The following is a 226,826-nucleotide window of genomic DNA, read 5'->3' as shown; positions in this document are numbered from 1 at the left end:
GACGTTGAGCTGGGTGGCACTGATCAGAAGTTCAACCTGCTGATGGGGCGTGAACTGCAGCGTGCATACGGGCAAGAGGCTCAGTGCATTCTGACCATGCCGTTGCTGGAAGGGTTGGATGGCGTCAAGAAGATGTCCAAGTCTTTGGGTAACTATGTCGGTATCCAGGAAGCGCCGGGTGTGATGTACGGCAAGCTGGTTTCTATTCCTGATGCGCTGATGTGGCGTTACTTCGAGCTGTTGAGCTTCCGCTCGATGGACGAGATCAATGCGCTGCGCGCTGAAGTCGAGGCGGGCGCCAATCCGCGCGACGTGAAGATCAAGCTGGCGGAAGAAATCGTTGCGCGCTTCCATGGTGAAGAGGCTGCGGCGAGTGCTCATCGTGCGGCAGGTAATCGCATGAAAGATGGCGAGCTGCCGGATGATCTGCCGGAGATCGAGTTGACCGCTGCTGAGGCGATGCCGATTGCCGCTGTCCTTAATAAGGCTGGCCTGGTGAAGAACTCGGCAGTTGCTCGCGATCTGTTGGGCTCCGGCGGTGTGCGTATAGATGGTGAGGTTGTAGATCGCACCTTTATATACGAGCTAGGCGCGACCCACGTTTGCCAGGCCGGGAAGAAGGCATTTGCGCGTATTACGCTCAAATCCGAATAAACCTGAAATTAAGTGTTGACGGCGTTTTGTATCTGTCTATAATTCGCCCCACTTCCGGCGCAGTCGAAACGGAAAACTCCTTGGTAAACAAAGAGTTATGCAGAATTCGACAGCGGTTCGCTTCAGTTAATCGAAGTCCAGAAGGAGTTAGTGGAGCAGTGTTGTTTGGCTCTATTAACGTTTCGATCTTCTCGGTCGAAAGCGGAGAAAAAGAGGTGTTGACAGCAGCGTGTAACGCTGTAGAATTCGCCTCCCGCTAACGAGAGGTCGGAGGCGCAAGTGGTTGAAGTTGTTGAAGAAATCTTCGAAAACTTCTGAAAATAATCACTTGACAGCAAATGAGGCTGCTGTAGAATGCGCGCCTCGGTTGAGACGAAAGATCTTAACCAACCGCTCTTTAACAACTGAATCAAGCAATTCGTGTGGGTGCTTGTGGAGTCAGACTGATAGTCAACAAGATTATCAGCATCGCAAGTTACTCCGCGAGAAATCAAAGATGTAACCAACGATTGCTGAGCCAAGTTTAGGGTTTCTTAAAAACCCAAAGATGTTTGAACTGAAGAGTTTGATCATGGCTCAGATTGAACGCTGGCGGCAGGCCTAACACATGCAAGTCGAGCGGTAGAGAGAAGCTTGCTTCTCTTGAGAGCGGCGGACGGGTGAGTAATGCCTAGGAATCTGCCTGGTAGTGGGGGATAACGTTCGGAAACGGACGCTAATACCGCATACGTCCTACGGGAGAAAGCAGGGGACCTTCGGGCCTTGCGCTATCAGATGAGCCTAGGTCGGATTAGCTAGTTGGTGAGGTAATGGCTCACCAAGGCTACGATCCGTAACTGGTCTGAGAGGATGATCAGTCACACTGGAACTGAGACACGGTCCAGACTCCTACGGGAGGCAGCAGTGGGGAATATTGGACAATGGGCGAAAGCCTGATCCAGCCATGCCGCGTGTGTGAAGAAGGTCTTCGGATTGTAAAGCACTTTAAGTTGGGAGGAAGAGCAGTTACCTAATACGTTTGTTTTGACGTTACCGACAGAATAAGCACCGGCTAACTCTGTGCCAGCAGCCGCGGTAATACAGAGGGTGCAAGCGTTAATCGGAATTACTGGGCGTAAAGCGCGCGTAGGTGGTTTGTTAAGTTGGATGTGAAATCCCCGGGCTCAACCTGGGAACTGCATTCAAAACTGACTGACTAGAGTATGGTAGAGGGTGGTGGAATTTCCTGTGTAGCGGTGAAATGCGTAGATATAGGAAGGAACACCAGTGGCGAAGGCGACCACCTGGACAATACTGACACTGAGGTGCGAAAGCGTGGGGAGCAAACAGGATTAGATACCCTGGTAGTCCACGCCGTAAACGATGTCAACTAGCCGTTGGGAGCCTTGAGCTCTTAGTGGCGCAGCTAACGCATTAAGTTGACCGCCTGGGGAGTACGGCCGCAAGGTTAAAACTCAAATGAATTGACGGGGGCCCGCACAAGCGGTGGAGCATGTGGTTTAATTCGAAGCAACGCGAAGAACCTTACCAGGCCTTGACATCCAATGAACTTTCTAGAGATAGATTGGTGCCTTCGGGAACATTGAGACAGGTGCTGCATGGCTGTCGTCAGCTCGTGTCGTGAGATGTTGGGTTAAGTCCCGTAACGAGCGCAACCCTTGTCCTTAGTTACCAGCACGTAATGGTGGGCACTCTAAGGAGACTGCCGGTGACAAACCGGAGGAAGGTGGGGATGACGTCAAGTCATCATGGCCCTTACGGCCTGGGCTACACACGTGCTACAATGGTCGGTACAGAGGGTTGCCAAGCCGCGAGGTGGAGCTAATCCCACAAAACCGATCGTAGTCCGGATCGCAGTCTGCAACTCGACTGCGTGAAGTCGGAATCGCTAGTAATCGCGAATCAGAATGTCGCGGTGAATACGTTCCCGGGCCTTGTACACACCGCCCGTCACACCATGGGAGTGGGTTGCACCAGAAGTAGCTAGTCTAACCTTCGGGAGGACGGTTACCACGGTGTGATTCATGACTGGGGTGAAGTCGTAACAAGGTAGCCGTAGGGGAACCTGCGGCTGGATCACCTCCTTAATCGACGACATCAGCTGCTCCATAAGTTCCCACACGAATTGCTTGATTCATTGAAGAAGACGATAAGAAGCAGCCCGAAATTGGGTCTGTAGCTCAGTTGGTTAGAGCGCACCCCTGATAAGGGTGAGGTCGGCAGTTCGAATCTGCCCAGACCCACCAATCTGCCCAGACCCACCAATTTTGTTATGGGGCCATAGCTCAGCTGGGAGAGCGCCTGCCTTGCACGCAGGAGGTCAACGGTTCGATCCCGTTTGGCTCCACCATTAACTGCTTCTGCTGTTAGAGTTTAGAAATGAATATTCTGAAGTGAATATTGATTTCTTCTTTACGTTCTTTAAAAATTTGGGTATGTGATAGAAAGATAGACTGAACGTTACTTTCACTGGTAACGGATCAGGCTAAGGTAAAATTTGTGAGTTACTCGTAATTGAGTATTATCGAATTTTCGGCGAATGTTGTCTTCACAGTATAACCAGATTGCTTGGGGTTATATGGTCAAGTGAAGAAGCGCATACGGTGGATGCCTTGGCAGTCAGAGGCGATGAAAGACGTGGTAGCCTGCGAAAAGCTTCGGGGAGTCGGCAAACAGACTTTGATCCGGAGATGTCTGAATGGGGGAACCCAGCCATCATAAGATGGTTATCTTACGCTGAATACATAGGCGTAAGAGGCGAACCAGGGGAACTGAAACATCTAAGTACCCTGAGGAAAAGAAATCAACCGAGATTCCCTTAGTAGTGGCGAGCGAACGGGGACTAGCCCTTAAGTGGCTTTGAGATTAGCGGAACGCTCTGGAAAGTGCGGCCATAGTGGGTGATAGCCCTGTACGCGAAAATCTCTTAGTCATGAAATCGAGTAGGACGGAGCACGAGAAACTTTGTCTGAATATGGGGGGACCATCCTCCAAGGCTAAATACTACTGACTGACCGATAGTGAACTAGTACCGTGAGGGAAAGGCGAAAAGAACCCCGGAGAGGGGAGTGAAATAGATCCTGAAACCGTATGCGTACAAGCAGTGGGAGCCCACTTTGTTGGGTGACTGCGTACCTTTTGTATAATGGGTCAGCGACTTATTTTCAGTGGCGAGCTTAACCGAATAGGGGAGGCGTAGCGAAAGCGAGTCTTAATAGGGCGTCTAGTCGCTGGGAATAGACCCGAAACCGGGCGATCTATCCATGGGCAGGTTGAAGGTTGGGTAACACTAACTGGAGGACCGAACCGACTACCGTTGAAAAGTTAGCGGATGACCTGTGGATCGGAGTGAAAGGCTAATCAAGCTCGGAGATAGCTGGTTCTCCTCGAAAGCTATTTAGGTAGCGCCTCATGTATCACTGTAGGGGGTAGAGCACTGTTTCGGCTAGGGGGTCATCCCGACTTACCAAACCGATGCAAACTCCGAATACCTACAAGTGCCGAGCATGGGAGACACACGGCGGGTGCTAACGTCCGTCGTGAAAAGGGAAACAACCCAGACCGTCAGCTAAGGTCCCAAAGTTATGGTTAAGTGGGAAACGATGTGGGAAGGCTTAGACAGCTAGGAGGTTGGCTTAGAAGCAGCCACCCTTTAAAGAAAGCGTAATAGCTCACTAGTCGAGTCGGCCTGCGCGGAAGATGTAACGGGGCTCAAACCATACACCGAAGCTACGGGTATCACTTAGGTGATGCGGTAGAGGAGCGTTCTGTAAGCCTGTGAAGGTGAGTTGAGAAGCTTGCTGGAGGTATCAGAAGTGCGAATGCTGACATGAGTAACGACAATGGGTGTGAAAAACACCCACGCCGAAAGACCAAGGTTTCCTGCGCAACGTTAATCGACGCAGGGTTAGTCGGTCCCTAAGGCGAGGCTGAAAAGCGTAGTCGATGGAAAACAGGTTAATATTCCTGTACTTCTGGTTATTGCGATGGAGGGACGGAGAAGGCTAGGCCAGCTTGGCGTTGGTTGTCCAAGTTTAAGGTGGTAGGCTGGAATCTTAGGTAAATCCGGGATTCTAAGGCCGAGAGCTGATGACGAGTTAACTTTTAGTTAACGAAGTGGTTGATGCCATGCTTCCAAGAAAAGCTTCTAAGCTTCAGGTAACCAGGAACCGTACCCCAAACCGACACAGGTGGTTGGGTAGAGAATACCAAGGCGCTTGAGAGAACTCGGGTGAAGGAACTAGGCAAAATGGCACCGTAACTTCGGGAGAAGGTGCGCCGGTGAGGGTGAAGGACTTGCTCCGTAAGCTCATGCCGGTCGAAGATACCAGGCCGCTGCGACTGTTTATTAAAAACACAGCACTCTGCAAACACGAAAGTGGACGTATAGGGTGTGACGCCTGCCCGGTGCCGGAAGGTTAATTGATGGGGTTAGCTAACGCGAAGCTCTTGATCGAAGCCCCGGTAAACGGCGGCCGTAACTATAACGGTCCTAAGGTAGCGAAATTCCTTGTCGGGTAAGTTCCGACCTGCACGAATGGCGTAACGATGGCGGCGCTGTCTCCACCCGAGACTCAGTGAAATTGAAATCGCTGTGAAGATGCAGTGTATCCGCGGCTAGACGGAAAGACCCCGTGAACCTTTACTATAGCTTTGCACTGGACTTTGAATTTGCTTGTGTAGGATAGGTGGGAGGCTTTGAAGCGTGGACGCCAGTTCGCGTGGAGCCAACCTTGAAATACCACCCTGGCAACTTTGAGGTTCTAACTCAGGTCCGTTATCCGGATCGAGGACAGTGTATGGTGGGTAGTTTGACTGGGGCGGTCTCCTCCTAAAGAGTAACGGAGGAGTACGAAGGTGCGCTCAGACCGGTCGGAAATCGGTCGTAGAGTATAAAGGCAAAAGCGCGCTTGACTGCGAGACAGACACGTCGAGCAGGTACGAAAGTAGGTCTTAGTGATCCGGTGGTTCTGTATGGAAGGGCCATCGCTCAACGGATAAAAGGTACTCCGGGGATAACAGGCTGATACCGCCCAAGAGTTCATATCGACGGCGGTGTTTGGCACCTCGATGTCGGCTCATCACATCCTGGGGCTGAAGCCGGTCCCAAGGGTATGGCTGTTCGCCATTTAAAGTGGTACGCGAGCTGGGTTTAGAACGTCGTGAGACAGTTCGGTCCCTATCTGCCGTGGACGTTTGAGATTTGAGAGGGGCTGCTCCTAGTACGAGAGGACCGGAGTGGACGAACCTCTGGTGTTCCGGTTGTCACGCCAGTGGCATTGCCGGGTAGCTATGTTCGGAATAGATAACCGCTGAAAGCATCTAAGCGGGAAACTAGCCTCAAGATGAGATCTCACTGGGACCTTGAGTCCCCTGAAGGGCCGTCGAAGACTACGACGTTGATAGGTTGGGTGTGTAAGCGCTGTGAGGCGTTGAGCTAACCAATACTAATTGCCCGTGAGGCTTGACCATATAACACCCAAGCAATTTGACTACTTCGGACTTGGAAACAAGTAGAAGCATCAGATTGGGGTGTGTGAAGACGATAGAACCGAAAGTTCGATCTCACAAAACACCGAAAGCTATCACATACCCAATTTGCTGAAGCGAGGCCATAAGGTCACGACTCAGTACCCGAATTTCTTGACGACCATAGAGCATTGGAACCACCTGATCCCATCCCGAACTCAGCAGTGAAACGATGCATCGCCGATGGTAGTGTGGGGTTTCCCCATGTGAGAGTAGGTCATCGTCAAGATTAAATTCCAGAACCCCTGTTTGCTAACGCAAACAGGGGTTTTGTTTTGGCGGTCGGAAAATGACCTGAAGGGCACGGCGCTCCTTTGATTTCTAGGCTCCAGCCTTTCTATGCAATGGCCTTATGCATGGCTATCATGCGTGCCTCATTGTGAGGCGATACTTGCATGCTGACGTTGTTAGAACTTCTGAAAGATGGCCGATTCCATTCCGGAGAAGCGCTGGGTGCCGCCTTGGGCGTCAGCCGCAGCGCTGTTTGGAAGCAGCTCCAGCATCTTGAGGCGGAGCTGAATCTGCCTATTCACAAAGTCCGTGGTAAGGGGTACCAGCTTGCTTCTCCGTTGGTGTTCTTGAATGCGGAAGAAATTGAAGCGAATACTGCTCTTTTGGCGTGGCCCGTTCATATCTCAGACTCTATTGACTCCACTAATGCCGAAGCTTTGCGCCTAGTCGACGCCGGCTACGCTGCACCATTTCTTGTGCTGGCGGAGCAGCAGACGGCGGGTAGGGGTAGGCGAGGCCGTAAGTGGGTAAGTCCGTTTGCTCAGAATGTCTATTACAGCCTTGTGTTGCGCATTGAAGGCGGGCTGCGGCAGCTGGAGGGCCTTAGTCTCGTTGTTGGCTTGGCGGTCATGCAGGCCCTGCGTGAGTTGGGTGTGCAGGGTGCGGCCTTGAAGTGGCCAAACGACGTTCTGGTTGGGCAGAAGAAAATTGCCGGTATCTTGCTTGAGTTGGTGGGAGATCCTGCTGACATTTGCCACGTTGTTCTCGGAATCGGCATTAACGTAAATATGCAGCAGGCTGCTGAGGTTGATCAGCAGTGGACCTCGGTACAGTTGGAGACAGGTTCTCCTGTCGACCGCAATCACTTGGTTGCACGGCTGTGTCTGCAGCTGCAAAGCCACCTGGAGCGGCACAAGGCCTTTGGCTTTGGTGCGCTTCAGGCTGAGTGGGAGCGAAATCATTTGTGGCAAGGTAGGGCTGTGTCCCTCATTGCGGGCGTCAACCAAATTGACGGGGTTGTGCTGGGGATCGATCACCAGGGCGCGCTGCGCCTGAATGTCGATGGTGTCGAGAAAATATATAGCGGTGGTGAGTTAAGCCTGAGGCTGCGTGATGATTCTTGAGCTCGACTGTGGGAATAGCTTTATCAAGTGGCGTGTGCTCGGCTCGGCGATAGCTAGTGCCTCTGCGGAAGGTATTGTTGGGTCGGATCTCGCGTTAATTGAAAGTTTGATCGCAATTCCGGGTCTGTTGCTGACGCGATGCCGCCTGGTGAGCGTCCGTGCCTCAGAAGAAACCGGAAAGCTTGTTGAGGCATTGCAAGAGGCCTTTGGTGTTACGGTGTCCTGCGCGGCCCCGGCGCGCGAAATGGCTGGGGTGCGCAATGGCTATGAAGAGTTCGAGCGCCTCGGGCTTGATCGCTGGTTAGCAATGCTGGGTGGGTTCAAGTTGGCGTCAGGTAATTGTCTGGTGCTCGACTTCGGTACCGCGGCGACTGCGGATTTTATTGCTACTGATGGTGAGCACCTCGGTGGTTTTATATGCCCAGGGATGCCTCTCATGCGCAGCCAGCTGCGGACGCACACCCGCAAGATTCGCTACGACGATGCAGCAGCCGAGCAGGCTATGGAGCGTCTTTCCCCGGGTCGGACGACCGTTGAGGCTGTTGAGCGCGGCTGTACGCTGATGCTCAGGGGGTTCGTATTGACTCAGCTGGAGCTGGCTCGGCGTTACTGGGGGGATGATTTCACGGTATTCCTGACTGGCGGGGATGCTGACCTGGTCTCGGACGCCGTACCGCAGGCTCGCTTCGTTCCTGATCTGGTTTTCGTCGGTCTGGCGATGGCGTGCCCTTTGTCCTGAGGTATTTATGCGTTGGCTGTTTTTGCTTTTGCTCGTTCTCAATGCCTTTTATTACATTTGGCATCAACAAGAGGCGCCGTTGCGGGCCAAGGATGTTACTCCGCTGAGCCTCTATCGCGGCTCCCAGCAGGACATTCGGCTGTTGAGCGAATCTGCTGATTCGGTGGTCCGCCGTGATCGAGCAAAAGCCCCGGATCTGCAAAATACCTGCTTGTACATCGGTGGCTTTGCTGACCAGCGGCAAGCACTGTCGCTTGAGCAGCGCCTTACAAGCCTGGATATAAAGGTCAAGGTGCAACAGCTGAATGCACCTGACGCTTCCGGCTACTGGCTCCGTGTGGCCCCTGAAAGCAGGCGCCTGGCTGACGATCTACCCTTTGAAAACCTTGCTAAGGAATTCAATGAGTTAAAACATAAAATAATGTTGTGCGAAGGCGTTGCAACTGTCGAATAGTTTGCATAGAATGGCGCCCGCTTCGCAGTGAAGACCTTTACGGTCTACAGCGTGAAGCGAAGGTCAACGCAGCTAACCTCATATTTTTAATGAGAAAATGCTTGACAGAAGGTCGGCGTGATGTAGAATGTCGGCTCGCTTAGGAGGGGTTCCCGAGCGGCCAAAGGGATCAGACTGTAAATCTGACGTCTACGACTTCGAAGGTTCGAATCCTTCCCCCTCCACCATTTTTAGCGTGAGCTGCAAGCTCCGCGGGTATAGTTTAGTGGTAGAACCTCAGCCTTCCAAGCTGATGATGCGGGTTCGATTCCCGCTACCCGCTCCAAGTTTGCAGGTTGTGCATGGTGTTTTGCTCTTGTAGCTCAGTTGGTAGAGCACACCCTTGGTAAGGGTGAGGTCAGCGGTTCAAATCCGCTCAAGAGCTCCATATAACAAGGCAGATATGAAAATATCTGCCTTTGTTTTAACAGCTGCCTCGGCTTGATGGTGTTGTGCTCGGCTTTGATGTTGGGCGATTTCAAGTCTCTTGGGGTTGGTTGTTGTAAAGTCTTTTTCAGGCCTGCATAATGGTCGGCCTGATTTTGTTTTAGGTCAGTAGCTCAATTGGCAGAGCGACGGTCTCCAAAACCGTAGGTTGGGGGTTCGATTCCCTCCTGACCTGCCAGATTCACGTGGTGTGTCTGGCTTTCTTTTCACAGGATCTTCATAGATGACTCCTAAGGCTGAAGCTCAAAGCTCTCGTTTCGATCTGGTCAAGTGGCTTGCTGTAGTCGCATTGGTGGTCGTAGGCGTTGTTGGCAATCAGTACTGCTCTGCTTCGCCGATCCTGTACCGCGTACTCGCTTTGCTTGCTCTTGCTGCTGTAGCTGCCTTTGTAGGCCTGCAGACTGCCAAAGGCAAGTCTTTCGCAGTCCTGGTAAAGGAAGCTCGCACAGAAATCCGTAAAGTCGTTTGGCCGACTCGCCAAGAAACCACGCAGACCACGTTGATTGTTGTGGCTGTTGTTCTGGTTATGGCGTTGCTGTTGTGGGGGCTTGATTCCCTGCTCGGCTGGCTTGTTTCCTTGATTGTTGGCTAAGGGTGTCCCGTGGCTAAGCGTTGGTACGTTGTGCATGCTTACTCGGGTTACGAGAAGCATGTCATGCGCTCTTTGCTAGAGCGCGTAAAGCTGGCAGGCATGGAAGGTGGCTTCGGCGAAATTCTGGTTCCCACTGAAGAAGTGGTTGAAATGCGGAATGGTCAGAAGCGCAAAAGCGAACGCAAGTTCTTCCCTGGCTACGTGCTGGTTCAGATGGACATGAATGAAGGTACTTGGCATTTGGTCAAGGATACTCCTCGTGTCATGGGTTTCATCGGCGGTACTGCTGATAAACCTGCTGCGATCACTGACAAAGAGGCGGAAGCAATTCTGCGTCGTGTTGCTGATGGTAGCGACAAGCCTAAGCCGAAGACGTTGTTCGAGCCGGGTGAGGTTGTTCGTGTCACAGATGGTCCGTTTGCTGATTTCAACGGGACTGTCGAAGAAGTTAACTACGAAAAGAGCCGGATCCAAGTGGCAGTGCTCATTTTCGGTCGCTCTACTCCGGTAGAGTTGGAGTTCAGCCAGGTCGAGAAGGTCTAGCTGAGCAAGCATCCCAACCCCGCAGCCCTAGGCTGTGGGGTTTTGTCGTCACTGGGATAAACGCGCAAGTAACCGGGGAGCCTTTCGAGGCGTTTGAACCCGTAATTGGAGTGCCTCATGGCCAAGAAGATTACCGCTTACATCAAGCTGCAAGTGAAGGCCGCTCAGGCCAACCCAAGTCCACCTGTCGGCCCAGCTCTGGGTCAGCACGGCGTGAACATCATGGAATTCTGCAAGGCCTTCAACGCCCGTACTCAGGGTATTGAGCCAGGTCTGCCGACTCCAGTGATCATCACTGTATATAGCGACCGTAGCTTCACTTTCGAAACCAAGTCGACCCCGGCTTCGGTTTTGTTGAAGAAGGCTGCTGGTCTGACTAGCGGTTCCGCTCGTCCTAACACCGTTAAGGTTGGCACCGTAACTCGTGCTCAGCTGGAAGAAATCGCGAAAACCAAAAACGCGGATCTGACTGCAGCTGATATGGATGCAGCCGTGCGTACCATCGCCGGTTCTGCTCGTAGCATGGGCCTTAACGTGGAGGGTGTGTAATGGCTAAGCTGACCAAGCGCCAAAAGGCTATCGCCGGCAAAATCGAAGCAGGCAAGGCCTACAACTTTGTAGACGCTGCTGCCCTGCTGACCGAGCTGTCGACTGTCAAGTTCAGCGAGTCCGTTGACGTTGCTGTAAACCTGGGTGTTGACCCACGTAAATCCGACCAGGTCGTTCGTAGCGCTACTGTGCTGCCACACGGTACTGGCAAGACTGTACGTGTTGCTGTCTTCACTCAAGGCCCGGCAGCTGAAGCTGCTCTGGCCGCCGGCGCAGACCGCGTTGGTATGGACGACCTGGCTGCCGAAATGAAAGGCGGCGACCTGAACTACGACGTAGTCATTGCTTCCCCGGATGCAATGCGCGTTGTAGGTCAGTTGGGTCAGATCCTCGGTCCACGCGGTCTGATGCCTAACCCTAAAGTTGGCACCGTAACGCCAGACGTAGCTACCGCGGTTAAAAACGCCAAGGCTGGTCAGGTTCGTTATCGCACCGACAAAAACGGCATCATTCACACCTCCGTTGGCAAAGTCGGCTTCGACGCCGTCAAGCTGAAGGAAAACGTTGAAGCCCTGATCGCTGATCTGAAGCGTATCAAGCCAGCTTCCTCGAAAGGTATCTACGTCAAGCGCGTTACCCTGAGCACCACTATGGGCCCAGGTCTGGTCATCGACCAAGGCTCGCTGGACGTATAAGACACAGATTGGCGCGAGAGATCGCGCTAATTGAAAAAATTGGGGTCCCTGCCTGGCGGGGGCTATCCAAGACCGTAGGCGGCGTAAGCCTTAAACCAAAAGCCTACGCAGATGGTGCTCCCGGTTCCTTACCGAATCAGACACCAAAACGACATCCGGCTTCGGCCAGATGAAACGGTAACAAGCAGGAGTTAAACCCGTGGCAATTAATCTCGAAGACAAGAAGGCCATCGTCGCTGAAGTCAACGAGGCTGCCAAAGCTGCTCTGTCCGCTGTCGTGGCTGATGCCCGTGGTGTGACAGTAAGCGCTATGACCGGACTCCGTAAAGAGGCTCGTGAAGCTGGCGTATACGTACGTGTTGTGCGTAATACCCTGCTCAAACGCGCTGTTGCAGACACTGAATACAGTGTTCTCAACGACGTGTTCACTGGCCCGACTCTGATTGCGTTCTCCAAAGATCATCCAGGCGCTGCTGCCCGTTTGTTCAAAGAATTCGCTAAGAGTCAGGATAAGTTCGAGATCAAGGCAGCTGCGTTCGAGGGCAAGTTCCTCGCAGCTAACCAAATCGACGTACTGGCAACACTGCCGACCCGTAACGAAGCTATTTCTCAGCTGATGAGCGTGATTCAAGGCGCTACCAGCAAGTTGGCTCGTACTCTGGCCGCAGTTCGCGAGCAAAAAGAAGCTGCCGCAGCCTAAGGCTGAGCAACCTCTCTCGCGTTTTTTTGTTTATTTCGATGGCCGCGTAGGCCGTCCCCCAATTCAGGAAATACAGCAATGTCTATCTCCCAAGACGATATCCTCAACGCCGTAGCTGAAATGTCGGTTCTGCAGGTTGTTGAGCTGATCAAAGCTTTCGAAGAAAAATTCGGCGTTTCCGCTGCCGCTGCTTCTGCTGGCCCAGCTGTTGCTGCTGTTGCTGCTGAAGAACAAACCGAATTCAACGTTATGCTGTTGGAATCCGGCGAGAAGAAAGTAAACGTGATCAAGGCAGTACGTGAACTGACCGGTCTGGGCCTGAAAGAAGCCAAGGCTGTAGTTGACGCTGCTCCAGGCATGGTTCTGGAAGCCGTATCGAAAGACGCAGCTGACAAAGCCAAAGCTGCTTTGGAAGAAGCAGGCGCTAAAGTCGAGCTGAAGTAAGCATCGACCTTGCGTCTCCAGCCCAAGCGTTAAGCTGAAGGCTGATGGCTGGTGGCTCTTGCCACCGGCCTTTTTCCGTTGTTGGCTGTCGACTCGGTCGCCGCCATTAACGTGCTGTAGCCACCCGATGCGGTGGTGCAAACCATGGGGTTTGCGAGATTTTCTGGCTGCTCCCGTCGGGAGGGGCCAAACAAGCAGGTGACCAAGCTGGGGAACGCTGATGGCTTACTCATATACTGAGAAAAAACGTATCCGCAAGGACTTTAGCAAGTTGCCGGACGTCATGGATGTCCCGTACCTTCTGGCTATCCAGCTGGATTCGTATCGTGAATTCTTGCAAGCGGGAGCGACTAAAGATCAGTTCCGCGACGTGGGCCTGCATGCGGCCTTCAAATCCGTTTTCCCGATCATCAGCTACTCCGGCAATGCTGCGCTGGAGTACGTGGGTTATCGCCTGGGCGAACCGGCATTTGATGTCAAAGAATGCGTGTTACGCGGTGTTACGTACGCCGTACCTTTGCGGGTAAAAGTCCGTCTGATCATTTTCGACAAAGAATCGTCGAACAAAGCGATCAAGGACATCAAAGAGCAAGAAGTCTACATGGGCGAAATCCCACTGATGACTGAAAACGGTACCTTCGTTATCAACGGTACTGAGCGCGTTATCGTTTCCCAGCTGCACCGTTCCCCGGGCGTGTTCTTCGACCACGACCGCGGCAAGACGCACAGCTCCGGTAAGCTCCTGTACTCCGCGCGGATCATTCCGTACCGCGGCTCGTGGTTGGACTTCGAGTTCGACCCGAAAGACTGCGTGTTCGTGCGTATCGACCGTCGTCGTAAGCTGCCGGCCTCGGTACTGCTGCGCGCGCTCGGCTATACCACTGAGCAAGTGCTGGATGCTTTCTACACCACCAACGTATTCAGCCTGAAGGATGAAACCCTCAGCCTGGAACTGATTGCTTCGCGTCTGCGTGGTGAAATTGCTGTCCTGGACATCCAGGATGAGAATGGCAAGGTCATCGTTGAGGCTGGTCGCCGTATTACTGCGCGCCACATCAACCAGATCGAAAAAGCCGGTATCAAGTCGCTGGATGTGCCTCTGGACTACGTTTTGGGCCGCACCACCGCCAAGGTCATCGTTCACCCAGCTACAGGCGAAATCCTGGCTGAGTGCAACACCGAGCTGAACACCGAGATCCTGGCGAAAATCGCCAAGGCTCAGGTTGTTCGCATCGAGACCCTGTACACCAACGACATCGACTGCGGTCCGTTCGTCTCCGACACACTGAAGATCGACTCCACCAGCAACCAATTGGAAGCGCTGGTCGAGATCTATCGCATGATGCGTCCTGGTGAGCCACCAACCAAAGACGCTGCCGAGACCCTGTTCAATAACCTGTTCTTCAGCCCTGAGCGCTATGACCTGTCTGCGGTCGGCCGGATGAAGTTCAACCGTCGTATCGGTCGTACCGAGATCGAAGGTTCGGGCGTGTTGTGCAAGGAAGACATCGTCGCGGTACTGAAGACCCTGGTCGACATCCGTAACGGTAAAGGCATCGTCGATGACATCGACCACCTGGGTAACCGTCGTGTTCGCTGCGTAGGCGAAATGGCCGAGAACCAGTTCCGCGTTGGCCTGGTACGTGTTGAGCGTGCGGTCAAAGAGCGTCTGTCGATGGCTGAAAGCGAAGGCCTGATGCCGCAAGACCTGATCAACGCCAAGCCAGTGGCTGCAGCGGTGAAAGAGTTCTTCGGTTCCAGCCAGCTCTCGCAGTTCATGGACCAGAACAACCCGCTCTCCGAGATCACCCACAAGCGCCGTGTTTCCGCACTGGGCCCGGGCGGTCTGACCCGTGAGCGTGCAGGCTTTGAAGTTCGTGACGTACACCCGACGCACTACGGTCGTGTTTGCCCGATCGAAACGCCGGAAGGTCCGAACATCGGCCTGATCAACTCCCTGGCCGCTTATGCGCGCACTAACCAGTACGGCTTCCTCGAGAGCCCGTACCGTGTAGTGAAAGACGCTCTGGTCACCGACGAGATCGTGTTCCTGTCTGCCATCGAAGAAGCTGATCACGTGATCGCTCAGGCTTCGGCCACGATGAACGATAAGAAAATGCTGATCGACGAGCTGGTCGCTGTTCGTCACTTGAACGAGTTCACCGTCAAGGCGCCGGAAGACGTCACCTTGATGGACGTATCGCCGAAGCAGGTAGTTTCGGTTGCAGCGTCGCTGATCCCGTTCCTGGAACACGATGACGCCAACCGTGCGTTGATGGGTTCCAACATGCAGCGTCAAGCTGTACCCACCCTGCGCGCTGACAAGCCGCTGGTAGGTACCGGCATGGAGCGTAACGTAGCCCGTGACTCCGGCGTTTGCGTCGTGGCTCGTCGTGGCGGCGTGATCGACTCCGTTGATGCCAGCCGTATCGTGGTTCGTGTTGCCGATGACGAAGTTGAAACTGGCGAAGCCGGTGTCGACATCTACAACCTGACCAAATACACCCGCTCCAACCAGAACACCTGCATCAACCAGCGTCCGCTGGTGAGCAAGGGTGATCGGGTTCAGCGCAGCGACATCATGGCTGACGGTCCTTCCACCGATATGGGTGAGCTGGCACTGGGTCAGAACATGCGCATCGCGTTCATGGCCTGGAACGGTTACAACTTCGAAGACTCCATCTGCCTGTCCGAGCGTGTGGTTCAGGAAGATCGCTTCACCACGATCCACATTCAGGAACTGACCTGTGTGGCACGTGACACCAAGCTTGGGCCAGAGGAAATCACTGCAGACATCCCGAACGTGGGTGAAGCTGCACTGAACAAGCTGGACGAAGCGGGTATCGTTTACGTAGGTGCTGAAGTTGGCGCGGGCGACATTCTGGTAGGTAAGGTCACTCCGAAAGGCGAGACCCAACTGACTCCGGAAGAGAAGCTGTTGCGTGCCATCTTCGGTGAAAAAGCCAGCGACGTTAAAGACACCTCCCTGCGTGTACCTACCGGTACCAAGGGTACTGTCATCGACGTACAGGTCTTCACCCGTGACGGCGTTGAGCGTGATGCTCGTGCACTGTCCATCGAGAAGACTCAACTCGACGAGATCCGCAAGGACCTGAACGAAGAGTTCCGTATCGTTGAAGGCGCGACCTTCGAACGTCTGCGTTCCGCTCTGGTAGGCCACAAGGCCGAAGGCGGCGCAGGTCTGAAGAAAGGTCAGGACATCACCGACGAAATCCTCGACGGTCTTGAGCACGGCCAGTGGTTCAAACTGCGCATGGCTGAAGATGCTCTGAACGAGCAGCTCGAGAAGGCCCAGGCCTACATCGTTGATCGTCGCCGTCTGCTGGACGACAAGTTCGAAGACAAGAAGCGCAAACTGCAGCAGGGCGATGACCTGGCTCCAGGCGTGCTGAAAATCGTCAAGGTTTACCTGGCAATCCGTCGCCGCATCCAACCGGGCGACAAGATGGCCGGTCGTCACGGTAACAAAGGTGTGGTCTCCGTGATCATGCCGGTTGAAGACATGCCGCACGATGCCAATGGCACCCCGGTCGACGTCGTCCTCAACCCGTTGGGCGTACCTTCGCGTATGAACGTTGGTCAGATCCTTGAAACCCACCTGGGCCTCGCGGCCAAAGGTCTGGGTGAGAAGATCAACCGTATGATCGAAGAGCAGCGCAAGGTCGCAGACCTGCGCAAGTTCCTGCACGAGATCTACAACGAGATCGGCGGTCGCAACGAAGAGCTGGACACCTTCACCGACCAGGAAATCCTGGATCTGGCGAAGAACCTGCGCGGCGGCGTTCCAATGGCTACCCCGGTGTTCGACGGTGCCAAGGAAAGCGAAATCAAGGCCATGCTGAAACTGGCAGACCTGCCAGAAAGCGGCCAGATGCAGCTGTTCGACGGCCGTACCGGCAACAAGTTTGAGCGCCCGGTTACTGTTGGCTACATGTACATGCTGAAGCTGAACCACTTGGTAGACGACAAGATGCACGCTCGTTCTACCGGTTCGTACAGCCTGGTTACCCAGCAGCCGCTGGGTGGTAAGGCTCAGTTCGGTGGTCAGCGTTTCGGGGAGATGGAGGTCTGGGCACTGGAAGCATACGGTGCTGCTTACACTCTGCAAGAAATGCTCACAGTGAAGTCGGACGATGTGAACGGTCGGACCAAGATGTACAAAAACATCGTGGACGGCGATCACCGTATGGAGCCGGGCATGCCCGAGTCCTTCAACGTGTTGATCAAAGAAATTCGTTCCCTCGGCATCGATATCGATCTGGAAACCGAATAACACGTGACGCGAATCGAGAGCGGGGCTGTTTAGCCCGCTCTCTGCTCCGCCAGGAGGAAAGGCCTTGAAAGACCTACTGAATTTGCTGAAAAACCAGGGTCAAGTCGAAGAGTTCGACGCCATCCGTATTGGATTGGCATCGCCTGAGATGATCCGTTCGTGGTCGTTCGGTGAAGTTAAAAAGCCGGAAACCATCAACTACCGTACGTTCAAACCTGAGCGTGACGGCCTGTTCTGCGCCAAGATCTTTGGCCCGGTAAAGGATTACGAGTGCCTGTGCGGTAAGTACAAGCGCTTGAAGCACCGTGGTGTGATCTGCGAGAAGTGCGGCGTTGAAGTTGCGCTGGCTAAAGTTCGTCGTGAGCGCATGGCGCACATCGAACTGGCTTCGCCGGTTGCCCACATCTGGTTCCTGAAATCGCTGCCGTCCCGTATCGGCTTGCTGATGGACATGACCCTGCGTGATATCGAACGCGTTCTCTACTTCGAGAGCTATGTCGTTATCGATCCAGGCATGACCACCCTTGAAAAAGGTCAGCTGCTGAACGACGAGCAGTACTTCGAAGCGCTGGAAGAGTTCGGCGATGACTTTGATGCCCGCATGGGTGCTGAAGCCGTCCGCGAACTGCTGCACGCTATCGACTTGGAACACGAGATTGGCCGTCTGCGTGAAGAAATTCCGCAAACCAACTCCGAAACCAAGATCAAGAAACTGTCCAAGCGTCTGAAGTTGATGGAAGCCTTCCAGGGTTCCGGCAACTTGCCAGAATGGATGGTGCTGACCGTTCTGCCGGTTCTGCCGCCAGACCTGCGTCCGCTGGTACCGTTGGACGGTGGTCGTTTCGCGACGTCCGACCTCAACGACCTGTACCGCCGCGTGATCAACCGTAACAACCGCTTGAAGCGCCTGCTTGATCTGTCCGCTCCGGACATCATCGTGCGCAACGAAAAGCGTATGTTGCAAGAAGCTGTCGATGCCCTGCTCGACAACGGTCGTCGTGGCCGCGCTATCACCGGTTCCAACAAGCGTCCTCTGAAATCCTTGGCTGACATGATCAAGGGTAAGCAAGGTCGTTTCCGTCAGAACTTGCTCGGTAAGCGTGTTGACTACTCCGGTCGTTCGGTAATTACCGTAGGCCCGACCCTGCGTCTGCACCAGTGCGGTCTGCCTAAGAAGATGGCACTTGAGCTGTTCAAGCCGTTCATCTTTGGCAAGCTGGAAATGCGCGGTCTCGCGACCACGATCAAAGCGGCCAAGAAAATGGTCGAGCGCGAACTGCCAGAGGTTTGGGACGTTCTCGCCGAAGTAATTCGCGAACACCCGGTTCTCCTCAACCGTGCACCGACCCTTCACCGTCTTGGTATCCAGGCGTTTGAACCGGTACTGATCGAAGGTAAGGCTATCCAGCTGCACCCTCTGGTCTGTGCTGCGTACAACGCCGACTTCGACGGCGACCAAATGGCCGTGCACGTACCGCTGACACTGGAAGCCCAGTTGGAAGCGCGTGCGTTGATGATGTCGACCAACAACATTCTGTCGCCAGCCAACGGTGAGCCAATCATCGTTCCGTCGCAGGACGTTGTATTGGGTCTGTACTACATGACGCGTGAAGCGATCAACGCTAAAGGCGAAGGTCGTGTGTTCGCTGACCTGCAAGAAGTTGACCGTGTGTTCCGTGCCGGCGAAGCCGCACTGCACGCCAAGGTCAAAGTGCGGATCAACGAAACCGTCAACGACCGTGACGGCGGCAGCGTGAGCGGCACCCGTATCGTCGACACCACTGTCGGCCGTGCGCTGTTGTATCAAGTTGTGCCAAAAGGCCTGTCGTACGACGTCGTTAACTTGCCGATGAAGAAAAAGGCGATCTCCAAGCTGATCAACCAGTGCTACCGCGTGGTTGGTTTGAAAGAGACCGTAATCTTCGCTGACCAGTTGATGTACACCGGTTTTGCTTACTCGACCATTTCCGGCGTTTCCATCGGTGTTAACGACTTCGTTATCCCGGATGAAAAAGCCCAGATCATCAGTGCTGCTACCGATGAAGTGAAAGAAATCGAGAGCCAGTACGCCTCCGGCCTGGTAACCCAGGGCGAGAAGTACAACAAAGTGATCGACCTTTGGTCCAAGGCCAACGACGAAGTGTCGAAGGCGATGATGGCTAACCTCTCGAAAGAGAAGGTTATCGACCGTCACGGCGTAGAAGTCGATCAAGAGTCTTTCAACTCGATGTACATGATGGCCGACTCGGGCGCACGGGGTTCTGCTGCGCAGATCCGTCAGCTCGCCGGTATGCGTGGCCTGATGGCCAAGCCGGACGGTTCCATCATCGAAACGCCGATTACTGCGAACTTCCGTGAAGGTTTGAGCGTACTTCAGTACTTCATCTCGACTCACGGTGCTCGTAAAGGTCTGGCGGATACCGCGTTGAAAACCGCTAACTCCGGTTACCTGACTCGTCGTCTGGTAGACGTTGCGCAAGACTTGGTTGTGACTGAAGTTGACTGCGGTACCGAACACGGTCTGCTGATGACTCCGCACATCGAAGGCGGCGACGTTGTAGAGCCGTTGGGTGAGCGCGTACTGGGTCGAGTAATCGCCCGTGACGTATTCAAGCCAGGTACCGAGGAAATTATCGTTCCTGCCGGCACCTTGGTAGACGAGAAGTGGGTCGAGTTCATCGAGCTCAACAGCATCGACGAAGTGATTGTTCGCTCGCCGATCAGCTGCGAAACCCGCTACGGCATTTGTGCCAAGTGCTACGGCCGTGACTTGGCCCGTGGTCACCAGGTGAACATCGGTGAAGCGGTCGGCGTTATTGCTGCCCAGTCCATCGGTGAGCCGGGTACCCAGCTGACCATGCGTACGTTCCACATTGGTGGTGCGGCAAGCCGGACCTCCGCAGCCGACAGCGTTCAGGTGAAGAATGGCGGTACCGTCCGTCTGCACAACCTGAAGCATGTTGAGCGAGTGGATGGTTGCCTGGTTGCTGTGTCCCGTTCCGGTGAGCTGGCGATCGCTGATGACTACGGTCGTGAGCGTGAGCGTTACAAGCTGCCGTACGGTGCTGTGATTTCGGTTAAAGAAGGTGACAAGGTCGACGCTGGCGCAATCGTGGCCAAGTGGGATCCGCACACTCACCCAATCGTTACCGAAATGAAAGGTACCGTGACCTACGTGGGCATGGAAGAAGGCATCACGATCAAGCGTCAGACTGACGAATTGACCGGTATGACCAACATTGAAGTACTCGACGCGAAAGATCGTCCAGCTGCCGGTAAAGACATCCGTCCTGCCGTTAAGATGGTCGATGACAACGGCAAGGACTTGTTGCTGCCAGGCACTGACGTAATCGCTCAGTACTTCCTGCCAGCCAACGCCCTTGTCGGTGTAGCGGATGGTGCGAAGATCGCGATCGGTGATGTTATCGCGCGTATCCCGCAAGAAACTTCGAAGACCCGTGACATCACCGGTGGTCTGCCGCGTGTTGCCGACTTGTTCGAAGCTCGTCGTCCGAAAGAAGCGTCGATTCTGGCTGAAGTCAGCGGCACCATCGCGTTCGGTAAAGAGACCAAAGGCAAGCGCCGTCTGGTCATTACCCCGAACGACGGTAGCGATCCGTACGAAGAGCTGATTCCGAAGTGGCGTCACCTGAACGTCTTCGAAGGCGAACAGGTAAACCGCGGCGAAGTTATCTCCGACGGCCCAAGCGATCCACACGACATCCTGCGTCTGCTGGGTGTGAGTGCGCTGGCCAAGTACATCGTTAACGAGATCCAGGACGTTTATCGTCTGCAAGGCGTGAAGATCAACGATAAGCACATCGAGACCATCCTGCGTCAGATGCTGCGTAAAGTTGAAATCGCTGAATCCGGCGATTCCAGTTTCATCAAGGGCGACCAGATGGAACTGACTCACGTACTGGTAGAGAACGAACGTCTGGGCGCGGAAGACAAATTTGTCTCCAAGTTCACTCGTGTGTTGCTGGGTATCACCAAGGCGTCGTTGTCCACTGAGTCGTTCATCTCGGCGGCCTCCTTCCAGGAGACCACTCGCGTACTGACCGAAGCAGCGGTAACCGGCAAGCGCGATTATCTGCGCGGCCTGAAAGAAAACGTGGTCGTGGGTCGTTTGATCCCGGCAGGTACCGGCTTGGCCTACCACAGCGAGCGTAAGCGCCGCCGTGAACTCGACAAGCCGCTGCGCGTAAGCGCCAGTGAAGTGGAAGCTGCACTGACCGAAGCGCTGAACTCAAGCGGTAACTGAGTTCTGCGATAGATAAGTCTGGGCCCTGGCAGCCCCCATTCGTCGGATCGAGGCAATTTTGCCCCGCTTCGATGAGAGGGGAGGTCGGGGCCTTGCCTTGACTGGGGGCAAGATCCTCTTTAGACTCTTGTACCCCTAAATTTGGCGGGAATTCGTTCCTGCCATTTTGCTTTTCTTGCAAGACAATAGCGTCGCAAGACAACAGTGGAGCTAGTAGATGGCAACTATCAACCAGCTGGTACGTCAGCCGCGTAAGCGTATCGTCGAGAAATCCGACGTACCTGCGCTGCAGAACTGCCCGCAACGTCGTGGCGTATGCACTCGCGTGTATACCACTACGCCGAAAAAACCTAACTCGGCACTGCGTAAAGTATGCCGTGTGCGTCTGACCAACGGTTTCGAGGTTTCCTCGTACATCGGCGGTGAAGGCCACAACCTGCAAGAGCACAGCGTGGTACTGATCCGCGGCGGTCGTGTAAAAGACTTGCCAGGTGTTCGTTACCACACCGTACGCGGCTCCTTGGATACTTCCGGCGTTAAAGGTCGTAACCAGGGTCGTTCGAAGTACGGTACCAAGAAGCCTAAGTAGTAGCGGCTTTTTGTAAACCTGAATCATCTTATTTTCTGAGTCGATAAGAGTAAGGTCGGAGGCGTCCCGAAAGGGCACTGATTCCGAGCGAACCTGAAGACCGTTTGAGGGCTTATCCATGCCAAGAAGACGCGTAGCAGCCAAGCGCGAAGTGCTTGACGATCCAAAATACGGAAGCCAAATTCTGGCCAAGTTCATGAACCACGTGATGGAAAGCGGCAAGAAAGCCGTTGCCGAGCGTATCGTTTATGGCGCGCTGGAAAAGGTTAAAGAACGCAAGAACAGCGACCCCCTGGAAATCTTCGAGAAAGCTCTCGACGCCATCGCTCCGCTGGTCGAAGTGAAGTCGCGCCGTGTAGGCGGTGCTACTTACCAGGTTCCGGTTGAAGTTCGCCCGTCCCGTCGTAATGCTCTGGCAATGCGCTGGTTGGTAGACTTCGCCCGTAAGCGCGGCGAGAAGTCTATGGCTCTGCGTTTGGCTGGCGAACTGTTGGACGCTGCTGAAGGTAAAGGTGCTGCTGTTAAGAAGCGTGAAGACGTGCACCGTATGGCTGAAGCTAACAAAGCTTTCTCGCACTACCGCTTCTAATCTTAGCTTCACTAATTTTGCGAGGGCTTTATGGCTCGTACTACTCCGATTAGCCGCTACCGTAACATCGGTATCGTTGCTCACGTGGATGCTGGTAAAACCACCACCACCGAGCGCGTGCTGTTTTACACCGGCAAAAGTCACAAGATGGGCGAGGTGCATGACGGCGCCGCGACCACAGACTGGATGGTTCAGGAGCAGGAGCGTGGTATTACCATTACTTCTGCTGCTATTACCGCCTTCTGGAAAGGTTCCGAGAAGCAGTACAAGGATGAGCACCGCTTCAACGTAATCGATACCCCGGGCCACGTAGACTTCACTATTGAAGTTGAGCGTTCCCTGCGCGTACTCGACGGCGCTGTCGTTGTGTTCTGCGGCACCTCGGGTGTTGAGCCTCAGTCGGAAACCGTATGGCGTCAAGCCAACAAATACGGCGTTCCACGTCTTGTTTACGTCAACAAGATGGACCGTGCTGGTGCGAACTTCCTGCGCGTGATCGGTCAGATCAAGCAGCGTCTGGGTCACACCCCGGTGCCAATCCAGTTGGCTATCGGTTCCGAAGACAACTTCCAAGGCCAGATCGATCTGCTGACCATGGAAGCTGTTTACTGGAACGATGCTGACAAGGGTATGGTTCCTGTTCGTAAGCCTATCCCTGCTGAACTGCAGGAACTGGCTGACGAATGGCGCAACAACATGGTTGAAGCTGCGGCCGAAGCCAACGAAGAGCTGATGAACAAGTACCTCGAAGGTGAAGAACTCACCAACGTGGAAATCAAGGCTGCTCTGCGTCAGCGTACTATTGCTGGTGAGATCGTCTTGGCTGTTTGCGGTTCGTCGTTCAAGAACAAGGGTGTTCCCCTGGTTCTCGATGCTGTGATCGACTACCTGCCTGCGCCAGTTGATATTCCTGCCATCAAGGGTACTGACCCGGATGACGAGACTATCGAGCTGGAGCGTCATGCAGACGATGCAGAACCGTTCTCTGCTCTGGCATTTAAAATTGCCACTGACCCATTCGTGGGTACCTTGACCTTCGTCCGTGTTTACTCGGGCGTGTTGAACTCCGGCGACGGCGTAATCAACTCGGTTAAAGGCAAGAAAGAGCGCGTGGGTCGTATGGTGCAAATGCACGCGAACGCCCGCGAAGAGATCAAGGAAGTGCGCGCTGGTGACATCGCGGCCTTGATCGGCATGAAGGACGTCACCACTGGTGAGACTTTGTGCAACGCTGACAAGCCAATCATCCTGGTTCGTATGGACTTCCCGGAGCCGGTTATTTCGGTTGCCGTGGAGCCTAAGACCAAGGATGACCAGGAAAAAATGGGTATCGCTCTGGGCAAACTTGCTCAGGAAGATCCATCTTTCCGCGTCAAGACTGATGAAGAGACTGGTCAAACGATCATCTCCGGCATGGGCGAGCTGCACCTGGACATCCTGGTTGACCGGATGCGCCGTGAGTTCAACGTCGAAGCCAACATCGGTAAGCCTCAGGTTTCCTATCGTGAGCGCATCACGAAGAACTGTGAAATCGAAGGCAAGTTCGTTCGTCAGTCCGGCGGTCGTGGTCAGTTCGGTCACTGCTGGATCCGTTTTGCTCCTGCTGACGAAGGTCAGGAAGGTCTGCAATTCGTGAACGAAGTAGTGGGTGGTGTTGTTCCTAAGGAATACATCCCTGCTATCCAGAAGGGTATCGAAGAGCAGATGAAGAACGGTGTTGTTGCCGGCTATCCGCTGATCGGCCTGAAAGCAACCGTTTTTGACGGTTCTTACCACGACGTCGACTCCAACGAGATGGCGTTTAAGGTGGCTGCTTCCATGGCAACCAAGCAACTGGCCCAGAAGGGCGGTGGTGAGTTGCTTGAGCCAATCATGGCGGTAGAAGTTGTTACACCTGAAGACTATATGGGTGATGTCATGGGCGACCTCAACCGTCGTCGCGGCATGATCTTGGGTATGGAAGACACGGTTTCCGGCAAAGTGATTCGCGCCGAGGTTCCGTTGGGTGAGATGTTCGGTTATGCGACCGACGTTCGCTCCATGTCTCAGGGTCGCGCAAGCTACTCTATGGAATTCAAAAAATACAACACAGCTCCGGCGCACATCGCTGAAACTGTATCCAAAAAACAAGGCTGATTCAGTCCTTTAGGCAAGGAGTTAATTGTCGTGGCTAAAGAAAAATTTGATCGTTCCCTACCGCACGTCAACGTTGGCACTATCGGTCACGTTGACCACGGTAAAACCACTCTGACTGCTGCTCTGACTCGCGTTTGCTCCGAAGTATTCGGTTCCGCAATCGTTGATTTCGATAAAATCGACAGCGCACCAGAAGAAAAAGCTCGTGGTATCACCATCAACACCGCGCACGTTGAATACAACTCGCTGATCCGTCACTACGCTCACGTTGACTGCCCAGGTCACGCTGACTATGTGAAGAACATGATCACCGGTGCTGCCCAGATGGACGGCGCGATCCTGGTTTGTTCGGCCGCTGATGGTCCGATGCCACAAACCCGTGAGCACATCCTGCTGTCCCGTCAGGTAGGCGTTCCGTACATCGTGGTTTACCTGAACAAGGCTGACCTGGTAGACGACGCTGAGCTGCTGGAACTGGTTGAGATGGAAGTGCGCGATCTGCTGAGCACTTACGACTTCCCAGGCGACGACACTCCGATCATCATCGGTTCTGCTCGTATGGCTCTGGAAGGCAAAGACGACAACGAAATGGGCACCACGTCCGTTCGTAAACTGGTTGAAACTCTGGACAGCTACATCCCAGATCCAGTTCGTGTTATCGACAAGCCGTTCCTGATGCCAATCGAAGACGTATTCTCGATCTCCGGTCGTGGTACTGTTGTGACTGGTCGTATCGAGCGCGGTATCGTTAAGGTTCAAGATCCACTGGAAATCGTTGGTCTGCGTGACACTACCGTCACCACCTGCACCGGTGTTGAAATGTTCCGTAAACTGCTCGACGAAGGTCGTGCTGGCGAGAACTGCGGCGTTCTGCTGCGTGGTACCAAGCGTGACGACGTTGAGCGTGGCCAGGTTCTGGTTAAGCCAGGTTCGGTTAAGCCGCACACCAAGTTCGAAGCTGAAGTGTACGTGCTGAGCAAAGAAGAAGGCGGTCGTCACACTCCGTTCTTCAAAGGCTACCGTCCACAGTTCTACTTCCGTACTACCGACGTTACTGGTAACTGCGAGCTGCCGGAAGGCGTAGAAATGGTAATGCCAGGCGACAACATCAAAATGGTTGTCACCCTGATCAAAACCATCGCTATGGAAGACGGTCTGCGCTTCGCAATCCGTGAAGGCGGCCGTACCGTTGGTGCTGGCGTTGTAGCTAAAATCATCGAGTAATTATCTCTTCTGAGATAGCCTTGATGTTTTGAGAAGGCCCCCGCTTAGCGGGGGCCTTTTTTATTGGGTTGACACCTATCTGGGCCGTCTATAGAATTGCGCCTCCTTTTAACGGGCGTATTGCGCTCGCTGGGAATAGCAGCCGGAGTCTGAAATCCAATGCAAAATCAGCAAATCCGTATCAGGTTGAAGGCTTTTGACCATCGCCTGATCGACCAATCCACCCAGGAAATCGTGGAAACCGCGAAACGTACTGGTGCTCAAGTGCGTGGTCCAATTCCACTGCCTACCCGTAAAGAGCGGTTCACCGTTCTGGTCTCCCCGCACGTCAACAAAGACGCGCGTGACCAGTACGAGATCCGTACTCATAAGCGCGTACTGGACATCGTCCAGCCAACGGATAAAACCGTTGATGCGCTTATGAAGCTTGATCTGGCGGCCGGTGTGGAAGTACAGATCAGCCTCGGCTAAGACTTGGGTCTTAGTCGTGTAACGCTCTGAAATGGGCGGCCATAGCGGGTGAAAGCCCCGTACACTCATGAGGTTTACAACATGACTATTGGTGTAGTCGGTCGTAAATGCGGTATGACCCGTATTTTCACCGAAGAAGGTGTCTCCATTCCGGTCACGGTCATTGAGATCGAGCCGAATCGCGTCACCCAGTTCAAAACTGAAGAAACCGATGGCTATCGTGCAGTGCAAGTCACTGTCGGCGAGCGTCGTGCTTCGCGCGTGACTGCTGCTCAAGCAGGTCACTTCGCTAAAGCAAACGTTGCAGCTGGTCGCACTGTTATGGAGTTCCGTCTTGAAGATGGCGACTACCAGGCTGGCGATCTGATCAACGCTGAAATCTTCGCCGCTGGTCAACTGGTTGATGTAACCGGTCAGTCCAAAGGTAAAGGCTTCCAGGGTACGATCAAGCGTTGGAATTTCCGTGGTCAAGACAACACTCACGGTAACTCCGTTTCCCACCGCGTCCCGGGCTCTATTGGCCAGTGCCAGACTCCTGGTCGTGTATTCAAGGGCAAAAAAATGTCCGGTCATATGGGCGCTGAGCGCGTGACCGTGCAGTCCCTCGAAGTAGTGCGCGTCGACGCTGAACGCAATCTGTTGTTGGTCAAGGGTGCTGTTCCTGGCGCTACTGGCGGCAACCTGGTTGTACGTCCAGCGGCCAAGGCTCGCGGTTAAGGGGAAGCTGACATGCAATTAAATGTAAATGACGCTCAAGCGATCGAAGTTTCCGAACTGACATTTGGCGGCGAATTCAACGAGACGCTGGTTCACCAAGCAGTCGTGGCCTACATGGCCGGCGGCCGTCAAGGTAGCAAGCAGCAAAAGACCCGTTCCGACGTACGTGGTGGCGGTAAGCGCCCTTGGCGTCAGAAAGGTACTGGCCGTGCTCGTGCCGGTACTATCCGTAGCCCAATCTGGCGTGGCGGCGGTACCACTTTCGCGGCTCGTCCACAGGATCACACTCAGAAGCTCAACAAGAAGATGTATCGCGCAGCTCTGCGCTCCATCCTTGCTGAACTCGTGCGTACTGATCGTCTGGTCGTGGTTCAGGACTTCGCTGTTGATGGTCCAAAAACCAAAGACCTGCTGGGCAAACTGAACAACATGAATCTGACCGACGTTCTGATCGTGTCTGAAGCTGTTGATCAGAACCTGTACCTGGCTGCTCGTAACCTGCCACACGTTGATGTACGTGACGTGCAAGGTTCCGATCCAGTTAGTCTGATCGCATACGACAAGGTGTTGATCACCGTGTCGGCCGTGAAGAAATTCGAGGAGCTGCTGGGATGAACCAGGAACGCGTATTTAAAGTTCTGCTTGGCCCGCACGTTTCCGAAAAGGCTACGGTTCTGGCTGACAAGAAAGGCCAGTTCGTTTTCAAGGTTGCAACTGACGCAACCAAGCTGGAAATCAAGAAGGCCGTCGAAAGCCTGTTCAGCGTGAAAGTAGAGCGTGTTACTACCCTGAATGTTCTGGGTAAGAGCAAGCGCACTGCTCGCGGTCTGGGCAAGCGTAATGACTGGAAGAAGGCAGTTATCTCCCTTCAGCCAGGCCAAGATCTCGATTTCAGCAGCAGTGCTGAGTAAGGAAGGGGTGCATCATGGCAATCGTTAAATGCAAACCGACTTCCCCTGGCCGCCGTTTTGTGGTCAAGGTGGTCAACCAGGAGCTGCATAAAGGCGCTCCTCACGCACCGCTGCTCGAGAAAAAATCGAAGACTGGTGGTCGTAACAACAATGGTCGTATTACCACTCGTCACATCGGTGGTGGCCATAAGCAGCATTATCGTCTGGTCGATTTCCGTCGCAACGACAAAGATGGCATCACTGCCACTGTCGAGCGTATTGAATACGATCCAAACCGTACTGCTCACATCGCTCTGCTGCTGTACGCAGATGGCGAGCGTCGCTACATCATCGCCCCTAAAGGCGTGAGTGCTGGTGACCAGCTGATCGCAGGTGCTTTGGCACCGATCAAGCCGGGCAACGCTCTGCAACTGCGTAACATTCCAGTTGGTAGCACCGTACACGGCATCGAATTGAAGCCAGGTAAAGGCGCGCAAATCGCTCGTTCCGCTGGTGCTTCGGCTCAGCTGATCGCTCGTGAAGGTGTCTACGTGACCCTGCGTCTGCGTTCTGGTGAGATGCGTAAAGTGCTGGCTGAATGCCGCGCGACCCTGGGTGAAGTCTCGAACTCCGAGCACAGCCTGCGTTCGCTGGGTAAAGCTGGTGCCAAACGCTGGCGTGGCGTTCGCCCAACCGTTCGTGGTGTTGCCATGAACCCGGTTGACCACCCACACGGTGGTGGTGAAGGTCGTACCTCTGGTGGTCGTCATCCGGTATCGCCATGGGGCTTCCCGACTAAGGGCGCGAAGACTCGTGGTAATAAGCGTACCGACAAAATGATCGTCCGTCGTCGCAAGTAATTAGAGGGATACGACAGTGCCACGTTCTCTGAAAAAAGGTCCTTTTATTGATCTTCACCTACTGAAGAAGATCGAAGTGGCGGCGGAAAAGAACGATCGCAAACCAGTTAAGACCTGGTCGCGTCGTTCGATGATCCTGCCACAAATGGTCGGTTTGACCATCGCAGTACACAACGGTCGTCAACACGTCCCAGTTCTCGTTAACGAAGACATGGTCGGCCACAAACTAGGCGAGTTTGCCGGTACCCGCACTTATCGTGGGCACGTGGCAGACAAGAAAGCCAAGCGTTAAGGGGTAAGGAAATGGAAGTAGCCGCTAAGTTGTCGGGCGCTCGAATCTCCGCCCAGAAAGCCCGCTTGGTCGCCGACCAGATCCGCGGGAAGAAGGTGGGCGAAGCGCTCAACCTGTTGGCTTTCAGCAGTAAGAAAGCCGCCGAGATCATGAAGAAAGTGCTGGAGTCGGCCGTAGCCAACGCCGAGCATAACGAAGGCGCAGACGTTGATGACCTGAAGGTCAGCACCGTTTTCGTCAACGAAGGGCGTTCGCTGAAGCGTATCATGCCGCGTGCCAAAGGCCGTGCTGATCGCATCGTCAAGCGGTCTTGCCATATCACTGTCAAGGTTGCTGACAAGTAACGGAGTCGAAGAGATGGGTCAGAAAGTACATCCCATTGGCATTCGCCTGGGAATCGTCAAGGAGCACACCTCCGTCTGGTACGCAGACGGTCGGACTTATGCGGACTATTTGTTCGCTGATCTGAAGGTGCGTGAGTATCTCCAAGACAAACTAAAAAGCGCGTCCGTAAGCCGTATCGATATCCATCGTCCGGCACAAACTGCACGTATCACCATCCACACCGCTCGTCCAGGTATCGTTATCGGGAAGAAAGGTGAAGATGTTGAGAAACTGCGTCAGGACCTGACCAAGCAAATGGGTGTGCCTGTGCACATCAATATCGAAGAGATCCGTAAGCCGGAGCTCGACGGTATGCTGGTTGCGCAGAGCGTAGCTCAGCAGCTGGAGCGTCGCGTAATGTTCCGTCGCGCTATGAAGCGCGCTGTACAGAACGCCATGCGCATTGGTGCCAAAGGCATCAAAATCCAAGTGAGCGGTCGTCTCGGCGGTGCTGAAATCGCACGTACTGAATGGTATCGCGAAGGTCGTGTGCCACTGCACACCCTGCGTGCCGACATCGACTATGCCAACTACGAAGCTCACACCACTTACGGTGTGATCGGTGTAAAGGTTTGGATCTTCAAAGGCGAAGTAATTGGTGGTCGCCAAGAAGAACTGAAACCACAAGCACCAGCGCCTCGTAAAAAAGCTGCTAAGTAAGGGGTACGCCAAATGTTGCAACCTAAGCGTACGAAGTTCCGCAAGCAGATGACAGGTCACAACCGTGGCCTGGCACAGCGCGGTAGCAAAGTCAGCTTCGGCGAGTTCGCGCTGAAGTCTGTAGCTCGTGGTCGTCTCACCGCTCGTCAGATCGAGTCAGCGCGTCGTGCTCTGACCCGTCACGTTAAACGTGGCGGCAAGATCTGGATCCGTGTATTCCCGGACAAGCCGATCTCCAAAAAACCTCTCGAGGTTCGGATGGGTAAAGGTAAGGGTAACGTGGAATACTGGGTAGCCCAGATTCAGCCAGGCAAAGTCCTGTATGAAATCGAGGGTGTAACTGAAGAGCTGGCGCGTGAGGCTTTTGCCCTGGCTGCTGCAAAGCTGCCGCTCGCCACCGCCTTTGTTAAACGGACGGTGATGTGATGAAAGCGAATGAACTTCGTGAAAAATCCGCACAGCAGCTGAACGAGCAACTGCTCGGCTTGCTGCGCGACCAGTTCAATCTGCGTATGCAGAAAGCAACTGGCCAGTTGGGGCAGTCTCATCTGCTCTCGCAAGTTAAGCGTGACATCGCTCGCGTGAAGACTGTGCTCAACCAGCAGGCAGGTAAGTGATCATGGCTGAAGCCGAAAAGACTGTCCGTACGCTGACTGGCCGTGTTGTCAGCGACAAGATGGACAAAACCATCACCGTTTTGATCGAGCGTCGCGTTAAGCACCCGATCTACGGTAAATATGTTAAGCGTTCGACTAAGCTGCACGCGCACGACGAAACCAACCAGTGCCACATCGGCGACAAAGTCACTATTCGTGAAACTCGTCCGCTGGCCAAGACTAAGTCTTGGGCGCTGGTTGATGTTCTCGAACGCGCTGTGGAAGTCTAAGGACTAGGGGTCGGAGAAATTATATGATTCAGACTCAATCCATGCTCGATGTGGCCGATAACAGCGGCGCTCGCCGTGTTATGTGCATCAAGGTGCTGGGTGGCTCCCATCGTCGTTACGCTGGTATCGGTGACATCATCAAGGTTACCGTTAAGGAAGCAATTCCTCGCGGTAAAGTGAAAAAAGGCCAAGTGATGACTGCTGTTGTAGTCCGCACTCGTCACGGCGTACGCCGTGCAGATGGCTCCATTATCCGCTTTGATGGCAACGCTGCTGTTCTTCTGAACAACAAGCAAGAGCCGATCGGCACCCGTATCTTTGGGCCAGTGACCCGTGAACTTCGTACTGAGAAGTTCATGAAGATCGTCTCGCTCGCCCCAGAAGTGCTGTAAGGAGATCCGACATGCAAAAGATTCGTCGTGACGACGAGATCATCGTGATCGCCGGCAAAGACAAAGGTAAGCGCGGTAAGGTGCTTAAGGTTCTCGCTAATAACCGTTTGGTTATCGGTGGTCTGAACCTGGTTAAGCGTCATACCAAGCCTAACCCGATGTCGGGCGTACAAGGCGGTATCGTCGAAAAAGAAGCTCCGCTGGACGCTTCTAACGTCGCTATTTTCAATGGCGAAACCAACAAGGCTGACCGCGTTGGTTTCAAAGTAGAAGATGGCAAGAAAATTCGTGTCTTCAAGTCGACCCAAAAAGCGGTTGATGCTTGAACACTGCTAGGTAGAAGACCATGGCACGACTAAAAGAGATTTACTGGAAAGAAATCGCACCTAAGCTTAAGGAAGAACTTAAGCTTTCGAACGTGATGGAAGTTCCACGCGTTACCAAAATCACCCTGAACATGGGTCTGGGCGAAGCGGTCGGTGACAAAAAAGTCATCGAGCACGCTGTTGCTGACCTGGAAAAGATCACCGGTCAAAAAGTCGTTGTGACTTACGCTCGGAAATCCATCGCTGGCTTTAAAGTCCGTGAAGGTTGGCCGATCGGCGTCAAAGTGACTCTGCGCCGTGAGCGTATGTACGAATTCCTGGATCGCCTGCTGTCGATCTCCCTGCCTCGGGTACGCGACTTCCGCGGCCTGAATGCCAAGTCCTTCGATGGTCGTGGTAACTACAGCATGGGCGTGAAAGAGCAGATCATCTTCCCGGAAATCGACTACGACAAGATCGATGCTCTCCGCGGTCTGGACATCACCCTGACCACCACTGCCAAGAACGATGATGAAGGTCGCGCCCTGTTGCGTGCTTTCAAATTCCCGTTCCGCAACTGATTGGAGTAGGACCATGGCCAAGATGAGCATGAAAAACCGCGAGCTGAAGCGTCAGCTCACGGTTGCCAAGTACGCCAAGAAGCGTGCAGCACTGAAAGCAATCATCGTTGATCTGAACGCAAGTCCAGAAGCGCGTTGGGAAGCTACAGTTGCTCTGCAGAAGCAGCCACGTGACGCAAGCGCTTCGCGCATGCGTAACCGCTGCCGCCTGACTGGTCGTCCACACGGCGTTTACCGCAAGTTCGGCCTCGGCCGTAACAAACTGCGTGAAGCGGCAATGCGTGGTGACGTACCAGGTCTGGTTAAAGCCAGCTGGTAAGTACTTTCGAAGTCCAGGTGGTCTGCATCGCAAGATACTGACCGCCGGTGACCTTGAATCTGGAACAAGCCCCTTTTGGGGCTTGTTTCATTTCCGTAGTGTGTCTAGAATACCCGGCTCGCCTGAGCCCGTGTTTTCTATGCTCGGAGATTCTCGGCGACATATGTAGCCGCAAGGCTAATTTTTTTGTATTAGGAGCGTCTAGCCCATGAGTATGCAGGACCCGTTAGCGGACATGCTAACTCGTATCCGTAATGCCCAGATGGCTGAAAAGTCCGTCGTAAGCATGCCATCTTCCAAGTTGAAGGTAGCTGTTGCCAAAGTCCTGAAAGACGAAGGCTACATTGCGGGTTATCAGATCAGCAGCGAAATCAAACCACTGCTGTCCATCGAGCTGAAATACTTCGAAGGCCGTTCGGTCATCGAGGAAGTGAAGCGCGTTAGCCGTCCAGGCCTGCGTCAGTACAAGTCCGCTGAAGATCTGCCGAAAGTTCGTGGCGGTCTGGGCGTGTCTATCGTCTCCACCAACAAAGGTGTGATGACGGATCGTGCTGCGCGCGCTGCCGGTGTCGGCGGCGAAGTTCTTTGCACTGTGTTCTAAGGGGGGATAAGCATGTCTCGCGTCGCTAAGAACCCCGTTAAGCTGCCAGCCGGTGTCGAAGTCAAATTCGCAGGCCAACAGCTTTCGGTGAAGGGTGCCAAGGGCACTCTTGAACTGAACATCCATTCGTCCGTTGAGATCGTTGAAGAAGCTGGTGAGCTGCGTTTCGCTGCTCGCAATGGCGATCAACAAACTCGCGCAATGGCCGGTACCACGCGTGCGTTGGTAAACAACATGGTCCAAGGCGTAAGCCAAGGCTTCGAGCGTAAGCTCCAGCTGGTCGGTGTTGGTTACAAAGCGCAAGCAAAAGGCACGGTTTTGAACCTTGCCCTTGGCTTCTCGCACCCAGTGGATTACGAACTGCCGGAAGGCATCACCGCTGAGACCCCTAGCCAAACCGATATCCTGATCAAGGGTATTGATAAGCAGCTGGTAGGTCAGGTGGCCGCTGAGATCCGCGACTTCCGTCCACCAGAGCCGTACAAAGGCAAAGGTGTGCGCTACGCGGACGAAGTCGTCCGTCGTAAAGAAGCCAAGAAGAAGTAGGGCATAGCAAATGACCGACAAAAAAGTTACTCGACTGCGTCGCGCTCGCAAAGCACGCCTGAAAATGCACGAACTAGAAGTCGTGCGTCTCTGCGTGTTCCGCTCGTCGCAGCACATCTACGCCCAGGTCATCTCGGCCGACGGCAACAAAGTCCTGGCAAGCGCCTCGACTTTGGATAAAGAACTGCGTGATGGTGCCACTGGCAACATCGACGCGGCCACAAAGGTTGGCCAGCTGGTCGCTACGCGTGCTAAGGCCGCTGGCGTCTCGCAAGTGGCTTTCGACCGCTCTGGCTTCAAGTACCACGGCCGCGTTAAAGCGCTGGCTGATGCTGCTCGTGAAGCTGGGCTGGAGTTCTAAGTTATGTCAAATAACGACCAAAAGCGCGACGAAGGCTACATTGAGAAGCTGGTTCAAGTTAACCGCGTAGCCAAAACCGTTAAAGGCGGCCGTATCTTCACTTTCACCGCGTTGACCGTGGTTGGTGATGGTAAAGGGCGTGTTGGCTTCGGCCGTGGCAAGTCACGTGAAGTGCCTGCTGCGATCCAGAAGGCAATGGAAGCTGCTCGTCGCAACATGATCCAAGTTGATCTGAACGGCACCACTCTGCAGTACGCAATGAAGTCCGCCCATGGCGCTTCGAAGGTGTACATGCAGCCTGCTTCTGAAGGTACCGGTATCATCGCTGGCGGCGCTATGCGTGCTGTCCTCGAGGTTGCTGGCGTTCAGAACGTTCTGGCCAAGTGCTACGGCTCGACTAACCCGGTAAACGTGGTTCACGCCACTTTCAAAGGTTTGAAAGCTATGCAATCTCCTGAGTCCATCGCTGCCAAGCGTGGTCTGACTGTCAAGGAGATCTTCTGATCATGGCTACCGTTAAAGTAACGTTGATCAAAAGCATGACCGGCCGCATCCCTAACCACAAACTGTGTGTTAAAGGTTTGGGTCTGCGTCGCATCGGTCACACTGTAGAAGTCCAGGATACTCCCGAGAATCGCGGGATGATCAACAAGGCTTACTACATGCTGCGTGTAGAGGGTTAATCGATGAAACTCAATGATCTGAGTCCAGCGCCGGGTTCCCGTCGCGAAAAGCATCGTCCGGGCCGTGGTATCGGTAGCGGTTTGGGTAAGACTGGTGGCCGTGGCCACAAAGGTCAAACCTCCCGCTCCGGTGGCACCATTGCTCCAGGCTTTGAAGGCGGTCAACAGCCGCTGCATCGTCGCCTGCCTAAGTTCGGTTTCGTATCCCTGAAAGCCATGGACCGCGCAGAAGTGCGTCTGTCCGAGCTGGCTAAAGTGGAAGGCGATATTGTTACTGTGCAGACCCTGAAAGATGCCAACGTGATCAACGTCAACGTACAGCGTGTGAAAATCATGCTGTCCGGTGAAGTGACTCGCGCTGTCACTATCGGCAAGGGAATCGGCGCCACCAAAGGTGCGCGTTCGGCTATCGAAGCAGCTGGCGGCAAGTTCGAGGAATAAATGGCTAAGCAAGGTGCTCTCTCAGCGCTCGGCAAAGGCGGTATGTCTGAACTTTGGGCTCGTCTGCGTTTTCTGTTCCTGGCGATTATCGTCTACCGAATAGGCGCACACATCCCGGTTCCAGGTATCAACCCGGACCGACTCGCAGACCTGTTTCGACAGAATGAGGGGACCATTCTTAGCTTGTTCAACATGTTTTCTGGCGGCGCGCTGGAACGGATGAGCATCTTTGCACTGGGGATCATGCCGTACATTTCGGCATCGATCATCATGCAGCTGATGACCGCCGTCAGCCCGCAGTTGGAGCAGTTGAAGAAGGAAGGTGAAGCTGGTCGTCGCAAGATTAGCCAGTACACCCGCTACGGCACTGTCGTCCTCGCCCTGGTTCAAGCTATCGGCATGTCCGTTGGCTTGGCGGGGCAGGGGATTGCGTTCACTGTTGACTTTGGCTTCTATTTCGTCGCGGTATCCACTTTTGTGGCTGGTGCGATGTTCATGATGTGGCTGGGTGAGCAGATTACTGAGCGTGGTGTTGGTAACGGTATCTCGATGTTGATTTTCGCAGGTATCGTCGCCGGTCTTCCGAGAGCAATTGGGCAGTCTTTCGAGTCTGCACGTCAGGGTGATATCAATATTTTCGCCTTGGTTGCTATCGGTTTGCTGGCAGTAGCGATTATCGGTTTTGTGGTGTTCATTGAGCGTGGCCAGCGTCGTATTGCTGTTCACTACGCCAAGCGTCAGCAGGGCCGTAAGGTCTTCGCTGCGCAGACCAGCCACTTGCCGCTGAAAGTGAATATGGCCGGTGTTATTCCGGCAATTTTCGCGAGCAGCATTTTGCTGTTTCCGGCTTCGTTGGGTACCTGGTTTGGTCAGTCTGAAAATATGGGCTGGCTGCAGGACCTCTCTCAGTCGATCGCTCCTGGTCAGCCGTTGAATATTCTGCTGTTTAGTGCAGGGATTATTTTCTTCTGCTTCTTCTATACGGCGTTGATGTTCAATCCGAAAGACGTAGCGGAAAACCTGAAGAAGTCCGGTGCCTTTATTCCGGGTATCCGTCCAGGTGAGCAGTCGGCACGCTACATTGATGGCGTTCTGACTCGTTTGACCCTGTTCGGTGCTCTATATATGACGGCCGTGTGCTTGTTGCCCCAGTTCCTGGTGGTTGCAGCAAACGTTCCGTTCTACCTTGGCGGGACCTCGTTGCTGATCGTGGTCGTGGTTGTGATGGACTTCATGTCCCAAGTACAATCGCACCTCGTTTCGCACCAGTACGAATCCCTGATGAAGAAAGCCAACCTGAAGGGTTACGGCAGCGGCATGTTGCGCTGAGTACCCATAAGGTTCGAGGAGTTGGTGATGAAAGTTCGTGCATCGGTGAAAAAGCTGTGCCGTAACTGCAAGATTATTCGCCGCGAAGGTGTTGTTCGAGTAATTTGCAGCGCGGAACCGCGTCACAAACAGCGCCAAGGCTGAGTGTGATCCGCTTGAAGCCCGGCAGCTAGTGCGCTGCCGGGTTGATTATTTGTTATTACAGCGATATTATCTCGCGCCCTATTTCTTGGCTTCCGGGGCGTAGGTAGCTGTCAATTGGAGTCCCACTGAATGGCCCGTATTGCAGGCGTTAACATTCCAGATAACAAGCACACTGTTATCTCGCTGACCTACATCTATGGTGTTGGTCGCACTACTGCGCAGAAGATTTGCGCAGATACTGGGGTAAACCCAGCCGCAAAGATCAAAGATCTGAGCGACGAGCAGATTGAGCTGTTGCGTGGCGAAGTGGCGAAGTTCACCACTGAAGGTGACCTGCGTCGCGAAATCAACATGAAAATCAAGCGTTTGATGGACCTCGGTTGCTACCGTGGTCTGCGTCATCGTCGTGGTCTTCCAGTGCGCGGTCAGCGTACCAAGACTAACGCGCGTACCCGTAAAGGTCCGCGTAAGCCGATCCGCAAGTAATCGCCCACGCGAATCGACAGGAAATTAATCATGGCAAAACCTGCTGCTCGTCCTCGTAAAAAAGTTAAAAAGACAGTGGTTGATGGCATCGCCCACATCCATGCATCTTTTAACAACACCATCGTGACCATCACCGACCGTCAAGGTAACGCGCTGTCTTGGGCTACCTCTGGTGGTTCGGGTTTCCGCGGTTCCCGCAAGTCCACCCCGTTTGCTGCTCAAGTAGCTGCTGAACGTGCTGGTCAAGCTGCGCTGGAATACGGCCTGAAAAACCTCGACGTCAACGTCAAAGGTCCAGGTCCAGGTCGTGAGTCTGCTGTCCGTGCTTTGAACGGCTGTGGCTATAAGATCGCCAGCATCACCGACGTGACGCCAATCCCGCACAACGGGTGCCGTCCGCCGAAGAAGCGCCGCGTGTAATCCAGGAGATTGTAAAGAATGGCTCGTTACATTGGTCCAAAATGCAAACTCGCTCGTCGCGAAGGCACCGATCTCTTTCTGAAGAGCGGCGTGCGCGCGATCGAATCGAAGTGCAACATTGAAGCAGCACCTGGTATCCACGGCCAACGCCGCGGTCGCCAGTCCGATTACGGCACCCAACTGCGTGAAAAGCAGAAGGTCCGTCGTATTTACGGCGTTCTCGAGCGTCAGTTCAGCGGCTACTACAAAGAAGCTGCTGGCAAGAAAGGTGCAACCGGTGAAAACCTGCTGCAACTGCTCGAATGCCGTCTGGACAACGTTGTATACCGTATGGGCTTTGGTTCGACTCGCGCCGAATCCCGTCAGCTGGTATCGCACAAATCCGTCAGCGTAAACGGCCAAACCGTTAACGTCCCGTCCTACCAGGTTCGTGCTGGTGACGTGGTCGCGATTCGCGAGAAAGCAAAAAACCAACTTCGCATTGTCCAAGCTCTCGATCTGTGTGCCCAACGTGGCCGCGTAGAATGGGTAGAAGTAGACACTGAGAAGAAGTCGGGCGTTTTCAAGAACGTTCCTGCTCGCAGTGATCTGTCCGCCGACATCAACGAAAGCCTGATTGTCGAGCTCTACTCCAAGTAAGGGCTAGAAAATAGGTGCATCCATGCAGATTTCGGTAAATGAGTTCCTGACACCCCGCCACATTGATGTGCAGGTTGTCAGTCCAACCCGCGCCAAGATCACTCTCGAGCCTCTCGAGCGTGGTTTTGGCCACACCCTGGGCAACGCGCTGCGCCGCATCCTGTTGTCCTCAATGCCCGGCTGTGCAGTAGTCGAGGCCGAGATTGACGGTGTGCTCCACGAGTACAGCGCCATCGAAGGTGTACAGGAAGACGTAATTGAAATCCTGTTGAACCTTAAAGGTCTGGCTATCAAGCTGCACGGCCGTGACGAAGTTACGCTGACCTTGTCGAAGAAGGGTTCGGGGGTGGTTACCGCTGCCGATATTCAGCTGGATCATGATGTCGAGATCGTTAACCCCGATCACGTAATCGCTAACCTGGCGTCTAACGGCGCCCTGAACATGAAGCTCACCGTAGCTCGTGGTCGTGGTTATGAACCGGCCGACTCGCGTCAGAGCGATGAAGACGAAAGCCGCAGCATTGGTCGCTTGCAGCTTGACTCTTCGTTCAGCCCGGTTCGCCGCATCGCATACGTGGTGGAAAACGCCCGTGTCGAGCAGCGTACTAACCTGGACAAGCTGGTTATTGATCTGGAAACCAACGGTACTCTGGATCCTGAAGAGGCTATCCGCCGCGCTGCAACCATTCTGCAACAGCAGTTGGCTGCGTTCGTCGACCTCAAAGGTGACAGCGAACCAGTGGTAATCGAGCAGGAAGACGAGATCGATCCGATCCTGCTTCGCCCGGTTGACGATCTGGAACTGACTGTACGTTCGGCTAACTGCCTTAAGGCGGAAAACATTTACTACATCGGCGATCTGATTCAGCGCACCGAAGTAGAACTGTTGAAGACTCCGAACCTGGGCAAGAAATCCTTGACTGAAATCAAGGACGTTCTGGCCTCCCGCGGTCTGTCCCTCGGCATGCGCCTCGACAACTGGCCGCCTGCAAGTCTTAAGAAGGACGACAAGGCGACTGCCTGATCGTCGTAATCACCGAACGTGAGTTTGGTAAGGAATGAACCATGCGTCATCGTAAAAGTGGTCGTCACCTGAGCCGTACCAGCTCGCACCGCAAGGCCATGTTTCAAAACATGGCGGTGTCGCTGTTCGAGCACGAGCTGATCAAAACTACACTGCCGAAAGCTAAAGAACTGCGTCGCGTTGCTGAGCCGCTGATCACTTTGGCCAAGACAGACAGCCTGGCTAACCGCCGTCTGGCTTTCGACCGTACTCGTTCGAAAGCTATCGTTGGTAAGCTCTTCAACGACCTGGGCAAGCGTTATGCTACCCGTGAGGGTGGCTACCTGCGCATCCTCAAGTGCGGCTTCCGCACTGGCGACAACGCGCCTATGGCGTACGTCGAGTTGGTTGATCGTGCTACTGCCGGCGAAGCTGTAAGCGCCGAGTAAGACGACAGTCTGCAACGAAGAACCGGGCCTAGTGCCCGGTTTTTTGTGGGCGATGCAAAAGCTGTCTATATTCTTCACGTCGCTGCCGACGCTCTTCATAAAATAAATAGCTATCTACTATGGCGGTTCATTAGTTATTTTCTATCAAAGTCCATGATTTAATGCATTTGATGGTGTCATCTTGATGGTCAATACTCCCTCCAAGCCGAGTAGCCGGCAGTTTCTAGCCTGACCTGAGGAAGATTGAGCATGAGCCAGAACAAAGTCCTTACCACCGCGAGCGGTGCGCCCGTCGCCGACAACCAGAACTCCCGCACTGCCGGCCCTCGTGGGCCATTGTTGCTCGACGACTTTCACCTGATCGAGAAGCTCGCCCACTTCAACCGTGAAAACATCCCAGAGCGTCGTGTGCACGCCAAAGGTTCGGGCGCTCACGGCACCTTTACCGTCACTAGCGATATCACCCGGCTCACCTGCGCCAAGCTGTTCGAGTCCGTTGGGAAGAAAACTCCAACCTTCCTGCGCTTCTCCACCGTGGGCGGCGAACGTGGTTCGGCGGATACTGCCCGTGACCCGCGTGGTTTTGCGTTGAAGTTCTATACCGAGGAAGGTAACTGGGACATTGTTGGTAACAACACGCCCGTGTTCTTTATCCGCGACCCGCTGAAGTTCCCTGACTTCATCCATACTCAAAAACGTCTGCCGCAAACGAACCTGAAAAGCGCGCAGATGATGTGGGATTTCTGGTCGCACTCGCCTGAGGCGCTGCACCAGATCACTATTCTGTTCTCGGATCGCGGTATTCCAGACGGCTACCGCCACATGCACGGCTTCGGTAGCCATACCTATAGCCTGATCAACGCCAGAGGCGAGCGCCACTGGGTTAAGTGGCACTACAAGACCAAGCAAGGGATCAAGAACCTGGCGCCTGACGTGGCTGAACGGCTGGCCGGTACCGATCCTGATTATGCTCAGCGCGACTTGTTTGAAGCGATTGCGCGCGGTGACTATCCAAAATGGAGTGTCAATATCCAGGTCATGACCGAGGCTCAGGCCACCGCGCACTATGAGAACCCCTTTGATGTGACCAAGACCTGGTCGCAGCAGGAGTTCCCGTTGATTGAAGTGGGTGAACTGGAACTCAACCGTAACCCATTGAATTACTTCGCTGAAGTAGAACAAGCTGCGTTTGGCCCAAGTAACATGGTTCCGGGTGTTGGCTTGTCGCCAGACCGCATGCTGCAAGGTCGTGTATTCGCCTACGCCGATGCCCACCGCTACCGCGTAGGGACGAACCATCAGCAACTGACGATCAATGCGCCTCTGCCTGTTGCGAATGCCCATACCTATCAACGTGATGGCTCAATGGCTTTTGGCACTAACGGCGGCGCGTCACCTAACTATGAGCCGAATAGCTATGCTAATTCACCGAAACAAGCGCCACAGTACGCTGAGCCGCCTTTGGCGTTGAGCGGCTCGGCAGATCGTTACGACCAGCGTGAAGACACCGACTACTACAGTCATGCAGGCGCGTTGTTCCGCTTGATGAATGATAGTCAGAGAGCTCTGTTGATCAGCAACATTAGCGGTGCGATGGCGGGTGTTTCCAGCGATGTAGTCCAACGCCAACTGCAGCACTTCTTCAACGCAGACCCGGCTTATGGAGAAGCAATCGCAAGGGCACTGGGCGTAACGCTTAGTTAAGTCTAAACGATAAGCAGAACCGCCCTCATTTGGGCGGTTTTTGCGTTATTTCAGCTACTTTTCTCCGGAAATCTTCACTTTTCTGCCGTTGGTCCCGTGACCTCCGGGTCATCATGGTTCAAACTACAGACTTTCAAGCAGGGAGATGTAGGGCGATGCAAGGTCACCCCGACGTAATCGATTACCTCAACACGTTGCTGACGGGCGAACTGGCAGCTCGTGACCAATATTTCATCCATTCGCGTATGTACGAGGACTGGGGCTTTACCGAGCTCTACGAACGTATCAACCACGAAATGGAAGAAGAGGCGCAGCACGCCGATGCGCTGATGCGCCGCATCCTGATGCTCGAAGGCACGCCACGTATGCGTCCCGACGACCTGGATGTGGGCACCACGGTGCCTGACATGCTCGCAGCTGACCTTCGCCTCGAATACAAGGTGCGTGCCGCACTCTGCAAGGGCATCGAGCTGTGCGAGCAGCACAACGACTATGTCACTCGCGAAATTCTGCGCGTGCAGTTGAATGACACCGAAGAAGATCATACCTACTGGCTGGAAAAGCAGTTGGGCCTGATCAAATTGGTTGGCCTGGAGAATTACCTGCAATCGCAGTTCTGATTCCCGGCTACAAAAAAGCCCCTGTCACCGCAAAGTGACAGGGGCTTTTTCATGCGCCGGATAAATCAGGCTTTGTCGCGTGCTAACAACGGCTTCAGGTAGTAGCCGGTATGCGACTGCGGCATCTCGCAGACCTGCTCCGGCGTACCGACCGCAATAATCTGGCCGCCCTTGGAGCCGCCTTCCGGCCCCAGGTCCACCAGCCAGTCGGCAGTCTTGATCACATCCAGGTTGTGCTCGATCACCACCACTGTGTTGCCGTGGTCGCGCAAGCGGTGCAGCACGTCCAGCAATTGCTGAATATCCGCAAAGTGCAGGCCTGTGGTCGGCTCATCGAGGATATACAGGGTCTTGCCGGTATCGCGCTTGGACAGCTCGCGCGACAGCTTCACGCGCTGCGCCTCACCACCGGACAACGTTGTCGCCGATTGCCCTAGCTTGATGTACGACAGGCCCACATCCATCAGCGTCTGCAGCTTGCGCGCCAACGCTGGCACCGCGTCGAAGAACACCCGCGCTTCCTCGATGGTCATCTCCAGGGTTTCGTGGATGTTCTTGCCCTTGTACTTGATCTCCAGGGTTTCGCGGTTATAACGCTTGCTCTTGCACACATCGCACGGCACGTAGATGTCCGGCAGGAAGTGCATCTCCACCTTGATCAAGCCATCGCCTTGGCACGCTTCGCAGCGCCCGCCCTTGACGTTGAACGAGAACCGCCCAGGCCCATAACCCCGCGAGCGGGATTCCGGCACACCGGCGAAGAGTTCGCGTATTGGCGTGAACAAGCCGGTATAGGTCGCGGGGTTGGAGCGCGGTGTACGGCCGATCGGGCTTTGGTCGATGTCGACGACTTTGTCCAGATGCTCCAGGCCCTTGATGCTGTCGTGTGCAGCCGCTTCCAGAGTGGTCGCGCCGTTCAAGGCGGTGGCACTCAGTGGGAACAGCGTGTTGTTGATCAGCGTCGACTTACCCGAACCGGAAACGCCGGTCACACAGGTCAGCAGGCCCAGAGGAATTTCCAGGTCCACATTGCGCAAGTTGTTGCCGCGCGCGCCCTTGAGATGCAACGCCATCTTCTTGTTGCGTGGCGTACGCTTGGCCGGCACTGCAATCTTCACGCGGCCGGACAGGTACTTACCGGTCAACGAATCCGGGTGAGCCATGACCTCGGCCGGCGTGCCCTCGGCAACAATATGCCCACCGTGCACACCCGCGCCCGGGCCGATGTCGACCACGTAATCCGCCAGGCGGATCGCGTCTTCATCATGCTCGACCACGATCACCGTGTTGCCGATGTCCCGCAGATGCTTCAGCGTTCCCAGGAGACGGTCGTTGTCCCGCTGGTGTAGGCCAATCGACGGTTCATCGAGGATGTACAGCACGCCCACGAGGCCGGCGCCAATCTGGCTGGCCAGGCGAATCCGCTGGGCTTCACCGCCAGACAAGGTATCCGCGCTGCGATCCAGCGACAGGTAATCCAGGCCGACGTTAACCAGGAACTGCAGGCGCTCACGGATTTCCTTGAGGATCTTGTCGGCAATCTCCCCACGGCGTCCGGTCAGCTTGAGCCCGGCAAAATACTCACAGGCATCGCCGATCGGCAGGTTGGTCACTGCCGGCAACGTTTTCTCACCCACCCACACATGCCGCGCTTCGCGACGCAGACGAGTGCCGCGGCAATCCGGGCAAGGCTGAGTGCTGAGGAATTTGGCCAGTTCTTCGCGCACGCTCGCCGACTCAGTCTCGCGGTAGCGCCGTTCCAAGTTCGGCACGATGCCTTCGAACGGGTGCGAGCGCTTGACGATATCGCCACGATCATTCAGGTATTTGAAGTCGACATTCTGCGAACCGCTGCCGTGCAGGATGACCTTCTGCTGCTCCGCCGGCAGTTGGTTGAACGGCACTTCCAGGCTGAATTTATAGTGCGAGGCCAATGACCCCAGCATCTGGAAGTAGTAGACGTTACGCCTGTCCCAACCGCGTATCGCGCCCTCCGCCAAGGTCAGCTCGCCGTTGACGAGGCGCTTGATGTCGAAGAACTGTTTAACCCCAAGCCCATCACACGTCGGGCAAGCGCCGGCCGGGTTGTTGAAGGAAAACAGCTTGGGTTCCAACTCGCTGATGGCATGGCCACAGATCGGGCACGCAAAGCGCGCAGAGAAGATGATCTCTTCGCCCGGCTCGTCATCCATTGGCGCAACCAGTGCAATACCGTCCGCCAGTTTCAGCGCGGTCTCGAACGACTCGGCCAAACGCTGCTGCAAGTCGGCGCGCACCTTGAAGCGGTCGACCACCACATCAATGGAGTGCTTCTTCTGCTTGTCGAGCTTCGGCGTTTCATCCAGCTCATAGAGCTTGCCGTTGATGCGCGCGCGCACAAAACCTTGCGCACGCAACTCTTCGAAGACCGAAAGGTGTTCACCTTTACGCTCACGAATCACCGGCGCCAGCAGCATCAGCTTGGCGCCTTCCGGCTGAGCCAGCACCAGGTCGACCATCTGGCTGACGGTCTGGGCTTCCAGCGGAATATCGTGGTCCGGGCAACGCGGAATACCCACGCGCGCATACAGCAGACGCAGGTAGTCGTAGATTTCGGTGATGGTGCCCACGGTGGAGCGTGGGTTATGGGAGGTCGACTTCTGCTCGATGGAGATCGCCGGCGACAGGCCTTCAATGGTGTCGACGTCGGGCTTTTCCATCATCGACAGGAACTGGCGGGCATAGGCCGACAGCGATTCCACATAGCGACGCTGACCTTCGGCATACAGCGTGTCGAACGCCAGGGACGATTTGCCGGACCCGGACAAGCCGGTGATGACGATCAGTTTGTCCCGGGGCAGGGTCAGGTCGATGTTCTTCAGGTTGTGGGTTCTAGCCCCACGAATCAGGATCTTGTCCAAGATGGCCTCGCACGGCGGGCGTAAATAATGCAGGAGTATACGGCTAAAGACTGGATGAATATACACTGCCAAAGTGCCGGGTGCAGCCTTACATGAAAGCTGCGCGGCAAAGCGCCGCATATACCCTCTCAATCGATGGGACTGGTAGAATCGCCGCCGGTTCACACGAGGTTTTTCCATGCACGATCCCCACAGCGAACGCATGAGTAGCGGCGAGACCCGAGCGGCAAGCGGTCTGGCCCTGGTGTTCGCCTTCCGTATGCTTGGCATGTTTATGGTGTTGCCGGTGCTGGCGACCTATGGAATGGATCTCGCAGGCGCAACCCCCGCCCTGATCGGTCTGGCGATTGGTGCCTATGGCCTGACCCAGGCGCTTTTTCAGATTCCGTTCGGGATCATTTCCGACCGCATTGGTCGCCGCCCGGTTATTTACCTGGGGCTTATCGTGTTCGCCCTCGGCAGTTTGCTTGCGGCGCAGTCGGATTCGATCTGGGGTGTAATCGCCGGGCGCGTCCTGCAAGGCGCTGGGGCGATTTCCGCCGCCGTCATGGCGCTGCTTTCGGACCTGACCCGCGAACAACACCGCACCAAGGCCATGGCCATGATCGGCATGACCATCGGCCTGTCGTTCGCGGTGGCCATGGTGGTCGGCCCCTTGCTGACGCGCGCCTTTGGTCTGCACGGGCTGTTCCTCGCCACGGGCGGCATGGCGTTGTTCGGCATTGTGATCGTAGCGTTTATGGTGCCGCGCTCCACCGGCACCCTGGCGCACCGTGAGTCCGGCGTTGCACGCAAGGCGTTATTGCCGACGCTCAAGCACCCGGACCTGCTGCGCTTGGATTTAGGTATCTTCGTATTGCACGCGATGCTGATGTGCAGCTTCGTCGCGCTGCCCCTGGCACTGGTCGAAAAAGCCGGCCTGCCCAAGGAGCAGCACTGGTGGGTCTACCTGACTGCTTTGTTGATCTCGTTCTTCGCCATGATCCCGTTCATCATCTACGGCGAGAAGAAACGCAAAATGAAACGAGTTCTGCTGGGCGCCGTCGCGACATTGATGCTCACTGAGCTATTCTTCTGGGAATTCGGCGACAGCCTGCGGGCGTTGGTAATCGGCACGGTGGTGTTCTTCACCGCGTTCAACCTGCTGGAGGCTTCGTTGCCTTCGCTGATCAGTAAAGTTTCACCGGCCGGTGGCAAAGGCACGGCGATGGGCGTGTATTCCACCAGCCAGTTCCTTGGTTCTGCGCTGGGCGGCATCATGGGTGGCTGGATGTTCCAGCATGGCGGTTTGTCGGTTGTGTTCCTCGGATGCGCCGGGCTGGCTGCACTTTGGCTGGCCTTTGCTGTTACCATGCGCGAACCTCCGTACGTCACAAGCCTGCGCCTGCCGCTGTCGCCCGAAGCAATTCGTGAAGCTGGCCTGGTAGAGCGCCTGAAGGCCGTCGTTGGGGTAACAGATGCAGTGGTGGTCGCTGAAGAGGCGGCCATTTACATCAAATTGGACACCGAATTATTGGATCGCGCGACGCTCGAGCAACTGGTCAACCCAGTGCCGACAGCGCGCCCAGCTTAGGAGAACGTTATGGCCCGTGGGGTTAACAAAGTCATATTGGTCGGTACATGCGGCCAGGATCCCGAAGTTCGCTACTTGCCTAACGGTAACGCCGTGACCAACCTGAGTCTGGCGACCAGCGAACAGTGGACCGACAAGCAGACCGGCCAGAAGGTCGAGAAGACCGAATGGCACCGCGTGTCGATGTTCGGCAAGGTTGCAGAGATCGCCGGTGAGTACCTGCGCAAAGGTTCGCAGGTCTACATCGAAGGCAAACTGCAAACCCGCGAGTGGGAAAAAGACGGCATCAAGCGTTACACCACTGAAATCGTGGTCGACATGCAAGGCACCATGCAACTGCTGGGCGGCCGTCCACAGCAGGGCGACCAACAAGGCGGGGGCAATAACTACCAGCAGTCCGCTCCGGCCCCACGCCAGCAGGCTCCGCGCCCGCAGCAGTCGGCACCGCAACAGTCGCGTCAGGCGCCGCCGCCACAACAGGCCGCTCCACAGCCGGCTCCGGATTTCGACAGCTTTGATGACGATATCCCGTTCTAACCTACATAAAATTAAAACGTAAAGGTGATTGACTGGCTCAGCGGTTTTAAGTACCTAAATCATTGCCTTGCGTGAGTAAGCCAAAGCCCTCTTTGCTGTAAAGCTAAGAGGGCTTTTTTTTGCCCTGTGTAAAGCTACCAATAATTTAACTACACAAGAGAGGAGTGTAGAGATAAAAGTCTACATATTCCATCCTTTGTATCGAGCAATTATCCAGGTTTATTTGAACCAGATAGCCTGCTTGGGCCATTTGCAGCGTGTACGCCGGTGTCAGTATCCGATGAGTCTCGTGGGCATGACGACAGGGTTTGATAAATTGAATGTCCCAATTCTCTTTGTTCATCTCTATTTGGTGCCATAGGTTGAGCGCGCATCAATCCTGGCATTTGTTCTCATGGCTCACAAGATTTAGGCTGTGGCCAACCTCAAGAAGTAGGAACGCCGCGATGACCTGGTCAGCCAAGCAGTACACGATGTTTGAACAGCAGCGCACCCGTCCCGTCCGTGACCTGGTCGCGGCCATCCCCAATACGGATGTGCGCACCGCCGTCGACTTGGGCTGCGGCCCTGGCAATTCCACCGAAGTGCTGGCCGAGCGTTTTCCACAGGCACACGTGACCGGCATGGACAGCTCCGACGATATGTTGGTGGATGCCCGTAAGCGCCTACCGGCACTGAATTTCGAGTTGGCGGATATCGGCGCCTGGAATCCAGCACAAAAAACCGACGTGATTCTGGCCAACGCTTCCCTGCAATGGCTGCCGAACCACGCCACGCTCTATCCGCACCTGGTCAGCCAACTGACGCCTGGCGGCACGCTGGCCGTGCAAACCCCGGACAACCTCGACGAACCGGCCCACCGCCTGGCCCGTGACGTCGCGGCCGATGGCCCATGGGCGGCGAAGATCGGTGCGGTCAAACACAATGAGCGGCACACGGCGCCTTACTACTACGAGCTGTTGAGCCAACACTGCAGGACCGTCGATGTTTGGCGCACCACCTACCAGCACCCGCTGGCAGACCACGCGGCCGTGGTGGAATGGTTCAAGGCTTCGGCTTTGCGGCCCTTTCTCGCACCGTTGACCGATAGCGAAAAAGCCGCCTTCCTACAGGAATACCGGGCGCGGATTACCCAGGCTTACCCCGCGCTGGGCGATGGCACCGTGTTGCTGCCATTCCCGCGTCTGTTCATCATCGCTACCCGCTGAAGCCCGGCGACAAGTGGCGGTCATACCGCCGCTTGCGTCTGCAAGTACTCATCCGTCGACACCACGCCCGCATAGGCAAAGGCCAGTGAAGCCATATAGGCGCCATGCACCTGCGCCGCCGGAATCACCTGCCCATTGAATTCCAGATCCCGCGTGGCGCACGCGTCATGCAGCACCGTGACCTTGTAGCCCAGGTCCGCCGCTGCCCGCACCACCGCGTCGATGCACATATGGCTCATGCTGCCTGCCACTACCACGTCGGTGATGGCGCGTCGTTCAAGCAACGCCCGCAGATCGGTCCCGCGAAACGCATTCACAAAGTGTTTAAGCACCACCGGCTCATTCGCCTCGTTCAGCACCTTGGCATGCAGATGAGCGCCCTCGGAGCCCGGCGTGAAGAACGGTGCGTCTTCTGAGGTGAACTCATGGCGCACATGAATCACTGCATTGCCTGCCTGGCGAAAGGCTGCCAGCACCTGCGCGGCCTTGTCTGCCGCCGCCTCCACGCCGTCGAGTGGCCACTTGCCTTGGGGGAAGTAGTCGTTCTGGATGTCGATCAGGATAAGCGCTTGCTTGGCCATGCGAGATACCTCGTGATAGGTGGATGGGCCTCCAGCATCTTAGCTGGCGCCGGGCAAAGGCCGTGTGAATCGTGCAGAACGCCGCGTGTATAACGCCGTGTCGTGCAGAATCAAACAGGCCTACTGCCATTACTTTTCCAGTAACTGATTGATTTAACAACCGTCCTCTTCTGTCGCGCCTTGGCTTGATCCCTGCAACCTTCTTTTCACACACATAGCAGGATGGCCAAGGGGGACGCATGACCCCAACTCAACGCAAGAAACGGGTGGTCGCGCACTCCACGCGAGAGGGCGCCCCGCAGCACGAAGTCGAGACCAACCGTGCCTTGGCGCGCTGGTTGGCGCAGATCCTGGGGCTTAAATTCGGCGGCAGCTATAACCCGCAGTTACATGCCGAGCGCGAGTTGTATCTGTTGCCCACGCAAACCCTGGTCGGCCCGGCCCAAGCGCTCACGCTTAACGTCAAAGGGCCGCAAGACCTGTGGGGCGGTTATGTCGATCACGATTTCATCTGCACCAAAGCCATCACCCATGGCCTGCTAAGCCCTGAAGCAACGGCGCCCGAAGGCTGGTCGCCGGTGTTTGCCGAGCGTGTGCGCAACGTCGTTCTCGATGGCCTCAGCGTTTTCGCCCTGGAGGACGCACTGCCCGCAGCCACGCGCCTGCTCTACAGCGGGCCGATTCGTTTGAAGCCCGTGCATGCCTGCGCCGGGCGCGGGCAGGAAGTTTTCCACAGCCTCGATGAATTCAAAGCCTTGCTGGCGCGGCCCGATATCACGAAGTTATTCACTGAAGGCGTGGTGCTGGAGCAAGACCTGCACGACGTCATCACTCACAGCGTGGGCCAGAGCTTTATCGGCGATCACGTGTTCAGCTATTGCGGCGAGCAATACCTCACCCAGGACGGGCAGGGCGAAGCGGTCTACGGTGGCTCCAACTTGCTGGTCGTGCCCGGCGACTACGAAGACCTCTTGGCGCTCCAGCTGCCGGACGACGTACGCCAAGCCATCGAACAAGCCCAGGTCTTCGACACAGCCGCCGATGAGGCCTACCCTGGTTTCTACGCGTCACGGCGCAACTACGACATTGCCCAAGGCCTGGACAGCGAAGGCCAACGCCGCAGTGGCGTGCTCGAACAATCCTGGCGTATGGGCGGGGCCAGCAGCGCGGAAGTCGCGGCGCTGCAAAGCTTCATCAACCACCCCGGCCTGCGCGCGATCCACGTTTGCTCGGTGGAGACCTACGTGGAGCAAGCGCTGCCGGCGGATGCCATCGAGGTGTACCGCGGCCCGGCCGAAAACAGCGACTTTCTTCTCAAGTACGTAACGGTTAAATCTTATGACGGCTAGAAGCGAAAGCATTGCGATCGACATCGACGACGAACAGATGAGCGGGACGTTCCTGAGCCCCAAATCCAAAGTGCCGGGCGTGTTGTTTGTGCACGGCTGGGGCGGTAGCCAAGAGCGTGACCTGGAGCGCGCCAAAGGCATCGCGGGCCTGGGTTGCGTGTGCCTGACCTTTGACCTGCGCGGCCACGCCGGCACCGGTATTCCGTTGTCTCGCGTCACTCGCGAAGACAACCTGCGCGACCTGCTGGCCGCGTACGATCGCCTGCTGTCACACCCGGCCATCGATACCTCGGCCGTGGCGGTGGTGGGCACCAGTTACGGCGGCTACCTGGCGGCGATTCTCACCTCATTGCGCCCGGTGCGCTGGCTGGCGCTGCGCGTGCCGGCGCTGTACCGCGACCAGAAATGGCTTACGCCCAAGCGCGACCTGGATAAGGCCGACCTGATGGATTACCGCAGCACCTTGGTGCACGCCGAAACCAACCGCGCCCTGCATGCTTGCGCGAAATTCACCGGCGATGTGCTGATTGTCGAATCGGAAACCGACGACCACGTGCCCCACGCCACCATCATGAGCTACCGCGCGGCGTGCCAGCAGACACACTCCCTGACCCACCGCATCATCGACGGAGCCGACCACTCCTTGAGCGACCCGGTGTCGCAGCAGGCCTACACCTCGATCCTGGTGGACTGGATTACCGAGATGGTCGTGGGCGAGCGGTTGAGCATTATTCAATCGCGCTGATGCAGTGCTCTTCAGGGCGCCTTCGCGAGCAAGTCGAAGCCTCGACGTCCTAAACGGGTCAAAATGTGGCAGCGGGCTTGCTCGCGAAGGCGCCAGACCACTCGACACATTCCTCAGGCGGGGGGCTTCTTCACCCGCAACGCCTTGGCCTTAGCCTCAACCCCGAGGTACATCACCAACGCAATCAACAGCGGCAAAATAAAGTAGATCGCCCGGTAAGCAATCAACCCCGCGAGCAAGCTGCCCCGCGACGCCTCATGCTGCAACAGCCCGATAAACACCGCCTCCAGCACCCCAAGCCCGGCCGGTATATGCGTGACCACACCGGCAATTGCGCTGATCAGCAGCACGCCTAACACCAGCGGATAGTCCAACTTGGCCGGCAACAAGGTAAAGATCACTGCCGCCATCAATGACCAATTCAACGCGCCTAACACCAACTGTAAACAGGCCATGCGCAAAGACGGCAGATTGATCTCGATGCCCTTGATCGACCACGCGCGCTTTTTCGAAAACCGGCAGGCCGCCAGATAACCCAGGCTGACCAACACCAGCAACATCCCAATGCCTTGCAAGGCAAAAGTGCTGACTTTCCAACCCGGCGGCATGGTCACCCACCCGCTGCTGAACACCACACCGGCCAAGGCCATATAGCCAAACCAATTGGTGGCCAGGCTCAGCCCAAGAATCTTGGCGATATTGCTGGTGCTCACACCCAGCCGCGAATACAGCCGATAACGCATGGCAATCCCGCCGACCCACGCGCTCAGGTTGAGGTTGAACGCATAGCTGATGATCCCCACCGGCAGGATCTGCTTCCAGACCAAGGGTTGGCGGATGTAAGTACGGCCGATCAGATCGAAGCTGGCGTAGACGAGAAAACTGCACAAGGTCAGCGCGCCTGCGATCAACAACGTGCGCACCTTGAAGTCACCCAGCGTCTGCAACACCTCGCTCCAGTCGATGCGCCGCGCGAGCAGGGTAAACAGCACGATCAGCAGCAGGAAGAAGGCGATGGTCAGCGGTTTCTTCCAACGCTTGAAGCGCGAGCGGCCGGCTTCAGCGGTCATGGGCCTGGCTCTCAAAAGGCTTCAAGCGCGGTTTGTGCGCCGGCAGCCAACCGGTCAGCGCGGGGAAATGGCGCATCACATGAAACACCAGGAAACCCACGGTCAAGCGCCATAACCACAGGCGTGGCTTGCGGTTTTCCGGCATGGTTTGGCAATGGTTTTTCGCGAGTAGCTCCAGGCGCTCGTACAGCTGCTGATTGAACGCGCGGTCGCGAATCAGCACGTTGGCTTCCAGGTTCAGCGACAGGCTCAACGGGTCCAAGTTGCTCGAGCCCACGGTGCTCCACTCGTCATCCACCAGCGCGACTTTGCCGTGCAGCGGTCGCTGGTAATACTCGTGAATGACCACGCCATCCTTGAGCAAATAGTCGTAAAGCATACGCGCCGCCAGCTTGGCCAGCAGCACATCCGGCTGGCCCTGCATGATCAGTTGCACGTGCACGCCACGGCGCGCGGCGTTGCGAATCTCGCGTAGCAGGCGGTAGCCGGGGAAGAAGTAAGCGTTGGCGATCACCACACGATTTCGGGCTTTGCTCAAGGCGTGGATATACGCCTCTTCAATGTCATCGCGGTGTTGCACGTTGTCGCGGTAAATCAGGCGTACCAAACCGTCCTCGTTCTCGCGGGGCCACAGCGAGGGTCGTTGCTGACGCCGCCGCCAGCCGCGCCGCGTACGCACCTGGCGACCGCTTTGGGCGAGGGCGAAATGGTGCAGGTCCGCCACCGCCGGGCCGGTCACTTGCACGGCGTAATCCTGCTTGGCTTCGGGGCCGAAATCACCCAAGTGATCCGCCGAAAAATTGATCCCGCCAATAAACGCCACCGTAGCGTCCACCACCACAATCTTACGGTGCAAGCGGCGAAACCAGTTGGTGCGAATCCCCAGTCTTTTCGAAGCCGGGTCGAACATCTGCACCAGCACGCCCGCCTGCGCCAGCTCGCCGAGAAAGGCCGGGCTCAACTCGCCGCAGCCGAACCCATCCAGGCTGACCACCACTTTCACGCCGCGCTGCGCCGCCTCGATCAGGATGCCTTTGAGTTCATGCCCGACCTTGTCTTCGAACAGGATAAACGTCTCCAGCAGGATCTCCCGCTGCGCCTGGCGCATCGCGTCAAAGACCTTCGGAAAGTACGCCTCGCCGTTCTCCAGCAGTTCGAGCTGGTTGCCGCCTTGCCAGCCGTAATCGAGATCACGCGCTTTGGCTTCATCCGGCGGCTGGTCGGTGGCGATGTGTTCTACCGCGACGCTCATAACTCGATCTCCACCGACAGCGGCACATGGTCGGACAAATGCGACCAAGGCCGGGTCGTCAGCACCTTGGGGTTATGAATCTTGAGGTTGCGCACGTAGATGCGATCCAGCGCCAGCAACGGCAGGCGCGCCGGGAAGGTGCGCGCAGGCTTGCCGTGGGCGTGGACGAACACTTCCTTGAGGCCGCTTTGGCTCAGGTCGGCCTTCTGGCGCCAGTCGTTGAAATCACCGGCAACCACCAGCGGCGCGTCAGCGGGAATCTCGCTGATCCGTTGCTCCAGCAAACGCAATTGCTGCTGACGATGCACCTCGCGCAGGCCCAGGTGCATGCAGATCGCATGCACGTGCTGGCCGGTGCCTGGCAGGCGCAATACACAGTGCAGCAGGCCACGGCTTTCATGGCCGCTTTGCGAGATGTCGAGGTTGTCGTAGCGCACGATCTGGAATTTCGACAACAGCGCATTGCCGTGGTCGCCATGCGGGTACACCGCGTTGCGCCCATAGGCGAACTGCGGCCAGATGCTGTCGGCCAGGAACTCGTACTGCGGCATCTTCGGCCAATCGCTGTAGCGCTGGGGATGGCGCTCGTGCGTGCCGTGGATTTCCTGCAGAAACACCATGTCGGCGCCCACGCTGCGCACCGCTTCACGCAGCTCGGGCAGGATGAAGCGTCGATTCAGCGCGGTGAAGCCCTTGTGGATATTCACCGTCAGCACGGTGAACCGGGTGATGGCGGCGGTGGGCGTGGCGGGGATCAATTCAGGATGGGTCATGGCAGCACCCCAGATGTCGGCAATTTGCCGGGCTCGCTGAGCAGGTGCTTGTCCAACGTGGCGGCGCGTAACGCACATTGCAATTCGCGTTTCTGGGACAGCCCCTCGGGGTAGCAGGCCCCGCGCCAGCCTGAAATGCCGATGTAAATCGCCGCCATGGTTGCTCCCATTAATGTGCGCCACTATCAGGCCACCGGCCCAGGCACCCCCGCGATCCCCACGTTAAACGCCGCAAGGGTCAACCCTAGGTTTCAATCAGGCGCGCAGTGTCGGGTGTTGGCTTGTGCGGAAAACGCCAGGGAACGATGAGGATGAAAACCCGTCAGTTCCTTACAGACCCTGCTGAAGGAGCTCGATGTTTTGCTGAATCTAAAGGCTGCATTACTGCTTGGCGCGCTGCTGTTTTGTGGCAGCGGCGCACTGCAAGCTGCGGCCACCGCGCCTGCAGCCGAAACGCCGGCCAAACCCGAGTTGCTGGTAGAAGGCGGCCTGCTCGGCGCCATCAGCTCCAGCATTGACGACGTGCAGGACAAACTCGAGCTCAATCAAAACCTCATCGACGCTTGGCGCCTGCGCGCCGACCGCGCGGCGGATGAAGTCGGGCGCCTGGTCGACCAGACCGCCCAACGCTCGCCGTGGAGCGTGGCCGGGGACTTCCTGTTGCTGTCCGGGGTGTGGGTGGGCGCCTTTGCGGTGTTGATGCTACTGGGGCGCTTTTTCGTCCAGCGCCTGAGTAGGCGGCATTTCGTCGAACAGCGCGAGCGCCTGCAAGGCATCCTTGGGTATGTGGTGCCCTTCACGGTTCCAGCAATTATCTGCCTGCCGCTGACCCTCTACGTCAGCCACTTCTTGCCCTCGTCAGTGGGCCGCGCGCTGGCGCTGTGTTTTGCCTACGCCACCAGCAGCGGTATCTTTTCCACGTCGATGTTGTTGTGCGTGATCGTCATGTTCAACGTCGGCCACAAACGTCCGGCTGTGCAGATCATTCGCGACTACTGCCCCAAGCCGCTGTTCCTGATTGGCTTCCTCGCGGCCCTCAGTGACGCGCTGACCAGCCCGCAAATCGCCCGGCAGTTGGGTGGCAATATCACCAGCAGCATCGCGGTATTCACCGGCCTGTTCGCGGCGGTGATTTTCGGTGTGCTGGTGGTGCGCCTGCGTCGCCCGGTGGCGCATCTGATCCGTAATCGGCCACTGGCCCAGCGTCTCAAACACCCGGCATTGCAGCAGTCGCTGCGGGTGTTTTCCGGGCTGTGGTACTGGCCGATTCTGTTGATGGTGCTGGTCTCGGCGATCAACCTGATCGGCGCCGGCGACGATAACCAGAAGGCCCTGCGTTGCGCGCTGTTCACCACGATTTTGCTGATCGGCACGGTCTTTCTCAGCACGGTGCTGCAACACCTGTTCAAGTCTCGCAGCCAGGTGACGATCCAGCGCAGCAGCGCCTATAAGGAACGCTTCCTTAGCCTGTTGCACGCGATCCTGCGCATCGTCATGGCCATCGCGTTTATCGAAATTCTCGGGCGTATCTGGGGCATCTCGCTGTTCGAATTTGCCCAGCGCAACTCGGTGGGCCGCGCGATCAGCGACTCCCTCAGCAGCATCGGCCTGATCCTGCTGATGACCTGGCTGTTCTGGGTGGTGCTCGACACCGCGATCCAGGAGGCGCTGAAGCCGCCGGTGAATAAACGCTCGAGCCGCCAGCCAAGCACACGGGTCAAAACCATCCTGCCGCTGCTGCGTAACGCGGTGAAAATCGTCCTGGTGGTGATCTGCGCGATCACCACCATGGCCAACCTGGGCATCAACGTCGCGCCGCTGCTGGCCGGTGCCGGTGTGGTCGGCCTGGCCATCGGTTTCGGCTCGCAGCAACTGGTGCAGGACGTGATCACCGGCCTGTTCATCATCATTGAAGACACGCTGTCCATCGGCGACTGGGTGGTGCTCGACTCCGGCCACGCCGGCACCGTCGAAGGCCTGACCATCCGCACCCTGCGCCTGCGCGACGGCAAGGGTTTTGTGCACTCGGTGCCGTTCGGGCAGATCAAGGCGGTCACCAACCAGTCGCGGCAATTTGCCTACGCGTTCTTCTCGGTGCAGTTCACCTACGACACCGACGTGGACAAGGCCGTGGAACTGATCCGCGAGGCCGGGCAATCGATTCGCGACGATGTGTTCCTCAAGTACAACCTGCAAGGGCCGCTGGAGGTGTTTGGCGTCGACAAAATGGACCTCAACGGCGTGGTGCTCACCGCGCAATTCCGCACGGTGTCGGGCGGGCAATATGCGGTGAGCCGTGCGTTTAACCAGCGTTTGAAAAAGCTTGTGGATAAGTGTGATGAGGTGCACTTCGCGCAAACTTATCCACAGCAGGTTCTGTTGCCTAAGCGTACAGGCCAGGTGGATGAGCCGGATGCCGAGGTGCCGGTTTCGGTGGTGTTGACCGAGCAGCCCAGGTCTCAATAGTTGGTGATGGCCGGGCTTGCCCGCGATGGGCAGAGGTATCTATGCAACTTTTTGTGTTGCGCTAAGCTTTTTACGGGGTTTTTAGGTAGATATGAGTACATATCCGTTGCTGCGGTAACGGCTGCTATTGGTTCCGCTCTTACAGCGGATCTTAGGTGCCCCGTTAAACCACGCTGGCCGGAGTGAGGGCACACCGAGCCTAGGCGAGGTGCCGAGTGGTGGGGCAAGAGCCCTTTTGGTTACTTTTGGGGCTCTTTTCCAAAAGTGACCCGCTGTAAGAGCGGAACCAATAGCCGCCGTTACCCAAATAACGGATATGCACCCAGCGGTGCCAAGTTGCAACCCCGCACTTTATCCGTGACGGTTGCGCTACAAACCCGCAAAATGCAACGATTCTGGAATAAACCTACGGCAGGCGTTACCCGCCCGTCGACAATAACCATCGTTCCAAACAGACCGGGCCTGCACACTCTATGCGAATGCGCCTTATGTTACTGGGCGGCGGGAATGCCCTCGGGCAGGCGCTGATTCGCCTCGGTGCAGAGGAAGACATTGGTTTCCTCGCACCCAAACCGCCCCAAGACGGCTGGGATGCCGCGAGCCTCACCCAATTGCTCGACGACACTCGTCCCGATGCGTTGATCAACCTCGCCTACTATTTCGACTGGTTCCAGGCCGAAGCGGTCAGCGAAACCCGCCTGACTGCCCAGGAGTTCGCCATCGAACGCCTGGCCGAGCTTTGCCAGCACCACAACATCACCTTGCTGCAACCCTCCAGCTACCGCGTGTTCGATGGCTCCCGCGCCACCGCCTACAGCGAAAAAGACGAGCCGGTGCCCCTGGGCCTGCGCGGCCAGGCGTTGTGGCGTATCGAACAGAGCGTGCGTGCGACTTGCCCGCAACATGTGCTGCTACGGTTTGGTTGGCTGCTGGATGACAGCGTGGACGGCACCCTCGGGCGCTTTTTGGCCCGGGCCGAGAAGCCGGACGAGCTGCTGATGGCCGATGATCGGCGCGGTAACCCGACGCCGGTGGACGACGCGGCGCGGGTGATCATCTCGGTGCTCAAGCAACTTGATTGCGCGGCGCCGCTGTGGGGCACGTATCACTACGCCGGGCACGAGGCGACCACACCGTTGGCGCTGGGCCAGGCGATCCTCACTGAAGCACGTAATTTTCACCCGCTGGCGATCGAGTCCCCCACCGCCCAGGCCCATGCGGCACGGCCGGATGCGGCGGATGAACCGCAACATGCGGTGCTGGCCTGCAAGAAGATTCTGCACACCTTCGGCATCAAGCCACGGGCGTGGCGGGCCGGTTTACCGGCGCTGCTGGATCGGTTCTATCGGCATAGCTGACACCACACAAAACCAATGTGGGATCAGGTTTTGTGTGGGGTTGCCGGCGATGCCCGACAGGCTCTCGAGGTGATGCTATCGCAGGCAATCCAGCTCCCACACACGCCAGCTCCCACATGGGTTATGCCGTGTTGCTTAGAACTTGTAGCCAATACCGACCATGTAAACCATCGGGTCGACGTCCACGTTGACCTTGGCGCGTGTGCCTTGGCCCAGCGCGTTGTTGTCCACGGTGGCCTTGGTGCTGATGTCGATGTAACGCGCCTGGGCGTTGATCATCCACTTGTCGTTGATCATGTAGTCGGCGCCGATCTGCGCGGCCCAGCCCCAGGAGTTTTCGGCCTTGAAGTTGCTGAAGCCAGCTTGTTCGGCGCGGCTGCCGACGTGCTCGTCGTAGATCCAGGTGTAGTTGATACCGGCGCCCACGTACGGTTGGAAGGCGGATTTGTTGTCGAGCGGGTAGTACACGACGCTCAAGGTCGGCGGCAGGTGTTTCAGCGTACCGAGCTTGCCGTTGGCAGCGCCCAGGGCGGTGTTCTTGATCTTCACGTCATGCTCGAACGGCGTGGCCGCCAGCAGTTCGATACCGACGTGATTGGTGATCATGTAGGCGAAGTTGAGGCCCAGTTGAGTGTCGCTGCTCATGGTCGCCTTGCCGCCCAGGTTGGTGCCCGCCAATGGGCCCTGGTCGACCTTCACGCTGCTGCTGTCTGCTTTCGGATTCACGGTGATTGCACCGGCGCGAATCAGAATGTCGCCCGCTTCGTGAGCGTGTGCGACAGGGGCGGCGAGGGCGAGCGCGAAGAGGGACGCGCCGAGCAGAGACTTGTTCATGGGAGCTCCAAGAGGACGTTAAAAGTTGTACGTCCAATGGTAAAGATCGTTCCGTTCGATCCTTTGACTCAGCTCAATGAAAGGGTGAACAGGCCTTATTCCTGCAGTAAATGAACAGGCCTTATTCCTGCAGTTCGTAGACATAAATCTTGTCGGCGTCCATCTGATAACCGGCATCGGCCAATTCACTCGAAGACGGCTTGACCTGCATCGCGCCCTCGATCCAATACGGCTGGTACAGCTCGTCGAGTTTCACCCCGACTTCGCTTTTCACATGCACGATCTGGTTCGACGGCGGTGGCGGCACATGGATGCACGCGCCGAAATACGGCACCAGCAAGAACTCGGTGGTGCGGCCTTCTTCGCTGACCTCCAGCGGCACGATGTAACCCGGCAAACGGATGTGCTTGCCGTCGAGGCTCTGCACCACTGGCGCGTTGGGCAAGTCTTGCTTGACGGCGGGCGCCGACTCGACCGACAGCGCATCGGCCATGCTCGACAGGTCGTGCAACGGCTTCATATTGGGGATTTCCGGCGGCGCGTCCGGCGGGATCATTTCCTGCCAGGACAGATCCTTGGGCTGATCCTCGGCCCAGGCAGGCACCACCACCAGCAGCAACAAGGCAAACAGGGCACGACGCATCGAAGCCTTCCTCATAAACGTATGGACAGGCCATCGGCCAGGGATTGTCGATAGGCACGCCACGCGGGCACGCTGCCCATCAACAGCGCGGCCGCCAAGATACCGGCGAGCAAGGTCCATTCATATTCGCTGGGCCACGACATCGGCAAGTCCAGGCCATAGTTGGCCTGCAAATACCCGCGCGACGCGGCGATGCACACGTACAACAAGCCGACGCCCGCCACCACACCGGACAAGGCCAGGGCGAACGCTTCGAAGATCAGCAACGTTGCGATATGCCAGGGCCGTGCGCCCACCGAGCGCAGGATCGCCATCTCGCGGCGGCGTTCGTTGAGGCTGGTGAGGATCGCCGTGAGCATGCCGATCAAACCGGTCAGCACCACGAACAGCGAGATCACAAACAGTGCCTTTTCGGCGGTGCCCATCATGCTCCACAGCTCTTGCAGCGCCACGCCCGGCAGGATCGCCAGCATCGGTTCACCACGGAATTCGTTGATCTCGCGTTGCAGGGCAAAGGTGGAGATCTTGTTGTTCAACCCGAGCATAAACGCAGTGATGGCTTGCGGGGTCAGGTCCATATTGCGCGCCTGATCGGCGCTGATACGGCCTTTGCCCTGGGCGGGCACGCCGTTGTGCCAGTCGATATGGATGGCTTCCATCCCGCCAAGGCTGATGTGCAGCGTGCGGTCCACCGGGGTGCCGGTGCGTTTCAGAATGCCGACCACGGTGAATGGTTTGTCATCGTGCTTCACCAGGCTGACCACCGCGACACCATGGGCCAGCACCAGCTTGTCGCCGAGCTTGTAATGCAGTGCATCGGCAACTTCAGCACCAAGCACCACTTCAAACGGGTCGGTGGCGAAGGCGCGGCCGATGGCCAGTTCGAGGTTCTGTTTGCGGCCGTACTGGTAATGCTCGAAGTAGGATTCGTTGGTGCCCATCACCCGGTAGCCGCGGTGCGAATCGCCGAGGGAAATCGGGATCGCCCATTTCACCTGCGGGCTGGCAGCGAAGTGCTCGTAGCTGTCCCAACGGATGTTGTTGGTGGCGTTGCCTATGCGGAATACCGAGTACAGCAGCAAGTTGACTGAGCCCGAGCGGGCGCCGACGATCAGGTCGGTGCCGCTGATGGTGCTGGCAAAACTGTTGCGTGCCTCAACGCGCACGCGTTCTACCGCGAGCAACAAGCAGACTGAGAGCGCGATGGCGAAGGCGGTGAGGATCGCGGTAAAGCGGCGGTTAGCCAGGCTGGCCATGGCTAGACGGAACAGATACATCTCAAACCTCTGCGGGCGTGGCGGCGCGATTGAGTTCTGTCAGCGACAGGTTGCGGTCGAACAGCGGCGCCAGGCTCTGGTCATGGCTGACAAACAGCAGGCTGGCGCCAGCTTCGCGGCATTCGGCGAACAACAACTGGATGAAAGCTTCGCGGGCGTCGTAGTCCAGGGCCGAAGTGGGTTCGTCGGCGATCACCAGCTCCGGTTGGCCGATCAGCGCACGGGCGGCGGCTACGCGTTGCTGTTGGCCGATGGACAGTGAGTCGGCGCGGCGCTCGAGCAGGTCTTTATCTTTCAAACCCAAATGCGCGAGCAAGGTCGCGGCGGCCTGGTCGACACTGCCGTGGCGCTGAACCGCGCGTTGCGCGCGCAGCTTGGAAAAGTGGCAAGGCAGCTCAACGTTCTCGCGCACTGATAAAAACGGCAGCAAGTTGAACTGCTGGAAAATGTAGCCGGTGTGGTCCACGCGGAAGCGGTCGCGGGCGCCGGCCGACAGCTCGGTCAGCTCCTGGCCGAGCAGGCGAATGCTGCCCCGGGTGGGTTTCTGCACGCCGCCCAAAAGCCCGAGCAGAGTGGTTTTGCCACTGCCGCTGGGGCCTTTGAGAAACAGGGTTTCGCCAGCTTCCAGGCGGAATGCGGGGATGTCCAGCAACTGTGGGTGGCCGGGCCAGTTGAAGCCCAGATCAGACAGTTCGATTAACGCTTGGGTCATAGGAAATCAGTGGTCTGGTTTGATTTGGATGATGACACCGATCAAGTGTGGGAGCGGCGCCGCCACAGTGATTGGGTTTTCACATCAGAATTTCAGGCTGGCCGCGGTGGCCGTCGCTTCAACACCCTGCTGACCGCTTGGGCCGATCAGTTGTACCTGAATTTTCTGGGTGGCGGGGAAGGTCTTGAACACCTGGCTCAGGTCCAGATTGCTCAGTGCAGTCGGTGTGGCGCACGTAAATTGGTAGTGCGCGTGGATTTCGCTGTGGTCGTGATGATGTTCGTGAGCGGCCGCGCCTTTGCCGTCGGTGGCGTGGTCGTCATCGTCGTCGTCATGCTCGGCTTCTGGCTTGTCGCCGAACAATGGGCTGTTGAGTTCCTCGGTGCTGATCACGCAACCGGCGGACTTAGGCAGTTTGAACAGGGCCAGCGGGTTTTCCAGCTGTTTGCGTGCGGCGGCGACCTTGGCTTTGTCGGCGGCGGTGGTAGCCAGGTGTTCGAAGCCCACCACGTTCATCGCCGGGCTTTCCAACTCAAGCTCCAGGGCCTGACCGTCGAGCACTGCGTTGAGGCGGCCGACGCCGTGCTCATGCGCGCCGAGGCTGCCATGCGCGTGGTCATGATCATGTTCTTCGGCGGCATGGGCGATAGCCAGTGGCAACAGGGCAAACGGCAAAGCAAGCAGCAGACGGCGCATGAGAAGGCTCCAGAACATGAAAGTTTTGTTATGTGATCTTATAACAATAGCCCCAGAGTTTGACCGCCCGCTTGGCGTTGCGCAAGCCACGTGGGAGCATGCCTGTCAGAAAAGTGCAGGAGAATGACGATGTTGCGAATTCGCGGAACCGTCGGCGACATGCCGGTGGACTTGACCCTGGAGCTGGACGACGGTGATTGGGCGCGACTGGGCGCCCACTTGCAGGCGGCGCCCATGCCGAGCGAGCCAACCGCTGCGCCGGTTAAACAGAACGACGATCTGTGGCAGAACGCCCAAGACCTGTTGCGCAAGGCCGGGCAACTCAACGGGCTGGAATTGCTCGATCAGTTGGAAGGCTTGGCCGGCGACGCCGCATCAGGCAAACGCCTGCTGGTGCGCTTGCGCCATAGCGCCAAGGTCAAAGTGGCCAGCGGCGGAGATACGCCGCTGTACAGCTGGGTCGGCGATTAGTACAGCGCAGCGAACAACTTGCGGCGGTACACGGTGACCAGCGGGTGGTCATTGCCGAGCAGTTCGAACACCTGCAGCAAGGTCTTGTGCGGCAGGCCTTCGCTGTAGCTGCGGTTGCGGATAAACAGCTTGAGCAAGCCTTCCAGCGCCGCATCGTATTGCTGGCGCGCCAGTTGCTGAATCGCCAGTTGGTAGGCCGCTTCATCGTCCTGCGGGTTTTGCGCCAGGCGGCTTTTCAAGTCGGCGGCGTCGGGCAGGTCTGCGGCCTGGCGCAGGAAGGTGATTTGCGCCTTGGCCCCGGCGAGGGCGGCTTTGTGATCATCGCTTTTCACCGCGTCGAGCACGCTCTGGGCTTCGCCCAATTCACCGCGTTCGGCCAGGCAGCGCGCGTACAGGATCAGGGCGGCGGCATTGGTGTTGTCCTCACCCAGCATCGCGACCAGCACCGCTTCGGCGTCGCTGATACGGCCTTCGGCAAACAGCGCCTGGGCCTGTTCCAGCGGGTCAGCTGCAGCGGGCGGCGGCATCTGCACATGCGGCTCCAGCATCGCCCGCACCGCCGACTCCGGCTGCGCCCCGGCAAACCCATCCACCGGCTGGCCGTCCTTGAACAGCACCACGGTGGGCAGGCTTTGAATGCCAAAGCGCGCGACGATATCCTGCTCGGCCTCGCAATCGACCTTGGCCAGCAGCAACTCGCCCTGATAACTCTCGGCAATTTTCGCCAACATTGGCATCAACGCCTTGCACGGCGCGCACCACTCGGCCCAGAAATCCACGAGTACGGGTTTTTCGAAGGAGTTCTGGATAACCGCCTGGTCGAAGTTGGCGGTGGTGACGTCGAAAATGTACGGCGTGGGCTCACTCATGGGGCATCTCGAATAAAGCGGGAATGGGGCAACTATAAGGGTGCTCGCAGGCACGCCAGCGCCCACAGAGGGGCGCGGTCAACTGTGGGAGCGGGCTTGCCCGCGATGGCCTCAAGGGCGCCGCGAATGGTACAGGCTCACCTTGCGAAACTCCCAAGGCTCGGCCAAGTCGGGCAGCGTCAGCGCATCAAGGATTCCCAGACGCTGATAAGCCGGGTGCTGGAAGTCCCGCACCCGCGAGTCCGCCACCAGGGCCTCACGGCCGCGCGTCAGGAATTGATCCAGCAGCGGCAGGTTGGCGCGGTCGTAGAGCACATCGGCGACCAGGATCAGGTCGAAGCGGTCGGCTTCGGCGAAAAAGTCGGCTGAGTAACTCAGCTGCACGCCGTTGAGCTCGGCATTCGCCCGGCAGGACGCTAAGGCCAGCGGGTCGAGGTCGCAGGCCACCACTTCCAACGCGCCAGCCTTAACGGCGGCAATGCCAGCCACGCCGGAACCAGCGCCAAAATCCAGCACGCGTTTGCCGGCGACCCACTCAGGGTTCGCCGCCAGGTAGCGCGCCAGCGCCAAACCGCTGGCCCAGCAAAAACTCCAGTACGGCGGCTCATGCAGGATGCGTCGGGTTTCTTCGGGGCTGAAGGCGCGGTCCATGTTGTCCGCATCCAACAGCCACAACGACAACGCGGTGCCCGGCAGTGGGCAGGGCACCAACTGCGCGTCGCCGATCAGTTCGCTCAGGGCGCGTTGCAGGTCCAACGGTGGCGTCATGGTGCCTTGACGAGTTGCAGGGGGCCGGTGGTTTGGGTGATCGCCTGGGTGATGCGCACGGCAGGCAGGTGCAGGATCAACTGGCCGGACTGGCTGGCGCGCCCGCGCAGTTCAACGCGTGCACCGGCCGGGAAGGCTTCGGGGTTGAAGCGCAGGCGGAAGGCCAGTGGCTTGCCGTTGCCGGTCAGTACGCTGCTGGCGAGCAGTTGTTGCGGGCGGTTGCGTTCGTCGATCACCAGCATCGCCAGTTCGACTTCGGCGCCGGCTGGGATGTTGGTGAGGTTGCCATTGATTTCCCGTTGATAGGCCGGCAGGGGGCCGAGGTCTTCAATACCTGGTACTTTTTTCTCTTGGGCGGGCGTTGGTTGAGGCGACGAAGGCTTGGGGGCTTCGCTGCTGCAGGCGACCAGAAAACTGAACAGGGCGAGTAAAACGAGTGGTCGTAACTGCATGTACGGCTCCAGAAAGGACAAAATCCGTGGCTTAAAAAATATGAAACATAATAGTCAGCCTATATACCGTAAAGGCTATGGCTTGTCTTGCCACAGGGATGCGCTACCATGGCCCTCCCTTTTTTTGTTGCCTGCCACCATGCACTGTCCCTTCTGCGGTGCCAACGACACCAAGGTCATTGACTCGCGTTTGGTCGCCGAGGGCGATCAAGTGCGTCGCCGGCGCGAATGCCTGGCCTCTGGCTGCGGTGAACGTTTCACCACCTTCGAAACCGCCGAACTGGTACTGCCACGTCTGATCAAGTCCGACGGCAGCCGCCAGCCTTTCGACGAAGAAAAACTGCGCGCCGGTATGCAGCGTGCCCTGGAAAAACGCCCGGTGAGTGTCGAGCGGCTGGAGGCGGCGCTGGCGCATATCAAGCACAAGCTGCGCGCGACCGGCGAGCGCGAGGTCAAGAGCCTGGTGGTTGGAGAACTGGTGATGGGCGAGCTGCAAAAGCTCGACGAAGTCGCCTATATCCGTTTCGCCTCGGTGTATCGACGCTTCCAGGACCTCAATGAGTTCCGCGAAGAAATCGACCGCCTGGCCCGTGAGCCGGTCAAGAAATGAACTCGCCTTCTGCAGAACAAACCGTCCTCGACGCCCATTACATGGCCCGCGCCCTCGAATTGGCGCGCAAGGGCCTGTACACCACTCATCCCAACCCGCGTGTGGGCTGCGTGATTGTGCGTGATGGGCAGATTGTCGGCGAAGGCTGGCACGAGCGCACCGGCGAACCCCACGCCGAACCGAATGCCCTGCGCGCCGCTGGCGACAAGGCGCGCGGCGCCACGGTGTACGTGACGTTGGAGCCTTGCAGCCATCATGGGCACACACCGCCGTGTGCCGACGCACTGGTGACTGCCGGTGTTGCGCGGGTGGTGGCCGGGATGGAGGACCCGAACCCCGAAGTGGCCGGGCGCGGTTTACGGCGTTTGGCTCAAGCCGGTATCGAAACCCGCAGTGGCGTGCTGGAAAGCGAAGCGCGCGCGCTGAACCCGGGTTTCCTCAAGCGTATGGAACACGGCCTGCCGTTTGTGCGGGTCAAGCTGGCAATGAGCCTGGACGGTCGCACCGCGATGGCCAGCGGCGAAAGCCAATGGATCACCGGCCCGGCTGCCCGCGCTGCTGTACAGCGCCTGCGTGCGGAGGCCAGCGTGGTGCTGACCGGTGCCGATACGGTCTTGGCCGACGGCGCCCGGTTGACTGTGCGCGCCGCCGAATTGGGCCTGGATGAAGCCACCACTGCCTTAGCCATGTCACGTCCGCCATTGCGCGTGTTGATCGACGGGCGCCTGCGGGTGCCGCTCAACGCGCCATTCTTCAAGGCTGGCCCTGCGTTGGTCATCACCTGCGTCACCCCGGAAAACCAGTTCCCCCGTGGCCCCGAGTGCCTGGTAGTGCCGGGCGTCGACGGTCAGGTTGACCTGCGTTCGGCGCTGGTGGCCCTGGCCGCCCGTGGCGTCAACGAAGTGTTGGTAGAGGCTGGCCCAAGCCTGGCGGGCGCGTTTGCCCAGCAAGGGCTGGTGGACGAGTACGTGATATTCGTCGCCGGCAAGTTCCTCGGCTCCGCCGCCCGGCCTTTGCTGGACTGGCCGCTTGAGAAACTGGCCGATGCCCCCCAACTCAAGATCACTGAAATGCGCGCTGTAGGCGACGACTGGCGAGTCACTGCCATACCTGTGCCAGCAGCGAGCGTATAATTCTGACCGGGCGCTCAAGCGCCCGTCCCGTTTTCCAGGAGAAGGCCATGTTCACCGGCATTATCGAATCCATCGGCAGCATCCGTGCCATGACCCCCAAAGGCGGCGACATCCGCCTGCTGGTTGAGACCGGCAAGCTGGATCTCGACGACGTCAAGTTGGGCGACAGCATCGCCGTCAGCGGTGTGTGCCTGACCGTCATCGAGCTGCCGGGCAACGGCTTTGCCGCTGATGTCAGCCGGGAAACCCTGGACTGCACCGCGATGAACGACCTCAAGGCCGGCAGCCCGGTCAACCTGGAAAAAGCCCTGACCCCGACCACCCGCCTGGGCGGCCACTTGGTCAGCGGCCACGTCGACGGCGTCGGCGAAGTGGTTTCGCGCAGCGAAAACGCACGCGCCGTGGAATTCCGCATTCGCGCGCCTAAAGAGCTGGCCAAGTACATCGCCCACAAAGGCTCGATCACCGTCGATGGCACCAGCCTGACTGTGAACGCCGTGAATGGCGCCGAATTTGAACTGACCATCATTCCCCACACCCTGAGCGAAACCATCATGGCGTCTTATCAGCCAGGTCGCCGGGTGAATCTGGAAGTCGACTTGCTTGCCCGTTACCTGGAGCGCCTGTTGTTGGGCGATAAGGCCGCAGAGCCAGCATCTGGGAACATCACTGAAAGTTTTCTGGCCGCTAACGGCTACCTGAAATCCTGACCAAGGGGGTGCCGCGTGGCGCTCAATAGCATCGAAGAACTGGTTGAAGACATCCGCCAAGGCAAGATGGTCATCCTGATGGATGACGAAGACCGTGAAAACGAAGGCGACATCATCATGGCCGCCGAGGCCTGCAAGGCTGAGCACATCAACTTCATGGCCAAGCACGCCCGTGGGCTGATCTGCATGCCCATGAGTCGTGAGCGCTGCGAATTGCTCAAGCTGCCGTTGATGGCGCCGCGCAATGGGTCGGGTTTTGGTACCAAGTTCACCGTATCGATTGAAGCGACCACCGGCGTTACCACCGGTATTTCCGCGGCCGACCGCGCACGCACAGTGCAAGCCGCCGCCGCCAAAGACGCTAAGGCCGAAGACATCGTCAGCCCGGGCCACATCTTCCCGCTGATGGCCCAGTCAGGTGGCACCCTGGCGCGTGCCGGGCACACCGAAGCGGCCTGCGACCTGGCGCGCATGGCCGGTTTCGAGCCGAGCGGGGTGATCTGCGAAGTGATGAACGACGACGGCACCATGGCTCGTCGCACTGAACTCGAAGCCTTTGCGGCCGAACACAACCTCAAGATCGGCACCATTGCCGACCTGATTCACTACCGCATGATCCACGAACGTACCGTTCAGCGGATTGCCGAGCAGCCGCTGGACAGCGAACTGGGCCAATTCAATTTGGTGACCTACCGTGATTCAGTGGAAGGCGACGTGCACATGGCCCTGACCCTGGGCAAGATTTGCGCTGAAGAGCCGACCCTGGTGCGCGTGCACAACATGGACCCGCTGCGCGACCTGTTGATGGTCAAGCAACCGGGCCGCTGGAGCCTGCGCGCGGCCATGGCTGCGGTCTCCGAGGCAGGCAGCGGTGTGGTGCTGTTGCTCGGCCACCCGTTGGATGGTGATGTATTGCTGGCGCATATCCGCGAAACCGCTGACCAGGTGCCGGTGAAAAAACCGACCACCTACAGCATCGTCGGCGCCGGTTCGCAGATCCTTCGCGACCTGGGCGTACGCAAAATGCGCCTGATGAGCGCACCCATGAAATTTAATGCGATATCCGGTTTCGACCTGGAAGTTGTAGAATACGTGCCCTCCGAATAAAGGCTGGCGATTCTTGCCCCTTGTTCGCGGTTAAAACATCACTGAGGGACGCACTTTTCGCGTCCCGGCTCTTTAAGAGATTTGTCGAATGACCCTGAAGACCATCGAAGGTACCTTCATCGCCCCCAAAGGCCGCTATGCCCTAGTGGTTGGCCGCTTCAACAGCTTTGTGGTTGAAAGCCTGGTAAGCGGTGCCGTTGACGCCCTGGTTCGCCACGGTGTGAGCGAGAGCGATATCACTATCATCCGTGCCCCTGGCGCCTTCGAAATTCCACTGGTTGCGCAAAAAGTTGCACAGCAGGGTGAATACGCGGCGATCATCGCCCTGGGCGCGGTCATTCGTGGCGGCACTCCGCACTTCGAATACGTGGCTGGCGAGTGCACCAAGGGCCTGGCCCAGGTGTCCATGGAGTTCGGCGTGCCAGTCGCTTTCGGCGTATTGACCGTAGATTCCATCGAACAAGCCATCGAGCGTTCCGGCACCAAGGCGGGTAACAAAGGCGCTGAAGCTGCTCTGTCCGCGCTGGAAATGGTTAGCCTGCTGTCGCAGTTGGAGGCCAAGTGATTTCCGACGAAAGCGATCAGTTCAACCCTAAGGACCCGCGCCCATCCGACGCTGGTAAGCCATCCAAGAGCGAAAAGCGCCGTGGCGCCCGCCAGCTCGCGACTCAGGCGCTTTACCAGCGCCACATGTCTAAAACCTCGCTGAACGAAATCGAAGCGCAGTTTCGCGTCGACAACGATTTCAGCTTCGCGGACGCCAGCTACTTCCATGACATCCTGCACGGTGTTCCGGCCAACCAGGCCGAGATCGACGCTGCCTTGACGCCGTGCCTGGACCTGACCATCGAAGAGCTGGACCCAGTTGAATTGGCCGTACTGCGCCTGTCCACCTGGGAGCTGCTCAAGCGCGTTGACGTGCCGTACCGCGTGGTGATCAACGAAGGTATCGAGCTGGCGAAAGTCTACGGTTCGACCGACGGCCACAAGTTCGTCAACGGCGTGCTCGACAAGCTGGCCCCGCGCCTGCGTGAAGCCGAAGTGAAGGAACACAAGCGCTAATCTGCGCTTGAGTCCTGAATGGGCGAGTTTGAGCTGATCCGCAACTACTTCGCCGCCGCGCCTTGTGCGCAAGGCGGCGAAGGCATTGCCTTGGGGATCGGCGATGACTGCGCCTTGCTGGCGCTCCCCGCTGGGGAGCAGTTGGCAATCTCCACCGATACGTTAGTGGCCGGCGTGCACTTTGCCGACCCGTGTGACCCGTTCCTGCTCGGCCAGCGCTCGCTGGCCGTAGCGGTGAGCGACCTGGCCGCCATGGGCGCCCACCCGCTTGCCTTTACCCTTGCTCTTACCGCGCCGACGGTCGATGCCGATTGGCTGCAACGCTATGCCCAGGGTTTGAACGCCATGGCGCAAAGCTGCGGCGTGGGCCTGGTGGGCGGCGACACCACGCGCGGGCCGCTGAGCCTGACCCTGACCGTGTTCGGCCGTGTGCCCGCCGGGCAGGCGTTGACGCGCAGCGGTGCACAACCGGGTGACTTGCTGTGTGTGGGCGGTGAGCTCGGCAATGCCGCCGGTGCTTTGCCGTTAGTGTTGGGGCAACGCACGGCGGATGCGGCGATTGCGGGCCCCTTGCTGGCCCATTACTGGTCGCCACAACCGCAGTTGGCTTTGGGCCTGGCATTGCGGGGCAAGGCGACATCGGCCATGGATATCTCCGACGGGTTGCTGGCCGATTGCGGGCATATCGCCAAGGCTTCGGCTGTCAGCCTGTTGGTTGAGCTTCAGAAGCTGCCCTTGTCCAAGGCCTTGCTGGCCTTTGTCGGCGACGATGAGGCGCGTGTGGCGGCGTTAAGCGGGGGCGATGACTACGTGTTGGCGTTCACCCTGCCACCCGCCGAGCTGGCGCCGTTGTTGGCCGGTGGTTGGCCGATCCACGTGATCGGCCGGGTCGAGGCGGGGCAGGGCGTGACGCTGCTCGACGCCATTGGGAAAGACATCACCCCGGCCGTGCGCGGCTATCAGCATTTTCGCGAGGCGCCGTAAGCCGGCGACCTGCGCTACCCTCTATACGGATCTCACGGTGTAGGAGGCTGTCACCATGAATGTACGGCGTTGGCTGCTAGTTGCGCTGTGTGCCGTTGCATCGCTGGTGCAGGCGGACGAAGCCCCGGTGCCAGGCAAGGTCATGCTGGCCAGTGAGGAATGGAACAACTACACCAACAAAGATGGCAGCGGCTTGGCCTGGGACGTATTGCGCCAAGTGTTCGAACCGGCCGGTATCACGCTGCAAACCCGCAGCGTGCCCTACACCCGCTCAGTCGGCCTGGCCCAGCGCGGCGAGGTGGATGGCTGGGTCGGCTCCTACCGCGATGAAACCAGCGGCGTGTTGTACCCGCATTGGAACTTCGACGCCGATCACATCTACGCCCTTGGGCTGGCCACCACGCCGACGCCCAGCCTCGCCACCCTGGGCAACTACCGCCTGGCCTGGGTGCGCGGTTACAGGTATGAGAATTACCTGCCGAACCTGCACCGCTTCAACCAGATCGAACGCCGTGACGGCATCCTGCCGATGCTGCAGCACGCCCGCGTCGACCTCTACATCGATGCCCTCACCGAAGCCAAGTACGTCCTGAGTCAGGCGGACGATCCGGCGCAATTCAAGCTCACCCACATCGCCGAGCTGCCGCTCTACATAGGCTTTGCCGATACTGAGCGTGGGCGGGCCCTGATGGCGGTGTATGACCGACGCATGGCGGCCTTGGTCGAGAGCGGCGAGCTGAAGCCGATTTTCGCGCGCTGGAAACAGCCCTATCCGTTCTGACCTGCATAGAACCGGGACGAAGGCCAATCGAACCTATTGATCTTTATCAGCGATAATTCAGCTTAAGCGTCTGTAGGAACCTGCTGTTACAATGACGCCCTCTGTGAAATCTGAAATCAGGAGCACACGGTGCCCGTCGTTTTCGTCGCCGCTTCCAAGCTGCCTACCCCTTTTGCCACGTTCACCATGAACGGCTTTCTCGAAGAGGCCACCGGCCGCGAGCACCTCGTGCTCAGTCTGGGTGACCTCACCGACGGCGCGCCGGTACTGGGCCGCGTGCACTCCGAGTGCCTGACCGGTGACGCGCTGTTCAGCCAGCGCTGCGACTGCGGTTCGCAACTGGAAGCCGCCATGCGCGCCATCGCCCGTGAAGGCCGTGGCGTGTTGCTGTACTTGCGTCAGGAAGGCCGTGGCATCGGCCTGATGAACAAAATCCGTGCCTATGAGCTGCAAGACGGCGGCGCCGATACCGTTGAAGCCAACGAACGCCTAGGCTTCGCCGCCGACCAGCGTGACTACGCGATCTGCCTGCCGATGCTTGAGTATCTGGGCGTGAAGTCCCTGCGCCTGATGACCAACAACCCGCGCAAGGTCAAAGCCTTGACCGAAATGGGCATCACCGTCGCCGAGCGCGTGCCGCTGCACACCGGGCAAAACCCGCACAACAAGCTCTACTTGGCGACCAAGGCCAGCAAGCTCGACCACATGATGGGCAACGAGCATCAGGGCGAGGTCGACCGCGCGTGACCCGCGGCCAGGTGAAACGGCGACTGTCCTTCAACTGGTGGCAGTACTTGGCCCTGGCACTGCTGCCGTTGTTTGTGATCAACCTGGTATTTGGCCACGCCGAATCCCTGCTTCCCGTACTGGCCATGCCGTTCTTTATTGCCGGCGTGGCCTCGATGTTTTTGAGCCTGCGTTATTTTCATGGCTATAAACACGCGCTGATCGCCACCGCCAAAGCCCTCGACACCGCTGAAGAACCGGCTGCCTGGATTACCCTCGCGGCCCGTCGCCGCACGGCTTTGCTGGTGGCGGCGATACCGGCCTGGATCGGCGCGCTGGCGGTGTTTGTCGGCCTGGAAGCCGTCCCGCTGTTCCTGCTGGCGCTGTCGACGCTGGTACTGTTTTACCTCTACCGCATCCCGCGTCAATTGGGATGATGCGCTACTGGCTGGCGGTGCTGCTGCTGGCAGTCAGCGCCCAGGCGTTGGCGGTCGAACGCGTCGTCAGCCTGGCGCCGTCACTCTCTGAAATCGTGCTTGAACTGGGCGCCGCCGACCTGCTGGTGGGCGTGCTCGATGGCGGCGAACGCCCGGCGGCATTGGCGCAAGTGCCCTCGGTGGGGCAATACGGGCAATTGAACATGGAGCGCCTGCTCAGCCTCAAGCCCGACCTGATCCTGCTCTGGCCCGGCAGCGTGGGTCCTGCGCAACGCGAGCAGTTGCAGCGCCTGAATATCCCCGTCTACGTCGCCGAACCGCATAGCCTTGAACAACTGACGTCTCAGATCCAAGCCATCGCTCAACAAGTGGGCCGTGAAGAGGCGGGTCGACAATTAGCCGCGCAGTTACGCCAGCGCCTGGCCGAACTGCGCCAACGCTATCAGCGTGCCGAGCCCTTACGGGTGTTTTACCAAGTGTGGAACCAGCCGCTGTACACCGTGGGCGGTGGGCAAATCATCAGCGATGCGCTGAGTGTGTGCGGCGCGCGTAATGTATTCGACGACCTGAAGCTGCCCGCGCCACAGGTCAGCATCGAGTCGGTGTTGCAGCGTAATCCGCAGCTGATTCTGGCTGCCGATCAGGTGCAACTCGATGCCTGGAAGGCCTGGCCGCAAATAGCGGCGGTGGCCGAAGGCCGGTTGCAGATAGTCCCGGACAAGGGGCTGGAGCGGCCGAGCGGGCAGATGATCGAGGCTATCGCGAAGCTCTGTCAGTCAGTGGTCCCCCAGCGCTGACAATCCGTTGTGTTTCCATCCTGGTCGGTGCGATTGATCTGCCAAGATGTCGGACTTTGCCTCCCGTTGTAGTTATACCGAGCGCGGGCATATTGGCGGTCCAACAGGTTGTCGACTTTCAGCGAAACACGGACTTCATGATTGATCGCCCAGCTGCTACGCAGCCCCAGCAAGGCATAACCGCCCAGGCGATTGCGGTTGTCTTCATCGTCATAGCTGCTGCTGATGGCTTGCCAACTGGCACCCACACCCAACTTATCGAATTGCCGGTCCAGATCCAGGCTCAAGGTGCGCCGTGCGCGACGCGCCAGGGTGTGGCCGGTATCGCGGTCGCGCGGGTCGATAAATGCCACGCCCAGGTTGCCCTGCCAACCAAACAGTTCCTGCTTGAGCGCCGCTTCAAAGCCATTGATGCGTGCCGACGCCACGTTTTGTGGCTTGTCGTTACTGTCGGCAACGATCGCGTCGCTTAAATCCGTGCGGTACAGCGAAGCTTCCAGGCGCGTGCTGTCACTCAGTTGGCTGCGCCATTGCAGCTCGTAACTTTTTGAGGTCTCCGGCTGCAGGTTGGGGTTGCTGTACCTCGTGTCAGGGTAGTAAAGGTCGTTGAAGGTCGGCGCGCGGAAGCCTTCGCTGTAGCTCAGCAGCACGTCATTATCGGGGTTGATCGGCACGGTAAGGGTGCCGCTCCAGCTGTTCTGGCCGCCGAATTGCTGGTTCTGGTCGCGGCGCAGGCCCAGTTGTGTAATCGGTGTAGGGTTTTTGCTCAACGAAGCTGTTGTCGTATTCCGACTTGCCGCGGTTATCCAATAGGTTGAAACCCACTTCCAGCTCATCGTTAAAGGCATGGCTGAGGTTCAGGCTGATGGACTGATTGCGATAGGCATCATGGTCGCCATCGCTGGGGAACGATTCGTGTGTAGCGTTGATACCCGCCGTGTCATCCAGGCTCGCCCCCAAGTTGAAGCGCGTGTGCTCATCACCGCCAGACAGGCCAAGGCTGCGCTCCCAGGTCTGGTGGCTGCCAAACCCCAGTTTCAAGCGTGGCTGCAGGCCCTGCTCGGCATTGCGCCGGGTAAAAATCTGGATCACCCCGCCAATCGCGTCGCTGCCGTAGATCACCGAGCGCGAGCCGCGCAGCACTTCCACGCGTTCAATCTGGTCGACGTTCAGGTATTGCAGCCCGCTGTCGCCGGAGGTGGTATTGGCGATGCGCTGGCCATCGACCAGTACCAGGCTTTGTGCGGCCTTGGTGCCGCGAATGAATATCCCCGGCAGGCTGCCGCGGCCACCGGTGGGCGCGACTTGCACACCGGGTACGCGGCTGAGCAGGTCGGTTACGCTGGTGGGTTGCAAGCGGTCGATGTCATCGCGGGTGAATACGGTGTTGGCGGCGCTGCTGTCGTTGCGCGCTTGGACCTGGCGGTTGGCGCTGATCACTACGTTGGGGAGTTTCAGGGCGTCGTCACGCTCGAAACTGTCGGCCAACAGGTCAGTGGCGGGAAGCAGCAGCAAGGGCAGGGCAAAGCGAAGGCGGGTCATGGGCTGTCCCTAGCGTTTATCAGCAATACAAAACCAATGTGGGAGCTGGCTTGCCTGCGATGACGGCGGCACATTCAACTTCAATGTGTCCGATAGACCGCTATCGCAGGCAAGCCAGCTCCCACATGTTGGCCCGGTTTCTACCGGGAGGTCGGGTTACAGGCCCAGCAGCGCCATGCGCTCGCGCACCGAAGCCTCAATCCCGGCTTCATCCAGCCCACACTCAGCCAGCATCTGCGCCGGCTTGGCATGTTCGACATACACATCCGGCAAGCCCAGGTGCAGCACCGACTTGAGAATGTTCTCCCGCGCCAGGAACTCGCTGACCGCCGCACCGGCGCCGCCCATGATGGCGTTTTCTTCGACCGTCACCAGCAGCTCATGGCTGGCGGCGATTTCGCGTACGAGGGCTTCGTCCAGTGGTTTGACGAAGCGCATATCGACCACGGTGGCGTCGATCTTCTCGGCGACTTTCAGCGCTTCGGCCAATTGCACGCCAAACACCAGGAAAGCGGTTTTGCTGCCTTGGCGACGCACGATGCCTTTGCCGATTTCAATCGGTTCAAGGTCTTTCTCGATCACGGCATTCGGGCCATTACCGCGCGGGTAACGCACGGTCGCCGGGCCGTTGTACAGGTGGCCGGTGCTGAGCATCTTGCGCAGTTCGTTCTCATCACTCGGCGTCATCACCAGCATGCCGGGGATGCAGCGCAAGTAGGACAAATCGAAACTGCCGGCGTGGGTCGGGCCGTCTTCGCCGACCAAACCGGCGCGGTCGATGGCGAACAGCACATCGAGGTTCTGCACCGCCACGTCATGCACCAACTGGTCATAACCGCGCTGCAGGAAGGTGGAGTAGATCGCCACCACCGGCTTGGCGCCTTCACAGGCCATGCCGGCGGCGAAGGTCACCGCGTGCTGCTCGGCAATCGCCACGTCGAAATAGCGCAGCGGGAAACGCTCGCTGAACGCCACCAGGTCGGAGCCTTCCTTCATCGCCGGGGTAATGCCCACCAGTCGCGGGTCGGCGGCGGCCATGTCACACAGCCATTCGCCAAACACGCCGGAATACTTCGGCCCGCTGGCCTTTTTCGGCGCGGCGGCAGGGGCGTCCAGCGGTTCGAGCTTGGTGATCGCGTGGTAACCAATCGGGTCGACTTCCGCCGGGGCGAAGCCTTTGCCTTTTTTAGTGACGATATGCAGGAACTGCGGGCCCTTGAGGTCACGCATGTTGCGCAGCGTGGCGATCAGGGTGGGCAGGTCATGGCCGTCGATCGGGCCGATATAATTCCAACCAAGCTCTTCGAACAGAGTGCCGGGCACGAGCATGCCCTTGGCATATTCTTCGGTTCGACGGGCAATTTCCCACGCGCCGGGCAGGCGCGAGAGCACCTTTTTGCTGCCTTCGCGCATGCTCGCGTAAGTACGGCTGGAGAGGATTTTTGCCAGGTAGTTCGACAGGCCACCGACATTGCGCGAAATCGACATGTCGTTGTCGTTAAGGATCACCAACATGTTGGCGTTCACTTCCGGCGCATGGTTCAGCGCTTCGAAGGCCATGCCGGCGGTCAGCGCGCCATCACCAATCACCGCAATCGCCTTGCGCTCACTGCCTTGCAGGCGGGCGGCAATCGCCATGCCCAGCGCGGCACTGATAGAGGTGCTGGAGTGGCCGACGCCAAAGGTGTCGTACTCGCTCTCGGCGCGACGTGGGAAGGCGGCCAGGCCGTCCTTCTGGCGCAGAGTGGCCATGCGCTCGCGACGGCCGGTGAGGATTTTATGCGGGTACGCCTGATGGCCCACGTCCCACACCAGCCGGTCGTCCGGGGTGTCGAACACGTAATGCAGGGCGATAGTCAGCTCGATGACGCCCAAGCCGGCACCGAAATGCCCACCGGTCTGACCGACCGTGTAGAGCAATTCCAGGCGCAACTCATCGGCCAGGGTTTCCAGCTCGGCTTCACCCAGTCGACGCAGGCCGTCCGGCGTGGCAGCACGGTCGAGCAGGGGCGTGGACGGGCGTTTGCGGGGAATCTCTTGAAACGTCGTGGGCATCAGGCGAATCGTTATAGGTATAGAAGAGGCGGCAGTTTACCTCAAGCAGTGCAAACTGCCCACGCAGAGCGCCGAACTTGGCCGATATGCGGCTGCAATGGCCGCCGTTATCAGTGGCGGCGTTCGACGATATACCGCGCCAAGTCGCGCAATGGCTCAGCCGCCGCGTCGAAAGGTCGCAGGGCATCCAGGGCTTGGTCGCGCAGTTGCAGGGCATACGCCTTGGCCGCTTCGAGGCCAAGCAAGGCCGGATAGGTCGGTTTATCGCGTGCGGCATCCGCGCCTTGGCGTTTGCCCAGGGTCGCGGTGTCACTTTCCACGTCGAGAATGTCGTCCTGCACCTGAAACGCCAGGCCGACGGCCCGGGAGTAGGTCTGCAGGGCCGCCAATTGCGCCGCGTCGGCACGGCCACTGGCCAGGGCGCCCAAGTGCACCGCGGCTTCGATCAGCGCGCCGGTCTTGTGGCGATGCATGTGTTCGAGGGCTTGCTGGTCCAGCTTGAGGCTGACCGAACCCATGTCGATCGCTTGCCCGCCGACCATGCCGGCCGGGCCAGCGGCCAGAGCGAGGGCGGTCACCATACGCAGGCTGATCTCAGCGTTCACGCTGTTAAGGCGCGGGTCCAGCAAGGCGCTGAACGCCAGGCTCTGCAGGCCATCACCGGCCAGGATCGCATAGGCCTCATCAAAGGCTTTGTGGGTGGTTGGCTGGCCGCGACGTAAATCGTCGTCGTCCATTGCCGGCAAATCGTCATGCACCAGGGAGTAGGCGTGAATCAGCTCAACCGCACACGCCGCGCCATTGGCTTGCTCGGCACGCACGCCCAAGGCTTCACAGGCCGCATACGCCAGCAACGGGCGCACGCGTTTGCCGCCATTCATCACGCTGTAGCGCATGGCGGCATAAAGGCGGTTCATTTCCGGGCTTGGCGCAACAAACAAGGGCTCGAGCGCCGCATTCACCCGGGCTTGGCTACTGGCCTGATACGCGTCGATCATTCGGGCTGTTCCGCATCGAAAGGTTCTTCGGCCAACTCCCCGTCGCGTTCCAGCAATACCTGGACCTTCTGCTCCGCCTGCGCCAACGCGCTCTGGCAGTCGCGAGTCAGGCCGATGCCTTGCTCAAACGCTGTCAGCGAGTCCTCCAGCGACAACTCGCCGTTCTCCAGACGCTCGACCAGGGTTTGCAGGTCGGCGAGGGATTGTTCGAAATCGAGTGCAACTTTTTTGCGGGCCATGGCGGCTATTCCGGTAGACGGTAAACCGGCGCGACACTAGCAGACATGGGGATTCTGGGCAAATGAGCGGGGGGCAGTCGTCCTCTGTTGAGCTGAATAAAACGCCTATTGGGCTCATGTTGGGAGCCGATTACGCATTTTATTCGGCTCAGCGGACACCCGAGCACTGCCCCTGCGCATCCTTGAGCTGCGCTTCAAACGATTCTGGGCAAATGAGCGGGGGGCAGTCGTCCTCTGTTGAGCTGAATAAAACGCCTATTGGGCTCATGTTGGGAGCCGATTACGCATTTTATTCGGCTCAGCGGACACCCGAGCACTGCCCCTGCGCATCCTTGAGCTGCGCTTCAAACGCCATCAACCCCGCCTGCATCTGCTGCAACCCAGCAATCTGCCCGGCCAGTTCGCGCTTCTTGCTGGCGATGGCCTGATCTGCCCGTTCCCAAGGCAGTGCATCGCCTTCGTGCCCGTGCAAAATCCCCTGCAACTCCTTGAGCTTGAACCCCAACTGCTGGGCGCACTTGATCAACGCCAGCAGCTCCACGCTCTGCGCCGAATAGACCCGATAACGCCCCTCCCGTTGCGGTGCTGGCAACAGGCCAATTGCCTCATAGTGGCGTATCGCTTTGATGGTCGTGCCCGACAGCTGCGCGGCTTTGCCGATGTACATGAAAACTCCCTTTTCCGAATAGGCCGCCGGCCAGTGTCAGCCATTTTTCACGCTGCGCCGGTGTAGAGCCCAGCACCGGCCCGAACATCAACGTTTTGGTCGGCTTGATGCCGCAAAACGCCAGGGTCGTGCTGCGCATCTGATGAATGCCCGGCATGCGGTAGAACCAGCGGTAATACCACGGCGGCGTGTCCAGGGCCACCAACAAGTGTGCGGTTCGGCCGAGCAGCAGCTTGTCAGGAAACGGCTTGCCTTCGCGGTATTTAAAGGCAAAGCCGGGTAGGAAAACGCGGTCGATAAACCCTTTCAACAATGCCGGAATACCGCCCCACCGGATCGGGAACACCCACGCCAGATGGGTGGCCCAGAGGATGTCGGATTGGGCGCTGAGCAAGTCAGGTTCCAACGGCTGGATCTGCGTGTAGCCGTGGTGAAGGACGGGGTCGAAAGTGAGATCGCCCAAGCGCAGGACGCGGACCTCGTGGCCGGCGATTTTTGCGCTGTGGCGGTAGGCGTCGGCCAAGGCTGAGCAGAAACTGGTGGGAGAAGGGTGGCCGAGGATGACCAGGATGCGCTGGGGCATGGGGTGAGGTCCTGAAAATGGGGGCTTTCAGGGTAGGGTGTGCCGTATGGGGGAGAGTCAAGGGGCGCTCTAGTACCGCGGAGCATTTGTGCAGCAACCTGCTAAGCGACGAAGAGCAAAGGAGGGAACGGGCTTGCTCGCGAAAGCGGTGGGTCAGTCAACATCAATGTTTGCTGGGCCGACGTCATCGCGGGCAAGTCTGGGCCGACGTCATCGCGGGCAAGTCGAATCGTCGCACCGCCGCTCCCACATTTAATCTTCGCTGCTTTGGGCATTGCGTTCGCTTAACTGAACAGCGTCAGGGCTTGCCTGATAAATGCTCTACGCAACATCAAGCCGTTTTCTTGCTCCCCGTGTCCATGTCCGTTCTGCCCCAAGGCCGCCAGTCGTCGGTGTGCCGCTCACTGCCATGCGGCCCACTGGAGATGGTGCCACCGGCCAGGAACTTCTCCCACAGGTTCTTGCTGTCGGGGCCGCTGTCTTTGTGCCGGTCCGGCGACTCTCGAACAAGGAGTGCTTTTCAGTGGGCTGGGAACGCCGGTAAAAAATCTCACGCGTGAGCTATTGAGCCTTCCGAGAATTACCTGTAGCATGCGGCCCACTGGAGATGGTGCCACCGGCCAGGAACTTCTCCCACAGGTTCTTGCTGTCGGGGCCGCTGTCTTTGTGCCGGTCCGGCGACTCTCGAACAAGGAGTGCTTTTCAGTGGGCTGGGAACGCCGGTAAAAAATCTCACGCGTGAGCTATTGAGCCTTCCGAGAATTACCTGTAGATTTTCTCACGCGTGAGTTTTTCACAACGAGGTCAGCACCATGAAAAGCAGCTCTCCATCGAGCCCGCAAGCCGGGCCCGATACCGATTCCGCAAGCCGCAAGGGAGAGCGCTTGAAACCGCCTGCGAAAAAGCCGTCGAGCTTTTACATGAAGCAGATGCGCGCGGGCCTGGCGGCCGCCGGGTATGTGAAACACGAGACTTGGGTGCTTCCCGAAAATCGAAGCCTGCTCAAGCAAATGGAGAAACAGCTTCGCCAACCGATTCTGGCTGGCTCATTCATGTCGGAGAATTTCATGAGCGCAGGTACTAACTGGAATATCGATCGCCTCTTCACGGCGCTGCAAGCCTTGGACGAAGTGGTTTCCAACGACATTACGCTTTCTCTCGTTCAAGGCTCCGAGTCCAGCATCAAGCTGGAAATGAACGACTTCGGGGGCCTGCCGATTTACATCGCAGTGGTGGGCGAGCAGATCATCGTGGACACCGTTCTGGTCGACGTCGAGTCCATCAGCGACGTAGCGGCATTCAATGACGCGGTGCTGCGCAGCCGGGAAATGTTCCCGTTGTCCTCGATCGGTATCGAGTCGATGCCTAACGGCCAGGTTGTTTACAACATGTTCGGCGCGCTGAGTTCCGACTCCAGCCTGACCAACATCGTGACCGAGGTGAAAACCCTCGTCGACAACGTGCAGCGCGCCAGCGAAGCCTTTGAACGTTTCTTCAACTAATTATTCGGGAGTATCCAATGACTCAGTCCATCTGGAGCAAATTGTTCACCGCGGTACGTGGCGGTGCCAGCGAAGTCGGCGAATCGATCGTTGACCAACAAGCCCTGCGCATCCTTGACCAGGAAATTCGCGACGCTGACAGCGCGTTGGCCAACGCCAAGCGTGAACTGGTCAGCATCATGGCCAAGCACAAACTGGCGGCTGACCGCGTCAGCGAATACGACGCCAAGATCAAGGACCTGGAGTCCAAGGCGATGGCTGCTATCCAGGCCAATCGTGAAGACCTGGCTCTGGAAGTGGCCGAAGCCATTTCGACCCTGACCAACGAACGTGACGTCGAGCAAAAGCAGACCACCGAGTTCGGCGGGTACGCTGAGAGCATGCGCAAAGACATCACCAAAGCCGAAAGCCGAATCAAAAGCCTGCGCCAGCAAGTGGACATGGCCAAGGCGCGCGAAAGCGTACAGAAGGCCCAGGTCAGCGCGTCCATCGCCAGTGGCGGTGCCAACGGCAAGCTGGAAACCGCCGTCGGTACGCTGAACCGCTTGCAAGCCAAGCAGCAGCATCGCGCCGCTGAACTGCAAGCCCAGGATGAGTTGGCGGAGGCATCGACGGGTACTGACCTTGAGCGCAAGCTGCGCGAAGCCGGTATCACGCCGGACACAGGCAGCGCCAATGCGATTCTGGAACGCCTGAAGCAAAAGTCGGCTGAGTAAACAGCGCCGCAGCAAGAAGGGCAGGTCTGCCCTTCTTTTTTAGTCACAGCAGATTAAATGTGGGAGCGGCGGTGCGACGATTCGACTTGCCCGCGATGACGTCGGCCTAGCAAACATTGATGTTGACTGACTCACCGCTTTCGCGGGCAAGTCGCACCGCCGCTCCCACAGGGGATCTGCCCAACGAGGGTCTGCCCTTCTTTTTTTACGTCGAGGTCAGGATGGACGCCCTGAAGGGTTTCAAGACAATCGCAGGCTTGGCGCTCTTTATGGTCGCGCTGCAACTGCTCAATGTAGCCACCGGTTACAGCCTCATGGCATTCGGCCTGATCCCGAGAACCGTGCAGGGGCTGCTCGGCATCCTCACCTCTCCGTTTTTGCACGCCTCCTTTGCCCACCTGAGCGCTAACCTGATTGCCTTTTTGGTACTGGGGACTCTGGTCATTATCGAAGGGCTCAACCGGTTCATTACTGTCAGCGCGATTATTATCCTGCTGGGTGGCTCGTTGGTCTGGCTGTTCGGGTTTGCCGGCGTACACGTCGGTGCCAGCGGCTGGGTATTCGGCTTATGGGCCTACTTGTTGTCTCGCGCCTGGTTCCACCGGAGCTGGAGCAACCTGATCACCGCCGGTGTGGTGGCGGTTATGTATGGCGGCCTGATCCTTGGCTTCCTGCCGCGCCAGGGTATTTCCTTCGAAGGCCATTTGTTTGGTGCACTCGCCGGGTTTATTGCGGCCAAGGTACTTCTCTCTAAGCCGCGCAGCAGGTTTAATGCCGGGTGAACGCCGAGGCGGGCGAGGAACGTCATCAGGAATCAAATACCCAGGGAATCAGGGACGACATGTCGATTTTTCTTTTGTTGCGCCTCTACGCCTCCTCCCTCTTTCACCGCTTCGGCTGGGCAGGGCTGGTCATTGCTTTGGGTGTACACCTGGGCACGGCGTATCTGGGCCTGGTGTTTCTGGGCGAACAACACCTCACCGCCCCCGCCACGTTTATTTACTTCTATCTCACCACCACGCTTACTGTCGGCTATGGCGACCTCGCGCCGCAGACCTCGGCGGGGCGAGTATTTGTCGCCACCTGGGTCATGCTCGGGGGCATTGCGCTGCTGACGGCGGCCATCGGCAAAACCACCAGCAGTGTTATCGATGCATGGAGAAAAGGCATGAAGGGCAAAGGCGATTTCACCGGCAAGGTCGGCCACACCGTGCTCATCGGCTGGGAAGGCGCGTCCAGCGAGCGGGTCATTGAGTTGTTGCTTCAAGATGAAACCTCGAACGACAACCTGATCGTCATCTGCGACTGCACGCTGGAAGAAAACCCGATGCCAGGCAAAGCGGCGTTCATCAGAGGCGAAAGCCTGTCCTCCACCGCATTATTACTGCGTGCAGGTGTTCCCGGTGCCGAGCGGGTGCTGGTGCGAACCCCGTCTGATGACCTGACGCTGGCTACCGTGCTGGCGGTGAATCAGTTGAGCCCTGTGGGGCACGTGGTCGCCCACTTCAATGAAAGTGAAATTGCCGCCCTCGCCAGTTCCTATGCGCCCAGCCTGGAGTGCACCTCAAGCATGGCCATCGAAATGTTGGTGCGCGCCTCTCAGGACCCGGGCTCGTCCGTGGTCATTAATGAGCTGCTGTGCGTCGGGCAAGGCGCCACTCAATACCTGATGAAATTGCCCGAGGCCTTTGAGGCAACGTTCGGCGACCTGTACACGCAGATGAAAGAACAGCACAACGCCACGCTCATCGGCTATCGCGCCAAAGGCGCTCAACAACCGTCAATCAACCCGCCCGGCGCCACCCGCGTTGAAGGCGGCGAACTCTTCTACATCGCCTCCACCCGCCTCAAGGAAATCTCCAATGGGATGGTTTAAACAGTTGATGGGGCTTGAGGCCCCGCAAGCGAAACCGGAGTCGCAATGGACTGCCGGCGAAACCCTGCCAGTCACCGGCCCACTGGGCTTGGCGCCGGGCAAAGGCGTGATATTCGACACGACCCTGAAATTGCTGCTCGATGAGAAAACCACGGTAGTGATCCCTGGCTCCCAGGAAATCTGGGCCAACGGCACCGTTGATCTCGGGCAGTCGACCTGGCTGTCACGCTATTACATGAACGACGAAGATTACTGGCTGCAGGTGCACACCACCGGCGAGATCGCCGGGCAGGTCGAGTCGGTAATCCTGTTCAACTATTTGAGCGTTGTCACCCTCAGTAGTGAAGCGGAGCTGCGTCGGCTGGCAGGGCCACAGAGCTTGATCGGGCTGCCGACCTACACCCACAACGGCGTCGAATACGCCCGTGTGTGGGGCAGCGAGCCTGGCCAGACAGAACTGGTGGCGATGAGCGAACAGGTGATCAACCCCGAGAGCACCTACACCGTCGAGCACCGTTCGATGCTGTACGCCCGCGACACCGGCCTGACCGACCGTCGAGAGTTTTTGCTGTTTTCCGTCGAAGAAGACGCTGAGGGCTCCATCAGCCTTAGCACCTCGCTGGGCATTTCGCTGTACACAACCGACCTGAATGCGCTCTAAAAAAGGAAGAACCCCATGCTAGAAGCTCTCTCCATCTCCCTGAACAAAGCGGCTGTGTTCGGGTTTGTCACGTATATCTTGGGGGCTGCGATAATCTTCGCGCTGTTCCAGTTCATCTACACCCGCGTCACCCCGCACAAAGAGTTCGAACTGATCCGTGCCGGCAACGTGTCGGCTGCGGTCGCCCTGGGCGGTGCCATCATCGGTTTCGCCATTCCGGCCAGCAACGTGATTGCCTACTCGATCAGCATCCTCGACTTCGTCGTCTGGGCCGTGATCGCCGCCCTCGTTCAACTGTTGGCCTTTTTGGTGACCAGCCTGGTGCTCAAAGGTACGTCCGAGCGCATCAAGAACGGCGAACTCGCGGCCGGTATCTACGTGGCCGCCGTGGCCATCAGCGTCGGCATGTTGAATGCCGCGTGCATGACGCCTACCCAGAACTGATTGCGCACGGAGCTCCCGATGAAACGAAGCAAGTACGTCCAGCTTTCGCTGGCAGCGTCGGTCGCCATGGCGATATCCGGCTGCGGGCCGACGGAAAAAACCTACGATTTGCAGAAGAAGTACAACTTCCAGTCCGTGCAGCAATGTGCCGATGAAAAGCTTCCGGTGGACGTGTGCTCGGACGCCTACATGACGGCCATGGCCGAGCATCGGCGCATTGCCCCGGTGTACGACAGCCAGGCCGATTGCGATGCCGACTTTGTCGCCGACTGGTGCCAGCAGGACTCCACCGGCAAGTTCATCCCCAAGCTCGGCGGTTTCGAACTGACCGCCGCCGGCCAGGTGACCCAATCCCAGGTCGATGCTGCCAATGCTCAAGCGGGCGGCTCCCAGGCAAGCGGCGGCGGCTCAGGCTTCTCTACCAGCAGCCTGCTGACAGGCCTGTTGATTGGCAACATGCTGAGCAACAACCGCAACAGCTACCGCTCCGAGCCGGTGTACCGCTATCGCGATGATCGCGGCAACTACGGCAACTCGACGCTCAATCAGCGCGTCTCCAATGGGGCAACCTTCGGCCGCTCCAACCAAGCCCGGTATGGCAGCAGCAATTACACGAACACACTGCGCTCTTCCAACAAGTCGAGCTCCGTTGCCTCGTCCACCTCCCGTGGCGGCTTCGGCAGCAAGGCCAGTGCACGCAGCGGCTGGGGCGGCGGTGGGTCGAGCAGTTAAGGAAACCGGGCGATGAAAAAGATCCAATGCGCAGAGCGTCATGACTGGAAACAGACTGCCGACAGCCTCGGCTTTCTGTTCCACACCATCGACGACGAACCCTACTGGGACGAGAGCGCGTACTACCAATTCACGCTCGAGCAAATCGAGCGCGACCTTGAAGACCCGACCACCGAGATTCATGACATGTGCATGGACCTCGTGGCCCGCGTGGTTCAAAGCGAGGAATTGTTGGAACGCCTGAGCATTCCCGCGCCGTTCTTCGACATGATTCGAACCTCATGGCTCGAAGGCCACCCGCACCTGTACGGGCGCATGGACTTCTCCTACAACGGCACCGGGCCCGCCAAACTGCTCGAACTCAACTACGACACACCGACCAGCCTCTATGAGGCCGCGGCGTTTCAATGGGGCTGGCTGGAACAATGCATCGAACGCGGCCTGCTGCCCAAGCATGCCGACCAGTTCAACAGCATCGACACGAAACTGCATCAGGCCTTCGCTCAACTGCAGGTCAACCAGCCGTTCTACTTCGCCTCGATGAAAGACTCGATCGAAGACAAAGGCACCACCGACTACCTGCGCCTCGTCGCGGAAAAAGTCGGCATCGAATCCCGCCACATTGACATCGAAGACATCGGCCTCACCAGTGATGGCCGTTTTGTCGACCTCGAAGATCGCTGGATTCCCCACCTGTTCAAACTGCACGCCTGGGAATTCATCTTCCACGAGCCCTTCGGCGCCGCGATTGCCCAGTGCGATACCCAGTTTTTCGAGCCCGCCTGGAAATCCATCCTCTCCAACAAAGGCATCCTGCCGCTGTTGTGGGAATTCAACAAAGGCCACCCCAACCTGCTCGCCTCCCACCTGGATACCGACCCCGGCAAAGCCGTGCCAAAGGGCTGGGTGCGCAAACCGTTCTTCTCCCGCGAAGGCGCCAACATCGAACTGCAAACCGCCGACGGCCTGATCGTAAAAGAAGACGGCCCCTACACCGACGCGCCGTTCATCCTCCAGGAATTCGCACCGCTGCCGCGCTTTGGTGACAGCTACACACTGATCGGGTCCTGGGTGATCGGCGATCAAGCCGCCGGGATTGGCGTGCGAGAAGACAATAGCTTGATCACCAAAGACTCCAGCCGGTTTCTACCGCACTTGATCCTCGACTGAGAAACTCCGCTGCTTCAAAGGCAAACATGACCCCTGTGGGAGCGGGACAACTCCAGCCGGTTTCTACCGCACTTGATCCTCGACTGAGAAACTCCGCTGCTTCAAAGGCAAACATGACCCCTGTGGGAGCGGGCAAGCCCACTCCCCACAAAGGCTATCAACCTCATCCCTGACGCGCCGTCACCGCCGCATACCCATTCATCAAATTCCGATAATTAGGAATCCGCTGAGACAACAAATTCCCCAACCCTTCCATGTCATTGCGCCAGTCACCCTGCAACTCACACGCCACCGAAAACCAATTCATCAACTGCGCCCCCGCCTGCGTCATCCGGCTCCACGCCGCCTGCTGCACCGTGGTATTAAACGTGCCCGATGCATCCGTCACCACAAACACCTCAAACCCCTCCGCCAGCGCCGACAACGTCGGGAACGCCACACACACATCCGTCACCACACCCGCAATGATGATCTGCTTACGCCCAGTCGCCTTGACCGCCTTAACGAAATCCGCGTTATCCCAGGCATTAATCTGACCAGGGCGAGCGATATACGGCGCCTGCGGGAACATCTCCTTCAGCTCCGGCACCAACGGGCCGTTAGGGCCTTGCTCGAAACTGGTGGTGAGGATGGTCGGCAGGTTGAAGAACTTGGCCAAGTCAGCCAGGGCCAGCACGTTGTTCTTGAACTCGTTGGGGGAGAAGTCCCGCACCAGCGAGATCAGGCCGGTTTGGTGGTCGACCAACAGGACTACGGCGTCGTCTTTGTTCAAGCGGTTGTAGGTTGGAGTGCTCATGGTTGAATCCTTTTTTTGTTTAGGTGGGTTGGGTGTTGCGTTCAACATGGGCACAGATTAATGGGTGGGTGGCGGGGGATAAATTGGGTGGGATGGGTAATACCGTCAACTCAGGGGGGGACAATGGTTGGAGGGCCAGCAGTACCCGTCCCTTTCATTTGCAGGACGTTTCCTAGAGAATCCCAGCGGCTTGCGCCAGCAAAATCTCGCGACTAGGCTGCGGATCGTCACTGCCTATTCAGTGATCGGGTTTAGTCGCCCGGACTTCGCTAGGCGCACGCGCCATCCCAAAGCCAGGTGTCTCCTCACCTGCACTTTATGGTGGCTGTGCGCAGGGCACCTTCGGGTGCGCCGGTGCCTAGCGGCCGGTCGACTAACCTGCGTACAGCCGCCACCTCTGCTCGTTTAGTCGCGAAAGGACGGTGGTTTTCACTTTCCGCTAGAGGTTTTCTATGGATAACATTGTTTCGGATTTACCCTCATCGGCTGCGACTAAGCCATTTACTGTTAATGAAGAACTGAGCTTTGAAGATGCTTGGGTGAGGGTGGCCGAGTTGCTGCAGTGTGCGGTGGCTACATCGCAGGCGCTTGGTGAACCGCTGGGTGCGCCGCATCGGGCGGTGATGCATTTGGTGGAGATGGCGAAGATGGTGGCGGATCGGGCTGTGGGGTGTTTGCAGCCGAGGTGATACACCTTTGCTTATTTCAATTGTCCAACAGCTGTTTGGACTGCTATCAGGAAGATTCTTGGATGGGATAGGATTATTTCGGACAATTAAAAAGCCGGCTTGTGGCCGGCTTCTCGGGGACTGCTTCAGCTTGTTTTTGACAAGCCTCACCAGCCTTCAAATCGCTCAGCCAACATCACGTCTGGCTGAATAGTAGGGGCATCTGCGGGAACTCCTCCGCATCGCCCAGCAGGTTAGATAGCGCAAAGCCACCCCTGCCAAATGTGCGGCGCATGATACCCACATTCACCTCACATGCCTACCTCCGGGTCCGATTTAGAGCCTTCCCAGCCCAGCAGGTGTTCGTCAAGCGGCACCGGTCGGCGGTTGTTCAGGGTCGACCACCAGAACACCCAGCCCACGATCTCGAAGTTCTGCTCAAAGCGTTGCTCGTGGGTGAGGTATTCGTCTGGGTGTTCGCTGGCGTTGTGGCTGCGCATGCGCAGGCCGCCGCCGGGGCGGTTGTAGAGGTATTTGATGCGCAGCATGCCGTCGTGTTCGACGGCGTAGATTTCGCCGTCGGTGATTTGGCTGCGACCGCGGTCGATGGCGAGGGTGGCGCCTTGTTGGATGATGTCGATCATGCTGTTGTCGACCATGTAGGCGCCTACGGCGCGGTCGGGGTTTACGTTGAGGGCTTTGAGGGTGTGCAGGGAGACGCGGATGCGCTCGGTGGAGGTGAAGGTGGGGTGGAGGGCGATCTCCACGTCGAGTTTTTCCGGGAGGCAGGCGGGGCCTGTGAGGTATTTGCCGCTTTCTTCGCGGGTGCGCAGTCCTTTGCTTGTGGCGGGCCCTTCGAGTAGAAAGTTGGCCGGTGGGTGTTTGGGGCCTTCGCCGGTGCGTAGCCAACGGCTGGAGACGCAGAGCAGTTCTGCGATCTCGTTGAGTCGGCCCATGGGCACGCCGCGTTTGAACCAGTTGTTCACGTGTTGAGGCGTGACGCCGCGGTTCTTGGCGAAGTCGGAGGCGGAAAGATGAACTTCCCGCAGTAGTGCTTTTAGTCGATCACCTGATGTATTCATAAACAACGAGTTTACTGGCGGGGAAAACACATCAAATAAACCATGCGTTGAATTGCGTACGTAGGGATTTACTTAGTTGTAGGGCGATATTTCAATGTTTTTACTTTATTAAACATTGCGCGTTAAACATTGAACTTCGGGTTTAATTTTTTCCACAAAAAAAGCCCCGAGTAGTCGGGGCTTTTTTGATTGCCGGGGCAATGAGGAGCGGGTATCAGCCTTTGTAGGCAGCGACCGACTTCATGATCTCGGCGCGGGCGGCGTCTGCGTTGCCCCAACCGTCGATCTTCACCCATTTGCCTTTTTCGAGGTCTTTGTAGTTCTCGAAGAAGTGCTTGATCTGTTCCAGCAGCAGTGGCGGCAGGTCGGTGTATTCCTTCACGTCCACGTACAGCTGGGACAGCTTGTCGTGTGGCACGGCGATAACTTTGGCATCGCCGCCGCCGTCGTCGGTCATGTTCAGGATGCCGACTGGGCGCGCGCGGATGACCGAGCCTGGGGTAACCGGGTAAGGGGTTACGACCAGCACGTCGAGGGGGTCACCGTCGTCAGCCAGGGTGTTGGGGATGAAACCGTAGTTGGCCGGGTAGAACATCGGGGTGGCCATGAAACGGTCAACGAACAGGCAGTCGCTGTCTTTGTCGATTTCGTATTTGATCGGCGCGTGGTTGGCCGGAATTTCGATGGCGACGTAGATGTCGTTCGGCAGGTCTTTGCCAGCCGGAATCTTGCTGTAGCTCATTGGGCGATGCCCCCGTAGTTGGCCATGGAACATGGCCGGATTGGCCTAAAAGTGGCGGCGATTATAGGCATATTCTGACGCCGATGCCATGCGTCAGACGTCGTACGGCGCTTGGCGTTCCGTCTGATAGCGCGCATCGCTGGCTTGCAGTTGGTGCAAGCGGGCCAGGGGATCCTGGCGATAAAAGCGGCTCAGCTGCGCGTACACCTGTGGATAACTGTTGACCAGTAAATCCGGGGCGCTGAAAAAATATTCGCTGGTGACGGCAAAGAACTCCGCCGGGTTTTCGGCGGCGTAGGGGTCGATTTCGGTGTCGACGTCGGGGTGGGCGTCCAGCTGGCGGTTGAGGTCGTCAAACGCGCTTTGCATCACGCTGGCCCATTCCTGCACGCGCATGTCGTGGTGCAGCGGCGGCAGGCCGTTGGCGTCACCGTTGAGCATGTCCAGCTTGTGTGCCAGTTCGTGGATGACCAGGTTGTAGCCTTCCCAGTTGCCACTGGCGAGTACGCCGGGCCAGGCGAGGATCACCGGGCCTTGTTGCCAGGCTTCGCCGCTGTGTTCGCCGTCCCACTCGTGCTCCACGCCGCTGGCATCGCGATGGCGCTGGGGGCTGATGAAGTCGTCGGGGTATAGCACGATTTCGTGGAAGCCCTGGTACCAGTCGAGGTCGCCAAGGTTCATCAGCGGCAGTTGCGCCTGGGCGGCAAGCAGCAGGCGTTGTTCCTGGTGCAGGTCGACGCCGGGCAGGGCGGTGAGGTGTTTTTCGGCGAGGAATACCACGCAGGCTTCGCGCAGCCACTGGTCTTGCTCGGCGTTGATGCCGTCGAGGAAGGTCAGGTGGTGGCGCACCCGTTGCCAGGTGTCATCGGCAATCGGGTGCTTGGCCAGCAGGCGCCGGCGACGCCAGGCGCTGAGGGACCACATCGCAGGTTACTGCGGTTTGGCTTCGGAGGAGTTGCTGCCGAAACGGCTGCGGACCACGCCGATGATCATCGGCACCAGCGACAGCAGGATGATAAACACCACCAGCAGCGACAGGTTTTTCTTGATAAACGGCACGTTGCCGAAGAAGTAGCCCAAGGTCACCAGGCCGCCGACCCAGATAATGGTGCCGAACACACTGAAACCGAAGAAACGCGGATACGGCATTTTGGCGATGCCGGCGACGAACGGTGCGAAGGTACGCAGGATTGGCAGGAAGCGCGCCAGGGTCACGGTTTTGCCGCCGTGCTTGTCGTAGAAGTCGTGGGTTTTTTGCAGGTAGTCGCGGCGGAAGATTTTCGAGTTCGGGTTGCTGAACAAGCGTTCTCCGGCTGTTCGCCCGATCACGTAGTTGGTGCTGTCGCCGAGGATCGCCGCCAGCATCAGCAGGCCGCCCAGTAACACCGGGTCCATGCCGCCGCCTGCAGCCACGGCGCCGGCGATAAACAGCAACGAATCACCCGGCAGGAAAGGCATGACCACCAGGCCGGTTTCGCAAAAAATCACTAGAAACAGAATGGCGTAGATCCACGGACCGTAATTGGTTACCAGCAGGTCGAGGTAGACGTCGAGATGCAGGATAAGGTCGAGCGGGTTGAAATCCATGGGTGGCACCTGTGTGAATGGCCCGACTCAGCAGGCCTGTGCGGAAGCTCGGGTAAGTAAGGCTACATAGGTATGCCGTATTTCTTACAACCCTGAAAGGTGCGCATTATACGTACTGAAAGGTGAAAAGCGTGTGGGTTTTGTAGCGGGGCGTGTCGTGATATTTCGATCTTCTGGTCATTGCTGATCTAAATGTGAGAGCTGGCTTATTGTGGCGAGCGGGCAAGCCCCCGCCACAGGAGGCCTGCTGGCCACGGGAAGCTCACTTGCCACACTAGTAAGCAAAAGCGATTTGGCCTTATCAGTCCTCACTGATCGGCAACACGTAGTTCTTGAACTCCGTGTCTTCACGAAACCCAATCGACTCATAGGTCTTCTGCGCCACGTCGTTGTCACTGCTGGTCGACACTCGCAGGCGCACCGCGTGGGTCTCTTTGGCCATTTTCTTCGCCGTGCGCATCAGGTTGTCGGCCACCAGTTGTCGGCGGGCGTCTTCGGCCACGTAGATGTCATTGAGGATCCACACGCGTTTAAGCGACAGCGACGAATAGCTCGGGTACAGCTGGCAAAACCCCAGCAGTCGCTTGTCGTCATCATCGGCCAGGGCCAGGTAGATCACCGACTCCTTGCGACGCAGGCGCTTTTCCAGGAAGGCCCGCGACGAGTCCGGAAACGGCAGCGCTCCGTAAAACTCGCGGTACTTGACGAACAGCGGGGTTAACAGGTCCAGGTGTTCCAGGGTCGCTTGAGTAATCCGCATGCCAGGCCTCAACTTCCAAATGGGTGATGACCACACAAGCGGCCGTGTCCGGATGCTGCCTAATGGCGCGAAAAAGCGCAATCGTGCGGCTAATAGGTTATTCCGGCGGGCTGAGCAGGAAATTGCCTTTCATCAGGTCAGGATCATCCGACTCGATGGTCTGCACCTGCGCCTCGTCCTTGAGATTGACCCCCGACAGCTGGCGACGACACGCCTCTTTCATCAAGTAAAGCAGGCGATGCGCGGCCATGCCGTAGCTCAGGCCTTCCAGGCGCACATTAGAAATGCAGTTGCGGTAGGCATCGGTAAGGCCGACCTTGGGGTTGTAGGTGAAATACAGCCCCAGGCTGTCCGGCGAGCTGAGCCCCGGCCGTTCGCCGATCAAAATCACCACCATCTTGGCGCCCAGCAACTGGCCGACTTCATCCGCCACCGCCACACGGCCCTGTTCCACCAGAATTACGGGCGACAACGACCACCCTTCGGCGTGAGTCTGTTCCTCCATGCGTGTAAGAAACGGCAACGTGTGTTTATGCACGGCCAGCGCCGACAGCCCATCGGCCACCACCACGGCCAGGTCCACACCGCCAGGGTTGGCGGCAGCATAGTCGCGCAGGCTTTGCGCCGACTCATCACTCAAGCGCCGCCCCAGGTCTGGGCGTTGCAAATACATGTGCCGGTCCACGGCGGCGCTGTGCAACAACAAGCTGTCACGGCCGCGCTCGGCCATCTGGCTACTGAGGGCTGCGTGGTCGAAGGGCAGGTGCACGGCGTCGCGCGCCTGGGCGTGGGCGAATTGAAAGTCCAACTGCGCGCTGGTGGGGATGCTGGTGCCGGTGCGGCCCAGGGCAATGCGCGCCGGAGTCAAGCGGCGCAGTTCCAACCACGGGTTATCAGGCAGTTCTACTTGCACAGGCGGCTCCTTCATCCCAATTGCTTCAAGGCGTGGCGAAACGCCGGTGGCAGGCTGTTGCCGAAGTGCACCTTGCCGTCGGCTTGCGTGAAGATGCCCATTTTCGCCAGCCACTGTTCAAACTCCGGCGCCGGTTTTAAACCCAATGTTTGCCGGGCGTATAACGCGTCGTGGAACGAGGTGGTCTGGTAGTTGAGCATGATGTCGTCGGAGCCGGGGATGCCCATGATGAAGTTGATCCCGGCCACGCCCAGCAGGGTCAGCAGGGTGTCCATGTCGTCCTGGTCGGCTTCGGCGTGGTTGGTGTAGCAGATGTCGCACCCCATCGGCACGCCGAGCAGCTTGCCGCAGAAGTGGTCTTCGAGGCCGGCGCGGATAATCTGCTTGCCGTTGTACAGGTACTCGGGGCCGATAAAGCCTACGACGGTATTGACCAAAAACGGCTTGAAATGCCGCGCTACGGCGTAGGCGCGGGTTTCGCAGGTTTGCTGGTCGACGCCAAAGTGCGCGTTGGCCGACAAGGCGCTGCCCTGGCCGGTTTCGAAGTACATCAGGTTCTGGCCCAAGGTGCCGCGGTTCAGGCTCAAGCCCGCGTCATAACCTTCCTGCAGCACGCTCAGGCTGATGCCGAAACTGGCGTTGGCCGCCTCAGTGCCGGCAATCGACTGAAACACCAAGTCCAGCGGCACGCCACGGTTGATGGCCTCGATGGAGGTGGTGACGTGGGTCAGCACGCAGGCTTGGGTGGGGATTTCGTAGCGCTGGATGATTGCGTCGAGCATCTCCAGCATGGCGCAGATCGAAGCGATACTGTCGGTGGCCGGGTTGATGCCGATCATGGCGTCGCCGTTGCCGTAGAGCAGCCCGTCGAGGATGCTCGCGGCGATGCCCGCCGGTTCGTCTGTAGGGTGGTTGGGTTGCAGGCGGGTCGACAGGCGCCCGCGCAGGCCCAGGGTGCCGCGAAACTGGGTGACCACGCGGATCTTTTGCGCGACCAAGACCAAGTCCTGCACGCGCATGATTTTGGAGACGGCGGCGGCCATTTCCGGTGTCAGCCCGGGCGCCAGGGCGCGCAGGGAATGTTCGTCGGCCGCGTCGCTGAGCAGCCAGTCGCGCAGGCCGCCAACGGTGAGGTGGCTGACCACGCTAAACGCCTGTTTATCGTGGGTGTCGATGATCAGCCGGGTGACTTCGTCGCTTTCGTAGGGGATCAGCACTTCTTCGAGGAAGTGTTTCAACGGGATGTTCGCCAACGCCATCTGCGCTGCAACCCGTTCGCCGTCGTTCTGCGCGGCCACGCCGGCCAGGAAGTCCCCGGAACGCGCCGGGCTGGCCTTGGCCATCACGTCCTTGAGGCTGTCGAAGCGGTAGGTTTGTGCACCCACCGCGTGGGAAAAGCTTGCCATACAGTGTCTCCTGGGCGACGCGGGCAGGCTGTGAGTAAAGCGCCCGCGTCGAGGTTTACGGCAGTTAGTGCAAGGCGGCCTCTGCGGCCTGGATCGCCGCGAATTCTTCTTCGGGCGTGCCTGCTACCAAGTGATGCCGGCTGTAGAACGCAAAGTAAGCAATTAATACTCCATAGATGATCGCGGCGCCAATCACTACCCGTGGATCCACCAGAAACCCCGCCACCACGGCCACGCAGGCCAGTACCAGGGCGACGCCGGAGGTGAAAATGCCGCCCGGCGTGCGGTATGGGCGGTCCATTTTGGGGCGGCGGATGCGCAGGGTGATGTGCGCGGCCATCATTAGCACGTAGGAAATGGTCGCGCCAAACACCGCCACCAAGATCAGCAAGTCGCCCTGGCCGGTCAGCGACAGGCCAAACCCGATAATGCCGGGGATCACCAGTGCCAGCACCGGCGCCTTGCTTTTGTTGGTCTGCGACAGTTTGCGTGGCAGGTAGCCGGCGCGGGATAAGGCGAAGATCTGCCGCGAATAGGCATAGATAATCGAGAAAAAGCTCGCGATCAGCCCCGCCAGGCCAACGAGGTTGACGAAGCTGCCCATCCAGGTCGAACCGCCGTAGGACAATGCCAATGCTTCAACCAGCGGGTTGCCCGACTTGATCAGCGCATAAGTGCCGGCGCCGCCCGGTGCGATCACCAGAATCAGCAGGGCAAAACTGGTCAGCACCACAATGGCGCCGATCAGGCCTCGAGGCAGGTCACGTTTGGGGTTCTTGGTTTCTTCGGCGGCCAACGGCACGCCTTCGACGGCGAGGAAAAACCAGATGGCATAAGGAATCGCCGCCCACACGCCGACGTAGCCGAACGGCAGGAAGGTGCTGGCGCCTTTGGCCTCGGTCACCGGGACATCCAGCAGGTTGGCGACGTTGAAGTGCGGCACCATCGATACCAGGAACACACCCAAGGCAATCGCCGCGACAGCGGTGATCACAAACATCAGTTTCAAGGCTTCGCCCACACCAAAGATGTGGATGCCGATAAAGATGATGTAGAACGCCAGGTAAATCATCCAGCCGCCAATACCGAACAGCGACTCGCAGTAGGCGCCGATAAACACCGCGATGGCGGCAGGGGCGATGGCGTATTCGATCAGGATGGCGGTGCCCGTGAGGAACCCGCCCCAAGGGCCAAAGGCGCTGCGGGCAAAGCCGTAGCCGCCGCCAGCGGTGGGGATCATCGAGGACAGTTCGGCCAGGGAGAAACACATGCACAGGTACATGGTGGCCATGAGTAAGGTGGCGAGGAACATGCCGCCCCAGCCACCCTGGGCCAGGCCGAAGTTCCAGCCGGCGTAGTCGCCGGAGATCACATAGGCAACGCCAAGGCCAACCAAAAGCACCCAGCCGGCGGCGCCTTTTTTCAGTTCGCGTTGTTGAAAGTAGTCGGTGCCGACTTTTTCGAAGTCGACGGAAGAGCCGGTGGGTTCGCTAGGCATGGGGAAGTACCTTCCATTCTTATTGTTTTAGCTCGGCCTCTGTGTGCCGAATGCGCGTTGCAAGAACGTGCGACGATCTAATGTGGGAGCTGGCTTGCCTGCGATGCGGGCAACTCGGTGTATATGGCTGACCGAGGTGATGCTTATCGCAGGCAAGCCTGCTCCCATACTTGATTGCATTTCAAGTTGAGAGCGGGTCGCCCGTTACAGGGTTAAGTTAGAAAAAGCCCAACGGATTAATGTCGTAGCTCACCAGCAAGTTCTTGGTCTGCTGGTAGTGATCCAACATCATCTTGTGCGTCTCACGGCCCACACCCGACTTCTTGTAACCGCCAAACGCGGCATGCGCCGGGTACAGGTGGTAGCAGTTGGTCCACACACGGCCCGCCTTGATCGCGCGGCCCATGCGGTAGGCGCGGTTGATGTCGCGGGTCCACACACCGGCGCCCAGGCCGAACTCGGTGTCGTTGGCAATTGCCAGGGCTTCGGCTTCGTCCTTGAAGGTGGTGATGCTCACGACCGGGCCGAAGATTTCTTCCTGGAACACGCGCATTTCGTTGGTGCCCTTGAGCAGGGTCGGCTGGATGTAATAACCGCCGGCCATGTCGCCGGTGAGCTTCTCGACTTTGCCGCCGGTCAGCAGTTGCGCGCCTTCGCCCTTGGCGATTTCCAGGTAGGACAGGATCTTGTCGAACTGTTGCTCGGAGGCTTGGGCGCCGACCATGGTGTCGGTGTCCAGCGGGTCGCCGCGTTTGATCTGCTCGACCTTTTTCATTACCACTTTCATGAAGTCGTCGTAGATCGACTCTTCCACCAGCGCACGCGATGGGCAGGTGCACACCTCGCCTTGGTTGAAGAACGCCAGCACCAGGCCTTCGGCGGCTTTCTCGATAAACGACGGTTCGGCTTTCATGATGTCGGCGAAGAAGATGTTCGGCGACTTGCCGCCCAGCTCAACCGTGGACGGAATAATGTTCTCGGCCGCCGCGTGCATGATGTGCGAGCCCACCGGGGTGGAACCGGTAAAGGCGATCTTGGCGATGCGCTTGCTGGTGGCCAGGGCTTCGCCGGCTTCTTTGCCGAAACCGTGCACCACGTTCAGCACGCCCGGTGGCAGCAGGTCGCCGATCAGTTCCATCAGCACGCTGATGCCCAGCGGAGTTTGCTCGGCGGGTTTGAGCACCACGCAGTTACCGGCGGCCAGGGCCGGCGCGAGTTTCCAGGCGGCCATCAGCAGCGGGAAGTTCCACGGGATGATCTGGCCGACCACGCCCAGCGGCTCATGGAAGTGATACGACGCGGTGTGTTCGTTGATTTCGGCGCTGGTGCCTTCCTGGGCGCGGATGCAACCGGCGAAGTAGCGGAAGTGGTCGGCCGCCAGTGGGATGTCGGCGTTGAGGGTTTCACGCACGGCCTTGCCGTTGTCCCACGTTTCGGTGACGGCCAGCAGTTCGAGGTTCTGTTCGATGCGGTCAGCGATTTTCAGCAGCACCAGTGAGCGGTCCTGGGCCGAGGTCTTGCCCCAGGCATCTGCGGCGGCATGGGCGGCGTCGAGGGCTTTGTCGATGTCTTTGGCCGTGGAACGCGGGAATTCGGCGATGGGCTTGCCGTTGACTGGCGAGGTGTTGGTGAAATAGTTGCCATCTACCGGCGCGACGAATTCGCCGCCGATGAAGTTGCCGTATTTGGCCTTGAACGAAACGATCGCGCCGTCAGTACCGGGGTGTGCGTAACGCATGGGGGGCATCTCCTGCTTTTATGTTTATTGGAGTACAGCGGTGTTGCGCTTGATAAAGCCTAGAGCAAAGGTCGGGCCACTGCTTTGCAGGCCAGGTAAATCAGGGGGTTGGGCTTTGTTGCAAGGCGTTGCTGTGGCAGGTGTGGTACAGCTGGGGTGACAGTTTGTGCCACAAACGGTACAGCCTGTGACCGGTGGGTCTGCCCGGGATTGCAATGGCCGGATGGCTGGGGGATGCTGGCTGTTCTCAAGCAGTACGCAGGGAGAATAATAAGAACATGCACAACGATCAGTTCAGCCGCCACGCCCAGCAAGTCCTCACCGTCACACGCGGGCAAGAGATTGCCCAAGGCCCCGGCAGCGACCCGTCCATCGCCCGTTCCTGGCTGCGTTGCCTGGAGGACTACCACCTCGACCCCGCATTGAGCATCGCCCCCACCGTGCTCGAACACGGGCGCCTGCTGGAAAGTCGCGAACGCCTGCAACAGGTGCTGCACATCGCCGGCAGCGAGATGAACAGCCTGCACCAACAGCTCTCCGGCGCCGGCCATGCGGTACTGCTCACCGATGCGCGCGGGGTGATCCTCAACTGCGTCACCGCGCCTTCCGAGCGCAAGATTTTCGAGCGCGCCGGGCTGTGGCTGGGCGCCGACTGGAGTGAAGCGTGCGAAGGCACCAATGGCATCGGCACCTGCTTGGTGGAGCGCCAGTCCCTGACCATTCACCGCGATGAGCATTTTCGCGGGCGCCACACCGGCCTGACCTGTTCGGCGAGCCCGGTGTTCGACCCCCAAGGCGAATTGCTGGCGGTGCTGGACGTGTCGTCGGCGCGCGAAGCCGTGTCGCGTCAAAGCCAGTTCCACACCATGGCGCTGGTGAACCTGTCGGCAAAGATGATCGAGAGTTGTTACTTCCTGCGTCATTTTGAAAACCAGTGGCTGCTGCGTTTTCACCTGCAGGCCGAATCCGTTGGGTTATTCAGCGAGGGGCTGCTGGCGTTCGATGGCGAAGGGCGGATCTGTGCGGTTAACCAGAGCGCGCTGAACCTGCTGGGGCAGCTTCGCGGCAGCTTGCTGGGGCAGCCGGTGGAGGCGTTTTTCGAGTGTTCGCTGGACCAGTTGCTCGGTCGCGCCAGGGTTAACGCCACGGCCAGTTGGCCGCTGCGTACGCGCGATGGCCGGCATTTATTCGCCGCGTTACGTGGCCAAGCGCGAAGCACTGCGGCGCCGATGGCGAAGCCTGAGGCTCCACGCCTGCCGGGGATCTGCCTGGGCGATCCGGCGTTGCAGAATGATTTTCGCAAGGCTGTTAAGGTTTTCGAACGCGACGTGCCGCTGCTGATCAACGGCGAAACCGGCAGCGGTAAAGAAGCGTTTGCCAAGGCCGTGCACCAGGCCAGTCAGCGTGCCGACAAGGCGTTTATCGCCCTCAACTGCGGCGCCATTCCGGAAAGCCTGATCGAAAGTGAATTGTTCGGCTATCGCGGCGGCAGCTTCACGGGGGCCCGTAAGGAAGGCATGCAAGGCAAGCTGCAACAGGCGGATGGCGGCACGCTGTTCCTCGATGAAATCGGCGATATGCCCCTTGCCCTGCAGACCCGTCTATTAAGAGTGCTGGAAGATCGAATGGTGGTGCCCATCGGTGGTGAGCCCCAGGCTGTGAACGTCAGAATTATCAGCGCCACCCATCGCAACCTGCAGGAGCGCGTGCAGCACGGTGATTTTCGCGAAGACTTGTATTACCGGCTCAACGGCCTGGAAGTCGCTCTGCCGCCCTTGCGTGAGCGCAGTGACAAGGAGCAATTACTGGATTTCCTGCTGATACAGGAAGCAGGTGAGCAACCGGTGGTACTCGATGGTGCTGCTCGGCAGGCATTGTTGACGTTCGCCTGGCCGGGCAACGTGCGGCAGTTACGCACCGTACTGCGCACACTGGCTGCCCTCTGTGAGGGCGGGATGAAACGGTCGCCCTACCTGCCGTGAAGACCGCCCCGGCGGACACCGATAGCAATGCAGTTCGAAGTAAGCGCAATGCAGGGCTGGCTGATAGCCCTGACCGTCGCGCACGTGCTGATGCTCAAGTGGCGAAGTCCTTCGCACGAGCATTGGCTACACGTTCCTATCAGACCTCAATGGCGCCGCCCAATGTTGAGGTTCCTCTACAGTCCACACTTGGGCGTTGGCGCACACAACTCGACAGCGCGTTCAAAGGCCCAGGGTTCTTGGCGTGGGCGAAAGAACAGGGGCTTGATACAAGGCACTTGAAACTGCATCCCGCCCGTGGGGAGCTCTCCGGTATTGTAGATGGCAAGGAACAAACCTTTTCCTTAAAGGACGATTCGGGCTGGTCAGATATTTCTCGAACACTGTTGTCAATTGCCAAAGCGATCGCGCCCGAATACGGGCAAGCGTTTAGTTACCCCTGGCCGGACGGCGAGGTGCCCCTGTACACAGTGGGGCGATTTTACAATAAGCCTATAGACCTCTCGCCTGCGCAGGCCGTTGAGCACCGCAAGCGTTTAGCGGAAAAAGCGCTGTTTGAATTCGCGCCTGTGGCCCATGCGTCGCTGCGATCTGCAGAGGCGATAGCGCAGCAGCAGAAGTCGTTGGGAGAGGATGCTAATCGTCATGCACTGATTACTGCGCTGAAGTCTCAGGTAGACGATGCAAATGGGAAAATCGACCTGGATAAAGTCAACGTCCTCATTGACTCACGCTCTGGCCGGTTTGCCCGCGAGCAGCGCCGGGAAATGAGCGTCGCGCAAATCCTCAAGTTGGAGGGGATCAACATCGCGATGTGCGTGCTGTTAGTCGAAGCGAAACGACTCTCAGCGCTGCTTAGCGCAGAAAGGTCAGTCCGCACTGCTTCGTCGGGCTTTTAGCCCAGCTCCCCGCGTTACACGCTTAACCCTCCCATACCCATTAGCTGTTTTCGAGCCATCCAAAGGTTCAACAGAGCAAACAGTGCGGTCAGTTGAGCGGTGTTTTTCATCAGCCCACGAAAGCGCACTTTCACATAACCAAACTGGCGCTTGATCACCCGAAACGGATGTTCAGCCTTGGCCCGCGTCTGGGCTTTGCAGTGCTCGATTTTGCGCTTGGCCTTGGACGCGTACGATAGTGCCTTGTCGCAGCGACAAGCCAAGGTCGCCTAGATAGCCATTGATCACGCCGAGAATGCCAGTGGCTAACTCTTGCTTTTCCAGCAGGCGGAGGAAGTTGAGAATGGTAGTTTCGTCCAGGATTCGCTCCAGGCTCAGTCCGGAAAACTGGCGCAAGATGGTCGTCGCGTGAAGTGCCTCTTCCATTGCCGGATCACTGTAGCCAAACCAGTTCTGCATCAGATGAATCCGCAGCATCGCCATCAACGGATACGCCGGACGACCGCCTTCACCCCTGGGGTAATGGGGTTCGATAAGGGCAATCAAACCCTCCCAGGGCACGACCCGATCCATCTCGATCAGGAACAGTTCCTTGCGGGTCTGCTTGCGCTTACCGGCGTGCTCGGCGTCGGCGACGTGAAGAGTGAAACCGTATCGGTATAGGTCAATGTCGGTTTTTAATGCCTGAAGGGTGACTCAGGCAATAGGTATCCGTCCAAAAGCGCTGTTGTGTCGATGTGCGCACGCTCATATCGTACGCGGCAGCGCTTTCGATAAGGCTGACAAGGCTCGCAATTACGCCCTACGTATGAACGCCCCCACCTAAAGAGTGCGATTTCCTACTCCCTGCGCTAACCTGCCTCGATGTTTAAGAGGTCAACTATGCACATTCATATTCTCGGTATCTGTGGCACTTTCATGGGCTCGATGGCGGTTCTGGCCAAAGAGCTGGGCCACCACGTCACCGGCTCCGACGCCAACGTTTACCCGCCCATGAGCACGCAACTGCAGGCCCAGGGTATCGAGTTGACCCAAGGCTACGATCCTGCGCAATTCGACCCGGTCCCGGACCTGGTGGTGATCGGCAACGCCATGGTGCGTGGCAACCCAGCGGTCGAATACGTACTCAATAAAGGGTTGCCGTATGTCTCCGGCCCCCAGTGGCTGGCAGACCATGTGCTGCAAGGTCGCTGGGTGCTCGCGGTGGCCGGCACTCACGGCAAAACCACCACCAGCAGCATGCTGGCTTGGGTGCTGGAGCACGCGGGCATGAGCCCGGGCTTCCTGATCGGCGGCGTGCCGCAAAACTTCTCGGTGTCGGCGCGTTTGGGCGACACACCGTTCTTTGTGATCGAGGCGGACGAATACGACAGTGCGTTCTTCGACAAGCGCTCCAAGTTCGTCCATTACCGCCCGCGCACGGCGATCCTGAATAACCTTGAGTTCGATCACGCGGACATTTTTCCCGATCTGCCGGCCATCGAGCGCCAGTTCCATCACTTGGTGCGCACCATCCCAAGCGAAGGCCTGGTCATCCATCCGACCACCGAGCCTGCATTGCAGCGGGTGATCGAGATGGGCTGCTGGACCCCGGTACAAACCACCGGCGCGGGCGGGCAGTGGCAGGTCAAGTTGCTCAGCGAGGACGGCTCTAAATTTGAAGTGCTGTTTGAAGGGCAAGCCCAAGGCATCGTCGATTGGGGCATGACCGGCCAGCACAATGTCGCCAACGCCCTGGTCACCCTGGCGGCCGCGCGGCATGTGGGCGTGGTGCCGTCGATGGGTATCGCCGCGTTGAGCGCGTTTAAAAGCGTGAAGCGCCGTATGGAAAAGGTCGCTGACGTGAATGGGATTACCATCTACGACGACTTTGCCCACCACCCGACGGCGATTGCCACCACGCTGGATGGCCTGCGCAAGCAGGTCGGTGACGCGAATATCATTGCGATAGTCGAGCCGCGTTCCAACTCCATGAAGCTGGGTGCCCACCGCGATGGCCTGCCGGAAAGCGTCAACGATGCCGACCAGGTGGTCTGGTATGCACCGACCAATCTTGGCTGGGACTTGCCGGCCATCGCCGCGCTGTGCACGGTGCCATCAACCGTCTGCGACTCTATCGAGGGCATCATTGAACACGTCAAGCACCAGGCCAAGCCCGGCACCCATGTGGTGGTGATGAGCAACGGCGGCTTCGGCGGCCTGCACGGCAAACTGGCCGAGGCGTTGAAGTGAGCGGCCCGGAGCGCATTACCCTGGCGATGACCGGTGCCTCCGGCGCGCCGTATGGCTTGCGCCTGCTCGATTGCCTGGTGCGCGAAGACCGCGAGGTGCATTTTTTGATCTCTAAGGCCGCGCAACTGGTGCTGGCCACCGAGACGGATGTCACGTTGCCGCCCAAGGTGCAGATGATGCAAGCTTTCCTCACCGAATACACCGGTGCGGCGGCGGGGCAGATCAAGGTGTACGGCAAAGAAGATTGGATGTCGCCCGTGGCCTCCGGCTCCGGTGCGCCGGCGGCGATGGTGGTGGTGCCGTGTTCCACCGGCACCTTGTCGGCGATTGCCACGGGCGCCTGCAACAACTTGATCGAGCGTGCGGCGGACGTGACGTTGAAGGAGCGTCGCCAGTTGATCCTGGTGCCGCGCGAGGCGCCGTATTCGAGCATTCACCTGGAGCACATGCTCAAGCTGTCGAACATGGGCGTGACCATCTTGCCGGCATCGCCCGGCTTCTATCACCAGCCGCAGACCATCGATGACCTGGTGGATTTTGTGGTGGCGCGGATTCTCAACCTGCTCAATATTCCTCAGGACATGCTGCCGCGTTGGGGCGAGCACCATTTGAGCAGCGATGAATAAGGCGCTGCTGGTGGTCTTGGTGCTGCAACTGACCGGCTGCGCCACGGCGCGCACGCTGGATGCCGCACAGCCCGGCGCGCCCGTGGTGTATGCCGGCACGCGGCTGGATTTGTATGCGATTAACGGCGGCTGCTGCGCCAAGGACCGGTTTGGCGCTGAGGCGCCGAGTTATCCGCATGTAGACCTGCCGGCCAGTGCGCTGCTGGATACGCTGCTGTTGCCGCTGTCGTTGTTGACGGTGCTGGGTGTTGGGTTTAACGCCACGGGCGGGCTGTAGGTCAGCGGTGCCGCTGCCGGCCTCATCGCAGCGATGCGGCGACCCGATAAGCCAGCTCCCACATTTAGAATGCATTCCCCTGTGGGAGCAGGCTTGCCTGCGATTAGGCCCTTCCAATCAATGCAAAATCACTTGCCTAGCTTGCGTAGCTCATCCGACTCCACCACCCGCACCCCATCCTGCTCTTCCAGCGCCAGGCGCCACATGGCGCGGGCCAGTTCGCAGACTTCAATGCCGCGGTACTTGCCTGGAATCAGTCGCGACAACGGCCCGGCCAGTTGCTCGGCCAAGCGCGGCTCCAAGCGTTCACCCAGCAGCAGCGAAGGCCGTACGATGGTCAGTTGCGGCCAGTCCTGGGCCTTCAGCGCCTGTTCCATTTCGCCTTTGACCCGGTTGTAGAAGATCGAGGATTTCGGGTCGGCGCCAATCGCGCTGATCACGATCAGGTGCCGTGCGCCCATTTCCCGTGCGCGCTTGGCGAAGGCCACGACCATGTCTAAGTCGACGGCGCGGAAGGCTGCTTCGGAACCCGCTTGCTTGATGGTGGTGCCCAGGCAGCAAAAGGCGATATCGACCTGGCCGCTCAGTTGCGGCAGGAACACCGCCGGATCGCCTACTGGGTTTTCCAGGTGCGGGTGTTCGGCCAGCGGCTTGCGGCTGGGCGCCAGTACGCGGGTCACGGTCGGTTCGTTGAGCAGGCGGTCGAGCAGGTGTTCGCCGGTCAGGCCGGAGGCGCCAGCGAGCAGGATATGTTGAGGTGTCAGGTACATGGTGTTTCCCCCTTGTTACACGTTACAGCTTAGTTGCCTTTGGCTTCCTTGCTATTCATTGAGACGCTTTCGAGCGCCTTTCGTGCCTGCTGTTTACGTAATAACTGCCAATGGGCGATCACGCCTTTGGGGGCCCAGATCTGCGGTTCGGACGCTTCGAAGTTATCCGCCTGTTCGCGTTCGGCGACATGCAGCTGGGCCAATTTGAAGGCTTGTTGCAAATCGTCAGTCTGGTTGAAGGCTTGTGCGAAAAGAGCGTCGCCGAAGTAGGTGAAGTCCGCTTCCTCGGAGCAGCCGAAGGACACGCGATCAGCGCGCGAGGCGGTCATGATCAGCGTGTGCTCATCTTTCAGCGCTGGGATAAACCCGCCGGAGTAGCAGGCCGAAATCACGATGATCTTGTCGCGGTTTTTCAGCGGGGCGAGTACCGCCGCCAGCTCATCGGCGGGCAGGTCGGCCAGCTCCATGCGCGGTTGGTCGAGCACCAGTTCGTGTTCGTGGGTGCCGTGGCTGGTCATGTAGATAAACACCAGGTCTTGCGGCCCCGTGCGCTCGGCCAGGGTTTGCACGGCACGGCGCAGGCTTTCGCGGGTGGCCAGAGGGCGGTCGGCGATATGGTCGCGGTGGTTGACCAGGCGGATTTGCCCGCGCGCACCAAAGCGGGTGGCGAGCATGTTGCTGACGTAATCGGCTTCGCGCAGGAACACGCTTTGCTTGCCATCACCGGCCACCGCCAGGGTGTACAGCTCGACGGCGGGCGTGGAGGCGGGCACCGCGGCGAGGGCGGCATCCAGCAAGCGGCCTTGGGCCAGTACGCCGATCTCCAGCGGGTCGGGCAGTAGCTTGCCGTCGGCGTCGCGCACACGCATGCCATTGACCCAGGTGCCGGCCTCTACGGTGCCATCGGTCAGTACGAGGGTGCCTTTGCCTTGATAGCTGTCGCTGTCGAAGCCGCCGATGTAGAAGCTGCCATCGGTGAGGTTCAGGCGGCCTTCACCCGTGAAGCGCCATTCGCTGAACTGGCCGACATAGTGGCTGCCGTCGACGCCGATCAGCTCGCCTTTGCCGCTGAGCGCGCCCTCTTTGAATTGGCCGATCCACACGTCGCCGTCGGCGTTTTCATAGCGGCCTTTGCCGTTGAGCTGGTTTTGTTTGAACTGGCCGACATAGATATCGCCGTCGGCGCTGTTGAAGGTGCCGTTGCCTTCGAGTTGGCCATCGACAAAGTGGCCGCTGAACTGGTTGCCGCTGTCGTCGTTGCGCTGGCCTTCGCCATTCGGCTTGCCGTGGGCGAACTGGCCCTGGTATTGGCTGCCGTCGGCCAGCTCGAGGCGGCCGAGGCCGGAGTACTGGTCGTCCTTGAATTCGCCGCGATAGGTCATCTGCCCCTCTTTGAGGGTGCCTTCGCCGTTGCGCCGACCGTTTTTGAAGCCGCCGACGTAGCTGCTGCCCGGGGTAGTCAGGCTGCCTTGGCCGTCGAACAGGCCTTGCTGGAACTGGCCTTTATAGACCTCGCCGTTGCTGCCGTGCCATTCGCCCTGGCCGTGCCACTGGCCTTTGTCGAACTGGCCGGCGTACCAACTGCCGTTGGGGTAGTCCACTCGGCCCTGGCCTTGCAGCAAACCATTGACCACATCGCCCCGGTAACGGCCGCCATCGGGCAGGCGCGCATCGGGCGGCAACAGCGATTCGCCGTCTCCGCAAGCGGTGAGCAACAGGGCAAGGGCAAGGGGAGCGAGTGGGCGCATAGCGGGATCCGGATAATTGAGCGCCGAGTATGCCGCAGCCGCAGGATTCATACATAAATTTACATACACTGTGGCAAGGTTTATCACCTCGCCACAGGCAAGGCCTTACACGAAGCAGAGTGACAGCGACTCGGCGATGTAAGCGGGTTTTTCCTGGCCTTCGATTTCCAGGGTGGCGGTGGCCTTAAATAGCCATTGGCCAGGTTTCTTCTCGGTGACGTCGGTCAGGGTCACGTTCAGGCGGACCTTAGAGTCGACTTTGACCGGCTGGATGAAGCGCACGCTGTCCAGGCCGTAGTTGACCGCCATCTTCAGGCCCTCGGGCATGATCAGGATGTCTTCCATCAGCTTGGGCATCAGCGACAGCGACAAGAAACCATGGGCGATGGTGCTGCCGAACGGCGTCTTGGCGGCCTTGACCGGGTCGACGTGGATGAACTGATGATCGCCGGTTGCCTCTGCGAACAGGTTAATACGCGCCTGGTCGATGGTGAGCCATTCGGAACGTCCCAGTTCCTTGCCGACATAATCTTTGAGCTGCGCTACAGGTACATAGGGCATTGCGACTCTCCTTGGTTCATCGTTTTTATAGGTGTGCGAAGTCCATGGTAGATCATCATGGGCAACTCACCCGGTCAACCCACCATGCTTTTGGCGAATGCCGAAGCATAGAGCCGGCGTGCTTATAATGCGGGCGAGTTTTGAGGGGGATAAGGGATGCTGTTACGTGGCCTGACATGGCTGGTGCTGTTTCAATTGATCGGTACCGCGATCAACCATTTGCTGTTGCCGGTGCTGCCGGGGCCTATCATCGGCTTGCTGCTGATGCTGGGCTTCCTGATCTGGCGCGGCGAAGTCGGCGAGCCCCTGAGCCTGGCCGCCAGCAGCCTGTTGCGCTATTTGCCGTTGCTGCTAGTGCCGCCGGCCGTGGGCGTGATGGTGTATGCCAAGGACATTGCCGCAGACTTCTGGGCCATCGTCGGCGCACTCGTGTTGTCGCTGGTGATCGCCATGGGCTTTGTTGGCGTGCTGATGCAGCAGATGGTCAAGCGCAAGGAGAAGGACCAATGACCTTCGACTGGCAGGGCGCATGGACAGCCGTCATTCATCACCCCCTGTTTGGCATCGGCATTACCCTCGGCGCCTATCAGCTGGTGCTGGCGGCATTCGAGAAAACCCGCTGGATCTTCCTACAACCGGTGCTGGTGTCCATGCTGCTGGTGATCGGTGTGTTGCTCAGCTGCGGCCTGACCTACGCCGAGTACCGCAAGAGCACCGAGATCATGGGCATCTTGCTCGGCCCCGCGACCGTGGCCCTGGCTGTGCCGCTGTTCCTGAATTTGCGGCGGATTCGCCAATTGTTCTGGCCGATTTTTACTACGCTGGTGATAGGTGGCGTGTTGGCAACCGGCCTGTGTGTGCTGCTGGGCTGGTGGTTTGGTGCCGAACACATGATGCTGATGACCATGGCGCCCAAGTCGGTAACCTCGCCGATTGCCATGCTGGTGGCCGAGCAGATCGGTGGTGTGGCGGCCCTGGCGGCGGTGTTTGTGTTGATCACCGGCGTGGTCGGCGCGATGATCGGCCCGGCGTATTTGTCACGCCTTGGCGTGCACAGCCCCGCGGCGCGCGGCATGGCGCTGGGCATGACCGCCCACGCCGTCGGCACCTCGGTGGCGCTGCAGGAAAGTGAAGAGTGCGGCGCCTTTGCGGCGCTGGCCATGAGTCTGATGGGCGTGGCCACGGCGGTGTTCCTGCCGCTGGCCGTGTCGGTGATTGTTTAAACCGGGTTTAAGGAAACCTTTATGAGTCTGGCGCTGTTCCCGCTCAATACCGTGCTGTTCCCTGGCTGCACCCTCGATTTGCAACTGTTCGAGGCGCGCTACCTGGACATGATCAGCCGCTGCATGAAAAAGGGCGAAAGCTTCGGCGTGGTGTGCATTCTCGATGGCAGGGAAGTGGGCATGGCCCCCGACGGCTACGCACTGGTCGGCTGTGAAGCGCTGATTCGCGACTTCAAACAGCAGGACAACGGCCTGCTGGGGATTCGCGTTGAAGGCGGGCGGCGCTTTCGCGTGCGTGACGCCGGGGTGCAAAAGGACCAACTGCTGGTGGCTGAAGTGCAGTGGCTCGAAGAGCTGCCGGACCAACCGCTGGAAGAAGAGGACGCCGACCTGCTGGCGTTGCTCCAGGCCTTGGCCGAACACCCGATGGTTGCCTCGCTTGATATGGACGCCCACGCCGAGGGCCAGCAAGCCTTGGGCAATCAGCTGGCGTATCTGCTGCCGTTCACCGAGGCCGACAAGATCGACCTGCTGCAACTCGATGACCCGCAGCAACGCCTGGATGCGATCCAGATGTTGCTCGACGAATTGCAGGGCGAACTCTTCACTCAGTAGGCGTAGCGCAGCAGCGCGTGGGGTGTGCCGGTGAGGGCGATAAAGCTCAACACCGCTACCAGCGCCGGCAGCAGCAGCCACCAGGTTTTCTGCGCCATGGCCGGCAGCGGGCTACGGTACTGGATGACGGTCAGGCTGAACGCGCACACTGTCATCGCCAGCAGCGTGCCGGCCAGGATGTCCGTCGGCCAATGCGCGCCGAGGTAAACCCGCGACAGTGCAATAAAGGCCGCAGGAATACAGCCCATCAGCATCCAGGTCAGGCGCAACCGTGTGGGTTGCCCGCGACCGGCCAGCACGGCCAGCGCCAGGAAGAATGCAAATGCGCCGGAGGCGTGGCCGCTGGGCATGCTGAAACTGGTCAGCGGGTCTGTAAGGATTTCGGGGCGGCCACGCGCGAAAAACAGCTTGGTGCCGGTGTTGATCACCGCCGCCCCGGCCAGCGTGGCGCCGACGAATACCGCGTGGCGCCACTGCCGCGCCAGCAGCAACAGGCCGGTGAAGATAGCGCTGGCGACAAACATCTTCTTGAACTCGCCCAACTGGGTGATCCGCACCATCACCTCGTCTAGCCACGGGCTGCGGTGTTCCTGCACCAGTGCGCTCAGGCCCTGATCGAAGTCATTGAGGTGCGGGTAGCCGATAAACAGCGCGATCAACAGCGTCAGGCTGGCGCAGCCGATCCACAAGGTGGCGCGACGATGGCCGCGCAGGCTGCTGTTCAAACTCAGCCCCAGCAATATCGCCAAACAGGCTGCGACAATGCCGGCTACCGGCCAGAAGCCTTCCGGCAATGGCAAGCGGAACGCGGCGCCGGCCGCCCAGCCTGGCAGCAGATAAGCCACCGACCAACCGGCTGCCGCCAGGATGCTCACGGCGGCAAAGCGTGGGAAGGGCATGTCGCACATGCCGGCGACCATCGGCAGCATGGGGCGCAACGGGCCGATGAAGCGTCCTACCAGCAGGCTGGCGATGCCGTACTTATGGAAGTAGGTTTCTGCGCCATTCATCCATTCAGGGTGGTGGCGCAAGCCGGGCAGGCGCCGGATGTTCTGATGGAAATGCCGTCCCAGGTAGTAGGAAACTCCGTCACCCAACAGGCCACCGAGGAAACCCAGCAGCAGGGTTTCACTCAAGGGCAGCGCCCCGCTGCCGGCCAGTGCGGCAATGGCAAACAGCAACACCGTGCCTGGCACGATCAACCCGGCGATGGCCAGGCACTCCACGCACGCGACAATGAAGACCGCGACGGCCAGCCATTCGGGGTTCAGGGTCAGCCAGCCGGTAATGCTATCGAGCCATTGGCCCATACAATCCACTCCATGTATGTAATACGAAACCTGAGACAGTGAAGATCAACTGTGGGAGCAGGCAAGCCAGCTCCCACATTGGAATTGCTGGGCTGCAGGTTTCAATTATCAGTCTGTTCAAATCAAAAAATAATCGCGGCCTTCGACCTGGCCCCGGCGCAGCGGGTTCCTGGTGCAATAAGGCGCATAGCCCGCATCGACGAAGCGGTACATCAAATGTTCATCGCGACCGCTGGGAATGCCTAGGCGGGTAGTCTGGATGATCTGCGTCGGCGTCTGACCCACGTCTTCAACGTAGAGCAATTCCTGATCAAAGCGCTTGGCGTCCCACATCGGCACTTTCAGCCCGAGGGCTTTACACAGCAGTGTCTGGCCCGCGCAGAGTTTTTGCGAGGGGCGCGGGTGGCCGTTGGCGTCCGGATTGTTCAACAGCATCTGCGCCAGACTGTCCGGGCCGGAGGTTTCATCGACCCAGGGATAGGCTGATTTGATCAACACGGCATTACCCGGGCCTTGCGCGCTGAAGTTCAGCGAATCGCCGCCACGGGCGTAGTACATATAGATATGCCCACCATCCAGAAACAAAGCCTTACGCTTTTCTGTGTAGCCGAGTGAGGCATGGCTGCCTTTTTCGGCCACGTAATAGGCTTCGGTTTCAATAATTCGCGCTGAAAGCCAGGTATTGCCGACACGATGGCGTATGACTTTCCCGAGTAATTCCCGCGCAAGAACTTGCGCGTCGCGGTCGAAGAAGCGGTCGGGCAGGGCGCTGGCGGTAAGCTGGGGGGCAAAACTGGACATGGCGATCTGGGTTAATACGGCTAAATGTGACCGAATAATAACAACTCCCGCCTTAATTACCGCTGAACCCCAAGTTTTTACAGTTCATTTCGACCATCCGCCCCACACCGCTGTCAGTCGGGCGGCGTCACAGCTATAATCTGCCGCTTTCCTCTTTGCCAAGACTCCCCGACCATGACTGAGTCCGTTCTTGACTACATGACCCGCCTGGGTCGCGCTGCCCGTCAGGCCTCGCGGTTGATCGCCCGCGCGAGCACTGCGCAGAAGAACCGTGCCCTGCTGGCGGCCGCTGATGCTCTGGATGCTTCGCGCTCCGAGCTGGCCGCTGCCAATGAACTGGACTTGGCCAGCGGTCGCGCCAATGGCCTGGAACCGGCTCTGCTGGACCGCTTGGCGCTGACCCCGGCACGTATCGACGACATGATCGAAGGCCTGCGTCAGGTGGCCAAGCTGCCTGACCCCATCGGTGAAATCCGCGATATGCGTTACCTGCCGTCCGGCATCCAGGTTGGCAAGATGCGCGTGCCCCTGGGCGTGATCGGTATCATTTATGAGTCGCGCCCGAACGTGACCATCGACGCTGCGAGCCTGTGCCTCAAGTCTGGCAACGCCACCATCCTGCGTGGCGGTTCCGAGGCGATTAATTCCAACCGCGCGATTGCCGCCTGCATTCAGCAAGGCCTGGCCGTGGCCGAGTTGCCGGCTGAAGTGGTGCAAGTGGTGGAAACCACCGACCGCGCCGCCGTTGGCGCGCTGATCACCATGCCGGAATTTGTCGACGTGATCGTGCCGCGCGGTGGTAAGAGCCTGATCGAGCGCGTCAGCCGCGATGCCAAGGTGCCGGTGATCAAGCACCTGGACGGCGTGTGCCACGTGTTCATCGACGTCGCCGCCGACATCGACAAAGCAATCCGCATCGCCGATAACGCCAAGACCCACCGCTACGCCCCGTGCAACACCATGGAAACCCTGCTGGTGCACGTCGGCATTGCCGATCGCGTGCTGCCGCCGCTGGCTGCCATCTACCGTGACAAGGGCGTGGAGCTGCGCGGTTGCGAACGCACCCGTGCGCTGCTGGGCGCGGACGTGATCGAGGCGACTGAAGAAGACTGGTACACCGAGTACACGGCGCCGATCCTGTCTATCCGCATCGTCGACGACCTGGACCAGGCCATCGAACACATCAACAAGTACGGCTCCAAGCACACCGACGCCATTGTTTCCGAGCATTTCAGCGATGCCCGGCGTTTCCTCAACGAAGTGGATTCCGCTTCGGTGATGGTCAACGCCTCGACGCGCTTTGCCGACGGCTTTGAGTATGGCCTGGGGGCGGAGATCGGCATCTCCACCGACAAGCTCCACGCACGCGGCCCGGTTGGCCTTGAAGGCCTGACCAGCGAGAAGTACGTGGTGTTCGGCGACGGTCATGTGCGCACTTGATGGCTAAACGCATCGGGCTGCTCGGCGGCACCTTCGACCCCGTGCACATCGGCCATTTGCGCAGTGCCCTGGAAGTGGCGGATGCTCTCGCGCTGGATGAGCTGCGTGTGATGCCCAACGCGCGGCCGCCGCATCGCGACACGCCGCAGGTGTCAGCGCAGCAACGCCTGGAAATGGTGCGCCTGGCGGTGGACGGCATCGCGCCGCTGGTGGTGGACGACCACGAACTCAAGCGTGATAAACCGTCCTACACTGTCGATACCCTGGAAGTGATGCGCGCCGAAATGGCCGCGGACGACCAATTGTTTCTGCTTTTGGGCTGGGACGCATTTTGCGGCCTGCCCTCTTGGCATCGCTGGGAGGAACTCCTCCAGCACTGCCACATCCTGGTTTTGCAACGCCCGGATGCCGACAGCGAACCGCCGGATGCCTTGCGCAACCTGCTGGCCGCGCGGTCGGTAAGTGACCCCTTGGCCCTGACCGGGCCGAACGGGAATATTGCATTCGTCTGGCAGACCCCGCTTGCGGTGTCTGCCACCCAGATCCGTCAACTGCTGGCCAGCGGGAAGTCGGTACGTTTCCTGGTGCCTGACGCGGTCCTGGCCTACATCGATGCGCACGGGCTTTACCGTGCGTCGAACTAAAAGGCGCGCTTGTCGCTACGCACAGTCGTGCAGCGAGCGCCCCGAACATACGAGCAAAACGAGTTTTATATGACCAACAAAGACGTAAGTAAAGTTAAGCGTAAAGGCACTTTCAAAAGCGCCCCGCTGCCAGTTGTAGCGCACACCGGCCCTGAGCTGGCTGGCGAAGAGCTGGTAAAAGTCGCCGTGGCTGCCCTGGAAGACGTTAAGGCCCAGGACATCCAAGTGCTGGACGTGCGCGACAAGCAAAGCATCACCGACTTCATGATCATCGCCACCGGTACCTCTAACCGCCAGATCGGCGCGATGCTGGACAAGGTTCGCGAAGCCGTCAAAGCCCAAGGCGTGAAGCCGCTGGGTGAAGAAGGCAAGGGCGACAGCGACTGGGTGCTGCTGGACATGGACGACGTGATCGTTCACATGATGACCTCCAACGCTCGTCAGTTCTACGACCTGGAGCGTCTGTGGAAAGGCGCCGAGCAGAGCCGTGCTGCTGATGGCAAGCACCACAGCCCTGAAGTGGGCCACGCGCACTTCGACAAGCTCAACAAAGACCAGGAATAAGGAACGGCTGTGCGCCTGCGTCTGATCGCTGTCGGTTCACGCATGCCCAAGTGGGTGGAAGAAGGCTGGCACGAGTATGCCAAGCGTCTGCCCGCTGAGCTGTCGCTGGAATTGGTGGAAATACCGCTCAACACCCGGGGCAAGAACGCCGACGTGGCGCGCTTTATCCGGCAGGAAGGCGAAGCCATGCTGGCCAAGGTCGGCCCCAACGAGCGCATCGTCACCCTTGAGGTGCACGGCAAACCCTGGAGCACCGAGCAGTTGGCGGTGGAACTGGATCGCTGGCGCCTGGATTCGCGTACGGTCAACTTCATGGTCGGCGGCCCCGAAGGGCTGGCGCCGGAAGTTTGTGCGCGGGCGGACCAGCGCTGGTCATTGTCGGCGCTGACGCTGCCGCACCCGTTGGTAAGGATTCTGATCGGTGAACAGCTGTATCGCGCCTGGACAGTTCTGTCCGGGCACCCTTACCACAAATAATCTGCGCCCCTCCCGATGACCCAGCCGATCCGCATCAAGGACCACGAGAAAGACGCACGTCTGGTGCGCTCGCGGGTCATTTTTGGCGCTTTTCTGGTGGTGGGTTTGATTGCGGTGCTGATTGCGCGCCTGTATTTCCTGCAGGTGATCCAGTACGACTATCACTCCACGTTGTCGGAAAATAACCGGGTGCATGTGCAGCCGATTCCGCCGACCCGTGGGCTGATTTTCGACCGCAATGGCGTGGTCGTCGCGGATAACCGGCCCAGCTTCAGCTTGAGCATGACCCGCGAGCGTTCCGGCGACTGGCAGCAGATCCTCGATGTGATCGTCGAAGTGCTGCAGTTGACGCCGGAAGACCGGGTGATCTTCGAAAAGCGCATGAAGCAGGGGCGCCGGCCATTTGAGCCGGTGCCGATCCTGTTTGAGCTGACCGAAGAGCAGATCGCCCGAATCGCGGTGAACCAGTTCCGTTTGCCGGGTGTGGAAGTGGTGGCGCAGTTGGTGCGGCATTACCCGCAAGGGCCGCACTTTGCCCACTCCGTCGGCTACATGGGGCGGATCAACGAGAAAGAGCTGAAAAGCCTCGATCCGGTGAATTACAGCGGCACCCACCACATTGGCAAAACCGGCATCGAGCGTTTCTACGAGCCCGAGCTGCACGGCCAGGTGGGTTACGAGGAAGTCGAGACCAACGCCCGAGGCCGCGTGCTGCGGGTGCTCAAGCGCACCGACCCGGTGCCGGGCAAGGACATCGTGCTGAGCCTGGACATCAAACTGCAGGAGGCGGCTGAAATGGCCCTCGGCGGTCGGCGTGGCGCCGTGGTAGCGCTGGACCCGAAAACCGGCGAAGTGCTGGCGATGGTCAGCCAGCCGAGTTTCGACCCCAACCTGTTCGTGACCGGGATCAGCTTCAAGGCCTACGCTGAGCTGCGTGATTCCATCGACCGGCCGCTGTTTAACCGCGTGCTGCGCGGGCTGTACCCGCCGGGTTCGACCATCAAGCCGGCGGTGGCGATTGCCGGTTTGGATTCGGGTGTGGTCACCGCATCGAGCCGTGTGTTCGACCCGGGCTACTACATGCTGCCCAACTACGATCACAAATACCGTAACTGGAACCGCACCGGTGACGGCTATGTCGACCTGGACACCGCGATCATGCGCTCCAACGACACCTATTTTTATGACCTGGCCCACAAGCTGGGGATCGACCGGCTGTCTGCCTACATGGGCAAGTTCGGCCTCGGTCAGAAAGTCTCCCTGGACATGTTCGAAGAATCCCCTGGCTTGATGCCATCGCGGGAGTGGAAGCGCGCGACCCGCCGCCAGGCGTGGTTCCCGGGCGAAACCCTGATCCTCGGCATCGGCCAGGGCTATATGCAGGCCACGCCGCTGCAACTGGCCCAGGCCACGGCGCTGGTGGCCAACAAAGGCATCTGGAACCGTCCGCACCTGGCCAAGACCGTCGAAGGCGAGCGGCCAGTGGATGAAAACCCGATCCCCGACATCGTACTGCGCGACCCGTCCGACTGGACCAAGGTTAACCACGGCATGCAGCAAGTGATGCACGGCGCTCGCGGCACCGCGCGTAAAGCGGCGGCCGGTGCGCAATACCGCATTGCCGGCAAAAGCGGCACCGCCCAGGTGGTTGCGATCAAACAGGGCGAAAAATACGACCGTTCCAAGGTTCAGGAGCGCCACCGCGACCACGCCTTGTTTGTCGGTTTTGCCCCGGCAGACGATCCGAAAATCGTCGTGGCAGTGATGGTCGAGAACGGTGAGTCCGGCTCCGGCGTCGCTGCGCCTGTGGTGCGCCAGATCATGGACGCCTGGCTGTTGGCCGACGACGGCAGGCTTAAATCCGAATATGGTGGCCCCCCTTCAAGCACCGAGGTTACGGCCCGTGAAGAGTAATTTTGACCGCATCCTCTCCAGTGAGGATGTGATGCGTCGACGTGCGACGTTGTTGCAGCGCATACACATTGATGGCCCATTGCTGATCCTGCTGCTGACCTTGGCCGCCGGCAGCCTGTTCGTGCTGTATTCGGCCAGCGGCAAGAACTGGGACCTGCTGATCAAGCAAGCCTCGTCGTTCGGCCTGGGCCTGTTGTCGATGGTGGTGATCGCCCAACTCGAGCCGCGCTTCATGGCGCGCTGGGTGCCGCTGGGGTATGTCGCCGGCGTATTGCTGCTGGTGGTGGTGGACGTGATGGGCCACAACGCCATGGGCGCGACCCGCTGGATCAACATCCCGGGGGTGATTCGCTTCCAACCGTCGGAATTCATGAAGATCCTGATGCCGGCGACCATCGCCTGGTATTTGTCCAAGCGCACCTTGCCGCCGCAGCTCAAGCACGTGGGCATTAGCCTGATCCTGATCGGCGTGCCGTTTATCCTGATCGTACGCCAGCCGGACCTCGGCACTTCGCTGCTGATTCTCGCAGGCGGTGCGTTCGTGCTGTTTATGGGCGGCTTGCGCTGGCGCTGGATCCTTAGCGTGCTGGCCGCTGCCATTCCCGTGGCCGTGGCCATGTGGTTCTTCTTTATGCACGACTACCAGAAGCAGCGGATCCTGACGTTCCTCGACCCGGAGAGTGACCCATTGGGCACCGGCTGGAACATCATTCAGTCCAAAGCGGCCATCGGTTCCGGCGGAGTATTTGGTAAGGGGTGGTTACTGGGCACCCAGTCGCACCTCGACTTTTTACCCGAGAGCCACACCGACTTCATTATTGCGGTAATGGGCGAAGAGTTCGGCCTGGTGGGCATTTGCGCGCTGTTGCTGATTTATTTGCTATTGATTGGTCGCGGGCTGGTGATCACCGCGCAGGCGCAGACGCTGTTCGGCAAATTGCTCGCCGGCAGCCTGACCATGACTTTTTTTGTTTACGTTTTCGTCAACATCGGTATGGTCAGTGGCCTGTTGCCGGTAGTTGGGGTGCCGTTGCCGTTCATTAGCTACGGCGGAACTTCGCTGGTGACATTGATGTCAGCGTTTGGGGTTTTGATGTCGATTCACACGCATCGCAAGTGGATCGCGCAGGTTTGAATAAGGTGAAGATGTCAATGCAAGTAATGCGCGGCTGGGCGACTCGGCATGCGTTCTGGATGAGCCTGATTGGGCTGCTGGGCGCGACGCAAGAGGCGCAGGCCGGTGACTATGATGGCTCACCCCAGGTCGCCGAATTTGTCGGTGAAATGACCCGCGACTATGGTTTCGCCGGTGAACAGCTAATGGGCGTGTTCCGCGAAGCCAAGCGCAAGCAGGCGATCCTCGACGCGATCTCGCGTCCCGCCGAGCGCGTTAAACAGTGGAAAGACTACGGCCCGATGTTCCTCACCGACGCTCGTGTGGCCCGGGGTGTGGACTTCTGGCGCCAGCACGAAGCCGTGCTGGCTCGCGCCGAGCAGGAATACGGCGTGCCGGCCCAAGTTATCGTGGCGATCATCGGCATTGAAACCTTTTACGGGCGCAATACCGGCAGTTACCGGGTGATCGACGCCTTGTCGACCCTGGGCTTCGATTACCCGCCGCGCGCCGAGTTCTTCCGCAAGGAGCTGCGCGAATTCCTGTTGCTGGCCCGCGAAGAGCAGGTCGACCCGCTGACCCTCAAAGGCTCCTACGCCGGTGCGATGGGCTTGCCGCAGTTCATGCCGAGCAGCTTTCGCGCTTACGCGGTGGATTTCGACGGCGACGGCCACATCAATATCTGGAGCAACCCCGACGACGCCATCGGCAGCGCGGCCAGCTACTTCAAACGCCATGGCTGGGTAGCCGGTGAACCGGTGGTAATCCGTGCCGACGTGACGGGGGATCGCGCCGATGAAGGCCTGACCCAGGGAATCGAGCCGGTCAAGACCGTCGGGGAGTTGCGAGCGCTGGGCTGGTCGAGTCAGAATGCGCCACGCGATGATATGCCGGTGACGGCGTTCCGCCTGGAAGGCGAAAATGGCCCGGAATACTGGATGGGCCTGAAGAATTTTTACGCAATCACGCGTTATAACCGCAGTGTGATGTACGCCATGGCCGTGCATCAGCTGTCAGACATGCTGGTACAAGCACGGGGCAACAAGTAATGCGGGCATCGCCGTTCAATAAACCGCTCAAGCTGGTGGCGTTTGCCGCATTGTCCTTGTTGGTTGTCAGTTGTTCCTCCACCACCAGCCGTGCGCCTGCGCAAAAGTCGGGTGGCGGTACCGTCCGTGCCCAGCCGGGCCTGGACATCAACCGCGCGCACAAAGACGGCGCGCCGTGGTGGGATGTCGACGTGTCGAAAATCCCGGATGCCACGCCGACCCTGCACACCGGGCCGTACAAGGCCAACCCGTACACCGTGCTGGGCAAGAATTACTTCCCGCTGCAGGAATCCAAGACCTACGTGCAGTCGGGCACCGCGTCCTGGTACGGCACCAAATTCCATGGCCAGAATACCGCCAACGGCGAAGTGTATGACCTGTACGGCATGAGCGCGGCCCACAAGACCCTGCCACTGCCCAGCTACGTACGGGTGACCAACCTGGACAACAACCGCACGGTGATCCTGCGGGTCAACGACCGTGGGCCGTTCTATTCGGACCGGATCATCGACCTGTCCTACGCCGCCGCAAAGAAACTCGGTTATGCCGAAACGGGCACCGCGCGCGTGAAAGTTGAAGGCATCGACCCGGCGCAGTACTGGGCCCAGCGTGGCAAACCGGCGCCGTTGATGCTCAACGAACCGCAAACTCCGCAGCCACAAGTGACCGCCTCAACCGGCAAGATCGAGCAGTGGACACCACCGCCGGCGCAGCACGCCCCGGACACGGTGGTCGTGCCTCACGCAGCACCGGGCGCCTCTACCGTGGGCGGTCAGTACCTGCAAGTGGGTGCATTCGCCAACCCGGATGCGGCAGAACTGTTAAGGTCCAAGCTGAGCAGCATGGTCAATGCGCCGGTGTTCATCAGCTCCATCGTGCGTAACCAGCAGACCCTGCACCGTGTGCGCATGGGGCCGATCGGAACGCCTGGTGAAGTGGCGCAAGTACAGAACAGCGTGCGCCTGGCCAACCTAGGGCAGCCCAGCGTGGTTACCGCCGAATAAGAAAGATTGATGGCTCAGGTTCGTACGCGGTCCTGGGCCCTGGTTGTTGGCTCGTTGAAGAATAAAAACCCAGGGGCAAGGGGTGAGCGGGCAACCGAACACGTGACAGTCTGGCAGCGGGCTGTCTGAATAGTTTTGCCCGCGAGGGCAAGTTTCCATAAGCAATTTCGAGAGACGGATGAACATCACCACTTTAGCCAAACGCACGTGCCTGCTTCTTTCGCTGATCATCACCCCGGCCGCCTGGGCGGTTGAAATGGTGCCGGCTTCCCCGCAACTGGCCGCCAAGGCCTGGGTCCTCATGGATGCCGCCAGCGGTAATGTGCTGGTCGAGAACAATGGTGACCAGCGCCTGCCCCCAGCCAGCTTGACCAAGCTGATGACGGCCTATATCGCGACCCTGGAAATCCGTCGCGGCCAGATCGGCGAAAACGACCCGGTCACCGTCAGCGAAAACGCCTGGCGCACCGGCGGTTCGCGGATGTTCATCAAGGTGGGTTCGCAGGTCACTGTCAGCGACCTGCTGCACGGCATCATCATCCAGTCCGGTAACGACGCCAGCGTGGCCCTGTCCGAGCACATCGCCGGCAGCGAAGATGCGTTCGCCGATTTGATGAACAAGACCGCCACCGACCTGGGTTTGACCAACAGCCACTTCATGAACCCGACCGGCCTGCCGAACCCGGAGCACTACTCGTCGGCTCACGACATGGCCGTGCTGGCTCGCGCGATCATCCGCGTCGACCCGGTGCACTACGCGATCTACTCCCAGAAGGAATTCTTCTGGAACAACATCAAGCAGCCTAACCGCAACCTGCTGCTGTGGCGCGACAAGACCGTTGATGGTCTGAAAACCGGCCACACCGACGAAGCAGGCTACTGCATGGTGTCGTCCGCTGTACGTGACGGCCAGCGTTTGATTGCCGTGGTCTTCGGCACTAACAGCGAGCAGGCCCGTGCGGCCGAGACGCAAAAACTGCTGACCTACGGTTTCCGCTTCTTCGAAACCCAGACCTTCTACCAGAAGGGTGCAGAGCTTGCGACCGCGCCGGTATGGAAAGGCGCTACCCACCAAGTCAAGGCCGGCCTGGCTGACGACCTGACCCTGACCATGCCTAAAGGCCAGCTGAAAAAGCTCGCTGCCAGCATGACCATGAACCCACAATTGGTTGCGCCAATTGCCAAGGGTGACGTTATCGGTAAAGTCGAAGTGAAACTGGACGACAAAGTGGTGCACAGCGCCGACCTGATCGCTCTGGAATCCGTCGACGAAGGTGGTATCTTCCGCCGCGTGTGGGATAGCATCCGTCTATTCTTCTACGGCTTGTTCAACTGATTGTGTGCACCTGCAAAGCCCTGCGTTGATCCGACGCGGGGCTTTGCCCGTCGCCACGGCTTACCGCTTACGAGGCCGTTCTGCCATGACCGATAAAGAAGTAGAAGTAAAGGCGCCAAAGATCGAATTCCCGGTGACCGATTATCCTATCAAGGTGATCAGCGACACGGGTGTGGGCCGCAAAGACAGGATTATCGAGATCGTGCGTGTACACGCGACGATCAACGACAACCGAGTGGACGAGCGTTTGAGCTCCAACGGTAAATACACCACGATCCAGTTGCACATCGTTGCGACCGGTCAAGACCAGCTCTACGACATCAACAGCGAACTGCGGGCCACCGGCTTCGTGCACATGGTGTTGTGATGTCACAGGTTCTGGGCTTTCGCGAGCTCGGCCAGGTGGCCTACGAGCCGGTCTGGCACGCCATGCAGCGCTTCACCAATGAACGCGGCAGCTCGGCCCCGGATGAAATCTGGCTGGTGGAACACCCGCCGGTGTTTACCCAGGGCCAGGCCGGCAAGGCCGAGCATCTGCTGCTGCCGGGGGATATTCCGGTGGTGCAGGTCGACCGAGGGGGTCAAGTGACTTACCATGGGCCGGGTCAGCTTGTAGCGTATCTATTGCTGGACGTACGCAAGCTTGGGTTTGGCGTACGTGACCTGGTAAGCCGCATGGAAGCTTGCCTGATCGAGCTGTTGGCCAGTTACGGCGTAAGCGCCGCGGCCAAGCCCGATGCACCCGGTGTGTACGTGGACGGCGCGAAAATCGCGTCCCTTGGTTTGCGGATTCGCCACGGTTGTTCCTTTCATGGCCTTGCCTTGAACGTGGACATGGACCTGGCGCCGTTCGGGCGCATCAACCCTTGCGGTTACGCAGGGTTGGCGATGACCCAACTGAGCGACCACGCCACACCGATTAAATTTGCCGAGGTAAGTGCCCGGCTGCGTGCGCAGCTCGTCAAACACCTCGACTATGCTGAGCAGACGACCCTTACGGGCGGAATCGACTGATTATGACTACTGATGCAGTGCAAACCATGATCCCGACGCTGGACATCACCGAGCGTCCGGCCCCGGCCCCGCGTGCCAAGGTGGAAGCCGGCGTCAAGCTGCGCGGCGCCGAGAAGGTTGCACGCATCCCGGTCAAGATCATCCCGACCACCGAACTGCCGAAAAAACCTGACTGGATCCGCGTGCGTATCCCGGTTTCGCCGGAAGTCGACCGTATCAAGGCCCTGCTGCGCAAACACAAGCTGCACAGCGTGTGCGAGGAAGCGTCCTGCCCGAACCTGGGTGAATGCTTCTCCGGCGGCACAGCCACCTTCATGATCATGGGTGACATCTGCACCCGTCGTTGCCCGTTCTGCGACGTCGGCCACGGTCGGCCGAAGCCATTGGACGTCAACGAGCCGCAAAGCCTGGCCATCGCCATCGCTGACCTGAAACTCAAATACGTAGTGATCACCTCGGTAGACCGCGACGACCTGCGTGACGGCGGTGCCCAGCACTTTGCCGACTGCATCCGCGAGATCCGTAAGCTGTCGCCAAACGTGATGCTCGAAACCCTGGTGCCCGATTACCGTGGCCGCATGGACGTCGCGCTGGAAATCACCGCCGCCGAGCCACCGGATGTGTTCAACCACAACTTGGAAACCGTGCCACGCCTGTACAAGGCCGCGCGCCCAGGTTCGGACTACCAGTGGTCGCTGACCCTGCTGCAACGATTCAAGCAGATGATGCCGCACATCCCGACCAAATCCGGCCTGATGCTGGGCTTGGGCGAAACCGACGAAGAAGTCATCGAAGTCATGAAGCGCATGCGCGAACACGACATCGACATGCTGACCCTGGGCCAATACCTGCAACCGTCGCGCAGCCACTTGCCGGTGCAGCGTTTCGTGCACCCGGACATCTTCGCCTGGTTCGCCGAGGAAGGTTACAAGATGGGCTTCAAAAACGTGGCTTCCGGCCCGTTGGTGCGCTCCTCGTACCATGCTGACGAGCAAGCCAAGCTGGTCAAGGCAAGCCTGGTTTCGTAATAACGGGTTGCGCAACACCGCTATCCAATGTGGGAGCGGGCTTGTGTGGGAGCTGGCTTGCCTGCGATTGCATCACCTCGGTTTGGCTGATAAACCGAGGCGTGTGCATCGCAGGTAAGCCAGCGCCCACTGGCCCAGCTCCCACATTTCGTTGCGCGTTAATTAGGGAGAATCGTGGATGACCGTCGCCGTACCTGCTCTACGCCCCGAAGGCATAATCGGCCTGATCGCCCCCGCCGGCCCCGCTGCCCTCGACGTTGAAAAAGCCGGGCAATGGATGCGCGCCCGTGGCCATGAGCTGCGGGTTTTTCCAGGTGTATACGAACGTGACGGTTACCTCGCCGGCAGCGATGACGTGCGCCTGCGCGACTTGCACGCCGCCTTCGCCGACCCCGAAATCGATGCGATCTTCTGCCTGCGTGGCGGCTACGGCACACCGCGTCTACTGGATCGGCTCGATTTCGACTTGATTCGGGCAAACCCCAAACCATTCGTGGGTTATAGCGACATCACCGCATTGCACCTTGCCATCAACCGTTACGCAGGCTTTGTGACCTTTCACGGGCCGATGCTCAATGCCGATTTGCTTGGCGATAAGCAGCAGCCGACTGAGTCATCGTTATTCAGCCTGCTGCGCGGTCAACTGGGCGCCGGCAGCGTGCTCGCGCACCCGGTGGCCTACCCGTTGACCACCATTGAACCTGGCATCGCCTGTGGGCGCTTGCTGGGTGGCAACTTGTCGATGATCGCGGCAGTGATGGGCACGGCTTATGAGATCGACGCTGACGGCATCATTCTGCTGATCGAAGACGTCAACGAGCCCATCTACCGCATCGACCGCCTGCTGACGCATCTGCGCCTGGCGGGCAAGCTTGCGCAGGTCGCCGGCGTGCTGGTGGGGGATGTGTCGGGTGTGGATAAGGCTGCGTTGGAACGGCTGCTCAAGCAGACCTTCGAACCGCTGTGCATTCCGGTCTTGTCCGGCTGGCGCAGTGGGCACTGTGACCCGAACCTGACGCTGCCGATGGGCGCGTTGGTGCGGTTGGATGCGGGGGAGCAGCGGTTGGTGTTGGAGCAGGATGTAGTGTTGAAATAGCTGGTTGATCGTTCCCACGCTCTGCGTGGGAATGCATCCTGTGACGCTCCGCGTCGCGACCTCAAGAGCAGACGCAGAGCGTCCAGGGCGACATTCCCACGCTGAGCGTGGGAACGATCACATGGTCAGCCCTTTGGTGTTGGAGCAGGATGTAGTGTTGAAATAGCTGGTTGATCGTTCCCACGCTCTGCGTGGGAATGCATCCTGTGACGCTCCGCGTCGCGACCTCAAGAGCAGACGCAGAGCGTCCAGGGCGACATTCCCACGCTGAGCGTGGGAACGATCGTGCTCTCAGCGGCCCTGCAACGATTCCAACAGCTTCACCGTCGGATACCCATCCGCCGGCCAGCCCAACGACTGCTGCGCCGCGCGAATCGCTTTGCGCGTATTGGCGCCGATAATCCCGTCCGGGTTGCCAGCGTCATAACCCTTGGCGCTGAGCACTGTCTGCAAATCAATGCGCTGGGAACGACTCAGCGGCAGTTCATCTTTAGGCCAACTGCCACGAATCACTCCACCGCCACCAAACTGCTCCGACAGCAGGTTAACGGCCAGGGCGTAGGACGAGGAGTTGTTGTACCTGAGGACCGCACGAAAGTTGTCCAGCACCAGAAACGCCGGGCCACGGTAGCCGGCCGGCAGCAGCAGGGCGGCGGACAGTTGGTCGACATTGGCCGGCAAGCTTGCGCCAGGTGGTAGTTGGATACCGAGTTTCAGCCAGTCGGCGACGGTCTTGCGCACGCCACCGTCTGCCAGGGCGTAATCGAAGTTCGCCGGCAGCTGCTTCACCTCGAAGCCCCACGGCTGACCCTTCTGCCATCCCGAGCTCTGCAGGTAGTGAGCGGTGGAAGCGAGGGCGTCGGCTGGGCTGTTCCAGATATCGCGGCGACCGTCGCCGTCGAAGTCAACGGCGTGGGTGTTGTAGACGGTCGGGATGAACTGAGTCTGGCCCATCGCGCCGGCCCAGGAACCTTTCATCTGGTCGGCTTGAATATCGCCATGCTGGATGATCTGTAACGCCGCCAGCAATTGCGCCTGTGCAAATGCCCGACGGCGACCTTCATAAGCCAGGGTCGCCAGAGAGCCGATCACCGAATTACTGCCCTGGAACTGGCCAAAGTTGCTTTCCATGCCCCACACCGCGACCAGCGCCCGGCGATCAACACCATAGCGGTCCTCGATGCGCTGCAGGATATCGGCGTACTTGACCAGCGCAGCCCGGCCATTACGCACGCGCACCGGCGACAGGGCACTGTCGAGGTATTCCCAAACCGGGCGGGAAAATTCCGGCTGGCTGCGGTCGGCGCGAATCACCGATTCATTGGGGGTGACACCAGCAAAGGCGTTGTCGAAGACGGCGGGTGTGATCCCGGCTTTCAAGGCTTCGACGCGAAAGCCAGCCATCCATTCGGCAAACGTCTGGGGCGGCTGGGTATCAAGATTGTCTGCTGCCAATGGGGCAACCACGGCGGGCGCGACGGCCGGTGCGGCCTGGAGTTTCGGCAGGGGTTGGGCGTCTGCGGCGGTGGGTTTTTCCGCGCAGGCGACAAGCAGAATAAGGCTGGAGGCAGCGATCAATTGGCGAAGGTGCCAACGACGGGAAAGATTAGAGGGCATGCACAGGTCCAGGGATTACAAATCAGGTGCAGACCTTATCATGCCGGAGGGGCGCTTGCCTTCAGGCTGCCAGAAAGTAAGAAGCCTCCCAGCTATTAGACTGGAAGGCTTCGCGGCGGTAGCTGCCTTTGCCCTTACCGGCGCGTTCCTGACGGCTGCGGAACAGTGGCTGGGCGATGATGGATTTGGCCTTGTTGGGGCCATGCTTGGATGGCTTTTTGCTCATGGTCAGTGCGCTCTGGAGATGGGATGAAGCGGTGCAAATAATCTGCCGAAGTGGCGCGGCTGTAAAGCCCTGCGCTGTGTAGGCGGTTTTACACTATCAAGTGGGCACGGTTAATGTGGGAGCAGGCAAGCCTGCGATATCGGTGTATCAGTGCCAGAAATGCAAGCTGACTCACCGCCATCGCAGGCAAGCCAGCTCCCACAGGAAAACATCGGGTGTTTGGAGGGGGTTATTCAGCCGGCAATGACAGGCGTTGGCCAGACATCAAAAGTGACAAACGACTCAGGCTCATCCACGGCGAGCCCGCCGCCTGGCCTTTGATTTGCGCGTCGATGCGCTGCGCTTCCAGCAACAGTTGCGCCCAGCGTTGCGCTGAGTGGCGCTGCAGGGCTTTGCTCATCAGCGGTTTGCGTTTGTCCCACACCGGTGGCCGGGCCTGGCTGAAGCATTTGTCCAGCGCAGTGCCCTGGCTGTATTGCAGGGAAATATTGGCCAGCACCCGCAGTTCCCGGGCCAGGGCCCACAGAATCACTGGTGGCTCCACGCCTTCGCCGCGCAGCCCTTCGAGCATGCGCAGGGCGTGGGCGGGTTCGCCGTTAAGAATCGCATCCACCAGCCCGAACACGTCAAAGCGCGCGCTGTCGGCCACCGCGCCTTGCACGGTTTCGACGGTGATTTGCCCGTCTTCGGCCATCAGCTTGAGCTTTTCGATCTCCTGGGCGGCGGCAAGCAAGTTGCCTTCGACCCGGGCGGCGATCAACTCCACAGCGTCTTGCGTCGCCGACAGCCCCGATTGGGACAGGCGCTGACGAATCCACTGCGGCAACTGGTTGCTGTCCACTGGCCAGATCTGGATGAAGTGGGTCTGTGGGCCTTCTACCAGCGCCTTGCCCCACTTGGTTTTCTGCGCGCTGCCGTCAAGCTTGGGCAGGCTGATCAGCAACACCGTGTCTTCGGCGGGCCGCGAGCAGTATTCCATCAAGGCCGCCGCGCCCTTGTCCCCAGGCTTGCCCGAAGGCAGGCGCAGTTCCAAGAGGCGTTTTTCGGCGAACAGCGACATGCTCGCGCCGGCTTGCAGCAGCGTGCCCCAGTCGAAACTGGCGTCGGCGCTGAATACCTGGCGTTCGTCGAAGCCTTGCTGGCGTGCGGCGGTGCGAATGGCGTCTGCGGCTTCCTGGCACAGCAGCGGGTCATCACCGCTGACGATATAGACAGGCGCGAGGCCACCTTGCAGGTGTTTGGCGAGTTGGGCAGGGGCGAGTTTCATAGGCGGGCGGAACGGGGCGCCAGGGGCGCCCCGTCAGGCTTACTCGACAGGGACTTCAACAGGCGATTGTTTCGGCGTGTTGTCTTCGTACTCTTTCGCAGCTTTCAGGGCGTCGGCGTCAGCCCTGGCCTTGTTGTCGGCGGTGAGTTGCAAGGCGGCCAGTTTTTCCGGGGTCAGCTGTTGCAGGCGCACCATCATGCGCTGGATCAGCTCACGACGCATTTCCTTGCGAACCTGGATAATTTCCGAGTCCGAACCTACCAGGTTGTTGCCATCGTGGCTGACGACCTTTTGCACTTCGATCTTGTCGCCCATCAGCGGCAGATGGTCGCGGCCCTGTACTTCGAAGTTGAGCGCGGTGCTCAGCTCGATGTCCGACGCACGACCGGCGCTCGCGTAGCTGAGGTTACGCTGTGTTTCTCGCTCGTCTACCAGGTTCAGTTTATAGGTCGCGCCGGTGTAGACACGCACGCCGCTGTTTTCCAGGGTCTGGCGCAGCTGAGTCACGGTGTCGCCATAGGCGTTGCGGGCGCTGAGGTCCAGTTCCTTGAGCGACAGTTCATTGGTGCCGGTGCCGCGCAGCTGGAAGCCGCAAGCGCTCAGCAGCACAGCGAGGCCCATCACCAGCAAATTGCGTTTGATCATTTTGTTGCTCCCCTTGAAACCATGTGGGCCTTATCGAGGCCTTAAAGGTTTAGTTCGGCGCAGGGCTCAAGCCCTGCGCCCGATCCGATTAGCTAGCGACGATGTTGACCAGTTTGCCGGGCACTACGATCACTTTGCGGATCGTCAGGCCTTCGGTAAAGCGCAGCACGTTCTCGTTGACGCGGGCGGCCGCTTCAACGTCTTCGCGGCTGGCGCTGGCTGGCATATCAATCTGGCCACGCAGTTTACCGTTGACCTGGATGACCAGTTGCAGCGTGTCCTGTACCAGGGCGCTGTCATCCTGAACCGGCCAGCGCGCATCGATCACCGCGCCGCTGTGGCCCAAACGGCTCCACAGTTCGTGGCTGATGTGCGGCGTGATCGGGGCCAGCAGCAGAACTACCGCTTCCAGGCCTTCCTGTAACAGCGCGCGGTCTTGTTCCGTAGTGTGCGGTGCTTTTTCCAGCACGTTCATCAGCGTCATCACTTGGGCGATGGCGGTGTTGAACTTGTGGTTTTGACCCACGTCCTGGCTGGCTTGGCGGATAGCCAAGTGAGTGCTGCGGCGAATGGCTTTTTGTTCATCGCTCAAGGACGCCACGTCCAGTTTGCCCGGCAAGCCCTGGCTGACATGGGCGTGCGCCAGGCGCCAGACGCGCTTGAGGAAACGGTGCGAGCCTTCGACGCCGGAGTCGGACCATTCGGCGCTCATGTCGGGCGGCGAAGCGAACATCATGAACAGGCGGCAGGTGTCGGCGCCGAACTGATCGATCATCGACTGCGGGTCGACGCCGTTGTTCTTCGACTTGGCCATCTTCTCAGTGCCGCCGATTTCCACCGGCAGGCCGTCGGATTTCAACGTGGCGCTGATCACCTTGGCTTTGCTGTCACGCTCAAGCTCGACGTCTGCCGGGTTGAACCAGGTGTAGGCGCCATTGGCTTCGCGGCGATAGTAAGTGTCGGCGATCACCATGCCCTGAGTCAGCAGGTTCTTGAACGGCTCATCAGAGCTGACCAACCCTTCGTCACGCATCAGCTTGTGGAAGAAGCGCGCGTAGAGCAGGTGCAGAATGGCGTGTTCGATACCGCCGATGTACTGATCCACCGGCAACCAATGGTCGGCCGCGGATTTTTCTACCAGGCCACCTTCATAGTGCGGCGAGGCGTAGCGGGCGTAGTACCACGAGGACTCGACGAAGGTGTCCATGGTGTCGGTTTCACGCTTGGCCGGTGCACCGCATTTCGGGCAGGCGCACTCGTAGAACTCGGGCATGCGCGCCAATGGTGAACCGGCGCCATCCGGCACCACGTCTTCGGGCAGCACCACCGGCAGTTGGTCTTCCGGCACTGGCACGTCACCGCAGGTTTGGCAGTGGATGATCGGAATCGGGCAGCCCCAGTAGCGCTGGCGGCTGATACCCCAGTCGCGCAGGCGGAACTGGGTGCGCGAGGCACCGAGGTTTTTCTTGATCAGTGCCACTTCGATGGCGTCGAAAGCACCCTGGAAATCCAGGCCGTCGAACTCGCCGGAGTTGATCAGTTCGCCGTGCTCACCGTAGGCGTCTTGCCACGGGGCCAGGTTGGTATCACCCACGCTTGTACGCACGACGGACTTAATCGGCAGGCTGTACTGGGTGGCGAATTCGAAATCGCGCTCGTCGTGGGCCGGCACAGCCATTACTGCGCCATCGCCGTAGTGCATCAGCACGTAGTTGGCGACCCATACCGGCAGCTTCTCACCGGTCAGCGGGTGCTCGACGAACAGCCCGGTTGGCAGGCCTTTTTTCGCTTGGGTGGCGACGTCGGCTTCGGCCACGCTGCCGCCTTTGCATTCGGCGATGAAGGCCTGCAGCTCAGGGTTGTTCTGTGCGGCTTGGGTGGCCAGCGGGTGTTCAGCGGCCACGGCGACGTAGGTCGCGCCCATCAATGTGTCCGGGCGGGTGGTGAAGACTTTGAGTGCGCCCGCCGCGCCGATGGAATCGACGTTGTACGGGAATTGCACTTCCATGCCCTTGGATTTGCCGATCCAGTTGCGCTGCATGGTCTTGACCTGTTCAGGCCAGCCCGGCAGGTCGTCGAGGCTCGACAAGAGTTCATCGGCGTAGGCCGTGATCTTGAAGTAGTACATTGGGATTTCGCGCTTTTCGATCAGCGCGCCGGAGCGCCAGCCGCGACCGTCGATGACCTGTTCGTTGGCCAGTACGGTCTGGTCGATCGGGTCCCAGTTCACGGTGCCGCTTTTTTTGTAGATCACCCCTTTTTCGAACAGGCGCGTGAACAGCCATTGTTCCCAGCGGTAGTAATCCGGCTTGCAGGTGGTCACCTCGCGGGACCAGTCCACCGCTAAGCCCAGGCTGCGCAGCTGGGTCTTCATGTAGGCGATGTTTTCGTAGGTCCACTTGGCGGGCGCCACGTTGTTTTTCATCGCGGCGTTTTCCGCCGGCATGCCGAAGGCGTCCCAGCCCATAGGCTGCAGGACGTTCTTGCCGAGCATGCGCTGGTAGCGCGAAATCACGTCACCGATGGTGTAGTTGCGCACGTGCCCCATGTGTAGCTTGCCGCTGGGGTAAGGGAACATCGATAGGCAGTAGAAAGTCTCCTTGCCTGGCTGTTCACTGACTTCAAAGGACTTTTGCTCGTCCCAGAAGGTTTGGGCGGCATTTTCTATTTCACGGGGCTGATATTGTTCGTGCATGGCTACTTTTGAACTGAATAGGGGTGGCCTAATCCTCTTCGGTGCAACGTTCAGGTTGATCGACACCAAAAAGCGGCGCGTCCGTGCCCAAACCCTGCGGGAAGTGGAGTTACAGGAAGCGCCGTAGCATACATGACCCCACTCTATCGAGGGAAACCCTGATTGCGCGGGCGAGGCCGTCTGTCGCGGCGCCAGGCAGGCGCAGCCATGGGGACTACGCTGTTTATTGGGGAGTGAGTCTTATCTTCAATGAGGTGAGGGGATGGTTGAATCGCAGCGAACTTTAACGAAACCGCAATTGTATGAAGGACTGATCGACCGTTTAGGTCGGGCATTGGATGCCGCGAGAACCGCAGGCCGATTGCGTGATGAGCAGCCTTTGGAGCTGGAGTTGCGAGGCTTGAGCCAGGCAGAACTTGAACTGATCAAGGGCTACTTGGAATTGAATCACCACCGTGCCTCCAAAGAGCAGGCTTCCCCGCCTGCCCAGGAGCCCTCGCGTTCGGCCAAGGTGATCTGGCTGAAGGATGTGGCTGCCGGTCGCGGTCCCGAAAAGCGTCGGGCCGTGCGGTGCAAGTGAAACACCGCGTTATTCAGTAGCCTTCTCGAAATGTGCTGGTAAGGATTGTCGCTAAACCCCGTTGCATCTAGGCTTCGGGCATCTTTGGAGATGCCCGATGCCTTTTCGTTATTTCATTAAACAATTGCTGTTGCCGCCCGGCATTTTTTTGCTGTTGCTTGCGGTTGCCTGGTGGTTTCGCAAAAGCCGCCCTCGGTTGGCCGGGCTGTGTTTTGCCCTGGGGTTGGGCGGGATGTGGTTGATCAGCCTGCCGGTGATGGTGCAATGGGGCGCGCATGCGCTGGAGACCGAGCCACCGTTGGCCCGTGAAGAGTGGGCAACACTGGCCCAGCGGGCAGACGCGATCGTGGTGCTGGGCTCCGGGCGTGAACGGGGTGACCCGGCGTGGGGCTCCGATCAGCCCACCGGCACTGGCCTTGAGCGCCAGCGGTATGCCGCGCGGCTGGCCAAGGCGTCCGGGTTGCCGGTGTTGACCAGCGGCGGCCTGCATTACGGCACGCCGCCGAGTGAGGCCGAACTGATGGCGGTGTCGATGCAGGATGACTTCGGCGTGGCGGTGCGCTGGAAGGAAGAGCGCAGCCGTACCACCTGGGAAAACGCACAGATGAGCGCCGAGATACTGCTGCCTCAAGGCATCAAGCGTGTGGTGGTGGTGACCCAGGCCTGGCACATGCCGCGTGCGGTCTGGAGCTTTGAGAAGGCCGGCTTCGGCGTGGTGCCGGGGCCGGTGGGCTTTTTGGGCGTGGACAATGCCCGGCCATTGGGTGGCTGGATGCCCGAGTTTGTGTCGGTGTGGCGCAGCGGGCAGTTGATCAATGAGGCGGTGGGGCAGGTGGGGTATCGGGTGTTTTACCGATAAGTCGAAACACAGCAGATTAAGTGTGGGCGCTGGCTTGCCTGCGATGGTGTCGTGTCAGTTGGCCGGTTTTAGCTGGCCCACCGCTATCGCAGGCAAGCCAGCTCCCACATTATTTTGTGTTTAGCCTTTAGACCGTTTTGGACATCCGCCCCGCCAGCAGCGCCCAGCCGAACAACCCCAGGCACACAATGATCAACGGCCACGAGCGCCATTGCAGGTACGGCGTGAGGTTGTGCATCGGCACCACCTCGCCGTACAGAATGCCGCGCTCGAACTGCGGGATCTGCGCAGTAATCTGCCCAAACGGGTTGATCAGGCCAGTCACACCATTGTTAGTGGCACGGATCATCCAGCGGCCGGCCTCCAGCGCACGCATTTGCGCCATTTGCAGGTGCTGCAGCGGGCCAATGGAGCGGCCAAACCAAGTGTCATTGCTGATGGTCAGCAACAAATCGCTTTGGGCCGACAGGCCGGCGGCGAATTCTGGGTACACCACTTCATAGCAAATGAACGGCGCAATCTGATAGCCCTTGGCCTGCAGCATCGCCTGGTCAGACGGGCCACGGGCGAAGTCCGACATTGGCAAATCAAAGAAGGCAATTAGCCCGCGCAGCATGTCTTGCAGCGGCACGTATTCGCCAAAGGGCACCAGCTTCTGCTTCAGATAAGTGCCTTCGCCCTCACCGACCACGGTGATGCCGTTGAAGTAGCGCTTCTGGTGGTGCACTTCCTGGCGGATCGGCACGCCGGTAATCAGCGCAGTGTGCCGGTCGGCGGCAAACTTGCCCATCATCCCGAGGTAGCCTTCGACAGACTCCTTGAGCACTGGCACAGCCGTTTCCGGCCACACCAGCAGGTCGACGGGCTTGGAGCTGAAGCTCATGTCACGGTACAACGCCAACTGCGCATTAAGCTGCTCGGGGTCCCACTTCATGCTTTGTTCGACGTTGCCCTGGATCGCTGCCACCGTCAGTGGGTCGCCCGAAGGCGAGGTCCAAGCGTGATGTTTGAGTGCCAAGCCTATGGCCCACGGCGTTACCAGCAGCACCAAGCCCGCGCCGATAAAACCGTTGCGCTTGCTCGCCAGCAGGCGCGGCAGGTTGCACAGCACCGCTGCGGTCAGCGCCAGGGCGAAGGAAATCAGCCACATCCCACCCAACGGCGCGAGGCCGGTGAGTGGGCCGTCGAGTTGGCTGTAACCGGAGTACAGCCAGGGGAAACCGGTGAGGAACCAGCCGCGAAACGCTTCCTGGCCGACCCATAGCGCAGCAAACGTCAGCGCGTCGGCCAGCGGTGCTTCATTACGGCGCAACCAACGCGCCCATAGCCAGGCGGGCAGGGCGAAGAACCAGGCAATGGCAGCGGTAAACAGCAGCATCAAGAAGCCAGCCAGCAGCACCGAAGCGCCGCCGAAGTGGTGGATGCTGTAGTAGATCCAGCTGGTGCCGGCGCCAAACAGGCCGAAACCAAAACACCAGCCACGGCCCAAGGCCTGACGTGGCGTCAGCTCGCGCAGGCCGATATAGAAAAATCCGACCGCAACCAGTGCAAACGGCCACAAATCGAACGGCGCCAGCGCCAGGGTGGTGATGGCGCCGGCCACCACGGCCAGCAAGTTACCGGGCCAGCCGGGGCGGGTTAGGCGCTGCATGTCATTCCTTAGCGGGCAATAGGTGTCAGGCGAATCAGGTGAATACGGCGGCTGTCGGCATTCAGAATGCGGAAGCGATAGGCGCCGATCTCGGTGGTCTCGTTACGTTTAGGCAGATGCCCGAACGCACTCATTACCAAGCCGCCAACGGTGTCGAATTCATCGTCGGAGAATTCGCTGTCGAAAAACTCGTTGAAGTTCTCGATCGGCGTGAGTGCCTTGACCAGGAAGTCACCGCTGGGCAGCGGCTTGATGTAGCTGTCTTCTTCGACGTCGTGCTCGTCTTCGATGTCGCCGACGATCTGTTCCAGCACGTCTTCGATGGTCACAAGACCCGCCACACCGCCGTATTCGTCGATCACAATGGCCATGTGATTGTGGTTGGCGCGGAACTCGCGCAGCAGCACATTCAGGCGCTTGGATTCAGGTACGAAGGTGGCCGGACGCAGCAGGTCCTTGATGTTGAAGTTGTCGCCGTTCTCCTTGAGGATCAACGGCAGCAAGTCCTTGGCCAGCAGGACACCCATGACGTCGTCATGGCTTTCACCGATCACCGGGTAGCGCGAGTGCGCCGAGTCGATCACGGCCGGGAGGAATTCCCGTGGGGTCTGGGTCGCCTTGATGCTGATCATCTGCGAACGCGGGACCATAATGTCCCGAACTTGCAGGTCAGCCACCTGGATGGCGCCTTCGACGATGGCCAGCGCTTCGCTGTCCAGCAACTTGTTCTGATGGGCCTCGCGCAGCAGCTCAAGCAGCTCCTGGCGGTTTTTCGGCTCGTGGGCAAAAGCCTGGGTCAGTTTACCCAGCCATGACTTCTGCCCGTTGCTCGATCGGTCTTCGCTCATAGCGATTACTCTAAATCCTTTGTTGTGTCAGTAAGGTGTCGTTTCAGTTTTCGTCGTCTGCATACGGGTCGCGGTGACCCAATTCTGCAAGCAACGTTTGTTCCAGTGTTTCCATTTCCAAGGCTTCGTCATCGTCTATATGGTCGTAACCCAAGAGATGCAAGCAGCCGTGGATGACTAGATGGGCCCAGTGGGCCTCAAGTTCCTTGCCTTGTTCCTTTGCTTCGCGTTCCACCACTTCGACACAGATGACCAGATCGCCCAGCAAGGGAATATCCAGTAACTCATCCGGTACGTCGGCGGGGAAGGACAGCACGTTGGTCGCGTAATCCTTTTGGCGCCAGGTGTGATTCAGTTCACGGCCTTCGGGCTCGTCCACCAGACGGATGGTCAGCTCCGAGTCGGCGGTGCGCTGGCGCAGGGCCAGTGTGCACCATTGGCGGAACTGCGCTTCGCTGGGGGCGGGCGCTTCGGTAGCCAGCTGCAGGTCAAGCTCAAGCATCGCGGCGAACGTCCTTGGCCGGTGCGTCATCCTTGTGTTCGAAGCGCTCGTAGGCCTCGACAATGCGCTGTACCAGCGGGTGGCGGACCACGTCCTTGGGCATGAAGTGCGTGAAGCTGATGCCCGGCACGTCCTTGAGCACCTCGATCACCTGCGCCAGCCCCGATTTGGTGCCCTTGGGCAGGTCGACCTGGGTGACGTCACCGGTGATCACGGCAGTGGAGCCGAAACCGATACGGGTGAGGAACATCTTCATCTGCTCGACGGTGGTGTTCTGGCTTTCGTCGAGGATGATGAAGCTGTTGTTCAAGGTGCGGCCACGCATGTAGGCCAGCGGGGCGATCTCGATCACCTGACGCTCGATCAGCTTAGCCACGTATTCAAAGCCAAGCATCTCGTACAGCGCGTCGTAGAGCGGGCGCAGGTACGGGTCGATCTTCTGGGCCAGGTCGCCGGGCAGGAAGCCAAGCTTCTCGCCGGCCTCGACCGCCGGGCGCACCAGCAGGATGCGGCGTACTTGCTCGCGCTCCAGGGCGTCCACCGCACAGGCCACGGCCAGGTAGGTCTTGCCGGTACCGGCGGGGCCGATGCCGAAGTTGATATCGTTGCCGAGGATTTCTTTGACGTAGCGCTGCTGATTCAAGCCGCGGGGGCGAATCATGCCTTTTTTGGTGCGCAGGGCCACGCTGGCTTCGGCCACTGGGTTGTTGGCCAAATCTTCTACGGCAGATTCCTGCAGGTACAGGTGCACGGTCTCCGGCGACAGCTCACTACCCTTGGTTTCGCGGTAGAGGCGGCGGAGCAGGTTTTCTGCAGACGTGGTGTGTTGAGGTTCACCAATAAGCTCGAACTGATTGCCGCGGTTGCGGATCTCGATGCTCAGGCGTTGTTCGATCAGGCGCAGGTGCTCGTCGAACTGTCCGCACAGGTTGGCGAAACGGCGAGCCTCAAAGGGCTCGAGGAGAAAACGATGGGGTTCTATGGGTGCGTTCAAGGTCGCTTTTAGCCGCCCTTTGGCTGTTGAGATGAAAGAGAGGATAACGCCAGCCGCCGGTGGGCGAAAGCACTTAAATGGACTGGCCTCGATCTCAAGAACCCTGAAGAACCACTGTGGGAGCTGGCTCGCCTGCGATAGCGGTGTATCAGTGCCCGTTGTATCAGTTGGCCCACCGTTATCGCAGGCAAGCCAGCGACCACATTTTGATCTTCATCGGGTCACCGCGATCAGTTGATCAACGACCCACGCAACGAGTGCGGTTGCGCCGCATCAATGTGCACATCGGCGAACTGGCCGATCAGGGTTGGGTTGTCGCAGCGGAAGTTGACGATCCGGTTGTTCTCGGTACGCCCTTGCAACTCGCCCGGGTCCTTTTTCGAGTAGTCGGTGACCAGGATGCGTTGGATCGAACCGACCATTTGTCGGCTGATTTCGAAGCCTTGCTGGTTCAGGCGGTGCTGCAGCGCATTCAAACGTTCTTTTTTCAGCGCTTCCGGGGTGTCATCCGCCAAGTCGGCGGCCGGGGTGCCCGGGCGTTGGCTGTAGACGAACGAGTAGGAGAAGTCGAAACCGACGTCTTCGATCAGCTTCATGGTCTGCTCGAAATCTTTCTCGGTCTCCCCAGGGAAGCCGACGATAAAGTCCGAGCTGATGCAAATACCCGGCACCGCGGCGCGCAATTTGCGCAGTTTGGATTTGTACTCCAGGGCCGTGTGGTTGCGTTTCATCGCCGACAGAATGCGGTCCGAGCCCGACTGCACCGGCAGGTGCAGGTGTTTGACCAGCTCCGGCACTTCGGCGTGGGCCTGGATCAGGCTGTCGGAGAACTCCAGCGGGTGCGAGGTGGTGTAGCGAATGCGCTCGATGCCATCAACGGCGGCAACCACGCGGATCAGCTCCGCCAGGTCGGCCAGGCGCCCGTCGTGGGTCTGGCCGCGATAGCCGTTGACGTTCTGGCCCAGCAGCGTGACTTCGCGCACGCCGTTTTCGGCCAGGTGAATGATTTCCGCCAGCACGTCGTCAAACGGTCGGCTGACTTCTTCACCACGGGTGTAGGGCACCACGCAGAAGGTGCAGTACTTGCTGCAGCCTTCCATCACCGACACATAAGCGCTCGGCCCGTCGATGCGTGGCTCGGGCAAATGGTCGAATTTTTCGATTTCGGGGAACGACACGTCGACCTGCGGCAGCTTGGTGGCGCGCGCAGCGTCGATCATTTCCGGCAGGCGGTGCAGGGTTTGCGGGCCGAAGACCACATCGACATAGGGCGCGCGGTCGCGGATCGCGGCACCTTCCTGGCTGGCCACGCAACCGCCGACGGCGATCACCATGTCCGGGTTGGCCAGCTTCAGTTCACGCCAGCGGCCCAGCTGCGAGTACACACGGTCCTGGGCCCGCTCACGAATCGAGCAGGTATTGAGCAGGATTACGTCGGCATCTTCGGCGCGGGCGGTGACTTCCAGGGCCTGGTGTTCGCCCAGCAGGTCGACCATGCGCGAGCTGTCGTACTCGTTCATCTGGCAACCGTGGGTTTCAATGTAAAGCTTCTTGGCCATGGGAATCATCAACTGGTGGTAAAGAACCGCGCATTATAGGGGGCATGCCCATTGGTTCCTAGCGTTGTGCATCGGGTGCCATGCTATAGTTCGCGCCCTCTTTTATATCCCCGATGTTATCCGCCCACCATGACCAAACGTGAAGCTCCAATCTATAAGGTGATTTTCCTCAACCAGGGCCAGGTGTTCGAAATGTACGCCAAGCAGATCTATCAAAGTGATCTGTGGGGCTTCCTGGAAGTGGAAGAGTTCGTCTTTGGCGAGCGCACCCAGTTGGTCGTCGACCCGGGCGAAGAAAAGCTCAAGGCGCAGTTCGAAGGCGTGGTGCGCAGCTTTGTGCCGATGCATTCGATTGTGCGCATCGATGAAGTTGAGCGCCTGGGCACACCGAAGATCAGTGAAGCGCGTGGCACCAGCAATGTGATGCCGTTTCCGATGCCGATGCCTGAGAAGTAGGGCGTTAGACCCAAGTGTGCCCATCGCAGGCAAGCCAGCTCACACATTCGACCCGTTGGAATGCCGTTCAGTGTGGGAGCCGGGCTTGCCCGCGACAGCGGTAGAAGGGTTTAGCAGAATTTAAGGCAGCGGCGAGAACGGCGAACGCCCATCCGCACTCTGCAATTCCTGCAAGTAATTGCGGAAGATCTGACCCAGCACCTGGGTTGCCACTTCCAACTCATCGCGCTGCATGTGCTCGGCGACTTCGTCGGCGGTGTCCAGTGCATCTTCGGCACCGTTGACCGCGGCCATCTTCAGCACGATATACGCCTGGACGTTATTGGCCGGCACGCCTTCGCCTTTGAAGAACATGGTGCCCAGCTGGAATTGCGCCTGGGCATGGCCCTGCAACGAAGCTTTCTCGAAGTAGCTCAAGGCTTTGTTGAGGTCTTGGGCAGGGTTTTTGTCGTCGTGGTAGTACTCGCCCAACTCGTATTGCGCCTGCGCATCCCCGCCGTCGGCCTGTTTCTGGCACGCGCTCAGGGCTTCGGCCTGGCTGTCTGGCTGGGTATTGAGGGTGCAACGACCCATCGCTGGGATTAACAACGAGTTGCCGCCTGCTTGGGCATGTGCCAACAGCGGCTGAAGGAGCAACAGGCAGCCCAGAACCAGGGTGCGGCCGGTGCGTTTCATGGGAATCGACTTACCTCTGACGGGGCGCGCGGACCCTCGGGGGTCCAATAAGCGCGCATTATGAAATAAGCAGGCCCCTGCTTACAAAGTCTTTACTCGTTTTTCTGCTGCTTAGGCAAGTTATCTGCCGGATTGCAGGCGATTTCTCGAAAAATGCAGGAAATCTCTGTAAGCAAAGTAGCAAATTCTGACGCCACCAAGGGCAACGTCAGATTTTTATGTCGCTTATTTCAGGGCGGCGAAGGCGCGCTCGGCAGCATCCAGGGTCAGTTTCAACTCTGCATCGCCATGGGCGATCGAGGTGAAGCCGGCTTCGAAGGCGCTCGGCGCCAGGTAAACGCCGCCTTCCAGCATCAAGTGGAAGAAGCGTTTGAACATGTCCGCGTCGCTGCCCATCACGTCATCAAAGGTGACGATATCGTCGGCGTCACTGAAGTACAGGCCGAACATACCGCCGGCCTGGGTGGTGACAAACGGGATGCCGGCAGCATCGGCGCGCTGTTGCAGGCCATCGAGCAGGCGAGTGGTGTAGTCGGTCAGCTCGGCGTGGAAGCCCGGGCGGCTGATCAGGCGCAGGGTGGTCAGGCCGGCGGCCATGGCCAGTGGGTTACCCGACAAGGTGCCTGCCTGGTACACCGGGCCCAGTGGCGCGATGTGCTGCATGATTTCGCGCTTGCCGCCGAAGCAGCCCACTGGCATGCCGCCACCGATGATCTTGCCGAAGGTGCTCAGGTCTGGCGTGACGCCGTAGTAAGCTTGGGCGCCACCGAGGGCGACACGGAAACCGGTCATCACTTCGTCGAAAATCAACACCACACCATGCTTGTCGCACTGTTCGCGCAGGGCTTCGAGGAAGCCCGGTGCAGGCGGTACGCAGTTCATGTTGCCGGCCACCGGCTCGACGATGATGCACGCCACCTCTTGGCCGACTTCGCTGAGCATCTGCTCGACGGCGGCGCTGTCGTTGAACGGCAGGGTCAGGGTGTGCTTGGCGAAGGCCGCCGGTACGCCGGCCGAGCTTGGCACGCCCTGGGTCAGTGCGCCGGAACCGGCTTTCACCAGCAGGCTGTCGGAGTGGCCGTGGTAGCAGCCTTCGAACTTGATGATGCTGTCGCGGCCGGTAAAACCACGGGCCAAGCGAATTGCACTCATGGTCGCTTCGGTGCCGGAGCTGACCATGCGCACCATTTCCATCGACGGCACGATCGAGCACACCAAATCGGCCATCTCGGTTTCCATGGCGGTCGGTGCGCCGTAGGACAGGCCGTGTTGCAACTGCTGACGCACCGCGTCGAGCACGTCCGGGTGGCTGTGGCCGAGGATCATCGGGCCCCAGGAACCGACATAGTCAACGTAGCGCTTGTCATCCTCGTCGGTGACGTAGGCGCCTTCGGCATGCTTGAAGAACAGCGGCGTGCCGCCCACGCTCTTGAACGCACGCACGGGGGAATTCACACCGCCGGGGATGTGTTTCTGGGCATTGGCAAACAGGGTTTCGGAACGGGACATGGTCGGGCTCTCTAAACTGAAATTTTAAGAAGATCGTTGAATGCGCGGGCGCGGCGCGTGACTTCCTGGGTGCTGTCGGCACCAAACAGGCCGTGCACCACGGCGAGCAGGTCAGCACCGTGGGCCACCAGTGGTTCGGCGTTCTCCAGGGTGACGCCGCCGATCACGCAGATCGGCAAGTGCAAGCGCGCGCGGGACTGGGCCAGCATCTCAACGGTGGCGGCAGGTGCGCCGGGCTTAGTGTTGGAATTAAAGAAGCGACCAAAGGCAACGTAGCTGGCGCCTTCTTTGGCGGCCTGCTCGGCCAGTTCGATCTGGCTGTGGCAGGTGGCGCCGATGATCGCTTTGGAACCGAGCAAAGCGCGGGCCGGGGTCAGCGGGCCGTCGGTTTGGCCCAGGTGCACGCCGACGCCCAGGCGCGCGGCCAGTTCGGCGTCGTCATTGATAATAAGCTGAGTTTTGTAGCGCGAGCACAGCTCGCGCAGTTTTTCCGCTTCACGCAGGCGGCGGGCTTCGTCGCTGCTTTTATCGCGGTACTGCAGCAAGGTCACGCCGCCGTCCAATGCCGCTTCGACATAGGCGAGGAATTTGCCGGCCAACAGTTGGCTGTCGGTAATGGCGTACAGGCCACGTAGTTTCATCGGGCAGGCCTCTTTTGCTGTTTAAGAGCAGAAATCCAGCGGCAAACGGCGCGGCACGAATTGGCCCTGGCCGAGTTGTTCGGCGTCACGCAGGGTGCGCCACGTGTAGTTGAGCGCGGATTGCACGGCGCTGACCAGGCCTTCGCCCTGGGCGATGCGCCCGGCCAGTGCACTGGCAAGTGTGCAGCCCGAGCCGTGATAGCTGCCGGGCAGGCGCTGGCAGGTAAAGGTCTGGCGCGTGCCGTCGCGGCTGTACAGGCGGTTGTGCACTTGATGCTCGTCGCCGTGGCCGCCAGTGATCAGCAGGTGTTTGATGAACGGCAGCAGCTTCTCGGCGCATTCGTCCGCAGTGCCTTCAGGCAACTCGGCGAGGATGCGCGCTTCAGGCAGGTTCGGTGTGGCGATCAACGACAACGGCAACAGCCGCTCGCGCATGGCATAGCCGACTTCGTCCTTGCCCAGGCTGCCACCGCCGCCGGCCCGCAGCACCGGGTCGCATACCACCGGCAGGTGCGGGTGCGCCTGCAGCAGTTCGACCACGGTGTCGACCATCGCGGTGGAGCCGAGCATGCCGAGCTTGACCGCCGCGACTTCGGAGTCGCTGAGCACGGCATTGGCCTGGGCCAGTACCCACTCGCGGTCGAGCACGCGGAAATCGCTGACATTGACGGTGTTCTGCACAGTCAAGGCAGTGACGGCCGCGGCCGCATGACAACCTTGGGCGAGCAGGGCTTCGATATCTGCCTGCAAGCCGGCGCCACCACTGGGATCATGGCCGGAGAGACAGAGAACAACAGGGCGAGAGCTGTAGATATTCATGGTGCGCGAGCTTACCACCAAACGCTTTTGGCGTGGCCGTCTGGCGAAGGCTGAATTTCGCCGCTATTCAGGCGCGATTATGGCTGTTGGCTAGTATCGAGTATTGCTTCATAAACGTGCTGAAAGCCTTGTTCTAGAGCCTTTAAAAAAATTATTTCAATGGTGTCCAATGGCCTCCAACGGCTATGCTAGAGTGGATCCAAATAACTTACTGTATCGCCGGTATACGTCTTCTCAAAAGGAATGGGGGCATTTGACATAACCGGACAGGCCACGCTGGGGCTCTATGCGCTATTTGCTGATTTTATTATTGTGCGGGCTGCCGATGCTCGCCGGCGCCGTCGAGTTCAACCAGAGCACTCGAAGCCTGCCGCTGGGCCGGGTCATGCAAGTGCTCGAAGACCCCTCCGACGCCCTCACCATCGCCCAAGTCAGTTCCCCCGCTTACGCCGCCCAGTTCAGGACCCATGACAAAGCCACCCTTAATGCCGGCTATTCGCGCTCGGTGTTCTGGCTCAAGGTCGACCTGCATTACACCGCCACTGAGGCCCGCGCCCCGCGCACCTGGTTCCTGGAACTGGCGTACCCACCGCTGAACCGGCTGGACCTGTACCAGAACGATGGTACCGGCAACTTCCGGCTGACCACTCGCACCGGCAGCGCGTTGCCGTTTGCCAGCCGTGAAGTGCGCCAGAGCAACTACCTGTTCAAGCTCAACTTTGTGCCCGACCAGCATCAAACGGTGTACCTGCGCCTGCAAAGCCAAGGCTCTATTCAGGCTCCGTTGACGCTCTGGTCTGCCACGGCCTACATGGAAGAGCAGCCGCTGCGCCTGTATGTGCTGGGCGCAATCTACGGTGTGTTGCTGGGAATGCTGGTCTACAACCTGTTCATCTACCTGAGCGTGCGTGACACCAGCTACCTGTATTACATCCTCTATATCGCCTCGTTCGGCCTGTACCAACTGTCGGTCAATGGCGTGGCCGTGGAGTACTTCTGGCCCAACAACCCCTGGTGGGCGAATGCGGCGGTGCCGTTCTTGATCGGGTCGGCGGCGCTGTTTGGCAGCCTGTTTGCGCGCAGCTTCCTGCACACCGCGCAGCACAGCCGCTGGCTCGACCGGATATTGCTGGCGCTGGCGGCCGGCGGCGCGGCGGTGATGGTGTTGGCGCTGCTGACCAGCTACGCCGTGGCCCTGCGCCTGGCCACCGGTTTGGCGCTGGTGTTTACCGTGACCATCTTCGTCGCCGCCATCAAGGCCTGGTATTGCGGCCAGCGTATGGCGCGCTACTTCATCATCGCCTGGTCGGCGTTCCTGCTCGGTGGGGTGGTCAACACCCTGATGGTGTTGGGCTACTTGCCCAATATGTTCCTCACCATGTACGCCAGCCAGCTTGGCTCGGCGATTGAAGTGGCGCTGCTGTCCCTGGCCCTGGCCGACCGCATCAACGGCATGCGCGAGCAGCAGGCGCAGATCCTGTTCGACGCCAGCCAGAAGCTCGAAGTGCTCAACCAGCAATTGGCCCGCAGTAACCGTCTCAAGGACGAATTCCTCGCCACCCTGACCCACGAATTGCGCACCCCGATGAACGGCGTGATCGGCTCCTTGGAGCTGATGCAAACCGTACCGCTGGACGATGACCTGGCGCAGTACCAGCAAACCGCCGCCGGCTCGGCGCGGGACATGATGCGCATGGTCAACGGGATTCTCACCCTGACCGAACTGCAAGCCGGGCGCCTGAGCGCCCAGCCCCAAGTGTTCAGCCTGCGTGGCGCCCTCGACACCTTGCGACAGCAGTTCAGTGCCAGTGCGCAGAGCAAAGGCTTGGAGTTTTCCATCGACGTGGCGGATGAACTGCCGGACCGGGTGATCGGCGACGCCGACAAGCTGATCCAGTGCCTGGACTGCCTGCTCGACAACGCCTTCAAATTTACCCACAAAGGCGCCGTGCGCGTGCGTGTGGTGGGTGTTCCACACAGTGATGGCAGCTTGCGCCTGAGCTTTATCGTGACCGACAGCGGGATCGGCTTTGCTTTCCTTGACGAGGCCACGCTGTACCAACGCTTCTTCCAGCTCGACGGCTCGACCACCCGCGAATATGGCGGCATGGGCATCGGCCTGGCGATTTGCCGGCAGCTGATCGAACTGCTCGGTGGGCGCCTGACCCATCATTCCGAACCGCGCAAGGGCAGCCGCTTCCAGTTGGAGGTGAGCGTGAACCCGGTGCCGCCCGAGCCCAAGGCGGCGACCCACGGGCCCTTCACGCAACGTGCGCCCCACGAGTGCACGGTGCTGTTGGTGGACGACAACAGCGTGGGCCAATTGGCAGTGCGTGGCATGTTGCTCAAGTTGGGCTACCGGGTGAAAGCGGTGGATAACGGCCCGTCCGCGCTGGCGATGTTGCAGAGTGAACCCTTCGATGCGGTGTTGTTGGATGTGCCTGAAGGCGGTTTCTCGTTGTGCTGTCAGATACGAGCGTTGCCGGGCTGTGGCGAACTGCCGGTGATCGCCCTGAGTACGTCACTGAATGTGTCGGAGCGTGAGCGCTGCCATGGCATCGGTATCACTGATCGGCTGGCCAAACCCGTGCGTTTCGACGCGTTGCAAGCCGTGCTGGAGCGGCGCTTGCTGTGCCCGCTCGAGGGCGAAAGCGCCGAGCTTTAGGCGGCTATGCCACTTTTTTAACGCCGATGACGGTGCTTAACTGAAATTCAGGCCTCAACTGCACGCGGCCTTTTTTCAGGAGCCCCGTCATGAACCTGCACCCGTTCGCCGAAACCCACGACGTCACCAATCAGCCACCGTCCTTGGACGGCACTAACCTGTACCGCATCGACTTGCCCTTGCAAGACTGGTCGCGCCGCTTCGGCGCCGGCTGGGCCGAAGCGCGTATCGAGGCTTATGGGGCGCTGGCGGGTGGGCCGCTGATGGAGGCCGGGTTCCTGGCGAACCAGAATAAACCGGTGTTCAACAGCCATGACCGTTATGGCCATCGCATCGATCGGGTGGAGTTTCACCCGGCTTACCACGATCTGATGCGCACCGCCGTTGAGCATGGTCTGCCGTCGTTGCCGTGGGCGCATCCGCAGTCCGGTGCCCACGTGGCCCGCGCCGCCATGACTTACCTGCACAGCCAGGCCGAAGCCGGCACCGGCTGCCCGCTGACCATGACTTTCGCCTGCGTACCGGCCCTGCGCCTGCAACCGGATCTGGCGCAGACTTGGCTGCCGAAAATCCTCACTACCGAATACGACCCGCGCAATGTCGGCATCGCCCACAAGGCTGGCGCCACCATCGGCATGGCCATGACCGAGAAACAGGGCGGCACCGACGTGCGCGCCAACACCACCCGTGCTTATCCCGTGGGCACGGGCGGCCCCGGGCAAGCCTATGAACTGGTGGGGCACAAGTGGTTCTGCTCGGCGCCGATGTGCGATGCGTTCCTCACGCTGGCGCAGACCGACAAAGGCCTGACCTGTTTCTTACTGCCACGGCACCGCCCGGATGACACGCGCAACGAGTTCTACATCCAGCGCCTGAAAAACAAACTCGGCAATTGCTCCAACGCCTCCAGCGAAGTGGAGTTTCGCGGCGCGCTGGCCTGGATGATCGGCGAAGAAGGCCGTGGCGTGCCGACCATTATCGAAATGGTCGCCATGACCCGCTTTGACTGCATGGTCGGCTCCAGCGCCTTGATGCGCCAGGCGCTGACCCAGGCCAGCCATCATTGTGCGCATCGCCTGGTCGGCGGGCGCATTCTCAACGAACAGCCGCTGATGCAAAACGTACTGGCCGACCTGGCCCTGGAAAGCGAGGCGTCCCTGGCCTTGAGCATGCGCATGGGCCGCGCGCTGGATCACCTCGATAACGAGCAGGAAGCCAAATTCGCCCGGCTGGTGACGGCGGTGGGCAAGTATTGGATCTGCAAACGCGCGCCGGCAATGATCAACGAAGCCGCCGAGTGCATGGGCGGTGCCGGGTATGTAGAGGACAGCATTCTGCCGCGCCTGTACCGTGAGGCGCCGGTGAATTCGACGTGGGAAGGCTCCGGCAACGTGCAGTGCCTGGACGTGCTGCGGGCGCTGTCCAAAGAGCCGGGTGTGCTGGAGGCGTTGTTTGTCGAACTGGGCGATGGGCAGGGCGACAAGCAACTGGCGCGGCATATCGAGCAGCTTAAGTCGGCGTTTATGGATACCCAGGATATTCAATACCGCGCGCGGCAACTGACCGAGGATATTGCCGTGGCGTTGCAGGCCAAGTTGTTGCTGGAGGCCGGGAACGCGGCGGTCAGTGATGGGTTTATTGCCAGCCGCTTGGGTGAGTCGTCCGGCCGGGTGTATGGCACCTTGCCGCGAGGTGTCGATGTGGAGGCGATCGTCGCCCGTTCCACGCCCCATATTTCTGAATAAACACGGTTCAAAATGTGGGAGCTGGTTTGCCTGCGATAGCGTGTCACCCACATCGCGGGCAAGCCCGGCTCCCACAGGGATTGCACGCCTCTTGAGAAAAGTACTCCAATTCAAAGTTTGCGTCTGGCCGGGATACAGGCAAGATAAAGGCCTGCAAGTCAGAACACAGGATGCTTACCGTGACCGAAGCTTTTGTTGTCGTTCAAACCGCCGAAGAAGCCGTGGACCGGCTGGCGGCTCTTCATGAGCGTGCTACCGGCGCGCTCAATCAAGCCCTCAAGCAATACCTCAAGGACCGCGTCGAACCTGATGCCGCACAACGCGCACTGTTTCGCTACCCGGAGCTGCGCCTGACCTACCACTGCCACGGCGAAGTCCCACAGACCACTCGGGCGTATGCCAAGGTCCAATTGCCGGGCACCTACAGCGTCACCGTCACTCATCCGGCCGCGTTCCGTAAGTATCTGCTGGAGCAATTGGTGCCGCTGATGCACGACTTCACCGTGACGGTGGAAGTCGGCGTGAGCCAACAGAACATCCCGTACCCGTACGTGGTGGAGCAGGGCGACGAACTGGCCGGTTCCGGCGTGACCGCCGCGACCCTGGCCCGCGTGTTCCCCAGCACCGACCTGTCCGCCGCCACCGACGGCATTGCCGATGGCCTCTACGACTGGGAAAACACCGACCCGCTGCCGCTGGCGCTGTTCGATGCGGCCCGCGTGGACTTTTCCCTGCGCCGCCTGGTGCACTACACCGGCAGCGACTGGCGCCATGTGCAGCCGTGGATTTTGCTGACCAACTACCACCGCTATGTCGACCAGTTCATCTTGCATGGCCTGGAGCAGTTGCGCAGTGACCCACGGTTTATCCGCATGGTGCTGCCGGGCAACGTGATCATCGACAAAAGCATGGACCACGGCGAAGCCTCGGCGATTGCTGCCGGTGTGGTCTGGCACCGTTACCAGATGCCGGCCTACCACCTGCAGGCCACCGACGGCCACGGCGTGACACTGGTGAATATTGGCGTCGGCCCGTCCAACGCCAAGAACATCACCGACCACCTGGCCGTGCTGCGCCCGCATTGCTGGCTGATGATCGGCCACTGTGGCGGCCTGCGCCAATCTCAGACCATCGGCGACTATGTATTGGCCCACGCCTACATGCGCCGCGACGGGATTCTCGACCGCGTAGTGCCGCCGAACATCCCGATCCCGGCCCTGGCCGAAGTGCAGATGGCCTTGCAGCAAGCGGCGGCCAACGTCACCGGCGAAAAAGGCGAAGAGCTGAAAAAGCGCCTGCGCACTGGCACCGTGTTGACCTACGACGACCGTAACTGGGAACTGCGTTGGGCCCAGGAACGCCCGCTGATCAACCTGTCCCGCGCCGTGGCCGTGGACATGGAAAGCGGCACCATCGCCGCCCAGGGTTACCGCCTGCGCGTGCCGTACGGCACCTTGTTGTGCGTATCGGACAAACCGCTGCACAGCGAGATCAAGCTGCCGGGTTCGGCCAACGCGTTCTATGAGCGTGCGGTCAGCCAGCACTTGAAGATCGGCATCGAGGCGGTGGATTTGTTGCGCACCGAACTCAACTCGCTGCACTCGCGCAAACTGCGCAGCTTCGACGAGCCGCCGTTCCGCTAAGCGGTTGGGATGGTTATTTAGCGGTCAGGCCACTAGCATTGTCGGTCCTGACCGTTAGATGTTCCTTTGCCATGTCCCGTCCCACCCGTCCCGATTCGCGCCGCCCTGGCGTGAAACCTCCGCATTCTGCCGCGCGTCGCGTTGCCAAGGCGCCTCCGGCCGAGCCGAAATTGGTCCTGTTCAATAAACCCTTCGACGTGCTGACCCAGTTCAGCGACGAAGGCGGGCGCGCGACCCTCAAGGACTTTATCGACATCCCCGGCATTTACCCGGCCGGCCGCCTGGACCGTGACAGCGAAGGCTTGTTGCTGCTGACCAACGACGGCCAGCTACAGGCGCGGATTGCCGACCCCAAGCACAAACTGGCGAAAACCTACTGGGTGCAAGTCGAAGGCGAGCCGAGCGAAGAGCAACTGCAACGCCTGCGTGACGGCGTGGAGCTTAACGACGGCATGACCTTGCCCGCCGAGGCCCGGCAGTTGGACGAGCCTGAGTTATGGCCGCGCAACCCGCCGGTGCGCTTTCGCAAAAGTGTGCCGACGCATTGGCTGGAGTTGGTGATTCGTGAGGGGCGTAACCGCCAAGTACGGCGCATGACGGCGGCGGTGGGTTTACCGACCTTGCGTCTGGTGCGCGTGCGAATTGGTGACTGGTCGATTGATGGCCTGGACCAAGGCCAATGGAAGGAAGTGCCGGCGCGGTTATAGGGCGCCGGACTCGATCAGGCCGATCACCACGCTCTTGATGATGAACGCGGCCACGCCCAGGCCCAGCACGAAGAACAGGATGAACGAGCCAAAGCGCCCGGCTTTGGATTTCTTCGCCAGGTCCCAGACGATAAAGCCCATGAAAATGATCAGGAGGGTGACCAGGCCGGTCATCATCCATTCTTCAAACAGGGCGGGGTCGATGTTGTTCATGGGTTTTTTCCGACAAAGGCAGGCGGGCAAGTATACGGCAGCGTCACAGACGCAACATTGACCTGGGTCTTGACGCGGTCAATGTGGGAGCTGGCTTGTCGGATCGCCGCACCGCTGCGATGGCATCAACTGGGGCTGGCTGACACCCCGAGTTGTCTACATCGCAGGCAAGCCAGCTCCCACAGTTGATCTTCAGTGCTCTTGAGATCAGGTCCGCAGGTGCGTCAGCGGCAGCTCGGTGCTGTTGAGCACCTGGTTGAGCACAAAGCTCGAGCGCACGCTGGTCACGCCTTCAATACGGGTCAAATGCCCCAGCAGCAGTTTCTGGTAGTGGTCCATGTCCGGCACCACCACTTTCAACTGATAGTCAGCATCCATCCCGGTCACCAAACTGCACTCCAGCACTTGCGGAAGGGTGCGGATGGCGGCCTCGAAGTTCTCGAAACGCTCGGGTGTGTGGCGGTCCATGCCGATCAGCACATAAGCCGTGAGGCTCAGGCCGAGCATCTTGCGGTCGAGCAAGGCGACCTGGCGCGCGATGTAGCCGTCGTCTTCCAGCTGCTTGACCCGGCGTGAGCAGGGCGACGGTGACAGGCCGATGCGCTCGGCCAACTCCTGGTTGGAGATCCTCGCGTCGCGCTGCAATTCCGCCAAAATACTCAGATCGTATCGGTCAAGCTTGCTCATTGGGTTGGCCTTTGTCGTAACTATTGCGGTGAATTATCTATGAAGGGTTAAAAATTGCGCAAGCACTGTTTATTGACGCAATCTTCGCAATCATCTGTCGGCACGCCGAGCCTATGATTACCAACAGAATCACCGCCTGGACAACAGTCCACTTACAGCGAGCCCAATCAGGCCCGCTGCGGCCGCCGCCCCAACAGGGTTGAGCCGGCCTCCAGGCTGCACACTGTCCACAAGACGGCGTGAGGTGAGCCAACGTCAAAAGCGTTGAGCACGGACGAAATTCTCAAGGGGTGGCCGACGGGTCACCCCTTTTCTTTTGTGTGCGTTTTTTACCTACGAAAATAACGCTCGTGACTGATAACCTCTCTCAGAACCGGGCGGGGCTTTTCCAGTCTCATCTATGAGGCCGGACGTTCTAGGCCCTTATCCGCAGTGAGGAATAGCATGAAGCGCATCTGGCGTATGGCAGGTGTAGGTTTGCTGATGATGAGCGTCGGCACGCAAGTATTGGCCGACGACCCGCGCTCTGAAGGGGGCGGTCAGCATGAAAGAGGTCCCGAAGGCGGACGGCAAGGTAGCGAACAGCCGCGCCCGCAAAATAACCAACCACGGCCGCAGAACAATCAACCGCGCCCGCAGAACCAGCACGTTGACACAACCGCCAGAACAATCAACCGCGCCCGCAGAACCAGCACGTTGATCGCGCCGAGCAACAGCCGCACGGCGGCGGGCAGTGGCAAGGCCGCCCGCAAGGTGCCGAGCAGACCCGGCCAGCGCCTGCGCCTGCGAATAACCTGCCGATCCAAGGTCGCCCGGACACCGTGCGCCAGACCCAAGAACCGCGCCAGGGTTACTACCGCGACATCCCGCGACGCAACGACGGCAACCCGCATTGGGAGGCCGACGGCCCAGGTTCGCGCCCGGGTAATAACGGTGGCGGCTTCAACAATGGCCACCCCAATGACAACCACTGGCCAGGTCGCCCGAATGGGCATGGCAATGGCTGGGGCCCTGGCCCGCAATACCGTCCGGGCTACATGGTCGACCGTTTCCCCGACCGCAATTACCGCGTGCCTTACCGTGGCCAGGATTATTTCTTTTCCGGCGGCTACTGGTATCGCCCGCAAGGCCCGCGCTATGAGGTGGTGACGCCGCCATACGGCATCCGCGTGCAATACCTGCCCGACTACGCGCGGGAAGTGTGGGTGGGCAGCGCGCTGTTCTTCCTCGCGGCCGGTTCGTATTACACCTATGAAAACGCCACTCAGCAGTACGTGGTGGTGCAACCACCGACAGAAGTGCCGACGCCCCAGCCCGCGCCGCAAGGCAACGGTTATGACGTAGTGGCCTACCCGGCCAACGGCCAATCACCGGCTCAAGTGCAGCAGGACGGCTACGATTGTTATCGCTGGGCGGTGCAACAAAGTGGTTTCGACCCACGCACCGTCACCTACGCCCCGGACCCTGCGGTGGTGCAAACCTACCGTCAGGCCCAGGGCAACTGCCTCACCAGTCGTGGGTATCAGGTGCATGGGCACGCTTGCCCCTTGTGGCTGATCCGCAGGATCCGCATGCACCAGCACTTCGGCGCGCGGGTAGGCCTTGTGAATGGCATCGGCGGCCTGATCGCTGATGCCGTGGGCCACTGACAGCGACAATTCCCCCGGCAATTCCAGGTGCAACTGCACAAACCAGTGGCTGCCGGAAATGCGCGTGCGCAAATCATGCGCACCCAACACGCCCGGCACACTCTGCGCCAGTTCGAGCATGTGCTGGCTCACGTCCGGCGGCAGCTCCTCATCCATCAACACCGCAAAGCTTTCCCGGGCGATCTGGATGGCGCTCCATAGGATGTAGGCGGCAATCCCCAGGCCGAACCATGGGTCTACCTGATGGAAACCAAACGCTGCCAACACCAGCGCTATCAGGATGCTGCCGTTGAGCAGCAAATCCGAGCGGTAATGCAGCGAGTCCGCGCGCACCGCGTTGGAGCCGGTTTCGCGGATCACCCGGTGTTGCAGCATCAGCAGCGCCACGGTCATCACCAGCGAAAACACAATCACACCGATGCTCAGCCACGGCGCGCCGACCGGTTCCGGATGCTGCAAACGTTGGTACGCCTGGTACGCGATCAACGCCGCACTGCCGGCGATAAACAGCGCCTGGGCCATGCCTGCCAGTGATTCAGCCTTGCCATGCCCATAGCGGTGGTCATCATCAGCCGGGCGCAGCGCGTAATGCACCGCGAGCAAATTCAGCAGCGAGGTCACGCCGTCGAGCAGCGAGTCGGTCAACCCGGCGAGCATGCTCACCGAGCCACTGAGCCACCAGGCGATGGCCTTGGTGATAATCAGCGCAGAGGCCACGCCCACGGAGGCGCGGGTGGCCAGGCGCAAGAGCCTGGCGTGTTCGGGACTGGTCATAAACGGTCCTTAAGCGGCGGGTTGCAGGCCCAGGGACGCGAGTTGTTGCACGCTGCCCTTGAACTGGATCATGCGCGGGTCGTCCAGCGGCAGGGTGCGGCCGGTTTCCTTCTGGATGATGGTTTGCAGCTTGGCGTTGTCGACTTTGCCGTCGGCGCCGATGGCTTCGCGCAGTTTCTCGGGGGCGACTTGGGCGGTCTTGCCCGGCTCGAAATAGATGGCGCCGGTGGCGAAGTCCACGCCAAACGCGATCAGGCCCGGGATCACATAGAACAGCAGGCCCACGGCGTCGAGCACGGCAATGGTCGGGTCGATCTTGCCGTCGATCTGGCCCCGGCGGTCCGGGTAGAAAATCGAACCGCAGGCGGTCAGTTGGCTCAGCAGGCTGACGGCGAGGACACCGCCGATGACACGGGAAGCGATACGCATGAAAATCTCCTGAACACGGTTGATACGGGACTATATGACAATTCTGTGGAGCGTCGCCGCTCTAATGTGGGAGCTGGCTTGACGTGTATCAGTGCCACATTGGCTGGCTGACCCACCGCTATCGCAGGCATGCCAGCTCCCACCGTTGACTGCATTCACAGCCCAAGCCGGTGCAGGTGTTGAGACCAACACCGGCATCCGGCAGTTCGCCGTTATACTCGCCGCTCTGCTTTGGAGCCAGTATGAATTCGTTGCCAATCGATGATGTTTTACCCGCCTTGCGTGACGCCTTGGCGATTCGCCATGAAGCCGTGCTGGAAGCGCCGCCTGGCGCCGGTAAAACCACCCGCGTGCCCTTGGCCTTATTAAACGAGCCGTGGCTGGCCGGGCAGACCATCCTGATGCTCGAACCTCGGCGCCTGGCCGCACGCGCCGCCGCCGAACGCCTGGCCAGTGAGCTGGGTGAAAAGGTCGGTGAAACCGTCGGTTATCGCATCCGCCTCGACAGCAAGGTCGGCCCCAACACGCGCATCGAAGTGGTCACCGAAGGCATCCTCACCCGCCGCTTGCAGGACGACCCGGCGTTGGACGGCGTGGGCCTGTTGATCTTCGACGAGTTCCACGAGCGCAGCCTCGACGCCGACCTGGCGCTGGCCCTGAGCCTCAACGGCCGCGACCTGTTTCGCGATGAACAACCGCTGAAAATCCTGCTGATGTCCGCCACCCTCGAAGGCGAGCGCCTGTCCGGCCTGCTGGATGACGCGCCGATTTTGCGCAGCGAAGGGCGCATGTTCCCGGTGCAGATGCGCTGGGGCCGGCCGTATCAGGCCGGTGAGTTTATCGAGCCGCGCGTAGTGCAAACTATCCTCGACGCCGTGCATGACGAGACCGGCAGCATTCTGGTGTTTCTGCCTGGGCAGGCGGAGATTCGCCGCGTTAACCAGCAGTTGGTCGACGCCTTGGGTGATCGGCCCGATGTGCTGCTGTGCCCGTTGCATGGCGAGTTGGACCTCAATGCGCAACGCGCCGCCATCGACCCGGCACCGGCCGGCAAACGCAAAGTGGTGCTGGCCACCAACATCGCCGAGACCAGCCTGACCATCAATGGCGTGCGCGTGGTCATCGACGCCGGGTTAGCGCGGGTGCCGCGTTTCGACCCCGGCAGCGGCATGACCCGCCTCGACACTCAGCGTATCTCTCGCGCCAGCGCCACCCAGCGCGCCGGTCGGGCAGGGCGCCTGGAGCCCGGCGTGTGTTATCGGTTGTGGTCCGAGGACCAACATGAAGGCTTGGCGGCCTACGGCAGCGCGGAAATCCTCGCCGCCGACCTCGCCGGCTTGGCCTTGCAACTGGCGCGCTGGGGCGTCACGCCCACGCAGCTGGTGTGGCTGGACGTGCCGCCGACTGCCGCGTATGCCCAGGCCCAGGATTTGCTGGTGCGCCTCGGCGCTTTGAATGACGACAAACTCACAGCCCATGGCCAGAAGATGGCCGAGCTGCCGGCGCATCCGCGTATTGCCCACCTGTTGCTGCGCGGGCAGGACTTGGGGCTGGCGGCGACTGCCTGTGATGTCGCCGCGCTGTTGGGTGAGCGCGACATCATGCGCGGTGGCGGCGCGGATTTGCACAGCCGCTTGGCGCTGATGTCCGGCGAAGAGCGCGCGCGTGGCACCCAAGGTGGCGTGCAACGAGCCAAGCAACTGGCTCGGCAATACCGTGGCTATTTAAGAGGTCACGCGACTCAGTCCGTCGCCGACCCGGACCACCCACGCTGGCTCGGCGCCTTGCTCGCGCTGGCCTACCCGGACCGCGTCGCCCAGCAACGTCGCCCCGGTGGCGCCGAATACCGCCTGGCCAACGGCCGCGCCGCGCTGTTCGCCGAGGCCGACAGCCTGATGAAACAACCCTGGTTGGTCATCGCCGACCTCGGCAGCCGCCAGGGCCAGCGCGAAGAACGCATCTACCTCGCGGCTGATTTTGATCCAGCGTTGTTCGATAACGTACTCGCCGAGCAGGTGCGCAATGTCGACCAATTGGACTGGGATGAGCGTGAAGGCGTACTGCGCGCTGAACGCCAGCGCAAAGTCGGCGAACTGGTGCTGAGCCGTGAACCATTGACTGGGCTGGACGAGTCCGCACGCAGCCAGGCGCTGGTGAACCTGGTGCGCCGCAAAGGCCTGGAGCTGCTGCCGTGGACGCCTGAACTGCGCCAATGGCAGGCCCGCGTCATGCTGCTGCGCCAGCTGGACGCCGGCAAAACCAGCGAATGGCCAGATATCAGCGACAAAGCCTTGCTCGCCAGCCTGGAGCACTGGCTGATGCCCTACTTGGGCAAAGTCTCGCGCCTGAGCCATTTCGCCAACCTGGATATCTCCAGTTTCCTGCACAACCTGCTGCCGTGGCCGCTGCCCCAGCGCCTTGACGAGCTGGCGCCGCAGCATGTGAAAGTGCCGTCTGGCTCCTCGGTGCGCCTGGACTACAGCGAGCAGCCGCCGATTCTGGCGGTGCGCTTGCAGGAATTGTTCGGGCTGGCGGACACGCCGCGTATTGCCGGTGGGCGTCAGGTGGTGAAGTTGCACCTGCTGTCCCCGGCGCGACGGCCGGTGCAGGTGACGCAGGATCTGGCAAACTTCTGGCGCAGCACGTATGCCGAGGTGAAGAAGGATTTGAAGGGGCGGTATCCGAAGCACTATTGGCCGGATGACCCGTTGGTGGCGGAGGCGACGGCGAGGATCAAACCCCGCAAATAGCCACGACAAAGAACAACTGTGGGAGCTGGCTTGCCTGCGATGCAGACGATGCGGTTTTTCAGTTACACCGCGGCGATGCTATCGCAGGCAAGCCAGCTCCCACACAAGCCAGCTCCTACATAGATTTTGTGGTGTTGGTTATTGCGCAGCCGGCAGCAGAAACCGCGCAATCACCGGCAAATGATTGGAGATACGCAACGTATCCGCCTGCCGCACCTTCGCCTCCACCCGCTTGATCCGTGGGCTGTAAAACAGGTAATCCAACGTACGATCCGGGCCTTCCAGGCTCGGGTCATTCGGGAAGTTCGTCAGCCATTTCTCACGGTCAATCCCGCTGGACTCACTGTTACTCGGGATCATCGGGTATTTATCCCACAACAAATGCAGCTCACTGTCCGGCGAATACTGCCCGCGCTTACTGGCATCCAGGCGCAGGAACTGCCCCAGTGGCAGCAAGTTGAAACTCCCGCCGATCAGCCAGGGCGTGCCACGGCCTTCGAACTTGTCCAGCAACTTCACCGTGGCCTTCGCTTGCTCCTGCACTGCTGAGCGCCCCGGCACGTCGCCATCCAGGCGGGTATTGAGCACGGCCAGTTGGCCGCCATCGCTCAGTGGCAGGTAGGTCAGCAACAAGGCAGGCTTGGGTTGGAACTGGCGGCTGATGAAGTTGGCCGGGGACACCGGCAGTTGCAGGCGTTCGGCGTGTTCGATCTGGTAGCGGCTGAGGGTCACCAATTTGCGGCCGACGCTGCCGAAGATATGCAGGTCTGGCACAAAGTCGGCTTTCCAGTCGAAGGCCTGGGCGCTGCACGGGTAGAGGTCGACCAGGCGTTCCTGCAGCAGTGCGATTTGGTCCTGGTAATGCGACGGTTTGGCGTTTTCGTCGAGCTCCTGCAACAGCAGGATGTCGGGTTGTTCGTCGCGGATCACCCGCGCCACTTCGTCCAGGCTTGAGGCCATGTCTTCCACGGTGGGGCGGTCGTCCGGGCCGCTGCCGTTGGCGGTGTCGTACCTGAACACGTAGTTCTTGCCGGCCAGGTATTGCACGTTCCAGGTCATGACCTTGAGCGCCTGCCCGGGCAGCAAGGTCGGCGCACGGGGCGCGACGCAGCTCACGGGCAGGGTTTCTTTGTCGGCGGGGCGCCAGGTCAGGCTGTAGATCAGGGCCGTGAGCAGGGCCGCGATGATCAACAGGCTAAACAGGGTGATGCGCAATAAACGGGTCATCGGCTCGGCTTATGGCGTTTCAGGAGTGGCAGGAGCATATCACCGCGCGTCGGCATCGCCACCGATCAGCATGAATAAACGGAATAGCACCACGCTGGTAAACAGTTGCAGGAAGCTGTGGGCGCTGTCGATCAGTACGCCCAGCAGCGGCGCAGGATCAGGGTAGGCCGCTACGCTGGCGCCTTTGAGCAGCCACAGTGGCGTCATCACGCACAGCAGGCACACCAGGATTCGCCAGAAATGCCCACGGGTCAGGCGAAAGCTTTCCTTCATTGCCTCCAGCGCCGGCATGCCGCGCAGCACCAATAGGTATTCGGCAAACGCCAGCACCACCATCAGCCACAGGCCCGGCAGGAAATACAGCGACAGGCCCAACAGAATCAGCAATGTGCTGAGTGCCGTCAGCAGGGCGTAACGTGGCCACAGGGCCAAGGCCATGGCCCACACAGCTTTAGTGCTTGGCGACTCGCCACGGGTACGTGCATCGAGAAACAGGATCAGCGCGCCGGTGTACAGCGGGTACACCAACAACCCCACGATGACGCTGTAACCGGGGAAGGCATCCGGGCCGAGCGTGTGGTCGAGCACTTGCTGCAGCAGGGCTTCGAGGATCACCAACGGCAGGCACAGCTGGACGATGGCGCCCAGGTTGCGTTGGGTGAAACGGAAGGAGTCGCGCAATACGTCTAACGGATTCATCAGGTTCATCACAGGCCTAAAAGCAAGGCCCACACTTTAACCGATCATGACTAGCCGTAAGCAAACGTAAACCTTGCGTAAAGACCATTGAAACGTCTGGTAACAGCCCCATAACTAGCGCGTAGCTCGCTTGAGTACAGGCGGGCCCATGATTTTTACCGGCAATCTAACGAGGTCGCCATGAACAGCGAAGAGCAAACCCTGATCGATGGACTGTTTTCACGGTTGCAGCAAGCCGAAACGGACTCAGCCCCCCGCGACGCCCTGGCCGAAGCGCGGATCAAGGAGCACATGACTCGCCAACCGGCCGCCGGGTATTACATGACCCAGTCGATCCTGGTGCAAGAGCACGCGATCAAAAGCCTCGACGCGCAGAATAAGCAACAGGCGCAGCAGATCCAGCAGTTGCAGGACGAGTTGCAGCAGGCCAAATCACAAACTGCGCAGCCTGCACCGAGCAGCGGCGGGTTTCTGTCGAGCATCTTTGGCGGCGGCGGTTCTCGCGATTCGCAGCCCGCACAAAGCGCCCCGCCTTCATCGGGTGGCTGGCGTGAACCGGCGCGGCCTCAGTTTGGCCAGCCTGCGCCGCAGCAGCAGAACTACGGCGCCCCGCAGCAGAATTACCAGCAACCACCCGCAGCGCCCATTGGCAGCGGCTTCCTCGGTGGCGCGCTGAAAACCGCCGCTGGCGTGGCCGGTGGTGTGATGCTAGCCGAAGGCATCAGCAGCTTGTTCAACCACAACTCGCAACAGCCGCAAGTGGTGGAAGAAATCATCCGCGAAGAGCCGGCGCCCGCCAGTGACAACAGCAGCGGCGGCAACGATGACCAGCAGTTTGCCGGCAATGACAATTGGGGCAGCGACAACTCCGACAGCTTCGCCGACAACGACTATGCCGACGATTCCTCCTCTTTTGGCGACGACGATTCCTTCGTCTGACCCGCACTCAACCGGGGCGCTTCGTCGCCCCGGGCTGATTTTTCGCTGAAACTTTCCCATGGCTGGCATACTGGCGCCTTTCCGGGCGCTGGCGCCTGGCTGTCATGAGGAAGTGCGGTGAAGAAAATTGCGGTGTTCGCCGATGTACAAAACCTCTACTACACCGTGCGCCAGGCCTACGGCTGCCACTTCAACTATGCGGCCCTGTGGGCTGACATCAGTTCGCGCGGCCAGATCGTCGAGGCCTATGCCTATGCCATCGACCGCGGCGACAGCAAGCAGCAGCAATTCCAGCAGATCCTGCGCAACCTGGGCTTTACGGTAAAACTCAAACCGTACATTCAGCGCGCCGACGGCTCGGCCAAGGGCGACTGGGACGTGGGCATCACCCTCGACATCATGGACGCCGCCGACCACGTCGACGAAGTGGTGCTGGCCTCCGGCGACGGTGATTTCGACATGCTGCTCGACCGCATCATCCAAAAGCATGGCGTCGAAGCCGTGGCCTACGGCGTGCCGGGGCTAACGGCCAACTCACTGATACGCGCGGCCAGCCGCTACGTGCCGATCGAAGGCGCGCTGCTGCTCAAATAAGCGCGGTGGCTCAATAAATTGTTAGACGGAGTTGGAACAGGTTTGGAACGTATAGCGGTCATCGACTTTGAAACCACCGGCATCACCCCGAGCAACCACTGCCGGGCCACGGAAATCGCGGTGGTTATCCTCGAGCGTGGCCAAATCGTGGACCGCTACCAGAGCCTGATGAATGCAGGCGTGCGCGTGCCGGGCTTTATCGAGCAACTCACCGGCATCAGCAACGCCATGTTGCGCAGCGCGCCACCGGCCGAGCGGGTGATGAACGAAGTCAACGAATTCGTCGGCACCACGCCACTGCTGGCGCACAACGCCGCGTTCGACCAGAAGTTCTGGGACTTCGAACTGGGCCTGATCCGCCGCACCCGTCTGCAAAAATTCGCCTGCTCTCTGTTATTGGCCCGTCGCCTGATGCCGGCGGCGCCGAACCACAAGCTCGGCACCCTCAACAGCTACGCCCAACTGCCCCACACCGGCAAGGCTCACCGGGCGATGGCGGATGCGGAAATGGCGGCCAACCTCACGGCGCACCTGGCCGAGCAATTGCGCGGTACGCATGGGTTGCGCGAACTGTCCCACGACCTGCTGTGCACCTTGCAGAAAGTGCCGGCGGCGAAGATCAATGAACACCTGAAGAAGCATCGCGGGTTCTAAACCTTGCGATGATCGTTCCCACGCTCTGCGTGGGAACGCCTCCTGTGACGCTCCGCGTCACGACTTCAAGAGCGTCCAGGGCGGCATTCCCACGCAGAGCGTGGGAACGATCGTTCAGCCACCATTTTTCCCGTTCCCCTCCAACTGCCCCAGGGTTCTAAACCTTGCGATGATCGTTCCCACGCTCTGCGTGGGAACGCCTCCTGTGACGCTCCGCGTCACGACTTCAAGAGCGTCCAGGGCGGCATTCCCACGCAGAGCGTGGGAACGATCGTTCAGCCACCATTTTTCCCGTTCCCCTCCAACTGCCCCAACGGCACCCGTCGCTCTATCGCGCTTGAGAGGATGATCGAGGTCTTGCTGAACCCAAACTTCGCGATCCGATTAATCAAATTCTCCAATTCCGGCATCGAGCCCACCGCCGCCTGCATGATCACGCATGGGTCGCCCGTCACCCGGTGGCACTCGGTCAGCTCGGGGATTTCAGCCAGGGCGTCGTACACCTTCTGGCTGCCATGGTTGGTCAGCCTCAGTTCGATGACGCACTGGATCGGCAAGCCGATTTTGGACAGGTCCACCTTGGCCTGATACCCGGTGATCACGCCGCTGGCCTCAAGCTTGGCCACGCGTTCAGCCACGGCGGGGGCGGAGAGGTTTACGGTGCGAGCCAGTTCGGCGTAGGACGCGCGGCCATCCTTGAGCAGGGCGCTGAGGAGCATGCGGTCGTATTTGTCCATGATAAGGCTCCATTTGCGCGTGGCTTTCGAATACACGGGTTATAGCGTTCATAACCATGTTTTGAAAAGTGTATGGGCGCTTTAAACAGGTTTTGTAACTTAAGTTTATCGGGCTGCCTTTCTAGAATAAGCCTCCAATTTCCTGCCGCAGAGCTACCCAATGCCTGGCCCACGTCGCTTTCCCTTGCCGTTGATCGCCGCTTTTTTTGCGCTGTATGTGATCTGGGGTTCTACCTACCTGGTGATTCGAATCGGTGTTGAGTACTGGCCGCCGCTGATGCTGGGCGGGATTCGATTCCTGGTGGCGGGGTTGGCCATGTATGGCTTTTTGCGCTGGCGCGGCGCACCTGCGCCGACATGGGTGCAGTGGAAGGCCGCCGCCAAGATCGGCGTTTTGCTGCTGACCTTTGGTAATGGCGCGGTGACGGTGGCCGAGCACACGGGCGTTGCCTCGGGTGTGGCCGCACTGGCGGTGGCGACGGTGCCGTTGTTCACCTTGTTGTGCGGCTATTTCTGGGGCGCGCGCAATACCCGCCTGGAGTGGGCCGGGGTGGTGCTGGGGATTATCGGCATTGCCATGCTCAACATGGGCTCAAACCTGCAATCGAGCCCAACCGGTGCGATGTTGTTGCTGTTTGCCGCGGCCTCCTGGGCCTTCGGCTCGGTGTGGAGCCGGCATTTGCCGCTGCCGCCGGGCGCCATGGCCAGCGCGGCCGAGATGATCATTGCCGGTGTCTTGTTGCTGGTGGGCAGTGCACTGACCGGTGAGCGACTGCATTCCATCCCGCCGATTGAGGGCTGGCTCGCTTTGGCGTATCTGGCCGTGTTCGGCTCGATCATCGCCTTCAATGCTTATATGTATTTGCTCAAGCATGTGCGCCCGGCGGCAGCGACCAGTTATGCCTATGTGAACCCTGCGGTGGCGGTGTTGTTGGGGATTGTGTTCGTCGGCGAGACCATCGGCATGGAAGAAGCCTTGGCCATGCTGGTGATCATCAGCGCGGTGCTATTGATCAGCCTGCCTCAGTGGCGCAAGCCCAAGCCCAAGCCGGAAATAAGGTAAACTGCGGCGCAATTGCGACTTGCGCTGAATTTTTCCTACGGTAAACACATGACTTTCGCCACCCTTGGCCTGATCGAACCCTTGCTGCGCGCCCTTGAGACGCTTGGCTACCAGACCCCGACGCCGGTGCAGGCGCAAGCCATTCCGGCGGTGCTGGCCGGTCGCGACCTGATGGCCGCGGCCCAGACCGGCACCGGCAAGACCGCAGGTTTCGCCCTGCCGCTCCTGCAATTGCTGACGATGGAAGGGCCGAAAGTCGCCGCCAACTCGGCGCGTGCGCTGATCCTGTGCCCGACCCGCGAGCTGGCCGAGCAGGTTCACGCCAGCGTCGCCGAATACGCCCAACACCTGCCGCTGACCACTTACGCCGTGTACGGCGGCGTGAGCATCAACCCGCAGATGATGAAGCTGCGCAAGGGCGTCGACATTCTGGTCGCCACGCCTGGCCGCCTGATCGACCTGTTCCGCCAGAACGCGCTGAAACTCAACCAGCTGCAAACCCTGGTGCTGGACGAAGCCGACCGCATGCTCGACCTGGGCTTCTCGGAAGAACTGGCGAACATCTACCGCATGCTGCCGAAAAAGCGCCAGACCTTGCTGTTCTCCGCGACCTTCTCCGATGAAATCCGCCTGCTGGCCGGGCAGATGCTCAACGACCCGCTGACCGTCGAAGTCAGCCCGCGCAACGTCGCCGCAAACACTGTGAAGCAGTGGGTGGTGCCGGTGGACAAGAAGCGCAAGGCGGAGCTGTTTGTGCACCTGATGCGCAAAGGCCGCTGGAAGCAGGTGCTGGTCTTCGCCAAGACCCGTAACGGCGTGGATGCGCTGGTAGATAAGTTGCAGGGCCTGGGCATCAATGCCGACGGCATCCACGGCGACAAACCCCAAGCGACCCGCCAGCGCGCACTGGACCGCTTCAAATCCAGCGACGTTCAGATTCTGGTGGCCACCGACGTGGCGGCCCGTGGTTTGGACATTGAAGACTTGCCGATGGTGGTCAACTTTGACTTGCCGATCGTGGCTGAGGACTACATCCACCGTATCGGCCGTACTGGCCGCGCGGGCAACACCGGCGAGGCAATTTCGCTGGTGTGCGCCGATGAGGTGAACATGCTGTCGGCCATCGAGATGCTCACGCGTCAGACACTGACCCGCAAGATGGAGCCGGACTTTGAGCCTGAGCACCGCGTGCCGGACACCGATGCCAGTGGGCAAGTGGTGAAGAAGCCGAAAAAACCGAAGAAACCTAAGGCGTCCGGTGGCGGCGGTAAGCGCAATTTGGGTAAGTGGGTGGACAGTGGCGAAGTGGCGCCGTCGGAACCGTCGATTAAACCGGTGCGTAAAGTGCCTGTTTTTAATACGGGGCCACGTAAGAAGAAGTAAGTTTTTCGTTAATTAACGAAGGCTTGGCGAGCTAGTGGGGGCGGATTGAGCGTTATCAACAAACGGCGGAACATTTACCGGGGTTGATAACGCCTTAAAGGCGTTCTATTGCTGAGTGGGTCGAGGCCAGCCACTCTAGAACGCTTCGCCCGGCCGCCCGCCCGCTGGCAAAACACCCCGTCAGCAAATACCCGCCTGTCGGCGCTTCCCAATCCAGCATCTCCCCGGCACAAAACACGCCGGGCAATTGCTTGAGCATCAACCGCTCATCCAGTGCCTCAAATGGCACACCACCCGCCGTGCTGATTGCCTCATCCATCGGCCGTGTCTTCACCAGTGTCAGCGGCAGCGCCTTGATGTCCACCGCCAACTGCGCCGGATCATTGAAGTGCTCGGCGGGCGCCAGTTCACGCAACAGCGCCGCCTTCACCCCATCCAACCCCAACTGACTGTGCAAGTGCTTGCTCATTGAGCGTGAGCCACGCGCCTTGGCCAATGCTGCCTGGACTTTATCCAGCGGCTTGCTCGGCAGCAGGTCGATATGCACCGTGGCCGAGCCGTTGCGGTTGATCGTTTCACGAATCGGCGCCGACAGTGCGTAGATCAAACTGCCCTCGATCCCGGTGGCCGTGACCACACATTCCCCCAGCCGAGGTTTGTCATCCGCCAGGCCAATGGCGACGTTTTTCAACGGCGCCCCGGCGAATTTGCTCACCATCAATTCGCTCCAGGCCGACACCTCGAAGCCGCAATTGCTCGGTTGCAGTGGGGTGTAGGGCACGCCTTTGTCTTCCAGCACTTTGAGCCAGGCGCCGTCGGAGCCCAGACGCGACCAGCTGCCGCCGCCCAACGCCAGCAACACGGCATCGCTGTGCACAGTTTTTTCGCCGTCCGGGCTGTGGATAAGTAAACCGCCGTCTGCTGTCCAGCCCAGCCAGCGATGCCGGGTGTGGATAACCACGCCTTGATCGCGCAGGCGCTTGAGCCAGGCGCGCAGCAGCGGGGCGGCTTTCATGTCGGTAGGAAAGACGCGCCCAGAGGTGCCGACAAAGGTTTGAATGCCCAAACCATGAATCCACTCGCACAACGCTTCGGCGCCAAACGTGCGCAGCAACGGCGCCATCTGCGGTGCGCGTTCGGCGTAGCGCGACAGAAAGGCCGGGTACGCTTCGGAGTGGGTAATGTTCATGCCGCCCACGCCCGCCAGCAGGAATTTGCGCCCCACTGACGGCATGCCGTCATACAGCTCCACCCGCACGCCCGCCTGGCTCAAGACTTCAGCGGCCATCAGCCCGGCGGGGCCGCCGCCGATGATAGTGACGTGATGAGCAGGGTGCTGAGGCATGGGCAAGGCTACGGTCGCTGAATAGGCCGAGCATTCTACCCGACGACGGCGGAGCTGCCTGATCAAAAAACGTACACTTTCCTACAGGCCATATGGCTACTCGCTTTCAGGCCCTTACGCTCAAGTTATCCACAGGCCGTTCCACAGGCATTGTGGGTAACGCGCACAGTTCAATGACAACCTGATGACGTCCATACCCGTTGTGCGCTGTGGTGCAGGATGCCGTGGCGGCGGGCCAGGGCAGGGCGGTCTTTGCTGTAACCGCCGCCGATCACGCCCATCACCGGAATGTCGCGACCCAGGCAGTGGCGCATCACGCTTTCATCACGGGCGGCGACGCCTGCGTCTGTTAGCTTGAGGTAACCGAGGGCGTCATCTTTATGCACATCAACGCCGGCGTCGTACAGCACCAGGTCGGGTTGGTAGAGCGGCAGTAGGTAGTTGAGCGCATCGTCCACGACTTTAAGGTAATCGGCATCGCCCATGCCCATGGGCAGCGGGATGTCCCAGTCGCTCTGGGCTTTGCGCGCGGGGAAGTTCTTTTCGCAATGCAGCGACACGGTGATGGCATCCGGCGTGTCGTGGAGGATGCGTGCGGTGCCATCGCCCTGGTGCACGTCGCAGTCGAAGATCAACACGCGGTTGACCCGCCCGCTGGCCAGCAGGTAATGGCTGATCACCGCCAAGTCATTGAAGATGCAAAAGCCGGCGGGGTAGTCGTAGTGGGCGTGGTGGGTGCCGCCGGCCAAGTGGCAGGCTAAGCCGTGTTCCAGCGCTTGTTCGGCGGCCAGTATCGAGCCGCCGACCGCGCGCACTGTGCGCCGGGCCAGGGCCTCGTTCCAGGGTAGACCGAGGCGCCGCTGGTCTTCACGGGACAACGCGCCGCTCATGTAGCGTTCGATATACCCAGGTTCATGCGCCAGGGCCAGAATCTCTGCCGGGCACAGCTCGGGGCGCAGCAATTGGCCGTCCTCGGTCAGGCCGCTGTCCACCAAGTGGTCGCGCAACAGGCGAAACTTGTCCATCGGGAACCGGTGGTCCGCCGGGAACTCGGGGCTGTAGTCATCGTGGTAGATCAAGGGCAAGGGCATGGGATTTTCTGACGGGAACCTGCGAAGGATCTTACCAGCGCTGTACACTCACGCACATGGCAAGGGAGGGGACCCATGGAGCCGATACTGGAATTGGAAAGCGCACGCTTGCTGATGCGCCAATGGCGCGACAGCGACTTGCCGGAATTTGCACGCATGTGCGCCGACCCGCAGGTGATGCGTTATTTCCCGGCCAAGCTCAACCACCTGGAAAGCGCCGCGCTGATCGGCCGGATTCGCGGGCATTTCGCCGAATACGGCTTTGGCCTGTGGGCCTTGCAGCGCAAGGACACCGGCGAATTTATTGGCCTGACCGGGCTGCTGAATGTGAGCTTTGAAGCAGACTTTACCCCGGCGGTAGAAATTGGCTGGCGCCTGGCCCGCGAGCATTGGGGCCTGGGTTACGCCAGTGAAGCGGCCTGGACTGCGCTGCGCTGTGGTTTCGACCGGTTGCAATTGGATGAGATCCTCGCCTTTACCACCGAAACCAATCTGCCATCACAAAAAGTCATGCAGGCCATCGGTATGCATTACGATCCGCAGGCAGATTTTGAACACCCCAAGGTCGCAGCCGATGACCCGCTGCGCCATCATGTTTTGTACCGCATCACCCGCGCCCAATGGTTGGACACGCTGCACGGATAAGCAGCCCGGAATGCCCTATCGATTGTTGTAGGAGTTGCTCTATGAGCCAAGTATTGGAAGATCTGGTGGACTTGCTGACCCTGGAGCCGATCGAGGAAAACCTCTTTCGCGGCCGCAGCCAGGACCTGGGTTTTCGCCAACTGTTCGGCGGCCAGGTGCTCGGCCAGTCGCTGTCGGCCGCCAGCCAGACCGTAGAAGCAGCGCGGCATGTTCACTCCCTGCATGGCTATTTCCTACGTCCGGGCGACGCTTCGTTGCCGGTGGTGTATTCGGTGGACCGCGTGCGCGATGGCGGCAGTTTCAGCACGCGCCGCGTCACGGCGATCCAGAAGGGCAACCCGATTTTTACCTGCACCACCTCGTTCCAGTACGACGAACAAGGCTTTGAGCACCAGACCACCATGCCCGTGGTGGTCGGCCCGGAAAACCTGCCGTCGGAGCTGGAGCTGACCAAGCAGCGTGCGCACCTGATCCCGGAGCACATGCGTGAAAAACTGCTGTGCCCCAAGCCGATCGAAGTGCGCCCGGTCACCGAGAAAGACCCGTACAACCCGCAGCCGTCCGACCCGGTGAAGTACGTGTGGTTTCGTGCCGACGGCGCCCTGGCTGACTCACCGGCGCTGCATAAATACCTGCTGGCCTACGCCTCGGACTTCGGCTTGTTGACCACCTCGCTGCTGCCCCATGGCAAGACCGTGTGGCAGAAAGACATGCAGGTCGCCAGCCTCGACCACGCGCTGTGGTTCCACGCCGACCTGCGCGCCGACGACTGGTTGCTGTACGCCATGGACAGCCCGTGGGCTGGTAACTCGCGCGGTTTCTCGCGCGGCAGCGTGTACAACCGCGCCGGGCAACTGGTGGCGTCGGTGACCCAGGAAGGGTTGATTCGCCATCGCAAGGATTGGGCATGAGCCTGTCGGACGTAACGCATTGGGTATTTGATATGGACGGCACCCTCACGGTGGCCGTGCATGACTTTGCAGCGATCCGCGTGGCCTTGGAGATCCCACCCGAGGACGACATTCTCACCCATTTGGCAGCGTTGCCGGCTGAGGTGGCGGCGGCCAAGCATGCCTGGCTGCTTGAGCATGAGCGCGAGCTGGCGCTCGGTTCGGTTGCCGCTGTGGGTGCGGTGGAGTTGGTGCGCGAGTTGGCTGGGCGCGGTTATCGCCTGGGCATCCTGACCCGCAATGCGCGGGAGTTGGCGCATATCACCCTGGAAGCGATTGGCCTGGCGGATTGCTTTGCCATCGAAGACGTATTGGGCCGCGATGATGCGCCGCCCAAGCCGGATCCGGGTGGATTGTTGAAATTGGCGGAAGCTTGGGATGTTTCTCCCGATGCGATGGTGATGGTCGGGGATTACCGCTTTGACCTGGATTGTGGCCGGGCGGCAGGGGCCAAGACGGTATTGGTTAACTTGCCGGAGAACCCGTGGCCCGAGTTGGCGGATTGGCACGCGGCGGATTGCGCGGTGCTGCGCCAGATGATTTAAACCAAACACCACAAAACCAATGTGGGAGCGGGCAAGCCCTCTCCCACATTTTGCTCCGGTTTCGTCAGCTATTTTTACTTCGGATAACCAAACACCACAAAACCAATGTGGGAGCGGGCAAGCCCTCTCCCACATTTTGCTCCGGTTTCGTCAGCTATTTTTACTTCGGGAACAACGCTTTCTCGCCCTCAGACGAAGTAAACATCCCATCCCCGTCATGCCCAACCCTCGGCACTTCCACCAGCTTCTGGGTCAGTTGCGGATGGCGCGCTTTGAGGTAGTCAAAATAGTTGTGCCCACGAATCAACCGATACGCGCCCTGGGTTTCGGCTTCGCAGCTTTTATCCAGGGCCGGGTGGTTGGGGTCGGTGTCTTGCTGGCCGAGCAGGTAGGTGATGTCGCGTGACACGTAAGCCCGCTCAAGCTGCTGGGCACTCTGGCCCTTGGCGTAGTCCGGCAGGTTTTGCATGCCGTACTTCCAGTCGTTGAAGCCTGGGCAACTGGCCGCGTCGAATTTCACCGGGCGCTGTGGGCTGAAATAGGCGTAGGACGATGGATTGGCCACCACGTAACGCAGGCTGATGCCTTCGGTTTGCAGCATCGGGTGGTCGTGGCCGGTGAGGGCGAAACGCTGCACCACTTGGCCGCCGCCGGAGTGGCCGGCGACTACGATTTGTTTCAGCGCCGGGAACAGTTTGCGGTTGCCCAGGTGCTTGATGATCTGGTCGAGCGCGTCGTAGGAACTGACCTGGCCTGGGCCGGTGGACGGCTCGCCGGCCATCCAGCCATTGCCATTCCAGCGCAGCACCTGATTGCCCAGGTGGTTGCGCTTTATGTCTGACTCATTGAGAAACTGCGGCGCGATCACCAGGGTATTGGCAGCAACCCCGGCGTGTTCGGCTGCATCTTCGCCGCTTTGCAGGTAGGTCTGTGCGTTACGCAGGCGGCCGTGCACGATGATCAGCGCGCGGGTGACGTTGGGCAGTGGCTGGTTCCAGTCTTGGCTCAAACCCAGGCTGAGGTCGCCGGCATCCAGGTGAAAACGATCGGGGCTGACCACCTTGACGCCATGCTCTTTCTCGGCGGCCCAGGTGGAGGAGGAACAGGCAATCATCAAGCCGAACAGCAATCCCAATCGTTTATTCATCTAAAGACTCTTCGCTGTAAACGTGTCGCATTGAGTGATCTGGCCCTGGGCGAAGCCGGTCTTGAACCAGCGAACCCGCTGTGCCGAGGTACCGTGGGTAAACGAATCCGGCACTACGCGGCCCTGACCCTGTTGCTGCAAACGGTCATCACCGATGGCGTTGGCAGCATTCAGTGCTTCTTCAATATCGCCGGGCTCCAGCCAGTTCAGGCGTTTTTGCGCACGGTTGGCCCACACCCCGGCGAAGCAGTCGGCTTGCAGTTCCTGGCGCACCAGCAGGCCGCCGTCGCCTTGCATCTGCCGGCCCTGTTGGCGCGCGGCTTGAATCTTGGCCGAGATGCCCAGCAGCGTTTGCACGTGGTGCCCGACTTCGTGGGCGATCACGTAGGCCTGGGCGAAATCGCCGGCGGCCTGGAAGCGTTGCGACATTTCCCGGAAGAAATCCAGGTCCAAATACACTTGTTGGTCAGCCGGGCAGTAAAACGGGCCGCTGGCCGAGGTGGCGCCACCGCAGGCGGAATTCACCCGGCCACGGAACAAAATCAGTTTCGGGTTCTTGTAGGCCAACCCGTTTTCCTTGAACACCTGGCCCCAGGTGTCCTCGGTATCGCCCAGTACCGCGCGTACAAAATCGGCCTGCTCATCGTTGGCCGGTGGGGCCTGGCGCGATTGCGTGCTTACCGAGGGCGCTTGCTCCACCTGGCCGGTCAACTGGCCGAGGATCTGCAACGGGTCCTGCCCGGTCAGCCAGCCAATCCCGACGATCAGCACGATGGCCGTGAGGCTCAGGCCCTTGCCGCCGCCAAACCGCATGCCGCCACCACCACCGCCGCCACTGTCATCGCGGGCATCTACCACGTTGTCGCTGCGTCGGCCTTTTTTCCATAGCATGGGGCAATCCTCTCGTTGATCCTGTGCTCACTTTTCTAAGAGCAGTGTTGTTGGTGCGTTTGAATGGCGCCAGCCCGGCTGTCCGACAAGAGACGAGAGTTACCTAGTATCGCTGCTGTCAGGCCGTGCAGGCAGGGGCGCCAGATGAACGTTGTGTCAGCAACGCCTAGTCAGTCGCGGCAGTAACCTTCGCCGGTGTCGACGATCAGGCAATCCTTTTTATCCGCCAGCCATTTCAGGCCGGTGGCTTCACCGTCGCCGGCGCTCAACTGCTGCGGGCCGTCCGGGCGGGTAAAGGCGATGCCGTCTTCGTTGGCTTCACCCTTGAAGGTGCCGGAGTCGTCGGCGTCGAGGCCGTATTGCATGGTTAAAAGGTAATGGCCACGGCCGATGCTGTCGTCTTTGGCGATGGTCAGGTTCAGGCCTTCGACACCGATCCACTTGCCGACCCATTTGTCGGTGGGCGGGGTGGCCGGTACCAGGGTGGCTTGCACCGAGGCCGGAGCGGGTTTGGGCGCTTCCTTGGGCTCTTGGTTACAAGCGGTGAGCAGGGCGAGGGCAGAAAGCACAAAGAGTGTTTTTTTCATAGCAGCAAGGCCTTGGTTAAAAAGTGTGCAACGCACGGGTGAACGTGCAGCGTTGGACTCAAATCCCTTGATTTAGTGCGCTGTTCGTACGGTGTTTGGTTATGCTCTTGGGGCGCACGTAGGCCCGGCTGCTAGATTACCGGGTTGAGCGCCGCCGCGTTCAGTGCTCTGGGTTCAACCCGCCATGCAAGAGAATTCAATGACTGTCAGCACACCTCTTTCCGGCGTCAACCATCCCTTCAAAGGCATTCTGCTGATTGTGGTGGCGACATTCCTTTTTTCCAGCCACGACGCCTTGTCCAAATACTTGGCCGGGTTCTACCCGATTGTGATGGTGGTGTGGGCGCGTTACCTGGTGCACACCCTGTTGATGGCCGGCATTTTCCTGCCGCAATCAGGCTTGCGCGTGCTGCGCAGCAAGCGGCCGGGCATGCAGGTGGTGCGGGCGTTGTGCCTGCTGGGCACCAGCCTGTTTTTTACCGCGGCGCTGCATTTCATCCCGTTGGCGGAAGCCACGGCGGTGAACTTCCTGGCGCCGATCCTGGTGACGGCGCTGTCGGTGCCCTTGCTCGGTGAACACGTGACGCGTGGCCAATGGCTGGCGGTGATCTGCGGGTTTGTCGGGGTGCTGATCATCATCCACCCCGGCGGTGAGCTGTTCACGCCTGCGGTGCTGCTGCCGCTGTGTTCGGCGCTGTTCTTCTGCTTCTACCAGTTACTCACGCGCATCCTCAGCCAATACGACACGCCCACCACCAGCAACTTTTTCGCCGGCCTGTGCAATACCTTGGTGATGAGTGCGATGGTGCCGTTCTTCTGGCAGTTGCCCACGGTGTGGCATGGCGTGCTGATGCTGGCGCTGGGCACGTGCGGGATGACCGCCCACTTGATGTTGACCCAGGCCTTCCGCTTCGCGGCGCCGGCTTTGCTGGCGCCGTTCGGCTACTGCCAGATCGTGTTTGCGGGGTTGTTGGGCTGGCTGGTGTTCAACCATACCCCCGACTTGACCACGGTGGTCGGCATCGGGGTGATCTGCATGAGCGGGTTGGCCGCTGCCTGGCAGCAGCGGCGGCGTTGAATCACAGGTCGACGGTAGGAATCTTGCGCGGCGCCATGAAGTACATCCAGATCAGCGCAGTGAAGTACATCGCCGGGATCAGGGTGAACAGCACGGTGTAATTGTTGTTCGTGACCGTGAGGATATGGCCGACGATCTGGGTCATGAACATGCCGCCGATGGCCGCACACATGCCGCCGAAACCGAACACCGTGCTCATCATGTGTTTGGGCGTGTAGTCCATCACCAGGCTCCAGATATTGGCGGTCCAGGCCTGGTGTGCGCCGATGGCCAGGGAGATGGCAAACACCGCGACCCACAGTTGGCTGGAACCGGCCGCCATGATCACGCCGACGATGCAGCAGGCGAACAGCAGCATCGACAACAGCCGCGCCTTGATCGGATTCATCCCACGGCCGATCAGGAACGACGACAGAATCCCCCCACCCACGCTGCCGAAGTCGGCTGTCAGGTAAATGATGATCAGTGGGATGCCCATCTGGGTCACGTTAATGCCCAGGTTGTATTGCTGGTTCAGAAACGGTGGCAGCCAGTACAGGTAGAACCAGAACACCGGCGCGGTCAGAGAGTAGGCGATGGCGAAGGCCCAGGTGCCGCGCATGCGTAGGATTCGGCTGAAGGGGACGCTCGGTTGTTCCGGTTCGACTTCCTGTTGCAGATACTCCAGTTCGCTTTGTTTGACCGTGGGATGGTCTTCCGGGTTGTAGTATTTCAAGCCCCAGAAGATTAGCCAGATCCCGCCCAGCGATGCCATGCCCAGGAACGCCGCCTGCCAGCCCCACACGTGGAGGATCAGCGGCAGCAGCATCGGCGTCATCATCGCGCCCACATTGGTGCCGGCGTTGAAGATACCGGTGGCCACTGCACGCTCACCGGCCGGGAACCACAGCCGCGTGGTCTTGACGCAGGCCGGGTAGTTGGCGGCTTCCGTCAGCCCGAGGATAAAGCGACACACCATAAAGCCTACGGCCGACGTGGCCAGGCCGTGGGCGCCGGTGGCCAGGCTCCACAGCAGCACCGCGCAGAAGAACACGCGCTTTACGCCGACTCGATCAATCAGCCGGCCTTGCAGCACAAAGCCGATGGCGTAGCCGACCTGGAACCAGAAGTTGATGTTGGCGTAGTCCATCGCCGTCCAGCTCATTTCCTTGGCCAGGATCGGTTGCATCACGCCCAGGGCGGCGCGGTCGATGTAGTTCAGGGTGGTGGCGAAGAACACCAAGGCCAGCATGCCCCAGCGCGTCTTGCCCACGGCCATGGCGCCGCGGATTTTGTCGCCGATGCCGGCGTGCGGATTGCTGTGGCGCCCGGCCACGTTGGGAGTTTGCGAAGGCATGAGGTTGTACCCGTTTTTTGAAATTTTTATGGTGTGTTCTGGGTCTTTTTTTCTATGAGGCTGCGTAGTCGATGGTGCGCAGTGGTTAAAAACTCGTCAATTCACTGGGGGTCATTTTGTTCGATAATCGCCCATAAAACTAACCGGTTCGTACATTTCAATTGCTGTGAACAATTTAGCGGCGAATAATTTGCCGTAAATAAGACGAGCTTCATATGCCGGGAGTCGCCCCATGCAACGCTCCATTGCCACCGTTTCTTTGAGTGGAACCCTGCCGGAAAAACTCGAAGCCATCGCCGCCGCCGGGTTTGATGGCGTGGAAATCTTCGAAAACGATCTGCTGTATTACGACGGCAGCCCCCGGGAAGTTAGGCAAATGTGCGCCGACCTCGGCATCGCCATCACCTTGTTCCAACCGTTTCGCGACTTTGAAGGCTGCCGCCGCGACCGCCTGGCGCGCAACCTGGAGCGCGCCGAGCGCAAGTTTGACCTGATGCAGGAACTGGGCACCGACCTGGTGCTGGTGTGCAGCAACGCCTCGGCTGATTGCGTCGGCGATGAGCGCATTTTGCTCGATGATCTTAGCCTGTTGGCCGAACACGCCGGCCGCCGTGGCCTGCGAATTGGCTATGAAGCGCTGGCCTGGGGCAAGCATGTGAACACCTGGCAACAGGTGTGGAACCTGGTTCGTCAGATCGACCACCCGAGCCTGGGTGTGTTGCTCGACAGCTTCCACACGCTGTCGCTCAAGGGCGACCCAAGTGGGATCGCACAGATTCCCGGCGACAAAATCTTCTTTGTGCAAATGGCCGATGCGCCGATCCTGGCCATGGATGTGCTGGAGTGGAGCCGGCATTTCCGCTGCTTCCCGGGGCAGGGCGAATTCGACCTGGCGGGGTTCCTGGCGCCGATCATCCAGAGTGGTTACACCGGGCCGTTGTCCCTGGAAATTTTCAATGATGGCTTCCGCGCGGCACCGACGCGGGCGAATGCAGCCGATGGCTTGCGTTCGCTGTTGTACCTGGAAGAGAAAACCCGCCAGCGCTTGAAGCAGGAAGCGCCCGCTCACCCCGTCGACATCCTGTTTGATACGCCCGCCGCCAGCGAATACGACGGCATCGAATTCCTTGAGTTTGCCGTGGATGAAAACCTTGGCGCCAAGCTCACGCAATGGCTGGAGCGCCTGGGTTTCGTCAAGGCTGGGCAGCACCGCTCCAAGAGCGTGAGCCTGTTGCGCCAGGGCGATATCAACCTGATCCTTAACTGTGAACCCTATTCCTTTGCCCACAACTTCTTCGAAGCCCACGGGCCGTCGTTGTGCGCCACCGCGATTCGGGTCAAGGACAGCGCCAAGGCGTTGCAGCGGGCGGTGGCCTACAAAGGTCAGCCTTATCGCGGCCTGGTCGGGCCCAATGAGCTGGAACTGGCCGCCGTGCGTGCGCCGGACGGCAGCCTGATTTACCTGGTAGACCAAAGCGAAGGCGGGCTGTACGACACCGACTTCAACTTGCAACCGGCCAACGCCTCAAGCGGCGGGCTGCTACGCATCGACCACATGGCCATGGCGCTGCCGGCCGACAGCCTCGACAGCTGGGTGCTGTTCTACAAGAGCCTGTTGGATTTCGAAGCGGATGACGAAGTGGTGCTGCCCGACCCTTACGGCCTGGTCAAAAGCCGTGCGCTGCGCAGCCGTTGCAGCTCGATCCGCCTGCCGCTGAATATTTCCGAGAACCGCAACACCGCCATTTCCCACGCGCTGTCGAGCTATCGCGGCTCGGGCGTGCACCACATTGCCTTCGACTGCGCGGATATTTTTGCCGAAGTCAGCCGGGCCAAAGCGGCGGGCGTGCCGTTGCTGGATATCCCGCTCAATTACTACGACGACCTGGCGGCTCGGTTCGATTTCGACGACGCATTCCTCAGCGAGCTGGCGTACTACAACGTGCTGTACGACCGTGATGCCCAGGGCGGTGAGTTGTTTCACGTGTACACCGAGCCATTTGAGGGGCGGTTTTTCTTCGAGATCATCCAGCGTAAAAACGGCTATGCCGGGTACGGCGCGGCCAACGTGGCGGTGCGCCTGGCGGCGATGGCCAAATCACGCAGTGGCGCGGTGCGCCAGGCGCGGTTATGACGACGCGGCGAGGTGCTTCCTTCGGGGAGCGCCTCGGCCCATAATCGCGGCCTGCACAACAAAAATGGCCGTGAGCGCACCATGACCCTGACCCCCGACCTCTCCGCTGTGTCAGACGCACCGCGCAAGAGTCGTAAGAACAACCCGGAAAAGACCCGCGAAAACATCCTCCAGGAAGCCATCGTCGAGTTTGTCCAGCAGGGCTTGGCCGGCGCTCGCGTGGATGCGATCGCCGAGCGCATCCACACCTCCAAACGCATGATCTATTACTACTTCGGCAGCAAGGAGCAGTTGTACGTCGAGGTGCTGGAGAAGCTCTACGGCGACATTCGTAACACCGAAACCCGCATGAACCTTACCGCCCTGGAGCCGCGCGAAGCGATTCGTCGGCTGGTGGAATTCACCTTTGATCACCATGACCAGAATGTGGATTTCGTGCGCATCGTCAGCATCGAAAACATCAACAACGCCGAGTACGTAAAGCGCTCGGATTCGATCAAAGCGATGAACAGCAATATTCTCGAAGGGCTCGGCGCCACGTTGCGTCGGGGGGCTGAGATGGGGTTGTTTCGCCAAGGGTTGAACCCTTTGGACGTGCATCTGTTGATCAACTCCTTCAGCTTTTACCGGGTGTCCAATCGCCATACGTTCAGTGAGATCTTTCAGATCGAGCTGTCTGATGAGGTGGTTAAACAGCGGCATCGGGAGATGATTTGTGAGTCGGTGATGCGTTACCTGCAGGCCTAATCCTGTGGGAGCTGGCTTGCCTGTGATAACGCTGTGTCAGTCAGATCAATATTGACTGCTCAACCGCTATCGCAGCCAAGCCAGCTCCCACATTTCTTGGATCGGTTTTCTAGAGTTAAGTATTCATGCTCTGGAAGTGCGCCAGCATTCTTTGCGCATCCGGCGCTTGCCCACTGAACAACTCAAACGCCTTCACCGCTTGAAATACCGCCATATTGCCGCCATCCAGCGTGCGGCAACCCAAGGCGCGGGCGTTACGCAGCAGCTCTGTTTCCAGCGGGAAATACACGATTTCCGCCACCCATAACTCAGCCCGCAACAAGGCCGGCGGCACCGGTGTGCCAGGCAGCTTGGCCATGCCCATCGGCGTGGTGTTGACCAGCCCATCCGCCTCGGCCATAGCGTTTTCCAGGTGGTTGCCGACTTGTGCGCGACCGGCGCCGAAACGTTGGGCGAGGTTGTCCACAAGGTCACGGGCGCGGGCCACGTCCACGTCAAAAATGCTCAAGTGTTCCACGCCCTCCGCCAGCAGCGCGTGGGCCACCGCCGCCCCCGCACCGCCTGCGCCCATTTGCACGACACGCTGGCGGGGGACGTCATTCAAATTGCGCCGGAACCCTTCGGCGAAGCCCAGGCAATCGGTGTTGTGGCCGATGCGTTTGCCGCCCTTGAACACCACGGTGTTGACCGCGCCAATGCCTTGGGCTTCGTCGGACAACTCATCGAGCAACGGTAGGATGGCCTGCTTGCACGGGTAGGTAATGTTCAACCCGGTGAACTGCATCATCTCGGCGGCGTCCAGCAGGTCGGGCAGGGCGTTGATGTTCAATTGCAGCGGTTCCAGATCGATCAGGCGATACAAATAACGCAGGCCCTGAGCGTCACCTTCCTGTTCATGCAGGGCGGGAGTACGGGAGGCTTGGATGCCCGAGCCGATCAGGCCGGCGAGGATGCGCGGTTTCATCGGGCTCATCCCTTGAAAGTGTGGCTGAAGTGTTCCAGGGCCAGGTGGTAGCCGTGGCTACCGAACCCGGCGAGCACCGCCTTGGCGATGGGCGACACAAAGGAGTGATGCCTGAATGCCTCACGTGCGTGCACGTTGGATAAATGCACTTCGATCACCGGCACTTCACTGGCTACCAGCGCGTCGCGAATCGCGACCGAGGTGTGGGTCCAGGCCGCTGGGTTGATCACGATACCGGCGCAACGGGCGCGGGCGGCGTGGATCCAGTCGAGCAATTCGCCTTCGTGGTTGGTCTGGCGGAATTCGATTTTCAGCCCGAGCTTTTCGGCGCTGCGGCCACACAGGGCGGCAATGTCGGCCAGGGTTTCATGGCCGTAGATGGCGGGCTCGCGGGTGCCGAGCAGGTTGAGGTTGGGGCCATTGAGCACCAGCACGATGGGCGGCATTTTGGGGTATCTCCACACTTATTATTGGTTGTGCGGATAAAATGTACTGGTTGGTTAATTTGGTCAATTGATGGCGGCGGATGTGTTCGATTATCGAACCGATATTCGCAACCGCTGAACAGCAGAATCAGATTCAATATCAATTGAAGCATTCCGTTGTTCGTCGTTACTAATCTGTGAAACAGCTTCGGGATTTCGAAGCCGGTTGTCGGGCTGCACGGGGAAAAGTGTAACTTGACGGAAAATAACCTAACGGATGGGTTACGATGAAAGTAGGTGCTTACAAAGGATATGTAATCTCGGTGTTTCTCAGGGATGAGCATTGCCCGCCTCACGTGCATGTCAGGGGCAAGGAATGGGATGCACGGTTTCGTTTCAGTTTTCTGAATGGGGACGTGGAGTTGTGGGATATAGAGCCTGAACGGAGGCAGCCACCCACGGTGGTCCTGAGGGAAATACGTGAGGCAATAATGCAGCGGCACTACTTGGCGCGGGCACGCAGGATTTGGTGGGAGAAACTGCAAACGGTTTGCCTGGAGAATCATTCCTGGGATTGGGACGCTGGTGAGTTGGTTCAAGGGTTGGTCATTCGACGTGGTGTCTATGTCATCGCAAGCGCCCGGCACGACGTCGTAGAGCAACGGACAATTTTGAATCTGGTAAGAGCGCCAGATTGCGTGGGGATTAATTTATGAAAATCGTAAAAGCCAAAACTGTGCCCTATAAACCGCTCACTGAGGCGGATGTCGACAAGGCAATAGCCCGTGGGCGCAAATTGAAGCGTCTGTACGCCAACGCCAGCAATGTGCGTTACGAAGACAACTGCATTTCCATCGGCTTCAGCGACGGCAGCCGCATCGTGTTGCCGGTGGCTGGCCTGCCGGAGTTCGACGGGTTTTCCTTGGAGGATTTCCAGCAGTTGGAAGTCGGTTTTGGCGGCAAGGCACTTTGCTGTGAGGCCCGGGATCTGGATGTTTCGATCACGGGCCTGATCGCCACGAGCCAACCGTTGATGGATTTGGCGGCGAGCCTGGTAGCATCGCGCAACGGCCGCAAAAGCAGCGCTGCCAAGTCGGCGGCCGCCCGAGCCAACGGCAAGAAGGGCGGTCGACCACGCAAGAAGGAAGAAGAGGGCGTTGAATTACCGCCGGGTCAATAACACCCCGGATTCCATATGGTGCGTCCACGGGAACTGGTCAAACATCGCACACTGGGTAATCTGGTGCGTGTCATGCAGTTGCGCAATGTTCGCCGCCAACGTCTCCGGGTTGCAGGAGATGTACAGGATGTTATCGAAACGCCGGGTCAGCTCGCAGGTGTCCGGGTCCATGCCGGCACGCGGTGGGTCGACGAAGACGCTACCGAACGCGTAGCTTTTCAGGTCGACGCCGTGCAGGCGGCGGAACGGGCGCACTTCGTTGAGTGCCTCGGTGAGTTCTTCGGCAGACAGGCGCACCAGGGTGACGTTATCCACAGCGTTCTCATCAAGGTTGCTCAGGGCCGCATTCACTGAGGTCTTGCTGATCTCGGTGGCCAGCACGTTGCGCACACGGGTCGCCAGCGGCAGGGTGAAGTTGCCGTTGCCGCAGTACAGCTCCAGCAAATCATCCGGGCGATCGCCCAAGGCTTCATATGCCCAGTTGAGCATCTTCTGGTTTACCGTGCCGTTGGGCTGGGTAAATGCGCCTTCGGGTTGGCGATAGCTGAACGTACGACCGCCCACCTCGAGTTTTTCCACCACGTAGTCGCGGCCGATCACATCGCGCTTGCCCTTGGAGCGGCCGATGATGCTGACATTCAAGTCGGCAGCGAGCTTGTTGGCGGCCGTGTGCCAATGCTCGTCCAGCGGGCGGTGGTAGCACAGGGTGATCATCGCGTCGCCAGCCAAGGTGGTGAGGAACTCCACCTGGAACAGCTTGTGGCTCAGGGCGGCGCTGGCTTGCCAGGCGGCCTTGAGTGGCGGCATCAACTGGTTGATGCGTGCACTGGCGATGGGGAATTCCTCGATCAGGATCGGCGTGCGCTTGTCGTCCTGGGAAAACATCGCGTAGTGGCGCTCGCCGCCTTCGCGCCACAGGCGGAACTCCGCCCGCAGGCGGAAGTTCTGCAGCGGCGAATCGAAGACCTGTGGCTCGGGTGCGTCGAACGGTGCCAGCAGGTCACGCAAGCGCGTGACCTTGTCTTGCAGTTGAGCGGTGTAGCTTGCGGCGTCAAAAGTCATGCGTTGAACCAGCCCAGCTTGATCACAAACAGAATCGACAGGATCACCAGTGCCGGGTTCAGCTCACGGTAGCGGCCCGAAAGCAGCTTGATGGCGGTCCAGGCGATGAAACCGAAGGCGATGCCGTTGGCGATGGAATAAGTGAAGGGCATTGCCAGGGCGGTGATCACCACCGGCGCTGCAACAGTAATGTCGTCCCAGTCGATTTCGGCCAAGCCGGAGGTCATCAGCACGGCGACGAACAGCAAGGCTGGCGCGGTGGCGAAGGCCGGAACGCTGGCCGCCAGTGGCGAGAAGAACAGCGCCAGCAGGAACAGGATAGCGACCACGATGGCGGTTAAACCGGTACGGCCACCGGCGCTCACACCCGCAGCGGACTCGATGTAGCTGGTGGTGGTCGAGGTGCCCAGCAGGGAACCGGCCATGGCCGCGGTGCTGTCGGCGATCAGGGCACGGCCCATTTTTGGCATGTGACCGTCTTTGCCCATCAGGCCGGCGCGCTTGGCGACGCCGATCAGGGTGCCGGAGTTGTCGAACAGGTCAACGAACAGAAAGGCGAAGATCACGCTGACCAGGCCGATATCCAGCGCGCCTTTGATGTCCAACTGCAGGAAGGTCGGGGCCAGGGACGGTGGCATCGAGATCACGCCGCCGAACGGGGTGACATTCAACAGGATCGAGACAATGGTCACCGCCAGAATGCCGATCAGCACTGCGCCGCGAACGGCCAGGGCTTCCAGCGCAACAATGAGCATAAAGCCCAGCGTGGCCAGGATAGGCGCCGGCTTCTTCAGGTCGCCCAGGCCCACCAGCGTGTTCGGGTTGCCGACCACGATCCCGGCGTTGTGCAGGGCGATCAGCGCCAGGAACAGGCCGATACCGGCGGCAATCGCCGAGCGCAGGGGCAAGGGGATGCTGTTGATGATCCACTCACGGATGCGGAAGATCGACAGCAGGAAGAACAACACCGCCGAAATGAACACCGCGCCCAGCGCCACTTGCCAGGTGTGGCCCATGTGCAGCACCACGGTGTAGGTAAAGAAGGCGTTGAGGCCCATGCCCGGTGCCAGCGCGATCGGGTAGTTGGCGATCAGGCCCATCACGGTCGAACCGATGGCGGCCGCCAGGCACGTCGCGACAAACACCGCGCCCTTGTCCATGCCGGTCTCGCCGAGGATGCTCGGGTTCACGAACAGAATGTAGGCCATGGCCAGAAAGGTCGTGATCCCCGCGAGAATCTCGGTGCGCACATTGGTGTTGTGTGCCTTGAGTTGAAACAGCTTTTCCAGCATGCCGGCTCCCTGTGACGCTATTTTGCGTCGTTATTTGTTGACCTCTAAGTCAAAGCACAAACTGCGCCAAGCGCCTGTGGTTTCAGAGAGGATCGGAAAAAGCGGCGCATCATACCAGCAGCCGACGGCCAGTGGCGCATAGGCTTGGTTTTGATGGTGCATGGCCTTGAGGCATACTGCGCCGACGTTTAATTCAGGGTCGTTAACAGCATGAAAAAAGCCAACGCCAGCAGTCTAGCTCTGTTCGCCGTTATCGGCCTGGGGCTGGTGGCACCGGCTTGGGGCGCGACTGCACCGCCCTTGAGCGAGGTGCGCGTATTCAAGGTTGAATCGGCCGGTTGCACTGAGACCATCCCTGAGCGGGCGAGCAGTACCCAGATGTGCACGCACCGTGGGCCAACCCAGGTTTCAGTGATGGAGGTCGGCCTGGGCAAAAGCCCGATGGGCCGTTTCGATGGCGCGCAGTTGAACGGGCAGCGCACGCCGGTGTGCCAGGTCGGCACCATCAGCGAAGTGTGCAATGGCGCCGGCACCGTGATGGGCTACATCTATGTGTTCGACGTGAATGTCCAAGCGCCTGGCTGGTTCGAATACAGCAATGCCTCGATCAACGGCCCGCAAAACACCCTGAAGACGCTGCTCAATATCCGCTGATCAATTGCCTTGAACGCTCAATACCCCGGGAAGTCGTACCCCTTGAGACGGCGACTTTCCTGAACGCCGCGGATGGATACCAACCCGTGAGGTGTTTATGAGCGCAACCCCCAATGGCGCGGCGGCCAAGTCGTTCGCCAGTCACCCGATACGCTTGACCCTGAACGGGCAAGACCGCCACCTCGATGTGTTGCCCTGGACCACCCTGCTCGACCTTTTGCGCGAGCAGCTTGATCTGGTCGGCAGCAAAAAAGGCTGCGACCACGGCCAATGCGGCGCGTGCACCGTGTTGCGCGATGGTAAGCGCGTGAATGCCTGCCTGACGCTGGCGGTGATGTGCGACGGCGCCGAGCTGACCACCATCGAAGGCCTGGCCGACGGCGACGTGTTGCACCCGATGCAGCAGGCCTTCATCAAGCATGACGCCTTCCAGTGCGGCTACTGCACCCCCGGCCAGATCTGCTCCGCCGTCGGCCTGGCTAATGAGGGCCGTGCCCACGACACCGCACAGATCCAGGAATTGATGAGCGGCAACCTGTGCCGCTGCGGCGCCTACACCAACATCCGCGATGCCATCGAAGACGCCTTGCCCGCCTGCCGCGTGCGCGGAGGTGAGCAATGAACCCCTTCCAGTACAGCAAGCCGGCCGATGTGCACGAGGCCGTGCACCTGAGCAGCGCGGCGTCACGCTTTATCGCCGGTGGCACCAACCTGCTGGACCTGATGAAAGAAAACATCAGCCGCCCCGAACACTTGATCGATATCACTGGCCTGCCGCTGCAAGGCGTTGAACAAACCGCCAGTGGCGGCGTGATGATCGGCGCCTTAGTGAGCAATGCCGACCTGGCCTGGCACCCGCTGATCGAGGCGCGTTACCCATTGCTGTCCCAAGCAATCCTGGCCGGCGCCTCACCGCAACTGCGCAATATGGCCAGTACCGGCGGCAACTTGTTACAGCGCACCCGTTGCTACTACTTCTACGACGCCAGCGTGCCCTGCAACAAGCGCGAACCCGGCAGCGGCTGCCCGGCGCGCACCGGCTTGAACCGCATTCACGCGATCCTCGGCGCCAGCGAACACTGCGTGGCCACGCACCCTTCGGACATGTGCATAGCCTTGGCGGCGCTGGAGGCGCGGGTGCATGTAGAGGGCCGTGGCGGCGCGCGGGTCATCGAGTTTGCCGACTTCCACCGACTGCCCGGCGACACACCGCAGCGCGACAACCTGCTGGCTGATGATGAATTGATCACCGCCATCGAACTGCCCGCCGACCAGTTGGCCAGTCACAGCCATTACCTGAAAATCCGCGACCGTGCGTCCTACGCCTTCGCCTTGGTCTCCGTCGCGGCCGCCCTCGAACTGGACGGCGACCAGATCATCGACGCCCGCCTGGCCCTTGGCGGCGTGGCGCACAAACCCTGGCGTGACCGTGCAGTGGAAGCCTCGCTGATTGGCCAGACGGTGAGCCGCGAAACCTTCAGCAACGCTGCCGACGCCTTGCTGCATGACGCCGAACCGCTGGAACACAACGGCTTCAAGATCAAACTCGCGCGGCGCGCGATTATCCGCGCCCTGAGCGATGCCGCGACTGCAGGAGAACGCCCATGACCGCTATCGGCAAACCCCTGGACCGCGTCGACGGTCTGCTCAAGGTGACCGGCCAAGCGCGCTATGCCGGTGAATTCCCAGATAAAGACTTGCTGCATGGCAGCGTGGTCTCCAGCACCATCGCCAAAGGCCGTGTCGTAAAAATCGATGCCTCCAAAGCCCTGGCCCTGCCGGGCGTGGTGAGGGTGCTTGACCACCTCAACCGGCCCCAACTTGCCAGCTACGACGATGCCTTTGCCGACGCCGATGCGGCCGACGGTTCCCCGTTCCGCCCGCTGTATAACGACCGCGTCCTTTATAGTGGCCAACCCTTGGCCTTGGTGATCGCCGACAACCTGGAACTGGCGCGGTATGCCGGTTCTCTGGTCGAGATCGAGTACGCAAGCGAAGCCTTTGAAACCGACCTGGTGGCCATGCAGGAACAGGCGTACCCATCGCCGCAAACGCCCCCCAAGCCACGCGGTAACTTCCAGGCCGAGTGGGCCACTGCGGCCGTCAGCCTCGACGTGCACTACAGCACGCCCATTGAGCACCACAACCCGATGGAACCCCACGCCAGCACCGTGCTGTATCAGCCGGACGGCACCCTGCACATCCACGACAAGACCCAAGGCCCGCAGAACTGCCAGGCCTATGTGCAAAAAGTCTTCGGGCTGGATAAAAGCCAGGTGCGGATTTTTGCCGCGTTCGTTGGTGGCGCCTTCGGCTCGGGCCTGCGCCCGCAGTACCAATTGCCCCTGGCAGTGATGGCCGCGCTGGCGCTCAAGCGTTCGGTGCGCGTAACCCTGACGCGCCAACAGATGTTCACCTTCGGCTACCGCCCGCGCACTTTGCAGCGCTTGCAGATGGGCGCCGCTGCCAATGGCCGCCTGCTGGCATTGGGGCACACCGCGATTGGCCAGACCTCACGCTTCGAAGAATTCAGCGAACACGTGGTGGAATGGAGCGGCATGCTTTACCACTGCGACAACGTGCAGTTGACCTACAACCTGGTGCCGCTGGACGTGTTCACCCCGCTGGATATGCGCGCGCCAGGCGCCGCGTTGGGCGTGATCGGCCTGGAGTGCGCCATGGACGAACTGGCCTGTGCGCTGGGCATGGACCCGGTGCAACTGCGCCTGATCAACTACGCCGAGCGTAACCAGAACGAAGACAAGCCCTGGTCGAGCAAAGCCCTGCGCGAGTGTTACAGCGAAGGCGCCGAACGCTTCGGCTGGAGCCAGCGCAACCCGGAGCCGCGCAGCATGCGTGACGGCAACCAGTTGATCGGCTGGGGCATGGCCGGTGGCGTGTGGGAAGCCTTGCAGATGAAGGCCAGCGCCAAGGCGCGGATCGACGCCGAGGGCAAATTGACGGTGAGCAGCGCCACCACCGATATCGGCACCGGCACTTACACGGTGATGACCCAGATTGCCGCCCAAGCCAGTGGCGTGCCAATGGCTGATATCAGCTTTTTGCTGGGGGACTCGTCATTGCCCACGGCGCCGTTGCAGGGTGGCTCGTTTACCGTGTCGTCGGTCGGCACCGCCGTGCAGCAGGCCTGTGAAGCGCTGAATGCCAAACTGCTGAAAGTCGCCCGCCAGACTTACCCGGTATTCAAGGATGCTGAAGCGGTGCGCTTTGAAGACGGCCAACTGCATACCGGTGACGTGCGTGTATCGCTGGCGCAACTGGTTAAAGACAGCGGCGACGACGCCTTGCAAGTGCAGGTCGACAGCGAGCCGGGCAAGCAACGCGAGGGTTACGCCTCGGCGACGCACTCGGCGGTGTTTGTGGAAGTTCGGGTCGACGAAGACCTGGGCATCATCAAGGTCAGCCGAGTCGTCAGCGCGATTGCGGCCGGGCGCGTGGTCAACCCGAAGATGGCCCGCAGCCAGATTCTCGGCGGCGTGGTCTGGGGGATTGGCATGGCGCTGCATGAAGAAACCCAGATCGACCATCAACTGGGGCGCTACATGAACCACAGCCTGGCTGAGTACCACATCCCGGTAAATGCCGACATCGGCGACATTGAGGTGATTTTTGTCGAAGAACATGACGCGATCGTCAACGCCTTGGGTTCCAAGGGCGTAGGCGAGATCGGCATAGTCGGCGTGGCGGCGGCGGTGGCGAACGCGATTTATCACGCCACCGGCAAGCGGGTACGGGACTTTCCCATCACCCTGGATAAGGTGCTGTAGCGCACACCTTCAAACCACTGAAGAACCCATGTGGGAGCCGGGCTTGCCTGCGATAGCGGTGGGGCAGCCATCAATCCGGTGCTGACCCACCGCTATCGCAGGCAAGCCAGCGCCCACATTTACTGTATTCCAACATCAGACCAGGTGGCGGGGCTTATTGCTTTGCCTCTTCCACCGGCACATGCATACGGTCGCGATTGGCCAGGGTCGGGAACAGTTTTATCCACACCCCAGTCACCAGCAGCGTGCCGATCCCACCCATGACCACGGCGGGCACGGTGCCGAACCAGTGGGCAGTGATGCCCGATTCGAACTCGCCCAGTTGATTGGATGCGCCGATAAATAGGCCGTTTACCGCGCTGACGCGGCCACGCATTTCATCCGGGGTTTCCAGCTGCACGAACGACGCGCGGATGACCATGCTGATCATGTCCGCTGCACCCAGCACTACCAGCACCGCCAGCGAGAACCAGAACGATGTCGACAGGCCGAAGGCGATGGTCGCTACGCCGAACACCCCCACGGCGGTGAACATCACGCGGCCGACCTTGCGGTCCACCGAGAACCGCGCCAGCCACAACGACATCAGCAAAGCGCCCACCGCCGGCGCCGAGCGCAGCAGGCCCAGGCCCCAGGCGCCGGTCAGCAGGATGTCCTTGGCGAACACCGGCAGCAACGCGGTGGCGCCGCCCAGCAGCACGGCGAACAGGTCCAGGGAGATCGCGCCGAGAATGTCCGGGCGGCTGCGGATAAAGCGAATCCCGGCCAACAGCGAATCCATAGTTGCCTTGGCTTTGTTCAGCGGGGTCTGGCGGGCGGGCAGATTAAGGGTCAGCACGCAGGCGATCAGGTACAGCGCCACTGTTGGGCCATACACCCACACGCTGCCAAATGCATACAGCAAGCCGCCGAGTGCTGGCGCGACGATGGTCGCCAGTTGCTGCGCCGATTGTGACGAGGCCACGGCCCGTGGGAACAGCGCGCTGGGCACGATGCTCGGCAGCATCGCCTGGGTGGTGGGCATTTCAAACGAGCGCGCGGCGCCAAGCAAGAAAGCGAGGATAAAGATCATCTCGCGGGTCACGTTGCCGGTCAGGCCGCCGATGGCCAGGGACAGGGCAATCAACGCCTGTACGGTCTGGCAGAGGGCGGCGACTTTGCGCCGCTCATAGCGGTCGGCCACATGCCCGGTGTGCAGCATGAACAGCACGCGCGGTATGAATTCCACCAGGCCGACCAAGCCCAGGTCCAGCACATTGCCGGTCAGTTGGTAGAGGTTCCAGCCGATCGCCACGGTGAGCATCTGGAAGCCGCTGGCCGTAAAGATCCGCGCCAGCCAGAACGCGATGAAAGGGCGGTGGTGACGCAACAGCAACGCAGGTTCACTAGGCATCGGCAATGGAGATCAGGAGCGGAGGGAATGGCGAGATTAGCATTAAGTTGTAACAAACAGTTGCCAGCTTTTGAATAAGGGCGCGCAGCTGAGACAAGCTGTCACGCGGCAAAACACCACACAGTTCGATCCTGAAAATAGGACTACTCTTTCAGCAATGCTTGATCCAGATCAAAACCAGCCCCGGGATTGTTCTGGCGGCCGAAAGGCCAGATTCCCTGCGTGGTTGGTTAAAAAAAGAAACGAATTGAAATTCGCCACACTCCATATCCGTGGGGGCAGTGGGTGCAGGCTCCCAGCCAGCAGCCGGTATTACCTGACAGAGGAAGACTTATGTTCGGTTTGGAGGCGCTAGATCTCGCCCGAATTCAATTCGCGTTCACCATTTCGTTCCACATCCTGTTCCCGGCGATCACCATCGGCCTGGCCAGTTACCTTGCGGTGCTGGAAGGCTTGTGGCTCAAGACCCATAACGACACCTACCGTGACCTCTACCATTTCTGGTCGAAGATCTTTGCCGTCAACTTCGGCATGGGTGTGGTCTCAGGCTTGGTCATGGCCTACCAGTTCGGCACTAACTGGAGCCGCTTCTCGGACTTCGCTGGCGCCGTTACCGGGCCGTTGCTGACGTACGAAGTGCTCACGGCCTTCTTCCTCGAGGCGGGTTTCCTCGGGGTGATGCTGTTCGGCTGGAACAAGGTGGGGCGCAAGCTGCACTTCTTTTCCACGGTGATGGTGGCCGTCGGCACGTTGATCTCAACCTTTTGGATTCTTGCCTCCAACAGCTGGATGCAGACGCCGCAAGGCTTTGAAATCATCGACGGTCGCGTGATTCCTACCGACTGGCTGGCGGTGATCTTCAACCCGTCGTTCCCCTACCGCCTGATGCACATGGCCACGGCGGCCTTTGTCGCCACCGCGTTCTTCGTCGGTTCTTCGGCGGCCTGGCATTTACTGCGTGGCAAGGACACCCCGGCGATCCGCACCATGCTGTCGATGGCGATGTGGATGGCCCTGATCGTGGCGCCTATCCAGGCGGTGATCGGCGACTTCCATGGCCTCAACACCCTCAAGCACCAACCGGCGAAAATCGCCGCGATTGAAGGCCACTGGGAAAATATCGGCAACGAGCCGACGCCGCTGATCCTGTTCGGCTGGCCCGACATGAAAGCCGAGAAAACCAAATACGCGGTTGAGATCCCGTACCTGGGCAGCCTGATCCTGACGCACTCCCTGGACAAACAGGTGCCGGCGCTCAAGGATTTCCCGCCTGAAGACCGCCCCAACTCGACCATTGTGTTCTGGTCGTTCCGGGTCATGGTGGGCCTGGGCTTCCTGATGATCTTCACCGGTTTGTTCAGCCTGTGGCTGCGCCGTGGCGGCAAGATGTACACGTCCAGGCCGTTCCTGTACCTGGCGTTGTGGATGGGCCCGTCCGGCCTGATCGCGATTCTCGCCGGTTGGTTTACCACCGAAATCGGCCGCCAACCGTGGGTGGTCTACGGGCTGATGCGCACGGCGGACGCTTCGTCCGGGCATAGCCTGGCGCAGATGACGATCACCCTGGTGCTGTTCGTGGTGGTGTACTTCGCGCTGTTTGGTGCAGGGTTGGGCTACATGATGCGCCTGGTGCGCAAAGGGCCGCAGACCCACGAAGGCAGCGAGCCGACCCACGGTGGGCCTGGCCAGAAACGCACACCGGCGCGTCCGTTGTCCGCCGCCGATGATGGCAGCGATGACGAGCACACCCACATCCAGCACAAGGGGAATTGAGATGGGTATTGATCTTCCGCTGATCTGGGCTGTGATCATCATCTTCGGCATCATGATGTACGTGGTCATGGACGGCTTCGACCTGGGTATCGGCATTCTCTTTCCGTTTATTCCGGGCAAAGTCGACCGTGACGTGATGATGAACACCGTCGCCCCGGTCTGGGACGGTAACGAAACCTGGCTGGTACTGGGTGGCGCGGCGTTGTTCGGCGCGTTCCCACTGGCCTATTCGGTGGTGTTGTCGGCGCTGTACCTGCCGTTGATCCTGATGCTGATCGGGCTGATCTTCCGGGGCGTGGCCTTCGAGTTTCGCTTCAAGGCCAAGGACGATAAACGTCACCTGTGGGACAAGGCGTTTATCGGCGGCTCTATCGCGGCGACGTTCTTTCAGGGCGTGGCGCTGGGGGCGTTTATCGACGGCATTCCGGTGGTGAACCGTCAGTTTGCCGGTGGTTCGCTCGACTGGGCCACGCCGTTCACGATGTTCTGCGGCGTTGCGCTGGTCGTCGCGTATGCCTTGCTCGGTTGCACCTGGCTGATCATGAAGACCGAAGGCAAGTTGCAGGAGCAGATGCATAACCTGGCGCGGCCGTTGGCCTTCGTGGTGTTGGCGGTGATCGGTATCGTCAGCCTGTGGACGCCGCTGGCGCACCCGGAAATCGCTTCGCGCTGGTTCACCCTGCCAAACCTGTTCTGGTTCCTGCCGGTGCCGATCCTGGTGCTGGTGACCATGTACGGTTTGATCCGTGCGGTGGCGCGTAATGCGCACTACACGCCGTTCCTGCTGACGTTGGTACTGATCTTCCTCGGCTACAGCGGCCTGGGCATCAGCCTGTGGCCGAACATCATCCCGCCGTCGGTTTCCATCTGGGACGCCGCTGCGCCGCCGCAAAGCCAGGGCTTCATGCTGGTGGGTACCTTGTTCATCATCCCGTTCATCCTGGGCTACACCTTCTGGAGCTACTACGTGTTCCGCGGCAAGGTCACCCACGAAGACGGTTATCACTAGGAGGGTTGTTTCATGTCCGGCAAACCGTCGTTGCACGAGATCGAACAGGCCGAGAAACAGCCGTTGTGGCGGCGCCTTGGGTGGCTGGCGATGATCTGGACCGGCAGCGTGCTGGCCCTGTTTGTCGTGGCCAGCCTGATGCGCATGTTCATGAATGCGGCCGGCTTGACCACTCACTGACATCCCAATCCGGGCCTTGCGGCCCGGCTTTTCAGCCCTGCCTTTTGCAAGAATGGCAGGGTTTTTTTATTTGCGCGCTTTGAGAATCACGAACTTCGGCGTGGCCGCGACCTGTTCGACGCCACGGAATAAACGCGCCAATTTGCTGTGATAGCCCAAATGGCGGTTGCCGACGATATACAGCGCACCGCCCACCACCAAAGCTTCGCGAGCTTGTTGGAACATGCGCCAGGCGAGGAAGTCGCCGACCACTTGCTGCTGGTGAAACGGCGGGTTGCACAGCACCACGTCCAAGGAGTCGGGGGCCTGGCCGGCCAAGCCATCGTCGGCGCGCACGAGCACATCGCGTGCACCGAGGGCCGCCTGCCAGTTCTCGGCCGCTGACTGCACGGCCATGTAAGACTCATCCACCAGCGTGTACTGCGCATCGGGGTTTTGCAGCGCACTGGCGATCGCCAATACGCCATTGCCGCAGCCCAGGTCCGCCACGCGTGCGTTGCCGAGGTTTTTGGGCAGGTGTGGGAGGAAAGCGCGGGTGCCGATGTCCAGGCCTTCGCGGCAGAACACGTTGGCGTGATTGAGCAATTCGATGGCCGCAGTGTCCAGGGTGTAACGGGTCGGGTAGGGCGACACGGCGGTTGGGCGGTCTGCAACCGTCGCAATCAGCAGCCGGGCTTTTTTCACCGCCAACGAGGCGTGCATCGGGCCGATATAGCGCTCCAGCAATTCGCCTGCCGCCCGTGGCAGGTGCTTGACCATCGCCCCAGCGATCACTTCGGCTCCCGGCGCCAAGTGCCCCTGCAGGCGGATCAGCTGTTCTTCCAGTAAGGCGAGGGTTTTCGGCACGCGGATCAGCACGCGATCGAATGGACCTGTCGGCACCTGGCTGGCAGGGATAAACGCCACCGCATCAAACGCCTTGCCGTTGCGCACCAGGTTTTTCTCAAGGCCCTGGGCTGCGAGAAACGAGTCGCCACTGGACGTTACCTGCACTTGGCCTGCGAGGCTGGCCGCCAGGGCGCCAAAGCTGTCATTGAGCACCAGCACACGGGTTGCCGCGTTTGGCTGCTGCTCGGCCAAGTAGCTGAGCAAGTACTCGTCGGCGGCGTCGAAGGCCTGCAGCGGGTCATTGTGTTGCTCAGGCTGGCGGATCAAATCGAGTTGGGCGAAGGGGCTGTCAAGCAGGGGCATGGCGGGGCAGGCTCTGGGTCATCGATGGGCGTTGGGCGGGTGCGGGCATCCGGCGCAACCATCTGAGTGAACAGCGAGGCACTCCCGATGGGGCTGCATCAACACTCAGAATTGGGCGTAAATGTTACTTTTTTTTAGGCGGGATTACATGCGGTGATTCAACGCGGGCTAAAACAAGCCTGCTTTAGAGGCACAGAGCACAGCGGCGATCTTATTATTGACCCCCAGTTTCTTGAGGCAACTGCTGATATGAAAGCCCACGGTACGCTCTGACAGGCAGAGGATCGTGGCGATGTCCGAAGCCGTCTTACCCATGGCCGACCATCTGAGAATTTCTGTTTCCCGTGGGGTCAGCTTGCAAGGCGGCGTGAGGCTCGGCGTGTCGGCATATTTCTGTGCCACCACGGCGTGCATGGCGTGACACAGCCACAGCACCTGGCCGGCTTTTTCGTAAAGCTCATCAGGGGTGACTTCGCCGCTACTTCGGCCCAACGTCAGCATGCTGAACACGCCCTGGAAGTCGTGTACGGATTGGGTCCAGCCCAGATGCACCCCAAATGACTGGGCCAGCTCCCATAAGCTGGGCGTGGTGCTGAAGGCTTTTTCATCCCACACAATCGGCATTACGCTGCGTTTGCAGTGGGCGACTACTGGGTCTACATCGAAGAACTGCGCTTGGCTATAAAGAGTGTTCCATTCATTTGGATAGTTATTCAAATGAATAGGTTTAGTTGGATTGTTGGCTTGTTGTGAGCTCATCGTGAAAGAGCAGTATTCAAATCCGAGTTGGTAGGTGTGATTGATGAGCATCTCATAAACAGTGGTGATTTTGTTCTCACCCTCCAGTTTGGGGAGTCTTGTATTGCGCCAGTTAACCATCGGGAACTCTCCATGAGTGTGATGCGGATTGGGGACGTCCTGACTCCCAATGTGATTCGGAAAGAATTGTAGGATAAATCCTACGTGCAAAGTGTGAAATAAATTTGCCAGTCGTTCGTATTTCATTTGCCTAAAGTTGTGCAGGTAATCGTATGTTGTATAAGTGATGTCAGCGGTTGGAAAATCTTATTGATTTGAATGTTTTGATGGTGATGTTAATTTGATGGCGCCTGTCTGCACTGCACCCTCTAATAGCTGCCTGAAAGGTGCGAAATAGCTAAATGATTAGTTGGAAAGTGTTATGCCAAGCTTCGATGTAAAGGCCTCGAAACACTGACCCTTTCGCGTTCGATACGGTCTGTCAGCACCCGGGCAGCGGCATACCAGTACAAACCAGCGGTGTTTCCCTGAACGACTTTGAGGGACACTAGGGCACCTGTTCAACGGAGCCCCCCATGACGGCCAGTGCTGAGAAATTTACCCGCCAGACCTTGCTCGACGTGCAATCGCTGACCCCCAGCCTGTTTACCCTGCGTACCACGCGAGACCCAGGCTTTCGGTTTACTGCGGGCCAGTTCGTGCGCCTGGGCGTGGCAAAGGCGGACGGCAGTACCGTATGGCGGGCCTACTCCATTGTGTCCTCACCGTTTGACGAACACTTGGACTTCTTCTCTATCGTCGTTCCGGGGGGCGAATTCACCAGTGAGTTGAGCCGCCTGCAGGTGGGCGATACGTTGCTGGTTGAGCGCCAAGCCACTGGCTTCCTGACCCTGAACCGCTTTGTGGACGGGCGTGATTTGTGGTTGTTGGGCACCGGAACCGGGGTGGCACCGTTCCTGTCGATCCTGCAGGACTTCGAAGTGTGGGAGAAATTTGAGCGCATCGTGCTGGTGTACAGCGCCCGTGAGGCCAAAGAGCTTGCGTATCAGGCGCTCATCCGCGAGTTGGGCGAGCGTGAGTACCTGGCGGAGTACGCCCATAAGCTCACGTACATCCCCACCGTTACCCGTGAGCAGCACCCCGGCGCGCTGAATGGGCGAATCACTGCGCTGATCGAGAATGGCGAACTGGAGCGCGCTGCCGGCGTACCACTGACTGCAGAACACTCCCGTGTGCTGATTTGCGGCAACCCACAGATGGTCGATGACACACGCCAACTGCTCAAGCAACGCGACATGCAACTGAGCCTGAGCCGTCGCCCTGGCCAAGTGGCCGTGGAAAATTACTGGTAGCGGCTAATAAAAAAGGCGCCTGTCATAGGCGCCTTTTTTGCCAAGCCCTTGCTGGTTAAAGCGGCTTGTCGTTCTGCGCCTTGAGCAGATCGCGGATCTCGCCCAGCAGCAGTTCTTCCTTGGTCGGTGTCGGCGGCAAGCTTGGGGCCACAGCCTCTTCGCGCTTCAGGCGGTTGATAGCTTTTACGCCCATGAAGATGGCGAAGGCGACAATCACGAAATCAATCACGCTCTGGATGAACTTGCCATACGCCAAGACAACGGCCGGCACATCACCCTGCGCTGCCTTGAGTGTTATCGCCAGGTCCGCAAAGTCCACGCCGCCGATCAGCAGACCGATGGGTGGCATCACCACGTCGCCTACAAACGAGGAAACAATCTTGCCGAAGGCGGCGCCGATGATGATACCGACGGCCATATCGACCACATTGCCTTTGACCGCGAAGGCCTTGAACTCACTGATCACGCCCATAGGTTATTCCTTGTTACAGATTAGAAGGGTGGAGGTCAGTGTAAGTCAGTCGTAGAAGGCTTGCGCGACACAACCGTTAACACTGTCGATTTTTATCGACACATTAAATCGCAAATAGTTTGCACATTGCCACCAGTCGCGCGCGGATTACTCGCCATTTCAGTGGGTTACCACACTATTTTCTTAATCGACCTGGTGGTGTTTTTCTATTTATCTTCTGACTCGCGGGTCACTAGCCTCTGGCAAGCACGACTGAATGTGCACTAAAAAAACCAGAGGAACGGCGGTCTCAGGTCAGCGCGATTATCGCGCGACATGCGCTGATACTGGCGAGCGCCAGCCTGCTTTCGCTGTCCGTACACGCTGCCAACCTGACCCGCGATAACGGCGCCGCCGTTGGCGACAACCAGAATTCGCAAACCGCCGGCGCCAATGGCCCGGTGCTGCTGCAAGACGTGCAGTTGATTCAGAAGTTGCAGCGCTTCGACCGTGAACGCATCCCCGAGCGTGTGGTACACGCCCGCGGCACCGGCGCCCACGGTACCTTCACCGTCACTGACAACCTCAGTGACCTGACCAAGGCCAAGGTCTTCGCCGCTGGCGAGGCCACCCCAGTGTTCGTGCGCTTCTCGGCCGTTGTCCACGGTAACCATTCCCCGGAAACCCTGCGTGACCCACGCGGCTTTGCCACCAAGTTCTATACCGCCGAAGGCAATTGGGACTTAGTGGGCAATAACTTCCCGACGTTCTTTATCCGCGATTCCATCAAGTTTCCGGACATGGTTCACGCGTTCAAGCCTGACCCGCGCACCAACCTGGACGACGACTCCCGTCGTTTCGACTTCTTCTCCCATGTCCCTGAGTCCACTCGTACGCTGACCGAGTTGTACTCCGACTCCGGCACGCCGGCCAGTTACCGGAAAATGGACGGCAACGGCGTGCACGCTTACAAGTTGATCAACGCCAAGGGCGAAGTGCACTACGTCAAGTTCCACTGGAAGAGCCTGCAAGGCATCAAGAACCTCGACCCCAAGCAAGTCACCGAAGTGCAAGGGCGTGACTACAGCCACATGACCAATGACTTGGTTACCCACATCAACAAGGGCGACTTCCCCAGACTCAAGTGCTCAAGCCTGAAGACTTGGCCAAGTTCGATTTCGACCCGTTGGACGCCACCAAAATCTGGCCGAACGTGCCGGAGCGTAAAGTCGGGCAGATGGTGCTGAACCGCAACCCGGCGAATGTCTTCCAGGAAACCGAACAAGTGGCCATGGCCCCGGCCAACCTAGTGCCGGGCATCGAGCCGTCGGAAGACCGCCTGCTGCAAGGCCGGGTGTTCTCCTACGCCGACACGCAGATGTATCGCCTGGGGGCGAATGCCCTGCAATTGCCGATCAACGCACCCCGTGTGACCGTCAACAACGGTAACCAGGATGGCGCGATGAACTTCGGCAAAACCAGCACCGGCGTGAACTACCAGCCAAGCCGCCTGTTGCCACGCGAAGAGCCACAAACTGCGCGTTACAGCCAGTCGGTACTGTCGGGCAGCACCCAGCAGGCGAAGATCCAGCGTGAGCAGAACTTCAAGCAGGCCGGTGACTTGTACCGCTCTTACAGCAAGAAAGAGCGCCAGGACCTGATCGACAACTTCGGCGGCTCGCTGGCCACCACCGATGACGAGAGCAAGCACATCATCCTGTCGTTCCTCTACAAGGCGGACCCGGAGTACGGCACCGGCGTGACCAAGGTCGCCAAGGGTGATTTGGCGCGCGTGAAAGCGCTGGCAGACAAACTGACTGACTGACGTTGGTTCCGGTCGGCGCCCTTGCACGGGCGTCGACCCCTGGCAGGAGACACCCCATGCGTATTTCGATTGGTTTACTGATGGCGATGCTGGCCTTTGTCGCCCGTGCCGAGTCGCCCGACCCCGTCGCGCTCAAGGCGCAGTTGCAGGACTACTATTTCGACGCCGCCCGCCGTGGCGATATCGACATGCTCAACACCTTCATCGAGTCCGGCTACAGCCTCAACACCCAGGACGAGAAGGGCTACACCGCGCTGATCCTCGCCGCCTACCACGGCCAGGGCTCCTTTGTAGAACGCTTGCTCAACGCGGGCGCCGACGCCTGTGTGCAGGACAAACGCGGCAACACCGCGCTGATGGGCGCGATCTTCAAGGGCGAACTGAAAATTGCCCAGCGCCTGCTCGCCACTGACTGCAACCCCGACCAGCGCAACGGCGCCGGGCAGACGGCGGCCATGTACGCCGGGCTGTTCAAACGTGTCGAACTGCTCGATGAACTCAAAGCCAAAGGCGCCGACCTCAATGCCGAAGACCCGATCGGCAACAGCGCTTCACGATTAGCCAGTGGTGAAATTCGGACCCCGGCACCGCGCTGAGCTATCATCGCGGTTTTTCGGTTGGAGGTTCTCAAATGGCAAAGGCCAAGCGCATGTACGGCTGCACCGAGTGCGGCGCGACCTTTCCCAAGTGGGCCGGCCAATGCACCGAGTGCGGCGCATGGAACACCCTGACTGAAACCATGATCGAAAGCGGCGGCGCTTCGGCCCCCACCGGCCGCGCCGGCTGGACCGGGCAACAGGCGCAGATCAAGACCCTGGCCGAAGTCAGCGTCGAAGAAATCCCGCGTTTCTCCACCGCGTCCGGTGAGCTGGACCGCGTGCTCGGCGGCGGCCTGGTGGACGGCTCGGTGGTGCTGATCGGCGGTGACCCGGGCATCGGTAAATCGACCATCCTGCTGCAAACCCTATGCAGCATTGCCAGCCGCATGCCGGCGCTGTACGTCACTGGCGAAGAATCCCAGCAGCAAGTGGCAATGCGCGCCCGCCGCCTGGGCTTGCCCCAGGACCAACTGCGGGTGATGACCGAAACCTGCATCGAAAGCATCATCGCCACGGCGCGCATCGAAAAGCCCAAGGTCATGGTGATCGACTCGATCCAGACGATTTTCACCGAGCAATTGCAATCGGCACCGGGCGGCGTGTCCCAGGTGCGTGAAAGTGCGGCGTTGCTGGTGCGGTATGCCAAGCAGAGTGGCACGGCGATCTTTCTGGTCGGCCACGTGACCAAAGAGGGCGCGCTGGCCGGGCCACGGGTGCTCGAGCACATGGTCGACACCGTGCTGTATTTCGAAGGCGAATCCGATGGCCGACTGCGCTTGCTGCGGGCGGTGAAGAACCGCTTCGGCGCGGTCAACGAACTGGGTGTGTTCGCCATGACCGACCGCGGGCTGAAAGAAGTCTCCAACCCGTCCGCGATCTTTCTGACGCGCGCCCAGGAAGAAGTCCCAGGCAGTGTGGTGATGGCAACGTGGGAAGGCACCCGGCCAATGCTGGTGGAAGTGCAGGCGTTGGTGGATGACAGTCACTTAGCCAACCCGCGCCGGGTCACCCTCGGCCTGGACCAGAACCGCCTGGCGATGCTGCTTGCCGTGCTGCACCGTCACGGTGGCATTCCTACCCACGACCAGGACGTGTTCCTCAACGTGGTCGGCGGGGTCAAGGTGCTGGAAACCGCGTCTGACTTGGCGCTGATGGCGGCGGTGATGTCCAGCTTGCGCAATAAACCGCTGCCCCACGACCTGTTGGTGTTCGGCGAAGTTGGCCTGTCAGGCGAAGTGCGCCCGGTGCCCAGTGGTCAGGAGCGCTTGAAGGAAGCCGCCAAGCACGGCTTCAAACGCGCGATTGTGCCCAAGGGCAATGCGCCGAAGGAAATGCCGGCGGGGTTGAAGGTGATTGGCGTGACGCGCCTGGAACAGGCGTTGGATGCACTTTTCGAATAATTTATGGATCAGTCAGGGATGAGTGCAATGCATAACGCCAATCGCTGGGCAGCCATTGCCCTGTTCATGGCCTTGGCGGGATTGCCGGGGATCGCCTTGGCCGAGTCGGCCAAGCTGCCGATCGGTTACCGATCGGCGCAGAAATTGGCGACGCAGTACGGCAGCGTGTTGCAGGTGCTGGAAGACCAACGCATCAGCGCCCAGTTGCACAAAGACAGCTGGGGCAGTGGCCTGGATGAGGACTCGTTTGACGAGCCCGGTGATCTGGTTGAAAACCCGCTGCTCAAAGCCCAGCTGCGCTTGCTGTCGGCGTCCGGCGAGGTACTGGCGAGCAAAGATCTCGGCTACCCCTTGGCCAAGGTCGAAAAGGCCCCAATCAAAGGGCTGCCGGAACCTGTGTATTTTTTGACCATCGATCAGACGGCGCCAATGGGCAGCTATAGCGGCCCCGCGACGCAACTGCTGCTGCCGACCCAGCAGCAACTCAACCCGGTGAATTACAAGGGCGCCGGCGGTAAGGTCGAGCCATTGACCCTGGCCCAAACCGGCAAAGCCGCGTGGCAGATTGCAACACCCGCCGAGGGTGGCGCAGATGAATTGTTGCAAGTCTCTTCATTTATGGACGGTGACGGCGATGATGATTTCGCCACGCGCTTTGAAACCTACCGTTTTGTCGACGGGCAATGGCAGGCCACGTCGAGCCAGAAGGCGGGCTACTGGGACGCGGAAAACGAATTCCCTGCGCGTACGGCGTTTCCCTGAATCGTCACACCTGCAGCAGCGCGCCGAGTTCCCGTTCAAGTTCTTCCTGATCGCCGAGGTTCAACTCGATCAACCGCCGCAAATGGCTGATCGACTCCAGGTCGATGTACTCGCACACAAAACCCAACTGCCCATGGTCGTCATGGGCCAGCGTCCCCTTCATCTTTATATGCGCCTGTGGGTCCAGGCGGATATCCACGTCGAACGACTCTGCGCGATTGCCCTGCCAGTCATCCGGCCGTTGCACCAACAAGCCTTTGAGCGATAAATCCACCAATTGCACCGGCCAATTCCAGCCGTTTTGCGCAATGGTCGTTCGTGCATCGAAGGCGATACGCCGAAAACGGCGTCGATCAGACGGCTGTTCGCTCATGCTCAAATCCTCTGTGGGTAGAAGGATTGTAGCCGCGTGCCATCAACGGGCCTTTATTTCTGCTTTTTTTACGCTTGCAAGGCTCTAGACCAACGTAGGGGGGTGGCCTTTAAGGCCAGTAGCGCTAAACTCGGGCTGGCTGTCCTTTCTGTCCACCCTGGCTGGAATATAAAAATGAAAAATAATAATAGCCTGCTACGCCACTTACCCTGGCTGGTGCTGGCAATCGTAGGAGCGTGCGCCCTGGGCGTAGTGGCCTTGCGCCGCGGCGAGGCGATCAACGCCTTGTGGATTGTGGTCGCTGCTGTGGCCATCTACCTGGTTGCGTACCGTTACTACAGTCTGTTCATCGCTAACAACGTGATGCAGCTCGATCCACGACGGGCCACCCCCGCAGTGCTCAACAATGACGGTCTGGACTATGTGCCGACCAACAAACACATCCTTTTTGGTCACCACTTTGCGGCGATTGCCGGTGCAGGTCCGCTGGTCGGCCCGGTACTGGCGGCGCAAATGGGCTACCTGCCCGGCACCCTGTGGCTGATTGCCGGGGTGGTGTTGGCGGGCGCGGTGCAGGATTTCATGATCCTGTTCCTGTCCACCCGTCGCAACGGCCGCTCCCTCGGGGACATGGTCCGCGAAGAAATGGGCCGCATTCCCGGGACCATCGCGCTGTTTGGCTGCTTCCTGATCATGATCATCATCCTCGCGGTGCTGTCGCTGATCGTGGTCAAGGCCCTGGCCGAAAGCCCGTGGGGCATCTTCACGGTGATGGCGACCATCCCGATCGCGATGTTCATGGGCGTCTACATGCGCTACATCCGCCCGGGCCGCATCGGTGAAATCTCGATTATTGGTGTGTTGTTGCTGCTGGGTTCGATCTGGCTGGGCGGGCAGATTGCCGCTGATCCAGTGTGGGCAAAAGCGTTCACCTTCACCGGGATCCAGATCACTTGGATGCTGGTCGGTTACGGCTTCGTGGCTGCGGTATTGCCGGTGTGGCTCATCCTCGCCCCGCGTGACTACCTGTCTACGTTCCTGAAGATCGGCACCATCATTGCCCTGGCAATCGGCATCCTGGTCACCATGCCCGACCTGAAAATGCCAGCATTGACTCAGTTTATCGATGGCACTGGCCCAGTGTGGAAGGGCGGTCTGTTCCCGTTCCTGTTCATCACCATCGCCTGTGGCGCGGTATCGGGTTTCCACGCACTGATTTCCTCGGGCACCACGCCCAAGCTGTTGGCCAATGAAGCCCACTCGCGCTACATCGGGTATGGCGGCATGTTGATGGAGTCGTTCGTGGCCATCATGGCCATGGTTGCCGCTTCGGTGATCGAGCCAGGCGTGTACTTCGCCATGAACAGCCCGGCTGCCGTGGTAGGTTCGGACGTGGTGACCGTTGCGCAAACCGTCAGCAGTTGGGGTTTCGCAATCACCCCTGAAGCGCTGCAAGCGGTGGCTAACGATATTGGTGAAACCACGATCCTGGCCCGTGCCGGCGGTGCGCCGACCCTGGCGGTTGGTATCGCGCAGATCCTGCACAGTGTGCTGCCGGGTGAAAACACCATGGCGTTCTGGTACCACTTTGCGATCCTGTTCGAAGCGCTGTTCATCCTGACTGCAGTGGACGCCGGCACCCGCGCCGGTCGCTTCATGCTCCAGGATCTGCTCGGCTCCTTCGTTCCGGCGCTCAAGCGAACCGAGTCCTGGACCGCCAACCTGATCGCCACCGCAGGCTGCGTGGCGATGTGGGGCTACTTGCTGTACCAAGGCGTGATCGACCCATTGGGCGGCATCAACACCTTGTGGCCGCTGTTCGGTATCTCCAACCAGATGCTGGCCGGTATCGCGCTGATGCTCGCCACGGTTGTGCTGATAAAAATGAAACGCCAGCGCTACATCTGGGTGACCATGCTGCCGGCGGTCTGGTTGCTGATCTGCACCGTGACCGCAGGCTTCATCAAGCTGTTCGATGCGAACCCGGCGATTGGCTTCCTGTCGCTGGCCAAGAAGTACAGCGATGCGTTGGCCAACGGGCAGATACTTGCCCCGGCGAAGAGCATCGACCAGATGCAGCATGTGATCTGGAACGCCTACACGAACGCGACATTGACGGTACTGTTCCTGTTCGTGGTCTTCAGCATCCTGTTCTATGCGATCAAAGTCGGCGTGGCCGCCTGGGGTAACAAAGAACGTACGGATAAAGAATCCCCGTTCCAGGCCGTACCGGACGCTTAATCGAGGGTTGCAACCATGTTCAATGACATCAGTCGCCTCGGTAAATACCTCGGTCAGGCCGCACGCCTGATGGTCGGCATGCCCGACTACGATACGTACGTCGAGCATATGCAGACCAAACACCCGGACAAACCGATGATGGACTACAAGGCGTTCTTCCGGGAACGCCAGGAAGCCCGTTACGGTGGCAAGGGTGGGCCTAAGTGCTGCTAGCCCGATAAGTTGGGCGTGTGGTGATCCCCTGTGGGAGCGGGCTTGTGTGGGAGCTGGCTTGCCTGCGATAGCATCAGCTCGGTCTAACTGGAAGACCGAGGTGTCTGCATCGCAGGCAAGCCAGCCCCCACATAGGTCTGCTCCCACATTTGTTTCTGTGTTTCTTCAAGGAGAATATTTTGTCCTCTCCCATCCCCGTCACCATCCTCAGCGGCTTCCTCGGCGCCGGCAAAACCACCTTGCTGCGCCACCTGCTCAAAGCCGAACACGGCCTGAAAATCGCCGTGATCGAAAACGAATTCAGTGACGCCGGTATCGACACCCAGCTGTTAGGCGCCGAGCCGGTGCAGGTCATGACCCTGTCCAACGGCTGCGTGTGTTGCACCATCCACACCGACCTGACCAAAGCTCTGTACCTGCTGCTTGAGCGCCTGGACAGCGGCGAGATCGCCTTCGACCGCCTGGTGATCGAGTGCACCGGCTTGGCCGATCCTGCGCCCGTGGCCCAGACCTTTTTCATCGACGAAGAACTGCGCGAGCGCTACATCCTCGATGGCATCATTACCTTGGTGGACGCGGCCCATGCCGAACATCACCTGACCCAAACCATCGCCCAGGCCCAGATTGGTTTCGCCGACCGCCTGCTGGTGAGCAAGCGCGACCTGGTGGACGAAGCGACCTTCGATGCCCTCAGCCAGCGCCTGACCCGCATCAACCGCCGCGCGCCGATTCGGGTGGTCGACCACGGCGCCATCGACCTGGCCGAATTGCTTGATGTGCGCGGCTTTAACCTCAACGCCGGCATGAGCCTGCGCCCGGTCAGCGCTGCGCCGTCTATCGACCGCATTTCCAGCTTGGTATTACGCACTGACCAGCCGCTGGATATCGACCGCCTCAGCGCGTTCATGAACGAGCTGTTGGAAGACCACGGCAAGCAACTGCTGCGCTACAAAGGCGTGCTGAACATTGCCGGTGAAGACCGGCGCATGGTGTTCCAGGGCGTGCTCAAGCTTTACGGGTTCGATTGGGACACCGAATGGGCCGAGGGCGAGGCGCGCGAAAGTGTGATTGTGTTTATTGCTGACGAACTGCCAGAAGACAAAATTCGCGAGGGCTTTGCGAAGGTCTACCAATCCTGATTTGAAATGCGATCAAACTGTGGGAGCTGGCTTGCCTGCGATAGCGGTTTTTCAGCTGATACAGCTGTGACTGATACACCGCCATCGCAGGCAAGCCAGCTCCCACATGGAAGTGCATTTCAAGTTGGGAACGCAGTGATTTCAGGCATAAAAAAGCCCGGCTCTAAAGCCGGGCTTTTTGTTCAAGCAACTGCAATCAAGCGCCGTATACCGGCAGCTTTTTGCAGATGGCCTTGACCTTCTCACGTACCGCGTCGATCACGGCTTCGTTGTTCAGGTCCGCCAGGATGTCGCAGATCCAGCCGGCCAGTTCCTTGCACTCTGCTTCCTTGAAGCCACGCGTGGTCACAGCCGGAGTACCGAAGCGCAGGCCGGAGGTGACGAACGGCGAACGAGGGTCGTTCGGCACGGAGTTTTTGTTCACGGTGATGAAGGCTTTGCCCAGGGCAGCGTCAGCATCTTTACCGGAAATGTCCTGCTTGATCAGCGACAGCAGGAACAGGTGGTTTTCAGTACCGCCGGACACCACGTCGTAGCCGCGTTCGATGAACACACCGGCCATGGCCTTGGCGTTCCTCACCACTTGTTGCTGGTAAGTCTTGAACTCAGGCTGCAGGGCTTCTTTGAAGCAGATCGCTTTAGCCGCGATCACGTGCTCCAGCGGGCCGCCTTGGGCGCCTGGGAATACAGCGGAGTTCAGCTTCTTCTCGATCTCGGCGTTGGCGCGCGCCAGGATCAGGCCGCCACGTGGGCCGCGCAGGGTTTTGTGAGTCGTGGTGGTGACCACGTCAGCGTAAGGCACCGGGTTCGGGTAGACGCCAGCGGCGACCAGACCGGCCACGTGAGCCATGTCCACGAACAGGTACGCGCCGACTTTGTCAGCGATCTCGCGAAAGCGTGGGAAATCCAGGATCTGCGAGTAGGCAGAGAAACCGGCCACGATCATTTTTGGCTTGTGCTCAACTGCCAGGCGCTCGACTTCGTCGTAGTCGATCAGGCCGTTGGCGTCGATACCGTATTGAACGGCGTTGTACAGCTTGCCGGAGGAGGAAACGCTGGCGCCGTGGGTCAGGTGACCGCCGTGGGCCAGGCTCATGCCCAGGATGGTGTCGCCGCCTTGCAGCAGGGCCAGGTACACGGCGCTGTTGGCTTGGGAGCCGGCGTGTGGCTGGACGTTGGCGTAATCGGCGCCGAACAGTTCCTTGGCACGGTCGATGGCCAACTGCTCAACCACGTCGACGTACTCGCAACCGCCGTAGTAGCGCTTGCCTGGGTAGCCTTCGGCGTACTTGTTGGTCAGAACCGAACCTTGAGCCTCCATCACCGCAGGGCTGGTGTAGTTTTCCGAAGCGATCAGCTCAATGTGCTCTTCCTGGCGCACGGCTTCTTGCTCCATGGCGGCGAAGAGATCGGCGTCGTACTTGGCAATAGTCAAATCACGGCTGAACATGGCGGTCCTCAAGGATCGGGGGCAGAAAAGGAGGGCATTCTAACCCAATGGGTTTTAGATGGCATATGAAAGGACATCATGTCGCGGACAAGTGGGGCTCATCTGGGGATAGGCGGTGCCTGTACTGCCTGGCGGGCTTGCCCGCGATGGGGCCATCAGCACCCCTGCAAGGTTTCAGTCGAACAGAAAAAGCGCCTCGTTACTGAACTGCGCCTCAAACCGGTTCGCCGGCATCGGCCGCCCAAACAGATAACCCTGCACCTCATCGCAACCATGCTCCCGCAGGAAATCCAGCTGCTCATGGGTTTCCACACCCTCGGCGATCACCGCCAGGTTGAGGCTGTGGGCCATGGCGATAATCGCCCGGGCGATCTGCGCGTCCTGCTCACCGGACGGCAGGCCATCGACAAAGGTGCGGTCGATCTTCAACACGTCGATGGGGAATTGCTTGAGGTAGTTCAGCGACGAATAACCCGTGCCGAAGTCGTCCACCGCGATGCTCAGGCCGAGGTTTTTCAGGCTGGCGAGGATCTGCATGGCTTCGTTGACTTCGCGCATGAGGATACTTTCGGTCAGCTCCAACTCCAGGCACGCCGGCGGCAGGCCCGTGTCCCTGAGAATGGTGGCGATGCGCTCGCCTAGCTGGCCATCCGAGAATTGCCGCGCCGAGATGTTCACCGAGACTTTCGGCACGCGCACCTTGTTCTGGTGCCAGGTCTTGAGCTGGCGGCAGGCTTCGGCCAGCACCCAATCGCCCACGTCCACCACCAGCCCCAACTCTTCCAGCACCGGAATAAAGTCACCCGGCGGCACCAGCCCACGGCGTGGGTGGCGCCAGCGCAGCAGGGCTTCGGCGCCGGTCAAACGTTTGCCATCGCCGCTGAACTGCGGTTGGTAATACAGCACGAATTCGTTCTGATCCAGCGCGTGGCGCAGGTCGCTTTCCAGTTCCAGACGCTCAAGCGCACTGGCGTTCATGTCGGCCTGGTAGAACTGGAAGTTGTTCTTGCCGCGCTCCTTGGCGTGGTACATCGCGGTGTCGGCGTTTTTCATCAGCTGGCTCAGCTCGTTGCCGTCCTGCGGGCTTAAAGCGATGCCGATACTGGCGGTCACGAAGAACTCGCGGCCCTCCAGCACAAACGGCTTCACCAGGCTCGCCAGAATCTGCTCGGCCACGGTGATTGCGCGGTTCAGCGCCATCTCGCGGCTGGCCCGCGGTTGCAGGAGCAAGGTGAACTCGTCGCCGCCCATGCGCGCCACGGTGTCGTCTTCGGCCACGCAACCGAGCAGGCGCGTGGCCATTTCCTTGAGCATGCGGTCGCCGGCGGCGTGGCCCAGGGAATCGTTGATCGGCTTGAAGCGGTCGAGGTCGAGGAACATCAGCACCACCCACGACTTCTGCCGCTCGGCCGACTGCAGTGCGGTGTGCAAGCGGTCCTGGAATAGCGTGCGGTTGGGCAGGTGGGTCAGGGCGTCGTAATACGCCAGGCGGTGGATGCGCTGTTCGCTGGCCTTGCGCTCGCTGATGTCGCTGAAGAAACACACGTAGCTGGCCAGGTCGCCTTCGTCATCGAACACGGCTGTAATGCCGACCCACGCCGGGTAATGTTCGCCATTGCGCCGCTTGAGCCACACTTCACCTTCCCAGGTGCTGTGCTGGTGCAGTTGCTTGAGCACATAACGCAGGTGGGCTTCCTGCTGTTCGTCGACGGTGAGCATGTTCGGCAACTGGTCGAGCACATCCGCCACGGCATAGCCGCTGACGCGGCTGAACGCCTCGTTGGCCTGCACGATGTAACCGGCCGGGTCGGTGATCAGGATCGCTGAGGTTGAGTGTTCGAACACCGTGGCCGCCATGCGCAGGTCTTTCTCGGCGCGGCGTTGCTGGCTGATATCGCGGCCTACACCGAGGATGCCTTCAAACGCGCCGTGTTCGTCCCACACCAGCACCAGGCGCAGCTCGATCGGCACCTTGCGCCCATCGGCGCGCAGGCAGTCGAACAAGAACAGCTGGGTTTGCACGTCATCGCGCAGTTTATTCAACGCCGCAACGTCGCCCAGCGAACGGCTGACCTGTTCCACCAGGCTGTAAATGCCGGTCAGTTGTTGCGGGTTGGCAATGATCGACTGCCAGCCATTCTTGAACACCCAATCCACGTCATAACCCAGCACGGCGTTGACCGACGGGCTGATGTAGTTGAGGGCCAGCTGGCTGTCGGTGGAGCAGATCACGTCGCTGATGCTTTCGGCCAGCATGCGGTAGCGCTGCTCGCTGTCACGCAGGGATTCGCTGGCTTCGATCTGGTCGGTAATGTCTTTGGCCACGCCGATGATCCGCGTGACCGCCGCGGTCTTGTCGCGGGCCAGGGCTTGCTCGCGGATATCGAAGCGCCGCCATTGGTTATCGCGGTGACGAAAGCGCAGTTGGCATTGCAGTTGGGTGGTGTAGCCGACTTCGCGTTGCTGCTGGCGCAAGTCGTGGTAATGCTCGGCGTCGTCCGGGTGCAGCAGGATTTCCCAGAAGTACTCGCCCATTTGCTGCAATTCGGCCTTGTTGTAGCCCAGGGTGTGGCCCAAATGGTGGTTGCTGAAAATCATTCGCTGGCTGATCACGTCCTGCACATACAGGTGATCCGGCACGGTGCGCACCACGTCCGACCAGAAGCTTTCGCGCTCCACCAGCGACAGCTCGATCAGCTTGCGGCTGGTGATGTCGCTGATGCTGAGGATCACCGCCTTGAAGTCGTCTTGCTGCTCTGGCAGGCGCATCACCAGCCACAGGTATTGATCATTGCCGGCGACGTCATTGAACTGGATTTCCAGCTCCAGCTGTTTTTGCTGGGTCAGTACAGCTTCAAGCACCTGATGACCGATGGCCGTGGCGTTGCGCGGGCAGTCATCGATCAGGCGCTCCCAGGCTTGCTCGCAAGAACTGACGTTCAACAGGCGCACAGCCACCTGGTTGACTTCGGTAACGCGCAATTCCTTGAGCAGTTGCTGGCGTTCTTCGGCGTTGTTGTGCAGCCATGCCTGCAATTGCTCGCGGGTTTGCCCATGGGCTTTGTCGAAGAACGCCTTCAAACCCGACAGGTCGAGCACGCACAGCGCCACGCCGGTGCCTTCGAAAATATCCTGATAACGGCGGCGGCCCTCATGCACCTGGCGCTGGCGGCGGCGCATGTTCAGCAGCACGATCACCGGGATCAGCGAGAGGGCCAAGCCCAGCAGGCATTTGCCGATAAACGCCGGCAGCAGTTGCTCCAGCACGGCGCCGCGGTCGAACAGCCCGCGCAACTGCCAGTCGCTTTTGCTTAGCGGCGTGACCAGCACGCTTTTATTCAGTTCGTCCGGCGTGAGTGCAGAGGCCCATTGCGCCGGCATGCCGGTGTCACGGCCGACCACGCGGTGGTTCAGACGGTTTTCGATGGTCCACATCGGCCGCTGGCCCTGGCCGTCCTGGCGGGAAAGGTTGCTCAGGTAGCTGGGCGCCAGGCGCAAGGCCCAGTACATTTTTGAGCTGCCACTGGGCTGTTGCAGCAACAGGTAGATAAGCGTGCCGTCAGGGTTGTTGCTCAGGTAATAAGGCTGCGATTGGCTGCGCTGCACCAGTTCTTCCAGATAGGCGCTGTCCTGGCTGTCTTTGGCGGTGTCGCGGATCATCGCGCCGCTGGGGGCGAGCAGGGCGACACTGCGCAGCTCTGGCAACGAGCGTTGCAAGGTGCGCATCAAGGCCTGTTGCTGTTCGTCGTTGCGCGGCGGCTCGACCATCGGTAGCAAATTCAGGGCGATTTTTGCGCTCAGGGCCATGTTCAGGCTGATCTGTTCTCCCAGGTCGGCGCTGTAGTCGATGGTGTATTGCTGCTGGTTTTTTTGGTTCTGCTGCAATTGGTCCAGCAGTTGCCAGAACAACAACGCGAGCAGCATCAGGACAAGCGTCGCCAATGCGCCTTTGAGGGTGCCGTGCAGGGGCGCTCCCGGCGCTATATGAGCGGCGCGCAGGGGAGTGGGCGGCGTGACTTTGGACAAGCTATGATCCTGCGGTTTGGCTGGGTTGGCGCGCGACGTGCACTATAAGCCGGACGCCCGGAGGGCGGCTAGCATGCCTTGACTTGTGGCAAAGTGCCAGTCCCGGCTGGCTGGACTGACCAAGCGCATTGAGGTAGCTTTGCCGGTTACGCGGGGGCGTTCCAGCCCCAGACATTCAGGCTTTTTGCGCACGAAGGCATTGATTACCGTCAACGGCCCGTGCGGCGCATGGCCTGCACGGGCTTCGCCCGCTCAATTCATCAGTCACTGACGCTAGGTTCACCATGGCTCAATACGTCTTCACCATGCATCGGCTGGGAAAAGTTGTTCCGCCGAAGCGGGAAATCCTGAAAAACATTTCGCTGTCCTTCTTCCCTGGCGCCAAGATCGGCGTGCTCGGCCTCAACGGTTCGGGTAAATCCACGCTGCTGAAAATCATGGCCGGCGTCGACACCGAGTTCGAAGGCGAAGCCCGCCCGATGCCCGAACTGAACATCGGCTACCTGCCGCAAGAGCCGATCCTGGACCCGACCAAGACCGTGCGTGAAGTGGTCGAAGAGGCCGTGGCCGTGATCAAGAACGCCCAGGCTCGCCTGGACGAGGTCTACGCCGCCTACGCCGAAGAAGATGCCGACTTCGACAAGCTCGCCGCCGAACAGGCCAAGCTCGAAGCCATCTTGCAGGCCAGCGACGGTCACAACCTGGAGCGCCAGCTGGAAGTCGCCGCCGATGCGCTGCGCCTGCCGGCGTGGGACGCCAAGGTCGAATTCCTGTCGGGTGGTGAAAAACGTCGTGTGGCCCTGTGCCGCCTGCTGCTGTCGGCCCCCGACATGCTGCTGCTCGACGAACCGACCAACCACTTGGACGCCGATTCCGTCGCCTGGCTGGAACACTTCCTTCACGATTTCCCGGGCACCGTGGTTGCGATCACGCACGACCGGTACTTCCTGGACAACGTTGCCGGCTGGATCCTCGAGCTCGACCGTGGCGCCGGTATCCCTTACGAGGGCAACTACTCCGGTTGGCTGGAAGCCAAGTCCGACCGTCTGGCCGCCGAATCCAAGCAGCAATCGGCCCACGAAAAAGCCATGAAGGAAGAACTGGAGTGGGTGCGCAAAGGCGCCAAGGCCCGCCAGTCCAAATCCAAGGCACGCCTGCAACGCTTTGAAGAAATGCAGTCGCAGGAATTCCAGAAGCGCAGCGAAACCAACGAGATCTACATCCCGGCCGGCCCACGCCTGGGTGACAAGGTCATCGAGTTCAAGAACGTCAGCAAAGGCTATGGCGACCGCGTGCTGATCGATAACCTGTCGTTCTCGATGCCAAAAGGCGCGATCGTCGGCGTTATCGGTGGTAACGGTGCGGGTAAATCCACGCTGTTCCGCATGCTGATGGGCAAGGAAACCCCGGATTCGGGCACCATCGAAGTCGGCGAAACCGTGCAGTTGGCTTGCGTCGACCAGAGCCGCGAAGACCTGGATGGCAGCAAGACTGTGTTCCAGCAGATTTCCGACGGTTCCGACCAGATCCGCATCGGCAACTATGAAATCCCGTCGCGCACCTACGTCGGCCGTTTCAACTTCAAGGGCGGCGACCAGCAGAAGTTCGTCAAGGACCTGTCCGGTGGTGAGCGTGGTCGCTTGCACCTGGCCCTGACCTTGAAAGAGGGCGGCAACGTCTTGCTGCTCGACGAACCGTCCAACGACCTCGACGTTGAAACCCTGCGTTCCCTGGAAGAGGCCCTGCTGGACTTCCCGGGCGCCGCCATTGTGATCTCTCACGATCGGTGGTTCCTTGACCGCGTCGCGACCCACATCCTGGCGTACGAAGACGACTCCCAAGCGGTGTTCTTCGAAGGTAACTACACCGAGTACGAAGCGGACCGTAAAAAGCGCTTGGGCGAAGCGGCTGCCCAGCCGCACCGTGTACGCCACAAAAAACTGGCCTGATTTGGCGGGTTGTTTAAGAGAGCGGAGCCTTCGGGCTCCGTTTTTTTTGCGTGTTATTCAGGTGGCCCGCGGCGTCTGCATCGCAGGCAAGCCAGCGCCCACATTTTGATTTGTGAACACATGTCAAAAGTGGGAGCTGGCTTGCCTGCGATAGCAGTTTAACTGCTGGTGCATTCTCTAGAGTTGAATCTCTTTCTTGGTGCAAATAAACCGATTTATTTATATCCAATGCACCATTTAAATTCACAAAGGCGACATTTTGCGCTTTTCAGGTGCAGCATGAATTGCTAAGGTCCGGCTCAATCTCCTTTAAAAACAATCAATTTGCCGAGACGTTTCCATGATCGAATCTGTCGAATCCTTCCTCGCCCGCCTCAAGAAACGCGACCCCGACCAGCCGGAATTCCACCAAGCTGTAGAGGAGGTCTTACGCAGCTTGTGGCCGTTTCTAGAAGCCCACCCCCACTACCTGACCTCGGGCATCCTGGAGCGCATCTGCGAGCCGGAACGCGCGATTACTTTCCGGGTGTCGTGGGTGGATGATCACGGCAAGGTCCAGGTCAATCGCGGCTTCCGTATCCAGATGAACAGCGCCATAGGCCCCTACAAAGGCGGCCTGCGCTTCCACCCGTCGGTGAACTTGGGCGTGTTGAAATTCCTCGCCTTCGAGCAGACCTTCAAGAACTCCTTGACCTCGCTGCCCATGGGCGGCGGCAAAGGCGGCTCGGACTTCGACCCCAAGGGCAAGAGCGACGCCGAAGTGATGCGCTTCTGCCAGTCATTCATGAGCGAGCTGTACCGCCACATCGGCGCAGACGTGGACGTGCCCGCCGGCGATATCGGCGTGGGCGCGCGCGAAATCGGCTTTCTGTTTGGCCAGTACAAACGCCTCAGCAACCAGTTCACCTCGGTGCTGACCGGCAAAGGCATGGCCTACGGCGGTAGCTTGATCCGCCCCGAGGCCACCGGTTTCGGCTGCGTGTACTTCGCCGAAGCCATGCTCAAGCGCGACAGCCAGCGGGTTGAAGGCAAGCGCGTGGCCGTCTCCGGCTCCGGCAACGTCGCGCAATACGCGGCGCGCAAGGTCATGGACCTGGGCGGCAAGGTGATTTCCCTGTCCGACTCCGAAGGCACCTTGTACGCCGAAAGCGGGTTGACCGAGGAGCAATGGTCGGCCCTGCTGGAGTTGAAAAACGTGCAGCGCGGGCGCATCAGCGGACTCGCCGAGCGCTTTGGCCTGGAGTTCCGCAAAGGCAAAACCCCTTGGGAGCTGGCTTGCGACATCGCCCTGCCATGCGCCACCCAAAACGAACTCGACGCCGAGGTCGCCCGCACGCTGCTGCGTAATGGCTGCCTGTGCGTGGCCGAAGGCGCCAACATGCCGACCACCTTGGAGGCTGTGGATATCTTTATCGAGGCGGGGATCTTGTTCGCGCCGGGCAAGGCCTCCAACGCCGGCGGTGTGGCCGTGAGTGGCCTGGAAATGTCGCAAAACGCCATGCGCCTGCTGTGGACCGCAGGCGAAGTCGACAGCAAATTGCACAACATCATGCAGTCGATCCACCACGCTTGCGTGCATTACGGCGAAGAAAACGGCCGGGTCAACTACGTGAAAGGCGCGAACATCGCCGGCTTCGTGAAAGTCGCCGACGCGATGCTGGCCCAAGGCATCGTCTAAGCCTCGGGCTCGATGCGCAGCACTTCGATCACCTGATCACCGACGGGGCGCTTCCACAGCACCTCCTCGCCCACCTCGGCGCCCAGCAACGCACGGCCCAGCGGCGAGCCCCAGTTGATCAGGTTGGCCTGGGCGTCGGCCTGGTCTTCACCGACCAACTGAATGCGCTGCTGCTCGTCGTGTTCGTTGGCGAAGGTGACCCAGCTGCCGATCTGCACCTTTGCAGTGGAAGTGGCCGGCGCCACGACTTGGGCGCTTTGCACCCGCTGGTTGAAGTAGCGCAAATCGCGCTCCAGATCCGCCTGGCGCTGTTTATCGTCCTTGGCTGACTCGAGGCTGTAGGCCTGCTGCAACTGCGCGACCTTGGCCTGCAACTGCGCCAACCCTTGCGCGGTCAGGCGGTTGGGTTGCTCACTGATCAGGCGCTCCACCGGCGGGTCAGCCTGGGCGGCGGCGTTGTCTTCGTTAACAAAAGCTCGGCTCATGACATTCTCCCTCTATGGCGTTTGGGCCATGGTCGCCGCGCGTCTCCGCTTTCAGGAAGTCGACCTATTGCGAGCGATAAGCCCTGGCGGCGTCGCGGTCTTTCTCCTGCTGCCAGGCACGCTCACGGTCGTCCCAGTGATTGTCCTTGTAGTCGCGCAACTCCTCGCTTTCACGCATGGCCTTGCACTGGCGAAAGCCATCTTCCCAGCCTTCGGCGTACTCGCTGTCTTTCAGATAACGCGGCACGTTCTTGCGAAACTCCCCGCTGATCACGCCGGCGGCCTGGCGACCGCTGCTGCAACCGTCATCAAAGCCATCGGCGAAGGCCGGTGGATAACCTTTGGCGAGTAAATCTTGATGGGTTGACTGGCAACCCGACAGCCCCACTACCGCGCACAGCATTAACGCGTACCGCCACATTACGTACTCCCTGGCCGTTTCACGGCTGATAGGGGAAGTCTAGTCAGGGATTTGTCGGGGCGGCGTGAAAGGGAGGTGAGAAAGGTGTTGGGTTAAAGGGCCATCAACGACGATTCTCTTTAAATTGCAGGACGTTTCCTAGAGAATCCTTGGCCTATTGTGCCTTAGGGTTTGGGCCACTAGTCTCCTGGCTTCGCTGTAAAAACAGCGACCGGGTTTAGCGACCCGAACCATCGAGACTCATCCTCTTTACACACTAGGCAGGCGGTTTTTACACCTGTCATACCGTGTTATGGCGGCTGTGCGCGGGAGATCTTCGGATCTGCCGGGTGTCTAGGTGACCGGTTCGCTAACCTGCGTACAGCTGCCACCCCTTTATGTTTAGCGACGTGCTGTGGTGGTCCTTTATCTCACTTAGTAGGTACACCATGTCTAAAGTCGTCCCCGATCCACCCCTTTCCTCAATCACCACCCTCGGCGTCGTCACCTTCGGCGACTACGGTGAAAACGAAAAACCGCTGTTCCGCGTCAATTCTGGCATGCCGATCGACGAAGCCTTGGAACACGCCTCCACTTTGCTTTTTTACTCCAAGAAACTCGCCATGGAAGCCGCCATGGATGTGCGCGGCGAACAATACGCCTGGGCGGCACATTATCTGTGTGAGATGGGCAAGGCCGTCGTGGACGACCTGACCCAAGCGATGACACCCGCCACCTAAAAGGCTGACACCGCTCTTGTGGCGAGGGAGCTGCTCCCCGCCACAGGGGTTATGTCGCCTGGTGGTTCTTCAGCGAAGCATGCTCGGCCAATTCCTGCTCAATAAACGCCGCAATCATTGCGCGATACACCTGCTCAGTGACCTCAGGGTTGGCGCCCACCGCCTCTGATAAACCCCGCACCTTGGCGATCACCTGTTCAACCCGCTGCGGTGCCTTCACACCATCGGCGTCTTTTTTAAAGCGCGCCGCTTGGGAGACGTAGTGGCCGCGTTCGGCCAGCAGGGTGACGATTTGTTGGTCGAGGCGGTCGATGTTTGCGCGGACTTCTTCAAGGGTGGTGCAGTTAACGGCCATGTTGATGAAACTCCTGATGGGGTGGGCAATGCGATGTGTCTGAATATACGCGAGCCAAATGTGGGAGCGGGCTTGCTCGCGAATGCGGTGGGTCGATCAATACATCATTGCCTGAAGGACCGCCATCGCGGGCGAGCCCGGCTCCCAGCTTTGAACTGCAGCGGGCGCAGAGTTTAGGCCGGGCACAAACACATGTGGGAGCTGGCTTGCCTGCGAAGGCGGTGGGTCAGTCAGCTTGGCCGATACTGACACACCGCCCAGCTTTGAACTGCAGCGGGCGCAGAGTTTAGGCCGGGCACAAACACATGTGGGAGCTGGCTTGCCTGCGAAGGCGGTGGGTCAGTCAGCTTGGCCGATACTGACACACCGCCTTCGCGAGCAAGCCCGCTCCCACATTTTGATCTTTGTCTGGATCATTGCCTGAAGGACCGCCATCGCGGGCGAGCCCGGCTCCCAGCTTTGAACTGCAGCGGGCGCAGAGTTTAGGCCGGGCACAAACACATGTGGGAGCTGGCTTGCCTGCGAAGGCGGTGGGTCAGTCAGCTTGGCCGATACTGACACACCGCCTTCGCGAGCAAGCCCGCTCCCACATTTTGATCTTTGTCTGGCTTTGGTTAGTAGTGATACCACTTCACTTCGAGCATCACTTCATTGACTGGCGTGGACAGGTGGCTGTACTCGCGCTGGGCGCTCAAGCGTAGGCCCAGGTTGCGCGACAATTCCCACTGCTGGTTCAGGCTGATACTGCGGCGCACTTCACCATTGGTGAAGAAATCACCCTTGGCTTCCACGCTTAAATTGCCCAGCGGGTTTTTCCACAGCACACCGGTATTGAACCCGGCAGCCGGGGAGATGGCTTCGCTGAAGTCGTTGTTGTGCTCCACGCGCACGGTGCCGAGGGCGAAGCCGAGCATGTCGTCGGTGAGTTGCCAGGTGCCGCCGGCGCCGCCGTTGACGTGGGCGACGAGGGTTTCGTCGTCGTGTTTGCCCGGTACGCGTTCCAGGCCGCCGGTCACTTGCCATGACCAAGGTTGCAACAGGGCGTTGCGTGGGGTCAGGGAACGGATGGTCGCCAGGTCCAGTTGCTGCAGCTGCCAGTGGTTGCCTTCGTACTGGCGCAGTTTCATCTGCAGGATTTCGATCTGCGCACCCAGCGGGAAGCCTTCGGTATTGTCGTTGAGGTCGTGATAGGCCATGCGCAGGCCGTATTCGCCAAAGGCCTTGTCGCCACGGGTGCCGATGCCGGCTTGCCAGGTGCGTGACTCATGACCGTTCTCAGGCAGGCCGGGACGTTCGACGTTGAGGTCGGGCGCAGGGTTCTGGTTGATCGCGCGCAGCAGTTCGAAGCTGCGTTGTGAGCGTTCGGTGTCGCGCTCCAGGCCATTGGCGCGGTAGCGGCCCAGGCGATAAGCGGCGTCGATGATCAGGGCTTGGCGGTCGCGAGGCAGGGCTTTAAACGTCGGTTCCTGCAATTGCTTCTGGTCATCGCTGATTTTCAGCACCCATTGTTGCTCGTCGCTATCCAGCGGCTTGGCGCGTTCCAGCAGTTCGCGCTCACGAGACGGGCGATAGTCGATCTTCTCGACCAAGCCTGCCTCTTTCACCGCTTTGACCGTGTCGGTGGGGATCGCGGTCAGCGGGAACTGCTCGGTCAGGCGCAGGCTCGGGCGGGCCACTTGCAGCAGTTCCAGCAGGCGGTAGGAGCAGTTTTCGTCGAAGAAGAAGTAGTCAAACTGGATCTGCTTGAGTTCCCACACGTGCTCGACCATGCGCTCGGTCTCGACTTGGGTGAGGTTCAGGCGGTATTCCCACAGGTCGCGGTTCTCGAGGCTACGGTATTCCGAGAGTTTTTCTTGGTACGGCACCAGGGCGAACAGGCCGGGATAGCCGCCCATCAGGCCTTTCCAGGCGTAGAGAATGCTGTTGTCGGAGCCTTCGATGTAGGCGCCGAAGTTGATCGCGTAGCTGAGCAGGGCGGTGTTGTTGCTCTGCACGTCGGCCTGGTCGATACGCAGCAGGGTGTGGCCGAACATCGACGACGGGCTGTTGAGGTAGGCCGCCGGGAAGATCATCACCGCGCTGTGCGGCGCGACGTCCTTGAACCATTGGGTGAATTCTTTGCAGTCCAAGGCGGGCAGGTCGGTCAGGTGCAACTGATCCTTGAGCCAACGGGTGCGTGCGGGGTAAACGCATTGGACGTGCTTTTCGCCGAGGCTGGCCGGGGCATACAACGCCGCTACGGTCGCCTGCAGTTCCTGGTCCGGATGGTGCGCGCCATCGGGGGCGAGGAAGAATTTTTTGTCGCTGACATAGCTGCGCCAGCCACTGATCTTGCCGGCTTCGTAATGGCCCAAAGACAGCCAGAACGGATCGTTGGCCAATTGCTGCAAACGTTGATCATCAATATGCGGGCCGCGTACAGCGGGGCGCAGGCGAAGAGTGCCAACCAGGCAAAGCGTTTGAGCATAGGGGCAACTTAAGTCGGAATTAGTGAGACCCAAAGGGGAGGCGGGTCCAAAATAGAGCCCGCGCCTCGAAAGGCGCGGACGGTCGAGCTTAAGCCTGGGTAGCGTATTTGGCCAGGCGGGTGTCGCTTTTCAGTACAGCCAGGGTGTTGTTGTGCACGTCGTCAGCGGTCACGTCAGCTTTGCTGAAGATCTGCTGGAAGTGCTCGTGAGTCACGGCAGCGAAGTGCTCGCGATCTTCAGGGGCAACGCCCAGAACCACGGCATAGGTGGTCAGTGCTTCGCCGTTGCCTTTGGCCATGTCTTCGGACAGCTCGTTCATCATGCCATTCATGGCAATCCAGGACTTGCCGCCGTAGGTCAGGGCGCTGTTGGTGTTACAGCCGTTGGTGCCGGAGGTCATGCCGAAGGTGGCGTTACCCGAGGTACCGTTGGTGGTGGAAGCCAGGAAGTGCGCTGGAGTACCGCGCTGGCCTTCGAACAACATGTTGCCCCAACCGCAGTTCGGGCCACCTGGTGCTTCAGCCATTGCATTGAGGGAGACGACGGTGAAGAGAGTACCAAGAAGGATCCGTTTCATAGCTTTGTTCTCTTTGTGTGCAAACCAATGGACAAGGGTTCAGGCACTTCATAGCGCCCTAGGGGCCAGTTATTAGTCTAACCCGCGCAGTTTGGAGTTTAGGCACGTTCCAGGGGTTGGCGGTTTTAAACAATCAGTGTTTTTGTGCAGAGCTGCCGCGATTATTTTGTAAGACCTGTCCCCTGGCTATGCTTTCCCAAAGTCGCGCCTTGCCAGAGCGCGTAACCGGGAGCCAGAATGCCGTCATCTGCCCCGCCTGATGTAAGGAAGCCCGATGCCTGATCCTGTTGCTGCCAGCTTGCGTCTAGCGCCCGAAGCGCTGACTCGCCCTTTCTCCGCTGAACAGTTCAGCTTCTCGACCACCAATGATTTGGAGCCCTTTCGCGGTGTGCTTGGCCAGGAACGTGCGGTTGAAGCCTTGCAGTTCGGTGTGGCCATGCCACGCCCTGGTTACAACGTGTTTGTCATGGGCGAGCCGGGTACCGGCCGCTTTTCGTTCGTCAAACGCTACCTGAAAGCCGAAGGCAAGCGCCTGCAGACCCCGGCGGACTGGGTCTATGTGAATAATTTTGATGAGCCACGCGAACCGCGTGCCCTGGAATTGCCGGGCGGCGGCGCGGCGGCCTTCATCGCCGATATCAACGGTTTGGTCGACAACCTCGTCGCCACCTTCCCGGCGGTGTTCGAACACCCGACTTATCAACAGCGCAAAAGCGCCATCGACCGCGCCTTCAACCAGCGTTACGACAAGGCCTTGGACGTGATCGAACGCCTGGCCCTGGAAAAGGACGTGGCGCTGTACCGCGACAGCTCCAACATCGCGTTCACGCCGATGCTCGATGGCAAGGCGCTGGACGAGGCGGAGTTCTCGCAACTGCCGGAGGCTGACCGCGAGCGTTTCCACACGGATATTTCCGAACTGGAAGAGCGCCTCAACGAAGAATTGGCCAGCCTGCCGCAGTGGAAGCGCGAGTCGAATAACCAACTGCGTCAGTTCAACGAAGAAACCATTACCCTGGCTCTGCAGCCTTTGCTGGCGCCGCTGTCGGAAAAGTACGCGGAAAACGCGGCGGTCTGCGGTTACCTGCAGGCCATGCAGGTGTACTTGCTCAAATCCGTGGTCGAGCAGTTTGTCGACGACGCCAAGACCGACGCCCAGGCGCGCAAGCTGCTCGAAGAGCAATACTGCCCGAGCCTGGTGGTGGGCCACTCGGTCAACGGCGGCGCGCCGGTGGTGTTTGAGCCGCACCCGACGTACGACAACTTGTTCGGCCGTATCGAGTACAGCACCGACCAAGGCGCGCTGTACACCACGTATCGCCAGTTGCGCCCGGGCGCGTTGCACCGTGCCAATGGCGGTTTCCTGATTCTGGAAGCCGAAAAAATGCTCAGCGAGCCGTTTGTGTGGGACGCGCTCAAGCGTTCCTTGCAGTCGCGCAAGCTGAAGATGGAATCGCCGCTGGGCGAGCTCGGCCGCCTGGCCACCGTGACCCTCAACCCGCAAATGATCCCGTTGCAGGTCAAGGTCATCATCATCGGTTCGCGCCAGCTGTACTACGCGTTGCAGGATGCCGATCCAGACTTCCAGGAGATGTTTCGCGTCCTGGTGGACTTCGACGAAGACATCCCGATGGTCGACGAGAGCCTGGAGCAGTTCGCCCAGTTGCTCAAAACCCGTACGTCGGAAGAAGGCATGGCGCCGCTGACGTCGGACGCGGTGGCGCGCCTGGCGACGTACAGCGCACGCCTGGCCGAACATCAGGGGCGTTTGTCGGCACGCATTGGCGACCTGTTCCAACTGGTCAGCGAAGCGGACTTCATCCGCCACCTGGCGGGCGATGAGATGACCGATGCCGGCCATATCGAACGCGCGCTCAAGGCCAAGGCCACGCGCACCGGGCGGGTGTCGGCGCGGATTCTCGACGACATGCTCGCCGGGGTGATCCTGATCGACACCGCCGGTGCGGCGGTCGGCAAGTGCAACGGGCTGACGGTGCTGGAGGTGGGTGATTCGGCCTTCGGTGTGCCGGCGCGGATTTCCGCCACGGTGTACCCGGGCGGCAGCGGTATTGTCGACATCGAGCGCGAGGTTAACCTCGGTCAGCCGATTCACTCCAAGGGCGTGATGATCCTCACCGGTTACCTGGGCAGCCGTTATGCCCAGGAATTCCCGCTGGCGATTTCGGCGAGCATCGCGCTGGAGCAGTCCTACGGTTATGTGGACGGCGACAGTGCGTCCCTGGGCGAGGCGTGCACCTTGATCTCGGCGCTGTCGAAAACGCCGCTCAAGCAGTGCTTTGCCATCACCGGCTCCATCAACCAGTTTGGTGAAGTGCAGGCGGTGGGCGGGGTTAACGAGAAGATCGAAGGCTTCTTCCGCCTCTGCGAAGCACGCGGCTTGACCGGCGAGCAGGGGGCGATCATTCCGCAAGCCAACGTCGCCACGTTGATGCTCGATGAGAAGGTGCTGAAAGCCGTGCGCGACGGGCAGTTCCACATTTACGCCGTGCGTCAGGCGGATGAGGCGTTGAGCTTGTTGGTGGGAGAGCCTGCCGGTGAGCCGGACGAGGAAGGGCAATTCCCCGAAGGCAGCGTGAACGCGCGCGTGGTCGAGCGTTTGCGCGCGATTGCCGAGATGATCAGCGAGGATGATTTGAAAGAGGCGGAGAAGGAGCTGGCGCAGCAGGCGTTGGCGGAAGCCAAACCGAGCTGATTTTTTGTGGTGGCGCAGTAAGTACGGGAGCTGGCTTGTTGGGCTAGCGAGCGTGTTGTGGCGAGCCTACTCGCCACAATTTTGACTCGGGTGTAGGAGACCAACGCGTGTTAGCGAGCGTGTTGTGGCGAGCCTACTCGCCACAATTTTGACTCGGGTGTAGGAGACCAACGCCCGTTGGTCCCTATAACCTTGGTTTGTACCGGTTTTCTTCTATTCTGAGTGCTAGGGATATCCACAGGAGTCGCAGGATAGAGACAGCCTTGCCCTGCGCGAGGTTGAACACCGATCTACCGAGGGTCGCCGCCATGTCGCGCAACCTTTGCCTTACCCGCCAATGCCTGGGCCTGGTCACCCGTATCGAATGCTCCATTCGCCCTCTCGCGGGGGATAACGGGATGTGGACGTTGTTGTTTGCCGCCGGAATGACCGGCGAACAGCCCGCCACCATCAAGTCCGAAGGCCCGTTTCATGGGCCCTTTGTGGCAGAAACCGTTCTGGGATCAATCGTCGAAAGCCTGACGCTGCACGGCTATGAGGTGGCGGCCGATCCGCAGATATGGTGCCTGCATATGCAGGCCCATCTGCGACAACTCAATGGCCTGGCTCGTAGGAACGATCGGCCGTAGGCGGCTATTTTGTCTCGGGCTTGTCCAGCTTTACCTCGAAACCGTATTGCACGGTGTCGAGGTCGGTGCGCTGGTAGCTTTCCAGGCTGGTCGGCTGGCCGTAGAAGTAATGCACATCAAACAGCGCCGTGCCGTACTCCTCGGCACGGTGGCTCACGCCGAGGATCTCCTTGAGGTAGTTGCCGCTCGCGTCCTTGGCGTAGAAGCGCCAGCTGTCGGCGGGAAAGTCTGTTTGATCGACGATCAGCGCGTTGTCCTTGAGTGACAGGCCTTTGGGCAGCTTGGCCACGTCAATCGTGGCTTTCTCGATGGTGGCCAGGAACAGCGGCACCGAGCCCACCACAAACGCTGGGGTTTCCGGGAACAGGTTGAGGTCGTACGTGAGCGTGCCGCTGCCCGCATTCAACTCAAAGGCCTCGGCTGGCAGCTCGATGGGCTCGCCGCGCTCGCCCTTGTCGTCCGCCGTGAAGAAGGTGATTGGGGCATCGCTGTTGTTGCGCTCGGCGCCAACCAGGTCGTCATTGAAGGTGAACGGGTGGTCAAACACGATCTTCGCGGCGCTGGAGTCTTCGGTCGATTGGCTGATGGTGACGCTTTTTTTCAGCTGCTCCTCAGTCATTGACGCATCTTTAAGCCAGCTGGCGGCGCCGTCGTCATACACGGTGACCGGCATCGGCAAGGCTTGCACGGTCTTTTGCAGGCTGTTCTTGTCGAAGCGCATCACCGGCAGGTCGAGGTCCTTGCGGGTGAGCGTGGCTTTGGAGAAGTCCAGCACGTTGACCTGCAGGTTTTCGATCAAACCATTGAAATACACCTTGGCGTAATGGCTGCTCTGTTTGTGTTCGAAGGCTTTCTGCTCGTCGGTCAGTTGTTTTTCAAAGGCGTCTGACCAAGCCGTCTGCTTTTGCATCTCGGCCAGTTGCTTCTTGTAGAACGCCACCTGCTCGGCGTTTTCGTTGATCGAGCCCGAGCGGGTGAGAAATTGCCCCGTGCTGTCGCGTGCCTGCACCAGCAATGGGTTCGGCGAGTCGTCGCCGACTTCCGGCGCCAGCGGCTCGCTGTTGGTCAGTTCGATTTCGGCGTAGTTTTTCTCAAGCAGCAGCAGGTTGAGCGTGATATTGCCCTCGGTGCGTTTGTGGCCCACGTCTTTTTTCGACAAGTCGAACGTTAGCACCTTGCCGGGCGCAACCACCTCAACCGCGCCCTTGAGGCTGACGGGCTGTGGCTGGCTCTTGTTCTCGGTCTCCAAGCCCTCGATGAACGGGTAGGTTACCGTCAGGTCATCGGGGTTGGTCAGGTTGGAGCTGCTCGGGCTCAGTTGGATGCCCGGGTCGGTTTCCGACCATTCTGGCTGGAAGGGGATGACTTTGTTGTTGCTCAGGGTCACCGACTGCCATTCCAGGCCGTGGGTAAAGGGGAACTGGTCCGGGGTGTTGAAGTTGAACGGGGAGACCGGTTGCAAATCCGTCAGGTAGTCGGAATGCGAGGCTTTGCGCAGCACGAACAGGCCATTGATGTAGGTATCCACCAAGGCTTGGGGCGTGGGGTAGTGCTTGAGCAGCGCCAGGGTGTCTTCACCGTATTCGGCGTCGATTGGCTTAACGGCGAGCTTGGTCTGCGCGCGTTCCAGCAACAGTAGCGAGCCACCGAGGTCGGCGATGGCGTCGCGCAGTTTGGGGTCTTCAATGGCGTCCAGCGATTGTTCGAACTTCGCGGTTTTCTCTTCGAGGGTGGCCTGCTTCTGCTCTTCTTTGGGGGAGCAGCCGCTGGCCATCAGCAACACCGCACACAGGCCGACAGTGGCCAAAGGGGATCGCACATCCATCATCTGAGTTTTCCTGTTCCACAGCATCGAGCTGATTTGATGGGCTCGACACTAGCAGAAAAATTCTCTCACAGATGCCGTCCGGGTCAGTTTTCTCACGGATACAGGTGTTTGGTAGCGGCTGATATACTCGCGGCCATTTTTAGCCTAGCTGTGTGAGATCCAATGGAACGCTTTATCGAAAATACTATGTACGCCTCACGCTGGCTGCTGGCGCCGATCTATTTGGGGCTTTCCCTGGGCCTGCTGATTCTGGCGCTGAAGTTCTTCCAGGAAATCATCCACGTTATTCCGAATATTTTTACCATGCTGGAAGCTGACGTCATCCTGCTGCTGTTGTCGTTAATCGACATGGCGCTGGTCGGCGGCTTGCTGGTGATGGTGATGATTTCCGGCTACGAGAACTTCGTCTCGCAGCTGGATATTGACGATAACAAAGAAAAGCTCAACTGGCTGGGCACCATGGACTCTTCATCGCTGAAGATGAAAGTGGCCGCCTCCATCGTGGCGATTTCGTCCATTCACCTGCTGCGCATCTTCATGGACGCCAAGAACGTCGATCCGCAGCATTTGATGTGGTACGTGATCATCCACATGACCTTCGTGATCTCGGCGTTCGCCATGGGTTACCTGGACAAGCTCACCAAGCACTGATGCTTTGCACCGGCCTTACTGCTCGACGAAGTAGTAAGGCTGGCGACCGATTGCCATCTGCTTGATCACGTTGACCTTCTCCGCCAAGTCGTCGGGGCGGTCCAGCAGCGCGATGTTGCCGGGCTTGGCGGCGAGAAAACTGCGCAGCTCCTCTTCGCTTTGCAGGATCGGCAAGTAGGCCTGCAGGTAGAACACACTGGCCCCGGCGATGCGCTCGTTGGGCTGAAACAACACCACCGCTTTGCCTTCGGTCTGAAAGGCCTTGGCCTGGCTGATCACCGGTACGAAGGACTCACGTTTGTCGGCCTTGGGGGCAAACCAGAAGGCGGCTGTCATGTAGCTGACGATCAGCAGCGCGAACACGCCGCTGATCACGCCGCGGTGATACCGGAACAGCGCCGGTTTGTTCGCTTTGAGCCACGTCAACAACACCCCAGCGTATTCTGCTGCGAGTACGGCGGCAGCGGGTGTGAGTGCCATCAGGTAGACGGTACGCTTGCTCGAAGCCAGGGTCAGTAACGTGAACTGCGCCACCAGCCACACGCTGAAAAACAGGCGGTAGCGGTTACGCACCAGGCTTTTGCGGAAGTGCCAAAGGCCCAGGTACACCAGAATGTTCCAAGGCAGGAACGCCTCGGGCAGCTTCGCGATGTAGTAATAGAACGGTTCGTAATGCCCAGCCTCGACAAACGAGCCGCTGAAGCGCCCGACACTGTTGGTCCACAACACTTCGGCCACCGCTTGCATGCCACCGCGCTGGAACAGAAAGCCCAGCCAGATCAGCAGCGGCACCAGTGCCAGCAGGGTGAACAGCGCTGGCTTGAGCCAGTCGCCGATGCGCAGGCGTTTATCCAACAGGCTGGTGCTGAGCAGGTACACAAAGATCACAATGCCCGGCATCGCCAAGCCCAGTACGCCTTTGCTCAGGGTGGCGATGACCATGCCGACGGTAAACAACGCCCAGGCCCAAACGCTGGAACCTTCGCGATCGGGTCGCACGGCCTGGTAAAACCCGAGCAGCGCGGCGGTCACGCCGAGGCTGAGCAACGAATCCTCACCCACGCCGCGCACGTTGCCCCAGTAACTGGCCATGGTCGCCAGGATCAACGCCGCGCAGAACGCCATCGTCTGCGGTCGCCCGAACTTGCGCAGCATCCCGTAAAACAGCATCACGCTGAACAGCCCGGCAAACGCCGACGCTAGGCGCACGGCCCAGGTGGTGCCGCCAAACAGCCGAATCGCACCGGCGTCCAGCCATAGGCTCAGGGGCGGCTTTTCCAGGAAAGGTTCACGAAACAGACGTGGGATCACCCAGTCATTGTCCAGGTGCATGGCCATGGCGATCCCGGCGACGCGGGCTTCGGTGGAGCCTTGCAGCTCATGGCTGCCCAAGGCAAAGAAGAACAACACAGCAACGAGAAGGAGCAGCAGAGGAACGGGGCGCGTCATGGGTTCTGGCTACCGAGCAGGGGACCGCTCGGGGGAGCGGCCATGTTGATCGGTCAGTATATGTATCCGTTTCTTAACATTTCGTGAACGAGTGTGGGGTTTTTGTAAGGCGGCCAAACCCGCTGCTCAGGGCAGTTTCAAGCTGGGTAACGCCGCTTTGCCTTGCTCGGTCAGTACCGGCTCCAATTGCTCCCAGGTGAAGCTCAAGTCGTTGTCGCAGCCATCTCCCGTGGCGCGGGTGGAGAGTTGCAGGCCTTGGGTGTTGAAGCTCAAGTCAAAGGAGGAATAGCTGGTGATCGCCGGGCAGCCCTCATCGGTGGCGGTTTGCTTGGCCAGCCAGGCGCTGAATGTGGCCGGTAACTCCACGTGGCCGGAGTAAGCGGAGTACCACTCCTGGCGCCCGCCGAGCCACGTCCACGGGTCAACACTTTCGCCGGTTTGCAGGTTCCAGGAATGCAGGCCCCAATTGATACCCCTGGCGCCGGTGCCCGCCGCCCAGCGGTAGAACCTGACGGTAATAAATTGCGACGACCAATACGTGGGCTCAACGTCGATTTCGCTGGTATGCGCTGAGCCGTTTCGACCGAGGTATTCGCGGCGCTCGTGAAAATAGTCAGCCTGATCCTCATCGCTGACGGCCAAGGCGGCGAGTTGCCGGTTGATCTTCTGAATCGCCGGGCCGTCGCCTTCTAGCTTGACGGTGACCTGAGCGCCTTGGGTCTTGAGTAGATACGCGTGGTTTTCGAAACTTTTCTTCTCGGTCTTGACCGCCAGAGGCGCGGCTTCCATGGGCGCGTTGTAGGCGTCGCTGCCGCAGCCGTCCGTGCTGATGCGTTGCAAGGTGAGTGGCAGCGGCTTGCCGCCCTTGGTTTTGCGCCAGCCGCCGGAGAGTGTATCGCCCTGGGGTTTTTGCAATGCCCAGAAACCGGTGTTGTCTTCCTCCACCCACGGCGCGTTATCGCTGGCTTGGGTCAGTTGAATCGGTGTGAGGATGCGTTGGTAGTAATAGCTGCCGTGCTCACCGTCGGCGCCGTTGAAACAGGCGGTGACAGCGGACTTGCCCAGCGTGCCCTGCCAGACGCCCGCGAGATCGGCGGCGGAGGCGAGCAAGGGCGTGACGGCGAGGGTAATGACAGCGAGGGGCTTGAACACGGGTATCTGACTTCCGGTTGTCTGATAAAGGCCGTCAGGGTAATGGGAAGTGTGGGGGGATTCCAGGGGGCGAGGCGTTGTGAGGCGGCTCGCCCTATTTCGTTTCTTAAGACTGAGGCGGTTCGCTGTGGAAGGGCTGCGTATTCAATACGCGGTTGATTAACAGCTCGCCGAGTACGATTAACTGCTGCGGAGTTGAAGCATGCCGTTAAATCAAGGGGTGTGAAAGGTTACACTTTTCGGCCTGTCAAAGCCGCTCGCTGATGAGCAGCGACGGGGGAAAGTCAGCGTTGTTGATGGGGTTTCGCCAGTTCACCAACAGCGCGACATGTTGAAGGAAAATTCCGAAGGCCCACCGGCCGGGCTTTCCAAACCCCAGAAACAACAAAACCCGCACTAGGCGGGTTCTGTCGATGCTTCTAATTGGTGGGCCGGGGTAATCTGAACAGGTCATATAACTTATTGATTTTAAACGAATTTACCGGTTTCGTTTTTCTATTGGAATGCCATTTGGAATGCCAACAGAGTTTGCTTGGTGCCGTCGAGCGAGTTGATGGGCGCTATTGCTATATCACTCATCTACCACTTGCTAGACATTGACCATAGATCTTGGGCTCATGATCTCATGCTTCGCCACAGAAGCACCGCAGGCCTAACTCTGCCCCCCTTAAAGTGGCTTAGAGGGAAGTCAGTCAGAACGATGCCCTCATGATCTTTCCACGTCGAAACCAGCCGCTTGCCAATGACTGCTCCTGGCCGACTGTTGCCTGTTGCCTGTTGCGACCGACGAGTAGGTTATTAATCAGCGGATCGAAACGACTTTTCTTTCCCTGTTTTCAGTTATTGCTGACACTGACAGATTGCCGGTAGCTGCTTCCTGAATGTGCTCACTCCACCAAGCCATCATTGGGCGTCTGCGTTCGATGTAATCCGCCCGGTTGTAAGCGCTCCGCACCTCGTCTTTGTCCACGTGGGCAAGTGCTACCTCGATCAGTTCAGGGTCCCAGCCGTGCTCGTTGAGAATGGTGCTCGCCATTGAGCGCAGGCCGTGGCTTACCAGGCGACCTTCGAAGCCCATGCGTTTTAGAGCCATGTTCGCGGTCTGGCTATTGCAGTGAGTGCGAGGATTGCGGTCTGCAGGAAACACGTATTCCCTGTGCCCGCTGTAGGGTTTGATTGTCTCCAGAATCGCCAGTGCTTGATCGGTGAGCGGCACGATATGTATGCGGCGCTTTTTCATGCGTTCAGCTGGGATCGTCCAGATACGCTTTTCTAAGTCGATATCGGCCCAGCAGGTAGTAGCTGCTTCTGCTGGACGTGTCATGGTGGTGAGCTGCCATTCGATCAGGCAGCGCGTAGTTCGTTTTATGCTGGCATTGGCAATTGCCACCATGAGTTCTTTCAGCTCATCCGGAGCAAGCGCTGCCATATTCTTCTTTTTCGGTTTCTTGAAGACTGCGCGAATCCCGCTGAGAGGATTTACGTCAATCAGTCCCGAGTTGACCCCGTAGGTCATGATCTCGTTGAGGCGCTGTGATAGTCGTTTTACGGTTTCAAGGCTGCCTTTGGTCTCGAGTGGCCGAAGCAGGTTGATGACTTTTAGGGGGCTGATGGCTGAGATAGGTGTGGTGCCTAACTCCTGAAAAACGTGCAACGTCAACGAGCGCCAGATGTCCTCAGCGTAGGCCTGTGTCACATCATCTTTTTTCCGCTCAAACCAGGACGTCGCCACATTCTGGAATGTGTGTTCAGTCGCAGCTTGTTTGGCTTGTAGTACAGCATCTCGTTTCTCTTTTGGGTCGAGGCCTTGAGCAAGAACTTCCCTCGCTCCAATGGAACCCTTTCTTGCCTGCGCTAACGAGACTTCAGGGAAGGTACCCAAGCCCATATTGATCCGCTTCTTCGTCACAGGGTGTCGATAGTTAAAGTTCCATAGCTTAGAGCCATTGCTTCTCACTCGCATTTGAAGTCCGCCGCCGTCAAATAGCACGTAGTCTTTTTCAGCAGGTTTGGCAGACTTGATTTTGAGTTCAGAGAGACGGGTAGCTTGAGCGCACATTGGCATTCCAGTATGAGTTTTGGCATTCCAAAAATTAGCACCTATGTGCTTGGAATGCCATTTGGAATGCCAGAAGATGTGGCTGCTGCTGGACGTTCATGGACGCTGGTGGAGCTGTAAGCCCCGTATTTACTGGATTGCAGGCACAAAAAAAGACGTCCTGGGACGTCTTTAGATGTATGGGTGGTGGAGCCGGGGGGATTTGAACCCCCGTCCGCCAGTACTCCGCTGTCGGTACTACATGCGTAGCCGTTTCTATTAAGTTAACCCTCAGCGACCCGAAGGGCAGGGTGCTTTGGGCGAGTTGTGTAAGTTTTAGCCGCTTCGTCCACAACGTACTGCACGGCGATTCTGTTCTATATGACAATCACTTTGGGTTTACAGACATCCCCTGGTGATTGCTGGACCCGAAGGTACCAGAAGCTCAGGTCTAAGGCTGCTTACGCAGCGATAGCGAATTCCTGGCCGTAGTTTTCGTCATTGGCAACTATAAGAAGTTGCAACAGTGGATTTACGAGTTCTGTTACCAACTCGGCATGCACCTAAAGTTTCGCGACCGGCGTCGAATCCTAAACGGCCCCGTGCTTGTAACTCGTTGTTTCTTAGTGAGTGACAAGCCTGTGCAGTGTACGCCAAACGTTCGCAGAAGGCCAACCCGAAGGTTGGCCGCGAGCTCGTCAGGGGCTTACTGGCCGCCTTTCTCGCTGTTCTGCAAGTCCTGGATGGCTTTGGAGGTGATCTCGATGCACTTCTTGTCATCGCCAGCCGCGTGGGCAGCCTTAGCCTGGGAGACGGCGGTGTCGATTTCGCCGCTTTTACCACTGGTGTCGGTGGCCAGTAGCGCTTTGCCGTTGTTGATTTTGTCCAGGTTGATTTGGCAAAGCTCGTCTGTTTTACCGGCTGCAAACACCGGGGAGGCCATCATCGCAGCGGTAATAAACAAGCCAGCAAGAGCGGAACGCTTCATAGGGTATCTCCTTGCGAAAAAGGGCTCGACGCTGCTGGCGTTCAAGGCCTGCCAGCGACATCACTGATGAGCCTCGTTCACCGAGGCCTATGCAGATGACTACGCCGGCACGCAGGGGTTCGGTTTTGTTGGCTGATTAATGCGCCCGCGCCTGGGTTACCCGGTCCACCAGGTACACCAGCCCGTGGTAATCAATGCCTCCATGTTGGCTCAGGCCGATCTCGCAGGTGCGGCTGGTGGAGATGCCTTCGCTGCAATATTGCACGGCGTCCTTGAGCGAGCGCAGGGCGTGGGCGTTGAGCTCCGGCGTGGTAAAGCCTTTGTCGCCGGCAAAGCCGCAGCAGTGGATGCCTTCCGGGATCACCACGGTTTTTGAGCAGCGTCGCGCGAGATCGATCAATGCCTGGCTTTCACCCAGGTGCTGAGTGCTGCAGGTGACGTGCACGGCGATGGGCGCTTCCTGGGGCGTGAAATCGAGGCGGTCCATCAGGTGGGTGCGGATAAACCGTACCGGGTCGTAGAGGTCCAGGCGCGTTTCGCCGAGGTCTTGCACCAGCCGTAGGGTGCAGGGGCTGGTGTCGCAGTAGATCGGGTCGAGGCCGCCACGGCTGGCGTGAAGCAGGGCGCCGATCAGTTCTTGGCGTTTGTGTTCGGCCTGTTCGGCATAGCCTTTGGAGGCGAAAGGCTGGCCGCAGCACAGGCTGTCCTGGTTGTCGGGGATGACGACTTGGTAACCGGCTTTTTCCAGCAGGCCACGGGTTTTGTCGTACAACGACATCTGTTCTTTATCACTCGCCGCAGGGCCCATGGCGCGTGAGACGCAGGCCGCCAGGTAGACCACGCGTGGTCGCTCATCGTTAACGGCCGGGCTGAATCGGATAGCTTTCTCCGGCTGCGGCATGGCGCTGGTCCATTGAGGGATTTGCCCTTTGGACAGTTTGGTCACCGTGGCTGACAGCTTGGCCAGGCGCGGCGCGCCCAGAAGCATGCGCGCACCATTGGCGACATGCAGAGTAAAACGTGCGCCTTGCAGTGCTGTGGCGAAATGGCTGGCCAGCCAGTCGGCGGTTTTCGTACGGTCGGCGTCGCGGGCGCGCAGCTTTTTTACCAGGTCGCCGGTATTGATGCCTACAGGGCAGCGTTGGGCGCATAACCCGGTGGCGGCGCAGGTGTCGATGCCTTGGTAGTGGTAAGCCGCTTCCAGTTCGGTGGTGTCGGCGCCCGCGCGCTTCTTCGCCTGGATGTCGCGCCAGATCACAATGCGTTGGCGTGGGCTCAAGGTCAGGCCCTTGGAAGGGCAAACCGGCTCGCAGAACCCGCATTCGATGCACTTATCCACAAGCTCGTCGGCGGCGGGCAATGGTTTGAGGTGCTTGAGGTGGATTTGCGGGTCTTCGCTGAGCACCACGTCGGGGTTGAGAATGCCGGTGGGGTCGAGCAGGCGTTTTAGCCGCCACATCAACTGATAGGCATCGCTGCCCCATTCCAGCTCAACGAACGGCGCCATATTGCGGCCAGTGCCGTGCTCGGCTTTCAGAGAGCCACCGAACTCCACCGCCACCAGTTGCGCGACGTCGTCCATGAACGCTTGATAGCGTGCGACTTCTTCGCTGCTGTTGAAGCCTTGGG

General features: G+C 59.5%; 215 protein-coding genes, 6 tRNA genes, 3 rRNA genes, 1 other RNA gene and 8 pseudogenes (2 of these 233 cut by a window edge). 147 read left to right on the top strand and 86 right to left on the bottom strand.

Translation table 11 applies throughout. The features are described from left to right. The 55 genes from tyrS to bfr all read left to right on the top strand — a co-directional run. Positions 1–654: the 3' portion of a tyrosine--tRNA ligase gene (gene tyrS / locus GJU48_RS21945; RefSeq protein ID WP_094951431.1), read on the top strand. Its footprint begins 546 nt before the window's first position; only the last 654 of its 1,200 coding nucleotides appear in the window; its start codon lies off the left edge, out of view; the stop codon is at positions 652–654. Positions 655–1,207: 553 nt separating this feature from the next. Continuing rightward, a 16S ribosomal RNA gene (locus GJU48_RS21935) occupies positions 1,208–2,741 on the top strand. Between the two features lie 82 nt (positions 2,742–2,823). Then, positions 2,824–2,900: transfer RNA gene (locus GJU48_RS21930), tRNA-Ile, on the top strand. Between the two features lie 28 nt (positions 2,901–2,928). After that, positions 2,929–3,004 (top strand) — tRNA-Ala (locus GJU48_RS21925). A 230-nt stretch (positions 3,005–3,234) separates the two neighbouring features. Beyond that, positions 3,235–6,126, top strand: a 23S ribosomal RNA gene (locus GJU48_RS21920). A 170-nt stretch (positions 6,127–6,296) separates the two neighbouring features. Beyond that, a 5S ribosomal RNA gene (gene rrf, locus GJU48_RS21915) occupies positions 6,297–6,412 on the top strand. Together the 16S, 23S and 5S rRNA genes with 2 tRNA genes alongside form the textbook arrangement of a ribosomal RNA operon. A 166-nt stretch (positions 6,413–6,578) precedes the next feature. Next, entirely contained in the window at positions 6,579–7,538 is a 960-nt protein-coding gene (gene birA / locus GJU48_RS21910; RefSeq protein ID WP_094950479.1) for a bifunctional biotin--[acetyl-CoA-carboxylase] ligase/biotin operon repressor BirA, read from the top strand. Next, positions 7,528–8,277 carry a pantothenate kinase gene (locus tag GJU48_RS21905; protein ID WP_094950478.1) on the top strand — a complete coding sequence of 250 codons (750 nt, stop codon included), beginning with the start codon at positions 7,528–7,530 and terminating at the stop codon, positions 8,275–8,277. The genes birA and GJU48_RS21905 overlap by 11 nt, the downstream gene beginning before the upstream one ends. Before the next feature lie 7 nt (positions 8,278–8,284). After that, positions 8,285–8,731 (top strand): hypothetical protein, encoded by a 447-nt coding sequence (locus tag GJU48_RS21900; protein ID WP_094950477.1) that lies wholly within the window; start codon positions 8,285–8,287, stop codon positions 8,729–8,731. A gap of 142 nt (positions 8,732–8,873) precedes the next feature. Then, positions 8,874–8,958, top strand: a tRNA-Tyr gene (locus tag GJU48_RS21895). A gap of 24 nt (positions 8,959–8,982) precedes the next feature. Next, a tRNA-Gly gene (locus GJU48_RS21890) sits at positions 8,983–9,056 on the top strand. A gap of 26 nt (positions 9,057–9,082) precedes the next feature. Beyond that, positions 9,083–9,158: transfer RNA gene (locus GJU48_RS21885), tRNA-Thr, on the top strand. Positions 9,159–9,319: 161 nt separating this feature from the next. Next, a tRNA-Trp gene (locus GJU48_RS21880) sits at positions 9,320–9,395 on the top strand. Positions 9,396–9,440: 45 nt separating this feature from the next. Beyond that, entirely contained in the window at positions 9,441–9,809 is a 369-nt protein-coding gene (secE, locus tag GJU48_RS21875) for a preprotein translocase subunit SecE (RefSeq protein WP_094950476.1), read from the top strand. 9 nt (positions 9,810–9,818) lie between these two features. Beyond that, the gene (nusG, locus tag GJU48_RS21870) at positions 9,819–10,352 is read left to right on the top strand and encodes a transcription termination/antitermination protein NusG (RefSeq protein WP_094950475.1); all 534 of its coding nucleotides are present in this window, start codon (positions 9,819–9,821) and stop codon (positions 10,350–10,352) included. A 117-nt stretch (positions 10,353–10,469) separates the two neighbouring features. After that, positions 10,470–10,901: a 50S ribosomal protein L11 gene (gene rplK, locus GJU48_RS21865; protein ID WP_003210097.1), complete on the top strand. Its 432-nt coding sequence runs from the start codon at positions 10,470–10,472 to the stop codon at positions 10,899–10,901. Beyond that, positions 10,901–11,596 carry a 50S ribosomal protein L1 gene (rplA, locus tag GJU48_RS21860; RefSeq protein ID WP_003232403.1) on the top strand — a complete coding sequence of 232 codons (696 nt, stop codon included), beginning with the start codon at positions 10,901–10,903 and terminating at the stop codon, positions 11,594–11,596. Before rplK ends, rplA begins: the two co-directional genes overlap by 1 nt. Before the next feature lie 199 nt (positions 11,597–11,795). Further along, a complete protein-coding gene (gene rplJ, locus GJU48_RS21855) occupies positions 11,796–12,296 on the top strand; it encodes a 50S ribosomal protein L10 (RefSeq protein ID WP_056861893.1) in 501 nt (166 codons plus the stop codon). Between the two features lie 78 nt (positions 12,297–12,374). Beyond that, positions 12,375–12,740, top strand: a complete 366-nt coding sequence (gene rplL, locus GJU48_RS21850) for a 50S ribosomal protein L7/L12 (protein ID WP_094950474.1) — start codon at positions 12,375–12,377, stop codon at positions 12,738–12,740. A gap of 220 nt (positions 12,741–12,960) precedes the next feature. Continuing rightward, positions 12,961–17,034 (top strand): DNA-directed RNA polymerase subunit beta, encoded by a 4,074-nt coding sequence (rpoB, locus tag GJU48_RS21845; RefSeq protein WP_094950473.1) that lies wholly within the window; start codon positions 12,961–12,963, stop codon positions 17,032–17,034. A gap of 64 nt (positions 17,035–17,098) precedes the next feature. Then, complete coding sequence (rpoC, locus tag GJU48_RS21840) at positions 17,099–21,298, top strand: DNA-directed RNA polymerase subunit beta' (protein ID WP_094950472.1); 4,200 nt, start codon at positions 17,099–17,101, stop codon at positions 21,296–21,298. A 217-nt stretch (positions 21,299–21,515) separates the two neighbouring features. Beyond that, entirely contained in the window at positions 21,516–21,887 is a 372-nt protein-coding gene (gene rpsL / locus GJU48_RS21835) for a 30S ribosomal protein S12 (RefSeq protein ID WP_002555494.1), read from the top strand. 118 nt (positions 21,888–22,005) lie between these two features. Beyond that, positions 22,006–22,476, top strand: a complete 471-nt coding sequence (rpsG, locus tag GJU48_RS21830) for a 30S ribosomal protein S7 (RefSeq protein WP_002555493.1) — start codon at positions 22,006–22,008, stop codon at positions 22,474–22,476. Between the two features lie 30 nt (positions 22,477–22,506). Then, the gene (gene fusA / locus GJU48_RS21825; RefSeq protein ID WP_015886136.1) at positions 22,507–24,612 is read left to right on the top strand and encodes an elongation factor G; all 2,106 of its coding nucleotides are present in this window, start codon (positions 22,507–22,509) and stop codon (positions 24,610–24,612) included. A gap of 30 nt (positions 24,613–24,642) precedes the next feature. After that, positions 24,643–25,836 (top strand): elongation factor Tu, encoded by a 1,194-nt coding sequence (gene tuf, locus GJU48_RS21820; RefSeq protein WP_003176426.1) that lies wholly within the window; start codon positions 24,643–24,645, stop codon positions 25,834–25,836. A gap of 159 nt (positions 25,837–25,995) precedes the next feature. Then, positions 25,996–26,307 (top strand): 30S ribosomal protein S10, encoded by a 312-nt coding sequence (gene rpsJ / locus GJU48_RS21815; protein WP_003186070.1) that lies wholly within the window; start codon positions 25,996–25,998, stop codon positions 26,305–26,307. An 81-nt stretch (positions 26,308–26,388) separates the two neighbouring features. Continuing rightward, complete coding sequence (gene rplC, locus GJU48_RS21810; RefSeq protein WP_003194649.1) at positions 26,389–27,024, top strand: 50S ribosomal protein L3; 636 nt, start codon at positions 26,389–26,391, stop codon at positions 27,022–27,024. 12 nt (positions 27,025–27,036) lie between these two features. Continuing rightward, the gene (gene rplD / locus GJU48_RS21805) at positions 27,037–27,639 is read left to right on the top strand and encodes a 50S ribosomal protein L4 (RefSeq protein ID WP_058414071.1); all 603 of its coding nucleotides are present in this window, start codon (positions 27,037–27,039) and stop codon (positions 27,637–27,639) included. Next, positions 27,636–27,935 (top strand): 50S ribosomal protein L23, encoded by a 300-nt coding sequence (rplW, locus tag GJU48_RS21800; protein WP_002555488.1) that lies wholly within the window; start codon positions 27,636–27,638, stop codon positions 27,933–27,935. The genes rplD and rplW overlap by 4 nt, the downstream gene beginning before the upstream one ends. Before the next feature lie 14 nt (positions 27,936–27,949). Then, positions 27,950–28,774, top strand: a complete 825-nt coding sequence (gene rplB / locus GJU48_RS21795) for a 50S ribosomal protein L2 (RefSeq protein WP_032884535.1) — start codon at positions 27,950–27,952, stop codon at positions 28,772–28,774. A gap of 16 nt (positions 28,775–28,790) precedes the next feature. Next, positions 28,791–29,066, top strand: coding sequence for a 30S ribosomal protein S19 (gene rpsS, locus GJU48_RS21790; RefSeq protein WP_002555486.1), 276 nt, complete (start codon positions 28,791–28,793; stop codon positions 29,064–29,066). An 11-nt stretch (positions 29,067–29,077) separates the two neighbouring features. Beyond that, on the top strand, positions 29,078–29,410 hold the full coding sequence (rplV, locus tag GJU48_RS21785; RefSeq protein ID WP_003103908.1) for a 50S ribosomal protein L22: 333 nt from the start codon (positions 29,078–29,080) through the stop codon (positions 29,408–29,410). Between the two features lie 13 nt (positions 29,411–29,423). After that, positions 29,424–30,110, top strand: a complete 687-nt coding sequence (gene rpsC, locus GJU48_RS21780; RefSeq protein ID WP_003176422.1) for a 30S ribosomal protein S3 — start codon at positions 29,424–29,426, stop codon at positions 30,108–30,110. Between the two features lie 12 nt (positions 30,111–30,122). Beyond that, positions 30,123–30,536 (top strand): 50S ribosomal protein L16, encoded by a 414-nt coding sequence (gene rplP, locus GJU48_RS21775; RefSeq protein ID WP_003232424.1) that lies wholly within the window; start codon positions 30,123–30,125, stop codon positions 30,534–30,536. Continuing rightward, the gene (gene rpmC / locus GJU48_RS21770; protein ID WP_002555481.1) at positions 30,536–30,727 is read left to right on the top strand and encodes a 50S ribosomal protein L29; all 192 of its coding nucleotides are present in this window, start codon (positions 30,536–30,538) and stop codon (positions 30,725–30,727) included. The genes rplP and rpmC overlap by 1 nt, the downstream gene beginning before the upstream one ends. 2 nt (positions 30,728–30,729) lie before the next feature. Next, positions 30,730–30,996: a 30S ribosomal protein S17 gene (gene rpsQ, locus GJU48_RS21765; protein WP_003176419.1), complete on the top strand. Its 267-nt coding sequence runs from the start codon at positions 30,730–30,732 to the stop codon at positions 30,994–30,996. A gap of 23 nt (positions 30,997–31,019) precedes the next feature. Further along, positions 31,020–31,388 carry a 50S ribosomal protein L14 gene (rplN, locus tag GJU48_RS21760; protein WP_002555479.1) on the top strand — a complete coding sequence of 123 codons (369 nt, stop codon included), beginning with the start codon at positions 31,020–31,022 and terminating at the stop codon, positions 31,386–31,388. A gap of 11 nt (positions 31,389–31,399) precedes the next feature. Further along, a complete protein-coding gene (rplX, locus tag GJU48_RS21755) occupies positions 31,400–31,714 on the top strand; it encodes a 50S ribosomal protein L24 (RefSeq protein WP_003176416.1) in 315 nt (104 codons plus the stop codon). Between the two features lie 20 nt (positions 31,715–31,734). Continuing rightward, positions 31,735–32,274, top strand: a complete 540-nt coding sequence (gene rplE / locus GJU48_RS21750; protein WP_003176415.1) for a 50S ribosomal protein L5 — start codon at positions 31,735–31,737, stop codon at positions 32,272–32,274. A 13-nt stretch (positions 32,275–32,287) separates the two neighbouring features. Beyond that, positions 32,288–32,593 (top strand): 30S ribosomal protein S14, encoded by a 306-nt coding sequence (gene rpsN / locus GJU48_RS21745; protein ID WP_003176414.1) that lies wholly within the window; start codon positions 32,288–32,290, stop codon positions 32,591–32,593. 208 nt (positions 32,594–32,801) lie between these two features. Further along, a complete protein-coding gene (gene rpsH / locus GJU48_RS21740) occupies positions 32,802–33,194 on the top strand; it encodes a 30S ribosomal protein S8 (RefSeq protein ID WP_003176413.1) in 393 nt (130 codons plus the stop codon). Between the two features lie 12 nt (positions 33,195–33,206). Next, positions 33,207–33,740, top strand: coding sequence for a 50S ribosomal protein L6 (gene rplF / locus GJU48_RS21735; protein WP_003176412.1), 534 nt, complete (start codon positions 33,207–33,209; stop codon positions 33,738–33,740). A 10-nt stretch (positions 33,741–33,750) separates the two neighbouring features. After that, the gene (gene rplR, locus GJU48_RS21730; protein WP_003186037.1) at positions 33,751–34,101 is read left to right on the top strand and encodes a 50S ribosomal protein L18; all 351 of its coding nucleotides are present in this window, start codon (positions 33,751–33,753) and stop codon (positions 34,099–34,101) included. Positions 34,102–34,104: 3 nt separating this feature from the next. Further along, positions 34,105–34,605, top strand: a complete 501-nt coding sequence (rpsE, locus tag GJU48_RS21725) for a 30S ribosomal protein S5 (RefSeq protein ID WP_003176409.1) — start codon at positions 34,105–34,107, stop codon at positions 34,603–34,605. Positions 34,606–34,607: 2 nt separating this feature from the next. Continuing rightward, positions 34,608–34,784 carry a 50S ribosomal protein L30 gene (gene rpmD / locus GJU48_RS21720; protein ID WP_003176408.1) on the top strand — a complete coding sequence of 59 codons (177 nt, stop codon included), beginning with the start codon at positions 34,608–34,610 and terminating at the stop codon, positions 34,782–34,784. A gap of 3 nt (positions 34,785–34,787) precedes the next feature. Next, positions 34,788–35,225 carry a 50S ribosomal protein L15 gene (gene rplO / locus GJU48_RS21715; RefSeq protein ID WP_003176407.1) on the top strand — a complete coding sequence of 146 codons (438 nt, stop codon included), beginning with the start codon at positions 34,788–34,790 and terminating at the stop codon, positions 35,223–35,225. Then, entirely contained in the window at positions 35,226–36,554 is a 1,329-nt protein-coding gene (secY, locus tag GJU48_RS21710) for a preprotein translocase subunit SecY (RefSeq protein WP_094950471.1), read from the top strand. Positions 36,555–36,581: 27 nt separating this feature from the next. Next, the gene (gene rpmJ, locus GJU48_RS21705) at positions 36,582–36,698 is read left to right on the top strand and encodes a 50S ribosomal protein L36 (protein WP_002555468.1); all 117 of its coding nucleotides are present in this window, start codon (positions 36,582–36,584) and stop codon (positions 36,696–36,698) included. 129 nt (positions 36,699–36,827) lie between these two features. Next, a complete protein-coding gene (gene rpsM, locus GJU48_RS21700; RefSeq protein ID WP_003210063.1) occupies positions 36,828–37,184 on the top strand; it encodes a 30S ribosomal protein S13 in 357 nt (118 codons plus the stop codon). A gap of 30 nt (positions 37,185–37,214) precedes the next feature. Next, a complete protein-coding gene (rpsK, locus tag GJU48_RS21695) occupies positions 37,215–37,604 on the top strand; it encodes a 30S ribosomal protein S11 (protein WP_002555466.1) in 390 nt (129 codons plus the stop codon). Between the two features lie 18 nt (positions 37,605–37,622). Continuing rightward, complete coding sequence (gene rpsD / locus GJU48_RS21690) at positions 37,623–38,243, top strand: 30S ribosomal protein S4 (RefSeq protein ID WP_003210056.1); 621 nt, start codon at positions 37,623–37,625, stop codon at positions 38,241–38,243. Positions 38,244–38,265: 22 nt separating this feature from the next. Beyond that, positions 38,266–39,267 (top strand): DNA-directed RNA polymerase subunit alpha, encoded by a 1,002-nt coding sequence (locus GJU48_RS21685; protein ID WP_003176403.1) that lies wholly within the window; start codon positions 38,266–38,268, stop codon positions 39,265–39,267. A 41-nt stretch (positions 39,268–39,308) separates the two neighbouring features. Then, positions 39,309–39,695, top strand: a complete 387-nt coding sequence (gene rplQ / locus GJU48_RS21680) for a 50S ribosomal protein L17 (protein ID WP_007918448.1) — start codon at positions 39,309–39,311, stop codon at positions 39,693–39,695. Positions 39,696–39,944: 249 nt separating this feature from the next. Further along, positions 39,945–41,399: a catalase gene (locus tag GJU48_RS21675; RefSeq protein WP_094950470.1), complete on the top strand. Its 1,455-nt coding sequence runs from the start codon at positions 39,945–39,947 to the stop codon at positions 41,397–41,399. Positions 41,400–41,554: 155 nt separating this feature from the next. Beyond that, a complete protein-coding gene (gene bfr, locus GJU48_RS21670; protein WP_015886133.1) occupies positions 41,555–42,019 on the top strand; it encodes a bacterioferritin in 465 nt (154 codons plus the stop codon). Positions 42,020–42,084: 65 nt separating this feature from the next. On the opposite strand, the gene uvrA is transcribed toward bfr, so the two are convergent. Next, positions 42,085–44,919 carry an excinuclease ABC subunit UvrA gene (gene uvrA, locus GJU48_RS21665; protein ID WP_094950480.1) on the bottom strand — a complete coding sequence of 945 codons (2,835 nt, stop codon included), beginning with the start codon at positions 44,917–44,919 and terminating at the stop codon, positions 42,085–42,087. Positions 44,920–45,097: 178 nt separating this feature from the next. On the opposite strand from uvrA, the gene GJU48_RS21660 reads away from it, so the two are divergent. From GJU48_RS21660 to tam, 3 genes are all read left to right on the top strand, one after another. Beyond that, entirely contained in the window at positions 45,098–46,492 is a 1,395-nt protein-coding gene (locus GJU48_RS21660; RefSeq protein WP_094950469.1) for an MFS transporter, read from the top strand. 9 nt (positions 46,493–46,501) lie between these two features. Further along, entirely contained in the window at positions 46,502–47,029 is a 528-nt protein-coding gene (locus GJU48_RS21655; RefSeq protein WP_010467282.1) for a single-stranded DNA-binding protein, read from the top strand. A 446-nt stretch (positions 47,030–47,475) separates the two neighbouring features. Next, positions 47,476–48,237, top strand: a complete 762-nt coding sequence (gene tam / locus GJU48_RS21650) for a trans-aconitate 2-methyltransferase (RefSeq protein WP_094953399.1) — start codon at positions 47,476–47,478, stop codon at positions 48,235–48,237. A 20-nt stretch (positions 48,238–48,257) separates the two neighbouring features. Here tam and GJU48_RS21645 read toward each other — a convergent pair whose 3' ends face one another. Then, positions 48,258–48,818, bottom strand: a complete 561-nt coding sequence (locus GJU48_RS21645; RefSeq protein ID WP_094953400.1) for a cysteine hydrolase family protein — start codon at positions 48,816–48,818, stop codon at positions 48,258–48,260. Positions 48,819–49,057: 239 nt separating this feature from the next. On the opposite strand from GJU48_RS21645, the gene GJU48_RS21640 reads away from it, so the two are divergent. Both GJU48_RS21640 and GJU48_RS21635 read left to right on the top strand, forming a co-directional pair. After that, the gene (locus GJU48_RS21640; RefSeq protein ID WP_094953401.1) at positions 49,058–50,167 is read left to right on the top strand and encodes a DUF3182 family protein; all 1,110 of its coding nucleotides are present in this window, start codon (positions 49,058–49,060) and stop codon (positions 50,165–50,167) included. Then, complete coding sequence (locus GJU48_RS21635; RefSeq protein WP_094953402.1) at positions 50,157–50,912, top strand: alpha/beta hydrolase family protein; 756 nt, start codon at positions 50,157–50,159, stop codon at positions 50,910–50,912. The genes GJU48_RS21640 and GJU48_RS21635 overlap by 11 nt, the downstream gene beginning before the upstream one ends. A 113-nt stretch (positions 50,913–51,025) precedes the next feature. On the opposite strand, the gene GJU48_RS21630 is transcribed toward GJU48_RS21635, so the two are convergent. From GJU48_RS21630 to GJU48_RS21615, 4 genes and pseudogenes are all read right to left on the bottom strand, one after another. Continuing rightward, the gene (locus tag GJU48_RS21630) at positions 51,026–51,982 is read right to left on the bottom strand and encodes a lysylphosphatidylglycerol synthase domain-containing protein (protein ID WP_094953403.1); all 957 of its coding nucleotides are present in this window, start codon (positions 51,980–51,982) and stop codon (positions 51,026–51,028) included. After that, positions 51,972–53,234: a cardiolipin synthase ClsB gene (gene clsB, locus GJU48_RS21625; RefSeq protein WP_094953404.1), complete on the bottom strand. Its 1,263-nt coding sequence runs from the start codon at positions 53,232–53,234 to the stop codon at positions 51,972–51,974. The genes GJU48_RS21630 and clsB overlap by 11 nt, the downstream gene beginning before the upstream one ends. Continuing rightward, the gene (locus GJU48_RS21620; RefSeq protein WP_094953405.1) at positions 53,231–54,007 is read right to left on the bottom strand and encodes an endonuclease/exonuclease/phosphatase family protein; all 777 of its coding nucleotides are present in this window, start codon (positions 54,005–54,007) and stop codon (positions 53,231–53,233) included. The genes clsB and GJU48_RS21620 overlap by 4 nt, the downstream gene beginning before the upstream one ends. 62 nt (positions 54,008–54,069) lie before the next feature. Then, a pseudogene (locus tag GJU48_RS21615) lies at positions 54,070–54,165 on the bottom strand (DUF72 domain-containing protein); the annotation flags it as partial. 202 nt (positions 54,166–54,367) lie between these two features. Between GJU48_RS21615 and GJU48_RS21610 the strand changes: the two are divergent. Then, positions 54,368–56,473 (top strand): mechanosensitive ion channel family protein, encoded by a 2,106-nt coding sequence (locus GJU48_RS21610; RefSeq protein ID WP_094953406.1) that lies wholly within the window; start codon positions 54,368–54,370, stop codon positions 56,471–56,473. A 473-nt stretch (positions 56,474–56,946) separates the two neighbouring features. Further along, positions 56,947–57,831: a sugar nucleotide-binding protein gene (locus GJU48_RS21605; protein WP_094952300.1), complete on the top strand. Its 885-nt coding sequence runs from the start codon at positions 56,947–56,949 to the stop codon at positions 57,829–57,831. A 135-nt stretch (positions 57,832–57,966) separates the two neighbouring features. Here the strand turns inward: GJU48_RS21605 and GJU48_RS21600 are convergent, their stop codons facing one another. The 5 genes from GJU48_RS21600 to GJU48_RS21580 form a co-directional block, all read right to left on the bottom strand. After that, complete coding sequence (locus GJU48_RS21600) at positions 57,967–58,665, bottom strand: OmpW/AlkL family protein (RefSeq protein WP_094952301.1); 699 nt, start codon at positions 58,663–58,665, stop codon at positions 57,967–57,969. A gap of 121 nt (positions 58,666–58,786) precedes the next feature. After that, complete coding sequence (locus GJU48_RS21595) at positions 58,787–59,308, bottom strand: DUF3299 domain-containing protein (protein ID WP_094952302.1); 522 nt, start codon at positions 59,306–59,308, stop codon at positions 58,787–58,789. 11 nt (positions 59,309–59,319) lie between these two features. Further along, positions 59,320–60,585 (bottom strand): ABC transporter permease, encoded by a 1,266-nt coding sequence (locus GJU48_RS21590; RefSeq protein WP_094952303.1) that lies wholly within the window; start codon positions 60,583–60,585, stop codon positions 59,320–59,322. A 1-nt stretch (position 60,586) separates the two neighbouring features. After that, positions 60,587–61,297 (bottom strand): ABC transporter ATP-binding protein, encoded by a 711-nt coding sequence (locus GJU48_RS21585; RefSeq protein ID WP_094952304.1) that lies wholly within the window; start codon positions 61,295–61,297, stop codon positions 60,587–60,589. A gap of 84 nt (positions 61,298–61,381) precedes the next feature. Then, a complete protein-coding gene (locus tag GJU48_RS21580; protein WP_094952305.1) occupies positions 61,382–61,993 on the bottom strand; it encodes a DUF2796 domain-containing protein in 612 nt (203 codons plus the stop codon). 129 nt (positions 61,994–62,122) lie between these two features. Between GJU48_RS21580 and GJU48_RS21575 the strand changes: the two genes are divergently transcribed. After that, positions 62,123–62,464 (top strand): hypothetical protein, encoded by a 342-nt coding sequence (locus GJU48_RS21575; protein ID WP_094952306.1) that lies wholly within the window; start codon positions 62,123–62,125, stop codon positions 62,462–62,464. On the opposite strand, the gene trxA is transcribed toward GJU48_RS21575, so the two are convergent. From trxA to GJU48_RS21560, 3 genes are all read right to left on the bottom strand, one after another. Next, a complete protein-coding gene (gene trxA, locus GJU48_RS21570) occupies positions 62,461–63,333 on the bottom strand; it encodes a thioredoxin (protein ID WP_094952307.1) in 873 nt (290 codons plus the stop codon). The genes GJU48_RS21575 and trxA overlap by 4 nt on opposite strands. Positions 63,334–63,444: 111 nt before the next feature. After that, complete coding sequence (locus tag GJU48_RS21565; protein ID WP_094952308.1) at positions 63,445–64,101, bottom strand: class I SAM-dependent methyltransferase; 657 nt, start codon at positions 64,099–64,101, stop codon at positions 63,445–63,447. Continuing rightward, on the bottom strand, positions 64,098–64,553 hold the full coding sequence (locus GJU48_RS21560) for a YbaY family lipoprotein (protein WP_094952309.1): 456 nt from the start codon (positions 64,551–64,553) through the stop codon (positions 64,098–64,100). Before GJU48_RS21560 ends, GJU48_RS21565 begins: the two co-directional genes overlap by 4 nt. A gap of 139 nt (positions 64,554–64,692) precedes the next feature. Between GJU48_RS21560 and nrdR the strand changes: the two genes are divergently transcribed. From nrdR to GJU48_RS21505, 11 genes are all read left to right on the top strand, one after another. Next, on the top strand, positions 64,693–65,163 hold the full coding sequence (gene nrdR / locus GJU48_RS21555; protein WP_053258286.1) for a transcriptional regulator NrdR: 471 nt from the start codon (positions 64,693–64,695) through the stop codon (positions 65,161–65,163). Continuing rightward, positions 65,160–66,296, top strand: coding sequence for a bifunctional diaminohydroxyphosphoribosylaminopyrimidine deaminase/5-amino-6-(5-phosphoribosylamino)uracil reductase RibD (gene ribD / locus GJU48_RS21550; protein WP_094952310.1), 1,137 nt, complete (start codon positions 65,160–65,162; stop codon positions 66,294–66,296). Before nrdR ends, ribD begins: the two co-directional genes overlap by 4 nt. A 47-nt stretch (positions 66,297–66,343) precedes the next feature. Further along, entirely contained in the window at positions 66,344–67,006 is a 663-nt protein-coding gene (locus tag GJU48_RS21545; RefSeq protein WP_094952311.1) for a riboflavin synthase, read from the top strand. Between the two features lie 15 nt (positions 67,007–67,021). Further along, positions 67,022–68,113 carry a bifunctional 3,4-dihydroxy-2-butanone-4-phosphate synthase/GTP cyclohydrolase II gene (ribBA, locus tag GJU48_RS21540; RefSeq protein WP_094952312.1) on the top strand — a complete coding sequence of 364 codons (1,092 nt, stop codon included), beginning with the start codon at positions 67,022–67,024 and terminating at the stop codon, positions 68,111–68,113. An 88-nt stretch (positions 68,114–68,201) separates the two neighbouring features. Continuing rightward, positions 68,202–68,678: a 6,7-dimethyl-8-ribityllumazine synthase gene (gene ribH / locus GJU48_RS21535; RefSeq protein ID WP_003176356.1), complete on the top strand. Its 477-nt coding sequence runs from the start codon at positions 68,202–68,204 to the stop codon at positions 68,676–68,678. Beyond that, positions 68,675–69,175: a transcription antitermination factor NusB gene (gene nusB, locus GJU48_RS21530; protein ID WP_094952313.1), complete on the top strand. Its 501-nt coding sequence runs from the start codon at positions 68,675–68,677 to the stop codon at positions 69,173–69,175. The genes ribH and nusB overlap by 4 nt, the downstream gene beginning before the upstream one ends. Before the next feature lie 18 nt (positions 69,176–69,193). Then, on the top strand, positions 69,194–70,159 hold the full coding sequence (gene thiL, locus GJU48_RS21525; RefSeq protein ID WP_094952314.1) for a thiamine-phosphate kinase: 966 nt from the start codon (positions 69,194–69,196) through the stop codon (positions 70,157–70,159). A 55-nt stretch (positions 70,160–70,214) separates the two neighbouring features. Further along, on the top strand, positions 70,215–70,940 hold the full coding sequence (locus GJU48_RS21520) for a substrate-binding periplasmic protein (protein WP_094952315.1): 726 nt from the start codon (positions 70,215–70,217) through the stop codon (positions 70,938–70,940). 129 nt (positions 70,941–71,069) lie between these two features. Further along, positions 71,070–71,687, top strand: coding sequence for a GTP cyclohydrolase II (ribA, locus tag GJU48_RS21515; protein ID WP_094952316.1), 618 nt, complete (start codon positions 71,070–71,072; stop codon positions 71,685–71,687). Then, positions 71,684–72,103: an MFS transporter gene (locus GJU48_RS21510; protein ID WP_094952317.1), complete on the top strand. Its 420-nt coding sequence runs from the start codon at positions 71,684–71,686 to the stop codon at positions 72,101–72,103. Before ribA ends, GJU48_RS21510 begins: the two co-directional genes overlap by 4 nt. Beyond that, positions 72,100–72,900 carry a cobalamin-binding protein gene (locus GJU48_RS21505; RefSeq protein WP_094952318.1) on the top strand — a complete coding sequence of 267 codons (801 nt, stop codon included), beginning with the start codon at positions 72,100–72,102 and terminating at the stop codon, positions 72,898–72,900. Before GJU48_RS21510 ends, GJU48_RS21505 begins: the two co-directional genes overlap by 4 nt. Here the strand turns inward: GJU48_RS21505 and GJU48_RS21500 are convergent. The 6 genes and pseudogenes from GJU48_RS21500 to GJU48_RS21475 all read right to left on the bottom strand — a co-directional run bounded on the left by GJU48_RS21500 (position 72,876) and on the right by GJU48_RS21475 (position 78,984). Next, positions 72,876–74,442: pseudogene (locus GJU48_RS21500) on the bottom strand (TonB-dependent receptor domain-containing protein). The gene GJU48_RS21505 and the pseudogene GJU48_RS21500 overlap by 25 nt on opposite strands. A gap of 156 nt (positions 74,443–74,598) precedes the next feature. Then, positions 74,599–76,497, bottom strand: a complete 1,899-nt coding sequence (gene dxs / locus GJU48_RS21495; RefSeq protein ID WP_094952322.1) for a 1-deoxy-D-xylulose-5-phosphate synthase — start codon at positions 76,495–76,497, stop codon at positions 74,599–74,601. A gap of 110 nt (positions 76,498–76,607) precedes the next feature. Next, the gene (locus GJU48_RS21490; protein WP_094952323.1) at positions 76,608–77,495 is read right to left on the bottom strand and encodes a polyprenyl synthetase family protein; all 888 of its coding nucleotides are present in this window, start codon (positions 77,493–77,495) and stop codon (positions 76,608–76,610) included. Continuing rightward, entirely contained in the window at positions 77,492–77,734 is a 243-nt protein-coding gene (locus tag GJU48_RS21485) for an exodeoxyribonuclease VII small subunit (protein ID WP_003176346.1), read from the bottom strand. The genes GJU48_RS21490 and GJU48_RS21485 overlap by 4 nt, the downstream gene beginning before the upstream one ends. 298 nt (positions 77,735–78,032) lie before the next feature. Continuing rightward, on the bottom strand, positions 78,033–78,401 hold the full coding sequence (locus GJU48_RS21480; RefSeq protein WP_083356564.1) for a MerR family transcriptional regulator: 369 nt from the start codon (positions 78,399–78,401) through the stop codon (positions 78,033–78,035). Further along, positions 78,340–78,984, bottom strand: coding sequence for an NAD(P)H-dependent oxidoreductase (locus GJU48_RS21475; protein ID WP_094952324.1), 645 nt, complete (start codon positions 78,982–78,984; stop codon positions 78,340–78,342). The genes GJU48_RS21480 and GJU48_RS21475 overlap by 62 nt, the downstream gene beginning before the upstream one ends. Positions 78,985–79,904: 920 nt before the next feature. Here GJU48_RS21475 and GJU48_RS21470 point away from each other — a divergent pair. The 8 genes from GJU48_RS21470 (at position 79,905) to GJU48_RS21435 (ending at position 86,085) form a co-directional block, all read left to right on the top strand. Further along, on the top strand, positions 79,905–80,486 hold the full coding sequence (locus tag GJU48_RS21470) for a YjfI family protein (RefSeq protein WP_094952334.1): 582 nt from the start codon (positions 79,905–79,907) through the stop codon (positions 80,484–80,486). 17 nt (positions 80,487–80,503) lie between these two features. Next, a complete protein-coding gene (locus tag GJU48_RS21465) occupies positions 80,504–81,202 on the top strand; it encodes a PspA/IM30 family protein (protein ID WP_094952325.1) in 699 nt (232 codons plus the stop codon). Positions 81,203–81,423: 221 nt separating this feature from the next. Continuing rightward, the gene (locus tag GJU48_RS21460; protein WP_094952326.1) at positions 81,424–81,984 is read left to right on the top strand and encodes a rhomboid family intramembrane serine protease; all 561 of its coding nucleotides are present in this window, start codon (positions 81,424–81,426) and stop codon (positions 81,982–81,984) included. Positions 81,985–82,043: 59 nt separating this feature from the next. After that, positions 82,044–83,078 (top strand): ion channel, encoded by a 1,035-nt coding sequence (locus GJU48_RS21455; RefSeq protein WP_094952327.1) that lies wholly within the window; start codon positions 82,044–82,046, stop codon positions 83,076–83,078. Then, positions 83,065–83,739 carry a DUF2491 family protein gene (locus tag GJU48_RS21450; RefSeq protein ID WP_094952328.1) on the top strand — a complete coding sequence of 225 codons (675 nt, stop codon included), beginning with the start codon at positions 83,065–83,067 and terminating at the stop codon, positions 83,737–83,739. Before GJU48_RS21455 ends, GJU48_RS21450 begins: the two co-directional genes overlap by 14 nt. 15 nt (positions 83,740–83,754) lie before the next feature. Then, a complete protein-coding gene (locus tag GJU48_RS21445; protein WP_094952329.1) occupies positions 83,755–84,183 on the top strand; it encodes a DUF350 domain-containing protein in 429 nt (142 codons plus the stop codon). 18 nt (positions 84,184–84,201) lie between these two features. After that, positions 84,202–84,915, top strand: a complete 714-nt coding sequence (locus GJU48_RS21440) for a DUF1190 domain-containing protein (protein ID WP_094952330.1) — start codon at positions 84,202–84,204, stop codon at positions 84,913–84,915. Between the two features lie 12 nt (positions 84,916–84,927). After that, entirely contained in the window at positions 84,928–86,085 is a 1,158-nt protein-coding gene (locus GJU48_RS21435; protein ID WP_094952331.1) for a glutathionylspermidine synthase family protein, read from the top strand. A 163-nt stretch (positions 86,086–86,248) separates the two neighbouring features. On the opposite strand, the gene ycaC is transcribed toward GJU48_RS21435, so the two are convergent. Continuing rightward, positions 86,249–86,881 (bottom strand): isochorismate family cysteine hydrolase YcaC, encoded by a 633-nt coding sequence (gene ycaC / locus GJU48_RS21430; protein WP_094952332.1) that lies wholly within the window; start codon positions 86,879–86,881, stop codon positions 86,249–86,251. Positions 86,882–87,333: 452 nt separating this feature from the next. On the opposite strand from ycaC, the gene GJU48_RS21425 reads away from it, so the two are divergent. Continuing rightward, positions 87,334–87,570, top strand: a complete 237-nt coding sequence (locus GJU48_RS21425) for a DUF6124 family protein (protein ID WP_094952333.1) — start codon at positions 87,334–87,336, stop codon at positions 87,568–87,570. 290 nt (positions 87,571–87,860) lie between these two features. Here the strand turns inward: GJU48_RS21425 and GJU48_RS21420 are convergent, their stop codons facing one another. The 9 genes from GJU48_RS21420 to exaC form a co-directional block, all read right to left on the bottom strand. Beyond that, positions 87,861–88,631 (bottom strand): LexA family transcriptional regulator, encoded by a 771-nt coding sequence (locus GJU48_RS21420; RefSeq protein WP_094953337.1) that lies wholly within the window; start codon positions 88,629–88,631, stop codon positions 87,861–87,863. A gap of 214 nt (positions 88,632–88,845) precedes the next feature. Continuing rightward, entirely contained in the window at positions 88,846–89,373 is a 528-nt protein-coding gene (gene ppa / locus GJU48_RS21415; RefSeq protein WP_003176323.1) for an inorganic diphosphatase, read from the bottom strand. Between the two features lie 93 nt (positions 89,374–89,466). Further along, entirely contained in the window at positions 89,467–90,297 is an 831-nt protein-coding gene (locus GJU48_RS21410; RefSeq protein WP_094953339.1) for a M90 family metallopeptidase, read from the bottom strand. Between the two features lie 6 nt (positions 90,298–90,303). After that, the gene (locus GJU48_RS21405; protein WP_094953340.1) at positions 90,304–90,960 is read right to left on the bottom strand and encodes a DedA family protein; all 657 of its coding nucleotides are present in this window, start codon (positions 90,958–90,960) and stop codon (positions 90,304–90,306) included. A 301-nt stretch (positions 90,961–91,261) separates the two neighbouring features. Beyond that, on the bottom strand, positions 91,262–91,720 hold the full coding sequence (locus GJU48_RS21400) for a GNAT family N-acetyltransferase (protein WP_094953341.1): 459 nt from the start codon (positions 91,718–91,720) through the stop codon (positions 91,262–91,264). A gap of 97 nt (positions 91,721–91,817) precedes the next feature. After that, positions 91,818–92,648, bottom strand: coding sequence for an ethanolamine ammonia-lyase subunit EutC (gene eutC / locus GJU48_RS21395; protein ID WP_094953342.1), 831 nt, complete (start codon positions 92,646–92,648; stop codon positions 91,818–91,820). Further along, positions 92,645–94,039: an ethanolamine ammonia-lyase subunit EutB gene (locus GJU48_RS21390; protein WP_083356586.1), complete on the bottom strand. Its 1,395-nt coding sequence runs from the start codon at positions 94,037–94,039 to the stop codon at positions 92,645–92,647. Before GJU48_RS21390 ends, eutC begins: the two co-directional genes overlap by 4 nt. A 64-nt stretch (positions 94,040–94,103) precedes the next feature. Continuing rightward, a complete protein-coding gene (eat, locus tag GJU48_RS21385; protein WP_083356587.1) occupies positions 94,104–95,537 on the bottom strand; it encodes an ethanolamine permease in 1,434 nt (477 codons plus the stop codon). Positions 95,538–95,754: 217 nt separating this feature from the next. Beyond that, complete coding sequence (exaC, locus tag GJU48_RS21380) at positions 95,755–97,275, bottom strand: acetaldehyde dehydrogenase ExaC (protein ID WP_094953344.1); 1,521 nt, start codon at positions 97,273–97,275, stop codon at positions 95,755–95,757. 278 nt (positions 97,276–97,553) lie between these two features. Between exaC and GJU48_RS21375 the strand changes: the two are divergent. Then, positions 97,554–99,230, top strand: a pseudogene (locus tag GJU48_RS21375) (sigma-54-dependent Fis family transcriptional regulator); the annotation flags it as partial. A 23-nt stretch (positions 99,231–99,253) separates the two neighbouring features. Next, positions 99,254–100,156: a hypothetical protein gene (locus GJU48_RS21370; RefSeq protein ID WP_155296078.1), complete on the top strand. Its 903-nt coding sequence runs from the start codon at positions 99,254–99,256 to the stop codon at positions 100,154–100,156. A gap of 14 nt (positions 100,157–100,170) precedes the next feature. On the opposite strand, the pseudogene GJU48_RS21365 reads toward GJU48_RS21370, so the two are convergent. Then, positions 100,171–100,825, bottom strand: a pseudogene (locus GJU48_RS21365) (transposase). Between the two features lie 213 nt (positions 100,826–101,038). Here GJU48_RS21365 and mpl point away from each other — a divergent pair. Genes mpl through GJU48_RS21350 form a run of 3 tightly spaced genes read left to right on the top strand, consistent with a single transcriptional unit; the run spans position 101,039 to position 103,291 of the window. Further along, complete coding sequence (mpl, locus tag GJU48_RS21360) at positions 101,039–102,388, top strand: UDP-N-acetylmuramate:L-alanyl-gamma-D-glutamyl-meso-diaminopimelate ligase (protein WP_094951234.1); 1,350 nt, start codon at positions 101,039–101,041, stop codon at positions 102,386–102,388. Then, on the top strand, positions 102,385–103,014 hold the full coding sequence (gene ubiX, locus GJU48_RS21355) for a flavin prenyltransferase UbiX (protein ID WP_094951235.1): 630 nt from the start codon (positions 102,385–102,387) through the stop codon (positions 103,012–103,014). The genes mpl and ubiX overlap by 4 nt, the downstream gene beginning before the upstream one ends. Next, positions 103,007–103,291: a YceK/YidQ family lipoprotein gene (locus tag GJU48_RS21350; protein ID WP_094951236.1), complete on the top strand. Its 285-nt coding sequence runs from the start codon at positions 103,007–103,009 to the stop codon at positions 103,289–103,291. Before ubiX ends, GJU48_RS21350 begins: the two co-directional genes overlap by 8 nt. A gap of 128 nt (positions 103,292–103,419) precedes the next feature. Here the strand turns inward: GJU48_RS21350 and GJU48_RS21345 are convergent, their stop codons facing one another. The 3 genes from GJU48_RS21345 to GJU48_RS21335 all read right to left on the bottom strand — a co-directional run bounded on the left by GJU48_RS21345 (position 103,420) and on the right by GJU48_RS21335 (position 106,370). After that, on the bottom strand, positions 103,420–104,061 hold the full coding sequence (locus tag GJU48_RS21345; RefSeq protein WP_094951237.1) for an oxidoreductase: 642 nt from the start codon (positions 104,059–104,061) through the stop codon (positions 103,420–103,422). A gap of 29 nt (positions 104,062–104,090) precedes the next feature. Beyond that, positions 104,091–105,809 (bottom strand): C13 family peptidase, encoded by a 1,719-nt coding sequence (locus tag GJU48_RS21340; RefSeq protein ID WP_094951238.1) that lies wholly within the window; start codon positions 105,807–105,809, stop codon positions 104,091–104,093. 105 nt (positions 105,810–105,914) lie between these two features. Next, entirely contained in the window at positions 105,915–106,370 is a 456-nt protein-coding gene (locus tag GJU48_RS21335; protein WP_034117724.1) for a MaoC family dehydratase, read from the bottom strand. A gap of 156 nt (positions 106,371–106,526) precedes the next feature. Between GJU48_RS21335 and GJU48_RS21330 the strand changes: the two genes are divergently transcribed. Genes GJU48_RS21330 through GJU48_RS21320 form a run of 3 tightly spaced genes read left to right on the top strand, consistent with a single transcriptional unit; the run spans position 106,527 to position 108,208 of the window. After that, positions 106,527–106,880 (top strand): CidA/LrgA family protein, encoded by a 354-nt coding sequence (locus GJU48_RS21330; protein WP_094951239.1) that lies wholly within the window; start codon positions 106,527–106,529, stop codon positions 106,878–106,880. Further along, positions 106,877–107,593, top strand: a complete 717-nt coding sequence (locus GJU48_RS21325) for an LrgB family protein (RefSeq protein ID WP_094951240.1) — start codon at positions 106,877–106,879, stop codon at positions 107,591–107,593. The genes GJU48_RS21330 and GJU48_RS21325 overlap by 4 nt, the downstream gene beginning before the upstream one ends. 21 nt (positions 107,594–107,614) lie before the next feature. Continuing rightward, positions 107,615–108,208 (top strand): LON peptidase substrate-binding domain-containing protein, encoded by a 594-nt coding sequence (locus tag GJU48_RS21320; protein WP_094951241.1) that lies wholly within the window; start codon positions 107,615–107,617, stop codon positions 108,206–108,208. Here GJU48_RS21320 and GJU48_RS21315 read toward each other — a convergent pair. Together GJU48_RS21315 and GJU48_RS21310 are read right to left on the bottom strand one after the other, a co-directional pair. Then, positions 108,202–109,518 carry a bifunctional DedA family/phosphatase PAP2 family protein gene (locus tag GJU48_RS21315; RefSeq protein ID WP_094951242.1) on the bottom strand — a complete coding sequence of 439 codons (1,317 nt, stop codon included), beginning with the start codon at positions 109,516–109,518 and terminating at the stop codon, positions 108,202–108,204. The genes GJU48_RS21320 and GJU48_RS21315 overlap by 7 nt on opposite strands. Before the next feature lie 117 nt (positions 109,519–109,635). Next, positions 109,636–110,319 carry a DNA-3-methyladenine glycosylase gene (locus tag GJU48_RS21310; protein ID WP_094951243.1) on the bottom strand — a complete coding sequence of 228 codons (684 nt, stop codon included), beginning with the start codon at positions 110,317–110,319 and terminating at the stop codon, positions 109,636–109,638. A gap of 174 nt (positions 110,320–110,493) precedes the next feature. Between GJU48_RS21310 and GJU48_RS21305 the strand changes: the two genes are divergently transcribed. The 13 genes from GJU48_RS21305 (at position 110,494) to GJU48_RS21245 (ending at position 122,999) form a co-directional block, all read left to right on the top strand. Further along, positions 110,494–111,759, top strand: coding sequence for a glutamate-5-semialdehyde dehydrogenase (locus tag GJU48_RS21305; protein WP_094951244.1), 1,266 nt, complete (start codon positions 110,494–110,496; stop codon positions 111,757–111,759). Further along, a complete protein-coding gene (nadD, locus tag GJU48_RS21300) occupies positions 111,759–112,403 on the top strand; it encodes a nicotinate-nucleotide adenylyltransferase (protein ID WP_094951245.1) in 645 nt (214 codons plus the stop codon). The genes GJU48_RS21305 and nadD overlap by 1 nt, the downstream gene beginning before the upstream one ends. Before the next feature lie 69 nt (positions 112,404–112,472). Continuing rightward, positions 112,473–112,967, top strand: a complete 495-nt coding sequence (gene rsfS / locus GJU48_RS21295; RefSeq protein WP_094951246.1) for a ribosome silencing factor — start codon at positions 112,473–112,475, stop codon at positions 112,965–112,967. Between the two features lie 9 nt (positions 112,968–112,976). Beyond that, entirely contained in the window at positions 112,977–113,444 is a 468-nt protein-coding gene (gene rlmH, locus GJU48_RS21290) for a 23S rRNA (pseudouridine(1915)-N(3))-methyltransferase RlmH (protein ID WP_003176297.1), read from the top strand. A 15-nt stretch (positions 113,445–113,459) separates the two neighbouring features. After that, positions 113,460–115,358, top strand: coding sequence for a penicillin-binding protein 2 (mrdA, locus tag GJU48_RS21285; RefSeq protein WP_094951247.1), 1,899 nt, complete (start codon positions 113,460–113,462; stop codon positions 115,356–115,358). 31 nt (positions 115,359–115,389) lie between these two features. After that, positions 115,390–116,493 (top strand): rod shape-determining protein RodA, encoded by a 1,104-nt coding sequence (gene rodA / locus GJU48_RS21280; protein WP_176462941.1) that lies wholly within the window; start codon positions 115,390–115,392, stop codon positions 116,491–116,493. Between the two features lie 17 nt (positions 116,494–116,510). Further along, positions 116,511–117,521, top strand: coding sequence for a lytic murein transglycosylase B (mltB, locus tag GJU48_RS21275; RefSeq protein ID WP_094951249.1), 1,011 nt, complete (start codon positions 116,511–116,513; stop codon positions 117,519–117,521). Further along, positions 117,521–118,525: a septal ring lytic transglycosylase RlpA family protein gene (locus tag GJU48_RS21270; protein ID WP_094951250.1), complete on the top strand. Its 1,005-nt coding sequence runs from the start codon at positions 117,521–117,523 to the stop codon at positions 118,523–118,525. The genes mltB and GJU48_RS21270 overlap by 1 nt, the downstream gene beginning before the upstream one ends. 178 nt (positions 118,526–118,703) lie before the next feature. After that, a complete protein-coding gene (locus GJU48_RS21265; protein ID WP_094951251.1) occupies positions 118,704–119,861 on the top strand; it encodes a D-alanyl-D-alanine carboxypeptidase family protein in 1,158 nt (385 codons plus the stop codon). An 85-nt stretch (positions 119,862–119,946) separates the two neighbouring features. Beyond that, the gene (locus tag GJU48_RS21260; protein ID WP_094951252.1) at positions 119,947–120,228 is read left to right on the top strand and encodes a DUF493 domain-containing protein; all 282 of its coding nucleotides are present in this window, start codon (positions 119,947–119,949) and stop codon (positions 120,226–120,228) included. Further along, on the top strand, positions 120,228–120,875 hold the full coding sequence (gene lipB / locus GJU48_RS21255; RefSeq protein WP_094951253.1) for a lipoyl(octanoyl) transferase LipB: 648 nt from the start codon (positions 120,228–120,230) through the stop codon (positions 120,873–120,875). The genes GJU48_RS21260 and lipB overlap by 1 nt, the downstream gene beginning before the upstream one ends. Before the next feature lie 26 nt (positions 120,876–120,901). Continuing rightward, the gene (gene lipA / locus GJU48_RS21250) at positions 120,902–121,903 is read left to right on the top strand and encodes a lipoyl synthase (protein ID WP_176462942.1); all 1,002 of its coding nucleotides are present in this window, start codon (positions 120,902–120,904) and stop codon (positions 121,901–121,903) included. 178 nt (positions 121,904–122,081) lie between these two features. After that, positions 122,082–122,999, top strand: coding sequence for a S66 peptidase family protein (locus GJU48_RS21245; protein ID WP_094951255.1), 918 nt, complete (start codon positions 122,082–122,084; stop codon positions 122,997–122,999). Positions 123,000–123,290: 291 nt separating this feature from the next. Here GJU48_RS21245 and GJU48_RS21240 read toward each other — a convergent pair whose 3' ends face one another. The 5 genes from GJU48_RS21240 to leuS form a co-directional block, all read right to left on the bottom strand. After that, entirely contained in the window at positions 123,291–124,616 is a 1,326-nt protein-coding gene (locus GJU48_RS21240; RefSeq protein ID WP_094951256.1) for a lytic murein transglycosylase, read from the bottom strand. A gap of 61 nt (positions 124,617–124,677) precedes the next feature. Continuing rightward, the gene (gene arfA / locus GJU48_RS21235) at positions 124,678–124,842 is read right to left on the bottom strand and encodes an alternative ribosome rescue factor ArfA (RefSeq protein ID WP_003176285.1); all 165 of its coding nucleotides are present in this window, start codon (positions 124,840–124,842) and stop codon (positions 124,678–124,680) included. A gap of 229 nt (positions 124,843–125,071) precedes the next feature. Next, the gene (holA, locus tag GJU48_RS21230) at positions 125,072–126,109 is read right to left on the bottom strand and encodes a DNA polymerase III subunit delta (protein WP_094951257.1); all 1,038 of its coding nucleotides are present in this window, start codon (positions 126,107–126,109) and stop codon (positions 125,072–125,074) included. A 39-nt stretch (positions 126,110–126,148) separates the two neighbouring features. Continuing rightward, the gene (locus GJU48_RS21225) at positions 126,149–126,754 is read right to left on the bottom strand and encodes an LPS-assembly lipoprotein LptE (RefSeq protein WP_094951258.1); all 606 of its coding nucleotides are present in this window, start codon (positions 126,752–126,754) and stop codon (positions 126,149–126,151) included. Positions 126,755–126,842: 88 nt separating this feature from the next. Continuing rightward, a complete protein-coding gene (leuS, locus tag GJU48_RS21220; RefSeq protein WP_094951259.1) occupies positions 126,843–129,449 on the bottom strand; it encodes a leucine--tRNA ligase in 2,607 nt (868 codons plus the stop codon). A 262-nt stretch (positions 129,450–129,711) separates the two neighbouring features. Between leuS and GJU48_RS21215 the strand changes: the two genes are divergently transcribed. Both GJU48_RS21215 and GJU48_RS21210 read left to right on the top strand, forming a co-directional pair. Further along, positions 129,712–130,029, top strand: a complete 318-nt coding sequence (locus GJU48_RS21215; RefSeq protein ID WP_094951260.1) for a hypothetical protein — start codon at positions 129,712–129,714, stop codon at positions 130,027–130,029. Between the two features lie 97 nt (positions 130,030–130,126). Further along, positions 130,127–130,888, top strand: coding sequence for a YdcF family protein (locus tag GJU48_RS21210; protein WP_094951261.1), 762 nt, complete (start codon positions 130,127–130,129; stop codon positions 130,886–130,888). Between the two features lie 127 nt (positions 130,889–131,015). Here GJU48_RS21210 and lnt read toward each other — a convergent pair whose 3' ends face one another. From lnt to miaB, 5 genes are all read right to left on the bottom strand, one after another. Continuing rightward, positions 131,016–132,539 (bottom strand): apolipoprotein N-acyltransferase, encoded by a 1,524-nt coding sequence (lnt, locus tag GJU48_RS21205; protein ID WP_094951262.1) that lies wholly within the window; start codon positions 132,537–132,539, stop codon positions 131,016–131,018. Between the two features lie 8 nt (positions 132,540–132,547). Then, positions 132,548–133,387, bottom strand: a complete 840-nt coding sequence (locus GJU48_RS21200) for an HlyC/CorC family transporter (RefSeq protein ID WP_015373027.1) — start codon at positions 133,385–133,387, stop codon at positions 132,548–132,550. A gap of 43 nt (positions 133,388–133,430) precedes the next feature. Next, positions 133,431–133,889 (bottom strand): rRNA maturation RNase YbeY, encoded by a 459-nt coding sequence (ybeY, locus tag GJU48_RS21195; RefSeq protein ID WP_094951263.1) that lies wholly within the window; start codon positions 133,887–133,889, stop codon positions 133,431–133,433. Next, positions 133,882–134,883 (bottom strand): PhoH family protein, encoded by a 1,002-nt coding sequence (locus tag GJU48_RS21190; protein ID WP_094951264.1) that lies wholly within the window; start codon positions 134,881–134,883, stop codon positions 133,882–133,884. Before GJU48_RS21190 ends, ybeY begins: the two co-directional genes overlap by 8 nt. Before the next feature lie 230 nt (positions 134,884–135,113). Continuing rightward, positions 135,114–136,442, bottom strand: coding sequence for a tRNA (N6-isopentenyl adenosine(37)-C2)-methylthiotransferase MiaB (gene miaB / locus GJU48_RS21185; protein ID WP_094951265.1), 1,329 nt, complete (start codon positions 136,440–136,442; stop codon positions 135,114–135,116). Positions 136,443–136,571: 129 nt separating this feature from the next. Here miaB and GJU48_RS21180 point away from each other — a divergent pair, with 129 nt between their 5' ends. Next, positions 136,572–136,898, top strand: coding sequence for a DUF1820 family protein (locus tag GJU48_RS21180; RefSeq protein WP_003194436.1), 327 nt, complete (start codon positions 136,572–136,574; stop codon positions 136,896–136,898). Between the two features lie 120 nt (positions 136,899–137,018). On the opposite strand, the gene GJU48_RS21175 is transcribed toward GJU48_RS21180, so the two are convergent. From GJU48_RS21175 to GJU48_RS21160, 4 genes are all read right to left on the bottom strand, one after another. Further along, the gene (locus GJU48_RS21175; RefSeq protein ID WP_094951266.1) at positions 137,019–137,573 is read right to left on the bottom strand and encodes a tetratricopeptide repeat protein; all 555 of its coding nucleotides are present in this window, start codon (positions 137,571–137,573) and stop codon (positions 137,019–137,021) included. A 225-nt stretch (positions 137,574–137,798) separates the two neighbouring features. After that, on the bottom strand, positions 137,799–139,082 hold the full coding sequence (hemL, locus tag GJU48_RS21170) for a glutamate-1-semialdehyde 2,1-aminomutase (protein WP_094951267.1): 1,284 nt from the start codon (positions 139,080–139,082) through the stop codon (positions 137,799–137,801). 11 nt (positions 139,083–139,093) lie between these two features. Next, entirely contained in the window at positions 139,094–139,723 is a 630-nt protein-coding gene (gene thiE, locus GJU48_RS21165; protein ID WP_094951268.1) for a thiamine phosphate synthase, read from the bottom strand. 21 nt (positions 139,724–139,744) lie between these two features. Further along, positions 139,745–140,542, bottom strand: coding sequence for a hydroxymethylpyrimidine/phosphomethylpyrimidine kinase (locus tag GJU48_RS21160; protein ID WP_094951269.1), 798 nt, complete (start codon positions 140,540–140,542; stop codon positions 139,745–139,747). A gap of 286 nt (positions 140,543–140,828) precedes the next feature. Here GJU48_RS21160 and GJU48_RS21155 point away from each other — a divergent pair, with 286 nt between their 5' ends. The 4 genes from GJU48_RS21155 to GJU48_RS21140 all read left to right on the top strand — a co-directional run bounded on the left by GJU48_RS21155 (position 140,829) and on the right by GJU48_RS21140 (position 147,302). Continuing rightward, positions 140,829–143,207, top strand: coding sequence for a hybrid sensor histidine kinase/response regulator (locus GJU48_RS21155; protein WP_094951270.1), 2,379 nt, complete (start codon positions 140,829–140,831; stop codon positions 143,205–143,207). Between the two features lie 89 nt (positions 143,208–143,296). Further along, a complete protein-coding gene (locus GJU48_RS21150) occupies positions 143,297–144,952 on the top strand; it encodes an acyl-CoA dehydrogenase family protein (protein ID WP_094951271.1) in 1,656 nt (551 codons plus the stop codon). A 170-nt stretch (positions 144,953–145,122) separates the two neighbouring features. Beyond that, the gene (gene amn, locus GJU48_RS21145; RefSeq protein ID WP_164487962.1) at positions 145,123–146,595 is read left to right on the top strand and encodes an AMP nucleosidase; all 1,473 of its coding nucleotides are present in this window, start codon (positions 145,123–145,125) and stop codon (positions 146,593–146,595) included. 71 nt (positions 146,596–146,666) lie between these two features. After that, complete coding sequence (locus GJU48_RS21140; protein ID WP_094951273.1) at positions 146,667–147,302, top strand: pseudouridine synthase; 636 nt, start codon at positions 146,667–146,669, stop codon at positions 147,300–147,302. Here GJU48_RS21140 and GJU48_RS21135 read toward each other — a convergent pair. Together GJU48_RS21135 and GJU48_RS21130 are read right to left on the bottom strand one after the other, a co-directional pair. Further along, entirely contained in the window at positions 147,297–147,506 is a 210-nt protein-coding gene (locus tag GJU48_RS21135) for a DUF2788 domain-containing protein (protein WP_025858220.1), read from the bottom strand. The genes GJU48_RS21140 and GJU48_RS21135 overlap by 6 nt on opposite strands. Positions 147,507–147,722: 216 nt before the next feature. Beyond that, on the bottom strand, positions 147,723–148,202 hold the full coding sequence (locus tag GJU48_RS21130; protein WP_003194418.1) for an Lrp/AsnC family transcriptional regulator: 480 nt from the start codon (positions 148,200–148,202) through the stop codon (positions 147,723–147,725). Between the two features lie 444 nt (positions 148,203–148,646). On the opposite strand from GJU48_RS21130, the pseudogene GJU48_RS21125 reads away from it, so the two are divergent. Next, positions 148,647–149,731: pseudogene (locus GJU48_RS21125) on the top strand (DUF6515 family protein); the annotation flags it as partial. A gap of 15 nt (positions 149,732–149,746) precedes the next feature. Here the strand turns inward: GJU48_RS21125 and GJU48_RS21120 are convergent. Then, a pseudogene (locus tag GJU48_RS21120) lies at positions 149,747–150,625 on the bottom strand (cation diffusion facilitator family transporter); the annotation flags it as partial. 9 nt (positions 150,626–150,634) lie between these two features. Next, on the bottom strand, positions 150,635–151,054 hold the full coding sequence (locus GJU48_RS21115) for a polyribonucleotide nucleotidyltransferase (RefSeq protein ID WP_094951276.1): 420 nt from the start codon (positions 151,052–151,054) through the stop codon (positions 150,635–150,637). 242 nt (positions 151,055–151,296) lie between these two features. On the opposite strand from GJU48_RS21115, the gene hrpB reads away from it, so the two are divergent. Further along, positions 151,297–153,804: an ATP-dependent helicase HrpB gene (hrpB, locus tag GJU48_RS21110; RefSeq protein ID WP_094953630.1), complete on the top strand. Its 2,508-nt coding sequence runs from the start codon at positions 151,297–151,299 to the stop codon at positions 153,802–153,804. Between the two features lie 138 nt (positions 153,805–153,942). Here the strand turns inward: hrpB and GJU48_RS21105 are convergent, their stop codons facing one another. Continuing rightward, entirely contained in the window at positions 153,943–155,031 is a 1,089-nt protein-coding gene (locus GJU48_RS21105) for an endonuclease/exonuclease/phosphatase family protein (RefSeq protein ID WP_094953631.1), read from the bottom strand. A 39-nt stretch (positions 155,032–155,070) separates the two neighbouring features. Continuing rightward, positions 155,071–155,730, bottom strand: a complete 660-nt coding sequence (locus GJU48_RS21100; RefSeq protein ID WP_094953638.1) for a YciC family protein — start codon at positions 155,728–155,730, stop codon at positions 155,071–155,073. 180 nt (positions 155,731–155,910) lie between these two features. Here GJU48_RS21100 and GJU48_RS21095 point away from each other — a divergent pair, with 180 nt between their 5' ends. The 3 genes from GJU48_RS21095 to GJU48_RS21085 all read left to right on the top strand — a co-directional run bounded on the left by GJU48_RS21095 (position 155,911) and on the right by GJU48_RS21085 (position 157,917). Further along, positions 155,911–156,669, top strand: coding sequence for a DUF2076 domain-containing protein (locus tag GJU48_RS21095; protein ID WP_094953632.1), 759 nt, complete (start codon positions 155,911–155,913; stop codon positions 156,667–156,669). A 117-nt stretch (positions 156,670–156,786) separates the two neighbouring features. Then, the gene (locus tag GJU48_RS21090) at positions 156,787–157,263 is read left to right on the top strand and encodes a LabA-like NYN domain-containing protein (RefSeq protein WP_083356641.1); all 477 of its coding nucleotides are present in this window, start codon (positions 156,787–156,789) and stop codon (positions 157,261–157,263) included. Between the two features lie 42 nt (positions 157,264–157,305). Beyond that, positions 157,306–157,917: a 3'-5' exonuclease gene (locus GJU48_RS21085; RefSeq protein ID WP_094953633.1), complete on the top strand. Its 612-nt coding sequence runs from the start codon at positions 157,306–157,308 to the stop codon at positions 157,915–157,917. A 275-nt stretch (positions 157,918–158,192) separates the two neighbouring features. On the opposite strand, the gene GJU48_RS21080 is transcribed toward GJU48_RS21085, so the two are convergent. Then, on the bottom strand, positions 158,193–158,654 hold the full coding sequence (locus GJU48_RS21080; RefSeq protein WP_094953634.1) for an Lrp/AsnC family transcriptional regulator: 462 nt from the start codon (positions 158,652–158,654) through the stop codon (positions 158,193–158,195). Positions 158,655–158,814: 160 nt separating this feature from the next. Between GJU48_RS21080 and yedA the strand changes: the two genes are divergently transcribed. Together yedA and GJU48_RS21070 are read left to right on the top strand one after the other, a co-directional pair. Continuing rightward, the gene (gene yedA / locus GJU48_RS21075) at positions 158,815–159,717 is read left to right on the top strand and encodes a drug/metabolite exporter YedA (protein WP_094953635.1); all 903 of its coding nucleotides are present in this window, start codon (positions 158,815–158,817) and stop codon (positions 159,715–159,717) included. A 48-nt stretch (positions 159,718–159,765) separates the two neighbouring features. After that, complete coding sequence (locus GJU48_RS21070) at positions 159,766–161,100, top strand: DEAD/DEAH box helicase (RefSeq protein ID WP_094953636.1); 1,335 nt, start codon at positions 159,766–159,768, stop codon at positions 161,098–161,100. 94 nt (positions 161,101–161,194) lie between these two features. Here GJU48_RS21070 and GJU48_RS21065 read toward each other — a convergent pair whose 3' ends face one another. Beyond that, the gene (locus GJU48_RS21065; protein ID WP_094951658.1) at positions 161,195–162,445 is read right to left on the bottom strand and encodes a TIGR03862 family flavoprotein; all 1,251 of its coding nucleotides are present in this window, start codon (positions 162,443–162,445) and stop codon (positions 161,195–161,197) included. A gap of 170 nt (positions 162,446–162,615) precedes the next feature. Then, a complete protein-coding gene (locus tag GJU48_RS21060) occupies positions 162,616–163,536 on the bottom strand; it encodes a histone deacetylase family protein (RefSeq protein WP_094951659.1) in 921 nt (306 codons plus the stop codon). A gap of 75 nt (positions 163,537–163,611) precedes the next feature. On the opposite strand from GJU48_RS21060, the gene GJU48_RS21055 reads away from it, so the two are divergent. From GJU48_RS21055 to GJU48_RS21045, 3 genes are read left to right on the top strand one after another with little or no spacing between them, the layout of a single operon-like run. Then, a complete protein-coding gene (locus GJU48_RS21055; protein WP_094951660.1) occupies positions 163,612–164,181 on the top strand; it encodes a GNAT family N-acetyltransferase in 570 nt (189 codons plus the stop codon). Positions 164,182–164,222: 41 nt separating this feature from the next. Continuing rightward, positions 164,223–165,092: an acyl-CoA thioesterase II gene (gene tesB, locus GJU48_RS21050; protein WP_094951661.1), complete on the top strand. Its 870-nt coding sequence runs from the start codon at positions 164,223–164,225 to the stop codon at positions 165,090–165,092. Beyond that, the gene (locus GJU48_RS21045; RefSeq protein ID WP_094951662.1) at positions 165,089–165,676 is read left to right on the top strand and encodes an HAD family hydrolase; all 588 of its coding nucleotides are present in this window, start codon (positions 165,089–165,091) and stop codon (positions 165,674–165,676) included. The genes tesB and GJU48_RS21045 overlap by 4 nt, the downstream gene beginning before the upstream one ends. A 160-nt stretch (positions 165,677–165,836) precedes the next feature. Here GJU48_RS21045 and GJU48_RS21040 read toward each other — a convergent pair whose 3' ends face one another. The 3 genes from GJU48_RS21040 to GJU48_RS21030 form a co-directional block, all read right to left on the bottom strand. Further along, positions 165,837–166,823: a hypothetical protein gene (locus GJU48_RS21040; protein WP_094951663.1), complete on the bottom strand. Its 987-nt coding sequence runs from the start codon at positions 166,821–166,823 to the stop codon at positions 165,837–165,839. Beyond that, the gene (ypfJ, locus tag GJU48_RS21035; protein WP_094951664.1) at positions 166,824–167,714 is read right to left on the bottom strand and encodes a KPN_02809 family neutral zinc metallopeptidase; all 891 of its coding nucleotides are present in this window, start codon (positions 167,712–167,714) and stop codon (positions 166,824–166,826) included. Positions 167,715–167,884: 170 nt separating this feature from the next. After that, positions 167,885–168,301 carry a membrane lipoprotein lipid attachment site-containing protein gene (locus GJU48_RS21030; RefSeq protein WP_083356655.1) on the bottom strand — a complete coding sequence of 139 codons (417 nt, stop codon included), beginning with the start codon at positions 168,299–168,301 and terminating at the stop codon, positions 167,885–167,887. A gap of 199 nt (positions 168,302–168,500) precedes the next feature. On the opposite strand from GJU48_RS21030, the gene GJU48_RS21025 reads away from it, so the two are divergent. Beyond that, positions 168,501–169,379, top strand: a complete 879-nt coding sequence (locus tag GJU48_RS21025) for a DMT family transporter (RefSeq protein ID WP_094951665.1) — start codon at positions 168,501–168,503, stop codon at positions 169,377–169,379. Between the two features lies 1 nt (position 169,380). On the opposite strand, the gene GJU48_RS21020 is transcribed toward GJU48_RS21025, so the two are convergent. Continuing rightward, a complete protein-coding gene (locus tag GJU48_RS21020; protein WP_094951666.1) occupies positions 169,381–170,715 on the bottom strand; it encodes an MFS transporter in 1,335 nt (444 codons plus the stop codon). Between the two features lie 232 nt (positions 170,716–170,947). On the opposite strand from GJU48_RS21020, the gene quiC reads away from it, so the two are divergent. Both quiC and GJU48_RS21010 read left to right on the top strand, forming a co-directional pair. Then, positions 170,948–172,849, top strand: a complete 1,902-nt coding sequence (quiC, locus tag GJU48_RS21015) for a 3-dehydroshikimate dehydratase QuiC (RefSeq protein ID WP_094951667.1) — start codon at positions 170,948–170,950, stop codon at positions 172,847–172,849. 81 nt (positions 172,850–172,930) lie between these two features. Further along, a complete protein-coding gene (locus GJU48_RS21010; RefSeq protein ID WP_094951690.1) occupies positions 172,931–173,596 on the top strand; it encodes a TetR/AcrR family transcriptional regulator in 666 nt (221 codons plus the stop codon). 115 nt (positions 173,597–173,711) lie between these two features. Here GJU48_RS21010 and GJU48_RS21005 read toward each other — a convergent pair whose 3' ends face one another. Together GJU48_RS21005 and aroQ are read right to left on the bottom strand one after the other, a co-directional pair. Then, a complete protein-coding gene (locus GJU48_RS21005) occupies positions 173,712–174,560 on the bottom strand; it encodes a shikimate dehydrogenase (protein WP_094951691.1) in 849 nt (282 codons plus the stop codon). Between the two features lie 5 nt (positions 174,561–174,565). Beyond that, the gene (gene aroQ / locus GJU48_RS21000) at positions 174,566–175,006 is read right to left on the bottom strand and encodes a type II 3-dehydroquinate dehydratase (protein ID WP_094951668.1); all 441 of its coding nucleotides are present in this window, start codon (positions 175,004–175,006) and stop codon (positions 174,566–174,568) included. Between the two features lie 266 nt (positions 175,007–175,272). On the opposite strand from aroQ, the gene GJU48_RS20995 reads away from it, so the two are divergent. Then, entirely contained in the window at positions 175,273–175,701 is a 429-nt protein-coding gene (locus GJU48_RS20995) for a DUF4160 domain-containing protein (RefSeq protein WP_094951676.1), read from the top strand. Further along, the gene (locus GJU48_RS20990) at positions 175,698–176,165 is read left to right on the top strand and encodes a DUF2442 domain-containing protein (RefSeq protein WP_094951677.1); all 468 of its coding nucleotides are present in this window, start codon (positions 175,698–175,700) and stop codon (positions 176,163–176,165) included. Before GJU48_RS20995 ends, GJU48_RS20990 begins: the two co-directional genes overlap by 4 nt. Here GJU48_RS20990 and trmA read toward each other — a convergent pair. After that, entirely contained in the window at positions 176,148–177,227 is a 1,080-nt protein-coding gene (trmA, locus tag GJU48_RS20985) for a tRNA (uridine(54)-C5)-methyltransferase TrmA (RefSeq protein ID WP_094951678.1), read from the bottom strand. The two genes, GJU48_RS20990 and trmA, sit on opposite strands and share 18 nt — an antisense overlap. Beyond that, positions 177,224–178,519, bottom strand: a complete 1,296-nt coding sequence (locus tag GJU48_RS20980; protein WP_094951679.1) for an NCS2 family permease — start codon at positions 178,517–178,519, stop codon at positions 177,224–177,226. Before GJU48_RS20980 ends, trmA begins: the two co-directional genes overlap by 4 nt. 210 nt (positions 178,520–178,729) lie before the next feature. Between GJU48_RS20980 and GJU48_RS20975 the strand changes: the two genes are divergently transcribed. The 4 genes from GJU48_RS20975 to GJU48_RS20960 all read left to right on the top strand — a co-directional run bounded on the left by GJU48_RS20975 (position 178,730) and on the right by GJU48_RS20960 (position 182,961). Then, positions 178,730–179,173: a DUF4879 domain-containing protein gene (locus GJU48_RS20975; protein WP_094951680.1), complete on the top strand. Its 444-nt coding sequence runs from the start codon at positions 178,730–178,732 to the stop codon at positions 179,171–179,173. 97 nt (positions 179,174–179,270) lie between these two features. After that, positions 179,271–179,795: a (2Fe-2S)-binding protein gene (locus tag GJU48_RS20970; protein WP_094951681.1), complete on the top strand. Its 525-nt coding sequence runs from the start codon at positions 179,271–179,273 to the stop codon at positions 179,793–179,795. Next, positions 179,792–180,781, top strand: a complete 990-nt coding sequence (locus tag GJU48_RS20965; RefSeq protein WP_094951682.1) for an FAD binding domain-containing protein — start codon at positions 179,792–179,794, stop codon at positions 180,779–180,781. Before GJU48_RS20970 ends, GJU48_RS20965 begins: the two co-directional genes overlap by 4 nt. Beyond that, the gene (locus GJU48_RS20960) at positions 180,778–182,961 is read left to right on the top strand and encodes a xanthine dehydrogenase family protein molybdopterin-binding subunit (RefSeq protein ID WP_094951683.1); all 2,184 of its coding nucleotides are present in this window, start codon (positions 180,778–180,780) and stop codon (positions 182,959–182,961) included. The genes GJU48_RS20965 and GJU48_RS20960 overlap by 4 nt, the downstream gene beginning before the upstream one ends. A 154-nt stretch (positions 182,962–183,115) precedes the next feature. Here GJU48_RS20960 and GJU48_RS20955 read toward each other — a convergent pair whose 3' ends face one another. Next, the gene (locus tag GJU48_RS20955; RefSeq protein WP_094951684.1) at positions 183,116–184,354 is read right to left on the bottom strand and encodes an MFS transporter; all 1,239 of its coding nucleotides are present in this window, start codon (positions 184,352–184,354) and stop codon (positions 183,116–183,118) included. A gap of 333 nt (positions 184,355–184,687) precedes the next feature. Between GJU48_RS20955 and GJU48_RS20950 the strand changes: the two genes are divergently transcribed. From GJU48_RS20950 to GJU48_RS20940, 3 genes are read left to right on the top strand one after another with little or no spacing between them, the layout of a single operon-like run. Beyond that, positions 184,688–186,127, top strand: a complete 1,440-nt coding sequence (locus GJU48_RS20950; protein ID WP_094951685.1) for a cytochrome ubiquinol oxidase subunit I — start codon at positions 184,688–184,690, stop codon at positions 186,125–186,127. 1 nt (position 186,128) lies between these two features. Further along, positions 186,129–187,136: a cytochrome d ubiquinol oxidase subunit II gene (cydB, locus tag GJU48_RS20945; protein WP_053258117.1), complete on the top strand. Its 1,008-nt coding sequence runs from the start codon at positions 186,129–186,131 to the stop codon at positions 187,134–187,136. A gap of 12 nt (positions 187,137–187,148) precedes the next feature. Then, positions 187,149–187,316, top strand: coding sequence for a DUF2474 domain-containing protein (locus GJU48_RS20940; RefSeq protein ID WP_010206690.1), 168 nt, complete (start codon positions 187,149–187,151; stop codon positions 187,314–187,316). Positions 187,317–187,382: 66 nt separating this feature from the next. Here the strand turns inward: GJU48_RS20940 and GJU48_RS20935 are convergent, their stop codons facing one another. Together GJU48_RS20935 and GJU48_RS20930 are read right to left on the bottom strand one after the other, a co-directional pair. After that, positions 187,383–188,507, bottom strand: coding sequence for a methyltransferase (locus tag GJU48_RS20935; protein WP_094951686.1), 1,125 nt, complete (start codon positions 188,505–188,507; stop codon positions 187,383–187,385). A 168-nt stretch (positions 188,508–188,675) separates the two neighbouring features. After that, positions 188,676–189,386 (bottom strand): helix-turn-helix transcriptional regulator, encoded by a 711-nt coding sequence (locus GJU48_RS20930; RefSeq protein WP_094951687.1) that lies wholly within the window; start codon positions 189,384–189,386, stop codon positions 188,676–188,678. Positions 189,387–189,841: 455 nt separating this feature from the next. Here GJU48_RS20930 and GJU48_RS20925 point away from each other — a divergent pair, with 455 nt between their 5' ends. Beyond that, the gene (locus GJU48_RS20925) at positions 189,842–190,618 is read left to right on the top strand and encodes a ferredoxin--NADP reductase (RefSeq protein WP_094951688.1); all 777 of its coding nucleotides are present in this window, start codon (positions 189,842–189,844) and stop codon (positions 190,616–190,618) included. 55 nt (positions 190,619–190,673) lie between these two features. Here GJU48_RS20925 and mscL read toward each other — a convergent pair whose 3' ends face one another. Further along, positions 190,674–191,090: a large-conductance mechanosensitive channel protein MscL gene (gene mscL / locus GJU48_RS20920; RefSeq protein WP_094951689.1), complete on the bottom strand. Its 417-nt coding sequence runs from the start codon at positions 191,088–191,090 to the stop codon at positions 190,674–190,676. A gap of 302 nt (positions 191,091–191,392) precedes the next feature. Between mscL and GJU48_RS20915 the strand changes: the two are divergent. The 4 genes and pseudogenes from GJU48_RS20915 (at position 191,393) to GJU48_RS20900 (ending at position 195,655) form a co-directional block, all read left to right on the top strand. Then, positions 191,393–192,894 (top strand): annotated as a pseudogene (locus GJU48_RS20915) (catalase). A gap of 56 nt (positions 192,895–192,950) precedes the next feature. Further along, complete coding sequence (locus tag GJU48_RS20910) at positions 192,951–193,490, top strand: ankyrin repeat domain-containing protein (protein WP_094952949.1); 540 nt, start codon at positions 192,951–192,953, stop codon at positions 193,488–193,490. 35 nt (positions 193,491–193,525) lie between these two features. Then, positions 193,526–194,893, top strand: coding sequence for a DNA repair protein RadA (radA, locus tag GJU48_RS20905; RefSeq protein ID WP_094952948.1), 1,368 nt, complete (start codon positions 193,526–193,528; stop codon positions 194,891–194,893). Positions 194,894–194,920: 27 nt separating this feature from the next. After that, the gene (locus GJU48_RS20900) at positions 194,921–195,655 is read left to right on the top strand and encodes a hypothetical protein (RefSeq protein WP_094952950.1); all 735 of its coding nucleotides are present in this window, start codon (positions 194,921–194,923) and stop codon (positions 195,653–195,655) included. 4 nt (positions 195,656–195,659) lie between these two features. Here the strand turns inward: GJU48_RS20900 and GJU48_RS20895 are convergent, their stop codons facing one another. Further along, positions 195,660–196,028, bottom strand: a complete 369-nt coding sequence (locus tag GJU48_RS20895; RefSeq protein WP_094952947.1) for a PilZ domain-containing protein — start codon at positions 196,026–196,028, stop codon at positions 195,660–195,662. Positions 196,029–196,202: 174 nt separating this feature from the next. On the opposite strand from GJU48_RS20895, the gene GJU48_RS20890 reads away from it, so the two are divergent. From GJU48_RS20890 to yjiA, 3 genes are all read left to right on the top strand, one after another. Next, entirely contained in the window at positions 196,203–198,269 is a 2,067-nt protein-coding gene (locus GJU48_RS20890) for a carbon starvation CstA family protein (RefSeq protein WP_094952946.1), read from the top strand. A 15-nt stretch (positions 198,270–198,284) separates the two neighbouring features. Then, the gene (locus GJU48_RS20885) at positions 198,285–198,482 is read left to right on the top strand and encodes a YbdD/YjiX family protein (RefSeq protein ID WP_003176208.1); all 198 of its coding nucleotides are present in this window, start codon (positions 198,285–198,287) and stop codon (positions 198,480–198,482) included. A gap of 179 nt (positions 198,483–198,661) precedes the next feature. Next, on the top strand, positions 198,662–199,621 hold the full coding sequence (gene yjiA / locus GJU48_RS20880; RefSeq protein ID WP_094952945.1) for a GTPase: 960 nt from the start codon (positions 198,662–198,664) through the stop codon (positions 199,619–199,621). A 196-nt stretch (positions 199,622–199,817) separates the two neighbouring features. Here the strand turns inward: yjiA and glyA are convergent, their stop codons facing one another. After that, entirely contained in the window at positions 199,818–201,071 is a 1,254-nt protein-coding gene (gene glyA, locus GJU48_RS20875) for a serine hydroxymethyltransferase (RefSeq protein ID WP_094952944.1), read from the bottom strand. Between the two features lie 174 nt (positions 201,072–201,245). Next, complete coding sequence (locus GJU48_RS20870) at positions 201,246–205,097, bottom strand: sensor domain-containing protein (protein WP_094952943.1); 3,852 nt, start codon at positions 205,095–205,097, stop codon at positions 201,246–201,248. 284 nt (positions 205,098–205,381) lie between these two features. Between GJU48_RS20870 and ettA the strand changes: the two genes are divergently transcribed. Beyond that, positions 205,382–207,046, top strand: a complete 1,665-nt coding sequence (ettA, locus tag GJU48_RS20865) for an energy-dependent translational throttle protein EttA (protein ID WP_094952942.1) — start codon at positions 205,382–205,384, stop codon at positions 207,044–207,046. A 340-nt stretch (positions 207,047–207,386) separates the two neighbouring features. Beyond that, entirely contained in the window at positions 207,387–208,724 is a 1,338-nt protein-coding gene (gdhA, locus tag GJU48_RS20860; protein WP_094952941.1) for an NADP-specific glutamate dehydrogenase, read from the top strand. On the opposite strand, the gene GJU48_RS20855 is transcribed toward gdhA, so the two are convergent. Beyond that, positions 208,721–209,209 carry a GreA/GreB family elongation factor gene (locus GJU48_RS20855; protein WP_094952940.1) on the bottom strand — a complete coding sequence of 163 codons (489 nt, stop codon included), beginning with the start codon at positions 209,207–209,209 and terminating at the stop codon, positions 208,721–208,723. The two genes, gdhA and GJU48_RS20855, sit on opposite strands and share 4 nt — an antisense overlap. Positions 209,210–209,273: 64 nt before the next feature. Next, complete coding sequence (locus GJU48_RS20850) at positions 209,274–209,630, bottom strand: hypothetical protein (RefSeq protein WP_094952939.1); 357 nt, start codon at positions 209,628–209,630, stop codon at positions 209,274–209,276. A gap of 428 nt (positions 209,631–210,058) precedes the next feature. On the opposite strand from GJU48_RS20850, the gene GJU48_RS20845 reads away from it, so the two are divergent. Next, the gene (locus tag GJU48_RS20845) at positions 210,059–210,349 is read left to right on the top strand and encodes a DUF3077 domain-containing protein (RefSeq protein ID WP_094952938.1); all 291 of its coding nucleotides are present in this window, start codon (positions 210,059–210,061) and stop codon (positions 210,347–210,349) included. A 49-nt stretch (positions 210,350–210,398) separates the two neighbouring features. Here the strand turns inward: GJU48_RS20845 and GJU48_RS20840 are convergent, their stop codons facing one another. The 3 genes and pseudogenes from GJU48_RS20840 to GJU48_RS20830 all read right to left on the bottom strand — a co-directional run bounded on the left by GJU48_RS20840 (position 210,399) and on the right by GJU48_RS20830 (position 213,749). Further along, on the bottom strand, positions 210,399–210,704 hold the full coding sequence (locus GJU48_RS20840; RefSeq protein ID WP_094952937.1) for a chorismate mutase: 306 nt from the start codon (positions 210,702–210,704) through the stop codon (positions 210,399–210,401). Positions 210,705–211,318: 614 nt separating this feature from the next. Continuing rightward, a pseudogene (locus tag GJU48_RS20835) lies at positions 211,319–213,171 on the bottom strand (Lnb N-terminal periplasmic domain-containing protein). An 89-nt stretch (positions 213,172–213,260) separates the two neighbouring features. Further along, positions 213,261–213,749, bottom strand: coding sequence for a DUF3015 domain-containing protein (locus GJU48_RS20830; protein ID WP_094952935.1), 489 nt, complete (start codon positions 213,747–213,749; stop codon positions 213,261–213,263). 274 nt (positions 213,750–214,023) lie between these two features. Here GJU48_RS20830 and GJU48_RS20825 point away from each other — a divergent pair, with 274 nt between their 5' ends. Both GJU48_RS20825 and GJU48_RS20820 read left to right on the top strand, forming a co-directional pair. After that, on the top strand, positions 214,024–216,462 hold the full coding sequence (locus GJU48_RS20825; RefSeq protein ID WP_094953661.1) for a Lon protease family protein: 2,439 nt from the start codon (positions 214,024–214,026) through the stop codon (positions 216,460–216,462). 308 nt (positions 216,463–216,770) lie between these two features. Further along, positions 216,771–217,091, top strand: coding sequence for a PA4575 family protein (locus GJU48_RS20820; protein ID WP_155296077.1), 321 nt, complete (start codon positions 216,771–216,773; stop codon positions 217,089–217,091). Between the two features lie 4 nt (positions 217,092–217,095). On the opposite strand, the gene GJU48_RS20815 is transcribed toward GJU48_RS20820, so the two are convergent. Continuing rightward, positions 217,096–218,919 (bottom strand): hypothetical protein, encoded by a 1,824-nt coding sequence (locus GJU48_RS20815; protein WP_094953663.1) that lies wholly within the window; start codon positions 218,917–218,919, stop codon positions 217,096–217,098. 162 nt (positions 218,920–219,081) lie between these two features. On the opposite strand from GJU48_RS20815, the gene GJU48_RS20810 reads away from it, so the two are divergent. Further along, a complete protein-coding gene (locus GJU48_RS20810; RefSeq protein WP_094953664.1) occupies positions 219,082–219,570 on the top strand; it encodes a TIGR00645 family protein in 489 nt (162 codons plus the stop codon). Between the two features lie 15 nt (positions 219,571–219,585). Here GJU48_RS20810 and GJU48_RS20805 read toward each other — a convergent pair whose 3' ends face one another. The 6 genes from GJU48_RS20805 to GJU48_RS20780 all read right to left on the bottom strand — a co-directional run. After that, positions 219,586–221,019, bottom strand: coding sequence for an ArnT family glycosyltransferase (locus tag GJU48_RS20805; protein WP_094953665.1), 1,434 nt, complete (start codon positions 221,017–221,019; stop codon positions 219,586–219,588). Between the two features lie 126 nt (positions 221,020–221,145). Then, complete coding sequence (locus GJU48_RS20800) at positions 221,146–222,171, bottom strand: hypothetical protein (RefSeq protein ID WP_094953666.1); 1,026 nt, start codon at positions 222,169–222,171, stop codon at positions 221,146–221,148. 802 nt (positions 222,172–222,973) lie between these two features. Beyond that, on the bottom strand, positions 222,974–224,230 hold the full coding sequence (locus GJU48_RS20795) for an integrase domain-containing protein (protein WP_094951693.1): 1,257 nt from the start codon (positions 224,228–224,230) through the stop codon (positions 222,974–222,976). A 184-nt stretch (positions 224,231–224,414) separates the two neighbouring features. Further along, positions 224,415–224,811: a transfer-messenger RNA gene (ssrA, locus tag GJU48_RS20790) on the bottom strand. Positions 224,812–224,915: 104 nt separating this feature from the next. Then, on the bottom strand, positions 224,916–225,197 hold the full coding sequence (locus GJU48_RS20785; RefSeq protein WP_094951694.1) for a hypothetical protein: 282 nt from the start codon (positions 225,195–225,197) through the stop codon (positions 224,916–224,918). A gap of 136 nt (positions 225,198–225,333) precedes the next feature. Further along, positions 225,334–226,826, bottom strand: the 3' portion of a protein-coding gene (locus GJU48_RS20780) for an FAD-binding and (Fe-S)-binding domain-containing protein (RefSeq protein ID WP_094951695.1). The gene runs 1,318 nt beyond the window's last position; the window shows 1,493 of its 2,811 coding nt (coding positions 1,319–2,811); its start codon lies off the right edge, out of view — the gene reads right to left on this strand; the stop codon is at positions 225,334–225,336.

Source organism: Pseudomonas sp. IB20, from assembly GCF_009707325.1.
Lineage (GTDB): Bacteria > Pseudomonadota > Gammaproteobacteria > Pseudomonadales > Pseudomonadaceae > Aquipseudomonas.
This window is presented reverse-complemented; position numbering and strand designations above follow the sequence as displayed.

Bases quoted from the DNA above. Each gene is read 5' to 3' on its own strand.
- ppa (WP_003176323.1), bottom strand. From the start codon at position 89,373: ATGAGCTACAGCAAGATTCCGGCTGGCAAAGACCTGCCGAACGACATC.
- GJU48_RS21240 (WP_094951256.1), bottom strand. From the start codon at position 124,616: ATGCCCTCTAATCTTTCCCGTCGTTGGCACCTTCGCCAATTGATCGCT.
- GJU48_RS21140 (WP_094951273.1), top strand. From the start codon at position 146,667: ATGTCCCGTCCCACCCGTCCCGATTCGCGCCGCCCTGGCGTGAAACCT.
- GJU48_RS21620 (WP_094953405.1), bottom strand. From the start codon at position 54,007: ATGACCCATCCTGAATTGATCCCCGCCACGCCCACCGCCGCCATCACC.
- arfA (WP_003176285.1), bottom strand. From the start codon at position 124,842: ATGAGCAAAAAGCCATCCAAGCATGGCCCCAACAAGGCCAAATCCATC.
- GJU48_RS21210 (WP_094951261.1), top strand. From the start codon at position 130,127: ATGCCTTTTCGTTATTTCATTAAACAATTGCTGTTGCCGCCCGGCATT.
- GJU48_RS21200 (WP_015373027.1), bottom strand. From the start codon at position 133,387: ATGAGCGAAGACCGATCGAGCAACGGGCAGAAGTCATGGCTGGGTAAA.
- ybeY (WP_094951263.1), bottom strand. From the start codon at position 133,889: ATGCTTGAGCTTGACCTGCAGCTGGCTACCGAAGCGCCCGCCCCCAGC.
- rpsM (WP_003210063.1), top strand. From the start codon at position 36,828: ATGGCCCGTATTGCAGGCGTTAACATTCCAGATAACAAGCACACTGTT.
- GJU48_RS21560 (WP_094952309.1), bottom strand. From the start codon at position 64,553: ATGCAGTTACGACCACTCGTTTTACTCGCCCTGTTCAGTTTTCTGGTC.
- mscL (WP_094951689.1), bottom strand. From the start codon at position 191,090: ATGGGCGTGATCAGTGAGTTCAAGGCCTTCGCGGTCAAAGGCAATGTG.
- GJU48_RS21635 (WP_094953402.1), top strand. From the start codon at position 50,157: ATGACGGCTAGAAGCGAAAGCATTGCGATCGACATCGACGACGAACAG.
- GJU48_RS21130 (WP_003194418.1), bottom strand. From the start codon at position 148,202: ATGAGCAAGCTTGACCGATACGATCTGAGTATTTTGGCGGAATTGCAG.
- GJU48_RS20970 (WP_094951681.1), top strand. From the start codon at position 179,271: ATGAGCGCAACCCCCAATGGCGCGGCGGCCAAGTCGTTCGCCAGTCAC.
- GJU48_RS21465 (WP_094952325.1), top strand. From the start codon at position 80,504: ATGACTCAGTCCATCTGGAGCAAATTGTTCACCGCGGTACGTGGCGGT.
- GJU48_RS21115 (WP_094951276.1), bottom strand. From the start codon at position 151,054: ATGCGTATCGCTTCCCGTGTCATCGGCGGTGTCCTCGCCGTCAGCCTG.
- thiL (WP_094952314.1), top strand. From the start codon at position 69,194: ATGGGCGAGTTTGAGCTGATCCGCAACTACTTCGCCGCCGCGCCTTGT.
- GJU48_RS21330 (WP_094951239.1), top strand. From the start codon at position 106,527: ATGCTGTTACGTGGCCTGACATGGCTGGTGCTGTTTCAATTGATCGGT.
- GJU48_RS20845 (WP_094952938.1), top strand. From the start codon at position 210,059: ATGTCTAAAGTCGTCCCCGATCCACCCCTTTCCTCAATCACCACCCTC.
- gdhA (WP_094952941.1), top strand. From the start codon at position 207,387: ATGATCGAATCTGTCGAATCCTTCCTCGCCCGCCTCAAGAAACGCGAC.
- rplO (WP_003176407.1), top strand. From the start codon at position 34,788: ATGAAACTCAATGATCTGAGTCCAGCGCCGGGTTCCCGTCGCGAAAAG.
- GJU48_RS21905 (WP_094950478.1), top strand. From the start codon at position 7,528: ATGATTCTTGAGCTCGACTGTGGGAATAGCTTTATCAAGTGGCGTGTG.
- rsfS (WP_094951246.1), top strand. From the start codon at position 112,473: ATGACCAACAAAGACGTAAGTAAAGTTAAGCGTAAAGGCACTTTCAAA.
- GJU48_RS21505 (WP_094952318.1), top strand. From the start codon at position 72,100: ATGATGCGCTACTGGCTGGCGGTGCTGCTGCTGGCAGTCAGCGCCCAG.
- rplC (WP_003194649.1), top strand. From the start codon at position 26,389: ATGACTATTGGTGTAGTCGGTCGTAAATGCGGTATGACCCGTATTTTC.
- GJU48_RS21605 (WP_094952300.1), top strand. From the start codon at position 56,947: ATGCGAATGCGCCTTATGTTACTGGGCGGCGGGAATGCCCTCGGGCAG.
- GJU48_RS21225 (WP_094951258.1), bottom strand. From the start codon at position 126,754: ATGATCAAACGCAATTTGCTGGTGATGGGCCTCGCTGTGCTGCTGAGC.
- hemL (WP_094951267.1), bottom strand. From the start codon at position 139,082: ATGTCCCGTTCCGAAACCCTGTTTGCCAATGCCCAGAAACACATCCCC.
- rpsD (WP_003210056.1), top strand. From the start codon at position 37,623: ATGGCTCGTTACATTGGTCCAAAATGCAAACTCGCTCGTCGCGAAGGC.
- GJU48_RS21010 (WP_094951690.1), top strand. From the start codon at position 172,931: ATGACCCTGACCCCCGACCTCTCCGCTGTGTCAGACGCACCGCGCAAG.
- GJU48_RS21400 (WP_094953341.1), bottom strand. From the start codon at position 91,720: ATGCGGATTACTCAAGCGACCCTGGAACACCTGGACCTGTTAACCCCG.
- yedA (WP_094953635.1), top strand. From the start codon at position 158,815: ATGCCTGGCCCACGTCGCTTTCCCTTGCCGTTGATCGCCGCTTTTTTT.
- GJU48_RS21470 (WP_094952334.1), top strand. From the start codon at position 79,905: ATGAAGCAGATGCGCGCGGGCCTGGCGGCCGCCGGGTATGTGAAACAC.
- GJU48_RS20885 (WP_003176208.1), top strand. From the start codon at position 198,285: ATGTTCAATGACATCAGTCGCCTCGGTAAATACCTCGGTCAGGCCGCA.
- ettA (WP_094952942.1), top strand. From the start codon at position 205,382: ATGGCTCAATACGTCTTCACCATGCATCGGCTGGGAAAAGTTGTTCCG.
- GJU48_RS20795 (WP_094951693.1), bottom strand. From the start codon at position 224,230: ATGTGCGCTCAAGCTACCCGTCTCTCTGAACTCAAAATCAAGTCTGCC.
- clsB (WP_094953404.1), bottom strand. From the start codon at position 53,234: ATGAGCGTCGCGGTAGAACACATCGCCACCGACCAGCCGCCGGATGAA.
- lipA (WP_176462942.1), top strand. From the start codon at position 120,902: ATGATCCCGACGCTGGACATCACCGAGCGTCCGGCCCCGGCCCCGCGT.
- radA (WP_094952948.1), top strand. From the start codon at position 193,526: ATGGCAAAGGCCAAGCGCATGTACGGCTGCACCGAGTGCGGCGCGACC.
- rplD (WP_058414071.1), top strand. From the start codon at position 27,037: ATGCAATTAAATGTAAATGACGCTCAAGCGATCGAAGTTTCCGAACTG.
- secY (WP_094950471.1), top strand. From the start codon at position 35,226: ATGGCTAAGCAAGGTGCTCTCTCAGCGCTCGGCAAAGGCGGTATGTCT.
- eutC (WP_094953342.1), bottom strand. From the start codon at position 92,648: ATGAAGGAGCCGCCTGTGCAAGTAGAACTGCCTGATAACCCGTGGTTG.
- holA (WP_094951257.1), bottom strand. From the start codon at position 126,109: ATGAAACTCGCCCCTGCCCAACTCGCCAAACACCTGCAAGGTGGCCTC.
- GJU48_RS21630 (WP_094953403.1), bottom strand. From the start codon at position 51,982: ATGACCGCTGAAGCCGGCCGCTCGCGCTTCAAGCGTTGGAAGAAACCG.
- eat (WP_083356587.1), bottom strand. From the start codon at position 95,537: ATGCCTAGCGAACCCACCGGCTCTTCCGTCGACTTCGAAAAAGTCGGC.
- GJU48_RS21565 (WP_094952308.1), bottom strand. From the start codon at position 64,101: ATGACGCCACCGTTGGACCTGCAACGCGCCCTGAGCGAACTGATCGGC.
- GJU48_RS21575 (WP_094952306.1), top strand. From the start codon at position 62,123: ATGTTGCGAATTCGCGGAACCGTCGGCGACATGCCGGTGGACTTGACC.
- lnt (WP_094951262.1), bottom strand. From the start codon at position 132,539: ATGCAGCGCCTAACCCGCCCCGGCTGGCCCGGTAACTTGCTGGCCGTG.
- exaC (WP_094953344.1), bottom strand. From the start codon at position 97,275: ATGCGTTACGCACACCCCGGTACTGACGGCGCGATCGTTTCGTTCAAG.
- GJU48_RS20900 (WP_094952950.1), top strand. From the start codon at position 194,921: ATGCATAACGCCAATCGCTGGGCAGCCATTGCCCTGTTCATGGCCTTG.
- rpsG (WP_002555493.1), top strand. From the start codon at position 22,006: ATGCCAAGAAGACGCGTAGCAGCCAAGCGCGAAGTGCTTGACGATCCA.
- rplV (WP_003103908.1), top strand. From the start codon at position 29,078: ATGGAAGTAGCCGCTAAGTTGTCGGGCGCTCGAATCTCCGCCCAGAAA.
- GJU48_RS20890 (WP_094952946.1), top strand. From the start codon at position 196,203: ATGAAAAATAATAATAGCCTGCTACGCCACTTACCCTGGCTGGTGCTG.
- tam (WP_094953399.1), top strand. From the start codon at position 47,476: ATGACCTGGTCAGCCAAGCAGTACACGATGTTTGAACAGCAGCGCACC.
- GJU48_RS21310 (WP_094951243.1), bottom strand. From the start codon at position 110,319: ATGTCCAGTTTTGCCCCCCAGCTTACCGCCAGCGCCCTGCCCGACCGC.
- ribH (WP_003176356.1), top strand. From the start codon at position 68,202: ATGACCCTGAAGACCATCGAAGGTACCTTCATCGCCCCCAAAGGCCGC.
- GJU48_RS21440 (WP_094952330.1), top strand. From the start codon at position 84,202: ATGAAACGAAGCAAGTACGTCCAGCTTTCGCTGGCAGCGTCGGTCGCC.
- GJU48_RS21445 (WP_094952329.1), top strand. From the start codon at position 83,755: ATGCTAGAAGCTCTCTCCATCTCCCTGAACAAAGCGGCTGTGTTCGGG.
- GJU48_RS20820 (WP_155296077.1), top strand. From the start codon at position 216,771: ATGTCGCGCAACCTTTGCCTTACCCGCCAATGCCTGGGCCTGGTCACC.
- GJU48_RS21020 (WP_094951666.1), bottom strand. From the start codon at position 170,715: ATGCCTTCGCAAACTCCCAACGTGGCCGGGCGCCACAGCAATCCGCAC.
- rpmJ (WP_002555468.1), top strand. From the start codon at position 36,582: ATGAAAGTTCGTGCATCGGTGAAAAAGCTGTGCCGTAACTGCAAGATT.
- GJU48_RS20960 (WP_094951683.1), top strand. From the start codon at position 180,778: ATGACCGCTATCGGCAAACCCCTGGACCGCGTCGACGGTCTGCTCAAG.
- mpl (WP_094951234.1), top strand. From the start codon at position 101,039: ATGCACATTCATATTCTCGGTATCTGTGGCACTTTCATGGGCTCGATG.
- fusA (WP_015886136.1), top strand. From the start codon at position 22,507: ATGGCTCGTACTACTCCGATTAGCCGCTACCGTAACATCGGTATCGTT.
- GJU48_RS21100 (WP_094953638.1), bottom strand. From the start codon at position 155,730: ATGAATCCGTTAGACGTATTGCGCGACTCCTTCCGTTTCACCCAACGC.
- GJU48_RS21155 (WP_094951270.1), top strand. From the start codon at position 140,829: ATGCGCTATTTGCTGATTTTATTATTGTGCGGGCTGCCGATGCTCGCC.
- GJU48_RS21410 (WP_094953339.1), bottom strand. From the start codon at position 90,297: ATGTGGTCCCTCAGCGCCTGGCGTCGCCGGCGCCTGCTGGCCAAGCAC.
- GJU48_RS21585 (WP_094952304.1), bottom strand. From the start codon at position 61,297: ATGACCCAAGCGTTAATCGAACTGTCTGATCTGGGCTTCAACTGGCCC.
- GJU48_RS21065 (WP_094951658.1), bottom strand. From the start codon at position 162,445: ATGCCTCAGCACCCTGCTCATCACGTCACTATCATCGGCGGCGGCCCC.
- rpsK (WP_002555466.1), top strand. From the start codon at position 37,215: ATGGCAAAACCTGCTGCTCGTCCTCGTAAAAAAGTTAAAAAGACAGTG.
- rplB (WP_032884535.1), top strand. From the start codon at position 27,950: ATGGCAATCGTTAAATGCAAACCGACTTCCCCTGGCCGCCGTTTTGTG.
- GJU48_RS20935 (WP_094951686.1), bottom strand. From the start codon at position 188,507: ATGCCCCTGCTTGACAGCCCCTTCGCCCAACTCGATTTGATCCGCCAG.
- GJU48_RS21265 (WP_094951251.1), top strand. From the start codon at position 118,704: ATGAACATCACCACTTTAGCCAAACGCACGTGCCTGCTTCTTTCGCTG.
- thiE (WP_094951268.1), bottom strand. From the start codon at position 139,723: ATGAAACTACGTGGCCTGTACGCCATTACCGACAGCCAACTGTTGGCC.
- GJU48_RS21080 (WP_094953634.1), bottom strand. From the start codon at position 158,654: ATGGACAAATACGACCGCATGCTCCTCAGCGCCCTGCTCAAGGATGGC.
- GJU48_RS21485 (WP_003176346.1), bottom strand. From the start codon at position 77,734: ATGGCCCGCAAAAAAGTTGCACTCGATTTCGAACAATCCCTCGCCGAC.
- trxA (WP_094952307.1), bottom strand. From the start codon at position 63,333: ATGAGTGAGCCCACGCCGTACATTTTCGACGTCACCACCGCCAACTTC.
- rplA (WP_003232403.1), top strand. From the start codon at position 10,901: ATGGCTAAGCTGACCAAGCGCCAAAAGGCTATCGCCGGCAAAATCGAA.
- GJU48_RS21405 (WP_094953340.1), bottom strand. From the start codon at position 90,960: ATGGATTTCAACCCGCTCGACCTTATCCTGCATCTCGACGTCTACCTC.
- GJU48_RS21005 (WP_094951691.1), bottom strand. From the start codon at position 174,560: ATGAAACCGCGCATCCTCGCCGGCCTGATCGGCTCGGGCATCCAAGCC.
- birA (WP_094950479.1), top strand. From the start codon at position 6,579: ATGCTGACGTTGTTAGAACTTCTGAAAGATGGCCGATTCCATTCCGGA.
- rplX (WP_003176416.1), top strand. From the start codon at position 31,400: ATGCAAAAGATTCGTCGTGACGACGAGATCATCGTGATCGCCGGCAAA.
- trmA (WP_094951678.1), bottom strand. From the start codon at position 177,227: ATGACTTTTGACGCCGCAAGCTACACCGCTCAACTGCAAGACAAGGTC.
- bfr (WP_015886133.1), top strand. From the start codon at position 41,555: ATGCAAGGTCACCCCGACGTAATCGATTACCTCAACACGTTGCTGACG.
- GJU48_RS21900 (WP_094950477.1), top strand. From the start codon at position 8,285: ATGCGTTGGCTGTTTTTGCTTTTGCTCGTTCTCAATGCCTTTTATTAC.
- GJU48_RS20995 (WP_094951676.1), top strand. From the start codon at position 175,273: ATGAAAGTAGGTGCTTACAAAGGATATGTAATCTCGGTGTTTCTCAGG.
- rplN (WP_002555479.1), top strand. From the start codon at position 31,020: ATGATTCAGACTCAATCCATGCTCGATGTGGCCGATAACAGCGGCGCT.
- GJU48_RS21345 (WP_094951237.1), bottom strand. From the start codon at position 104,061: ATGTACCTGACACCTCAACATATCCTGCTCGCTGGCGCCTCCGGCCTG.
- GJU48_RS21685 (WP_003176403.1), top strand. From the start codon at position 38,266: ATGCAGATTTCGGTAAATGAGTTCCTGACACCCCGCCACATTGATGTG.
- nrdR (WP_053258286.1), top strand. From the start codon at position 64,693: ATGCACTGTCCCTTCTGCGGTGCCAACGACACCAAGGTCATTGACTCG.
- GJU48_RS20815 (WP_094953663.1), bottom strand. From the start codon at position 218,919: ATGATGGATGTGCGATCCCCTTTGGCCACTGTCGGCCTGTGTGCGGTG.
- quiC (WP_094951667.1), top strand. From the start codon at position 170,948: ATGCAACGCTCCATTGCCACCGTTTCTTTGAGTGGAACCCTGCCGGAA.
- rplK (WP_003210097.1), top strand. From the start codon at position 10,470: ATGGCCAAGAAGATTACCGCTTACATCAAGCTGCAAGTGAAGGCCGCT.
- GJU48_RS21450 (WP_094952328.1), top strand. From the start codon at position 83,065: ATGGGATGGTTTAAACAGTTGATGGGGCTTGAGGCCCCGCAAGCGAAA.
- GJU48_RS21460 (WP_094952326.1), top strand. From the start codon at position 81,424: ATGGACGCCCTGAAGGGTTTCAAGACAATCGCAGGCTTGGCGCTCTTT.
- rpsQ (WP_003176419.1), top strand. From the start codon at position 30,730: ATGGCTGAAGCCGAAAAGACTGTCCGTACGCTGACTGGCCGTGTTGTC.
- GJU48_RS21435 (WP_094952331.1), top strand. From the start codon at position 84,928: ATGAAAAAGATCCAATGCGCAGAGCGTCATGACTGGAAACAGACTGCC.
- GJU48_RS20910 (WP_094952949.1), top strand. From the start codon at position 192,951: ATGCGTATTTCGATTGGTTTACTGATGGCGATGCTGGCCTTTGTCGCC.
- GJU48_RS21320 (WP_094951241.1), top strand. From the start codon at position 107,615: ATGAGTCTGGCGCTGTTCCCGCTCAATACCGTGCTGTTCCCTGGCTGC.
- GJU48_RS20810 (WP_094953664.1), top strand. From the start codon at position 219,082: ATGGAACGCTTTATCGAAAATACTATGTACGCCTCACGCTGGCTGCTG.
- rplQ (WP_007918448.1), top strand. From the start codon at position 39,309: ATGCGTCATCGTAAAAGTGGTCGTCACCTGAGCCGTACCAGCTCGCAC.
- GJU48_RS21340 (WP_094951238.1), bottom strand. From the start codon at position 105,809: ATGCGCCCACTCGCTCCCCTTGCCCTTGCCCTGTTGCTCACCGCTTGC.
- GJU48_RS20965 (WP_094951682.1), top strand. From the start codon at position 179,792: ATGAACCCCTTCCAGTACAGCAAGCCGGCCGATGTGCACGAGGCCGTG.
- GJU48_RS20990 (WP_094951677.1), top strand. From the start codon at position 175,698: ATGAAAATCGTAAAAGCCAAAACTGTGCCCTATAAACCGCTCACTGAG.
- tesB (WP_094951661.1), top strand. From the start codon at position 164,223: ATGAGCCAAGTATTGGAAGATCTGGTGGACTTGCTGACCCTGGAGCCG.
- mltB (WP_094951249.1), top strand. From the start codon at position 116,511: ATGCAAGTAATGCGCGGCTGGGCGACTCGGCATGCGTTCTGGATGAGC.
- GJU48_RS20785 (WP_094951694.1), bottom strand. From the start codon at position 225,197: ATGAAGCGTTCCGCTCTTGCTGGCTTGTTTATTACCGCTGCGATGATG.
- rplW (WP_002555488.1), top strand. From the start codon at position 27,636: ATGAACCAGGAACGCGTATTTAAAGTTCTGCTTGGCCCGCACGTTTCC.
- rodA (WP_176462941.1), top strand. From the start codon at position 115,390: ATGCGTCGACGTGCGACGTTGTTGCAGCGCATACACATTGATGGCCCA.
- GJU48_RS21455 (WP_094952327.1), top strand. From the start codon at position 82,044: ATGTCGATTTTTCTTTTGTTGCGCCTCTACGCCTCCTCCCTCTTTCAC.
- glyA (WP_094952944.1), bottom strand. From the start codon at position 201,071: ATGTTCAGCCGTGATTTGACTATTGCCAAGTACGACGCCGATCTCTTC.
- nadD (WP_094951245.1), top strand. From the start codon at position 111,759: ATGGCTAAACGCATCGGGCTGCTCGGCGGCACCTTCGACCCCGTGCAC.
- GJU48_RS21590 (WP_094952303.1), bottom strand. From the start codon at position 60,585: ATGTATCTGTTCCGTCTAGCCATGGCCAGCCTGGCTAACCGCCGCTTT.
- GJU48_RS20830 (WP_094952935.1), bottom strand. From the start codon at position 213,749: ATGAAACGGATCCTTCTTGGTACTCTCTTCACCGTCGTCTCCCTCAAT.
- cydB (WP_053258117.1), top strand. From the start codon at position 186,129: ATGGGTATTGATCTTCCGCTGATCTGGGCTGTGATCATCATCTTCGGC.
- rpsN (WP_003176414.1), top strand. From the start codon at position 32,288: ATGGCCAAGATGAGCATGAAAAACCGCGAGCTGAAGCGTCAGCTCACG.
- GJU48_RS21425 (WP_094952333.1), top strand. From the start codon at position 87,334: ATGGATAACATTGTTTCGGATTTACCCTCATCGGCTGCGACTAAGCCA.
- GJU48_RS21055 (WP_094951660.1), top strand. From the start codon at position 163,612: ATGGAGCCGATACTGGAATTGGAAAGCGCACGCTTGCTGATGCGCCAA.
- ribD (WP_094952310.1), top strand. From the start codon at position 65,160: ATGAACTCGCCTTCTGCAGAACAAACCGTCCTCGACGCCCATTACATG.
- GJU48_RS20855 (WP_094952940.1), bottom strand. From the start codon at position 209,209: ATGAGCCGAGCTTTTGTTAACGAAGACAACGCCGCCGCCCAGGCTGAC.
- GJU48_RS21580 (WP_094952305.1), bottom strand. From the start codon at position 61,993: ATGCGCCGTCTGCTGCTTGCTTTGCCGTTTGCCCTGTTGCCACTGGCT.
- GJU48_RS21260 (WP_094951252.1), top strand. From the start codon at position 119,947: ATGACCGATAAAGAAGTAGAAGTAAAGGCGCCAAAGATCGAATTCCCG.
- ypfJ (WP_094951664.1), bottom strand. From the start codon at position 167,714: ATGCTATGGAAAAAAGGCCGACGCAGCGACAACGTGGTAGATGCCCGC.
- rpoB (WP_094950473.1), top strand. From the start codon at position 12,961: ATGGCTTACTCATATACTGAGAAAAAACGTATCCGCAAGGACTTTAGC.
- GJU48_RS20850 (WP_094952939.1), bottom strand. From the start codon at position 209,630: ATGTGGCGGTACGCGTTAATGCTGTGCGCGGTAGTGGGGCTGTCGGGT.
- GJU48_RS20895 (WP_094952947.1), bottom strand. From the start codon at position 196,028: ATGAGCGAACAGCCGTCTGATCGACGCCGTTTTCGGCGTATCGCCTTC.
- rplR (WP_003186037.1), top strand. From the start codon at position 33,751: ATGACCGACAAAAAAGTTACTCGACTGCGTCGCGCTCGCAAAGCACGC.
- GJU48_RS21600 (WP_094952301.1), bottom strand. From the start codon at position 58,665: ATGAACAAGTCTCTGCTCGGCGCGTCCCTCTTCGCGCTCGCCCTCGCC.
- GJU48_RS20825 (WP_094953661.1), top strand. From the start codon at position 214,024: ATGCCTGATCCTGTTGCTGCCAGCTTGCGTCTAGCGCCCGAAGCGCTG.
- GJU48_RS21270 (WP_094951250.1), top strand. From the start codon at position 117,521: ATGCGGGCATCGCCGTTCAATAAACCGCTCAAGCTGGTGGCGTTTGCC.
- hrpB (WP_094953630.1), top strand. From the start codon at position 151,297: ATGAATTCGTTGCCAATCGATGATGTTTTACCCGCCTTGCGTGACGCC.
- GJU48_RS21350 (WP_094951236.1), top strand. From the start codon at position 103,007: ATGAATAAGGCGCTGCTGGTGGTCTTGGTGCTGCAACTGACCGGCTGC.
- GJU48_RS21480 (WP_083356564.1), bottom strand. From the start codon at position 78,401: ATGTACATCGGCAAAGCCGCGCAGCTGTCGGGCACGACCATCAAAGCG.
- mrdA (WP_094951247.1), top strand. From the start codon at position 113,460: ATGACCCAGCCGATCCGCATCAAGGACCACGAGAAAGACGCACGTCTG.
- GJU48_RS21095 (WP_094953632.1), top strand. From the start codon at position 155,911: ATGAACAGCGAAGAGCAAACCCTGATCGATGGACTGTTTTCACGGTTG.
- rpmD (WP_003176408.1), top strand. From the start codon at position 34,608: ATGGCTACCGTTAAAGTAACGTTGATCAAAAGCATGACCGGCCGCATC.
- GJU48_RS21305 (WP_094951244.1), top strand. From the start codon at position 110,494: ATGACTGAGTCCGTTCTTGACTACATGACCCGCCTGGGTCGCGCTGCC.
- GJU48_RS20840 (WP_094952937.1), bottom strand. From the start codon at position 210,704: ATGGCCGTTAACTGCACCACCCTTGAAGAAGTCCGCGCAAACATCGAC.
- rplE (WP_003176415.1), top strand. From the start codon at position 31,735: ATGGCACGACTAAAAGAGATTTACTGGAAAGAAATCGCACCTAAGCTT.
- amn (WP_164487962.1), top strand. From the start codon at position 145,123: ATGCTTACCGTGACCGAAGCTTTTGTTGTCGTTCAAACCGCCGAAGAA.
- GJU48_RS20805 (WP_094953665.1), bottom strand. From the start codon at position 221,019: ATGACGCGCCCCGTTCCTCTGCTGCTCCTTCTCGTTGCTGTGTTGTTC.
- GJU48_RS21675 (WP_094950470.1), top strand. From the start codon at position 39,945: ATGAGCCAGAACAAAGTCCTTACCACCGCGAGCGGTGCGCCCGTCGCC.
- GJU48_RS21645 (WP_094953400.1), bottom strand. From the start codon at position 48,818: ATGGCCAAGCAAGCGCTTATCCTGATCGACATCCAGAACGACTACTTC.
- rpsL (WP_002555494.1), top strand. From the start codon at position 21,516: ATGGCAACTATCAACCAGCTGGTACGTCAGCCGCGTAAGCGTATCGTC.
- GJU48_RS21160 (WP_094951269.1), bottom strand. From the start codon at position 140,542: ATGAATATCTACAGCTCTCGCCCTGTTGTTCTCTGTCTCTCCGGCCAT.
- miaB (WP_094951265.1), bottom strand. From the start codon at position 136,442: ATGGCCAAGAAGCTTTACATTGAAACCCACGGTTGCCAGATGAACGAG.
- dxs (WP_094952322.1), bottom strand. From the start codon at position 76,497: ATGCCCACGACGTTTCAAGAGATTCCCCGCAAACGCCCGTCCACGCCC.
- GJU48_RS21060 (WP_094951659.1), bottom strand. From the start codon at position 163,536: ATGCCCTTGCCCTTGATCTACCACGATGACTACAGCCCCGAGTTCCCG.
- GJU48_RS21490 (WP_094952323.1), bottom strand. From the start codon at position 77,495: ATGATCGACGCGTATCAGGCCAGTAGCCAAGCCCGGGTGAATGCGGCG.
- GJU48_RS21595 (WP_094952302.1), bottom strand. From the start codon at position 59,308: ATGCGTCGTGCCCTGTTTGCCTTGTTGCTGCTGGTGGTGGTGCCTGCC.
- GJU48_RS20955 (WP_094951684.1), bottom strand. From the start codon at position 184,354: ATGCCTAGTGAACCTGCGTTGCTGTTGCGTCACCACCGCCCTTTCATC.
- GJU48_RS20925 (WP_094951688.1), top strand. From the start codon at position 189,842: ATGACGGCCAGTGCTGAGAAATTTACCCGCCAGACCTTGCTCGACGTG.
- GJU48_RS21025 (WP_094951665.1), top strand. From the start codon at position 168,501: ATGACTGTCAGCACACCTCTTTCCGGCGTCAACCATCCCTTCAAAGGC.
- GJU48_RS21150 (WP_094951271.1), top strand. From the start codon at position 143,297: ATGAACCTGCACCCGTTCGCCGAAACCCACGACGTCACCAATCAGCCA.
- GJU48_RS21325 (WP_094951240.1), top strand. From the start codon at position 106,877: ATGACCTTCGACTGGCAGGGCGCATGGACAGCCGTCATTCATCACCCC.
- GJU48_RS21040 (WP_094951663.1), bottom strand. From the start codon at position 166,823: ATGAATAAACGATTGGGATTGCTGTTCGGCTTGATGATTGCCTGTTCC.
- ycaC (WP_094952332.1), bottom strand. From the start codon at position 86,881: ATGAGCACTCCAACCTACAACCGCTTGAACAAAGACGACGCCGTAGTC.
- GJU48_RS21245 (WP_094951255.1), top strand. From the start codon at position 122,082: ATGACCGTCGCCGTACCTGCTCTACGCCCCGAAGGCATAATCGGCCTG.
- GJU48_RS21390 (WP_083356586.1), bottom strand. From the start codon at position 94,039: ATGGCAAGCTTTTCCCACGCGGTGGGTGCACAAACCTACCGCTTCGAC.
- GJU48_RS20950 (WP_094951685.1), top strand. From the start codon at position 184,688: ATGTTCGGTTTGGAGGCGCTAGATCTCGCCCGAATTCAATTCGCGTTC.
- rpsH (WP_003176413.1), top strand. From the start codon at position 32,802: ATGAGTATGCAGGACCCGTTAGCGGACATGCTAACTCGTATCCGTAAT.
- GJU48_RS20980 (WP_094951679.1), bottom strand. From the start codon at position 178,519: ATGCTGGAAAAGCTGTTTCAACTCAAGGCACACAACACCAATGTGCGC.
- GJU48_RS21660 (WP_094950469.1), top strand. From the start codon at position 45,098: ATGCACGATCCCCACAGCGAACGCATGAGTAGCGGCGAGACCCGAGCG.
- GJU48_RS21475 (WP_094952324.1), bottom strand. From the start codon at position 78,984: ATGCCCCAGCGCATCCTGGTCATCCTCGGCCACCCTTCTCCCACCAGT.
- GJU48_RS21070 (WP_094953636.1), top strand. From the start codon at position 159,766: ATGACTTTCGCCACCCTTGGCCTGATCGAACCCTTGCTGCGCGCCCTT.
- GJU48_RS21520 (WP_094952315.1), top strand. From the start codon at position 70,215: ATGAATGTACGGCGTTGGCTGCTAGTTGCGCTGTGTGCCGTTGCATCG.
- secE (WP_094950476.1), top strand. From the start codon at position 9,441: ATGACTCCTAAGGCTGAAGCTCAAAGCTCTCGTTTCGATCTGGTCAAG.
- GJU48_RS21545 (WP_094952311.1), top strand. From the start codon at position 66,344: ATGTTCACCGGCATTATCGAATCCATCGGCAGCATCCGTGCCATGACC.
- GJU48_RS21335 (WP_034117724.1), bottom strand. From the start codon at position 106,370: ATGCCCTATGTACCTGTAGCGCAGCTCAAAGATTATGTCGGCAAGGAA.
- GJU48_RS21655 (WP_010467282.1), top strand. From the start codon at position 46,502: ATGGCCCGTGGGGTTAACAAAGTCATATTGGTCGGTACATGCGGCCAG.
- aroQ (WP_094951668.1), bottom strand. From the start codon at position 175,006: ATGCCGCCCATCGTGCTGGTGCTCAATGGCCCCAACCTCAACCTGCTC.
- lipB (WP_094951253.1), top strand. From the start codon at position 120,228: ATGTCACAGGTTCTGGGCTTTCGCGAGCTCGGCCAGGTGGCCTACGAG.
- GJU48_RS21045 (WP_094951662.1), top strand. From the start codon at position 165,089: ATGAGCCTGTCGGACGTAACGCATTGGGTATTTGATATGGACGGCACC.
- GJU48_RS21640 (WP_094953401.1), top strand. From the start codon at position 49,058: ATGACCCCAACTCAACGCAAGAAACGGGTGGTCGCGCACTCCACGCGA.
- rpsC (WP_003176422.1), top strand. From the start codon at position 29,424: ATGGGTCAGAAAGTACATCCCATTGGCATTCGCCTGGGAATCGTCAAG.
- rplP (WP_003232424.1), top strand. From the start codon at position 30,123: ATGTTGCAACCTAAGCGTACGAAGTTCCGCAAGCAGATGACAGGTCAC.
- GJU48_RS21420 (WP_094953337.1), bottom strand. From the start codon at position 88,631: ATGAATACATCAGGTGATCGACTAAAAGCACTACTGCGGGAAGTTCAT.
- leuS (WP_094951259.1), bottom strand. From the start codon at position 129,449: ATGCACGAACAATATCAGCCCCGTGAAATAGAAAATGCCGCCCAAACC.
- GJU48_RS21175 (WP_094951266.1), bottom strand. From the start codon at position 137,573: ATGAAACGCACCGGCCGCACCCTGGTTCTGGGCTGCCTGTTGCTCCTT.
- rplL (WP_094950474.1), top strand. From the start codon at position 12,375: ATGTCTATCTCCCAAGACGATATCCTCAACGCCGTAGCTGAAATGTCG.
- GJU48_RS20930 (WP_094951687.1), bottom strand. From the start codon at position 189,386: ATGGTTAACTGGCGCAATACAAGACTCCCCAAACTGGAGGGTGAGAAC.
- GJU48_RS20940 (WP_010206690.1), top strand. From the start codon at position 187,149: ATGTCCGGCAAACCGTCGTTGCACGAGATCGAACAGGCCGAGAAACAG.
- GJU48_RS21315 (WP_094951242.1), bottom strand. From the start codon at position 109,518: ATGGGCCAATGGCTCGATAGCATTACCGGCTGGCTGACCCTGAACCCC.
- rplF (WP_003176412.1), top strand. From the start codon at position 33,207: ATGTCTCGCGTCGCTAAGAACCCCGTTAAGCTGCCAGCCGGTGTCGAA.
- GJU48_RS21180 (WP_003194436.1), top strand. From the start codon at position 136,572: ATGACCAAACGTGAAGCTCCAATCTATAAGGTGATTTTCCTCAACCAG.
- rpsJ (WP_003186070.1), top strand. From the start codon at position 25,996: ATGCAAAATCAGCAAATCCGTATCAGGTTGAAGGCTTTTGACCATCGC.
- rpsE (WP_003176409.1), top strand. From the start codon at position 34,105: ATGTCAAATAACGACCAAAAGCGCGACGAAGGCTACATTGAGAAGCTG.
- GJU48_RS21215 (WP_094951260.1), top strand. From the start codon at position 129,712: ATGGTTGAATCGCAGCGAACTTTAACGAAACCGCAATTGTATGAAGGA.
- GJU48_RS21030 (WP_083356655.1), bottom strand. From the start codon at position 168,301: ATGAAAAAAACACTCTTTGTGCTTTCTGCCCTCGCCCTGCTCACCGCT.
- GJU48_RS21105 (WP_094953631.1), bottom strand. From the start codon at position 155,031: ATGACCCGTTTATTGCGCATCACCCTGTTTAGCCTGTTGATCATCGCG.
- GJU48_RS20975 (WP_094951680.1), top strand. From the start codon at position 178,730: ATGAAAAAAGCCAACGCCAGCAGTCTAGCTCTGTTCGCCGTTATCGGC.
- rpmC (WP_002555481.1), top strand. From the start codon at position 30,536: ATGAAAGCGAATGAACTTCGTGAAAAATCCGCACAGCAGCTGAACGAG.